Genomic DNA, 230,686 nt, shown 5'->3' on the forward strand with positions numbered 1-230,686 from the left:
TATTTACGCCACCAGGCATTAAATTTTGTGCCTCTTCAAACGCCGCAATCGACTTATCGAACTTTTTCATTATTTAGCGCCTCCTTCTTGTAACCATCTTGCTGCATCTTTTGCATGATACGTAATAATCAAGTCTGCTCCTGCGCGTTTCATGCTAATTAATTTCTCAAGTACAACTTCTTTTTCATTAATCCAACCATTTTGCGCTGCTGCTTTAATCATCGAATATTCACCACTTACGTTATAAGCAACGACTGGTAAGTTAAAGCTATTTTTCACATCACGAACGATATCTAAATAAGAAAGAGCTGGCTTTACAATTAAGAAGTCTGCCCCTTCCATTACATCTGATTCTGCTTCACGGAATGCTTCCATACGGTTCGCTGGGTCCATTTGATATGTTTTACGGTCACCGAACTGCGGTGCACCATGTGCTGCATCACGGAACGGTCCGTAAAATGCTGATGAATATTTCACAGCGTACGACATAACTGGTACGTGCGCGAAACCATTTTCATCTAATGCATGGCGAATTGCTGTTACGAATCCGTCCATCATATTTGATGGTGCAATAATGTCTGCGCCTGCTTTCGCTTGACTTACAGCTGTTTTTGCAAGAACTGCAAGAGACTCATCATTTAAAATAACGCCATCTTCTATAACACCGCAATGACCATGGCTTGTGAATTGACATAAACATGTATCTGCAACTACTACTAGCTCTGGGAACTCATCTTTAATTTGCTTAATTGCACGCTGTACAATTCCATGCTCACAATATGCCGATGATCCAACTTCGTCCTTTTCAGCAGGTAAACCAAATACAATAACAGAACGAATACCTAAATCAACGACCTCTTGCATTTCAGCTTGCAATAAGTCTAACGACATTTGATATACGCCTGGCATAGAAGGAACTTCATTACGAGTATTTTCTCCTTCTAATACAAAAATAGGGTAAATAAAATCTTCTGTATGTAAAAATGTTTCACGCACAAGTGCACGCATGCCCCCGCTTTGTCTTAGACGACGATGACGATTAAATTGTAAAGAATTCATAGATTTCTATCCCCATTCTTTTATTTTATAGATTTACAAATGCATTGCAGTAATGCTTCTACAGTGTACTCTTTTGGCACAATAACATGTGGAAAATAAAGGTTCGCCTCTTTTTCCGTAATAGGCCCTATACAAGCAATTGTACATTTTTTTGTCCATTCTCTCCAGTTTGTACCCTCAAGTAAATGAACAAAACTATCAACAGTTGACGGGCTCGTAAATGTAATAATATTTACTTCCCCTAATTTCAATGCTGCTATGAGTTCTTGTTTTTTCTCTACATTCACCTTCGTACCGTATACGATTAGCTCATCTAGAAAAACACCAAACTCCCTAAGTTTAACCGGGATTACATCTCTTGCTAAATTCCCTTTCGGAAATAAAATACGCTCGTTTCCACTTAATTCTTTTAGAAACTCTTCGGCAAATGTTTCTGCAACAAATGAGGTCGGAACAAAATGAACTTGATAGCCCCTTTTTTCTAACTCTAATTTTGTTTTCACGCCTACCGCAGCGATTTTAATAGTTAATGGTATTTTTGTTTCTAAACCATCTAGAAAAAAAGCTACACCATTTTTACTCGTAAAAATAACCCAGTCATACGAATGTAGTTGCCTTGTTATACGTTGAATTTGCCTATGAGATGTGCCTTCCATACGCAAAAGCGGAATTTCCAATGGAATTCCGCTCCTTTCTTTCACTGCTACACTCATTTGTTTCGCTTGATGCTGGGCACGTGTAACCAATACTATTTTGCCAGCGAGAGCATCCATATTTATTGTTGCTCCTTATTTGCAGCAAGAATGAGCTCTTTTGCTCCTTGTTTAATTAAACGGTCCGCAGCCTCTAATCCTACTTGCTTCGGATCAGTGCCTACTACTATTTCTTTCAATAAAACAGAACCGTCCATAGAACCGACAAGCGCTGTTAATTCGATTGCATCATTTTCCTTAAGAGTTGCATATCCAGCGATTGGAACTTGGCATCCACCTTCAAGTTTATGAAGAAATACTCGTTCAGCAGCCACTGTTCTTTCTGTTACTGCATCATTAATATGTGCTAACAACTGAAGTAAATCCTTATCATCCTCACGACATTCAATTGCTAACGCACCTTGTCCTACGGCTGGTACACATAACGTTTCATCTAAATGTTCTGTAATAACTTCTCCGTCCCAGCCCATTCTCTGTAATCCAGCTGTCGCTAAAATAATTGCATCGTAATCTTCATCTTTTAACTTACGTAAGCGTGTATCGATATTCCCACGAATCCATTTCACTTGTAAATCTGGTCTCGCAGCTAGTAATTGTGCACTACGTCTCAAACTGCTCGTCCCTAAAATCGCGCCTTCTGCTAAGTCTTTAAACGATTCTCCGTTTTTAGAAATAAAAGCATCACGAGGGTCAACGCGCTTTGGCGTACAACCAATCGTTAATCCATCTGGAAGTACAGCTGGCATATCTTTCATACTATGTACAGCCATATCAATTTCTTTCGTAAGTAACGCATGTTCAATTTCCTTTACAAATAAACCTTTTCCGCCTACTTTTGAAAGAGTAACATCTAAAATAACATCACCTTTTGTGACGATTTCTTTCACTTCAAATTCATATGGTAAACCAAGCGCTTTTAATTGATCGATAAACCAATTTGTTTGTGTTAATGCTAGTTTACTCTTTCGTGAACCTACAATAATTTTGCGCATAATTCTCTCTCCTCATTATAAATACCAAAAGTGGAAATTAGATAAACTGCTTAATAGAAAAATGTTAACTAGCATTACGAGAAATGCCCCGATATTCCACAGCACAATTTTCTTACCTTGCAACACATCTGCCGCTCGTAAATATAAGCCCGCACAATATACAAATAGAACGACAAAAGACCCGATTACTTTCGTATCATACCAATGGAAATTATCCAATTTTGTATATCCCCATATGCATCCTAATATAATTGCTAATAAGAAAAACGGAACAGAAAATAAATTTAATCCGTAAGACATAGATTCAAGCTTCGGCAAATTCCCTAACCTTCTTAATCTCGCATTCCATTTTTTCTTTTTTAATAGCCGATATTGCAATAAATACATAATAGAAAAAATAAACGATACAGTAAACGTTGCATAAGAAATAATCGCCATACCGACATGCACGTATACAAGTTCTGAAACTAATTGCTCTGCAAGTACTGGCGACATCTTTCCGAGCGGTGTAAAAATAGAAAAAGCGCTTACGCCAAATGCTACAACATTTGTAAAAAAGACTAAAAAGTCAATGCGCATAAATCGATTAATGACTAATGACATCGTAATCAATAACCAAACATAAAAATAAATCCCTGACAATAAAGTTAAAATAGGATTCGTTTCTGAATCTGTAGCCCTAAGCAACATAAAGATAGACTGCAATACCCATACAATCGAAAGTAACCAAAAAGCAAATCGGTTCGCCTTTCGGTTACTTTGAAAATAATCTATAAAATATAAACTAATGCTACAAGCATATAAAATAATTGCAATATGATAAATAATACTGTTATTTAAAAAACTCATCCGATCATCCTTCCAAGTTATAAAGATGGAACGGATGGTGTCCACGCTCTTTTATGTTCTACTTCTTCCGTATTTCCCGCTTCTTCCACTTCTAAATCAAAAATCTTCGCAAATAAAGCTAATTTTTCGCCAGCTCCCTCTTCAGCAGCTAATTCTTTAGCTACTAAAATTGGATCTTTTAACAATTGGTTAATAATACTTTTCGTATGTTTACTAATTACTTTTTTCTCACGATCACTAAGGTTTGGTATTTTTCGTTCCAGGCTTTCCATCGTGTCACTTTGAATTGCTAGCGCTTTATCACGAAGAGCCGATATTAACGGTACAACACCAAGCGTACTTAACCACGTTTTAAATAAAACCATTTCCTCTTCAATCATAAATTGAATTTTCTCTGCCTCTTTTAAACGTTCAGCACGGTTTGCTTCAACTACACCTTGCAAATCGTCGATATCATATAAGAAAGAGCCTTCTAATTCATCAATCGCAGGATCAATATCACGTGGTACTGCAATATCAACCATAAATAACGGACGACCAGAGCGCATTCTCTCTACTTTCGTCATCATCTCTTTCGTAATGACATATTCTGATGCACCCGTTGAACTAATTAAAATATCCGCTTCTAATAATGCACATTGCAATTCACTTAAAGGCTTTGCATGTCCCATATATTTCTCAGCCATCACTTCCGCTTTCGTAAGCGTCCTATTCATAACTGTTACTTTACGAGCACCGCTTCCGTATAAGTTTTGCAGTGCAAGTTCACCCATCTTACCAGCACCAAGAATAAGTACATGACAATCTGTTAAATCTCCAAATATTTTCTTTCCGAGCTCAACAGCAGCATAACTAACAGACATCGCACTTTCACCAATCGTTGTTTCTGAGTGCGCACGTTTTGCTAACGTAACCACTTGCTTAAACAACTCATTAAAAATTGTACCTGTCGCTTTTACTTGTTGCGCTTCTAAAAAGCTATCTTTTATTTGACCTAAAATTTGCGTTTCTCCAACAACCATAGAATCTAGACCGCACGTTACGCGGAATAAATGATCTATTGCGCCATCTTGTTCAAAAATAGACAAGTATGGTGCGACTTCTTCTATTTCAAGCTGAAACCAATCAGCTAAAAACTTCTTAATGTAATACCGTCCCGTGTGTAATTGATCGACAACAGCGTAAATCTCAGTGCGATTACAAGTTGATACAATGACATTTTCTAGTACGCTCTTTTGGTTTTGTAATGTAGTCATTGCTTGCTCTAGCTCTGCTGCTTGAAATGTGAGTTTCTCACGAAATTCTACAGGGGCTGTTCGATAATTTACACTAACAACAAGAATATGCACGCAGCATGTCCCCCTTCACCCGTTTTATCACTTTATCTACTATCATAATACAACTTTCCTCTTATGAATCTGACAATCGTGTGAACAACTGATTATTTTTTCTCCATATGTAATAAAGGAGCTTCAGTAAGATTAATAAAGAACTCTCTACTTTATAATGATTATAAAATAATAACTCTATTTGTACGTTACCAAAAAAAGTCCTCATAATCAAGTGATGGAAACTATTCCATATTAATTATAACATCATCTTTTCTATCTTCTTTCATCATGAAGGAAAATATGTATGATTGTTCCAAAATATAGTACTCACTTTCTCAATGCAATGCATTTGACATTGTATTTATTTTTCGTTATATTGATTTTGCAAAATTAAATTGTGCACAATTTAAAAATATAAGGAGTTGCTTATGAAAGAAAATCCTCTACATCTAGATAACCAACTTTGTTTTTCTATTTACGCTTGTTCTAAAGAGGTTACTCGTTTTTACCGTCCCTATTTAGAAGAAATGGGCATTACGTATCCCCAGTACATTACTTTACTCGTACTCTGGGAACGAGACGGACTAACAGTAAAAGAAATTGGAGAACGTCTATTTTTAGATTCTGGTACTTTAACACCTATGTTAAAACGGATGGAATCATTAAAACTTGTACAACGTGTTCGTTCAAAAGAAGACGAGCGAAAAGTTTGTATTGAATTAACAGAACAAGGTAAAGATTTAAAAGAAATAGCTTGTTCATTACCGACAACGATGGCTACAAATTTAGGAATTACAGAGCAAGAGTATCATTCTTTATTAATCCAATTAAACACATTAATTGAAACAATGAAAAAAATTAATGATAGAAAAGGGGAATAAACATGGATAAATTATATACTGCTTCAGTAACAGCAACAGGTGGAAGAAACGGCAAGGTAGTTTCAGATGATGGCATATTAAATCTTGATGTAAAAATGCCAAAAGCACTAGGTGGCGCAGGCGGAGAGGCAACAAATCCAGAACAATTATTTGCAGCTGGTTATGCAGCTTGCTTTGATAGCGCATTGCAACTTGTAATTCGTACAAAACGTGTGAAAGTGGAAAGTACAGAAGTGACTGCACACGTTTCTATCGGTAAAGATACAGATGGTGGTTTCGGACTATCTGCTGTACTTGACGTACATGTTGCTGGTGTTTCTCATGCCGAAGCACAAGAACTTGTAGAAGCCGCTCACGGTGTATGTCCTTACTCTAAAGCAACAAGAGGAAATATTGAAGTTACATTAAACGTACGCTAAAATTTTAGTAAATAAAAAAAACGCGCGACATTCGTCACGCGTTTTTCGTTTTTGTCATTTTATGAATTGCTTTCCATGCTTCTTCTTTTCCAAGACCTGTTTCAGAAGAGAATAGAACGATTTCATCGCCAATTTCAACAGCAAGCGTTTCTTTTACAACTTTTAAATGCTTTTGCCATTTCCCTTTCGGAATTTTATCGGCTTTCGTTGCAATAATAATTGTTGGGATTTCATAGTGCTTTAAGAAATCATACATCATAATGTCATCTTTTGTTGGTTGGTGACGTAAATCAACTACTAATACAGCTGCGTCTAATTGGGTACGTGTTGTAAAGTAAGTCTCAATCATTCTGCCCCATGCCGCGCGCTCTGTTTTAGATACTTTCGCATATCCATAACCTGGAACGTCAACAAAATGCATCATTTCATTGATTAAGAAAAAGTTCAGCGTTTGCGTTTTTCCTGGTTTAGAAGAAATACGTACTAACTTTTTACGATTTAAAATTTTATTAATAAAGGAAGACTTCCCGACATTAGAACGACCTGCTAAGGCAATTTCTGGTAAATCACTGTCTGGATATTGTTCCGGTTTAACGGCACTAATTACAATATCTGCTTTTGTTACTTTCATTGTTTCACTCCTACTAATGCGTGCTCCAATACTTCGTCTAAATGAGATGCAAGCACAAACGTAAGGTTTTCTTTTACGCTCTCTGGAATATCATCTAAATCTTTCTCATTTTCCGCCGGTAAAATAATTTTTGTTAATCCCGCGCGGTGAGCACTTAATGTTTTTTCTTTCAAACCACCAATTGGTAATACACGACCACGAAGTGTAATTTCACCTGTCATACCAACTTCTTTACTTACAGGAATACCTGTTAGTGCAGAAATAAGTGCCGTTGCCATCGTAATACCTGCTGACGGTCCATCTTTTGGAACTGCTCCTTCTGGAACATGAATATGAATATCGTTTTTCTCATGGAAATCCGGATCAATATGCAGTTCTTCTGCACGAGAACGAATATAGCTAAACGCGGCTTGTGCGGATTCTTTCATAACATCCCCAAGTTTCCCTGTTAAAATTAATTTCCCTTTTCCTGGCGCTACAGACACTTCAATTGCAAGTGTATCGCCGCCCGCTGCTGTGTAAGCTAAACCTGTTGCCATACCAACTTGGTCTGTTTTTTCAGCTTGACCATAACGGAATATATGCTTACCAAGTAAATCAACAATATTTTTCTCTGTTACAACAATGCGCTTGCGTTCTGCTGTAACGATAATTTTTGCTGCTTTACGGCAAACTTTTGCAATTTGACGCTCTAACGTACGAACACCAGCCTCGCGTGTATAATAACGAATAATTTCAAGAAGCGCTTCATCACGCACTTGCAAATTACCTTTTCGCAAGCCGTGCTCTTTTAATTGTTTCGGCAATAAATGCTCACGAGCAATGTGTACCTTTTCAAGTTCTGTATAACCAGCAATCGAAATGATTTCCATACGGTCAAGCAATGGGCTCGGAACACTTGCAAGTGTATTAGCAGTTGCAACGAACATAACTTTCGATAAATCATATGGCTCTTCAATGTAATGATCACTGAAGTTATGGTTTTGTTCTGGATCTAACACTTCAAGTAACGCCGCTGATGGGTCTCCCCTGAAATCGTTAGACATTTTATCAATCTCATCTAATAAGAAGACTGGATTAACTGTTTTCGCCTTTTTCATACCTTGAATAATACGTCCTGGCATCGCTCCTACATATGTACGACGGTGACCACGAATTTCAGATTCATCACGCACACCACCAAGAGAAACACGTACGAAATTACGATTTAACGATGTTGCAATAGAACGTGCTAACGAAGTTTTCCCAACCCCAGGAGGTCCTACTAGACAAAGAATTGGTCCTTTTAATGAATTCGTTAACTTCTGTACAGCTAAATATTCAAGTACTCGCTCTTTCACTTTTTCAAGACCGTAATGATCTTTATTTAAAATTTCTTCCGAATGAGCGAGGTCAATCATATCCTCTGTTGCTTCTGTCCACGGAAGCGCTAATAACCAATCAATATAATTACGAATTACACCGCTCTCAGCAGAACTTACAGGTAACTTTTCATAACGATCTAATTCTTTCAGTGCAGCCTGCATTGTTTCTTCAGGCATTCCCGACTGTTCAATTTTCTCACGAAGTTCTTCAACTTCCCCGCCCTTGCCTTCTTTATCGCCAAGTTCAGTTTGGATCGCCTTCATTTGCTCACGTAAGAAATATTCTTTTTGCGTGCGCTCCATTGAACGTTTCACTTTTTGTCCAATTTTCTTTTCTAGGCTAAGTAACTCTTGTTCATCTTGAATAATCGAAATAAGTGTATGTAGTCGTTCTTTCACAGATACAATCTCTAAAATCTCTTGTTTCTGCTTCGTTTTAATCGGTAAGTGAGAAGCAATTAAATCAGCTAGTCTTCCGGGTTCTTCTACATCAGCTACCGTTGCAAATGTTTCATTTGAAACTTTTTTCGAAACTTTAATATATTGTTCGAAATGCTCCAGTAACGTACGCATAAGAGCCTTCTCTTCTAAATCATCTTCTACTTCTTCAGTTACTGTTCTAATAGAAACTTGTACCAGATTTTCTTCTTCGATAAACTCTACTACTTCTGCTCTATGTAAACCTTCTACAAGGACACGAAGCGTACCGTTCGGCAATTTTAACATTTGCTTCACTTTCGCCACTGTACCTACACTATATATGTCATCTTCTTTCGGATCGTCGATATTCATTTCTTTTTGCATTGCTAAAAAGATGATATTTTCATCCATTGCCGCCTGCTCTAGTGCTTGTATCGATTTATCACGTCCTACATCAAGATGCAGAACCATCGTTGGATATACGAGAATGCCTCTTAATGGTAGGAGGGGCACAATTCTTTCATTCGTATTCATACTAGACATAGCACCTCCATAATAAATTAAACTCCTGTTCAACTATTTTATATTACAATACATCTAGATGCAATTGCAGAGATTCTTCGCAATTGTAAATCCCCTGTTTTTTTGTGCCTCACGAAAAGAAAAAAAGACTTCGCTTAAGCATACAAACTTAAACGAAGTCTGGCAAATTTTTATTATTGTATATTCTCACATTGATTGCGCATCTGTTTCGTCCAAAGCAGTATGTGCATCAAGCTCACGATGCATATTTTCCTGCATAAATGTTAATTCAAATACTTCTTTTAATTTGCGAACAGGAATGATCTCAATTCCCTTTATTGTATACAAAAATGGTTGCATGTTTTCAGCCGGAATGATGACTTTCTTAGCTCCCGCTTTTTTCGCAGCTTTTATTTTTGCGTACACACCACCAATAGGCTTCACTTCTCCGTGGATACTTATCTCACCTGTCATCGCTACTTCATTATTCACATACGTACGATGCACTGCTGAATAGACACCTGTTGCCATAGCAATACCTGCTGAAGGACCATCAATCGGGATACCACCAGGAAAATTAATATGTATATCATACCCTTCTGGCAACACATCTAGAGAACGAAGGACTGTTAACACATTATCAACAGAACCTTTCGCCATACTTTTACGGCGAATTGATTTCGTTTGGCTACCAATACTTTCCTCTTCTACAATTCCAGTGACATTTACTGACCCTTTATCTTTCGCAGGAATAGCTGTTACCTCAATTTCTAATAACGTACCTGTATTCGGCCCATATACAGCAAGCCCGTTCACAAGACCGATTCTCGGAATTGGATAAATACGTTTTTCGTACTTTGGTGTAAGCTGACTAGAATGAACAACCCACTCAATATCTTCATCTTTAATGAAAGGTCGTTCTTCATTTATCGCCATACCAGCAGAAATTTGCACGAGATTAATTGCTTCTCGTCCATTTCTTGCATACATTCCAATCATTTCGATACCATTCTCACCTACTTGCATTTCCACTTTGTCAGCTGCATTTTTCGCTACTTTTTGAATTTCTTCTGTATCTAACTCACGGAAGAACACTTCTAAACAACGCGACCTAATTGCAGGAGGAATTTCCTCTGGTGAACGCGTCGTTGCACCAACTAAGCGAAAATCTGCAGGTAAACCTTTTTGAAAAATATCATGTATATACGTTGGAATCATCGAATTTTCTTCACTATAGTACGCGCTTTCCAAAAATACTTTCCGATCTTCTAACACCTTTAGCATTTTATTCATTTGAATTGGATGTAATTCACCAATCTCATCAATGAACAAAATACCACCATGCGCATCTGTTACAGCCCCTTTTTTCGGTTGCGGAATACCCGCTTGCCCCATTGCACCTGCTCCTTGATAAATCGGGTCATGCACTGAACCAATTAATGGATCCGCAATACCACGCTCATCAAACCTAGCTGTCGTTGCATCAAGTTCGATAAATGTTGCATTTGTACGAAATGGAGATTTCGGATTTCGTTTCGCTTCTTCTAATACAAGGCGTGCTGCCGCTGTCTTTCCGACACCTGGCGGACCGTATATGATCACATGTTGCGGATTAGGACCACAAAGAGCCGCTTTTAACGACTTAATCCCGTCTTCTTGCCCTACAATATCTATAAAGGATGTAGGACGTACCTTTTCCGCAAGTGGCTCTGTTAAAGAAACCTCACGCATTTTACGAAGCTGCTCTAATTCTTTTTTCGATTCTCGATCAATTGAAACTTTTTGTGTTCGCTGATTTCGAAGTAAGTGCCAAAAATACAATCCGACAATTACGCCAAAAACAAGTTGAACAAGTAAAAATATATTTGTCCAGCTCATAATTCATTTCCTCCCGCTATGTTTTACCTTTTAGTATTTCCTGGGAGGAATAGTGCTAAACATAAAGAAAAACAGCAATTATAAAAATTGCTGTTTCTTCTTCGCATTATGCAGATGTTTTTGTATCAAGTACAGTACCGTCTTGTAACACCAATTTCGGCGGTTCATTATCAGCTACTGTTTCTTTCGTAAGAATACACTTCTCGATATCTTTGCGAGATGGCAGTTCGAACATTACATCAAGCATCAAGCCTTCAATAATAGAACGAAGTCCACGAGCACCTGTTTTACGTTCAATTGCTTTTTTCGCAATCTCAACTAGTGCACCTTCTTCAAACTCTAACTCAACATCGTCAAGCTCCAATAGTTTTTGGAATTGCTTAACAAGTGCATTTTTCGGTTTAGTTAAAATATCTACAAGAGCATCTTCATCAAGCGGCTCTAGGTTCGCAATAACTGGAAGACGACCGATAAACTCCGGAATTAAACCGAATCTTAAAAGATCCTCTGGTAAAACGTGAGATAAAACATGCTTCTCATTTACATCAGCATTTTTCTTCTCAGCACCAAATCCAATTACTTTCTCACCAAGGCGACGTTTAATAATAGGCTCGATGCCATCAAACGCTCCACCACAAATGAATAGGATGTTCGTTGTATCAATTTGAATAAACTCTTGATGCGGGTGCTTACGACCACCTTGAGGTGGAACGCTTGCTACAGTACCTTCTAAAATTTTCAGAAGTGCCTGCTGTACACCTTCACCAGATACATCACGTGTAATCGATGGATTTTCGGACTTACGTGCCACTTTATCAATCTCATCAATATAAATGATTCCTTTTTCCGCTTTCTCTACATCATAATCAGCTGCTTGGATTAATTTTAGTAAGATGTTTTCTACATCTTCCCCTACATATCCAGCTTCCGTTAAAGATGTTGCGTCCGCGATCGCAAATGGAACATTTAAAATACGCGCTAATGTTTGTGCCAATAATGTTTTACCACTACCAGTTGGCCCAATAAGTGAAATATTACTCTTCGCCAATTCTACATCATCAATTTTGCTGTTAGAATTAATGCGTTTGTAATGGTTATATACCGCTACCGCTAGTGCTTTTTTCGCGTTATCTTGTCCGATGACATACTCATCTAAGATTTCACGAATTTCTACCGGTTTCGGTACATCTTTGAATTCTACTTCTTCGTCCTTCGCAAGCTCCTCTTGTACAATTTCAGTACAAAGCTCGATACACTCGTCACAAATGTAAACACCTGGACCTGCAACTAGCTTTCGAACTTGCGTTTGTGTTTTACCACAGAAAGAACATTTTAATTGACCTTTTTCATCATTAAATTTAAACATATTTTCACACCCCTTACAAAGTGCTAACCTCTTGCCTTCGTATGTACACGATAAATGTATCGTATGTAAATACATATTATGTCACTACGTGGCGAGAAATACAAATAATATGACTAGTTATGTACAAACAAAAAAATTTTAAAACTTTTGAAATATGTATATTCGACTTACAAAGGAACTTTTCCTTCTTCATCGAAAAGTTTTATAAATATATTTCTATATTTATAAAACAAGGCACGATTAAAATCGCGCCTTGTTATTTTATTATGCAGCGTTGTCTACTAAGAAGTCTACAGCTTTACGCACTTTAAGATCTTCAGATAAAGCGTCTACGCTTCCAAGAGCTTGCTTGATAGCGTCTACTGGCATACCGTACATTTCAGCCATTTTTTCAACTTCTGCAGTTACTTCTTCTTCAGTAACTTCGATGTTTTCAGCTTCAATGATAGCTTCAAGAACAAGATTGATTCTTACACGTTTTTGTGCATCCTCTTTCATTTGCTCTTTTAATTTGTCAGCGTCAGTACCTGTGAATTGGTAGTAAAGCTCAAGGTTCATACCTTGTTGGCTTAAACGTTGCTCGAATTCACGAACCATACGATCTAACTCAGTGTCGATCATAGCTTCTGGAATGTCGATTTCAGCGTTAGCAGCAGCTAATTCTACTACTTCGTCACGTACTTTGTGCTCAGCTTCGTGCTTTTTGCCTTCTTCTAAGTTTGTACGAAGTTTTGTTTTTAATTCATCAAGAGTTGCAACTTCTTCGTCAGCATCTTTAGCGAACTCGTCGTTTAACTCAGGAAGTTCTTTTGTTTTGATTTCGTGAATTGTTACTTTGAATGTTGCTGGTTTACCAGCTAATTCAGCAGCATGGTACTCTTCTGGGAATGATACTTCAACTTCTTTAGAATCACCAGATTTAAGACCAATTACTTGCTCTTCGAAACCTGGGATGAAAGTACCAGAACCGATTGCAAGAGAATAGTTTTCGCCTTTTCCGCCTTCAAATGCTTCGCCATCAACGAAACCTTCGAAGTCGATTACAGCTGTATCACCATCTGCAACAGTTCCTTCTTCTTTAACAACTAGTTCAGCTTGACGCTCTTGTAAAGCTTTTACTTCGTTCTCTACATCCTCGTCAGTTACAGTTGTTTCAACTTTTTCTACTGCTAAACCTTTGTAATCACCTAATTTAACTTCAGGTTTTACAGTAACTTTTGCAGTGAAAATTAAGTTTTGGCCTTTTTCGAATTTCTCGATGTCAATCTCAGGATGAGCAACTGGGAAGATACCAGCTTCATCGATTGCTTCACCGTATGCTTTTGGTAAGATGATATCTAAAGCATCTTGGTATAAAGATTCAATACCAAAGCGTTGTTCGAATAATGGACGAGGCATTTTTCCTTTACGGAAACCTGGTACATTAATTGTTTTTACTACTTTTTTGAATGCAGCGTCGATAGAGTTATTTACTTCTTTAGCATCAACTTCGATTGTTAAAACGCCAACGTTACCTTCTAATTTTTCCCATTTTGTAGACATTTATTCTTTCCCTCCAACTATAATAATGTATGCACATACCTCTATAGATTAAGATTTTTATTATCTCTTTTTTGAAATAACAAATGTACAAATAATCCTCTAGCAAAAGCTTTCAGATACAATGTTCCAATCTACTAATTGCCTAAAAGACAACTACGGTATATTTTGTTCGAGACTAATATGAAACATATTAAGTAAGAGAATTATACTCCTCTTCTCTTACAAACAGGCAGATTTCTGCCTTTTGCAACCCTTACATTATAACATAGAATGTGCTCGTTTCAATAACTGAACGATTCTTTTTCATAATTATACGGGCAAATACCCTTCTCTTTCAATGCGCAGTAACCATTGATAGGCAATATGGAATTCCTCAAACTCAATATTGTATGCTGTCATAAGTTCTTCTTCATCAATAGCCAATCCGAAACGCTTTCTTCCAATTCTCTCTAAGACGGCAGCCCAAATTTCTACTTTGTCCATTAATAGAGGGAATGGGAAAATGCTAATTTGTAATTCTTTCCAGTATGTAACCATCGCATCAAATATATCTGGATAATTTTGCTCTAATCGGTTTGAGAATTTATGTATAATTTTATCGGATTGCTCCTCATTATGACCCGTAAATGCTGGAATCACCTTTATCGTATTTCCAAACTTCTCTACTTCTATCTCTTCTTCTATTTGATTTTCTACCATTTTATACAAAATAGAAGTTTTTAAATAAGGGTGCTGATCTTCGTCTATTAAAAATTTCTTTAAAGTAGGAAGTGCGAGATCCAGGTCTTTTAACGAAAGTTTCTGGATCACTCTTAGCTTTTGACCAAAGTTTTCTCCAAAAAGCCCCTCGGTAAATTCTTCTAATTCAAAATTCGAATCCACTAGCGGTATATCTTCTTCATTCAGCATCCCTTGTGCAAACAAAGCAAGCTGCGCCAATTTTTCCTTTTGCTCAGGAATTATATCTTTCGTTTGCAAAACTTCCTCAACAGTTTCGATGACACCTTCATAATCATTTGTTTGAACTAAAATAGTTACATACGTTTCAAGAATATCACCAAATAATACAGCTCCTGTTTCAAGCAACTGCTCACATTTTTCTTTCGCTTCTTCCATACGTTTTAATTCTAGCAAACAAATAACTGAAGCTAATTCTGTTTGTTCCGTTTCTGCATTATACTGACGTAATATTTCAAAGCAGCGCAATGCATCTTCGAATTCCCGCTCTTTCAACGCTAAAAAACCTTTATCAATATAGCGTTCTGATAGTTGCGGAAACAATACGACCGTATTTTCTTTTTTATCCATACGTCCGCCTCTTTTTCTAGATTTTAATGATCTTCAAAGTAAATATATCAAATGCGTAATGAGAACACAACATTCCAAAATTATTTATTTGAAATATAGGAATATTCTATTTTCATAACAAAAAAGCAACAAACTTTTAAATGAAATTCATTTTTCACAAACAAAAACCCTCAGCAACAGAAGCAGAGGATTCATCATTAATGGAAAGCTTTTATAATTGTGGGGTATATAACAAGGGTAATAATTTGGAGAAAAATAATTGCCATAACAATCATGCTAAAATAGAAGATCGGTTTACTTCGCTTCATCAAAAACATAATAATAAGCATCGTACAAGCAAACAAACTTAAAAAGAACAAACTTGTTGTCGAACTAAGTATACCACTCGGGACAAAGAACAATAAAACTACACTACAAGTACCTATAATTCCAAATAACCATTCCATTCATTCACTCATTCCCTTTCCCTCTCATGGCAGTTTTTTCTACGCTACTAAATGTTTTACAACATCAATTACATATGTTAACTTTTCATACGCCACAAACCCAAAAGCTACTGTTAAACCCGTTACGATTAATCCTTTCATCATCTCTTCCTCCTCATGTATCGTTGTTATCTTCATTATATAGGATTAGTAATTTGTTACCATCGAACTTCCTTACACTTACCTTACAGAATTGTAAGATTTCAAAACAAATAAAAAAAACCTCATGTAACTAGAGGCGAATTCACGGAATTTCTCTATAATCATTTGCAAAATTAACTTTTTTTCTTGCTGATTTTTCGGAGAATCCACTCTTAAACTAATGGATTTATTAAATAATTTAGGATCGAAATAATAACATAAATCAGTTTGCGGACAATATATGCAATACACATCTATTTCTTCTTTATTCACTTCTTTTGTGGCGACTCCATTTGCCATAGAATAACTAGAGCGAAATCTTACTTCAAGTATCCCCCGTGGATTCAATTCTCTATATTTAACTTGCACCCTCTTAAACAATCCATCTTTGTACACTACAAGATCAAATGGAGAATGTTCTATTTGTGGTGTTAAAATCATATATCCTTTTTCATACAAGTCAACTTGAGCCTTTAAAACCGCTAAATCTCCTTTTGTTTTTGTATGATGGTGCACTTTTACTCAACACCTTTTTACATATTTTCAAAATAATATTCGTTACTTTTCTTAACTTACCTTCAAATATTTTCGGATTACAAGAAAACAATTTATTAAAATCATGATATTATATTTTTGTACAATTAAGAATTTAATTTATAAGGGGGATTATATATGTTCAAAAAAATGGCTGCTGATGTTTTAGGATTAAGCGATGTAGGTTCTGTCATTACACCAAAAGATTATGATAAGGTCGATGCAGATGATTACGTAATGCATGAAGATGGGGAGAAAATTTACTTTCTTATTAAATCAAAATCGGATGAATATTGCTTTACAAACAAAGGATTAATTCATCTAGATGGTACAAGCGCGACAAGCAAAAAGCGTACATTACGCCGATATAGCTATAGTAAATATCAAATTAAAAACGTAGCACTTGAAACTGCAGGCACAATTGATTTAGATGTAGAAATTAAATTTCATATGGGAGATGAGCATTACTCAATTGATGTTCATAAAAAACATATTGAAGAATTAAAAGATTTGTATAAGGCTCTTCTTAAAATCGAAGAAATTTCATACGACAACGATATTACATTGCAGTATGCGCATAAAAGTTTAGATATGGCCTCTAACACTTTTAGCCGTATTACAAATGCACAAGTAAATTTAGCAGAACAATTTAAAGAGATGAACGAGATCGCTTTTAACTGGCTTGTTGATACGAAGAAACAATATAACGTGAAAGATTATGGTTTTGTCTTTGAGAAGTTTATTAATAACTAATTTAAAACAAACAAAAAACCTTGTTATCAAAAGATAACAAGGTTTTGTTAGCGTCCCAGGAGAGATTCGAACTCCCGACCGTACGCTTAGAAGGCGTATGCTCTATCCTGCTGAGCTACTGGGACATGGAGCGGGTGAAGAGAATCGAACTCTCGACCAGAGCTTGGAAGGCTCTTGTTTTACCACTAAACTACACCCGCATATGTTATTTTATTTTTCATCGTTAGCGCCGTTGCCCTATCGACAATATTTATTATATTCATAACTACTTATAAAGTCAACACTTTTTTAAAAGAGGATAATTTTTCTTATCCTCTTTTAAAAATTGCTTGTTCCACCAGCTGTCCGTCTAATGTTTCAAAACGAACTTCTATATGATTTTCATCCATTTCTAATAAAGCGAATGTCTTTTCCGCACGAGAGCGCGGGAGCAAAATACTTCCTGGATTAATAAATAAAATCCCATCAATTAATTCTGCCCCTAATACATGAGAATGTCCAAAGCATGCTACTTGCGCTCCTACTTCTTCTGCATGATACGCTAACGTTTGTAACGTCATTTTCACATTATGACGATGACCGTGTACAACTAAGAAACGAATTCCATCTACATCAGTTACAATTTCCCCTTGAAAGTTAGCATAATCACAATTCCCTTTTACAACATGGAAACCTTGCAGCTCTTCGTGAGCAGGCGTTAGCTCTGAATCACCACAATGAATCATGACATCTACTTTCCCTTCGTACTTCTCTTTTAACTGCTGTAATTCCTTCACAGAGCTATGACTATCGCTTACGATTAAAGCTTTCATCAATCTCTCTCCCTTATTCTTCTAAAAACCATTCTGGGATTTTTTCTTCTAATTTACGAAGGGCACGCCCGCGGTGACTAATCGCATTTTTCTCATCTGAGCTTAGCTCCGCCATCGCTTTTTTATATTCTTCTACATAAAAAATCGGATCGTATCCGAAACCATTTTCCCCGCGGCGCTGTTCTAAGATTTTCCCTTCGCACGTTCCGTTTACAATAACCGGCTCTTTATCAGCTTCAGGGAAAGCAACTGCTAACGCACAGTAAAAACGAGCTGTACGTTTTTCTAAATCGACGTCAGTTAACCCTTGTAACACTTTATCTATATTCGCCTGATCATCTTTCGGCTCTCCAGCAAAACGAGCTGAATATACACCTGGCTTCCCGTTTAAGGCATCTACAATAAGACCAGAGTCATCCGCAATTACGATGGAATTCAACTGTCTACTAAGACTGTCCGCTTTTAAAATTGCGTTTTCTTCAAATGTTTCACCAGTTTCTTCGACTTCTTCAATATGAGGAAAATCGTGTAAAGATTTCACTTCTAAGTCAAATCTCTCAAATAACTCAGCAAACTCACGTACTTTCCCAAGATTTTTCGTCGCTACAACAACTTGCTTCATATTTTCCACCTCTACTCTATATGAGATACGATGTCACCTAATGCTTCTTTTTGCTTTTCAACAAGTTGGAAAATCCCTTGTTCAGCAGCATCAAGTAATTCATTTAATTCAGCTCTGCTAAACGTCGCTTCTTCTCCAGTTCCTTGTATTTCAACAAACTGACCTTTTCCAGTCATAATAACGTTCATATCAACGTCTGCTTTAGAATCTTCAGCATAATTTAAATCTAAAACAACACCTTGTTCTTCAACAATACCTACTGACGTTGCCGCTAAATAATCTTTCACCGGAATTTTAGATACTTTGTCTGCTTGCAATAATTTTTCAAAAGCTAATACCATCGCTACATAAGCACCTGTAATAGAAGCTGTTCTCGTTCCGCCATCCGCTTGAATTACATCACAGTCAATCCAAACAGTTCTTTCGCCAAGCGCTTCTAAATCAACAACCGCACGTAATGCTCGTCCAATTAAACGCTGGATTTCCATTGTACGCCCTGTTACTTTCCCTTTACTTGACTCCCTGATTGTACGTTGCCCTGTCGCACGTGGAATCATTGAGTATTCTGCTGTTACCCAGCCTTTTCCTTCTCCACGCATAAACGGCGGTACACGCTCTTCAATTGTCGCTGAACAAATTACCTTTGTATCCCCAACTTCAATTAGTACCGATCCCTCTGGATGTTTTAAATAATTTGTATGAATATGTATATGGCGTAGCTCTGCTTGTCCTCTACCATCTACTCGCATAAAAATAACCCCCTCATAAATACTCTCATTAGTATAGCCAAATTTAAATGTACGATATGTATAACAATAAAAGAAGGGGAACTCAAAAAGCAATTCCCCTTTCTTACATAAGTATATCAAATTATTCACGATTAAAAACTACCTGTATTTACGTTTTGTGGACGATTGACAGGTTTTATTAACTTTTCACCTTTCTCGTCCGTAAGGTTCGCTTTCCCATTCACTTCAATAGAAACATTTTTCACACCTTGTTTTTCCGTTAAAGATAAGACCAACGATTTCAATACGTAATTTGAAATCATACTTTTGTCTTGGTTCACAAATATATTTTCATTAAAGTTTAATGTAATATTTCCGTTCTCCACTTTCGGATTCGTAATAAGCTTAACTCCTGGATTAAAATCATTTAGTAACGAACCGTGAATCGGACCTTTTACAAGCTCATTCACAATTGCCGAGTAATCATTTTCTTTTCCTTCTGCAACGCGTCTTGTTACCGGTACGTAATATTGCTGCTTATTATTATTTTGCGCCATAAAGTAAAGTGTAACCGGTTTTGTATTCGTTACATCTGCTACTTGTTCATCATCAAAGTTAATTCCATTCGCACGACTTACACCTTCACCAAGCGGTGTACCCGCAACAGGCATCTTCGCTAACTTTTCACCATTTATTTGGAACTGCACTTGTTTTATTTCTGTAAATTGAGTCAAAGTCCACGCTACTGATTCAATAATTTGACGCTCTTCTTCTTTCGAATAATTTTTCATTTCTTTAGAGAAATCAATTACTGCTGTCCCGCCCTTTTTCAAATTTAAGGTCATCGTTGTATTTGCTGGAAGGACTGCTCGAAATCCATTCGGCAATAAATTTGTGACTGGTCCATCTTTCACAAGATACTCTAACGTTTGCTGTACAACTTCATTTGCTTTCGGAGTAGGCATTGCAATAGTTTGCGGTACGACATATCCATTTTTATCAACGAGGTATAACTCTCTATTTACTGTTTGCCCTTGTTTATCTTTTTTAGCTGTTTCTTTCTTTTCACCTTCTGTATACGTAACTTTTTTTGGCGGATCAATTTGTTCTGTCGCTTTCTCTTGATTTAACAAGCCACACCCTGATAATAAAATCGCACTCACAGTAGCACCAACAACCCATTTAAAAGTGGATTTAGGCATGCCATTCCCCCCTAAAATCTAAGTTTGTACTATTATGTATACGAGCTGTTTCATATTTTAGAACAAGCTATAGCCACTTACACAGAAAAAACCCCTGATTTCTCAGGAGTTCTCTTATATGAGTCTACTATTATTCTGTTTCTAAATTAATATGCTTCACATTTTCAATCGGCTGACCGAACCACTTTGATGCAATTTCTTTAAACAGACCTATTTTACCAGTCGTTAAGAAGAGGTGATCACTTTGTTCTTCTCCCTCATTTAACATCTTACTATGGTATAAAATCGTGCTTACCTCACGCGCCGTTTCATCACCCGAACTAATTAATTGTACTTGATCCCCCATTACCTTTTTAATAACAGGACCTAAAATCGGATAATGTGTACACCCTAAAATAAGTGTATCAATGTCAGTACTTTTCAACGGTTGTAATGTTTCTCTTACAACTTCATACGCCATTTCACTTTCGAAATTCCCACTCTCTACAAGCTCAACGAAAGGTGGACAAGCTAAACTTTCTACCTTAACACGGTTATTAATAGACTTTAGCGCCTCTTCATAGGCACCACTTTTTACTGTTCCAATCGTTCCAATAATCCCAACATGATACGTATTTGTCACTTTTAAAGCTGTACGTGATCCTGGATGAATAACTCCAACTACTGGAATTGGTAATTGTTTCTGCATTTCTTCTAATACAACCGCAGTTGCTGTATTACACGCAATAACTAACATTTTGATATTTAAATCTAATAAATGCTCCGTCATTTCCCACGTAAATTGACGCACTTCTTCACGAGAACGCGGACCATAAGGGCAACGTGCTGTATCTCCTAAATATATAATACGCTCTTTCGGCAACTGACGAATTAATTCCTTCGCTACTGTTAAACCGCCCACTCCTGAATCAATAACACCGATCGCTCTATTCAACTTAATCACCCGTTTTCTCATTCATCATCTTATTTTATCCCGCGTTAACGGGCAGTAAAACTCCCACTTCAAAATTCGGCTGCAGCAAAGAAGTTAGGCGGGAGGTCCACTGCCCGTAAACGCCCGATTGGTGAAGGCTAATAATCAGCAGGGAATGAACAAAACCCCCACTGATTAAAGTTTCACTTTATGTTTATCAGTATATTTTACACACTTTAAGTTCGCTAACTTAAAATGCCCCTGTATAAAATTTTTCATTTGTACCTGTATAGACCAGGACCTTTTTTTATTTTGCTCCTTTTTTTCATAATTTGCAAGACAGAAAAATAACCGACCTTCTATATGAAAGTCGGTTTCTTCTATATAAAACACTCATTCAAAACAAAACTCCCGCTACCTTTATTAATAGCGGGAGTTTTATTTCTATATTTTATTTATCGCGTTCTTTATAGCCTTACCTATTTATATATGAAACATTCTTATCATTCATATGGAGCGTGAAACAAACAGAAAAATAGCCGACTCTTTGTATAAAAGTCGGCTGCTTTCTTATAGCTCGAGCTCTCCCATACGAAGAAGCTCAACAACTGCTTGTGAACGTCCTTTAACCCCTAGCTTTTGCATTGCGTTTGAGATGTGGTTGCGTACTGTTTTTTCACTTATAAAAAGTTCACCTGCAATTTCCTTCGTCGTTTTATCTTGAACGAGTAATTCAAATACTTCTCTTTCTCTCTTTGTGAGTAACGGTTTAGATTGATACGCTTTTTCCTTCAACTGGTATAACCCTCCTTGCTTAAGCCAGAGCTGTATATGTGTAAGTTGGGTGTTTATTTAGTCAAGATATTGTATGAACGAAATGTGCAGGTGGTGAATGAAAATGGGCTTTATTTCTTATGTTATTTTAGACTTTTATACAGTGCGCACACTCTTTTTATCCACTTATTTTCCAGTACGCCATATTTGTTCCAGCAATATACTTACAACAGTACCTACAAACAAACCATTACCAAATATATATTGCATAACAGAAGGCAATGATTGAAGTGCTCCAGACGGTAAAAACATAATGCCGCAGCCAAACAATACCGCAACTCCTAAGATCGTTACATTCCGTTCGCTAAGTGGCACTTGTTTTATATTATGAAATCCAATCCCAATAAGCTGCACGAACGAGGCCATTAATACCGCAGATGCGACCGCGGATGGCAGAGAGGCTAAGTAGCGGATAATACTTGGAAACAGCGACATAACGACTAATAGTACACATGCAAATAAGAATGAACGCATGTACTTTTGATTTGTTAAACGTATGAAACCTGCCGTTGCTGGTAATGGAACGACACCTACAGTTGAAAATACGGAGGAAATTATATGCGAAATCCCTCCGATCCACGTACCATCCTTCAACTGTTTTTGTTCAATAGCTGCTTTATGAATGGTAGCTTGATTAATTGCTATAATAGCTGCCACTGTATTTGAAACTAAAATACATACCATAACGAAACTTGATACAGCCATACCTGTATTCCATTTTGGAAGTCCCCAAGCAAATATATGTGGAAGTTGCACAAAATGAGTTACTTGAGATGGAATCGTCACTTTTCCTGCAATCAAAAAAATAATCCACCCACTAATTAGTCCTATTAAAACCGCATAACTTTTAACAAAACCTTTTCCAAAATTGGAGAGTATGACCACGAACAAAAAGATGCCAAAAGCGATCAACGCTGTAAATCCATCGATTTGAGAAACAGTAGCTGTAATTCCTAACATCCCTTTTAAAAACACACCACTTAATTGCAAACATAATAGAAGCAAGAAAGTCCCTGTCACGAGCGGCGTAAATAAAAATAAAATACGTTCTATAAAACCAGTTAGCCCTAATCCTATTAAAATAACTCCGGCAACCATCATCCCTAATTCTAAAATTTGCAACGTACTATGTAATTGATCTTGCCCTACAGTTGCATAAGCTAGTACGGTAAATACACCAACCCAAGATCCAGCTGGTCCATCAGCAATCGGAAGTTTATGTCCAATCCATCCTTGTAAAAAAGAAGATATACCAACTACGAAAAACGTACGCTGCATTAAATAAAATACTTCTTCCGTCGTAAGATGAAATAATCCACCAACGACAATTGGTAGCGCGATTGAATTTGCTAATAAAAAAATAAACCATTGCAAAGTTCCCATAATATGATTTTGATTATGTTGATTGTCCAAACTTTTCATCCCTTCTAGCTTTCCTATAAGGAAGTATAGCGTTATCCTGTTTCTACGGAATACAAAAGAAGAGTTCTATTTTCACAATTAGAACCCTTCTAAAAAAATCTAAACGATTCCTCTATACAAGATTATCAGATTTCACTTGATCTAAATCCCCTATAACAACATTCCCTTTATACATAACTACACTCTTCTCTGTTTGACGAGCCACTGCTTCCGCGGCGCATGTTGCATTCGTCAAGACAAAACTTGCCTCATCTCCTACATTTGGCCATAACCTCTTGCCTTCATCGTTTAGCGTAGCTTTCCCTCCTGTAATAAAACGAAGAGCTTTTCCTAAAGATTTTTCATCACTCCAACCAAATCGTTCTGCCAATCGATTTGCCTTTTGAAGCATATCACCTGTGCCGAACGGAGACCAATGATCTGTAATACTATCATTTCCTAATGAAACTTTAACACCTTTTTTATCTAGTAACGGAATTGGGATTACTTGTTTACCGATTGGAACGGTTGAAGTGATATCAATCTTTAATGCTGCTAGTCTTTCTGCCACTTCTTCAGCTTCTTTATCAGTAACACCACCAAGTCCAAGCGCATGACTAATTGTTACACGACCTTGCCATCCTGCTTCTTCCGTTAGGCTTGCCAATCTCTTCATTGTAAACGTTCCAAGATTATTCGCATCGTGCAAATGAATATCAATATCCGCATTAAACTCTACCGCAATGTCCATAATCGTATGTAATGATTTTTCAATATCATTATCTACTGTAGCTGGGTCCACTCCGCCAACTAATTGTGCGCCCATACGCATCGCATCCTTCACAAGTTGCATAGAATTACTGCGCAATAATCCATGTTGCGGAAAAGCAACTATTCTACCAGACAACCGATCTTTATATGTTTCTAAAGCCGCTAACGTCGCCTCTAAATTACGAAGTCCAATAACCGGATCCACATTACAATGCGTTCTAATATTTGTTGCGCCATTTCGAAGCAATAACTCTAGCATATTTTCCGCCCTGTCTTGAGCAGTTGCTAATTGCTTTGGTAAAATCGTTTTTTCTTCGTTAAAACGTGTAAAAATATTTTCTGCTGGCATACAAGCTTTCCAAGGCCCACTATAATATGTTTTATCAATATGAATATGCATCTCTTCAAAAGCTGGTAAAACTAATAAACGATTAGCATCAAAAGTTAACGTTCCTTCCTCTTGGGCGATTCCCGATATAATTCTTTTAATTCTTCCATCTTCAATAAGAAGACTGCATATCTCAGTTTCCGTTTGTGAAATTTTCGCTTCTTCATATGTATAACCTGTTTCAAGCTTTACATTAGTCAACCAATACAATGTCATTACTATTTCCCCACCTTATAATAGAAAATACGTTACACCCTCATTTTCATTTTAATACCGACTGAAAATTAAGACAATTAATACGCTATATTGTCCCTTCACAAAAAAATGTAATATAACCTAATGGTCTTCTCATAAATTTCCATATAGAATAAAAGTACACTGTATCACTCATACATAACAGCGGTGATATAAAAAGGAGAGGATCATAATATGTCGAAGAGGTTATATAAATCCGAAACTGACAAAATGTTATTTGGTATATGCGGTGGTTTAGGAGAATATTTTGATATTAGTTCTACTCTCATTCGTATCCTTTGGGTTATTGCAGTTTTATGTTTCGGAACAGGATTTTTAGTTTATTTTATTTGTTTATTATTTATGCCACGTTCTTACTAATATTATCCTGATTAGCAATACTCTTTTCACTATACTTAAGCAGAACATACAAATTGAAAAAACGCCTATAGAATCTTTTTCTATAGGCGTTTTTTCATGAAGAATATTTCATCGTTAAATGTAATACCGCCACTTCATCCTCTTCATTTTTATAACTATGTTTCTTATTCGCTTCAAATTGAATGGAATCAAACTCATTTAGCACGTACACATCGTTCTCCACTTGAATAGAAACTTTCCCTTTCATTACTGTTACAAGCTCAATTGCTCCTTCATGATGAGCTTCAGGTTCATATATACTATCCGCTCTTAAACAAGCTCGGTGCATTTCCATCCCCGTTTCTTTCGTGTAACGGAACATCGTTTCTAAGTGCCACGCTTGTCCTACATCTACTGCAAAGCCTTCTCCGCAGCGCGCAACAGCTACAGGCTCTCCAACAACCATCAATCTCGATAAAGGGATTGATAGCCCTTTCGTAATTTTCCAGATGACAGCTAATGTCGGATTCGTTTCACCTCTTTCAATTTTTCCTAGCGTTAATTTACTAACACCTGTCTTTTGGGCTAAATCTTCTAAACTTAATTTTTGTTCATTTCGAATTTGTCTTAATAACTGACCTACTTGCTGAATTACTTCTTTCGTTTGCATATCTTCATTTTCTTTCATATATAAAAACCACCTTAAAATATAAAATAGTTTACTTTTATTAACTTTAAGTATATTATACTATACATAAATACTCAATTCCGAAAGGAGTGCCATACTTCATGCGCGCAATACTACTAGGTCTTTTATCATCGGCCTTTTTTTCTGCAACCTTTATTATTAACAGAGCAATGAATGTATCTGGAACAAGTTGGGCTTGGACCGCTTCCTTCCGTTTTCTATTTGCTCTCCCTATTTTATTCCTTATCGTTTTATTTCGCAAAAACTTAGGAGTTTTATGGGAAGAATTAAAAAAACATCCATTTGTATGGATTGGGTGGGGCTCGGTCGCTGGCATCGGCTTCTATTCTTTATTAAGTTTCGCAGCTGTTTTTTCTCCAGCTTGGCTCGTTGCTGGAACTTGGCAAGTTACGATATTAGCAGGTTTACTTTTATCGCCATTATTCTTCATTAAAATAGAAACAAAATCAGGTACAAAACTTGTACGTGGAAAAATTCCACTGCGCAGTTTATACGTCGCTTTATTTATTTTACTTGGTGTACTTTGTATGCAAGCTACTGAAGCGGGTCATATTACAATGACTCAATTCATTTCTGGTTTTTTACCTGTCGTTTTAGCAGCTTTCTTATATCCCTTCGGTAACCGAAAAATGATGGAACTTGTTGGCGGGCGTCTTGATACATTCCAACGTGTATTAGGAATGGCAATCGGGAGTCTCCCTATTACAATTCTACTTGGTATATACGGATTTTCCACTACCGGTATTCCATCATCAAATCAAATGATGCAAGGATTTTTATTAGCATTATGTTCCGGAGTTATTGCGACGATGACATTTTTCTTTGCTACCGACTTAGCAAAAGACAATCTTGCTTTACTTGGAGCTGTTGAAGCAACACAAGCTGGAACGATGGTCTTTACTGTACTTGGTGAGATTATTTTCTTAAATGGCTCATTCCCTAGTGGTCTGTCACTGATTGGGATGATTATTATAATGTTAGGAATGATCGTAAATAGTGTTTTAAACCGCTCTGTTCCAGTCATTAAACAAAAAAAATCAGCATAAAAATAGATATGGTTCTTCTTCATAGAACCATATCTATTTTTATTGTCTCCCTATTTCGCCTTATCAGAATAGTATTTCATTGGCTGTTTATACTAAAACCTATGTTATAATACGTTTCATGTGCATTATTAGGAGGTAAATTATGTTAAAAAAAGCAATTGCTGAATTTATTGGTACATTTGTACTTGTATTATTCGGAACTGGAGTAGCTGTCATTGGCGGCGGAATTGAAGGAATTGGAACATTAGGTATCGCTATGGCTTTCGGATTATCTATCGTGGCTATGGCATATAGCATTGGAACAATTTCTGGATGTCATATTAACCCAGCGGTATCAATCGCGATGTTCATTAACAAAAGAATGAACGCTATGGAACTTAGCTATTATTTATTAGCTCAAATTTTAGGTGGTTTATTAGGAACTGCAACGCTAGTAACAATTTTACGATCTGCTAAATTACCTTTAGATAATTTAGGACAAAATAGTTTTGGAACTCTTGGTTTATCAGGAGCATTTTTAGTTGAATTCATTTTAACTTTCGTATTTGTTTTAGTTATCGTTGCTGTAACAGGTAAAAAAGGAAGTTCTTCTTTAGCTGGATTAGTAATTGGTTTCACATTAGTATTAATTCACTTATTAGGTATTCCGTTAACTGGAACATCTGTTAACCCAGCTCGTAGTATCGCACCAGCTCTATTCGCTGGCGGAGAAGCAATTTCTCAACTATGGGTGTTCATCGTTGCCCCAATTCTTGGTGGTATCGTAGCAGCTGTTGTAGGAAAGTGTATTTTAAATACTGAAAAATAGAATTTTCAATATTTACGAATAAAAAAAGGCGAGCCCTCATCATGAGGAAGCTCGCTTTTTTATTCTTTAATTTTCGACTTTAAATTTGTAACTAACTGCTGAACCGTTACATTTGCAAGTACGTTTTCCATCGCTTCTTGCGATTGTATTAAAACAATCTCTAATACCGATTGAATATTAGCTCCTACTGGACATTCAATGTTGGGATTTTCATGGAAAGAAAATAGATGTCCTTCTTCTACAACTTCCACAGCTTTATATACATCAAGTAATGTAATTTCATCTAAATCACGAGCAAGTGTCGTACCACCTTTACCAGCTTGTACATCAACAAGTCCTGCTCTCTTCAACATTCCTGTAATGCGACGAATCACAACTGGATTTGTATTCACACTACCAGCAATCCATTCAGAGGTACAGCGAGAGTTTCGATCTATTGCAAGTAACGTTAACATATGAACACCTACTGTAAAACGACTACTAATTCCCATCTGCACACCCTCCTTTTTATTCATTCTATTAAAAGACAACTCTTATTATTATATACTATTTTTAATTTATACATAAAGAAAAAGCATGATTCCACTATAAAATCATGCTTTTCTCCCATTATTGACGCTTTATAAATTTCGCTAAATCTTTAAATTTCACTTTATCTGAGTAATTCATTACACCGTTTACGTAAATGCGGCTTGTAACAGCACTTAATATACCAATTGTCGCTAAAAGAACCGCCATTGTTATCGTAATTTCTAACATACCAGCTTCACCAGCCACAAAGCGTGAGAATGTAATCATCGGGGTGAAGAACGGAACGTAAGAACTTACAACAACAACAGTACTATTTGGATCACCTAGCGATTTAATACTTATAAAGAATGCTGCCATTATTAAAATAGACACTGGCAAAATAACACCTTGTAAATCCTCAGTCCTAGAGACAACCGCACCAGCAGCCGCATACATCATCGCATAAAGGAAATATCCTGTAACAAAATAAATAAGGAACATACCGATAACTTGTGCATCTATCTTTGTAAAATCAATTGGTGCTCCAAATAATGAACCATTTTCTAAATCTACCCATCCTAGTAACCAAGGAACCAAGTAACCACATGCCAATACGGCAAGTTGTAATAACGCCGTTGAAACAACCGCTAAGATTTTTGCATACATCATCGTCAGTGGTTTTACTTTCGGAATCATAACTTCCATAACGCGAGAAGCTTTTTCAGAAGCTATATTCATCGCAATTGTACTTCCGAACATGATAATAAACATATACAAAGCAAATGTAAAGAAATATGCAATTCCTGCGGAAGCAGAACGATCTTTTATCGCTTCTTGTTTCACAGAAATTTCGGTTTGCAATTGCTGTGCAATTTCCGGTGAAACATTATGTTTAGCAATTGTTACTGCTGTATATTGCGCTTTTAAATAACTAGCTATAATTGTAGAAGTTGTTTCACTAGGTAACTTATTAAACATATACGTAACCTCTGGAACTCCATTCTTTTCGGTTACATGAAATAAACCATCCATTTCGCCATCTTCTACTTGTTTATGCAGTTTATCAAAATCCACTTTTGAACCGACAGTTATTTTTGCTGATGGTAATAGCTTAGTTAACTCTTCTTTTTGTACTTTATATGTGGAACTTTCCGTTACAACTGCAATTTTATCTTTATCCTTATTTTTATCATCGCCTGAAGTAAAATGATTAAATGCAAAAATCCCAAACACAACCAAAAATAAAATCGCACTCGTAATTAATGATTTTTTAGATAAAAACGCTTCCCTAAAATAAAATGAAAATACATGATAAAATTTACGCATCTTTATTTCGCCCTCTCTACAAAGATTTCGTTCAACGTTGGCTCTAGCATTTTAAATTGTCGTAAGCTAATACCTTGTTCTTGCAATTGTTGCAAAATCTTTAGAGCTTCTGCATCGTCTTGTACCTTTACATAAAGAAGGCCTTGTTGTTTTTCATACGGGACATGTATAGCTTCTAATCCCTTTTCATTCTCTTCAGTATCTTCAATCGTTAAATTACGGAAACCGTATTCTTTCTTAATATCACTTAACTGTCCTTCTACAACTGCTTCACCTTTTTTCAAAATACATACATGTTGGCAAAAAGCCTCTACTTGCTCCATACGGTGACTTGATAAAATAATTGTCTTTCCGCTCTGTACTTGTTCTCCAATAATACTAGCTAGCATTCCAGCATTAACTGGATCAAGTCCGCTAAATGGCTCATCTAAAATAAGAAGTTCTGGATCATGAAGAAGAGCAGCTATCAATTGAATTTTTTGCTGATTCCCTTTTGAAAGTTCTCCAGCCGTTTTAAATTTATATTCTGGGATTGCTAATCGCTCTAACCAGTGATCAATTGCAAGATCGACTTCTTTCTTCGTCATTCCTTCTAATCTACCAAAATATCGCAACTGATCTATTACTCTACTTTTTGTATATAGTCCTCTTTCTTCTGGTAAATATCCAATTGTTACCCCACTATCACCAAATGACTTTCCATCCCACGTAATAGAACCTTCATTTGGCGTTAATAAACCTAGTAACATTTTAATTGTCGTTGTTTTCCCTGCACCATTTCGGCCAAGTAAGCCTAACACTTCACCTTTCGGTAACGAGATTTGCAAACCATTAACTGCTTTAGATTCTCCGAATATTTTTGTTAAGTTTTGAATTTGTAAACTCAATGTATAAAGCCTCCCCTTTAGTATCATTCGTACCCTCTGTTAAAGCCTATGATTGTTCAGAATGAAATATAGTACTATATTTCATTCTCTTATATGTATCACTACACCTAACCCATCATTTGTTTCATTTAGTTAAAATCGTAAATAAAAACCCTGTTTTTATCAATTATAATTGTCATTACGACAATAAAACTTGTCAAAACAATTATTATTATTTAACTCATCTTTCTAATATAGGACAAACTACTACATATACAAAAGACAATATGCAAATGTTCATAAAAAAAATTATAAAAAGCATTATATTTTAATATATAATATTAAATGATTTACTAACATCAAGGAGGATACATATGAAGATGAAGAGGGGTATTACCACTTTATTATCTGTAGCCGTTCTTTCCACATCGCTTGTAGCATGTTCAGGAACAGCTGAGAAAACAGTGGCAAAAGAAGAGAAAGTACAATTAACAGACCAGCAATTAATGGCTGATTTATGGTATCAAACAGCTGGCGAAACGAAAGCACTATACTACCAAGGATACAATATTGGTCAATTGAAGCTTGATGCAGCTCTTGCAAAAGGGACAGGCAAAAAACCTGCTATCATACTTGATTTAGATGAAACTGTTTTAGATAACAGTCCTCATCAAGCTATGAGCGTAAAAACAGGAAAAGGCTATCCTTATAAATGGGACGATTGGATTAATAAGGCTGAAGCTGAGGCTCTCCCAGGCGCTATTGATTTCTTAAAATACACAGAGTCTAAAGGTGTAGATATTTACTACATCTCAAATCGTAAAACGAATCAACTAGATGCAACAATTAAAAACCTTGAGCGCGTAGGGGCTCCTCAAGCAACGAAAGAACATATATTACTACAAGACCCGAAAGAAAAAGGAAAAGAAAAGCGTCGTGAACTTGTTTCTCAAACACATGACATCGTCCTATTCTTCGGTGACAACCTATCTGATTTCACTGATTTTGATGGGAAATCTGTAAAAAATCGCAATGAAACAGTAGCAGAATCAAAAGCACAATTTGGTGAAAAATTCATCATTTTCCCTAATCCAATGTACGGTGATTGGGAAGGCGCTTTATATGACTATAATTTCAAAAAATCAGATGCAGAAAAAGATAAAATCCGTCGTGACAACTTAAAATCATTTGATACAAAATAAAAGAGGATGGCATTTGCCATCCTCTTTTACTGCATATTTCTTGTTAAAGGCAAGATAAACACTTCAACACGTCTATTTTTCGCTTTTCCTTCTGGCGTATCATTTGGTGCAATTGAACGGTATTCTCCGTAACCAACTGCACTAAATTTTTCTGGTTGCAATTCTTTATTTTGGAGTAACACCTGCATAAAATTAACTGCACGCTGTGTACTTAACTCCCAGTTTGATGCAAACTGAGCATTTGCGATAGGAACTGTATCTGTATGACCCGACACTGTAATTTCACGAGGTGATGCCGACACAAGCAGGTTAGACATCTCTTTTGCAATCCCTAATGATTCCAACTTCACATCTGCTTTCCCTGAGTCAAATAATACATTTTCTAATATCGTTACCATTAATCCTTTTTCAGTTAAATCCGTTTTAAAAGAAGAAGATAATTGCTTTTCCTCAATATACTTGTCAATACTTTGTTGTACTGCTTTTAATTCATTCATTTCTTGCTGTTTCACTTCAGCTTCAGCATCTTTTTTGATTTTCTCAGATTCCAAACCACTTGCCGATAGCTCTTTTTCTTCTTTTGGTTTTTGATCACTTAAAAACTCTTTATTTCCTGTTCCACCTGCTAGTTCACTTCGAAAAGCTACTGCCATCTGTTTAAATTTCGCAGCATCTATACTACTCATTGCAAATAAAACAATAAACAGCGCAAACAACAACGTTAGCATATCAGAATACGGGATTAACCAAGTTTCATCGATATGCTCGTCATGCTTTTTCCTTTTACTTCTTCTATTCTTCCTACTCCGCATTTTTTTCTGCTCCTTTTTCTAGCTTTTTACGCTCAGTTGCAGAAAGCGCACCTAAAATGCGGTTTTTCATAATAAATGGATATGTACCTTCTTGTAACATTAATAAACAATCAATAATTAAACGTTTCTTCTCTAATTCAGCAGCAGACTTTTGCTTTAATTTATTTGCAAATGGATGCCATAATACGTAACCTGAAAAAATACCGAAAATCGTTGCAATAAACGCACCTGAAATAGCATGTCCTAGCTTTTCAATATCAGTTAAATTTCCAAGTGCAGCTACAAGACCAATAACAGCACCTAAAACCCCTAATGTAGGTGCATATGTACCAGCTTGCGAAAAAATAGTAGCTCCTTTTGCATGTCTTTCTTCAATTGCTTCTAATTCAGCTTCTAAAATTTGTTCTAAGTCTTCTGCAGATACACCATCAATCACAAACTTCATACCACGCAAGAGAAATTCATCTTGAATTTTATCTAATTGTTGTTCTAAAGACAAAATACCGTATTTTCTACTCTCAGATGTCCAATGAACAAATAATTCTAGTAACTGTTCATAACTTAAATCTTTTTTATTTGAACCAAAAAGAACTTTAAATAATTTTGGAATCCTTTTTAGTTGATTCATTGGAAAGGCAATACATACTGCAGCAAATGTACCAACAAAAATAATTAATGCTGCTGCAGGATTAACTAAGGCCATTACGTCAGCGCCCTTGACGACCATTCCTACTACTACTGCCAACACTCCTAAAATGACTCCAATAATTGTTGCAAAATCCATTCCCATTCACTCCTAGTCTATACAAGAAGTCCTTTATTCTCCATAATCGTTACATCTCCTTATATGTATATATTACATAAAAAATGAATCACATGAAAGATAGGAAATGAATTATATAAAAAAAATACTACAATTTCACACATTTTCTGACATTTTCTTTGCATTTCTATTACGTTATGACTCTTATATTTCTTTTTCAATAAACTAGATTTATAATAAAAACGATACATATTTTATTAAGAAAGGACAGTGATTACAAGGTATCATGAAAAAGATAATACTTATTTCTGCCACTACTATTGTAATCGGTATCACATCTTTCGCTTACTTTGGTTCTAAATCACCACTGCAAAATGAGGCGAAAGCTGTCGAAAGTCAAAAACATAGTAACCATCCAAAAGAAGAGATTCCTGCTTTTCCAAAAGCTGATCATAATGCAAAGAAACTAGATGATAATTTTTCCGTTGTAACAAATCCAGATTCTGCTCTTGTATTAGTCAATAAACATCGTAAATTACCAGATGGGTACATTCCAGAAGATTTAACGAAACCGAACGTACCATTTACTAGTCCAAAAGATAAAGAGAAAACATTACTTCGCAAAGATGCTGCAGACGCTCTTGAAAAAATGTTCCAAGCAGCGAAAGAAGAAGGTTTAGAACTTACAGCAGTTTCAGGTTACCGTTCTTACAAACGCCAACAGTCATTACATAATACATATATTAAACGCCAAGGAAAAGCTGCGGCTGATTCGGTAAGTGCAATTCCTGGAACAAGCGAGCATCAAACTGGTCTAGCAATGGATATTAGCTCAAAATCTGCTAAATTCCAATTAGAACCAAGATTCGGAGAGACAGCAGAAGGAAAATGGGTTGCAGAACATGCCCATGAGTTCGGATTTGTCATTCGTTATTTAGAGGATAAAACAGAGACAACAGAGTATTCATACGAACCGTGGCACTTACGCTACGTTGGCAATCCATATGCCGCATACATATATAAGCACCACCTAACATTAGAAGAGGCAACGAAGGACAAAAAATAAGAGAGCGAATCGCTCTCTTATTTTTCTTTTATTCTATTATTGTAATAATTTCTTCCATTCCTCAGGCCACGGTTCGCCTCTTCCAGTTCTTTTCGATGCTTGGACCATCATACCGCGTCCAACTAAACAAACTTCCCCCTCTGCATTTTTGACCATATAGTGTAAATCTAAAGAGGAGTTCCCAACCGCTCCTGCCTTTACATATATTTTCAACTGCTCATCAAAATAAATTTGTTTAATAAAATTGCATTGTAAATCTGCAACAACGATCATCGTTTCTGAAGATTCATGTGTCCATTCTTGCATAAATCCAAGTTCTTTAAACAATGCGATACGAGCTTCTTCAAAATATGTAAAAGCAACGACATTATTTACATGTCCAAACATATCTACTTCACCAAAACGAACTTTGACAGGATTATAAAATGAAAAACCACTTTCCCATTGCTCAAAGTCTTCAATATAAGAAATTCTCTTCATCGTTCCCTCTCCTTTTCGCTCTTAAAATAAACAGAATAAACAGAAAAATAAACTTATAAATATTGCCTCTTCAACACGAAGAGGCAATATTTATTAATAGTTATTGTCGCTACCAAAGAAATCTTTGAACGATTGAATTGTTGTATCACGGTTTAATGCTGCAATTGAAGTTGTTAATGGAATACCTTTCGGACATGACTGCACACAGTTTTGAGAGTTACCACAGTTTGCAAGTCCTCCATCACCCATAATTGCACGCAAGCGATCTGCTTTATGCATTTCACCAGTTGGATGCGAGTTGAATAAACGCGCTTGTGAAAGCGGTGCTGGTCCAATAAAATCAGATTTACTGTTTACGTTCGGACATGACTCTAAGCAAACACCACATGTCATACATTTTGAAAGTTCATATGCCCATTGACGCTTTTTCTCTGGCATTCTTGGACCTGGTCCTAGATCGTACGTACCGTCGATTGGAATCCAAGCTTTAACACGTTTTAACGCATTAAACATACGGCTACGGTCAACTTGTAAGTCACGTACAATCGGGAATGTCTTCATCGGCTTTAAGCGGATGGGTTGTTCTAACTGGTCAATAAGAGCTGTACATGATTGACGTGGTTTTCCGTTAATCACCATCGAACAAGCACCACATACTTCTTCTAAACAGTTCATATCCCATGCAATCGGAGTCGTCTGGTTTCCTTTTGAATCAACAGGATTACGACGAATTTCCATCAGTGCCGAAATAATATTCATATTTGGACGATATGGAATTTCAAACTCTTGGTCAAACTCTTGTGCATCTGGTCCATCTTGTCTCGTAATGATGAGGCGGATTGTTTTCTCAGACATGTTGCTTATCCCCCTTCTCTTCACCCTTAGCAGCTACATCATGTTTTGAGGAATAGTCACGTTTACGTGGTTTAATTAATGAAACATCCACTTCTTCGTAATGGAATGCTGGTGCTTTTCCTTCTCCCTCAAATTTCGCCATCGTAGTTTTTAAGAAGTTTGCATCATCACGATTTGGGAATTCTGGTTTGTAATGTGCTCCGCGGCTTTCATTACGGTTATATGCGCCAATTGTAATAACACGTGCTAACTCGAACATATTTGCAAGTTGACGTGTAAATGAAGCACCTTGGTTACTCCATCTCGCTGTATCGTTAATGTTAATGCGTTTGTAACGCGCCATTAACTCTTCAATTTTCGCATCAGTTTCTAGTAACTTTTTATTTTCACGAACTACTGTAACGTTATCCGTCATCCATTCTCCAAGCTCTTTATGAAGAACATATGCATTTTCGTTACCATCAAGCGTTAAAATATTGTTAAATTTCTCTGTTTCGATTAATTCATTTTGCTCATATACAGTAGATGAAACAGCATCAGATGATTTAGAAAGACCTTTCATATACTCAATCGCGTTCGGTCCTGCTACCATACCACCGTAAATTGCTGATAATAGTGAGTTCGCACCAAGGCGGTTACCACCGTGCATAGAATAATCACACTCACCTGCTGCAAATAAACCTGGAATACTTGTCATTTGTTTATAATCAACCCATAATCCGCCCATTGAATAGTGAACCGCTGGGAAGATTTTCATTGGTAGTTTACGAGGATCATCACCTGTAAATTTCTCATAGATTTCAATAATTCCACCAAGTTTAATATCTAGTTCTTTCGGATCTTTATGAGAAAGATCTAAGTACACCATGTTTTCACCGTTAATACCTAGTTTTTGCTCTACGCAAACATCAAAGATTTCACGCGTTGCAATATCACGAGGTACAAGGTTTCCGTAAGCTGGATATTTTTCTTCTAAGAAGTACCATGGCTTACCATCTTTATACGTCCAAACACGTCCACCTTCACCACGTGCAGATTCACTCATAAGACGTAACTTATCGTCTCCAGGAATTGCCGTTGGATGGATTTGAATGAACTCACCGTTCGCATAATATGCACCTTGTTGATATACAGCAGACGCTGCTGTACCTGTATTAATAATAGAGTTTGTTGATTTTCCAAAGATGATACCAGGGCCCCCTGTTGCCATAATCACGGCATCAGCTTGGAAACTTTTTATCTCCATAGTTTGTAAGTCTTGCGCGACGATTCCTCGGCACACACCTTCATCATCCACAACAGCTCGTAAGAAATCCCAACCTTCATATTTCGTTACAAGTCCTGCTACTTCATGACGACGTACTTGCTCATCTAATGCATATAGTAATTGTTGACCAGTTGTTGCGCCAGCAAATGCTGTACGATGATGTTGTGTTCCACCGAAACGACGGAAATCAAGAAGTCCTTCTTCCGTACGGTTGAACATAACACCCATGCGGTCCATTAAATGAATAATACCAGGTGCTGCATCACACATCGCTTTAACTGGTGGTTGGTTCGCTAAGAAGTCCCCACCATAAATTGTATCGTCAAAGTGGATCCATGGAGAATCCCCTTCACCTTTTGTATTTACGGCACCGTTAATTCCACCTTGGGCACATACAGAATGTGAACGTTTTACTGGTACTAAAGAAAATAGTTCAACATTTACTCCTGCTTCTGCCGCTTTAATCGTTGCCATTAAGCCGGCCAAGCCACCGCCGACTACTATAAGTTTCCCTTTCATGCTCTCCCACTCCTTACTGGTTTGCTAGCTGTGGATCGATGAACGCTAATAATGCACTCACACCTACATAAGATAGACCTAAGAAAATAGCTAATGTTACATAAGTAGAGATTCTTTGTGAACGTGGAGATACTGTAATTCCCCAGCTTATGCAGAATGTCCATAGTCCATTTGCAAAGTGGAAAATTGTTGAAACAACACCAACTAAATAGAAACCAAACATAAATGGGTTGTTTAAAATATCTGCCATCATATCATAGTTTACCTCTTTACCTAACAATGCTTGAATACGAGTTTCCCAGACGTGCCAAGAAATGAAGATCAGCGTAACGATACCTGAAATTCGTTGGAAGACGAACATCCAGTTACGGAAATAGCCGTAAGATACCGCATTGTTCTTAGCTGTAAATGCAATATATAAGCCATATATAGCATGGTACAGTATAGGTAAAAAGATGATGAAAATTTCTAGCGCATACCGGAATGGAAGGAGCTCCATAAAGCCTGCAGCTTTGTTAAAAGCCTCTGCTCCTCTTGTTGCAAAGTTGTTTACAATTAAATGTTGCGTCAAAAAGACACCAACCGGGATGACCCCCATTAATGAGTGCCACTTACGAAACGTATACTCGCGGCCTTTCATGTCCCCATTACCCCCTTGAATGTTTGACTGCTGTTTTCAGATTAATTTACAACAATAATGTTTTTTCACTATTGGCATAAGAAAAACTGAAAAAATTATTCGAAATATTTCAGCATAATTTGATTCCAAGTTCATTTTACCCCTATTTTTGTCGAAGCGTCAAGAAAACGTATACATAATTTGCATATAATTTGCCAATTCTTTTTTTTTCTTATATATTCAGATTTCCCCAAAGAAAAATCTGTTTTTATAAATGAAAAATGTTATATAATAATCCCTATAGAAAGAGGGGAATATTGTGAGCAAAAATACAATCGATATAACATCTTTAGAAGATGTTTCATTGAACGCCTTCGCTTATGAATTGCTACGTGAAGAATTACTACCTGATTTAATTGGTAACGATTTAGATGGTATTTTATACTGGGCCGGTAGAAACCTTGCGAGAAAATATCCGCTAGAAACAATTGAAGAAGTCATTCAGTTTTTTGAAAAAGCTGGTTGGGGCACTTTAAGCATCATTGAACATAAACGTCGTGAAATGCAATTTCAACTTAAAGGTACACTTATTACTGAGCGTCAAAAACAAAAAAGACATTCATCTTATCAATTAGAAGCTGGATTTATCGCCGAGCAAATTCAAAGACAAAGAAACGTCGTTGCAGAGTCCTATGAGGAACAGAAAAAACGTTCAGACTCTATTACATTTCTTGTTAAATGGGATATAAAAGATCTCATTGAAGTGTAGCATCTACTTACAGTCAACTAGACATATAAGTTTAGTTGACTTTTTTGTATATTCATTTAGGTGTGTTTATTTTAAATCTTCAGAAATTATATCAAAAAACAGAAGACATTGTAAACTACAACGTCTTCTTATCTGTTAAATAAGTATAAATTGTCTCCGCTACATTTTTCGGCATACCCGCTTCGACAAATTCCGATACGGAAGCTTCTTTCATCTTTTTTAATGAACCAAAATGTTTTAGCAATACTTTTTTTCGTTTATCACCGATTCCGGGAATTTCATCTAACGCCGATTGAATAACAGATTTCCCGTGTAATTGACGATGGAATGTAATTGCAAATCGATGTACTTCATCTTGAATGCGCTGCAATAAATAAAATTCTTGGCTATTCCTCGCAAGCATAACAGGCTCAGGCGGATCCCCAATAATTAAATGTGATGTTTTATGTTTTTCATCTTTTACAAGTCCTGCCATTGGAATATATAATCCAAGCTCGTTTTCAAGAACATCACTTGTAGCCGTGAGATGTCCTTTTCCCCCATCGATAATTATTAAATCTGGCAAAGGTAAATTTTCCTTCAATGCTCTCGTATAACGGCGTCTCACAACTTCCCTCATAGACTCGTAATCATCTGGCCCTTGGACCGTTTTAATTTTATATTTCCGATATTCTTTCTTCGCTGGTTTCCCATCAATAAAAGCAATCATTGCTGAAACAGGATTGGCCCCTTGAATATTTGAATTATCAAACGCTTCAATACGATAAGGTGTTTCAATACCGAGCTGCTTTCCTAAATGATCTACAGCTTTAATCGTTCGCTCTTCATCACGTTCAATTAAGTGAAATTTCTCTTCTAGTGCAATTTTTGCATTTTTATTTGCTAATTCCACAAGATCTTTTTTCTTCCCACGCTTCGGCTGTGTCGCTTCAACTTCTAAAAAGCGCTCTACTAATTCTGAATCGATACTTCCTGGAACAACAATTTCCTTCGGCTTGAAATGACTACTGTTTTCATAAAATTGACCGATAAAAGTTAAAAAACCCTCTTCAGGTTCATCATATATCGGGAACATGGAAACATCGCGCTCAATTAACTTTCCTTTTCGAACGAAGAAAACTTGAACACACATCCACCCTTTATCAACTGCGTATCCAAACACATCCCGATCCACTAAATCACTCATAATCATCTTTTGCTTTTCCATAATTGCATCAATATGAGCAATTTGATCTCGCAACTCTTTCGCCCGTTCAAATTCTAGTTTCTCTGAAGCCTCGTACATCTTCGTTTCTAATTCTGAACGAATTTCTTTATGCCCACCATTTAAGAATTTAATAATTTCATCTACAATTTCTTTATTTTGCTCATCCGTTACTTCTTTCACACAAGGCGCTAAACATTGGCCCATATGATAATATAAGCAAACTTTATCTGGCATATTGGAGCATTTACGAAGTGGATACATACGATCTAATAATTTCTTTGTTTCATGTGCCGATTGCGCATTTGGATAAGGGCCAAAATACTTTCCTTTATCCTTTTTTACGTTTCGCGTAATGAGTAAGCGTGGCTGTTTTTCAGCTGTAATTTTAATGAAAGGATATGTTTTATCATCTTTTAATTGAATATTATATTTTGGATCATATTTTTTTATTAAATTCAACTCTAAAATAAGAGCCTCCAAATTTGAGGAAGTCACAATATATTCAAAATCAACAATTTCTCCAACAAGCCGAAGTGTTTTCCCATCATGTGAACCAGTAAAGTACGAGCGCACACGATTTTTGAGTACCTTTGCTTTTCCGACATATATAACCGTTCCCTGCTTATCCTTCATTAAATAACAACCAGGTTGATCGGGCAAAATTGCTAACTTCTCTTTTAAATGCTCGTGCACTCGTCTCCCTCCATTTCTACATGCTTATCATTTTTATTTTCACATAAAAACATACTATGTCAAAACACCCAACATACGTTCCTTTATTGTAACGGAAAGGCTGAAAAAAAGAAAATAAAAAAAGCTACCAAATGGTAGCTTCTTTATTTTAGAAGTGTTTAGAAACTAATTCTACTAACGCTTCTTTCGGTTTATATCCTAACGCTTGATCAACTACTTTACCGTCTTTTAATACGAAAAGAGCTGGAATACTCATTACTTCGAATTGACGAGCAGTTTCTTGGTTTTCATCAACGTCCACTTTTACTACTTTTACTTTCTCGCCTAACTCTGAATCGATTTCCTCTAATACAGGAGCGATCATTTTACAAGGTCCGCACCAAGGCGCCCAGAAATCTAATAATACAACACCTTCGCTAGTTTCAGCTGCGAAGCTTTGGTCATTTGCATTTATAATTGCCATTTTATTTCCTCCTTCAAGTATATTCTACCAAGAGTATATCATTAACTTTTATACGTGGCGAATATTATGTATCGTTATGTATTGTAACAAAAAAATGTTCCTTTATACTATATAAAAATATGGATGAAATACTAAAAAGATGAGAGACAGGGGATCTCTCACCTTTTTCTATATATAGGGGTACTTCACTTGGAACTCAAGGGTACTCAAATCATGAATGTACTTTTAACTTTTTGAACTCTTCTGTTAAAAGAGGTAATACTTCAAATAAATCACCGACAATACCGTAGTCAGCTACTTTGAAGATACTTGCTTCTGGATCTTTATTAATCGCAACAATTATTTTTGAATTAGACATACCAGCTAAATGTTGAATCGCACCAGAAATTCCGCATGCGATGTATAGGTCTGGTGTAACAACTTTACCTGTTTGACCAATTTGTAATGAATAATCACAGTACTCAGCATCACAAGCACCACGAGATGCTCCAACAGCGCCGCCTAGTACGTCAGCCAATTCTTTTAACGGTTTAAATCCTTCTTCACTCTTCACACCACGGCCGCCAGCTATAATGACTTTCGCTTCAGAAAGATCAACACCTTCTGCAGTTTTACGGACAACATCTTGAATGATTGTACGTAGATCTTTCACATCAACTGTAATAGAAGACACATCACCGCTGCGCGATTCATCTTTTTCAAGAGTTGCGATATTATTTGGGCGCACTGTCGCAAATAATATACCATCTGTTACAATCTTCTTCTCAAATGCTTTACCAGAATAGATTGGACGAGTAAAGATAACATTGCCACCTTCAATTTCTAAAGCAGTTACGTCAGAAATTAAACCAGCTTCAAGCTTCGCTGCTAATTTTGGTGATAAATCTTTACCAAGTGCTGTATGTCCAAATACAATGCCTTCTGGATTTTCTTCAGCATATACAGCTAAAAATGCTTGTGCATAACCATCAGATGTATATGATTTTAATTTATCATTTTCAACTGTCACAACGCGATCTGCACCGTAATGAATCAATTCATTTGCAAAAGAGGCAACGCTGTCTCCAACTAGAAGACCTACCACTTCACCGCCTTCTGCAATTGTTTTTGCTGCTGCTACTGCTTCAAACGAAACGTTACGTAGCGATCCATCACGAACTTCACCCATTACTAATACTTTACGAGCCATAGATTTTCCCTCCTGCATATATAATTTCGTATTTTATTAGATTACTTTCGCTTCTGTGTGGAGCAACGATACAAGTTCTTTTACTTGATCTTGCAGCTCGCCTTGTAACACTTTTCCTGCATCTTTCTTAGGAGGCAAATAGATTTCAATTGTTTTTGTTTTTGCTTCCACATCATCTTCTTCTAAATCTAAATCATCTAATTCTACTTCTTCTAGTGGCTTCTTCTTCGCTTTCATAATACCTGGAAGTGATGGATAACGCGGTTCATTTAAACCTTGTTGCGCTGTTACTAGAAGAGGTAATGATGTTTCAATTACTTCTGTATCCCCTTCAACATCACGCTCAATCTTCACATTTGTACCATCAATTTCAAGCTTCGTAATCGTCGTTACGTATGGGATATTTAACGCTTCAGCTACTCGTGGACCAACTTGTCCAGATGCACCGTCAATCGCAACGTTCCCGCCTAAAATTAAATCAATTTCTTTATCTTTTAAATATTCAGCAAGCACTTTTGCTGTTGTAAATTGGTCACCATTCTCAACATCATCTTCAATGTTAATTAGTACCGCTTTATCGCAGCCCATCGCTAATGCTGTGCGAAGTTCTTTTTCACTATCCTCGCCACCAACTGTTATAACAGTAACTTCTCCACCTTGTGCATCTCTTACTTGAATCGCTTCTTCAATCGCATATTCATCGTAAGGGTTGATGATGAATTCCGCTTCGCCATCGTAAATTGCACCGTTTTTAATTACGATTTTTTCTTCTGTATCAAATGTTCGTTTCATGAGTACGTAGATGTTCATTCCATTTACCCCCTTATTTTTCAGAAAGATTCTATCAATTTTAAAATTCTGTTAATTTTTATTAAAAAAATAATTGGACTACCTACCACTAAATGAAGGCTTACGTTTTTCTAAAAACGCTGCTACGCCTTCTCTTCCATCTTCACTCGTAAATACTTCACCAAAAATCTGTGATTCACGCTGTACACCTTCATAATAATGAGACGATTTTGTCGTTTGTAATAACTCTAGCACAGCACGAGTTGTTGCTGGGCTTTTTCCAGCAATCTGTTTTGCAATTTTAAGCGTATCTTCTAAAATGGATTCTTCAGAAAACACTCCGTTAACAAGTCCCCATTGCAATGCTTCTGCACCAGTAATTGGTGTACTTGTTAACATCATTTCACAAGCTTTCGCTTTACCAACATAACGTGGTAAGCGCTGTGTACCCGCAAAACCAGGAATTAATCCAAGTGTTAATTCAGGTAAACCAAGCTTTGTACTTTCAGTTACAAAGCGCATGTGGCAAGACATAGCAAACTCAAGGCCACCGCCAAGTGCCGCTCCATGAATTGCCGCAATAACTGGTTTTGAGCATTTTTCAACACGCTCAAACGTAACTTGTCCAAGCTGTGCTAACTCTGTTGCTTGCTTCGCTTCAGTAACAGATGTAAATTCTTTAATATCTGCCCCCGCGGAGAAGAAGCGTCCTTCACCATGTAAAACAACAACACGAATGTTATCATCCTTTTCCACTTGATCGATTAATTCAGTAACGTCATGCATAACTTGTGAAGACATCGCATTAGCTGGAGCATGATTTAACGTCGCCACCGCGATATGATCTTCAACTTTTACAGATAGGAATTTCAACATGATCCCTCCCATTATTTACGATAACCACAAGCTGCAATAAGTAGCCCATGTACCGTTTTTGAAAGTGCGACCAGATCATACTTATGATCGCTCATTACCCAATTGGTCACAACTTCATCTACTGTTCCAAAGATCATTTGTCTTGCCACGCGAACATTTAAATCCGCCTGAAATTCACCTTGCTTTATACCTGTCTCTAAAATCTCATCCATAACTTGTAAGTAGCCTTTTAGTACTTCATTTATTTTAAGGCGCAAGTCTTGATTGGACTGCCTTAGTTCTAATTGCGTAACGATAGCAAGAGGATCATTTTGTGACAACAGCAAGAAGTGCGTTTCTACCAACATGAATAACTTCGCTACAGCGCTTTCAATTCCTGCTATTTTTTGACGAATTGTTTCAACAAATTCTCCCATCTTCTCTTGGAATAAGGATATTAATATATCTTCTTTATTTTTAAAATATAAATAAATCGTGCCATCAGCTACCCCAGCTTGCTTTGCAATTTTAGAAACTTGCGCTTGATGGTATCCATTCTCCGCAATCACAATGACTGCTGCATCAATAATTTGATTGTATTTCGGTCTATTTTTCTTCACTTTACTGTCCCCTTCAAGAAGATGACTGAATGAATAGTCATTCATATTCTTATAATACTGACTATTTAGAAAAGTGTCAATCCTATTTTTTCAAAAAGAAAGGGCCTTAGCCCGTTTGCTCATCCTCATTCTTTCTCTTCTCTTCATCTATTAGGACACGGCGTAAAATTTTTCCGACTGTCGTCTTCGGCAACTCACTTCTAAACTCATATACCTTTGGGACTTTGTAAGCTGCTAAATATTTACGTGCAAACTGATCTAATTCTTCTTCAGAACACTCAGCGCCTTCTTTCAAAACAACAAACGCTTTTACAGTTTCCCCTCGATACGGATCAGGAACACCGATTGTTACCACTTCTTGCACCTTTTCATGTTCATATAACACCTCTTCTACTTCACGAGGATATACGTTAAAACCACTAGCAACGATCATATCTTTCTTACGATCTTTCACATAGAAAAAGCCATCCTCATCCATGTATCCTACATCACCTGTATGAAGCCAGCCATCTTGCAGTACAGCTGCCGTTTCTTCTGGCTTATTCCAATACCCTTTCATAATTTGTGGGCCCTTTACAACAATTTCACCAATTTCACCTGGAGGTAATGACTCTCCTGTCTCAAGTGACATGATGATTGCCTCTGTATCCGGCCACGGTACCCCAATACTTCCCGGCACACGCTTTTCCCACAAAAAATTCCCATGTGTAACTGGTGATGACTCCGTTAATCCATAACCTTCTACTAATTTACCACCTGTAACTCTCTCAAACTCCTCCTGTACTTCTACAGGAAGCGGTGCAGAACCACTAATACAAGCCTGAATTGAAGAAATATCATATTCTTTTAAAAGAGGACTATTTAATAGAGCAATATAAATGGTTGGTGCTCCTGGAAATAGTGTGACTTTATGTTTCTTAATTGCTTCAAAAACCATTTTCATATCAAACTTCGGAATAAGCACCATTTTATACCCTTGCATAATACTCAAATTCATTACAGCTGTCATCCCGTACACATGAAAAAACGGAAGAACACCAAGAATTACCTCTTCTCCTTCTTTACAATTATATAACCAATGCGCTCCCATTAAAGTGTTCGAAACGAGGTTTTTATGCGTTAACATAACCCCTTTTGGAAACCCTGTCGTTCCCCCTGTATACTGCAAAAGGGCTAGATCATTTTCAGGATCACATGGAACTTCAACATTAGCACTACTTTCCCTTTCTACCGATTTCCAAAGATGAATCGTTTCGCTTTCCGACACATTCACAACAAGATTTGCCTGCTTTTTTTGTACAAATGGATAAAGTAAATTTTTAGGGAATGGTAAAAAATCTGCAATACGGGTTACGATAATGTGCTCAATCTTTGTTGCAGTTTGAACGTTAGTAACTCTCGGAAACACTAAATCAAGGCAAAGAATAACTTTTGCCCCTGAGTCATGAAGTTGATACTCAAGCTCTCTTTCTGTATAAAGAGGATTCGTTTGTACGACAATACCACCCGCAAGCAAAGTACCATAATAACCAATTACAGATTGCGGACAATTCGGTAACATAATCGCAACTCTATCGCCTTTTTCAATACCAAGCCTTTGAAGGTAATTCGCAAATTTCTTTACCTTGTCATGGAAATCTGAAAATGTAACATCTTTCCCTAAAAAGTGAAGCGCTTTCTTTTCTGGATAACGAGCAGCCATTTTCTCTAAATATCTATGAAGTGGCTGAATATCATAAGAAATCGTCCCTGGAATTTCATCTGGATAACTCTGCAGCCAAGGTTTTTCCACTCTCATTCCTCCTTCCAATACTTGTGAAAATAAATGAATGTTCATTCATGATGGTTGTTTTCATTATATTATAGTCATAACAGCGTTACAATCATAATATTCTGACTTTTACATAACTATGCTTTACTTCGTTAACTTCTTATTATATGTATAAACTCTCTTAATTTTAAAAGAATAAGAGAGTTCACGTTACTTAGCTTAATCTTATAATCGTTAAAACTGCACCAGGTGTAGTCGTTGATAATGTTGCAACAGCTAACAATCCAAACAACTGCAAACTAATTGCACTCCCCGCTGCAAGAGTCGTAATAATTGTTGCACTAAATGAAGTCGTCGCTAATGCAGGAGAGTTGATAGTCCCAGCAAGCGGTGCTCCATTAATTGTAATTCGCGAACTAACTAATAATGAAGCCGTTATATTAATTGTATATGAAATATAATAATTCCCCGCATTTGCGGCCGTAAATACTGTGTTTCCCCCAGATACTGTAATTCCAGGTCCTATATTTTGATTATTCGGAAGTGCGACATTTGTCCCACCAAGTAATACTGATATTGCCGTACCCGATGTATTATTCGCAAATGCATACGTCGCAGTTATACTTGTACCTGTTACTCCCGTTGCTCCTGTTTCACCTGTTGCTCCTGTTGCTCCCGTTGCTCCTGTTGCTCCCGTTGCTCCCGTTGCTCCCGTTGCTCCCGTTGCTCCCGTTGCTCCTGTTGCTCCCGTTGCTCCCGTTGCTCCCGTTTCACCTGTTGCTCCCGTTGGACCTGTTGGACCGAGCTTAGGAACTGTCCCATCGCAACTAAAACAGCATGAATCAACATGTACACCATTTGGATTATTACACCCACAATATCCATTTGTATTATTACTCCATAAAGACATGTTGACCCCTCCTTCGTGTTCAATCTTTTAAGTACAGCCAACTAATTAGAAATATTTTTCTAATAAAAAATCAGTTTTTATTTTCCTTATCAACTACCCGATCTGGAACAAACCTTTTATAAACAAAGGTTTATTCCTTACATTCTAATAATTATTACATGCAATACGCTCCCCTTTCGCTTGTACTTTCGCCTTCCTTCTTAAACGAATTTCCTCTCCTTCAGTCTTGATTCACATCTGCATTTCAATGCGATATATCAAAATCCATATAAATCGTTATTTTTCGTCGAAATTTTAAAAAGATATTGACACTTAAAATATCCTCATAGAATGAAACAACTCGACGTTCTTGTGCTTGGCGATGATTTAGCAACCCGACTCGGGCAACCAGTAAATAAAACGCGTCTTGCTCTAATTGTTTTAGCGACACTACTTGCATCAGTCAATATCGCTGCTGTCGGTACTATCGCCTTTTTAGGCCTTGTTGCACCGCACTTAGCGCGAATCGTTGTTGGCATGAATCATCAAAGACTATTCGTTTGTTCAGCACTGTTTGGGGCAATCCTTCTTTCCGTGGCTGACTTACTCGGACGAATAATTGCATATCCGAAAGAAATACCTTCTGGGCTTGTTGTTGCTGTACTTGGGGCTCCGTACTTCTTATGGCTGATGAGGAAGAGTGGGCAGAAGGTTAATTAAACAGTTCCTGGCGTGTATGACCACGCAAAAAAAGAATGGAAGCCCCTAAAATGTAATGACAGAAAAAGACAAGGTGCGCAAACACCTTGTCTTTTTCTGTCATTTGTTTCATGTGAAACTATTTTTAAAAGTGGTTTTTTATGGAGAAAATACGTTAAAATAAATTCATATTATTAGGAAAGGGGAACCATATTGAATACAAAGAATAAAAAAATAACATTGGGAACTCTTTTACTAACTTCAATCATTGGAGTTATCAGTGTATCTATTTACTTCACATGTTATGGCACACCATGGGGAAAACAAACAGCAATTGCCGAATCAAAAAGTTATATTACAAAATACTTCAATTTAAATGCAAAAGTCAAAGATACTTCTTATGATTCTAAAATGAATAGCTATGCGATCTCTTTTGAAACAAATGAAGATGGAGAATTTACTATCGAATATAAAGGTCCTAATAACTTTAATATTTCTCCAGGAGTCCAAGAGTATTTAAGTAACCACTACAAATTTACAGAGTAGTAACGAAGCATACATATACAAAAAAGAGTTGGTGTAACGCCAACTCTTTTTTCGTATTCTTGTCATACTGTTACATCTTCCTTCTCTATATTTTTAATTCCGTAATATGCAATCGCAACTCCAATTGCTGCCAATGCTAGTTGAAGGGGAAGAAAAGTTGCTGTAGGAAACGTTGGGTTGCTATTCATTGCAATTGATACAACGATAAGGGATGAAACAATTGTAGTTGGCACTGAACGTTTACGCATTCCGAAATATAATGGGATTAAACTCATTCCCGCAGTTGCAATGGCTAAAGGAACCAGTTTTATTCCTTCTTGCATCAATTGATCTACTGTAAATGGATTAGGAAGAATTGAAAAATAACTATCTATCCCAAAGAAAATCCCTACTACTAAAATGTTAGATAAAATAACTGTTATAAATGTTACTATTGCTGTAATGGCCAACTTACTGATCATCATTTTCCTCCGATTAATAGGATAAGAAAACATAAGTAGTATTGTTTTATTTTTATATTCATCAATTATTAACCTTGCGATTAATACACTACCAAAAATAATAAATGTTGCTCTTACTAATGTGCTAGCCATCAACAAAATTGTCTGTGGATCTTTTATTTCAGGATCTCCTTCTATTTGAGCAACGAAACTAACGAAAATTAGTAGTGCCAGTATAATGATATTTGCAATAACTGCTCTCTTCACATACCATCCGAGCTTAAACTTCTTCAGTTCTAGCTTCATAAGACGTAGCATGATAGCCCTCCTTTCATTTAAATTTTAATCGATATAAATCGCCCCTGTTTTACTTAAAATCTTCACCTTGTTTTTTGCATCACCGATGGTTCCTTCTTTTATCTTTTCTGTATTTTTATCTTTCTTAAGCCCGTTTACATTCACCATTATGTCAGCCGAATTACTTTTAGCCGTAAGTTTCAATGAAGCCGGAACACCGTTATACCTTACGCCAATATCTCCTGATTTTGTTTCTACAAATAATGATTTTCCTTCTGTCATATCTTTCAATAATACTTCCCCAGATGCTGAAGTGATGTTCATATTTTCGTTTTTTATATTTTTTACATAATTATCGCCAGTAGTAGAGGTTATATTTACTTCTTGTAATGAACTATCTTTTAACATTAAATCTCCACTTTCAGATGTGAACTCACCCTTATCTGCCAATAGCCCTACAATCATTTCATCTCCAGACTTTCCTTTTGTAACGATACTTTTTACTACTATATCGCTTATTTTCACATCACCCGATTTATTATTTAATACAATTTTATCTATTTCTTTCTTCGGAATAGCGATAGATATACTATTTTTCTTCCTAAATGTAAAACCATTAAAAAATTTGGTCACCTTTTGTTTTTGCTTAATCACAATTTTATTTTCGTCATTTTCTATTTTGACGGGATCTATCTCTTTATCTACTCGTTGACCTTGGGCGGAAACTACTATTTTATTAGAGTCTGTACTTTTAAATTCAATATCCCAGTTTTCATTGTCTACTTCTATTTCTTTTATATCATTTATCTCAAAAGACTTTTCTTTCTTAAAATCTTTCCCCTGAAATGTCTTAAAACCAAAAACCACACTAGTAATTGTCAGAAATAAAATTGCAATTACTATTATTTTTTTCACTATTCATACCCCAGTTCGTTGTTGTTTTAAGCTTGCTTCACGCCACATCAATCTTGTCGATTTTTCGATACGACAGATAACTAATAAAAATCCCTACTAAACAGAGCACTATTGGGATAGCTATAAAATTATAAAAACTTACTTGATTGTTTCCAATGTTACTGTTCATTATCATCCCGATTATTACTGCCGAAGTAATCGTTGTCGGTGTCGATTTCTTTCTCATCCCAAAAAATAAAGGAATTAAACTAATACCGGATATCATAAATGCATTTATAAAAGTAGCTGAAATGGTAGCTATTATTTCACCCATCGTAACAGGCGTTTCAATTACTCCCATCATTGGATTCATAAAAAATATGAGCAAACTAATAGTGAAAGTAGCAATAATCATGCTCACAAAGCAAAAACTAAAAACAATTGTTAATTTCGCCCTCATTAACATTTTCCTTTGCAATGGATACATAAACAATAGTTGCATTGTTTTGTTCTTATACTCATCAATTACTAAACGTGATAAAATGACCGAACTAAAAATAAGAAATGTCATCCTAATAAAGATGTTTGCTAAAGTCATATATTTTGTGAAATCAGTGAGCGCCGCATCTACTTCACCTTTCGCTCCCAACCCCATAAGGCTTACTGCAACAAAAATTGCTATAATACAAATCGCTACCCCTTTAAAGTAACTAGATAATTGATGTTTCTTCCATTCGAGCTTCATTAATTTAAACATATAAACAACGCCTCCATCCCTTATATAACTATCTCTACACTACCAACATTCTAATTCCAGCTGTAATTACGCTTACTATTCCTATCACTAGTAAAACTAATATCCACTTTCGTTCTGGTTTTCTATAATATAAAATTCCACTTATCAGCATTACGATAAATCCCGCTATAAGATTCAGCATTAATGCATTCATCATCATATCCCCCTCGTTGTAGTTATATTACGCGTGAATGCCTTCTCCATCCATTACGTTTAAGAAATATTCTTCTAACGAACTATGTTTCTTATTAATACTTTCAATTTCTACATCGTTCATAATAAGTGCTTTTGAAATTGCCTGCTGCGTCGCCGCCACTTCATACACACGAATCGTGTTTCCACTCATTATTTTGTAATTTTTTATACCGAGTTTATCTTCTAAAATATAAGCTGCACGCTTCACATCAGGAATAGTGATTTCAATATACTCTGTTTGTTTTCCATTAATACTCTTCATTGAAACTTCTTTTATTAGTTTTCCATTTTGAATAACACCGATTGTATCTGCCATTTGTTCCATCTCGCCTAAAATATGACTAGAAACTAATAACGTAATGCCAAATTCTTTGCAAAGCATTTTGAATAAATCTCTTAATTCTTTAATACCTATTGGATCTAAACCGTTAATCGGTTCATCTAAAATAAGTAGCTCTGGCTTTGTCATAATCGCCCTTGCAATACCGAGTCTTTGTTTCATCCCTAATGAAAAATCTTTTACTTTTTTATTGTCTATGCCGCTCAGTTTCACTAAATTTAAAGCATGATTAATTGCGTTCTTATCGTAATACCCCATATATTCACAATGTAAATCCAGATTTTCCTTCGCCGTTAATTTATCATAAAAGATTGGATATTCAATAATTGTCCCCATCCTTTTTAATACTTCATAAGATGTGTCTGTTAACTTCTCACCGAAAATTTCAATATCACCGCTCGTCGGTTTTATTAAATTTGTAATCATTTTCATAATCGTTGTTTTACCCGCGCCGTTCGGTCCTAAAAAGCCGTAAATCTCTCCTTTTTTCACATGCATATTAACACTAGAAATAACTTCTTTCCCTTTAAACACTTTCGTTAACTGGTTCGTTTTTAATATATATGTCATGTCACTTTCCCCTTTCGCACTGCTCTATATTTCTATAATAGACAACGGAAATCTCTTTTTTCTTACCCGTTCCTTACAAATTCCTTACGTTCAAAAAAGCTTGTAGAATCTACTTCTCTACAAGCTAAAACTGCATCTTTGTTAATACAACTGTAAAAATCGTTTTTTCATACGGCTTACTAGAAAGATGAATTTCTCCATCCATCGCTTCCACAAGCCTTTTCGTAATCGTTAACCCTAGACCGCTTCCTTGGTACAATCTATTTCTTGAATCTTCAAGTGTGTACATACGCTCAAACACTTTATCAATATGAGATTCATCAATCCCTTTTCCTGTATCCCATACATCTATATACACACTCGTTTCATCATCTCTTAAAGTCATACCGAGTGTCTTTCCATCGTCTCCATATGTAATCGCATTTGATATTAAATTATTTAACACTCTGCCTAATACTTCTGTATTTCCAAGTGCATATATATTTCTTTCTGGTATATCAATATGGATATGAAAACCTTTCGTCGTCACTAAATCATAGAAAGATAAAATCTTCTCACGGCAAACTTCATTCATATTTACTTTTGTTATCTCAATTGCCTTGTCACCAGATTCTAATTTTGCTAAATCAAAAAACTTATGAATCAGTTCCATAACTTCTAGTGTTTTCACATGCACCTTTTCAAGTAATATTTGCTGTTCTTCTTTACTTATCGTTTTATCCTCATTTAACATTTCTGTATATCCAAGAATAACTGTTAGTGGTGTTTTTAAATCATGTGAAATATTTGAAAGCATTTTTCTCATCGAAATTTCCACTTTCGCATGATCTGCATTCGTTTTCTGTTTTGCATCTAACAAATGATTAATAGCCACTAATAACTTTTGCAATTCTGTATCACCCGTCATAATTAATAGCTTCTCACCAGTTTGTTCTTTTACAATTCGATTTAACTTCTCATACGTATAGCGTAAATTCCTACTACTATTTTTCCTAATTTTATATTGCACGTAAATAACGATAAGCAATATAATAATCACCACTGTTAAAAATATAACCATACTACATCACTTCCAATTTATAGCCAATTCCCCACAGTGTTTTTATATATTCCGGGTTAGATGGGTCCGTTTCAATCTTCTCGCGTAATCTTCTCATATGAACATTAATAACATTATCATCACCATAATATTCTTCATTCCAAACAAGCGTATATATTTGCGCTTTCGTAAAAACACGATTTTGATTCTTCACGAATAGCTTTAAAATCTCAAATTCTTTTAAAGTAAGTTTAAGCTGTCTTCCCTTTTTCTCCACAGTAAAATTAATTGGGTCAATTATTAAGTCACCAATCTGAATGGTCTCATCTTTTAATTCCACAGCTGAATACTTTGTAGACCTTCGAATAGCGGCTTTTACACGTGCTGCCAATTCAATCATAGAAAATGGTTTACAAATGTAATCATCCGCGCCAAGCCCTAAGCCAATCGCTTTATCAACATCTGTATCTTTTGCCGACATCATTAAAATCGGAACAGCACTTTTTTCTCGAATGATTCGCACAACCTCTAAGCCATCTAACTTTGGCATCATAATATCGAGAATAATCAAATCAAATGAACCTTTTAAAAATGCGTTAACTCCTTCTTCTCCATCAGATGCGATTGTAACTTGAAAACCTTCTTTTACTAAATATGTTTCAACCATCTCTTGAATTGAGATATCATCTTCAACTAATAAAATATGATATGACATATTTCTATCCCCTTTTCACAAATATTAACAATTCAATTGTATCGCAACTGCAAATTAGTTGGTACAATTATATGAATTTTCAAACCAACTTCCCTTCCTTCCTTAACAATGATATGATGAAATTCACTACTATTGTTCATAATTAACTTTATATAAAGGAGACTTATCATGTCAGAAAACAAAAAAGTAAGCTTAGCTGATTTAATGCGCGAACAACTTGCAAAGAAAAAGCAAGGAAATGGAAACGGCTCAAATAATGGAAGTCAAAGTCAAGAAACGAAAAAATTACAAAACCAACAAACGAAGAAAACAAACAACCAACGTAGACGTACAGGTGTATAAATGAGCGGGCAAAAACGGTCTAACGTCGCGCCAGGTCTTGCGGTTGATATTGTGTTAAAACAAGATCAACGTACAGGCAAGCTAACAAGAGGAATTGTAAAAGATATTTTAACTAACTCACCCTCTCATCCGCACGGCATTAAAGTACGGTTGCAGGACGGGCAAGTTGGCAGAGTCCAAAATATCATTCAATAAGAAAAGGAGCTCATTTAAACTTGAGCTCCTTTTTCTTTATTAACCTTTAATTTTCTCGATGAAAACTACTTTTAAATAGTCTCCTTCTTTAAATTGATCAATTGTACGGAAATCTTCTGGTAAAGAATGTTCTTCTAATATTTTATATTTACCGTTCATTTCTTTGAATGCTGTATCGATAAAGCCATTAAACTTTTTCATATCGAATGCGCTACAATTTGTAGAAGCAACGATAATACCGTTATTTTCTGTAATCGCAATTGTTTCTTTTAATAAGTTTTTATAATCTTTCGCCGCACTGAACGTATATTTTTTTGAGCGTGCAAAACTTGGAGGGTCAAGTACAACCATATCAAATTTCATCTTTTTCTTAGCAGCATATTTGAAATATAGAAATACATCTTCTACAATAATATCTTGTGCTTCGTAATCAATTTCATTTACACTAAACTGCTCGATCGTTTTACTTAAGCTACGATTTGCAAGGTCAACACTTGTTGTTTTACTTGCGCCGCCAAGTGCTGCAAATACAGAGAAAGCTCCAGTATAAGAGAACATATTTAAAACTGTTCTTCCTTTTGCATATTTATCACGAATTTGTTTTCGAACGTTACGTTGATCTAAAAATACACCAACCATCGCCCCGTCATTTAAATATACAGCAAAGTTTACACCGTTTTCTTTTACGATAAGTGGGAACTCACCGCGCTCTCCTGTTACGAAATCATCACCTTCAATGTACTTTCCTTTCGTATCAAAACGTTTTTTCTCATAAATCCCTTTGAAGTTTGCTACTTTTTGAAGTGCTGCTACAATCTCATCGCGGAAAGTATAAATCCCTTCACTATACCAACTAATTACGTAATAGCCGTCATAATAATCGATAATTAAGCCACCAAGACCGTCACCCTCACCGTTTACCACACGGAATGCTGTTGTATCATTTGATTTATAAAAATCTTTTCGTTTATGTAAAGCAGATTTTATTTTACTTTCAAAGAAATCCTGATTTATTTGCTCTTTCTCTTTTCTCGTTAAAATCCAGCCATACCCTTTATTTTGTTTTCCATAATAGCCTTTTCCGATAAATTGGTTCTTCTCATCTACTACGTTGATGATTGTCCCTTCTTCACGAATATCGTTTAAATTTTGAATCGCATCTTTTAAAATAAGCGGATATCCACTTTTAATTTCTTTTATAAATTTCGGTTTTATTTTTATAGTTACTTCAGATCGCATGTAATGTCTTCCTTTCCATTTGAATGCTTTCTAATTAGTAGGAAGCAATGTAAAAAATGAGGCTGAAAAAAGCCTCGTTTCACTATACCATATTATTGCTTTACTCGTACAACTAGCTCATCCTCTCGCTTAATTGAAAAAAAACTTATATATTTTATCATTACCATTGACAATGATAATGATTTTCACTATCATTTAATGTATATGAAACGATGAAAATAATGATAGATTTATAGGAGGAATAAAGAAATGATTATTGTTACAAATACATCTAAAATTACGAAGGGTGACGCACATAAATTAATTGAGCGCTTTAATAAAGTAGGTAAAGTTGAAACGATGCCTGGTTTCTTAGGACTAGAAGTTCTTCTAACTGAAAATACAGTTGATTATGATGAAGTAACGATTAGCACTCGTTGGAATGCAAAAGAGGATTTCCAAGGTTGGACAAAGAGTACGGCCTTTAAAGATGCGCATTCACATCGTGGTGGATTACCAGATTTTATTATCGATAATAAAATCTCATTCTATGATGTTAAAATTGTTCGTATGCCAATTGCCGCGGCTCAATAACTTCGTTTTTAATAGTTGGTATAGAAGTATGAGAAGGAATACATCTTCTCTACTTCTATACCTTTTCTTTTTTCAACTTCTTTTCACCAACTTCGCATGCACGACTAGTCTGCCCGCCTCTGGATCTAGTGCATAATCACACGTTGAAAGTGTTAAAATTTGATCATCCGCTGTCACTTTTGTATCTGTTTTATAGAGTGACCTATCCTTAATTTTTTCTAGAAAAGATGCATAGTCTTCATCGCTTCCAAAATCCGTTTCAATATAATAGAAATCAGTTGTCGTTGTATATACTGAAAATACTTCTACATCATATCCTTCAAACAAAGTATCGTAGTACAATTTGCGATGAGACATGAAGAAATCTTCTTCTAATATTTTTTTAAGACTCCCAAACATAGAGCCGTCTTTCATACGATGTCCGTATAGAATTGTATTTCGATTTTGAGATTTTACATCGTTACGATGATCCATAAAAATACTGCCTGCCCTCATGTCCTCACCTTTATAATTACGGTATAAATAGTAATCGTTGTCTTTCGCTTGAACAATCGGATAATTAATTTGCGTATCATCCACCGTAATCCAGCCAACTATTTCTGGATTAATTTTTTGTAAGGCTTGAAACTGCGCACGTACTGCTCCATCTGATGATTTTTCTTCCATCGGACTCCTTTGATAAATATCTTGTGCTTCAGCCATTACTTTACGATTTTCATAGTAATCCATGAACATCCCGCCTAATTCATACACGGAGTAGAAAAAGATACCTAAAAAAGCAACTGTAAGTATTCTTTGAAAAAAGGAATTCTGTTTCTTTTCTTTCTTGCCGCTCAAATTATCACCTCAAAACGGATTACCAAAGGGATTTAGTCGCCTATCAAATACCCATTGGCACCATATACAATCCTGTATCTTCATCGTGCTTTACAACAACGTCTACACCATATATCGTCTTGATCATATCTTCCGTTACGACTTCACCTGGCTTACCCTTCATCACAATTTCTCCATCTTTCATAACGATAATATGATCGCTATAACGGATTGCTTGATTAATGTCATGTAATACCATAACAATCGTTAAACCATGTACTTCATTTAACTCTTTCACTAACTCTAATATTTCAAGCTGATAGTAAATATCTAAATACGTCGTTGGTTCGTCTAAAAACAGCATGGGCGTATTTTGCGCTAAAGTCATCGCAATCCAAACACGTTGCCTTTCCCCACCAGATAATGCATGTATTGGCTTATCACGCTTATCTTGTAGTCTCGTACACGTCAATGCTCTTTCTATTGCTTCGCTATCCTCATCCGTTTGTGTAGAAAAAATATTTTTATATGGCATACGCCCAAAACTCGTCAATTTTTCAACTGTAATATCTGCTGGCGCCTCATTTTGCTGATGAACGACCGCTAGCTTTCTAGCAAACTCTTTCGGCTTATACTGGCTAATAGCTTTCCCATCTAGCATTACTTCTCCGCTACGGGGATCATGATTTCGCGACATAACACCTAGTAATGTTGATTTCCCACAACCATTTGGACCAATAATTGTTGTAATTTTTCCAACCTCTATCTCACTACTAACAGACTTTAAACGATCCGTTACATTATCATAAGAAAAGGTTACATTTTTAATTTCCATGAACTCGATCACTCTTTCTAAGCAAGAATATTAAGAACGGACCACCGATGACTGCCATAATCGTCGCCGCTGGAATTTCATTAGGCGGTACGATTAGCCTACCAATTGTGTCTGCCGTTAAAATTAATAACGCACCTGCAAGGGCTGAAAATGGAATAAGTACTTTATGATCTGATCCAACCAGTTGCCTTGAAATATGCGGGATAAGTAATCCAACGAAAGCGATAACACCCGCAATTGCAGTTGATACAGCTGCTAAAAGAACAGCAATGCCAGAAATAATAAGGCGTACCCTCGTCACGTGAAGTCCAAGGTTTTTAGCCGTTTTATCTTGTAGAGATAATAAATTACACCACGCCCCTACAAACAGTGCAAGTATAAGGCCGATTGATCCATATGTAACAAGTACTTCCACATCGCCCCATGTCTTCATCGTTATATTAGATGTTGTCGTCTGCTTAATACTTTTAATGAAATATCCGCAAATCGTAACGAAAGATTCATTTAAACCAGTAAACATCGCATTTATCGCTATACCGATCAAAATGATACGCAGCGGACTTAAACCTGATTTCCAAGAAAACGCATAAACGAGATAACAAGCAAACGCACCGCCTAAAAACGCGAATAGTGGTGTCCAGAAAAAGAACTGAGGGAATAGCGTAATGATAACAAGCGTCATAAAACTGGCCCCTGAAGATATCCCGATAACCCCAGCATCCGCAAGTGGATTTTTCATAACTGCTTGGAAAAGCACACCTGAAACAGCAAGCGCCGCTCCAGTGAAAAGTGCAATGATGATGCGCGGGAAACGTAAATCTTTAATGACTTCAACATCTTCATTTGTCCCTGTAAATATACCTTGAAAAAGATCAATGACACCTATTTCTAAACTACCTTTCACAGCGGATACAGTAGTCATAATAACTAGTAATACTGTGACGATGAAGAAACTCCAAATTTTTTTATTCATCTCAATCTTCCTTTATCTATACATGCATCATGGATACATCATTTTCTTTAATTCATCTAAGGCTTCAATAGCTGCTAAATTCCCCGTCGTTCCAAATAAGCGCTCTTCTAAATCGTACACTCTATTATTTTTAACTGCGGCAAAATGCTTCCAAATGTCGTTCGTTTTAAATTCCTTATCGAACATTTTCACAACTTCATCTGGCATACCATGCGCTGCACGTAAAATAATATCTGGATCAGCTTTTTTTAAGTACTCTGTATTAGAAGCTAAATATTCTACTTTCTCACCTTGTACTATATTTTTACCACCTAGTTGTTTTACTAAATCCCCAATATAGGAGTGTTCTGTCGCAACTAAATAACTTCCAGGCACTCCAAGTAAAATAAGGACTGTCGGTTCTTTCTTCCCTTTTACTTGTTTTTGAATGTCTGCAACCTTTTTATCAAACTTTGTTACGACTGCTTCAGCCTGTTTCTCACGCCCATATGTTTTGCCCAACTCTGTAATTGAGTTTTGCATGTTTTTTAAACTCGTTAAATTTAAAAAGTTTGCCTTAATGCCCGCTTCATTAAAAACTGGCTTCAACTCATATTCAAGCGTCGTAACAGATAATACTTCTGATGGTTTCATTGATTTTACTTTTTCCATATCAGGACTCATCGGATTCCCAACTTCAGGTAAACCTTTATAGCGCTTTGGCAAAGTTTTAGAACTTGTAGGAATACCTGCTAAATCTACTTCTAATGCATCCATAATTTCAGTCACAGCAACTGTCGTTGCAATAACACGTTCCTCACTACTGCTCTTTACCTTTTTTGCCGTTTCTTTTTTTGGTGATGAGCACCCAGCTATACTAAATAAAAGAATGATAGCCATGAATACACTCGTGATTTTCTTCACTCTCAATCACCACTCCTTTCGGTACAATATGAAACGAGTCTTGATGCATGAAACCATGCATCAAGACTCCAAATTTCACAGTCTACCTGCTCTATATTTACGAACTAAGAAAGCAAGTGATCCTAGTAATAGCAACATATACATTCCAATCTGTGCTGTATCTGCTGTTTTTGAGTTTTTCTCTTTTTTCACATCATTCTTCGCATTTTCATTTTGCTTCTTACCGTCTGCATTTCGGTTGAAATCAGGATTACCGATTGTTTTTGCATTGTCTACTTTCGGTGTAATCACTGGATTTTTCGGATCGTTTTTCGGATCCTCTTTAATAGTTCCTACTGCACCAATATTATTTGTATCAAATTGAATTTGCACGTCGTAGAAATGATGGTAGTTCATTGAATCGATATCTACTTTTGTTTTCGCATTTAATTTCGCAAATAAATCATCGATTTCAAACTCTACTACTCTCGTATCTGCATTTTTATCTTCACTCACTACTTTTGCATCAACAAATGCACCAGCACTTTCTGTTTGGAACTTCGTAATCCACGCACTATTTTTCAGTGTCATCGCAACATATTTCTTACCATCTTTCACTGTTAATCTAGCTGGATTTACAACATATTGATTCATCATTGAAATCTCATCCGTTTTATCTTTTAACACTTTAAAAGCAACATCATATTGACCGTCTTTTAAATTTTTCGGATCGACTGTTATGTGTCCATTTTGGTTATTATTTCCGCCTTGATTATTGTTTCCATCTTGGTTGTTACTTCCACCTTGGTTATCGTTTCCGCCTTGATTATTGTTTCCATCTTGGTTATCGTTTCCGCCTGGAATGTTGTTTCCATCTTGATTACCTAAAGCTTTAATACTACCTTTATCAAATGCAAATTGAATATCATAGAAATGATGGTAGTTCATCGCATCAATATCCACTTTCACTTTTGCATTTAACTTTTTCGATAAGTCGGCTACTTCTACTTCCACTACTCTTGTATCTTGCTCTTTATTTGTACCTAATACTTTCGCATCGACAAACGAACTATTCTTTTCAAACTCAAACTTTGTAATCCATGAGCTATTCGTTACTGTGAAGGATACATATTTCTTACCATCTTTCACTTTTAATACGCCTGGACTCTTCGTATATGTGTTCATCATTGAAATTTCGTCTGTTTTATCTTTTAGCACTTTAAAACCGATACTGTATTCACCATCTTTAAGAGCATTTGGATCAATTGTTGTGTTATTGTCTTGGTTGTCGTTTCCGCCTTGGTTGTCGTTTCCACCTTGGTTATTGTTTCCGCCTTGGTTGTCGTTTCCACCTTGGTTATTGTTTCCGCCTTGGTTGTCGTTTCCACCTTGGTTATTGTTTCCGCCTTGGTTATTGTTTCCACCTTGGTTATTGTTTCCGCCTTGGTTGTCATTTCCACCTTGGTTATCTAACGGCTTAATGCTATCTTTATCAAATGCAAATTGAATATCGTAGAAATGATGATAATCCATTGAATCGATGTCTACTTTTACTTTTGCATTTAATTTTTTCGATAAATCTGCTACTTCTACTTCCACTACGCGTGTGTCAGCTTTCGTATCTTCACTTAATACATTCGCATCAACAAACGAACCATTTTTATCAAATTCAAACTTTGTAATCCATGCACTATTCGTTAATGTAAATGATACATATTTCTTACCATCTTTTACTTTTAACACACCTGGACTTTTCGTATATGTGTTCATCATTGAAAGTTCATCTGTTTGATCTTTTAATGTTTTAAAATTGATGCTGTATTCGCCATCTTTAATTGTTTCAGCATCTGGTTTCTTATTTCCATCCGGTTTTTCTACTTCTGGCTTTTTATCTTCATCCGGTTGTTTCTCTTCATTTTTAATTTGTTCAAGCTTGTCTTGTTCAAATACAAGTTGTACGTCATGAGTTTGCTTGTAGTTTCTTGATGCCATCTCAATAAATACTTTTGTATTTATTTTTTTTGATAAATCGGCTACTTCAAATTCTACGACTCTTGTATCTTTTTCTTTATCTTCACTCACTACTTTTGCATCAACAAATGCACCATCTTTTTCCGTTTGGAAATTTTTAATTAATGAGCTGCTTTTTAGCGTTACAATCGCTTTTTTCTTACCATTTTCTACTTTCAATACTCCTGGATTTTCCATGTAAGTATTCATTTTAGATTCTTCATCTGTTTTATCTTTTAACACTTTAAATGGAATACTGTACGCACCATCTTTAATTGTGTTAGAATTTGGTTGTTGATCTGGGTCAGGCTTTTGGTCGGGCTTCTGACTTGGATCCGGATTTTTATTTGGATCTGGCTTATTAGCTGGGTCCTCTTTTTCATCTGGTTTTTCTACATGAATTGGTGTAATGCTATTTTGGTCGAATGAAATACGAATGTCATAGTAATGATGATAATTAAAAGCATCAATATCAACTTTCACTTTCGCATTTACTATTTTCTCTACATCTTCCACATCAAATTCTACTACTCTTGTATCGTTCTCTTTATCTTCACTAACTACATTTACATCAACGAATTGACTACCTTTTTCTGTTTCAAACTTCGTAATCCACGAACTATGTGTTAACGTAAAGGATACTTTCTTTTTCCCATCCTTTACTTTCAAAGTCCCCGGGCTTACAGAATATTGATTCATCATTGATTCTTCATCTGATGTATCTTTCAAAACTTTGAAACCAATTGAATATTCACCGTCAGCTAAAGTTGTAGCTGCTTGAACTGCAAGTGGTTGCAGCGTTGATACGAATGTAAAAATCGTTAGAAACATTGCAACAACAATTTTAAAATACCTGTTCAATAGAATGACTCTCCTTTTTAAAAAATTTCCAATTATTTAATGCTGTTCCCATCAAATACAAAACGAATATCATATGAAGCGTTATAATTAATAATTGGGATGTTAATTTTCACCTTGCCATTTAGTTTTTCTGACAAGTCAGCAACTTCAAATTCTACTACTCTAGTATTCTCTTTTTTGTTTTCACTTAAGACTGTTGTTTCTAAGAATTGACCATCTTTTTCTACTTGGAAACTTTTAATAGAAGCACTATCTTTCACTTTAAATGAAGCATATTGTTTTCCGCTTTTAACTGTTAATGTTGCTGGGCTTTCAAAATAACTATTCATTCTAGATGATTCATCTTTATCGCCTTTCCATACAGTAAAAGCAATATTATATTTCCCATCAGCTAGTTGTGTAGCAGCTTTTGCATCTTGTAAACCTAGTGTTGCTATAAACGTAAATAAGACAGCAAATACGGCAATAATCATTTTAAATTGTTTAAACATATATTCATCGCCCTTCCAAAGATTTATTTACTTAACTTCACTTTACGAACTAAGAAAATACCTGAGATTAAAACTAACGCTGCAAATAATCCAATGCGAGCATCATCACCTGTTTTTGGGTTATCTGTTTTTTCAGCCTTTCCACTTTCATTTGTTCCTTTATTTGCATCTTTATTTGTTGCTTTGCTCTCTTCTTTCTTTTGCTCTTCTTTTACTTGGCCATCTTTTTTAGTTTGATCATCAGTTTTTGTTACACCAGCTACACCGTTATCGCCACCTACAGCTTTTACATTCGCATCAAATGCAAAGCGAACTGTGTAATGATGGTCGTAGTTTGCACTTGGTACAACAACATGAATTTTTACTCCTAACGGTTTAGATAAATCATCAACTTTAAATTCAACCGTTCTTTTATCAGCTGCTTCGTCTTTGCTAATTACTTTTGAATCAACGAAGTTCCCATTCTCTGGTGCTTTAAATTCTGTAATCCAAGCACTATGATTCATTGGAACTTGTACTCTCATCTCACCATTTTTTACAATTAACTTAGCTGGTTTTTCAAAATAATCATTTGCCATTGAAGCTGAATCATCTTCCGCCTTTTTGATAACGTAGTTAATATCGTAAGTACCATCAGCTAATTTTGCTGAGGCTTGCCCAGATGGTATTACGAGAAAAGCTAGCATACATACTAACGTTATAATAAATGCGGGTAATACTGAAAACTTTCTCATTTTGCTTACTTCCTCCTTGTTTATCTTTCGTTTTATATTTTGAAAATGATAATTATTCTCAATTTATAAGAAAAAAATAATCTCTTCTACCTTTATTTCATTGTCATTACTTTATGTAATGTAAGTATCGTTGATTATCATTCTCACTAAAGGTCAAAAAATATATTATCCCTCTATATTCCCTATAAAAAGCACTCTAAAATAATTCAATCTCTTTACTGATTATCATTCTCAACAGACTACAAAAAAAATAAACTACCTAATTCTATTGTTCTATCACCTCTTCTTCCAAAAATGATATAGTCATAGAAAACCGATTCCCCTGCTCCCTCACTTCCCTTCCAATATTTCCACAACTAAGTCAATCTTAGCCTAATGCTAATTTTATTGTCAACTATATTACGTATAATTTTTTTAATATCTAAATTTTTTTATATACGGCTTTTTCTACAAAAAAAGAGGCTTCCTTTCATAGAAAGCCTCTTTTCTCTATTTTTCTACAGCAATTTCTTGCTTTTGAAACTTAGAAACTATATAACCAATTCCTATACCGATCATACCTGGAACTAACCAACCAATCCCTACGCTATATAATGGAATTTTATCTAAAATAGGTGTTAGTTCTGCAATTTGAAGATCTGCATTGTGTAATCCATCAAAGAAGCTAATCGCAAATGATCCTACAATACCACCTACATACATCGCTAATGGAAGACGAACGTAGTTTTCAACGAGTGATAATACGATCAATACGATACCAATTGGGTAAATTGCAATTAAAATTGGCAATGCTAATGCATTTAACTGAGTTAAACCAAGATTCGCTACCATAAATGCTAATACACAAAAAATGAAAACAACTTTTTGATAAGAAAGCTTCGGTAATAACGAAGAGAAATATTCTCCACAAGCTGCAACAATACCAACAGAAGTTGTTAAACATGCTGCTGTAATTGCGATGCCTAGTAATAACATTCCGTAATTACCAAATAAATGATTTACGACGTTTGTTAAAATGATCCCTCCGTTTGCTCCCATTCCAAGTGAAACACTAGAAGCTCCAAGGTAAGCAAGCGCCAAATAAACAAGAAGTAAACCAAGTGCTGCAATAAATCCTGCAAAGATTGTTACTTTCGCAATGCTATTCTTATTTGTAATACCTTTTGCTTTTAAAGCACTAATGACAACATTTCCGAAAACGAGTGCTGCAAGTCCATCTAAAGTTAAATATCCGTCGATAAAACCTTTAAAAAGAGGAGCACTATACGCTTCTGTCGGTGCACCAAACTCTCCCATTGGCGTAATAATTGCTTTCGCTACGATAATTGCTATAACAGCTAACAAAATTGGAGTTAACACTTTACCGATGCGTCCCACTAATTTCGATGGGTTTAAAGCTAAATAGAAAGTTACTGCAAAGTAAATAAGTGTAAAGATAACAAGTGGATATGATTGACCAGCTATTTCACTTGGTAAAAACGGTGCAACACTCATTTCGTAAGCAACTGTTCCTGTACGTGGAACACTTACGAATACGCCTAAACATAAATAAATTGCAGTGATAAAAACAAGTGCGAATATAGGATGTACACGTCCTGCTAATTCATTAATATCTCCCTTTAGAGCTATAACAATAACCCCTAATAAAGGCAGTCCTACACCTGTTACGATAAAGCCAAATAACGCGATCCATACATCTGTTCCTGCACCTTGTCCTAACGCTGGTGGGAAAATCATATTACCTGCACCGAAAAATAGTGCAAATAACATTAAACTTATTGCAAACATCTCAGAAAACTTTAAAGATGATTTCATTTCTACTAACCTCCTAAACAATTATCTGATTAACAAAATATTCTGAATTAAAGCCCGTCACATATCCTCTTTCAAGCATACTTCCCTATAAAAGAACGCAAAAAACACCCGTCCCTAACAAAGGGACGAGTGTTGAAATCGTGGTTCCACCCTTATTCTAATAAAATGAATTTATAACAAAATAAGCTCATTTTATAGCTCGTGTAAATTGATAACGGTTTTATCCGCCAAGAATTACAATGCATCATGCAGTTCACTCTTGAAGTTTAGAGGTGGTAAGTTTGTCTTTCCGTATTAGGAAGCTCACAGCCTAAGGCTTCCCTCTCTGAGAATCGTCAAAAACAACTCATGTCCTCATCATTACTTTTATAAAATATCTTGTCGAAACTTGTTGTTTTTTATTATATGGGCTATTTTTTAAAAAATCAATAGTTTTATTTTTTCTGACAAAAAAATATAGGGAGAAAACTTTCCTCCCTATAACTGCCCTATTAATATTTCTAATTCCTCTGCTGTAATGTTTCGCCATTTTCCAGATTCTAGTCCATTTAGCTTTATATTCATAATGCGAACTCGCTTTAGCTTTGTTACAGTAAACCCGAAAGCACGACTCATTCTACGAATTTGCCTATTCATTCCTTGCGTTAAAACGATCCGAAATGTAGACTGATCGACTCTCATCACTTTACATGGCTTCGTCATTCCATCTTTAATCTTTACACCGCTGGACATCATATCAATAAACCAATCTGTAAAAGGCTTATCGACAGTGACAACATATTCTTTCTCGTGCTCATGATCACCGTGTAAAATTTGATTGGCAATCGTGCCATCATTCGTTAATAGAATAAGTCCTTCCGACGCTTTATCTAACCGTCCAACAGGAAAGATTCGCTCTGGGTAATTGATATAATCAATAATATTATCCTCAATATGATCGGCTGCTGTGCAAGTAATGCCAACTGGTTTATGAAAGGCAATATACACTTTTTCTTTCTCTTCTTTGACAATAACCTGTCCATCAATCGTTACAACATCACCATCGCTCACGAGTACACCGTGCGTACAAATTTCACCGTTAATCGCGGCACGTCCTGCTTTAATAAGACGGTCTGTTTCACGTCTTGAGCAGGACTTTGCTTCGCTTATGTATTGGTTGATTTTCATGTTTTATTCCTTTTCTTATAGATTAAAAGCGTCAATCCATGGCAATATCATTATGCCAAGATTGACGCTCCTTCACTTCGCAAAAACAACTAAATAAATAACCCCAATCACCAAAAATATTCCACAACAAGCTAACAATACTTTTGCAAGTTTGTCCATAAACATATAATGGTTTCCCCTTTTGTTTCGTTGTTTGCTATTTCAATTCGACAACTGTTACGCCTAGGCCTCCCTCGCCCATATCACCGTAGCGGTAATTTTTCACGCCGCGATGTTTCTTCAAGTAATCTTGTACACCTTGGCGAAGCGCTCCTGTTCCTTTACCGTGAATAATTGATATACGAGGATAGCTTGCAAGCTGTGCATCGTCTAAATATTTTTCAACGCGCATCATTGCATCTTCATAACGTTCACCGCGAAGGTCTAGCTCTAACGACACGTGATAATCTCTACCCTTCACACTTGCGACTGCTTTTTTCTCAGTTTGCTTCGGTGTATTAATGTATTCCATATTGGATTCTTTCACTTTCATCTTCAGAATACCAATTTGTACGCTCCACTCTGTATCACTTACTTTTTTAAGCAATTGACCTTTTTGACCGAACGTTAACACTTTTACTTCATCACCTGGTCGTAATTGTTGTTTCGGCGCTGTATTTTTCACATTTACTTTTTGTTTCTTCACAAGCTCTGGTGCTGCCCCTTCTAGACGGCTCTTCGCTTCAATAAGCTCATGGTCTTTCACATTTACAAGCTGTGCTTTGCGCAATTGACGAAGTTCATGAATAATGCCTTCTGCTTCTTTCTTCGCAGCTTCGACTTTTTCTTCCCCTTCTTTTTGCGCTTTTAATAATTTTTCATCGCGCTCATCGTTAAATTCAATAATTTGACGCTGTAATTCACGATGAAGTTTTTCAGATTGCTTACGATATTCTTCCGCTTCTTTTCGTTCGCTCTCTGCATTTTTTTGGCTTTCTTCTAGCTTTGCAATCATATTTTCGATTTTATTCGTATCTGTACTAATATGGTTACGAGCGCGATCAATAACGCGATCAGACAAACCAAGACGCTTCGAAATTTCAAAGGCGTTACTACGTCCTGGTACACCGATTAATAATTTGTACGTTGGGCTTAATGTATTCACATCGAACTCAACGCTCGCATTAATAACTTGCTCACGATTGTATCCATATGCTTTTAATTCTGGGTAATGCGTCGTTGCAACAACGCGAGCACCGCGGTTACATACTTCATCTAAAATAGAAATTGCTAGTGCAGCCCCTTCTTGCGGATCTGTCCCAGCACCTAATTCATCAAATAGGACTAAACTTTCAAAATCAGCTTTTTCTAAAATATCTACAATGTTTACCATATGAGAAGAGAATGTACTTAAATTTTGTTCAATCGATTGCTCATCACCGATATCAGCAAAGATGTTTTTAAATACACATATCTCTGATTCATCCATTACCGGAATATGAAGACCAGATTGCGCCATTAAGACACAAATACCAACTGTTTTAAGTGTAACTGTTTTACCACCTGTATTCGGTCCTGTAATAACGATTGTTGTAAAGTCTTTACCAAGCATAATGTTATTTGGCACGATAATTTCCGGATCGATAAGCGGATGGCGTGCTTGTTTTAAATCCATGTAGCGTTCATTATTGACGATTGGTTTCGTCGCTTTAATTCGCTTCGCATAAAGAGCTTTTGCAAAAATAAAATCAAGATTTGCAACTACTTCTACGTTTGATAAAACGATATCAGCTTCCACTGCTACTTCTTCCGTTAACATCATTAAAATGCGTTCTACTTCTTGTTTTTCTTTCACACGTGCTTCTTGAAGTGCGTTATTTAATTCCACGATTACTTGCGGTTCGATAAATAATGTTTGTCCAGAAGCGGATTGATCGTGAACAATACCACCATATACGCCGCGGTATTCTTGTTTTACCGGGATTACGTAGCGTTCGTTACGAATCGTTACAATTGCATCTGATAACATTTTTTGCGCGTTTGAAGAACGCGTCATGTTTTCTAATTTCTCACGAATACGGCTTTCCGCAGTACGAATTTGGTTACGAATACCACGCAATTTGTCACTTGCGCTATCGACTACTTCACCGCCGTCACCAATACAATTTGTAATCTTCTTTTCTAAATCATATAAAGACACAATTTGCGCGACATGTGTTTCTAAAATTGGAAGCTCAACACCGTTGTCAATCATATCGTCAATGAAACGTTTCATTTGGCGACTACCGTACATCGTACTTGCGATTTCAATTAATTCATGAGGACTTAACATACTTCCAATTTTCGCACGCTTAATATTTGAACGAATATCAGAAATCCCTCCAAGTGGTACATGTCCTTTTAAACGGATAACTTTCGCTGCCTCATCCGTTGTTTCTTGCAGTTCCACAATCTCTTCAAAATCTGTGCTTGGCACTAAATTCTTCACTTTATCACGACCAAGTGAAGATGCTGTATGTTCAAGTAATTGTTCTTTTACTTTATTGTATTCTAATACACGCAACGTTCTTTCTAACATGTTGCAGGTCCCCCCTGTATTACTTATTACGTTTAATATAGTCTAATAAACGTTCAATATCCCATGTGTTAATCACATTATCTTTTTGAATCCAACCTTTACGCGCTGCTGCTACACCTGTTTCCATATCTTCTAACATTTCAAGTGTATGGGCATCCGTATTAATCGCTACTTTTACACCAGCATCTTGTGCTTGTTTTAATAATTTCGCACTTAAATCTAAACGGTTTGGATTTGCATTTAATTCTAAAACTGTATTTGTTTCTTTTGCGAGCTGGATTAACAAATCTGTATCTACATCGTAACCCTGGCGGCGCCCAAGAAGACGTCCTGTCGGATGAGCAATCATCGTGACATGCTTATTCTCAAGTGCAGTGCGAAGACGTTTCATAATCGTTTCACGGTCTTGTGAGAAGCTAGAATGAATCGCTCCAATAACATAATCTAGTTCTGCTAATACTTCATCGTCAAAATCAAGTGTCGCATCTGGTAAAATGTCCATTTCGATTCCGCGCAAAATTGTAATGTCTGGATACTTTTCATTCATACGTTCAATTTCTTTCGCTTGTTCACGAAGACGCTCTTTCGTTAAACCGTTCGCTACTTTCAAGTATTGCGAGTGATCAGTAATTGCCATAAATTTATATCCACGAGCACGACATGCTTGTACCATTTCCTCAATTGAAAAAGCACCGTCACTCCACGTTGTATGCATATGTAAATCACCTTGTATATGAGAGAACTGAATTAAGTCCGGATACTCTTTAATTAATTCAATTTCTTTTCCATCTTCACGCACTTCTGGTGGGATGAATGGAAGGCCAAAGTGGGCGAAGAATGCTTCTTCTGTTTCGAATGTTTTCACTTCACCTGTCTCTAAGATTTCCACACCATATTCACTAATTTTCTCGCCTCTATCTTTCGCAATTTGGCGCATTTTTACGTTATGGTCTTTTGATCCTGTGAAATGGTGAAGAGTTGTAATAAATTCTTCTGGTTTTACTAAGCGGAAGTCAATTGAAATATCATATTCATATTGAAGACGAACAGATACTTTCGTATCTCCACTTGCAATCACTTCAATCATATTATCAAATTGTAGTAAATGTTCACGTACTACTGCTGGCTCCGTCGTTGCAATGATAAAATCTAAGTCCTTCACTGTCTCACGAACACGGCGTAAACTACCAGCGCGTGAGAAACGAATTATTTCAGCAACATTCGACAATTTCTCCTCTATTTCCCCGGCAATAGGCAATACCATCGCAATTGGTAACCTCTCTGGACGAGAGCCTACTTGATCAATTGCTTCTAATATTTTCTCTTCTGTTTTCTTACCGAATCCCGCTAAAGCTTGTACTTTATTTTCTTCACAAACAGCTTTTAACGTTTCCATATCAACAACACCAAGTTCTTTGTATAACTTGGCCACCTTCTTACCACCAAGGCCTGGTAGTTTTAATAGTGGTAATAAACTGCTTGGTACTTCTTTTTCAAGTTCTTGTAGTACTTCAGATGTTCCCGATTCTATATATTCTTGAATAACTGCTGCCGTTCCTTTTCCGATACCTGGAATCTTTGTGAAATCTTCAATTTCAGAAAGACTACGGTCATCACTTTCTAGTGCTGCCGCCGCTTTACGGAATGCAGATATTTTAAATGGATTCGCGCCCTTCAGTTCCATAAACAGGCCGATTGTCTCTAGTAATTTGATAACTTGTTTTTTATTCACTTTCATCATTGCCCCGCCTTTCTTTCATAGAAAAAAACTTCTCTTTCCGAAAAAAGAGAAGTTACACTCTGCTACCTGTCTGCCATAGTTCCTTCACCTTTTCAGAAAGAATCGGTGTATCGTCTACAATTATTTTGCTAATTGATGATTTTTGTAATGGTGTTTGTATTTGTTCAATTGGAAGAATTGATCCAACAATAATTAGGACAAACAGAATGATATACACTTCTAAAAAGCCAAGAAGTGCCCCAGCAACCGCATTGACTTGCTTTAAAACTGGGATTTCTGCAAACATATTTAGTAAATTACCAAGTAGTGAAAGTGCGATTTTTGTAATAATAAATAATACAATAAACGCAATTGCTTGATAGAAGACACCCTCAATATTATTCGCATCTATCCATTCTGGAACAGAAACATTCTTATCAAATGGATACGGAATAATTTTCGCAAGTGCTGGCGCTAAATCTTTACAGTACCAGTATGCAACGAGGTATGCGATAATAAAGCTTGTTAACTTTACAAGTTGCAAAATAAATCCTCTGCGTAAACCGAGGAAGAATCCCATAACAAGCAGTAAAATGATAATAATATCAATCATGCTATTCAATTCCTTTTTGTGTCATACTTTCTTTCAATTTCTCATGTTCTTCTTTTAATTTTATGTAATCGTGTATGACGTTTACCGCCGTCAATACCGCTAGTCTACTCGTATCAAGCGAAGGATTCTTGGCATTGAGTTCGCGCATTTTATCATCCACAATCGCTGCTACCATGCGGATATGACTTGTACTTTCATCGCCAACAACTGAATATTGTTGACCATATATTTCTACATTAATTCGACTTTTATTTCCCTTTTGTTGTGACAACTCACCGGCCTCCAATCACGTACAGAATCCTAAAGTTTATCATACCATGAACCATCATAATATGGAAACAGAAAGAACAATCCGATATGATAAAAATAACAATATAAAAAAAGGAGCGACCATTTTGTCAAATTCTATCGTAATACAAACAAGTTCTAGTGCAATTGAAGACATGAAACAACAGTATAAACAAGCGCTTAGCCCGAAAATTCCGCAAGGCGGTGTCTTCATGGCAAAGGTGCCATCTTGCACGATTACAGCGTATAAATCTGGAAAAGTAATGTTCCAAGGAGGCCGTGCTGAAGCTGAAGCTGCTCGTTGGCAAACTGTCTCTCAAACACCGAAATCAGCTGTGAAAAAATCGGTTGATTCACATCGTTATGCGCCGCCCGCTTCCATCGGTACAATGTCTATTCTAGGATCAGATGAAGTAGGTACTGGTGATTACTTCGGACCAATGACAGTAGTTGCTGTATATGTGGATGCGAAGCAAATTCCACTTTTAAAAGAACTCGGTGTAAAAGACTCCAAAAACTTAAATGATGCTCAAATTGCTGAAATTGCAAAACAACTCCTTCACGTTGTTCCTTATAGCTCTCTCGTTCTTCATAATGAAAAATATAATGAGCTATTTGATAAAGGAAACAACCAAGGTAAACTAAAAGCTTTACTACATAATAAGGCAATTACAAACTTACTAGCGAAAATAGCACCTACAAAACCAGAAGGCATCTTAATCGACCAATTTACACAGCCTGATACATACTATAAATATTTAGCGAAACAAAAACAGGTACAACGTGAAGATGTTTACTTCGCTACAAAAGGAGAAAGTGTCCATTTAGCAGTAGCTGCTGCTTCCATTTTAGCTCGTTACTCATTCGTAAAACAATTTGATGAACTAAGCAAAAAAGCTGGCATGCCACTTCCAAAAGGTGCTGGTAAACAAGTTGATATTGCCGCTGCTAAATTAATTCAAAAAGTCGGTAAAGAAAGACTACCTGAGTTTGTGAAAGTGCATTTTGCTAATACAGAGAAAGCGTTTCGCTTACTGAAAAAATAACTACTTTTTAGTATCGACAGGATATGGATGAACTAAACAAGGCGAAAAGAATTGGATTCTTTTCGCCTTTTATGAATGAAAAATGGATACATAGGATCTCACACGTTCCTATTTTTGTCGCACTCCTTCTTCATATCTATATATTTAAATTAAGTCTGATATACATTCATTTACTATTCACCTAAAAAAGAGAGTCTCCATGACTCCCTTTTTATGTTTAACTTCGTTTCTGCTTCTTATTTGATGAAGGTACTTTATAAGAACCCGTTTCATGCGTAGTCGTTCCTTGTCCTTCCACTTCCGGAGAACCTAAGCTTGATCTAGAATGGTCTGTTTTCACTTTCTTACTCATTACAATCACCCCCAAGATTACTTTTCACTTAAGAGTAAAAAACTATTCAGCATAACCATCTGAACATATACTGGCTACTCTTTTATCCTCCTGTCTGTTTTTCACTAATGTCCCATAGACGTTTTGCGGCATCCTTATCCAAGGCAGCTTCAGACATTTTTCCTATTTGCTTATCGGCATAGTAATAACCACTATGATCAGTAAATTCACTTGATTCTGCTAGCCATATTAGAGTTTCAGCACCTTTCTCGGGTGTACGAGAGAAAGGTTTCATTGCTGCCATAGTTAAGCGAGCAACTAGACCATTGTCCTGGTTGAAATTCGTAGCCACTAGCCCTGGATCGAAGCTGTATGCACTAACACCCGTCCCCTCCAACCGCTTTGCCAATTCAGCGGTAAATAAAATATTTGCTAGTTTTGATTGAGCATAACGCATTGTAGGACCACCCATGAATTTCTTAACACCACGATAAAGTTGTTCTGCATCTAAATCACCGAAATCAATTCCCTTTTTAGCCATTTTGTGACCGTGAGATGCGGTGGTGATAACACGAGCAGGAGCACTTTCTTTTAAACGCTCCAACAGCAAATTAGTGATTAGGAATGGACCTAAATGGTTAACCGCCCAAGTCATCTCCAAATCGTCCTCTGTAAGCTGCCTTGTTTGAAATAAAGCACCAGCATTATTCACTAATATATCTATTCTCGGACACCTTTCTAAAATATCAGTAGCTACCCGGCGTATAGATTGTTGGGAAGCCATATCAGCTAAAAATAGATCTATCATCACATCCCCATTCGTTACATCCTTAATTTGAGCAATAGCAGCATTCGCTTTTTCCTCGTTACGTGCAATGATTCCTAGTTTGGCACCGCGCTCTGCAAATGCCTTAGCTGCCGCTAATCCAATACCACTTGTTGCACCAGTAATCACCACATACTTGTCATGCAGTGTCCACTTTGTATGACTTGTAATCTCCCCCATCGAGCCAAAACCCCTTTCCCTTGCCCATAAATATTTCATTCGTTTTACTATATATGAGATACGAACGAACCTATGAACAACATTTTTCCAAACAAAAAAAGCGAGAGCAATTGCTCTCGCTTTTTTCATCTTAAAACTCAGAAGAACCTGGAGTTCTTGGGAATGGAATTACGTCACGGATGTTAGCCATACCAGTGATGTACATTAGGAAGCGCTCGAAACCTAGACCGAATCCAGCATGTTTTGTACCGCCGTATTTTCTAAGTTCTAAGTACCACCAGTAGTCCTCTTCGTTCATACCTAATTCTTTAATTCTGTCTACTAAAACGTCCATTCTTTCTTCACGTTGACTTCCGCCGATTAATTCGCCGATGCCAGGAACTAGAAGGTCAGTAGCAGCTACTGTTTTACCATCTTCGTTCATACGCATGTAGAATGCTTTAATATCTTTCGGATAGTCTGTTACGAATACAGGGCGCTTGAAGATTTCTTCTGATAAGTATCTTTCGTGCTCTGTTTGTAAGTCAATACCCCATTCTACTGGGTATTTAAAGTCAGCACCTGATTCTTGAAGTACTTTAATTGCTTCTGTATAAGTGATACGACCGAAGTCAGAGTTAATTACGTTGTTCATGCGCTCTAGAACTGTTTTATCAACGAAGCTGTTGAAGAATTCCATTTCTTCTGGTGCATGCTCTAGTACGTATTTCATTGCATATTTCAGCATATCTTCTGTAAGATCCATTACATCGCCTAATTCAGCGAATGCAATCTCAGGCTCAACCATCCAGAACTCAGCTGCGTGGCGAGTTGTGTTTGAGTTTTCCGCACGGAATGTAGGTCCGAATGTGTACACATCACGGAATGCTAATGCATAAGCTTCAGCATTCAGCTGTCCACTTACTGTTAAGTTTGTTTCTTTGCCAAAGAAGTCTTTTGATTCGTCGACTTGTCCGCCTTCACCTTTAGGTACGTTGTTTAAATCTTGCGTTGTTACGCGGAACATTTCGCCTGCACCTTCTGTATCACTACCAGTGATAATTGGTGTGTGAACATGTACAAATCCACGCTCTTGGAAGAATTGGTGAATTGCAAATGCTGCGATAGAACGCACGCGGAATGTTGCAGAGAATGCGTTTGTTCTTGGACGTAAGTGAGCGATTGTACGTAAGTATTCAAACGTGTGACGCTTCTTTTGAAGTGGGTAATCAGAATCTGATAAGCCCTCGATATCAATTTTTTCTGCTTTAATTTCAAATGGTTGCTTCGCTCCAGGTGTTGCAATTACTTTACCTTCTACTTTAACTGAAGAGCTTAGTGGAAGCTTTGCAATTTCTTTGAAGTTCTCTAATTCTGTATCGAAAACGATTTGAACACCTTTGAAGAAGCTACCGTCGTTTAATTCGATGAAACCAAATGCTTTTGAATCACGTAAGTTACGAATCCAACCCGATACTTGTACTGTTTGATCTGCGTATTTATCTGTATCTCTATACAGACTTTTTACTAATGTGTTTTCCATAGTAAAATTCTCCTTTACTCATATATTTAAATACAAAAAAACCTTTCATCCATAAAGGGACGAAAGGTTAAACTTCGCGGTACCACCCAATTTGTCATAAAGACCAACTTTAACTCGTATGTAATACATACTTCCCGGTTTGTAACAGGCCGGATTCCCGTCTAAGTCTACTCTTGAATACAAGATCCAATTTCGGTTAGCAACTCCAAGGTGTTCTTCATATATACCGCCTCATCAGGCTCTCACCGTCCCTGACTCGCTATGGATTATAGTATATACTACTTTTCCTTATCATCGTCTTTCATTTTGTTAAACTAAAATTAATGTACTACATTCGAGGGAAAGATGCAAGATGCCAGAAAATATATCAGCGATTTTTGCAATATATCGACCGCAACTTCAAATATATCAGCGATTTTTATAATATATCGACTTACCGACAACTTTCGACAATCGCATCATAAAAAAAAATTGCCGGAATTAATCCGGCAATCTTTTATTACTTACGTAACTCCGCACCAAATTTCTCTTCTACCGCTGTTAATACACGGCTATGTGCTTCTGTTACTTCTTCGTCTGTTAATGTACGTTCTGCATCGAAGTAGTTCATAGAGAATGCAAGTGATTTCTTGCCTTCTTCCATTTTTTCACCTTCGTATAAGTCGAATAGTGTTACTTCTTTTAGAAGTTCTCCGCCAGCTTCAGCAATTACTTGCTTCATTTCACCAGCTTTTGTTTCTGTTGTTACTACAACAGCCATATCACGTGTCATAGATGGGAAACGTGGAATTGCTAAGTAGTAAGTTTCCTCAGCGTCTGCACCGAATACTTTTGCAAGAGATAATTCGAATACGAATGTATTTTTCACATCTAATTGTTTTTCTGTTTCCGGGTGCAATTGACCGATGAATCCGATTGCTTCACCATCTAATACGATGTCAGCTGTACGGCCTGGGTGCATACCTTCACGTTTTGCTGGTGCATAAGTGATTTGGTTTGCAACGCCAAGTACGTCGAATAATCCTTCTAATACACCTTTAACAACGAAGAAGTCTACAACTTTCTTCTCACCTTGCCATGCATGGTGAAGAGCAAGACCTGTCATAACACCTGCAAGATGTTGTTCTTCTTTCGGAAGTTCTCCTGCTTCTGTTGGTAAGAAGATAGAACCTACTTCATATAAAGCAACGCTATCGTTTTTACGTGCAACATTGTATGAAACTGCTTCTAACAATTGTGGTACTAAGCTTAAACGAAGTTGGCTACGCTCTTCGCTCATTGGAAGCGCAAGATTTACAGGAGCTTTTTCGTTTGGTTCAACCATGTATTGTTTCGCTTTGTCAGCACTTGTTAATGAATATGTGATTGCTTCATATAAACCAGCACCTTCTAGGAAGCGGCGTACTTTACGACGTTTCGTTTGTGCTGATGTTAATTTACCACGTGTCATTGTTCCAGATGGTAATGTAACTGGAATGTGATCATAACCATACAGACGACCTACTTCTTCTACTAAGTCTTCTGAAATTGTAATGTCAGGACGACGTGCCGGTACATTCACATGGAATGTTCCTTCTACTTCTGTGAATGGGAATTTTAAGTTTGTGAACATTGTACCCATTTCGCTCGCAGCAATATCTGTACCTAATACACGGTTTACTTTTTCAGCTGTAACAGATACTGTACGTTCTTGTACTTGTAAGTTATCAGCTTCTACTACACCTTCAAGTGCTTCTCCGCCAGCGTATTTTGCCATTAAAGCAGCTGCGTGTTGAATCGCTTCAAATGTACGTGTTGGGTCGATTCCTTTTTCAAAACGTGCACTTGATTCGCTACGAAGACCTAAGTCTTTTGATGTACGGCGCACTGTTTGACCTGCAAAGTATGCAGACTCAATTAGAACGTTTACTGTCTCGCTATCAACTTCAGAATCCGCTCCGCCCATTACACCAGCAACAGCTAAAGCTTTTTCACCGTTTGTAATAACAAGGTGGTGGCTTTGTAATTTACGCTCTTGATCATCTAATGTTTGAATCTTTTCGTCTTCTTTAGCTAGACGAACAACGATTTCTTTTGAACCTAATTTATCGTAATCGAATGCATGTAACGGTTGACCGTATTCCATTAAAATGTAGTTTGTAATATCAACTACATTACTAATTGGACGAATGCCAGCTGCCATAAGGCGAGTTTGCATCCACATTGGTGATGGACCAATCTTTACGTTCTTCACCATTTTTGCAATGTATAACGGGTTTTCTTCTTTCGCTTCTACACTTACAGAAATGTAATCAGCTGTTTTTTCTGCTGATTCTTGTAAGTTGATAGCTGGAAGTTTTACTTCACGGCCGTAAATAGCAGCTACTTCATATGCAACACCTAACATGTTTAAGCAATCTGCACGGTTTGGTGTTAAACCAAGCTCAAGCACTTCATCATGTAAGTTTAAAATTTCAAGTGCATCTGCACCAACTTCAGCATCACTTGGGAAGATGAAGATACCGTCTGCATATTCTTTCGCAACGAATTTCCCATCAATACCAAGCTCTTGAAGAGCACAAACCATACCGTGAGAAGCTTCCCCGCGTAGTTTTGCTTTTTTAATTTTGAAGTTACCAGGAAGTACAGCGCCAACTTTTGCAACTGGTACTTTTAAACCTTTTGCAATGTTAGCAGCTCCACAAATAATTTGAACTGGTTCTTCTTCACCGATATCGATTAAGCATTTGCTTAATTTGTCGGCTTCTGGGTGTTTTTCACATTCTAATACGTGACCAACTACAACACCTTTTACACCTTTATTTAATACTTCAACGCCTTCTACTTCAATACCACTTTTCGTGATTTTGTCTGCTAGTTCTTGTGCTGTTACATCTTTAATATCTACATACTCTTGTAACCAACGATATGATACGAACATATTTATCCTCTCCTTCCCTTACGCTCGTTTGAATTGTTGTAAGAAACGTACATCATTTGTATAGAAATGACGAATGTCATCTACGCCGTATTTCAACATTGCGATACGCTCTGCGCCCATACCGAATGCGAAACCTTGATATTCTTTTGAATCATAACCAGCCATTTCAAGTACGTTCGGATGAACCATACCTGCGCCTAGAATTTCAATCCAGCCAGTCCCTTTACAAGTGCCGCAACCTTTACCGTGACACATCATACAAGAAATATCCATCTCTACAGATGGCTCTGTGAATGGGAAGAAACTTGGACGAAGACGGATTTCACGATCTTCACCGAACATCTTTTTCACGAATACTTGCAGTGTACCTTTTAAGTCGCTCATGCGAATGTTTTTATCAATTACAAGACCTTCGATTTGCATGAACTGGTGTGAATGCGTCGCATCATCGTCATCGCGGCGATACACTTTACCAGGACAAATAATTTTAATTGGTCCTTTTTCTGCATTCTTTTCCATCGTACGCGCTTGCACAGAAGATGTATGTGTACGTAATAACGTTTCTTCTGTGATGTAGAATGTATCTTGCATATCACGCGCTGGATGATCTTTCGGTAAGTTTAGTGCTTCGAAGTTGTAGTAGTCTTTTTCTACTTCTGTTCCTTCAGCTACTTCATAACCCATACCGATAAATACATCTTCAATTTGCTCAACAACAGCTGTTAACGGATGGTGACAACCTGTTTCAACAGGACGACCTGGCAGTGTAACATCAATTGTTTCAGTAGCTAATTTCGCTTCAATTACTGCTTTTTCTAAGTTGCCAATTTTGTCTTCTAGACGCGTTTGAATCGCTTCACGTACTTCATTTACTAATGCTCCCATACGTGGACGCTCTTCTGCTGATAATTTTCCCATGCCGCGTAATACTTCTGTAATTGGACCTTTTTTCCCTAAATACGCTACGCGTACGTCGTTTAAGCCCTTTAGCTCTTTCGCTTCTTCAATAAGCTCTAACGCTTTTTGCTTTAGCTCTTTTAAACGTGCTTCCATTTGGAACCCTCCTAATTTTAAAAATAAAAAAACCTCGCTCCCAAAAAGGGACGAGGTAAATTCGCGGTACCACCCTAAATTGACAGAACAAGTCTGCCCACTCATTAGTTATAACGATCAATTCTGACCGGAACGCCTTTACATATAAATGGTCCTGGCGCCAACTCCAGAGGTGAATTCACTTCCATCTACCATAAGAATGCTTTCAGTCTACGGCACTCTCTCCCTATATGGCGATTTTGTAAGCTACTCTTCTCTATCAACGTTTTTCGTTATTTAACTTTTATTGTATGTTCATTACGAACATATACTTCAACTTATTATAAGAAGTTTTTTATTTGTTCGCAACTGGGCTTTGTAAATAATACGTTAAAATCCCTGCTGCAACCGCAACATTTAATGATTCTGCCCCTCCGTAAATCGGAATATACAAGTTTTGATCACTTTTCGCAAGAATTTCTTGGCGTACGCCGCTTCCTTCATTTCCTACAATTAATGCAAAACTTCCGGCCGGTGTTACTTCACCATACGGAACTCCATTTTCAAGAGCCGTTCCATATACAGGGACGTTATTTTCTTTTAACTTGTCTACCCATTCTTCTAAGTTCCCTTTTACAATCGGTAAATGGAAAATAGAACCCTGTGTCGAGCGTAGTACTTTACTATTATAAACATCAACGCACCCTTCTCCAAGCACAACGGCATGAATACCAGCTGCATCAGCTGTACGAATAATCGTTCCCAAATTACCTGGGTCTTGAAGGCCGTCTAATAAAAGAAATTTCCCATCCGTAAGAGCTACTTCTTTCTCATGTTTCTCACAAACAGCAAATACGCCTTGCGTTGTTTCTGTTTCGCGAAGTACTTTTACAATTGCTTCAGGCACAATATACATTTCAACATCATTAACTGTCCAATCTTTCGGAAGATCTGTCTGATCTGAAACGATAAGTTCTGTTACAACTCCTGCCTTTAACGCTTCCTCTACTAAATGGAATCCTTCTACAAAAAATAAACCTTTGTTATCGCGCTCTTTTTTCGTCTGCAGCTTTTTCCACTGCTTCACACGCGGGTTTTGTACTGAATCAATGTTTTTCATAATATGTATTTCCCTCTCTTCTTGTCTTATCATTATAGCCTATTTTTCATACATATTTACATAAAAAAGAACAAAAACTAACGTCAGTTTCAATTCTGAAGAAGAGGTGAAGATAATGAGTTTTAATTTACGCGGCGCTGTATTAGCAAATGTATCTGGAAATTCACAAGACCAATTACAAGAAACGATTGTCGATGCAATTCAAAGCGGTGAAGAAAAAATGCTTCCAGGTCTTGGCGTTTTATTCGAAGTCATTTGGAAAAATGCTGATGAAAATGAAAAACACGAAATGTTAGGGACACTGGAGCAAGGATTAAAAAAATAAACAATAAAAGGTCACCTTAGAAAAAAAACTAAGGTGACCTTTTATGTCTATAAAATTTTTCTTCTCCTAAACATTTCTACTTTACTAACACGGATTGATGGAGTACAATGTTCAAAATACATTTAAACCGATCGATTTTCTTCATATACATCATTAGATAAAAGGAGTGAATGTTTTATGCACCGTATTACGCTTGAACAAATTTTTAAACATCACATTACGCAAAAATATGTAAACCGTTCTGGAATGGTCCACGCGATTGCTGTCGCTTACCATGCGTTTCACTTAGCCAAAAAGCATCACGCCTCAGTCGATGCTGCGACAAAGGCTGGCTTCCTTCATGATATCGGACATCATACGTGGTACACAGGCGGCGAATGGGACTATGACTTGTATAAAAAGAATGATATACATGCGATTAAAGGGGCAGAAAGATCTCATAAATTGCTTATTAGATTAGGAGAACATCCGAAACTAGCAAAAGAAATTTCTGTTGCAATTCTTCTGCACACTGATTCTTTCCTACTAGAACAAACGCTTGAAAGAACACCTCTACAAAACGTTATTAAGTGGGCGGATGAAGCCGATGAAGAGCCAGGCGGCGCACATCATTATAGAACGATTTCTTATGAAAAAGCATTGAAAGCAATTCAGCAATTAGACCGATTGGTAGAACGTGAATTACAAATAGAGCAAAAGAAATCGAATGACAAGGCAGAACATAGTTATCAATGAGAAAGAGGCATCACTATAGGGTGATACCTCTTTTATTATTTTCCCCTAAAAAAACACACGGAATATTTCAAATTTAAATCTTGTATGTAATATTTAAACGTAACATTCCAAATTCAAATCAACTATAATTTTATATATAAATATAAAGAGGTGATTTGAACATATGCAATCCGCTACACAAATTCCACACGAACAGAAAAACTCCATATCATGGTTACAATTTCTTGGAGTTTTATTCATTCTCTTTCCGTGTCTCTCATTAATAAATATACTCTTTACATTTTTACCTATTGAGTTATATGGATACATTAACCCAGATACAAATAAACCTTTGCTTGAATCTATAGAAAATGTAAGTTATGAATTAGTTGCCCTACTTTTACTAATCGTATATATCATGAAATATAAACCACTGAAAGAACTAGTATTACCCACATTCGATTTTCGAGTTTTAAAATCTTTTCAGATGTACATCTATGTTCTCATTTATTATGTACTCACCCTGTTTGTAGATATGTTTGTATTAGATAAATTATTCCCTTCATCCGTACAAGAACAGTCTGATGCATTGCAACTTTCAACACTAGAGCACTATCCACTTCTCTTACTTCTAGCTGGTGGGATTTTTGCACCTATTTTTGAAGAGCTTGTGTGCAGAGGTATTCTTCTTCGTTTTTTCGAAGAGAAGTTTACCTTTTGGCCAGCTGTAATTCTCTCAAGTTTAATTTTCGGTATTGCTCATACGTACTCTGTGGGAATTATGGTTAGCGCATTTATGACGGGAATATTTGCTTGTTTATTGTACAAACAAACTAAATCTATTATTCCAGCTATACTATTACATATTTTGACTAATTTAATCGCCTTTTCAACGTAAAAAAGAGGTATCATCACGATACCTCTCTTTACTCTTTTATCACAACTTCAAACTCTTCTTCCGTTAACACTTTTTGATCATTCGTATCGTTACTACTCATTCCTATCAAATTATACATATTCATTAATAATATCCAAAATAAACCTCATGTTGTAAAATATAACTTAATTCATATAAAGGAGTTTACATATGTTTAGTATTATTTGGATGCTTTTTATGCCACTTCTCATGTTGTGCGGAATTGCTGGTGGTATTTTTTTAGTGGTAACCGGAATTATTCATCGTAAATTCCTTACTATTTTAATGGGGATTATTTGTTGCTCATTCGTTATAATGCCTTTTATTTTTTTGAACAAAGGTATAAACGGAGAGAACGTTCTTCACATTCCAACAGTTCTATATTGGATACTCTTCTCTCTTGCTGGCTTATTCGCAGGAATGAATGGGGTACGTTCAAAAATTAATAGTATACGCAACATTGGATTCATTATTTTCTCAATAGGACTGTTCGCAGCTATTTGTTATCAGCTCATGTCTATGCCTGATTCATTTTTCATTCGTTAAGGAGTTGTTACACATGGAATCTACCGGATTATTTATTTGGCTTATCTTAGCCCCTATTTTATTGTTATGCGAATTCATCGTGGGCATTTTTTTAATTGTTGCTGGAATTAAATATCGAATTTTTTTTACATTCATAGCAGGATTGATTTGCATATTGCTTATCGTTGTTCCTATCATTTGTATAGGTTATGGAATAGACATAGAGCAGATGATCCCAATTTCAGGAACTTTATATTGGTGCCTCTTCTCTTTAGCTGGACTATTAGCTATTATAAGCGGGAGACAATTAACACATATTCGTTCTATGGGGATAATTTTGTTTATATCGGGATTATGCTCTTTGACTGCTTATCATCTTTTATATTTAACTACATGAAAACATAAAAAAGCAGGGAAATTAATTCCCTGCTTTTCTATTTCGTTTATTGCCTGATGGTAAGAAGAACGATAACACCCAAGCAATACCGGCTAATATTGTTGCAATTAAGAAGGCATCATTAATACCATTAATTGCAGATAGCTTTGAAATTTGTCCGAATAATAGTTGCGTGCTCATCGCATCTCCTGCTTGAGCTGATCCGGCTAATGCCGCTAAGCTTTGGCCCATACCGTGTACTTTATCAACTAAAATTGGGTTTGATGTTGTTAACATGTTGCCGTAATCCGCTACGTGAGCAGTCGTTTGTTGCGTCATAAGTGTGATTAATATCGCTGTTCCAATTGAACCAGCTACTTGTCTTGACGTATTTTGCGTTGCTGTACCGTGAGAAATTAATTTCATCGGCAGTGCGTTCATACCAGCTGTCATAATTGGCATCATAATGAATGACATACCAATTGAACGTATAATATAATCCGTCATAATAACGCTATACGGTGTATCCATCGATAACGTTGTAAATTTATATGTCGCAAATGTTGTAATGGCTAATCCGACAATTGCTAACGGACGAATACCATACTTATCAAATAGTTTACCTGCAACTGGTCCCATAATTCCCATAATTAATGATCCTGGAAGAAGTAATAAACCAGATTCCATTGGCGTAAAGCCGCGAATATTTTGCAGATATACAGGAAGTAATAACATACCTCCGAATAAGGCCATCGTTACAATCGCGTTAATTACTAATGTGAAAGTGAACGTCGGATATTTAAATACTTGTAAATCAAGCATTTTATTGTCTGTTGTTAACTCTCTCCAAATAAATACTGCTAAACCAATGACACCGATAATCATTGTTATAACAACTTCTGCACTAGTCCAGCCATTATTTCCAGCTTCACTAAATCCGTACAATAAGCTTCCTAGTCCAATACTTGAACTAATAACACCAAATACATCTAACTTTGTTTTAGACACCGGCTGTGCTAGTGTGAAGAATTTTAAAGATAAGAACGTAATAATTAAACCGATCACAAACATACCGTAGAACATTAAGTTCCAGCTATAATTTTCAATTACCCAACCTGTTATAGTTGGTCCGATAGCTGGTGCTAAAATCATCGCTACCCCTAGTAACCCCATCGCTGCTCCGCGCTTATGAGGCGGGAATAATGTCATGAAGATATTCATACCAACTGGCATTAAAATACCTGCACCGACCGCTTGAATAATGCGGCCCGTCATCATCATTGTAAAGTTACCTGATGTAGCACAAATGATAGATCCTACCGTGAAAAATAACATTGCCGCTACGAATAATTTACGATACGTAAATCGTGAAACTAAAAAGGCACTAATCGGCACTAAAATTCCGTTTACAAGCATGAAGCCTGTAATTAACCATTGGGCCGTTGAAGTTGATACGTTAAATTCGTTCATTAACGGAGGCAATGCAACATTAATAATCGTTTGATTTAAAATAGAAATGAACATACCGAGAATTAATACAGTTACAACTGCCTTTACATTCACATTCTCTACCGGCAATTGTCTCTTCAGCATTTCTTTTTCCTGTTTTACTTGCTCTTGCTTCCCTGTTTCTAATTCCACTACGTTAGAAGCTTCTGTTTCTTGTTTTTGCTCAATTTCTTTCTCTTCTGTTTCTAACTTACTTACTTCTATTTTACTTACGGCTGGGACTTGTTCTTCTCCCACGTTCGTTTTTTTCTTTCGTAAAAGACGATTTACAAGGAAGAAGACGATTATACAAAATAGTGCATATCCTACAATTGCAATTGAGGACATCTCATCTCCCCCTTACTTATGAATACGAACTGACACATTCATTCCAGGAACAATATTTACTGATTTACTATGGTCTAAAGAAATTTTAACTGGTACAACTTGCTTTACTTTCGTATAGTTCGCTGTTGCGTTACTTGATGGTAACATTGAGAATGTATTTGCTGTTGTTAATCCAACTTGTTCTACTTTTCCTGTTAACGTTGTATCTGGGTATGCATCTACATACACATCTACTGTTTGGCCTTTTTGAACATCATCAATAGTTGTTTCTTCAATGTTTGCTGTTACCCATAAGTTATTCATATCAAATGCGTAAGCAATTGGGCTACCCGCTCCAACGAACGCATTTGTTGTTGCGTTTGATTGTACAACTGTTGCATTTTGCGGAATCGTTACGTCTACTGTTTGCTCACCATTTGCTCCTGCTACAGTAACAGCACCTAATTTATCGTTCTCATTGTAGTTTTTTCCTACTTCTGCTTTCCAGTCAGTTAATTTACCCGCTACTGGTGATGCAATTGGAATTACCTTCCCGTCAATTTTTGCATTGTCTGTTTTTAAATAGTTTTCCGTTTGATTGTAATAGTAATAACCGCCGATACCGCCGCCAACTAATACAATTAATGTGATAATGTTGATAATTATCATTCTTCGAAACTGATTCATTGCATTCCTCTCCTTATATCGCATATAATTTTTTCTAAACTATTTACATCCTTAGTGTTTATATTGTTTAATTGTTAATTATATTAACCTTTAAACAAAAAAAGCACACCTTTTACGACGCAAACTATGTTTTGTCTGCATCCTAGCGGTGCTGATTTCTAAAGGACTATCGTTTATAATTATAAATAATTATCCCGAATCTACAACCAACAATTTAAACCTATATGTTGTTTAAACAACATTACACTACGCATGTGTTGTTTAAGTTAAAAAAATTAAACGAGGTGAAGTAAAAATGTCTATTAAAAATACAAATGATCCACGTGTAAAACGAACAAGACAACTCATACAGGATGCTTTTGTCGCTTTAGTAGGCGAAAAGGGCTTTGAAAATGTAACTGTGCAACATATCGCGGAACGTGCTCCTGTAAATCGTGCTACATTTTATAGCCATTACCATGATAAATATGATTTACTAGAAAAAAGCATAGAAGAAATGTTAGAAAAACTAGCTGAAGTAATTAAACCACAAAAACGAAATAAAGAAGATTTTCAGCTCACATTTGATTCACCACATCCAACCTTTTTAGCTTTGTTTGAACATATAGCAGAAAACGTGAACTTCTATAACGTTATGCTTGGTGATAAAGCCGCTGGAAACTACTCTTATAAAATGATGAAAACAGTCCAAACACATTTAACATTAAGCTTATCTATTTCACAGCCTGATGATGAAGAACTCATGGTTCCTCGTGACATTCTTATTAGTTATGTTACAGGGGCTCATATCGGAATGATTATGTCATGGTTAAAAAGAGGCATGATTTATACCCCACATTTCATGGCAATGCAATTAACTCGCTTAATTATTTTAGGAGCCCATACTGCAGCGGGATTAGAAAGACCATTTTAAAAACGGAAAAAGCGAAGGAAATTACCCTTCGCTTTTTTCTATTAATTAAATGTAATGTTATGTACAGCCTCTTTATCAAGACGTTTAATAACTTCTACAATTAACTTCACTGCGTTTTCGTAATCATCACGATGTAACATCGCTGCATGAGAATGAATGTAGCGTGTCGCAATCGTAATTGCCATAGACGGAATACCATTTACAGAAATGTGAATTGCTCCTGCATCCGTTCCCCCGCCCGCTACAGAATCATACTGATATGGAATTTGTAATTCATCAGCAACATCAACAACGAAATCACGTAAACCTGTATGACCAATAACGGAAGCATCATATAAAATAATCTGCGGTCCATCACCCATTTTACTTTGTGCTTCTTTGGCTGTTACACCTGGTGTATCCCCAGCAATACCAACATCTACAGCGAATGCGATATCTGGCTTAATATAGTTTGCGGATGTTTTCGCACCACGAAGACCAACTTCTTCTTGTACAGTCCCAACTCCGTATACAACGTTTGGATGCTTTTCATCTTTTAATTGTTTTAACACGTCAATTGCAATTGCACAGCCAATTCGGTTATCCCATGCTTTTGCAAGTAACATCTTTTCATTCTTCATCACTTGGAATTCGAAGTACGGTACAACTTGATCTCCTGGTCTTACGCCCCACTCCATCGCTTCTTCTTGGCTAGAAGCACCAATATCGATGAACATGTCTTTAATTTCAACTGGCTTTTTACGAGCTTCTGGAGGTAAAATGTGCGGTGGTTTTGAACCAATTACACCTGTTACATCTCCTTTACGTGTTACAATCGTTACGCGCTGTGCAAGCATAACTTGCGACCACCAGCCACCAACCGTTTGGAAACGAAGGAAGCCTTTGTCATCAATTTGTGTAATCATAAAGCCAACTTCATCTAAATGACCTGCAACCATAATTTTCGGGCCGTTTTCTTCCCCAACTTTTTTCGCAACTAAACTTCCTAAATTATCAGTAGAAAGTTCATCTGCAAACGGCTCAATATATTTCTTCATTACTTCACGTGGTTCACGCTCGTTACCCGCAATACCGCGTGCGTCTGTTAATTCTTTTAGCATTGTCAATGTCTCGTCTAATTTTGTCATTGCCAACACCCTCCTTTTTCTTCAGTCACTTTATTATACAAAAGTAAATTGAAATATTCAAAAATTAACTTAGTATCCTTGTGTTTGACGCTGATGATTTACTTCATTTTTATCTAAATATGCTTTTTCAATTTCTTCTTGTTCAAATTCAAGCGCTTGTCCAAGGCGAAGATAGCTTGTAAATAGTTCAATATAGTTCGTGATAGAAGGTTGATCTGTAAAACGAATCACTTTCGCATATGTGTCTAAGAAAATTTCCACTTGTGTTTTATTCGTTTGCGCACATTTATAGAATAAGAAGTTTTTATCAATTCCTAAATCGATTCCGATTGATAAAATAAAATGCAAACCATCTACGTATTCTTCTAATATTACTTCACGTTCTGACGCTGGTTTATTGCTCCAATATTTAAAACAACGTGTTTCATTTGCAAGTTCTCCAATTTCTACAAGAAGAGCTAACATTTTTTCTTTTAACAATTTCTTCGGTTGTAAGTCATGCTCTTTCACAATACGATCATCTAACTCTTTTTGTAATTTAAATAGTTGTAGTAAGTCCATTCTATTGTCCTCCTCCAACATCGCATTTTCCGCAACAATGTTGTTTCATCTCAAAGTTCATTATTCGTTTCTTATTAACAAGTCAGCTACCTACATCTTTATAAAGATAGCTTGTCCTTAATTTGCAAATACGTTTCAATCATCACTCACAGATTGTTCACTTGATGAAAGTTCCATATCATCCTTCCATTATAGCAGTGTCGTTTCTACTAGGAAAGATACACTTCTTCACGAATGAGTTCAAATAAAGTGAAACTTTAATCAGTGGGGGTTTTGTTCATCCCCCACTGATTATTAGCCCGCAAATAGCGGAATAAAAAAAGTCAGGAGGATTCTCCTGACTTTATATATATATTCTTTTATATCGCTATAGCTTTTATATTGATTTTGTCATACCGATAACGACACGTCCGTTAATCTTTCTTACTTTCATGTAAGCGCCTCTTCGTTATCGTTACAAAAGTTCTTACAAGCACATCTTAATATACTAGAGAGAAATAAATCATTTAATTGTGACGACACTAAGCGGGAAATTTCACAAGTTATTGAATGGTTATAATGAATACAAATAAAAAAACCTTAGAAGAAAGATCTTCTAAGGTTTTAAACAATTAGTTAATGTTGTTTTTTGCAACTGTTGCTAATTCAGCGAAAGCTTTTTCGTCATGAACAGCTAAGTCAGCAAGCATCTTGCGGTTAACTTCGATGCCAGCATTTTTTAAACCGTGCATTAAGCGGCTGTAAGAAAGACCATTCATACGAGCTGCTGCGTTGATACGTGTAATCCATAATTTACGGAAGTCACGTTTCTTTTGACGACGGTCACGGAATGCATACATTAGAGATTTCATAACCTGTTGGTTAGCAACCTTAAATAATGTACTCTTAGAACCGTAGTAACCTTTTGCTAATTTTATAACTTTTTTACGACGTTGACGAGTAACTGTACCACCTTTTACTCTTGGCATAATATTACCTCCTAGTTTGTTCTATATATCAGCCGAACTTATTTTAAGTTGTCAAGCATTTGACGAATGCGTTTGAAGTCACCAGCGCTAACTACACCAGCTTTACGTAGTTTACGTTTAGCTTTTGTAGATTTGTTAGCGAATAAATGGCTTGTGTAAGCGTGAGAACGCTTCAGTTTACCAGATCCAGTCTTTTTGAAACGCTTTGCAGCGCCGCGATGAGTTTTTTGTTTAGGCATAGGTATTTCCTCCTCTATCTATTACTTATCGTTTTTCGGTGCTAAAACTAAGAACATACTGCGTCCTTCCATTTTAGGCTTAGATTCAATTGTACTAACTTCAGCACAAGCTTCTGAGAAGCGATCTAAAACACGTTGACCGATTTCTTTATGAGTAATGGCACGTCCTTTAAAGCGAATTGACGCTTTAACCTTGTCGCCTTTCTCTAAAAACTTGACAGCATTACGAAGTTTTGTGTTAAAGTCATGTTCATCAATTGTTGGACTTAAACGAACTTCTTTCATGCTAATTACTTTTTGATTTTTGCGCTGTTCTTTTTCTTTCTTCTGTTGCTCAAAGCGGAATTTACCGTAGTCCATAATGCGGCATACTGGCGGTTTCGCATTTGGAGCAACCAATACTAAATCAAGATTAAGACCTGCAGCTAAGTCTAAAGCGTCATTACGAGACTTGATTCCAAGTTGATCGCCGTTTGCGCCAACTAAGCGTACTTCACGTGCACGAATTTGCTCGTTAATCATCATATCCTTGCTAATAGTAAGCCACCTCCAAGGTTTTCTTAGAATACGTTTTGCAATTGTAGAACCCGAACAAAAAAAGTGCGGGCACACGGCACCCACACTTGTAATATCTTTAGTAAGAAATACATTTACCTGCTAACTGCGAATGCGTCCATCAGGTGAGAAGCGGGTGCTTCTACTTGTCAAAACCATATTCTATTATCCTTGATGAGTTTATCATAGGACATGACGTCTGTCAAGAAGACGCGATGTGTTTTACTAACAACAAGAAATATTGTAACAAACAACCAGCATACTTGCAATACTTTTTTATGATAAGTATTGTTTGGTTATTTTTTCTAGATTTTCTTTTTTATAATACATAAAAAAGCCGCGGTATACCGCGGCTCTTTCTTATCGTTTTCCTTCTACTTTAATCATGTCAACAAACGCATCTAATGCGATTGTTTCTGATTTTTGTTCACCATATTTACGTACGTTAACGCCATTTTCAGTAACTTCATTGTCACCTACTACAAGCATGTACGGAATCTTTTGCATTTGTGCTTCACGGATTTTGTAACCAATTTTCTCTTCACGAGTGTCTAATTCAACACGGATACCAGCACGTCGTAATTCATCTTGTACTTTCTTCGCATAATCTAAATGTACTTGCGGAGAAACTGGAATTACTTGCGCCTGAACTGGAGCTAACCAAGTTGGGAATGCGCCTTTATATTCTTCAATTAAGAAGGCTACAAAACGTTCCATAGTTGATACAACACCACGGTGAATTACAACTGGACGATGTTGTTTACCGTCTTCACCAACGTAAGTTAATTCAAAGCGTTCTGGAAGTAAGAAGTCTAATTGTACAGTTGAAAGTGTTTCGTCTTTTCCAAGAGCAGTACGAACTTGAACATCAAGTTTCGGACCATAGAATGCCGCTTCACCTTCAGCTTCATAGTAATCAAGACCCATTTCATCCATAGCTTCTTTTAACATACCTTGTGCTTTTTCCCACATCTCATCATCAGCATAATACTTTTTAGTATCTGCTGGGTCACGATAAGATAGACGGAATGAATAGTTTTCTAAACCGAAATCTTTGTACACTTCTAACGTTAAGTTTACAACACGTTTTAATTCTTCTTTAATTTGATCTGGACGAACGAAAATGTGCGCATCATTTAAAGTCATTCCGCGTACACGTTGTAATCCGGATAATGCTCCAGACATTTCATAGCGGTGCATTGTTCCAAGTTCCGCAATACGGATTGGTAATTCACGGTAGCTGTGAATATCATTTTTATAAACCATCATATGGTGAGGGCAGTTCATTGGACGAAGAACTAACTCTTCATTATCCATTTCCATTGATGGGAACATGCCATCACGGTAATGGTTCCAGTGACCAGAAGTTTCATAAAGCTCTCTACTTCCTAATACTGGAGTGTATACGTGATCATAGCCTAAGCTTGCTTCTTTATCAACGATGTAACGCTCGATAATACGGCGAATTGTTGCACCTTTTGGTAACCAAAGTGGTAAACCTTGTCCTACTTTTTGGCTATTAGTAAATAGTTTTAACTCTTTACCTAATTTACGGTGATCGCGCTCTTTCGCTTCTTCAAGCATACGTAAGTGCTCATCTAATTCTGCTTTCTTAACGAATCCAGTACCGTAAATACGTTGTAACATTTTATTATTGCTATCGCCGCGCCAGTAAGCACCTGCAACGCTTAATAATTTAAACACTTTAATCTTCCCTGTAGATGGAAGGTGAACACCACGGCAAAGGTCGAAGAATTCGCCTTGCTCATAGATTGAAATAACTGCATCTTCTGGAAGATCGTTAATTAAATCTAATTTTAACTCATCGCCGATTTCTTCAAAGCGACGAAGTGCTTCTGCACGTGGTACTTCATGACGAACGATTTCTAAGTTTTCGTTCACGATTTTTTGCATTTCTTTTTCGATTTTCTTGAAGTCTTCAACTGTAATTGCTTCTTCCATATCAATATCGTAGTAGAAGCCATTTTCGATTACTGGACCAATGCCAAGCTCAAGCTTAACATCTTTATATAAACGTTTTAACGCTTGTGCTAAAAGGTGAGCTGTTGAGTGGCGTAAAATATATAAGCCATCTTCAGAATCTAATGTAATAATAGAAACTGCACCATCTTCTTCGATTGGTGTAACAAGATCGATCATCTCATCGTTTAATTTTCCAGCCACAGCTTTTTTCTTTAAGCCTGGGCTAATAGAAGCTGCGATTTCTTCAGTTGTTACTCCTTTTGGAAACTCCTTCACAGCTCCATCAGGGAAAGTAATTTTAACTACATCTGCCATCACTGGTCACTCCTCTTTTTTTTCAAAATAAAAAACACTCATCCCATAAAAAGGGACGAGTGTTGAATTCGTGGTTCCACCCTTGTTCCAATTAACCTTATTGTTAATTGCTCAAGTTCAACATAACGGTGTTGTCCGTTAGCAATTACTAGAAAAACGTTCACTGCTAAAGTTTAGAGGTGGTAAGTAATAATCCCGTAATAGGAAGCTCGCACCCTAAGGCTTCCCTCTCTGAAAATCGTAGAAAACTACTCATGTCCTCATCATAACATTTCGATATATTTCATTTATGTAGGTAATTATATGCTCAAAAACTTAGAAAATCAAGGGCGTTACCTTTATTTTTTAAATTTTTCACGTTGCGCTCAAATTCATGTAATCCATGTAGTTGCACTCGTTCCTGAAATACATTTCGCAAAGTAATAATCATATTATGATCTTGTTCTTTCGTATATAAATAAATCTTTTTCGGCGAAATAGAAAGAAGTGGTGCAATTACTTTCGTATCAATATATATATCCTGTTTCTTTAATAATTCTTCATCTATATATTGAACCAATTTATCCTGTTTTAAACGCCTACCTTTATCATCATAGAAAATAAAACTTTCATCAAAAATAAGATGTACACAGGACAAACGTGATTTCCGGCTACTTACTTGTTGGCGAAGTGTCTCAATGAACATTTGATATTCCTGCTCCATCTTATACTCATCAATTGCAACTTCAGCAAGCCTAGCTATCATTTCCCTATATGTACGAAGACGAAAACGAACGTATGATGAAAACGAGAATGAGAGCGGATCACAAAGCCAATCATTCAAAGACGACGCAATATAAGATTCGAATTTTTGACGTGTTAAATCACGGGCTACTCCTTTCCTTCTTTCCTTTAAAATCTCATGTGCCATATGCAATATTTGATGACACTCTTCTTGTTCTTCATAAAAAAACTTTTCCTTTAAAATGGTATGAATCCATTCATTTTGTTTCACATTCATAATGAAATATAGTAATACTGGCAATAAAATCTTTTCAATATAATTCGATTCACATAATGGTATATGAATAACAACCTTTTGTTCGTTTAAATATACACTTGTTTCCTTATATAAGGATTCCGTTCTTTTCGTTAGTTGTCTGTATACGTGCACAGCATCATTTTTTTCTTCGAAGCAAATTTCAATCACTTTTGTCCCCCCTTTTATCCCCGCTCTAAAGGATTGCATCTATACGTTACAAATCCTATAAGAGTCCGATCTATGGAAGTTCACTCTTAGTAGAAACCTATCTCCCATTGTTAGAACATCCACTCGATATGGCTTGCTAATTTTATATATATTAAGGGAGGGAGAAAAAAATGATACAGGCTACTCTGAAAAAATGATTAAAATAAAATGAAACTTTAATCAGTGGAGGTTTTGTCCATCCTCCACTGATTATTAGCCCGCACCAATCGGGCTTTTACGGGCAGCCCGACTCCCACCTAACTTCAGCCGAATTTTGAGGTGGGAGTCTTACTGCCCGCCAATAGCGGGATAAAAAAGAGCAAGCTTCTCAGCTCGCTCTTTACTTATTACGACGGTTCTTCCCGCCAATTGGGATTGGCTTCGCTAAATATTTAATTCGTTCCATAATACGGGCCGCTTTCATCTCTTCTGCTTCACCGCGCTGTGTATACGTTAAATGATGTTCCAACTGTTTGAAATCAAAGTTAGATGTAAAGAACGTCGGTAAGTTTTCCAACATACGGAACTGTAAGATTGCACCGAGTACATCATCACGTACAAAACTTGACATCGCTTCTGCCCCGATATCATCTAACATTAATACTTGTACACGTTTGACAGCATCAATCTTTCCGCTAATCGAATTATCTTGAATCGAACTTTTGATTTCACGTAAAAATTCAGGGAAGTATACGAGCATCGAACTAATTTTCTTTCGCGCAAGCTCATTTGCAATTGCCCCTAACAGATACGTTTTCCCTACACCAAATTTACCGTACAAATATAAACCTTGTGCTTTTTTACCTGGTTCGTATGTGTTTAAAAATTCATTCGTTGCACCTATTGCATCAATACGTGCATCTAAACCTGAAGGGTCTAAATTTTCCATAGTTGCCTGCAAAATGTCAACTGGCATATATACACTTTGAACAAGTTTTTCATATTTTTTTCTCTCATCATATGCTACTTTTCTAATACAACGATCGTATTGAATATCAATCATCTTACCTTGGATGACGAGCTTCGGCTCATATCCTTGTAGCATATTTTTACATGACCCTAAATCTGGACAATCCGCACACCCTACACTTTGTCCAATATATTCATATAACTTCACAAGACTTCGTTCAATCATAGAAGTCGTTACTTCACCTTTATGTTCGTCTATAAATTCTTTCACACGAGGGTGCGCCATCACTTCTGCCTTTAAGACTTCATATCTATTTTTAAAGTTTTTATTTTCCATTAATTTCGTAAATGAATTTTGAATATGCTCCATTTTCTCACCTCAAAGAGCGTTCATTTTCTTTTATTAATCACGCTTATATTTTTTCAATACTTCTTCTAATCGTTTCCGTTCATCTTCTAACGTACTTGCATCTTTTTTCGCACTTACGTCATTTTTCACAGGTTCTTTCTCTTCTTCTTTCGACTCTTCTTTAAGCCAATCTGGTACCATTTCTTTTCGCACTGTTTTCTTCGCTGTACGACCTTTTTTCTTCGTCTCAGCCCACTCTTGATATTGACGATTCTCTTCTTTCGCTAGCGCCATCGCCTCGCCTACTGTACCGACCTTTTTTCGCGCCCAATGTCCAGCAATCTTCTCGACATACGTTTTAGCAAGCTTCATATCTGAGCGTAGCATAACGTAATAAATAAGTACATTCACAACCCCTGGCGTTAACTTTTGGTTCATCATTACATCCTCAACGATTTGCAAGTCCGCTTTCGTCGCCTCTGCACCGCCTGAAATCTCTTTCAATAGTTGTTTTGGCGAGATTTCCTCTAACTGCTTCATTAGCATCTCTTCTTGCGTAGATGGCTCTTTCTCTTTCATTGTACGAGCAGCATGAGGTTGCACTCTTTCACTTAATATAGGTAACGCTTGACCATTTTCGAATTGATACCAATCGCGTGCTCCCTTCCGAAGCCTTTCGATATCAATTGTTTGTATCTCTGTCACTGCGCCAAGAACGATATTTTGCATCGATAACACATCCACACCGTACACATAAGCGAGTGTAATGACACATTCTCTCACTTGATCTGTAATCGCCTTTTTAGGAACAAGCGCTGATAGTCCGTCTACAAATAAAGAGAAATCAAAGAAATCATTCCAAACTTTCGGAGCATCCCCATTCTCGTTACTTGGCATAATTGTCGTTTTCGGGATACGCAGTTCTTCTTGCGCATATTCAAACTGACCTGGGTTAAACGAATCAAATATATCGTTGAAGGAGCGCGTAACATTTTCATAAGAAGCAAAATCGAATTCTTCTTCTAAGAAATATTGCTTTACTTGGTTGTATTTTGTCCGACTCAAGCGATTATATAAAAAGATACTTAAAACAATATCATCAAAAAACTGCTTCGGAGATAAAGGTGGTTGCAATTCATATATAAACATTCGAATATCTTTTTCTTTCTTAATATATACATTTAAAAGACCAATCGCTTCTAACTTTACTCGTTCCCCATATATTTCAGGAAGTTGCATTTGCATAGTCACCATAAGGGAGTGATGTGTATTCTCTTTTCCAAATACACGATCTTGCTCTAACTCTCCCCATAGTGTCATGTATAAGCTAAAAGCTCTACTACCTATTAACGGCTGATACAACATCGTTAATACTTTCCGGTCGTAATTATGTAACAACCCTTTCGCACTTACTTTATAACGATCAATCGGCAATAGCTCCATCCATGACTGTTTTTCCATTCTTGCCTTTCCTTTCTCTCATCCAATCTAACCTACATTTCACTCGTTCTATCTTTATTATATAATTTATTAGCGAAAAAGAGCTATTAGCTTCCGCTTCTAGCTCTCTTATCTCGTTTACTTACAGTATATAAAGAGATTCCTTCTACTCTCTCTCTTTTTGCAGTATATCTTTTAATTCTTCAATAAATACATTTAAATCTTTAAATTGACGATACACAGAAGCAAAACGTACGTAAGCAACATCATCAATATCACGAAGTTCTTCCATAACAATTTCACCAATCATATCACTTTTCACTTCTGATATACCTAAGTTACGAAGTTCACGCTCCACACTTTGTGTTACTTCCTCTAACTGCCTTAAAGATACAGGTCTTTTTTCACACGCTTTAATTAAACCGCGTAAAATTTTCTCTTTATTAAACTCTTCTCGTGTTCCTTCTTTTTTAACAACGATAAGAGGTGATTCTTCTACTCTTTCAAATGTCGTAAAGCGACTTAAACAACTTTCACACTCTCTTCTTCTTCGAATAGAGCGCCCCTCGTCTACCGGACGCGAATCTAACACTCTTGTGCCATTATGAAAACAGGATGGACAACGCAATTCATTCACTCCTTTACACTATAATCTTTATTTCTTCGCTACTCATCTACATGTGAAAATATATATACAATATTATATAACTCATTCTTCTACACTGACCACTATAAGTTCATACATAGCATGGTCCTATTTTATATAAACTAAAAAAGAGGTGCATTATACACCTCTTTACATTTTAAATCAATTATGTTCTTTTTTAAAGAGCTTTTGTTTCTCTCTGCTTAATTTCGAAGCTACCAGTGCCTCGAGGAAGCTCGATGCTCTCACGCGTTTTCGCGTTTAAACCTTCTGCAATATATTCTGCAGCAACATTTGGATCAATACGATCCCCACAAGTATAAACATCAATACTTGCGTAACCGTGCTCCGGAAAGCTATGAATTGTTAAATGTGATTCCGAGATAATTACTACTCCACTTACACCTTGTGGTGCAAATTTATGAAAAGCAACCTCACGTACTTCAGCACCAGCTCTTAGTGCTGCATCCACAAATAATTGTTCAATATACGGCATGTCATTAAGCTTGTCGAAATCGCAATCCCAAAGTTCAGCGATTACGTGACGACCCATCGTATCCATAGTATCCATTCTACAGTTCCCCCTTGTAAATTTATTCTAACTGTTCGAATTGAAAACTAATTTGCAATTTGGCTTGCTCCACTACCACGGGGGAAAGTTAGTCCAGAGAGGTCCTAACCCTTTAAGTAGTGACTACGTACCTCAGCTCTTAAGTTTACGAGTGTTAGTATACTTTGTTTATTTTCATTTTGCAACAACAGTTTTTTCGATTTTCTGTCATAATTTCCTCTTTACTTTTCCCTAAAAAAAATAAACGATTCACAAATACAGTAATCACAACGTTTTTTGGTCTGTCCACTATTTGAAAATATACCCATATAATTTTTTTCTTTTCAGAAAAAAATAAAAAAAGAGAGCAAATATTCACTTGCCCTCCCTCTATTTCACTTAAATATGTTGTACATTTTCTTGTTTTGCTAATTCATCAACAACTAACGTTACAAGATCTACAACACGACGAGAGTAGCCCCACTCGTTATCATACCAAGCAAGTACTTTCACTTTACGCTCACCCATTACCATTGTAGATAAACCATCAATAATAGCTGAGTGTGTATTTGTATTAAAGTCGATAGACACTAAAGGCTCTTCGCTAAATTCTACAATTCCTTTTAACGCACCGTTTGCAACAGTTTTGAATGCTTCATTAATATCTTCAACTGTTACATCACGTTTTACGTCTACTACTAAATCAACAAGAGACACGTTTGGTGTTGGTACACGAAGTGCCATACCATGAAGTTTTCCATTTAAATGCGGAAGAACTTTTGCAAGCGCTTTCGCAGCACCCGTCGTTGTAGGAATGATTGACTGTCCGCAAGCACGTGCTCTTCTTAAATCTTTATGTGGGTTATCAATGTTTTTTTGGTCATTTGTATAAGCGTGAACAGTTGTCATTAAACCGTTTTCAATTCCAAACTGCTCATCTAACACCTTTACAACAGGTGCTAAACAGTTTGTTGTACAAGATGCATTTGAAATAACGGTATGTTTTGTAATATCTAATTGGTCTTCGTTCACACCAACTACAATTGTTACATCTTCATTTTTACCAGGCGCTGTTAAAATAACTTTTTTCGCTCCAGCTTCAACGTGAAGAATTGCTTTTTCTTTTGAATTAAATTTACCAGTTGCTTCAATTACAACTTCAACACCTAGATCTGTCCAAGGCAATTCCTTTGGATCACGGTTGTTTAAAAGGCGAATCATTTTCCCATCTACTAATAAGTGATCTTCAAATGCTTCCACTGTTCCGGCAAACTTACCGTGTACTGTATCATATTTAATTAAATGTGCTAACGTTTCGGACGGATAGCTTGCATTGATTGCTACAATTTCGAATGCGCTTTCTTTTATTGCTTGACGAAACACCATTCTCCCAATACGTCCAAATCCATTAATTGCCACACGAGTCATAATATGTTATCCCCCTTGAATGCGTTATACTATTTATCTCAAATCCCAATATTAGTATAACACAAAAAGGAGGAATGTCACTAAGCATTTTCATTAATTTCACAATTTTTTAATCAATAATGTTCCACTTCTTTAAAATCACCTGTAATTGTGTTTTCGTTTCCATAATTGTGCCATCATTATTTATCACTTCATCTGCATTCTTCACTTTTTCTTCTAATGGCATTTGAGATTGAATACGCACCGTTGCTTCTTCTTCTGAAAAGTTATTTCGTTTCATTAAACGGTCTAATTGTGTATTCGGCTTAACCGCTACAACTAAAACGCGATCAACGAGACTCGTTAATTTACTTTCAAATAAAAGAGGAATATCTAACACAACCGCTTGCACACCTTCTTTTATGTACATTTCCTTTTGCATATTCATTTCCTCACGCACTGCCGGATGAACAATTTTATTTAACTGCAATCGTTTTTCTTCATTATGGAAAACGACACTTCCTAATTTCGGTCGATCCAGTTCTCCGTCTTTTTGTAACACTTCCGTTCCAAATACTTCTACAATTTTGTTATATGCTGGTTTTCCTCGTTCTACAACTTCTCGCGCAATAATATCTGCATCAATAACTGGTATACTTAGCTCGCGAAACATTTGAGACACTGTACTTTTTCCACTTGCAATGCCTCCTGTTAATCCAATTACTACTGTCATCATAATCCCCCTCATAATAAAAGGCGCGAAACTAGTGTTCCACGCCCATACTTACATTTTCCAAATTCCAATAATAATGAGTAATACCCCAGGCAGGAATGTAAATTTTTGTAACCATTTCATATTCGACAAAACCGTACCAAGCTTCATTCCAATAAATAAAAATAAAGAACTCATAACCGCGACTAATATCGCCATCATAGCAGGTGCATACCCTAATAAAGATGCACCAATTCCAGCACCAAACGAATCTACAGAAAGAGCTATACCAAGAAGTAGCGCTTCTCCTGCAGAAATGGTGCCCGATTTATCAAAATCCGCAACAGTCGGTTTCCGTAAAATTTGAATCACTAGTCCTAGTGAAGCAATCTCTAATTTCCAAACCTTCTCCTCTTGCTTCGGTTCTTCTTTTTTATCACTCCGAAAAAATTGGTATAATACCCAAATCCCTATTCCAATAAGAACAAGCCCACCGATACGCGTTGCGATAACAGGTGAAAAAATTTTCGCGATCATATGTCCAATTCCCATTGAAACGAGCATAACAGCCGCTGAACAGATTCCGATAATTATAATTGATCTTAGTGGAATTCTTACGCTTCTTAAACCGTATGTTAGCCCTACACTACAGCTATCTAAGCTTAATGTAAAAGCTAATAAAATAAGAGACAAATAAAGGTACATCGGTAAACTCCTCCCTTATACATAGCTCTGCTGTATGTATATGACAAATGCCTATCCGATGTTATCTCTTTTCTATATTCTAGGCTGACAAATTGGGCAGTAATGCGTTCCTCTTCCACCAACAACTGTTTTTTCTAAAATCGTACCGCAAGTCACACACGGTTCTCCCTTTTTTCCATATACATTTAGAAGTTCTTGGAATGAACCGATTTGCCCTTGCGAATTGATATACGTTCTAATTGTACTTCCGCCTCGCTTCACTGCTTCGCCTAGCGTTGTAACAATCGCTTCGTAAACTCTCTCAATTTCTTCTTCCGTTAAAGATGACGCTTCTCGCTCTGGATGAATATGAGAACGGAATAATACTTCATCTACATATATATTTCCAAGCCCTACTAAAAGACGCTGGTCTAATAATACGACTTTTATTTTGCGATTTGTCTTTTGCAATCTTTCTTGTAAGTACTGCGGTGTCAATTCAGCATCAAATGGCTCTGGTCCTAAATCAGCAAGAGGCATTTGAGCAAACTCTTCACCTTTCTTAAAGAGATGCATCGTACCAAACTTTCTCACATCTTTATAATGTAATTCAGTTCCATCTGTAAATAAGAAACGTACGTGTGTATGTTTATCAATTGGCTCATCCTCTTGATGAAGTAAAAACTTACCTTCCATACGCAAATGTGAAACAATTACATAGTTTGTTACATACAAAAGCAAAAACTTACCTCTTCGCTTTATATTCTCGATCATCTCGCCTCTTAGCATGTCTTTAAAGATTTCTGCATCGTCCGGTCGTTTCACTATTTTTGGGTAAGTGATAATTACATCTTCAATCACTTTCCCCGTTACAAGATTTTCAAGTGTCCGTCTAACATTTTCAACCTCTGGTAATTCCGGCATTTTATCACTTCCTTATTTCGCGTCGTACCAAGTTGGACCGTAAGAATAATCAACTTTTAACGGAACTGCTAGTTCAATTGCATGCTCCATTACTTCAGGTACAAGCTTCTCTAATTTTTCCACTTCTTCTTTTGGCGCTTCAAAAATCAATTCATCGTGTACTTGCAGAAGTAAGCGAGCTTGTAGGCCTTCTTCTTCTAAGCGATCCGCCATAATAATCATAGCCTTTTTAATAATATCCGCCGCACTACCTTGAATTGGTGTATTCATTGCTGTACGCTCTGCAAAGCTACGTAAATTAAAGTTACGGCTCGTAATTTCTGGAATGTAACGACGGCGATTTAATAACGTTGAAACATATCCTTTTTGCTTCGCATCTTTTACAATGTCAGCCATATATTCTTGTACTCCAGGGAAGCTTTCTAAATACCTTTCGATAAATTCCCCTGCCGCTTTTCTCGTGATTCCTAAGTTTTGTGAAAGGCCGTAATCACTAATACCGTATACAATGCCGAAGTTTACAGCTTTTGCTTGTCGTCTCATATTAGATGTCACTTCATCTTTTCCAACACCGAATACATCCATAGCTGTTTTCGTATGAATATCCATGTCATGTTGGAACGCTTCAACTAAACCTTCATCTTTTGCAATGTGAGCAAGCACACGAAGTTCAATTTGTGAATAATCGGCCGCGTACATAATCCATCCTTCTTCTGAAGGAATAAACGCCTGACGAATCTTCCTTCCCTCTTCTAAGCGAATCGGGATATTTTGCAAGTTAGGTTCCGTTGAACTTAGTCGTCCTGTTTGCGTTAACACTTGGTTAAAGCGAGTATGAATTTTAGATGAATCGTCATGTACAACTTTTAGTAACCCTTCAATATATGTAGAGTTTAGTTTCCCTAATTGACGATAGTGTAAAATTTTCGGAATGATTGCATGATGATCCATAAGCTTGTCTAGTACATCAGCAGACGTAGAATAACCTGTTTTCGTCTTTTTAATAACAGGTAAATTTAAGTTTTCAAACAGAATAACCCCAAGCTGCTTCGGTGAATTAATATTAAATTCCGTCCCTGCAAGCTCATAAATCTCTTGTTCCATTTCCTTTAATCTACCCGCAAGCTCTTCTCCCATATTACGAAGACGCTCCGTATCAACTGTAACACCTTTCACTTCCATGTCAGCTAATACACGAGCAAGCGGTAATTCTAACTCTGTAAATAGTTCATATTGCTCATTCTTTTCTAACTCTTCTACGAATGTTTGCTTCACATCGAATAATACATGTACTTTACGAGCGACATGCTCAGCTACTACCTCTTGCTCAGGAACAGCACGCTTCGCACCTTTCCCGTAAACTTCTTCGTCAGATTTTACCGCATGTGTTTCTTTCATTTTCGCAACAGCACGGAAATCTTTATCGGTATCAGCTGGATCAAGTAAATAAGCGGCAATTAATAAATCAAAGTCAATCCCTTGAATATCTATACCTTTCCACTTGAGAGCAACGATAGCACGCTTCGCATCAAATGTATGTTTTCTCATTTCTCCATTTGCAAGCCACTCTTTAAAAGCATCCGATTTAAGAGCAACATCGGCCGGAATGAAGTAACAACCATTTTCATTTTGAATACCAAAACCTTGAATATCGGCTTTATGATAGTTATCTTCTTGCACTTCAACAATAAGCGCACTATCTTGCTGAAGCATTTCTTCTGTAACTTCTTCTACAATATCAAATGTAATATCATCTAATTCAGCTGGAGCCGTTTCCTCCGGCGTAACACCTAATTTATTTAAAAGGGATGTAAATCCTAAATTCTCGAACATCGGAATCAAATCGCTTGGTTCATACCCTTTATATGCCATATCATCTACATGCACAGTAATCGGTGCGTCTGTAATAATAGTCGCCAGTTCTTTACTCATAAGAGCTTGTTCTTTATTCGCTTCTAACTTTTCTTTTAATTTCTTTCCACTCACTTGATCTAAGTTTTCATATACTGCTTCTACCGTTTCAAATTGCGTTAATAATTTAATGGCTGTCTTCTCACCAACACCTGGTACACCTGGAATGTTATCTGATTGGTCTCCCATTAAACCTTTCATGTCGATAATTTGCTTTGGTGATAAGCTATATTTCTCAAATAAAGCTTCTTTCGTATATTCATCTACTTCTGTAATCCCTTTGCGAGGAATACATACGAGTGTATTATCTGACACAAGTTGCAGTAAATCTTTATCTCCTGAAATAACCTTAACATGAAACCCTTGCTCACTCGCTTCTTTCGCTAACGTTCCCATAATGTCATCCGCTTCATAATTTTCCAGTTCATAACGCGGTACATTGAATGCATCAAGCATCTCACGAATAAACGGGAATTGCTCTGATAGTTCAGGTGGCGTCTTTTGACGCCCTCCCTTATAATCACTATACGTTTTATGACGGAACGTTGTTTTCCCCGCATCAAACGCCACAAGCATGTGCGTCGGTTTTTCTTCCTCTAATATTCTCATTAACATCATCGTAAAACCATAAATTGCGTTCGTATGTATACCTTTGTCGTTATTTAAAAGCGGTAGTGCAAAGAAAGCACGATACGCGATATTATTACCATCTACTAATACGACTTTTTTTTCCAAACTACAAACCTCCCCATACAAATTTGAAACGATTTTCCCACAGAAAAAAAACCGTTCCTATCCTCTCTCTATATTAACATGACTAATAGAGAGAAGAAAAATAACGGTTTTTTTCTATCATATATAAACAGACTTACATTGGCATAAAAGGGAAGTGACGAGAATAGCATAACTACTCTCGTCCAAAATTACTCCTTGGATGAAGGGGTTTTCATATATTATATTAACAGAGCTTTATTAATATTTAATTAAGCCATTGTTAATATATTGTAAATATCCTTCATCCTATTTTTCAGTAGCTGATTTTGGTAAAACAACTGTAAATGTTGTACCTTCTCCAACCTCACTATCCACTGTAATCGTACCTTGATGTGCTTCAACTAAATGCTTTACAATTGATAAACCAAGACCCGTTCCACCCGTATTTCTACTTCTCGCTTTATCAACTCGATAAAAACGTTCAAATATACGAGGGATTTCTTCTTTACTAATACCAATTCCAGTATCCGACACTTTTATATACGCATTATATTTATCCTCTAATAATTCAACTGAAACAACGCCTCCAGCCGGCGTATATACGATTGCATTATTAATTAAATTAATAAAGATTTGTTTTAAGCGGCTCGGATCTCCAATAACGGAAACTCGTTTCAATACATTCACTTGTAAAGAGATTTCTTTTTCACCCGCTTTATTATCAAGCACCATGTGAATGTCTTCCAGAAGCCCCTTCATATCAACCGTACCCATATTTAATCTAAACCCTTGCTGCTCGATTTTTGACAAATCTAATAAATCTTCAATTAATCCTTGCATACGCTCACTTTCTTTTAAAATGATATGCAAGAAATGTTCGCAGAATTTTTTATTATCCATAGCTCCGTCCAAGAGTGTTTCTGAAAAACCTTTAATAGAAGTAATCGGTGTCTTCAATTCATGAGAAACATTCGCTAAAAAATCTTTTCTCATTTGTTCTAATTTCTTTAACTCTGTAATGTCATGGAATACGAGAACAATCCCTTTCCACTCATGGTTTGTCCCAATAATTGGCGCTCCGTATACTTCGAAATGCTTGCGCTCAATACCTAGCGGCAATAACATTTGTTTACGCACTTTCACTTCTGTCATAAAAATTTCTTCCACAAGCTCAATAATTTCCGTATGGTGAAATGATTCATAATATAAACGGTCTAAATATTCTTCATCTGTTACGTGGAAAGTCTCCTTATAAGAACGGTTTACAAGGTTTATATAACCACGGCTATCAATTAAAATCATTCCGCTTCCCATATTTTCAATTAATGTGTGCAAACGATCTTGTTGCATTTCTTGTTCGAGTGTCATCTCTTGTAAATTACGAGCTAAAATATTAATTGCTTTACTCAGCATTCCTGTTTCATCCGAATGACTTTCATATGCACGCGCTTTATAATTACCCTTCGCTAATTCAATCGCAACTTTCGTAACTGATTCAATCGGCCTAATATATTGTCCTGTAATTTTGACACCTAGGAATACAACTACGAGACAAGCAATGACAAATCCGATAATTAATAATCCCCACGTTTTTTGGTGAACGTCCCTCAAAGTATCAATTGTACTTTTCACCAAAATGTATCCTTGTTTCCCTTCTACATCCTGGACGAACACAGCATGATAAAATTCATTCTTTTGATCTGTTTCTTTCGTAATGACTTTATTTTTTTGTTTTCCTGCTTCAGAAGAAAGTTCTTTAATCATCTCTTGACTAAATGCAGATTGTTTCCCTCCGCTATATTGAACTTTCTTTTTTTCATCCACAAATATAATAGAAGCTGGTATTTGTTCTTCTAACTTTTCAAATACATACGGCTTTTTTAAAACAGAATCAAACCCTTGCTCCTCTGCTAATACAGCAACATACCTTGTCTCTTTTACCATTCTTTCTTTAGCATGATCTATATAGTAATTTTCAAATACGGTTTCTAATAATACACCTAGTCCAACTAAAATAAAAACGATAAGAGAAACAAATGTAAAAAGAAGCCTGGAACGAAATTTATTCATCCCCTTTTGGCTCCTCTAATTTATAACCTAAACCACGTATCGTTTTAATGTACGTCGGTTTTTTCGTATTTTGTTCAATTTTATCGCGCAAATGGCTAATATGGACATCAACAATTCTTGTATCACCGGCAAAATCATAATTCCATACAGCACTCAATAATTGGTCACGAGTTAATACACGACTTTTATTTTTTGCAAGATAAACAAGTAACTCAAATTCTTTCGGTGTTAGTTCCAGTTTCCTACCTTGGAAGTACGCTTCATAAAACTCCGGTAAAATTTTAAGCTCTGCAATTATGATACTATCTTCATCTGGCGTTTCCGAAACTTTTTCTTCTTGCTGTAATTTCGTGCGGCGCAAAATCGCTTTCACACGAGCAACAACTTCCCTTGGGCTAAACGGCTTCGTCATATAATCATCAGCCCCAAGCTCAAGACCTAGCACCTTATCAAATTCATCATCTTTTGCTGTTAGCATTAAAATCGGCGTCATAACACGCTGCAATCGTAATTCTTTACAAACTTCCATACCATCCATTTTTGGAAGCATTAAATCTAATATAATTAAATCTGGGCGTTCTGTTGTCGCTTTTTGAAGCGCCATTTCTCCATCCATCGCTGTTATAACTTCAAACCCAGCTTGTTGTAAATTAAATTCAATTAAAGTTAAGATAAATTCCTCATCATCAACTACTAAAATACGATTGTTCATTCTTTTCCTCCAAGTTATAGACTTGAAACCTTCTTCATCCTAGTATTTTCCCCGTTATTCTCATCATACTAGAAAACAAGGTCTCCCTCAATATAATTGTCTATTCATGGAGCTCGTTTGTACTAGAGTTTCGGAAAATAAAAGCAATCGTAACTTCATTCCCTCTATCCGGTCGCTATCCAAACTTTATAGATGAATCTATCTTTTTTAAACTCTTTTTCCGTATGAACTATAAACTCTCGATTTTGCGCTAGGAAAAACGAAAGAGCATACGCTATTTTATAATCTGGTGTTTCATATCCATCAAATACTTTCCCGTACATTTCATTCGCGATTGAATCGGCCCACACTTCAGCTTCTCTTATCGTTTCAAAAATAATGTCTTCCCTTTCCCATTTCAAAGTTATATCACCCTTTCCAAACAAAAAGTAGCGCTAACATACCCTTAATAAGAATATGACTAGCGCTACTTTTATATCATTCTAACTTTCATTTTTTAAAAATTATCTAATGCTTTTTCCATAATGGAAACAGATTTAAAAGGTGGTGTTACTGTTAATGAACCTTTTACAACAGTTTCTCCTTTTTCATCATGAGCAAATACAAGCATATCAATTGTATGTTCCTCCTCTGAAACAGCCACAACTTCAAAGTGGATTTGTAACGTTTCATAATGGTGAACATGTTTCACGAACGTAAGGTCCTTCCTAGTAATATGACTACCTGGACCTGGTAAATATTTCGTAACCGCCGTTGTAATCAGCCCCGTTAGCATAATGCTTGGGACAATCGGCTTTTCATACGGAGTTTGGGATGCGTAATCATGCTGAATATATAATGGATTGGCATCATTCGTTAACCCTAAATACAATAACAAATCTTTATCCTCAATTTTTTCAGTGATAGATAATTTCTCTCCTACTGTAATTTCATCCATTCTACGACCAATTTGAACTTTTTTCTTTAACATGTTACAACCCCCTCCGATTTTTTCACCTTATTATCCTACTAAAAGCGATACCTTATCCGAAAATTACTATGACGAGGGCAATGTATAGTATAAGTTTATAGTTTCATTATAGGATACACCAAATGATAGCGTTTTCATATTATTTCAAAAAAACAATTTAGTAAATAGTAGAAAAAGATTCGGGGCCCCGAATCTTTTTCCGCTTATATTTAATTATTAAACAAGAACTTTCATAACGTTACGTACAGATTCTACAGAGCGATCTAACGCTTCTTTTTCATCGGCAAGAAGTTCTAATTCAATAATTTTTTCAATTCCGTTACCACCTAGAATTACTGGTACCCCTAAGTAAATGTCACTATAACCATACTCACCTTCAAGGTATGCAATAGCAGGTAATACACGGCGTTGATCTTTCAAGATTGCTTCTGTCATTTCAACTAAAGAAGCTGCTGGCGCGTAATATGCACTACCGTTTCCTAATAAGCCTACAATCTCACCGCCACCTTTACGTGTACGTTCTACGATTGCCTCTAAACGCTCTTTCGGAATTAATGTTTCTAACGGAATACCACCTGCATAGGAATAGCGTACAAGAGGTACCATATCGTCACCATGTCCACCAAGAACAAATCCTGTAATGTCTTTCACAGAAAGATTTAATTCTTGTGAAATGAATGTACGGAAACGAGCTGTATCCAATACGCCCGATTGACCGATAACACGCTCTTTCGGGAATCCTGCTTCTTTAAATACAGAATATGTCATTGCATCAACTGGATTTGTTAATACAACAATAATCGCATTTGGTGAATGTTTTGCAATGTCGCGCGTAATACTTTTCATAATTTTAGAGTTTGTTGCTACTAAGTCATCACGGCTCATACCAGGCTTACGCGCAATACCTGCTGTAATAACGACAACGTCAGAATCAGCAGTATCTGCGTAATCAGATGTACCAATAATGTTAGCATCAAAACCTTGTACTGGGCTCGCTTCTAACATATCTAACGCTTTCCCTTTTGTTGGATTTTCCAGCTGTGGAATGTCCACTAATACAACATCTGCAAGTTCTTTTTGTGCTAATAAGAATGCTGTTGTTGCTCCTGTAAATCCTGCACCGATGACTGAAACTTTCTTGCGTTTGATTGTCATAATTTACCCCCCGCTTTAATTATGCGTTTTTGATTATCGCTACATCCATGTTTTTAATAAGTTCATTAGCGAACTCAGAACATTTCACTTCTGTTGCACCTTCCATTAAGCGTGCGAAATCATAAGTTACTACTTTTGATTCAATTGTTTTCTCAACTGAATCAGTTACTAAATTCGCAGCTTCATTCCATCCTAAGTGCTCTAATAATAATACACCAGAAAGAAGAACAGAAGATGGATTTACTTTATCTAAACCTGCATATTTTGGAGCTGTACCATGTGTAGCTTCAAAGATAGCATGTCCAGTCACATAGTTAATGTTTGCACCAGGTGCAATACCAATTCCACCTACTTGTGCAGCAAGTGCATCCGAGATGTAGTCTCCGTTTAAGTTCATTGTTGCAACAACATCGAACTCACGTGGACGAGTTAAAATTTGTTGTAAGAAGATGTCTGCAATAGAATCTTTTACGATGATTTTCCCAGCAGATTCTGCTTCTGCCATCGCCTTATTCGCTGCATCTTTACCATCTTTTTCAACGATACGATCATATTCAGCCCAAGTAAATACTTTGTCGCCAAATTCTTGTTCAGCTACTTCGTAACCCCAGTTTTTGAAAGCACCTTCTGTAAATTTCATAATGTTTCCTTTATGAACTAATGTAACAGAAGAACGTTTTTCGTTAATTGCATATTGAATCGCAGCACGAACAAGACGCTTTGTCCCTTCCTCTGAAATTGGTTTAATACCAATCCCTGATGTTTCTGGGAAACGAATTTTATTAACGCCCATTGCTTCTTTTAAGAATGCAAGAACTTTTTCCGCTTCTGGAGAACCTTGTGCATATTCAATACCAGCGTAAATATCTTCTGTATTTTCACGGAAAATAACCATATCAGTATCTTCCGGACGTTTTACAGGTGAAGGAACACCTTCAAAGTAACGAACTGGACGTAGACATACATATAAATCTAATTCTTGACGAAGCGCAACGTTTAGAGAACGAATACCACCGCCAACTGGAGTTGTAAGTGGACCTTTAATTGCGATTAAATATTCACGAATTAAATTTAAAGTCTCTTCTGGTAACCACTCGCCTGTTTGGTTGAATGCTTTTTCCCCTGCAAGCACTTCTTTCCAAACAATTTTCTTCTCACCATCATATGCTTTCTCAACTGCTGCTTCTAGTACGCGAGATGCTGCAGCCCAAATATCAGGACCAATTCCATCTCCTTCGATAAATGGAATAATCGGATTGTTTGGTACATTCATAACACCATTAGTTACAGTAATTTTTTCACCTGTCGTCAATGTGATAACCCCCATGTTTGAAATTTCATATGTATGAAACTGAGGGAATAACCCCTCAGTTCAAACCGTTAGTCAAATTAAAATATTCTAATCATTATATCTTTCCGAAAAAATCAGACTTTTGAAAGCGTATTTTCACTATCAAAATAGTGTTTTTCACTTATCGTTGCGCAATTGGAACATACACTTGATGCGTAGGTCCATCATAATCAGCACGCGGACGGATTAAACGGTTATTTTCATATTGCTCTAGAATATGAGCTAACCAGCCTGACATACGGCTAATCGCAAAGATAGGTGTAAATAGGTCATGGTCAACTCCTAAACAATGGTATACAGAAGCTGAATAGAAATCAACATTTGGTGGAAGACCTTTTTCTTTTGTTACAATGTCTTCAATTTTGATAGACATATTATACCATTTGTCTTCTCCTAAAAGCACGCATAATCTCTTAGACATTTCGCGTAAGTGTTTCGCGCGTGGATCACCATGCTCATATACGCGATGGCCAAAGCCCATAATTTTTACTTTATTTTGAAGAGCATTATGAATATATGATTCTACATTTTCTTCTTCGCCAATTTCAGTTAACATCTTCATTACATTTTCATTTGCCCCGCCGTGAAGAGGACCTTTTAATGCACCGATTGCTGCTGTAATACCAGAATACACATCTGAAAGTGTAGCTACGCAAACACGTGCAGTAAATGTAGAAGCGTTTAACTCATGATCTGCATGAAGTACAAGTGCCTTATCAAAAGCCTCAATTTCAACTTCATTTGGCTCACGATCATTTAACATGTACAAGAAGTTTGCAGCTAATGATAGATCTTTTCTTGGCTCAACAACATCTAAACCTTTGCGAATTCTTGCATAAGCCGCAATTAAAGTTCCGACTTGAGCCTGTAATTTAACCGCTTTCAAATAATTAGACTTTCCATCCATTATTTCAGCGCTCTCATCATATAATGATAGCATGGAAATCGCAGTTCGTAAAACCGACATCGGGTGCGCGATTTTTAAATCTACTTGTTTCAAATATGTTAAAATTTCACCTGGTACTTTATAGTATTCTGATACAGTCTCTTTAAATTCCGCTAGTTCTTTTTCGTTAGGAAGCTTGCGGTGCCATAATAAGTACACTACTTCTTCGAACGTAGCATTCTCAGCTAAATCATCAATATTATACCCAACATAAGTTAATGTATCATCAATAATAGAGCTCACAGATGATGTTGTTGCTACTACCCCTTCTAAACCTCGAATAACAGTCATGACATTCTCTCCTTTTCCTGAAAATTCTCCCAACCTTGCTCCTTATATCTATTTGCTCCCCTTATAAATTATGAACGCTCGTTCACTCTTTAGGCAAGCAAAATGCACGTTCATGCAAATTTGTTGCGATGTTCCCCTCTAATTGTCCATTACTTACAGGGAAAGCATGAGCGTGAATGTCTCTCCGAATCCTCACGCTCAGAACAACAAGTTAGTGAGGAAAATAAATTCCGAAGAGTTTTATGATAAAAACAACATAAAACAATATCATTATAAAATTGTTTTATGTTGTTTTTATTTTATCTGGTGTAAAGTCTCTGCTGTTATGTAACTTTTCAAAGTTTCTAATTCTATTATAAACAATTATCTGACTTTTGTGAACAGGAAGAATTCAAAATTTTTATATTACTATAAAATTCCTTATTTAAACATCTGTATAATACTCATAACTGCATAGGCAATTCCAGCCCCAATTAATGGACCTACAGCAACTCCATTAAATAAAGCTACAGCTATAATTGTCCCAAAAACAAGTGCGGTTGTAATATGAGGATCAGTCGTTAATAATTGCACCCCACCTTTCGCCAATAAAGCAACCGCTACTCCTGAAGCTAAAGCAATCCATGCATAGTATGATTTCGCCGCTTCTCCAAGCTGTTTAAACCCTATTTCCCCCGTCGCAATTGGGACAAGCACCGCAATTGTAATAACCGTCACACCTAGGTTAATTCCTTTCGTTTGTAAATAAGGAAAGACTTTATCGCCTAAAAACGTAAACTTCAATAAAAATAACACTCCAACAGCTACAGTAAGCGATTGGTTTTTAGCAATAAGTCCTATAATAAGTAGTATGAATAAAAATAACGTTGACTGACTAATCATGATTGCACTTCCTTTCTGAAAATAATGAACTTGTTTCCAAACAAAAATACCCTTAAACCTATCGTTATACATGATATATCGATGTATATTTGAAAATTACAATAAAGAAACAAATTGATTTTAATGTGCATTTCAAAATTACAAACAAGACTTTAACCAGAAAAAATAAAGCATGCATATACATTTAAAAGCGGATGTCTCTCCTTTCTTTTATAATAAGAAACAGGTAAAATAAAAAAGAGAGAAAATGAAGTTTTTACCATATAGTAGAAGCGTCACCAACAAGCTTTTGTAGTCATTAATCCGCTGCAAAAGCAGGCTAAATCCATCATTCCACTATAACATAAAGTGAAACTTTGATCAGTGAATCTCACTAGTTATAAGTTGAACGAATTAGGATAATCCAAATTGGAATGGGAGGTATACATCTTTGAACCGAAACTTACTATATATGATATTACGACTCATATTCGTCATTGTAGCAACGGTAGTTGGGTTCTATGCATTGCTGCACATGTCAGGCCTTATCTACCCTTTTATTATCGCTTTTGCATTCGCTTATTTGATTAATCCTGTCGTCAATTTCCTTAATCAAAAACTACAATTCCCTCGCGCATTAGCCGTACTCGTTAGCTTAATTCTCGTATTCGGAGCTATCGTCGGACTTGTTACATACCTTGTAACTGAAGCAATATCTGCCACAACATACTTACTACAAATTGTCACAGTGAAGTTTCCAGATATCGTTGCATTCGCCCAAGAATTTGCACTTAATCATATTATGCCTCTCTATGATGATTTAATTTCTAAATTTAATCATCTTGGAGAACCACAGCGATACACTATTACACAAAACATTCAAAACTTAGGCACCGAAGCAACGACACAAATGAAAGAACTTTTAACCGCCATTATAAGCGGATTAACAAATTTCATTAGTGCATTACCAACAACTTTAACTGTCCTTGTATTCGTCTTATTAGCCACCTTCTTCATTAGTTACGATTGGCACCGTCTTGCTCATAAAGTAAGAAAACTTCTACCTAATCGTGTACACGGATACGGAAAAACTATTTTTGTCGATTTAAGAAAAGCTTTGTTTGGTTTTGTTAAAGCGCAACTTACACTCGTATCTATGACAACTATCATTGTACTAATCGGCCTTTTAATATTACGCGTGCCATACGCAATTACTATCGCGATTATTACAGGGGTTGTAGATTTACTCCCGTATTTAGGAACTGGAGCCGTCTTCGTTCCTTGGGTTATATACGTATTTTTCACAGGCGATACTGCATTCGCCATCGGTCTTCTCATCCTATACATCGTCGTGATTGTCCAAAGACAAATCATGGAGCCAAAAGTACTTTCATCTAATATTGGACTCGATCCATTAGCGACACTCATCGCTCTATTTGTCGGCTTTAAGCTCTTTGGTTTTTTAGGATTAATCATCGGTCCAGTCATATTAGTACTACTTAATACATTACACAAAGCTCATGTATTCCACGACTTATGGAAATTCATTAAAGGCTCACCATCAAAATAATATTTTCTAACTCATACACAACAAAAAATCAACTGAAATCAGTGGGGAATTCCCACTGATTATTCACTGTACTTTTTTGTACTACTACATTTAAAAGAGAATTTCCCATAAAAGGATAATCCTCTTATTTTTTTGCATAAAAACGCATATTTTAGGCCATAAATACATTTTTATTCTATTTACTCTATAATTATTACTTACATTTATTACTTTTTATGTAAATGAATAAATATACAAAATGAGGCAGGTGAACCCTGTAAGCAGTAGTTTTTCTCCTGTCTAGCTTCTACTTACTAGTCGAATCTTACTACAAACAAGAACACCACCATAATATAACACTTTAAATTCACAAGAACCCTCTGTATCCTATCGTTTAATAACTAACAATAATCCCCGACACAGGAAGCTAACAATTGACCATAAATAGCAAACAAAAAAATAACGCGTAGATCGCTATAATCTACGCGTTATTTCTGAACAATAATAGTAGTTCTCTTTCTAAATTTCCAATCAATCCACTTCATAACAAGCGGCTTCAATAAAGCCCTCGTTACAGGAACAACAAAGATAAAACCTATTATATCCGTCACATATCCAGGCAGTACTAAAAGAATACCTCCTACGAATATAAAAATACCATCTAGAACTGTATCACCCGGCATTTCTCCTCTATTTAACCTAAATTGAATCTCCCTAAGTACTTTAAACCCTTGTCGTTTCGCCAAATATACACCCACAATACCCGTAAATACAATCATAGCGAACGTAGACCATAAACCTATTACATGACTCGATCCTATCAATACCATAATCTCAATCGCCGGTATTACAATAAGTAAGAATAGCAACCACTTCACAGCTCCACACTCCTTCATATTTCATTCAAAAGGTTTGAAAGCATCACCCTTACAAAACCCCTTATAAGCCCCTTAAAACACTCATATAAGCTTTATAAAGGACGAACAACCCTTTTCCACTAAACGTTATAACAAACGTTTTTCAAAGCGATTTCAGGTATTTAAAGCTATCTCTATCCTTTTTTGTGTAAAAAAAAGAGAAGGACTCCGATCCTTCTCTCCGTATTACTTCTTATAGCACTTCCGCATGTCCATTATAAACAATTCCGCGCGCTGCATCAACTGTTACTTCTTGGCCACTTTTTAAAGTTGTTGTTACGCCGTTTACACCAACGATAACAGGAATACCGATTGATACACCTACAACAGCTGCATGGCTTGTTAGACCGCCTTCTTCTACAACTAGAGCAGCAGCTTTTTCAATTGCAGGAATCATATCTTTATCAGTGCTTGTTGTAACAAGGATATCGCCTTTGTTTACGTTCGCTACAGCTTCAGCAGCTGTTTTCGCTACAACTACTTTACCTTTTGCAGCTTTACGACCGATTCCTTGCCCTTTAGCAACTTTTTCACCAACAACGTGGATTTTCATTAAGTTTGTTGTACCAGTTTCAGCAACTGGAACACCAGCAGTGATTACTACAGTATCTCCAAGTCCGATTAGACCCGCATCCATACCTGTTTGAATTGCTGTGTCTAACATTTCGTCAGTAGAAGCTGCACGTTTTCCAGCCATAAATGCTTGAACACCCCAAACAAGTGCAAGACGACGTCCTACTTGCTCGTCAGATGTTACAGCTACGATTGGAGATTTCGGACGGTATTTAGAGATCATTTTCGCAGTATGTCCACTTTCTGTTGGAGCTACGATTGCAGCTACATCAAGAGCAAGTGCTGTGTGCGCAACAGATTGGCTAATTGCATCTGTAATTGTTGGCGTGAACTCTTTAATACGTTTTTTGAACATATCTTCATATTGTAATGATTTTTCAACACGTACCGCAATGTTAGCCATCATTGTTACAGCTTCTACAGGGTATTGACCCGCAGCAGTTTCACCTGAAAGCATGATTGCATCTGTTCCATCAAAGATTGCGTTTGCTACGTCACTTGCTTCCGCACGAGTTGGACGTGGGTTACGTTGCATAGAATCTAACATTTGTGTTGCAGTAATAACTGGTTTGCCTAATACGTTACATTTTTTGATTAGACGTTTTTGTACTAATGGTACTTCTTCTGGTGGAATTTCTACACCCATATCACCACGAGCAACCATTAAACCGTCAGAAACTTCTAAGATTGAATCGATGTTGTCGATACCTTCTTGGTTTTCAATTTTCGGTACGATTTGGATGTATTGAGCGTTATGCCCTTCTAATAATTCACGAATTTCTAATACGTCAGATGCTTTACGTACGAAAGATGCTGCGATGAAATCAACTTTTTGCTCGATACCGAAAACGATATCTTGTACGTCTTTTTCAGTGATACCAGGAAGCTTAATGCTTACGTTTGGTACGTTAACACCTTTTTTATTTTTTACAGTTCCGCTGTTTAATACTTTTGTACGGATGTTTCCATCAGCTTTCTCGATTACTTCTAGTTCGATAAGACCGTCATCGATTAGAATACGAGAACCTGGATCAACATCATCATAAAGACCAGCATAAGATACAGAGAACTTCTCTGCAGTTCCTAATACTTGTTCAGTAGAAAGAATTACTTCTGCACCTGTTACAAGCTCAGCTTGTCCGTCTACGAAGTCATGTGTACGGATTTCTGGACCTTTTGTATCAAGTAAGATACCAACTGTTTTACCAGTTTTCTTTGAAGCTTCACGAATATTTTTAATACGAGCTCCATGCTCTTCATGGCTACCATGAGAGAAGTTTAAACGAGCAACGTTCATACCCGCTTCCATTAATTGCTCTAATTTCTCAATACTTTCACTAGCAGGACCTATAGTACATACAATTTTAGTTTTACGCATATTGCACCTCCGAAAATTATGAAACCGTTCCCAAATACAAGGCATTAAGCCAATTAGATAGATAATTCTTTAGATAATTGATACATATCTTTATCGATTGTATGCTTTTGAGCTAACGCTTCGATAATGTCATGATCAACAAGTTTATTATTTTGAATACCAACACAACGTCCGCCATTACCAGCAATTAATAATTCAACTGCTCTTGCGCCAAGACGACTAGCTAATACACGGTCTTGTGCACTTGGTGATCCACCACGTTGTACGTGACCTAATACAGTTACACGAGTATCAAAGCTTGTTGCTTCTTCAATGTGCTTACCGATGTCAATTGCACTTCCAACACCTTCAGCTACAACGATAATACTGTGCTTTTTGCCACGTTCACTACCTCGTTTCAGACGAGCGATAACATCTTCCATGTCATACTTTTCTTCTGGAATTAAGATAGTTTCTGCACCATCAGCTAAACCAGCCCATAATGCGATATCTCCAGCGTGACGTCCCATTACTTCGATAACATATGTACGTTCATGAGATGTAGCTGTATCACGGATTTTATCAATTGCATCAATAACAGTATTTAAAGCTGTATCGAAACCAATTGTGAAGTCTGTTCCAGGGATATCATTGTCGATTGTACCTGGTACACCTACACATGGGAATCCTTGCTCAGTTAATTTTTTTGCACCTTGGTAAGAACCATCTCCACCAATAACAACAAGTCCTTCAATACCATGTTTCTTTAATTGCTCGATTCCTTTTAGTCGTACTTCTGGGTCTTTAAACTCAGGACATCTTGCTGTATATAATTTTGTACCACCGCGGTGGATAATATCGCCAACAGAACCAAGTTCTAATTTTTCAATATGACCAGAAATTAAACCAGCGTATCCATGGTAAATACCATATACTTCAATATCATGGAAAATCGCTTTACGAACAACTGCACGAATGGCAGCATTCATACCAGGTGAATCTCCACCACTCGTTAATACACCAATACGTTTCATTTGTACTCACCTCATAAAGATTATTTGCCTTATAATAAAATAACACGAAAAAATACAAAAACACAATGGAGAAGATGTGTCTTTTCATAATAAAAACGTGCATTCGCGAAGAGGAACGCACGCTTTTCTTATTTTATCCCAATGGAAGCGTTTGAAAACGAAACTTGCCCAATTTTCATATATTTTTCATAACGTTTTTCGATTAATTCATCTTTCGAAATTCCGCTTAATTGTTCAAAAGTTTTCTTAAGCATTAAATCTATATTTTCTGATTGTTTCAAAACATTACGATGCGCTCCACCTTTTGCCTCTGGAATAATTTCGTCAATTACACCTAATTCTTTCAAATCTAATGCTGTAATTTTCATCGCTTCTGCAGCTTCTTTTGCTTTACCAGCATCTTTCCAAAGAATCGCCGCCGCACCTTCTGGTGTAATAACAGAATAAGTGGAATTTTCTAGCATATGAATGTAATCTCCTACTCCAAGACCTAACGCACCACCGCTACCACCTTCACCGATAACGATACAAATAACAGGTACAGTTAAACCCGCCATTTCAAATAAATTACGAGCGATAGCTTCACTTTGTCCACGTTCTTCAGCTGCTTTACCAGGATAAGCTCCCTTCGTATCGATGAAACAAATAATGGGACGATTAAACTTCTCCGCTTGTTTCATTAGACGCAGTGCTTTTCGATATCCTTCTGGATGAGGCATTCCAAAATTACGACGAATATTTTCTTTCGTATCTTTTCCGCGTTGGTGCCCAATTACAGTTACAGGCATCCCCTTATATTTCGCAATGCCGCCGACAATCGCTGCATCGTCGCCAAATAGGCGATCTCCATGACATTCAAAAAAATTAGTAAATAAGTGCTCAATATAATCGAGCGTTGTCGGTCGTTCTGCATGACGAGCAATTTGAACACGGTCCCATACTTTCATATTGCCGTATATATCTTCCTCTAGTTTTTCTAGCTTGTCTTCCAAAATACGAATCTCCTCACTGAAGTCCATCTGGCTGTTTTTCGTATAGTCTTTCAGTTCACGAATCTTATTTCTTAGCTCAACAACTGGTTTCTCAAATTCTAGCTCTGCCATACAGCCATTTCCCCTCCTTGATGAACTTCTAAAATCTTACGGAGTGATTCTCTCATATCATCACGATGCACCACCGCATCTAATTGACCGTGCTCTAGTAAAAATTCTGCCGTTTGGAAATCTTCCGGAAGTTTCTCACGCACTGTTTGTTCAATTACGCGTCTACCCGCAAATCCGATAAGTGCACCTGGCTCTGCAAGATTATAATCACCAAGTGAAGCGAAACTCGCTGAAACCCCGCCCGTCGTCGGGTGAGTCATAACAGAAATAAATAACCCTCCTGCATTACTATGCTTTTTCAAAGCTACGCTTGTTTTCGCCATTTGCATTAAACTTAATATCCCTTCTTGCATACGGGCACCACCCGACGCAGTAAAGATAATAAATGGAACTTGTAAGTCGTATGCCTTTTCAACCGCACGAGCAATTTTTTCTCCTACAACAGAGCCCATGCTGCCCATTCGAAAACGAGAATCCATTACTGCAACAACAACAAGCATGTCATCAATTGTTCCTTCACCAGTTACAACCGCTTCATACAATTCAGTCTTCTTACGATCGTTTTCTAGTTTCTCTTCATATCCCGGAAACTCAAGTGGATTTAGTGAAACCATCTCTTTGTCATACTCACGAAATGAACCTTCGTCCAATATACTATCAAGGCGTTCCCATGCATTCATCGGATGATGATATCCACAATTCACGCATACTTTTAAATTTTTAAGAAGCTCTTTCGTATACATGATTTTTTTACATTTCGGACATTTTGTCATAACGCCATCTGGTACATCTTTTCGTATTTGTTCTGAAGGTATTGCAGCGTACTTTTTCTTTTTCACGAATAAATCTCTTAGCACAATTTGACCCCCTTCGTTGAGAGCTAAGGTTAGCGTAAGAAGAAAATGGGGCTAACACCAATGTTTGATGTTAGCCTTATCTTCTCAATCTGTCTAATAACCTCTCTCTTTACGTTTAACTTTAACCGCTATGCGGTAGAATGTTTGTCATAACGTGTCATGGTCATTTCGACAAATTTTATACATTACGAGTGAAACTGTATATTCTCTACTAATTCATCGTAAATTTTTAACGCATCATTTTCTTGTTTCACTTCCAAAGTAGCATAAAGCTTTCTATAGATTTCGATAGAATCTCCTGAAACTTCACAAGAAAGAGTTGCAACGTAATCATTTACGATCATCCAAATGCGATAGAGTAAATAATTATCGAATTGTTCAATAAGTGTTTTAAAGAACGTTTGATGAAGCACCGGAATTGAGCTTTCATTTTCTTCAAGCACTTGGTGTAATTTACTTAGTACTCCAGAAAACGTTTCTTTCGGTAAATTACATACAAGTCGAATCATATCTTTCTCAAGCAATCGTTTTGTTTGTAATAAATCACGAATTGTTTTCTCATCTTGCAGCAAGAACGGAGCAATTAATTGTACAAGACCGTTATCGTAAAAGTTTCGAATAAACGTCCCCTCACCACGTCTCGTTTCAATTAATCCTACCAGTTCTAAAGCACGTAATGCTTCTCTTACAGAGGAACGTCCAACATTTAAGCGTGAACTTAACTCACGCTCAGATGGCAAACGATCCCCTGCTACTAAACAATCCTCTTCCATAATGGAACGGATTTTTTTTACAATTTCGAGATATACTTTTGTATTTGATGATGTCAATGGAAATTCCTCGCTTATTCTTTACCAATCAGCGCTAATTGTTTTGTTTTCTCAGCGACTTCATTTGGATCTACTTGACGGCGAGCCACTCCTGTCTCCATTGCTGCTTTCGCAACGTAAGCCGCTACTTGAGGCGCTACACGCGCGTCAAATGGTGCCGGAATGATATGGTCTGCATTCAACTCATCCTCTGATACAAGCTCTGCAATGGCTTGTACAGCTGCCATCTTCATTTCTTCATTAATTTGTGTCGCATGTACATCAAGTGCACCGCGGAAAATACCTGGGAACGCTAGTACATTATTTACTTGGTTCGGGAAGTCAGAACGACCTGTTCCAACAACAGCTGCGCCCGCTGCTTTTGCCAATTCTGGCATAATTTCTGGAACCGGATTCGCCATTGCAAAAATAATTGCATCGTCATTCATTGTACGAACCATCTCTTCAGTTAATGCACCTGCTGCAGATACACCAATGAATACGTCCGCACCTTGTAAAACATCAGCTAAAGAACCTTCGATACGATTCTTATTTGTATATTTTGCAACTTCATCCTTCACCGGATTCATACCGACAGGACGACCTTCATAGATTGCACCTTTACGGTCACACATAATAACGTCACGTACACCATAGCGATATAAAAGTTTAATGATTGCAATACCTGCTGCACCTGCACCATTTGCGACAACTTTAATGTCGGACATTTTCTTTCCAACTAACTTCAGCGCGTTCACAAGGCCTGCTACTGTTACGATAGCTGTTCCGTGTTGATCATCATGGAATATCGGAATGTTTGTCTCTTTTTTCAAACGTTCTTCAATAACGAAGCAATTTGGTGCTGCGATATCTTCTAAGTTTACACCGCCAAAAGTTGGCTCCATTAATTTTACAGTTTCAACAATTTTATCTACATCGTTTGTATTTAAGGCAATCGGGAATGCATCTACGCCAGCAAAGCTCTTGAATAATACAGCTTTACCTTCCATTACTGGAAGAGATGCTTCAGGTCCAATGTTACCAAGACCAAGTACAGCCGTTCCATCTGTCACAACTGCTACCATATTTCCCTTCATTGTATATTCATATACCTTACTTTTATCGTCATAAATTTCTTTACAAGGCTCTGCAACCCCTGGAGAATATGCAAGACTTAAATCTTTTGCATTTTCTACTTTTACTTTTGATACAGTTTCTAATTTTCCTTGATGCACTTTATGCATGTGAAGTGCTTCTTCACGAAGTGTTGACAAACTATCCACTCTCCTCAAATTATTCTGGCTGATATCAATTTCTCCAAGTGGTCTGACCACGAACACTACTACTATAATAATCGAAGTGTAGGGAAATTGTCCATTATATTTTCACAACGACATTTTCGTCCCCTACAATTTCACGAAGTGCTCCTAGACATTCTTCACTTGGATGAATCGATAAACTTCGAGATAATTGTACCATTTTATGTTCCTTTTCATAATAAATTAGTACTTTCGTAAAACCTGAATAGTCAAACAATATTTTCGTAACTTGATTTACAAGCTTTTTTTCATATTGAGACGGCAATTTCACGTAAACAGATGCTTCTTTCATTTCTTCATAAACATCCATTTCTTCTAGCGGATATAGTCCATTCACGATCCATTGCAACTTATGATTTCTTTGCTCAATCGTACCATCAACTAAAACAATTGCCCCTTCTTGTAACCTGTGTGAAAAATGTATATACGTTTCTGGAAAAATGACGGCTTCCATTTCATCATTTTGATCACAGAATGTAATAAACGCCATCTTTTGCAACTTTTTCGTACGAATAACTTTCACACTTGTTATATATACGATTGCTCTTTGTACTTTTTTCTTATGTCGCATCGCCTGAGCAAGAGATGGGATTTCTAATTCTTTTCCTAACTCCGCATACTGCGCTGTCGGATAGCTAGATAAATAAAAACCGAGTGCTTCCTTCTCCTTATTTAACTGTTCAATAAAGGATAGCTCTTCTCCTTGTACATATTTTGATTTCGGAACAGCATCCCCTAAATCAAAGTCACGTGCAAGATTTGCATACTCTAACGCTCCTTTAAGACTTTTCCATAACGTCGTCCTTGAAACACCAAAATCGTCAAAACATCCAGACCAGACAAACGCTTCTAAATTTCGCTCTGTTACAAATTTTGATGGCATACGAAGACAAAACTCAAATAAATCTTCGAACATTTTTTTCTCTCGTTCTTCGAGTAGCGCAGTCACGGTAGCCATTCCGATATTCCGAATCGAAAGTAAACTATATCGAATCGCATTCCCTTCTATTTGGAAGTTGTAACCACTTCTCTGAAGAGACGGCGGTAAAACGTGAAAACCTTTCCGCTTCGTTTCTCGTACATACTGCACAATCTTATCTTCATTTCCAATTGCGCTTGATAATAACGCAGTCATAAATTCCAGCGTATAATTCGCTTTTAAATATGCAAGCTGGTACCCAATCATACTGTAAGCTACAGCGTGACTTCGGTTAAAACCGTAATTCGCAAATCTTACAATTAAATCATAAATTTGTTCTGAAGATGTCTCGTTGTATCCATTTTCCAAACAACCTTGAACAAAGTGCTTGCGTTCTTGATCTAAAATATCACGATTCTTTTTACTCACAGCACGGCGCAGTAAATCCGCTTCTCCAAGCGAAAATCCAGCTAACTTCGATGCGATTTGCATTATTTGTTCTTGGTATACGATTACGCCGTATGTTCGTTCTAAAATGGGCTTTAAATCTGGATGTAAATATTCAATTCGTCTTTCCCCATGCTTCGATTCAATAAAGGTTGGAATTTGTTCCATCGGTCCTGGTCTGTATAAAGAGTTAACAGCAACTATGTCTTCAAATTCATTCGGTTTTAACCCGCGAAGTACATTTCGCATACCACCTGATTCAAGCTGGAATACACCTGTTGTATCCCCTCTTCCTAACAATTGAAACGTCTTTTCATCTTGAAGAGGTAAATTTCTTATATCAATTTGTTTCCCAGTTTTTTTAACAATAAACTTTATAATATTTTCAAGTAACGTTAAATTACGTAAGCCTAAAAAGTCCATCTTGAGCAACCCAAGTTCTTCTAATGCATCAGCTGGATATTGCGTAACATAAACATCGTTATGCCCTTCTTGAATCGCTATACTTCCCGTTAACGGTTCTTGGCTCATTATAACGCCAGCTGCATGAATAGACGTATGACGCGGTAATCCCTCTACACGTTTTGCAATTTCAAACACACGCTCATGCAAAAGATTCCCTTGTATAAACTCACGGAGCGATTGCGATTCCTCATATGCATCTTTTAACGTTATACCAAGCTTTGATGGGATAAGTTTTGAAAATATGTCGATATCTCTTGGCGGGAGCCCCATTACACGAGCAATGTCTCTAATTGCGGCTTTCGCTGCAAGAGTTCCGAACGTTACAATTTGAGCGACACGAAGCTGACCATATTTATCTTTCACATATCGAATCATCTCATCACGTCTTATATCTGGAAAATCAATATCAATATCTGGAAGTGTCACACGTTCAGGGTTTAAAAACCTCTCAAATAATAAGTCATATTCAATTGGATCAATATCTGTAATTTCCAATACATAAGAAACGAGTGAACCCGCTGCCGATCCACGGCCTGGCCCAGTTAAAATACGATTTTCATGTGCATATTTCATAAAGTCCCATACGATGAGGAAATAATCGCTAAATCCCATACGAGAAATCACATGTAATTCATGATTCAAACGCTGTATATGCACTTCTTTTGGCGTACCATATCGTTTACTTAAGCCTTCTTCACAAACACGGCGCAAATACGTATCATTCGTCTCGTTAGATGGAACAGGAAACTTCGGTAGTTGATTTACATGGAAAGGAATTTCTACTTGGCAACGTTCCGCGATTGTTATTGTATTTTGAATCGCTTCCTCAGCATGAGAAAAGAGTGCTTCCATTTCATCCGATGACTTTAAATAATACTGATCCGTTTTCATTCTCGGCCTATCTGGATCAGTCATTTTCGTTCCGCCTTCAACAGATAATAAACATTCATGAACAAGTGCGTCACTTTGATTAATATAGCGAACATCATTTGTTGCAACGACTGGAACGTTTACCTTATTAATAAATTCAGACAGTTTTTCTTGTAAAAGCAGTTCATCTTGAATCGCATGATGCTGCAAACTTATATAAAAATTGCTGAACATATTTTGATACGTATGAGCTACTTCTTCAGCCTGGCTCTCTTTGTCTTCTAATAATAACTGCTCAATTTCTCCGTCTTTCCCTGGTGAAATTGCAATTAATCCTTTCGCATAATGAGCAAGCCACTTCTTCGGAATACCTTCTTTTGACTTCGTCATAATACTGCTAGAAATCTTTAATAAATTTTGATAGCCTATTTCATTCTCAGCAAGTAAGACGAGTGGATAAGACCTTTCTTCTTCTTCACTAAAAATAGAAGCTGTTAAGCCGATAATAGGCTGTATACCATTTTTCTTGCATGCTTTATAAAACGGAATAACTCCATACATAACATTTTCATCTGTAATGGCCAGCGATGAAAATCCAAGCTCTTTCGCCCGAATGACAAGCTCATCAATTTTGCAAGCACTTTTTAATAAACTAAAAACGGTTTGACATTGTAAATGCACAAACTTCACTGTTGTACCCTCTCTTTACCTATTTGACTACTTTTATTATAGGTGATGAGGAAAGCGGAAATCAAAACATACTTCTCATACTTTGTCCATATATATGAAGAAGAAAGGGGAATGACGATGGATGTAAGAGAACATACTTTTTTCTCTCTGCTTATTATTAGTTACTTTATTGCCTTTGGAGTTATACTTGGTGGTTCATTAATTGGCGGATTTGGTGCATTTCTCATCGGAAAACCAGCTCTAACTTATATTAGTCAATTTGCTCAAAACTTAAGAATTTGGGCACTCGTTGCAGCAATTGGCGGAACGTTCGATACCTTCTATAGCTTTGAAAGAAGCTTCTTTGGCGGAGATATGAAAGATATCGTAAAACAAATTCTCCTTATTTTTTTCGCAACTGGTGGTATGCAAACTGGTCTTATTATTATTAAGTGGCTTACACAGGAACATGTATGAGAGTACCGAGTGCCAATACAGCCAAAAGGTGGTATTTAGTTTTAGCTGGTGCTGCTGTTGGAGGGATTTTGAGCTGGTTTATTTTTTTGTACATATACGGTGTTTTTCAGCAGGAACAAGCTAGTAAAATAGCAGAACAAAAAGAAATCATCGAAAAACAAGAAGCAAAACTCCACGTCCTTCTCGAAGACCAAGAGAAATTGAACACAGAAAATAAACGACTCTTAACAATTCAAGAAATCAAAATAAAAATTATAAATCGAAAAAAATATGATTTAGACAATCTTACACTTGAAAATATGACCACCTCTATCCATAATGATCTCCAGCATCTTTTAACGAAAAACATTCAAAGCATCGCAAAAAATAAAGACCTACTCAAAAAAGTCATCGAAAATAAAACGTACAAACATTACGATCGTATATACCGCTTTAAAGTAGATACAGTCTCTTTTGATACCGTACTTGAAATTAGCATTGATATAGAGAAAGAAAAATAAAAAAAGGAGGGCCTCAGCGCCTCTCCTTCTCTTTCGTTCAACATACAACTTCTTATTTACACAGCTCACGTAAATCAGCAAAAAGGCGATCCGCTTCTTCCCAAGAAGATGCTTTTGCACCAGAAGCCATCGGATGTCCTCCGCCATTATATTGCATTGCTAATTTATTAATAACTGGTCCTTTTGAGCGAAGACGAACACGAATAACATCATCTTCCTCTAAAAATAGAACCCATGCCTTTAATCCATCAATATTACCAAGCGCCCCGACAACACCAGATGCTTCAGTAGAAAGTACATCAAACTCTTCTAGTACCTCTTTCGTTAATTTAATGTACGCTGCGCCTTCTTCTACCATCGTGAAATTTTGTAAAATATAACCGTTTAAACGAGCAATCTTTTCTTTTGTCTTATACATTTCATTGTATAAATCTGTGAATTTCACGTCCATATCAACAAGCTCACTTACGTAACGAAGTGTTTTCGCTGTTGTATTTGGGAATAAGAAACGACCTGTATCACCGACAATACCCGCTAAAATAAGGCGAGCTGCTTCCTTTGATATCGTTAATCCTTTATCTTTTCCATAACTGTAAAACTCATAAATCATTTCACTTGTAGAACTAGCTGTCGTATCCACCCACGTAATATCTCCGTACGGGTCTTCATTCGGATGATGATCAATTTTAATTACCATCTTTCCTTTTGCATAACGTTGATCACAAACACGCTCTTGATTTGCTGTATCACAAACGATAACAAGTGCATCTTCATATACACTATCTTCAATATCATCCATTACTCGTAAAAACGCTAAAGAAGGCTCGTTGTACCCAACCATATAAATATTTTTCTCTGGAAACGATTCTTGCAGAATTGTACCAAGTCCGCACTGAGAACCTAACGCATCTGGATCCGGACGTACATGACGATGAATAATAATTGTATCAAACTCTTTAATTGCTCCTAAAATTTGCTCATGCATATGTATAATCTCCTTTTTATTCAACTTCTTCATTTTATCCCGCATTAACGTGTAGTAAGACTCCCACCTCAAAAGTATTAAAAACAATGGGGCAAAATTAATTTGGAGCCCGGATGCACGTAAAAGCCCGATTGGTGAGGGCTAATAATTAGTACGTGGGATCTCCCCACACTAATTAAAGTTTCACTTTATCCCCCATTATAACGGAAAACATTTCATACATGCGAACAATTGCTTTATAATAAAAATTAGAAAGTTTAGATTTTTCTTTTTTCTAAATTGTTATTTTTATACCAATCGATGGGAGCGTGTATTATGCCAGTATTCGTCTTTTGTATTATCATCTCATTTGTGTTGTACCTCTTCTACAAAACAAAATTCTTTCGTACAAACCGTCCAATGGAGAAAGGTTGGCTCTCAGGAAAATCCGCAATGGCACTCGGCTTATTCGTCCTATTCTTTGGGATAAACCAATTCTTTTTAGAACTTTCAACTGCACGCATTATCGTTGGTGTTTTGTTTATTTTACTTGGCAGCGCGAGTACATTTAATGGATTCCGCCAATATAAACATTTTTTACCATTAGCAGTCAAAGAAGCCGAATCTTATAAAACAACGTAAAAAAGCATCAATATTGTGATGCTTTTTTACGTCCCTTCACTTTCAAAATCGTATATGCAACAAACGCAGATGGTATATTAAAGAGATTACCTTGCACGTGAAAATGTAATTGTTCTTCTTCAAAAGACATCTGTTTGTATAATTCTTGCTGAGATAATCCTGTTCTTTTCTTTTTTTCATGCAATCCTTGTAAATATAAATATTGAATTGGTATCATCACAAGAAAGTAAAAGAGTGCGATACCACCAAAAAAGAGTACTTCTGATGACATATGGTATACCACCTTCCGACATCTATTATCTTATAATACAGTTATAACATAGTATAAACTGAAATTAAATTAATATTCTGTTTTTTAACCATATAATTACGTCTCCGCATATATATCCTGCTAAAACTCCTCCACATCTTTAGCAACAGCTTCAAAACCCAATAAAACAAAAAAGATGGAACAAACCAAAGCGATTTGTTCCATCTTTTTATTTATCAATCAATTGCACCATAAGTAATGCTTTCCCGACAACATTACCTTCATGATGTACTTCTACATCAACCTTACCAAATTTACGGCCAATTTCTAATACTTTCGGATGAACCGATACAACATTATCAATTTGAACCGGTTTTACGAAATAAATTGTTAAGTTCTCAACAATTGAATCGCTCTTCTTCTGCGCACGAATGACGCGGTTTGTTGCTTCTGTCACAATTGTTGTGAATACACCGTAAGATAACGTCCCGATTGAATTCGTCATTTGTGGTGTCACTGAAAATTGATATAAATGCTCATTTTTTGCTTCTTTCGGCGTCATAAATTGATTCGTTACAATGTCATCAATCGTTTCACCAACTTGTGGTTGACGCTGAATCATTTGCAGCGCCTGAAGTACATCTTGACGACTAATGATACCTTGCAATTTATTTCCATCCTCCACAACAGGAAGTAATTCAATACCTTCCCACACCATCATACGTGCTGCAGCTGCGACGGACATTTTTCCATTTACCGTAATAGGGTGTTTCGTCATAACTTTATCAATCGGTGTTTCTTTCGCAACACCAATCATATCTTTCGAGGTTACGATACCTAACACCTTTTTATTTTCATCCACAATTGGATAACGTCCATGCATCGTCTCTTCATTGTACTCATGCCATTTCTGCACTATGTCACTAGGCTTTAAATATAGTGTTTCTTCAATTGGTGTTAAAATATCTTCAACTAGTACAATTTCTTTCTTAATAAGTTGATCATAAATTGCACGGTTAATTAACGTTGCGACCGTAAATGTATCATAACTACTCGAAATAATTGGCAATTTCAATTCATCTGCTAACTTTTTCACATGCTCTTCTGTATCAAATCCACCTGTAATTAATACAGCAGCCCCTGTTTCTAATGCTAATTGATGTGCGTTCGTACGGTTACCGATAATAAGTAAGTTCCCCGCTTCTGTATAGCGCATCATCGCTTCTAATTTCATAGCCCCAATAACGAATTTATTTAACGTTTTATGTAGTCCTTCTCTGCCCCCAAGTACTTGGCCATCGACAATGTTAACGACTTCTGCATATGTCAGTTTTTCGATATTCTCTTTCTTCTTTTGCTCAATTCGAATTGTTCCGACACGTTCAATTGTACTAACATACCCTTTATTTTCTGCATCTTTAATTGCACGGTAAGCGGTCCCTTCACTTACACTTAAATCTTTCGCAATTTGCCGCACAGAAATTTTATGCCCTACTGGCAGGCTATTAATATGTTCTAAAATTTGATTATGTTTGGTAGCCAAATGGTTTCACCATACTTTCTTTTCCCTAAATTCTTCATGTGTTGTATTTTCAGTATACTATATTTCCAAAACTGTTACACTCTCTCTTTGTATGTCTGTACTATTTTTTTTATAACAAAATGCTCCTTACATTACACCAGTCATTCTATTACAACAATGTAATGGTATTGTCATCTCGTTCGATAGTTTGTCCACACGCTTCAATATACAATTAAGACAAGAAATGAAACAAAGGAGCGAATACATTATGAAAAAGTTTTTAGAGGTTATAGGTGCTGTGTTTTTAGCTTTCGTAGATGGGAAAAAAGTTGCGATGGAATTGAATGAAACACCTGAACAGCCACGTACAAAACGAGAAGAATCAGCTAAACAAATACAGGCTTTAAAAACTGTACTACACACATAAAAAACCCTTCACTTGTCATTTCAAATGAAGGGTTTCTTTTTTATAGTGTAATACTTTCTCCAGCTTCTAATACTTTCCCTGTACAATTTTGTAGCCTTCCTACAAATTGATATGGATCTTGTTCGATAACTGGGAACGTATTGTAATGCATCGGTACAACCGTTTTCGCACCAATCCATTTTGCAGCTAGAACAGCATCTTCTGGCCCCATTGTGAAATTATCACCAATTGGTAAAAATGCTACATCAATATTATTAAGTTCTCCAATTAACTTCATATCAGAGAATAACGCAGTATCTCCTGCATGATATACCGTTTTCTCCTCTGCCGTAAACAAAATACCAGCTGGCATACCTGTATATGTAATCGTCTTATTTTCTTCATCAATATAACTAGATCCGTGGAATGCTTGTGTGAATTTCACTTTACCAAAGTCAAATTCATGTGAACCCCCAATATGCATTGGATGTGTATTTACACCTTGCCAGCCTAAAAATGTCGCTAATTCAAATGGTGCCACAACGACCGCATTATTTTTCTTTGCTAACGCTACTGTATCCCCAACATGATCACCGTGTCCGTGCGATAAAATAATCGCATCAACTTTTACATCTTCAGCCTTTAAATCTGTTTTCGGATTTCCTGTTAAAAACGGATCAATTAAAATAACTTTTCCATTCGTTTCAATCTTTACAACTGAATGCCCGTGATAAGATACTTTCATCATTACATTCCTCCCCTATTCACATTCTCACTTTTTATTCTACATGATTTCTCAATTACCTGTCTTTTCTAACATCTATTTACTTGTCATAACGCTTTCATCCGATGTAAAGTTATATTTGTAATTAAATATCTCGGGGGTGCCAATCGATGAATGCTAGATTAGAAAATTTAATGCAATGGCTAAAAGAAAAAAACGTAGAAGCTGCGTTCTTAACTTCTACACCGAACGTTTTCTACATGACAAACTTCCACTGTGAACCGCATGAAAGACTACTTGGTATGTTTGTATTCCAAGAAAAAGAACCTATTTTAATTTGTCCTAAAATGGAAGAAGGTCAAGCGCGTAACGCTGGCTGGGCACATGAAATTATCGGATTTACTGATACTGACAGACCATGGGATATGATTGCAAAAGCAATTAAAGATCGTGGTATTGATGCAAATGCAGTTGCAATTGAAAAAGAACATTTAAACGTAGAACGTTACGAAGAATTAACAAAATTATTCCCAAATGCAGCTTTCAAATCAGCTGAAGAGAAAGTTCGCGAGCTTCGCTTAATTAAAGATGAAAAAGAACTTTCTATTTTACGTGAAGCAGCTAAAATGGCAGACTATGCTGTTGAAGTTGGTATAAATGCAATTAAAGAAAATCGTAGTGAGCTAGAAGTATTAGCAATTATTGAGCATGAATTAAAAACAAAAGGCATCCATAAAATGTCATTTGATACGATGGTATTAGCAGGTGCAAACTCTGCTCTTCCACACGGTATTCCAGGTGCAAACAAAATGAAACGCGGCGATTTCGTACTATTTGATTTAGGTGTAATCATTGAAGGTTATTGCTCTGACATTACACGTACAGTAGCATTTGGTGATATTTCTGAAGAACAAACTCGCATTTACAACACTGTACTTGCTGGACAACTACAAGCAGTTGAAGCATGTAAACCAGGCGTTACATTTGGTGCAATTGACAACGCTGCTCGCTCTGTTATCGCAGATGCAGGTTACGGAGACTTCTTCCCACACCGCCTTGGTCACGGACTTGGAATTAGCGTACACGAATATCCAGATGTAAAAGAAGGCAACGAGTCTCTATTAAGAGAAGGCATGGTCTTCACAATCGAACCAGGTATTTACGTACCAAACGTAGGCGGCGTTCGTATTGAAGATGATATTTACATCACAAAAGACGGATCAGAAATTTTAACGAAGTTCCCGAAAGAATTACAATTTGTGAAATAATAAAGTGAAACTTTAATCAGTGGGGGTTTTGTTCATCCCCCACTGATTATTAGCCTTCACCAATCGGGCGTTTACGGGCAGTAAGACTCCCACCTAACTTCTTTGCTCCAGCCGAATTTTGAGGTGGGAGTCTTACTGCCCACAAATAGCGGGATAAAAAAGGTAGCGTGATCGCTACCTTTTTTCTATCTTCTCTACTATTTCAAATTTCTCTACAATCATTTTTGCTGGGTAGCTTTCAAGTATTTGAGAAGACCATACATTTATTTTATCCCCTGTTTTTAATTGATCATATGCGTTTTTATCCTTAAAGCTCAAGACTGTATCTGATGGATGCTCTTTATTCATTTGTTGTTCCATATAATTTTGCAACTCTACTTTTGTTTCAAACGTTTTATCACCGACAAAAAACACCGTGTCATTTCTTAATATGACATACCCTTTATATTGCCCCGTCCGATTTTTGCTCTCTCCAGAAAAAGTAACATACGAATTCGAACAACTTCCTAAAAAGAAAATACTAATAAAAAAGAATAATGCTCTCTTCATAAGGACTCTCCATTCAAAAGCACTTATTTCTTGTCTATTCCTTCCTCTCATTATACTATTAATATACAGAATTTTCTAAATAAGGAGGATTTATATGTTACAACAACAGTTAGAAGAAATTCGTACTAATAATTACATAATGGCTAACACAATTCATATTGATTCCTTAAGTTCCAGTATGCTTCAACATATCGGTGTTACCGATAGCTATTTAAGAGACAAACTCATTTACTCTACTTTTTATCATCTAATCAAGAAGGACTATATTTCACACACCCACTTACAGAAACTATTATCAGAAAGCATCAGTGAAAACTATTTATTCTATAAAATTCATACAGATGACGATGACGCTGTATTTACCCGTGCATTTACAACATTATTAATCGCCCTCATTATAGATGCGGATACAAATCATAATTTCTTATCACAGACTGATATTTCAAATGTAAAAGATAAATTAATTCTATATATGAACAAAGAGCATGACTTACGAGGCTATGTCCAAGAACGTGGCTGGGCACATAGTGTCGCTCATGCTTCAGATACATTTGAAGCGCTTGTTAATAATCCTAAACTGGAAACTTTACATCATGAAGAAATACTACAAACTTTATTAAACAAAATTTGTGTCCATTCCATCTATTACAAATATGAAGAAGATGAGCGTATCGTTTATCCGATTGTCGCAATGCTACAAAATGGTCTAGAGGAAGAGGTACTCATATTAGCCCTTCATAATTTAGTAGCTCAATTACAAGTTCAAAAACCAACACTACATATTAAATCGTACGAATTTCTATACGGAAATATAAAATCTTTCTTGCGCAGCTTATTTTTCAAATTACGTACAATGTCTATATGTAAAAAAACTGAACGTGAAATTGAAAAATCACTACAAGAACTTCATAAATATTATTACTAAAAAAGAAGGCCACTCAAAAAGTGCCTTCTTCTATTTCACTAATATTTATTTGAAATTTCACGATCCAAACTGAGAAAAGGTGGACAAGAAACGCAATCACCATACATGCTCCGCTCAAAAAGGTTAATACAGGATGCGAATACACATGCCCTAAACCATAAGATGCTCCTACGAAAAACATTGTTATGTAAATATAAATTGCTCCATGTATTTGCCTCATATAAGCCTCCTTTTCCCATATTATAACATAAATTTTCAGATTATTCACATTAATGTATTGTGATCAATATTTCTCAACTGTTACACCTCTAACAGCCGCCTTAATATATGGTGCACCTTGTAAACTTTGTAAATTCTCTGTTTTTCCAGTTACGACTACACCGTATATTGGTAAGTCTTTTGGTTTTGTGTTTTTTATTTCTTTATAGTGTTGTTCAAAATAATCACTTCGTATACATTCACTATTTTTTGCTAAATACTTTATTTGGTACAGGAACTCTTTTGAGCTTCTTGTTAAATCGTTTTTAATATCTTCATTTACTTTTGCATAGCTTCCTTCAAACCTAAAAATGTTTATAGCCATTACGGCGCTTAATAGTGCGCCACTTTTAGGATCTTTTAATCCTACATAAGAGTTTCTTTTCTAAAAAAAGTTTCTGCACATAAAAAATCACACCCAATTTGATGCACTTCTCATATAAATCTATTTTATTTTTTTCATATAAATTACCACTTTGCATAACAAATAAACTTCGGACCCAATTTCTATCTCTGTTTTAACTTGGCATGGAGCAGAAAAAAGGGGATCGCTTCTCTTTAAAATACTATTCTATTATTTCATTGCTTTCTTCACAACATCTTGAATCATAACAACTTCTGTTTTCATATCAACAGACGGTGCTTCCTCATCAATACATTCATACCAAAACGCTAAATGCTTTTTATCAATTTCATGATGAGAATTTTCGACAAGAGCCCCGGCTTCTCCTTGCACAGAATACCAATATAAGTACTCTTCTCCATCTCTTATTTCCCGGAAAATTGTCTCTACATACATCTTTTCGTCGTTTAATGTCAAAAGCACTTCTTTCATATTGTCATTAAGAAGCTGCATCCATTCATCTACTCGATGACTTTTACCAGGCTTCACTTTAAATCTCGATAATTCTACATTCATTTTTATTCCCCCGTTCTCTTCCGTACAAACAATCTATATTCTATTGGATTATAAAAATTTAATTTACTAGCTAATTTTTGCGAAGGAATATTGTCTACATAACAATCCCAGCACGGTGTAATATCATTTTTCATGCAATATTCAATGAACCGTGTTGCAACAGCTTGGGCTAATCCTTTCCCTTGATATGATTTATGCGTCGCAATATCAATTTCAGCAAATCCGTTCCCGCTAAATATCGAAACACATTCCGCTACAATCATTCCCTCTTGTTCTATGCAAAATCCAAAACCATCATTCAAAAACGCTTCAATTGATCCCCAATATTCTTTATAATATTCCTCTGTAAATTCATTGCTTTGTGCTATATCTTTTCTATCGATACGCTTCACTTCATATGTACTTTTATTACAATCTCGTTTTCTCTCTTCAAAGGTTACTCTTTGAAATTTCATTCGTGGTATGTTCCGAAGTGCATTACTAAAACGCTCTTCAATCATCATTTCCCATTCTTCGCTAGAAGTGCAGAGTGTAAATCGTTTTTCTGTTTTTTCAATGCTCATTTTTATATAAGAAAATAAATCTTCGTTATAACTTTCATCTTGCGTATTACCAAATACATAATAAATGCCATTAGCTGTACTAATTAGTCCTGCTGTTAACTTCTCGTTTGCAAAAACCTCACCATCTATCATTTGATCACATACCGCATAAGCAAACGTCGTCGTTTTTGTATGACTTTCTAAAATCGGAAAGATTTTTCTATACTCGGCTACAGATAATTTTTTCATACTTGCTCCACCTTAATCGTATCAGCCTCTATATTTTCAAAACAAAGATTTACCGTTCTCTTTAATGCTCTCGTTCTATGAATCGTACAAGCCGGAATTAAGATAGAATCATTCGGCTTTAAAACCGCTGTTTCTCCATCTTCAAAATCAATAAGTAATTCTCCCTCTAACACAATAAATAATTCATCCGAATTAAAATGATAGTGCCAATCATATTCACCAGTAAATACGGCGATTCGTAAGCAATGACTGTTTACATTTGAAACGACAAAGTTTTTATGTTGTTCTTGAATATCCTTTGTTAATTCTATTAAATTCACAGTTTCCATATTTCGTCCCATCCTTTCATTAGTCGTTCTTCTAAAAAAACTAATTTAGTCTCCACCGCCACCTCCGCAATCTCCTCCACCATCACTTGAGCTGCTACAATCGTTGCTACTGTAGTCACCAAATCCACTTGATGAGCTTGAAGCGTATGAAGATTTTTTGCTCCTTTTTCTATCTTTACTGCTTTCATGACTAGGCCACACTTTATCAAACCATATAAAGAATAAGACTAATTCTATTGCGACAAGTATAAATCCTAAAATACTCTCAATAATATTTGAGGTTATCCCAAAACTATAAAATAGCTCGAATGAATAACCACACAAAATTACATACAGAACCATGCAAATATACCTAAATGTTTTTTCTATAATACGGACTATTTTTTTTGAAATGGGTATGTTCTGTTCCTGTTTTTTCTTTATATACTTTTGTCTCTTAGCTTGCTTTTTCTTCCTTCTTTGGCTTCCCATTGAATCTCCTCTTTCAACTTTCATTTTTCATTTAATTCCAAATTATCACAAAAAATAACATTATAACAAGCTATATTTCTCGTAAAGTTTTATTTACTTTTTGTAAAGTTTTATTTACTTTTTACCTATAAATGGATATTATAAATGTAACAAATTTACAAAAAGGAGACTTTGTGCATTTGATTAAAAATAAGGTGAAACAATTCCGCGTCGTTAGAGACATCACCCAAGAGCAATTAGCCTCCTCTGTTCAAATCACTAGACAATCCCTCATCGCTATCGAGAAGAATAAATACAACCCAAGTTTAGAATTAGCATTGAAATTATGTGAGTTTTTCAACTGTAAAGTAGAAGATTTATTTCAATTAGATAAAACTGGGGAGGAAAAAGAATGAAAAATACTTTTAATCAAGAATTCATTTCACATCTTACCATTTTAGTGTTAGGATTGACTTTTCTTTATTTCAATAGTAGTGATGAAGAAAAGATTCGTTCCATCCTTCTATTCGCTGGCGTATACATACTCTTAGCCTTGGTACTATTTGTAGTGAAACGAATATTCTTTAAGAACAAAAAGAAAGAGTCCGAGAAATACCCATTACCTGAGACAGATGAAAGAATTGAAAAAATGGGCTTAAAATTTATGGCGCAAATTTTCGGTCTTTCTCATTTAATTGGCTCTGCGATACTATTTGTTTTATATATCACTAACGAAAATTCGACGATACGAGTAGAGTATGCCCTGTATTACTTGTTTGGAATTCTTTTCTTCACAATGATGTTCGGCTTGAAAATTGTGAAGAAATTAGATAATTAGTTTAAACAAAAAGACCCTTCCTACAAAGGAAAGGTCTTTATTTTATTTCTATTATGATAAAGCAGGAGCTTTTTCAAGAAGCTCTTTTGCATCAGCGTATTGTAAGCCGTGCGCTTCTGCAACTGCTTCGAATGTTACATAGCCATCTAATGTGTTAATACCTTTTAATAATGCAGCGTTGCCTAGGCAAGCTTCTTTGTAGCCTTTGTTAGCAATTTGTACTGCATATGGTACTGTTACGTTTGTTAATGCAAGAGTTGATGTACGTGGAACCGCACCTGGCATATTTGCAACTGCATAGTGAACAACACCATGTTTCTCATAAGTTGGGTTGTCATGAGTTGTAATACGGTCAGTTGTTTCGAAAATACCACCTTGGTCAATCGCAATATCTACAACGACAGAACCTGGTTCCATTGATTGAATCATTTCTTCTGTTACAAGTTTTGGCGCTTTTGCACCTGGGATTAATACCGCACCGATTACAAGATCAGATTCTCTTACAGCTTCTGCAATGTTGTACGGGTTAGACATTAACGTTTTTACTTGGTTTCCAAAAATATCATCTAATTGACGAAGACGTTCTGCACTTAAGTCGATGATTGTTACATCTGCACCTAAACCTACTGCAATTTTCGCTGCGTTTGTACCAGCTTGACCACCGCCGATAATTGTTACTTTACCGCGTTTAACCCCTGGAACACCTGCAAGTAAAATACCTTTTCCGCCTTTGTTTTTCTCAAGGAACTGTGCACCGATTTGCGCAGACATACGACCTGCAACTTCACTCATTGGTGCAAGTAATGGTAAAGAACGATTGTCTAATTGTACTGTTTCGTATGCAATTGATACCACTTTGTTATCAATTAATGCTTTTGTTAATTCTGGCTCTGGAGCTAAGTGTAAATATGTGAATAAAATTAAACCTTCACGGAAATAACCGTATTCACTTGCAACTGGCTCTTTTACCTTCATAACCATATCTTGATTCCATGCTTCTTCAGCAGTTTCAACAAGTTTCGCACCAGCTTGTACGTATTCTTCATCTGTAAAGCCTGATCCTACACCTGATCCTTTTTGAACAAAAACTTCATGACCATTTTGCACTAAATGTACAGCTCCCGCTGGCGTCATTGCCACGCGGTTTTCATTGTTTTTAATTTCTGTTGGAATACCGATACGCATTATTAGTTCCCCCTTGAGTTATGAAATGACCCCTGAATCATTTTTTAAAGCGCTTTCTACGCTCTTATATTCTAACATAATATCTCAATATTTGACAAAAAGATAATACGAGTTTTCCGATAGATTTAATCTTACATTAAAGGACAGTATTATCCGTACCTCTCAGTATAAAGGATAAACTGCCCAATTATTCGAAACTTCACTTTATTTAATTCTATCGATGTCTATGAATAACATCAACAGCGCCGGTTACTTCAATAATCGTACCAGTAATCATATCGGAATCTTCTTCACATAAAAACGAAATGGTTCTTGCGATATCTTCGCCTGTTCCAGATCTACCAATTGGTGTGTTACTACCTTTCAGATTTCGTGCTTCTTCAATCGTTGCTTCTTTCATTTCACCAATTATATCACCAGGGCAAACCATATTCGCAGTAATACCATATTCCGCCTCTTCGTAAGCTACTGTTTTCGTTAATGAAACAAGTCCTACTTTCGCAGCCGCAAAGGCTGAACGATAAATCCATCCAGGTGCGCTATCTGCCCCTTGAAATCCATAGTTAATAATACGGCCAAATTGCTGGTTTCTCATAATCGGTACGACAAGTTTTAATAAATGAAACACCGCTGTTAAATTACCCTGGATCATTTCATTCCATTCGTCTTCTTCGTAATCGACTAATTTTTTCCTTTCAAATACGTAAGGACCAGCATTATTAATTAAAAAGTCAATTTTGCCAAAACGGCTCATCGCTTCTTCTACTATTTTATGTAAATCTTCCTTTTTCGTGACATCAGCTTGCACGAACTGTAGACGTTCTTCCATATTTTTATATGTTTCTTTCATTGTTTCCATAGCAGTTATATCGCTATGATACGTTACTGTTACTGAATACCCTTTAGCCAATAACTTTTCTGTTACTTTCTTTCCTAAACCTTTCGTACCGGCTGTAATGAGCGCATGTCTCACAAAACTGCCTCCTTTTAAATTGCCATACTTCATATGTAACAAGTTCTCGCTCCAATTACAACTAAAATGAATTGAAACAAAGTTTTCAAAATTCTGTAACGTTTTAACAGGCACATTACCATAATTTGTTTTATAATTAAGTTGTAAACAGTTATAAAAATGATTGGGAGGAATTTACTATGAATAATACATATACAAATATTTTAATCGCGGTGGACGGTTCTAAAGAAGCAGAAAAAGCCTTTAAAAAGGCAATTCAAGTCGCAAAACGAAACAATGCAACATTAACAATTGCTCATATCGTTGATGTAAAAGCATACTCAGCAGTAGAGGCCTATAGCCGAGCAATTGCTGAACGTGCAAATCTATTTGCAGAAGACTTATTAGAAGACTACAAAAAAACTGCGCTTGAAGCTGGCCTTGAAAACATTGAAACTGTATTAGAATTCGGTAATCCTAAATCTAAAATTTCAAAAGAAATTGCTCCAAACAATAAAGTAGACTTAATTATGTGTGGTGCAACTGGTTTAAATGCTGTTGAGCGTTTCCTAATTGGTAGCGTCTCTGAACATATTATTCGCTATGCGAAATGCGATGTCCTTGTTGTTCGTGGTGATGAGGAGCAAGGTGATCTTTAATTTATAATAAAAAAACACCAAGTCCACATGGGCTTGGTGTTTTTCATTTCACATATTTCACTACAAATACGAAACAAGCTACAACAACAATGACAACTGCAAACACATAAGGCGGAAGGAACTTCAAAGACCATAGCGCCATCATTAACGTCGCAACCGTTAAGTACGTTTGCTTTGCATCTTCTGTCATTTTTTTGCGAAGCAAGAAAACATACAAATAACCAATTGGCGGCGTAATAAAACAAATAACATATATGATTTTAGATTTTAAATACCACTTTTGTTCCCCAAGTTTCTTTATTTCCTCTTCTATTCTCTTATGCTCTTGTTCTCTCGCTTCTTCTTCAATAGGATCTTCCTCTTCTCCTCGCTTTTCTTTCATATAAGGAAGAAAGTGCATGAAAAAATAACATGCAAATACAATTGCCCAAAATTCAATATCCAATCTTTCTAGTGGAATATGCTCACTAAAAAATGCAGCAGCAATCACTAAAGAAAAACAATACGTTGTCATCCAAAATGAACGTTTTCTCTTTTTCCGTTCTATTTCTTTTTTATCTTTTACTTCTTGTACTTTCTTTTTTCTAGAAAGCCATACAGAAATACAGCAATCTACTACAAATAAAGTAAAGATAGATATTGCTATATGTATTGTTTTTACATTCTCAAATGTAAATATTTTTGGGAATGCAACGTGTAATACAATTAGCGTATACAAAATTAACCCTACAAAATAAATACGTCTCATTTTCCATTCCTTTCTTATTTTCTAACATTACACTAACATACATTTTTTAGTAATAGACGGACAAAATATATGTGTTTAGAAAAGGAGGGTGCTACATGGATGATTATGAACGTATTATTTTAGATGTGAATGGGAAAGAAATCGAAATGTTAGATACGATCCGCACACATTTTAAAGAGAAACATGGTGTGGAAGTAAGTAATGGTGCATTACTTAGAGATTTGATGGATATTGAGTATATTCGAATTACGGAAGGTCGACATAAGTATGATTAATCGATGAAACTTTAAGCCTAGAACATATTGTTCTAGGCTTAATTAAATTCATGCGAAAAATGTTATAATTAGGAAAAAGGATGGAGGATACCAAAATATGAAATCCGAAAATATCTCAAAACATTTTCACACATTACATGTGCAAAGAAACCAGTTCCTTCCTAAGCTTCATTCACTTTCACACGAACAACTATGGTACAGGAAAGAGGATGGAAAATGGTCTATTGGTGAACACTTTTATCATTTATATTTAATTGCAAGGATGCTAAAAGTAGCGATTAAATTCTCTTTCACTCTTATCCCTTATGCCAAGCTAAGAAAAAACGCCCCATTTGCAACTGACATACATGACATTTATGCCGAATATAAAGAAAAACACGGCAGAGGCATGAAAGCCCCTTGGATTTTAATCCCTTCAAAAAAAATCTATTATTCTATGAGTGCAATAGAATTAGAAGAATTACTTTCACGTGAAACGGATGAAATAAAAAAACTAGTTCAAAATATAGAAGAAAATATTGCAGGACATATCGTATTTTTAGATCCCATTGCTCACTACCCTAACCTTATTCAATCTATCGAGCTTTTAGCGATTCACGAGAAGCATCATTTTATGATTATGAAAAACAATTATGAAATGATAGATACATACCTAAAAGTCTAAATACAAAAAGGTAAGGTACTTTTTTAAAAGCACCTTACCTTCTATATCATACATCATTTAACTTCCAACAAACTCTATGGCTAACCCCTTCGCCTTCTCCAAAGCGTTTTTGATTTGTTCAAACCCTGTTCCGCCAGCACTATTACGGCGCTTTACAGCAGCATAAGGTGACAGAACCTCATACAAATCTTCTTCAAATAACGAACTCATCTCTTTATATGTTTCAAGTGGCACATCTAATAAATAAATTCCTTTTTGTGTGCAATGTAGAACTAACTTCCCAACAATTTCATGAGCTTGACGGAATGGTAGTCCTTTATTTGCTAAGTAATCAGCAATTTCTGTTGCGTTAGAAAAATCTTGCGTCACAGCTTGCCCCATTTTTTCTTTGTTTACAGTCATCGTTTCTAGCATGCCTGCCATAATATGAAGGCACCCTTCTACTGTTTTTACTGTATCAAACATTCCTTCTTTATCTTCTTGTAAGTCCTTATTGTAAGCGAGTGGTAATCCTTTCATTACTGTAAGTAAACTGAATAAATTACCGTATACTCTGCCCGTTTTACCACGAATAAGTTCCGCCATATCCGGATTTTTCTTTTGCGGCATAATACTGCTTCCAGTTGCGTATTGATCGCTCATTTCAATAAATTGAAATTCTTGACTACTCCATAAAATAAGTTCTTCGCAAAAGCGTGATAAGTGCATCATAAGCATAGATGAGTTACTTAAAAACTCCAGTATGAAATCACGATCGCTTACCGCATCTAAACTATTTTCATAGATTCCATTAAATCCAAGAAGCTCCGCACTATATTCTCGGTCAATCGGGAATGTTGTACCAGCTAGCGCTCCTGCTCCTAATGGTGAAATGTTAATACGCTTTAACGAATCTTCATAACGATTCACATCACGCTCTAACATCCAAAAGTAGGCCAGGATATGATGAGCAAACGATATAGGCTGTGCGCGCTGCAAGTGCGTATAACCAGGCATAATGGTTTCAATGTTATTTTCCGCTTGATGAACAAGAACAGTTTGCAATTGTTTTGTAGCTTTTATAATATCTTCTACTTTTTCTTTTAAATACAAGTGCATATCTGTCGCTACTTGATCATTACGGCTTCGGCCTGTATGAAGTTTCCCTCCTACTTCACCGATTCTTTCAATTAACATTTTTTCAATGTTTAAGTGAATATCCTCAGCTTCTACCGAGAAATGAATTTTATTCTTTTTCGCTTCTTCTAATAAATATTGAAGCCCTATCTTGATTTTCTCTGCTTCCTCTTTCGTAACGATGCCTTGCTTTGCTAACATCGTAACGTGTGCAATACTCCCTTTTATATCTTGGCTAACCAATTGCTTATCAAAGGAAATAGAAGCTCCGAATTCTTCTACCCACGCTTCCGCTTCTTCTGTAAAACGTCCGCCCCAAAGTTTGCTCACGCTTCCACCTTCTTCTGATTCACTTGGCTGTATACTTTTGTAGGTAAACCGAATAATGAAATGAAACCAACTGCTGCATCATGATTAAATTCATCCTGGGCAGTATACGTTGCAAGTTTTTCATCATATAAAGAGTACTCAGATTTACGTCCTTCTACAATCGCATGACCTTTAAATAATTTCACACGTACTGTACCTGTTACATTTTTTTGCGTTTCTTGTAAGAAAGCATTGAGTGCTTGTTTTAAAGGTGAGAACCATAAACCGTTATAAATTAATTCTGTTAGTTTTTGCTCAATCATCGGTTTGAAATGAGCGACCTCTTTCACAAGTGTTAAATCTTCAAGTTCTTTATGCGCTGTTATTAATGTCATTGCCGCTGGGCATTCGTACACTTCACGAGATTTAATACCGACAAGGCGATTTTCTACATGATCGATACGTCCAACACCATGTTTTCCAGCTAGGGCATTTAACGTTTTAATTAATTCTGAAAGTGAATATGCAGTGCCGTTTAAAGTCGTCGGTACTCCTGCTTCAAATCCGATTTCTACAAACTCTGGTTTATTCGGTGTATCTTCTAATGCTAATGTCATCTCGTATGCATCTTCTGGCGGCGCTGCCCATGGATCTTCTAAAATTCCACATTCGTTGCTGCGTCCCCATAAGTTTTGATCGATTGAAAACGGGCTATCTAAATTAATTGGAATCGGTATATCATTTTCTTTTGCATATGCAATTTCTTCTTCACGTGACCATTTCCATTCACGTACAGGCGCAATAACTTCTAAATATGGATTCAACGCTTGAATAGAAACTTCAAAACGAACTTGGTCATTCCCTTTCCCTGTACATCCATGTGCAACTGCCGTTGCGCCTTCTTGTTCTGCAATTTCTACTAATTTTTTCGCAATAAGCGGACGAGATAATGCAGAGACAAGAGGATATTTCCCTTCGTATAACGTGTGAGCTTGCATCGCTATCAATGCATATTCATTCGCATATTCTTCTTGAACATCAATCATATATGATTTAATTGCTCCTACTGAAAGTGCTTTTTCTTTTACAAACGCTAAGTCTTTACCTTCCCCTAGATCTAAGCAAAGCGCGATAATATCATAATCCTTCTCTTGTAACCATTTAATTGCAACGGAAGTATCAAGACCTCCGGAATATGCTAATACAACTTTTTTCTTCTCCATTTTGCATCCCCCTAAAGAATAAATATTCATCTTTCCTTATAATAATCCAAACTTTATCACCTTTCATAAAATGAATCAAGGGGAATTTATAATTTTTTTCAAACAATTCCGTCGAACTTCTTTCTTTTTTTATGTAAAATAGAGGCAGGAAACTGGAGGGGTGTCTATGAAAAAGTATTTTATATACAATGAGCATCTAGGAATTGAAGTGCCGAACATACAAGAAAAATGGGAAGACATCTCTGAACAAGCGCAGCATTCTATTTTATTAAAATGGGAGCAAATTCGCGGAAAAATACCTGATCGTATACAAGAGCTTGAACATCATATTAATCAAAAACAACATTGTTTAAATAACGAAGATAATTTCGAAATTTCCTGTAGGCTTAATTCAGAAATTGCCGACCTCGCTTCAATTATTAACGATCTTTGGCTTTGGTATCGTCTAACGCAAAACGTATCTGAGGGAAAAGCACACCAATGAAAAAAGCATGCCCCTCATTTACTTTGGGTCATGCTTTTTTATCGTAACAAGCTTTGCAATATATTTCTTGCGCCGTTTTTGCTAAACATACATCAAACGGGCCTACTAATATACTTCTTTCTTTCGGCAACTTCACAAAAGCAACAAGTTCTTCTTCATATTGAATCTTTTTCTCGCAAATTGCACATACTAATTCCTTTCTCTTGAACATATCTTTGAACATGATTCATCATCCCCTTTTATCTATTTATATTAATATAATCTCACAACAAGTAATCCTTGTAAAAAATGACACATCACAAATCATCTCGTTCATATACTAATGAAACGTATTTATGAATGAAAGGAGGCCTTTAATGTATGCGAGCTTTCATTATTATCGCTTTAACTTTTTTAAGTGTTATTAGTTGGGATGCATTTTTTAAAGATAAAAGTGACGAAAAAAATACAACTGAATAAACAGCTATCTTTTCTTACTTATTGGACAAACTTCTAAAAACTGTCCAGTCCTGCAAAATAACTTAGGCTTTTCTACAAAAATATTTAAACATAACAATTTTTGTAGATTCCCTCCGGTTATTGTCGGTTTCCATCAGCATACATTTTTTGAAAGTATGATATAATAATATAAATCTTGAAGGAAGGGATTTTGATATCATGATCGCTCGAAGGAGCATGTGGCATCGTATTGACGAATCATACACGTAGCGTATTTTTCAGCTCAGATACTTTAGTCTAGCGAAAAAAATACGAGAGTGGGGAAATTATGATTGCCCGAAGGATAATTTGGCAAAAAAAAGACTCTTCTTACACATAGCGTTTTGTTTAGGACTTAATTGTTACTAGCTAAACAAAACAAAGAAGAGCAGGATTGCTAAATGAAGAATTCTACTCCACGTTTTGTTTAGTCGCTTTAAGACTTAAACTAAAACGAAGGTAGGGAGAATTGATGGACGAGAGGATTATTCGTTATTTCTTCAGCGACATATAGCGTAGTTAGTTTTACGTAAACTAACTGAAAGCTACATGTGAGCTCGTAGTTAGTTTACAACACCAAAAGGACTACTAACTACGGAAAGAAGGAATAACGATGAGGAACATCCAAAGTCGACAAATTATTAAAGAAGTTTTTATGGTTTTAATCGGTTCATTTATTTTAGCAGCAGCGCTATATCACATTCACTTCCAAAACCACTTAACAGAAGGTGGCTTTGTAGGTATTGCACTATTTATCCAAAATTTTTATGATATTTCACCATCTATTTCAACTGTAGTAATGGATATCCCTATTATTTTACTATGTGCTTCATTTTTAGGTAGAAAAATGGTTGGCTATTCATTCTTAGGTTCACTTTCATTCGGAGTATTTTATTCCCTTATGGAAAATTATTCTCCTTTTACGGTAGATTTATCAAATAATTTATTTGTAGCTGCAGTAGTTGGCGGTGCGTTAGCTGGTATTGGACTCGGTTTTATATTGCGATTTGGCGGTGCAACCGGTGGAGACGATATTTTAACAATTATATTAAGTAAACGAACTCGGTTTACAATTGGGCAAATTTTCTTCGTCTTTGACGCGATTGTTCTTGCGCTTTCATTATATTATTTAAATTGGACAGAAATTGCTTTTACTATTCTTTCGATTGCCGTACAGGCAAAAACATTGGATTTAATTTACTATCCAAAAACAGAAAAGAAAGCAGCAAAGCAACCCGTTTCTATTCCAATGTCCAAAAAACATGCGACAAACTAAAAAGCGAAAGGCTTCGGCCTCTCGCTTTTTTTCATGCTCTCTTTTCTTTTTCTAGTATGTAGCGTACTTGATAAAACTTATTTGCAAATTCAGTAACATTCCTCGTTAAGCGATAGTTCACTGTAGATCCAATTGCCATTCCAAGTACAGGAATGCCTTGGAATAATTTGCGACGAAGAGCATAAATCGAAAATGTCTTCAAAATTTGTTTTAACACAACCTCAGTAGAAGCTGGCTTTAACACCTCTTCGTCTCCTTCATAAAAGAATGAATCTTCTTGCTCAAGTTCTCTCAGTAAATTGTACCATGCATATTGCTGAAGTCTCGCCGGCAATAATGCTGCATGGAATACCTTTAACGCAAGCATCATTTCATACGGCTTGTTCACATCATGCCCAAATGATGTCGCAATAAGTTGTACAGCCTTCACATTTAATGCAATCATAACCGGAAAATCAGCCGTTAATAATAATAGACCGCCAGCACCTGTTGCTCCACCTTGTACGAATGAATATAGACGATGACGTGCTGTTTGCTGCTCTGCTATGTATGTTAATTGATCAATAGATAACGCCTTCAAATCTTCAAGTTGCTCAATGGATTCATCAAATAATCTCGACGTTCCTAAAATACGATTACGTGCATCTAACTGTGATTGTGAACTTTGAATAAGTGCATGCAAATGAAAGAGCCATCCATCTGCTTTCGTAAAAAAGTCTTTTCGTTTTTTCTCAGGTAGTTTTGCAACTGTAGTATGCAACCACTTATCAAACATCTTTTGAAAATCGGTCGCTTCTTGCTCTACTAATTGCCCTTCCCACTCTTTTATATTTTCTAAAATGGCTTGTTCTCGCTTCGATCGCATCGCAACAACCACCTCGTTCGATTTTTTTCTATTGTATCATATTTGCAAATATGCTTGTACATGGCATGTTCTTTATTTACAACCTAAGAAGTCGCAACAACCTATCCGAATAAATGGTACCAGTTTCTATTCAGCTAGATTATAATCGTCCCTATACAAAACAAATAAGGAGCGATTATACATATGTACCCACGTGCAAAAGCTTTTGGCATTGCTATACATCACGATCGACTTCTCGTACAAGAATATCGTACAGGCGACGAAACATATTATCGTCCTCTTGGCGGTTCAATTGAACTTGGTGAGAAATCAGCAGATACCGTTATTCGAGAATTTACAGAAGAACTTCATACAGAAATAAAAGTTACCGATTATTTAGGATGCTTAGAAAATATTTTTTATTCGGGTGAGGAAATTGATCATGAAATCATTCAACTATATTCTGTGCGTTTATTAGACACATCACTATATGAAATGGAAATACTGAATATAAAAGATGAACAAACAGCCTCATATGCAAAATGGATTCCCCTCACTGCATTTATTCAAAAGGAAAAAATACTATATCCAGATCGAATTTTAAAATATATACAAAAAAAGACGAAATCCTTTAGGATCTCGTCTTTTTCATGCATATATTAACCAATATCTCCAAGACGTAATACGTCACGAGCAATCATAACTTCTTCGTCAGTTGGAATTACGATAATTTTTACTGGAGAGTGTGGGAAGCTGATGAATGCTTCTTCACCAAAGATGTTATTGCGTTTCACGTCGAAGTATACGCCCATGTACTCAAGGCCTTCTAATACGCGCTCACGAATAACTGCACTGTTTTCACCGATACCAGCTGTGAAGATGATTGCGTCTACACCTTTCATACGAGCTGTGTAAGAACCGATGTATTTGTGGATACGGCTTACGAATACATCAAGTGCTACTTTCGCACGGTGGTCGCCTTCTTCTTCTTTAGAAATGATGTCACGTAGGTCACTAGAATAACCAGTAAGACCTAACATACCACTCTTCTTGTTTAATACATTAACTACTTCTTCTACTGTTTGGCCTGTTTTTTCCATGATATATGGAATTAACGCAGGGTCAATGTTACCAGAACGTGTACCCATTGTTACACCAGCAAGTGGAGTGAAGCCCATAGAAGTATCGATAGATTTTCCGCCTTCTACTGCTGCGATACTTGCACCGTTACCTAAGTGACAAGAAAGTAGGCTTAAGCTTTCAAGTGGACGACCTAATAATTCAGCCGCACGCTCAGTTACGTATTTATGAGAAGTTCCGTGGAAACCGTATTTACGGATGCCAAATTTCTCATAGTACTCATATGGTAAGCTGTATAGGAATGCAGATTCCGGCATTGTTTGGTGGAATGCTGTATCGAATACTGCTACTGCTGGTACGTTTGGTAGTACTTCTTGGAATGATTTAATACCAACAAGGTTTGCTGGGTTGTGAAGTGGTGCTAAATCGCTTAATTCTTCGATATCAGCTAATACTTCATCATTAATTAAAACAGAATCAGCAAATTTTTCGCCGCCGTGTACAACACGGTGACCGATACCGCCAATCTCATCAAGAGATTTTACGATTCCGTTTTCAGTTAATTTCTTAAGAAGCATGTTAACTGCTACTGCATGATCTGGGATGTTTGTAATTTCTTTTTGTTTTTCGCCATTTACAGTAATTGTGAAGACACTATCTTCTAAACCGATACGTTCTACTAAACCTTTTGTTAATACTGTTTCACTTGGCATTTCAAATAATTGGAACTTTAAGGAAGAGCTTCCTGCGTTAATCGCGATGATTTTTGACATCTAGTCTTTCGCCCCTTTTTCTCTTGGTAGTTGTGTGGATCATTCCACAAACCGCTCGATTTTATCTAATTAAATTCACTCATTATGAAAACGTTTCATCATTAGTAAATTTTATACTCACGATTTTAATTTAAACATCGTACGACATATATTTCAAGTGAAAAAATTGTAACACCAAGAAAAAAAATATATTACAGATTTCAAAAAAATTCAGTTAAATCTTGTATATATTAAAAAATATTAAATATTATATACAACTGTACTACATTAATTACCAACCCTGTTACATATACCTAGCATTACTTATGTGTTGCAAACCACGTATTTAGTTGCTCCATCATGTTCTCCATAGCCTTCATGTTGGAGAATTTAGGTAATTCCACTAATAGTGCCTGTTTCGGCATTATTACATCCTGGCCTTTCTTTTGAAGAACAAATATACTTTTTGCATTTTTCTCGTTTTTAAACATGGAAACAGGTAGCTGTAACAATCCTTGAATAAAGCATGTTTCTTTAATGAATGCATGTAGCTTTGGCGCTTGATCACTTTCAAAAATGAAGTTTGGTACTAAGAAGAATAAATACCCGCCTTCTTTCGTATGTTTCACACTTTGTTCAATAAATAAGTGATGCGCATATGACATTCCTTCATCTGCTTTTAATGTATATTCACTTGCACCGATTTCATTTGGATAGTAACCAATTGGCAAATCTGAAACAACTGCATCAACTGGATCAATATAAAGTGGTGCTAGTCCATCTTGATGGAAGAATTCGATTGCATGCTTTTGTAAATTCGCATTTACTAAAGCAAGTTTAATTAGCACTTCATCCACTTCTACACCAAATCCACTCATTGCTAGTTCTTCTTTGGCGCTATTAAACACTGTAGTCATTAAGTTACCCGTTCCAATTGCAGGGTCTAAAACTGTAATTTCTTTTTGACCTTGCATAAATTTATGGAATAAGTAGCTCACGAACATTCCAACTGCATCTGGCGTCATTTCATGATTCGCTTGCACGCCTTCTTTCATTCCTTTTAAAATGGCTAGCTGAAATGCTTTACGAATTTCTTCCCCTTTATATGTTTCTTCATTAAACGTACTATATTCACGATTCAACCTTTCAATTGTTGATTCGGATAATTCCTCTTGTAAAATCGCTCCCTCAAACAAGTTATCACCTGTTTCTACAAGCGCCTCTAAATATGTTACATCTAATTCTTTACGTAAAACTACCGTAGAAGAATCAAAAATAGAAAATAATGTTTCTACTGCCTGACTCACGTACATTCCTCCTTCTCTCTTTTACACATAACTTATATCATACCACAAAGTGATTTTTTCCAAAAAGAAAAAGCGACCTCTTTTTAAGAGCTCCCCTTCAAGTTGTTTATGATGTAACGTCTTTTCTCATATATTGGTTCAGTTAACAATACATGAGAAAAAACGACCTCTTCTAAAGTGAAACTTTAATGAGAGGTCGTCTTCTTTTACATTACTTCGCAGATTTTGCTGCTTCTAATGCTGCTTCATAGTTTGGATGGCTTGTACCTTCGCTTACGTATTCTACGTAAACTACTTTGTCATTGCTATCTACTACGAATACTGCACGAGCAAGTAAACGAAGTTCTTTCATTACTAAGCCATAAGCTTCGCCGAATGAAAGGTCACGGTGATCAGAAAGTGTCGCAACGTTTTCTAAACCGTTAGCTGCACACCAGCGTTTTTGAGCGAATGGTAAATCAGCGCTAATTGTTAATACTTTCGTATTTTCAATACCTGCTGCATCTTCGTTAAAACGACGAGTTTGTGCATCACATACACCTGTGTCGATTGAAGGTACAACACTAATTAATTTCACTTCACCTTTGTATGTTTCTAAACTTACTGGAGATAAGTCATTTGCTAATACTTGGAAGTTAGGCGCTTGATCGCCAACTTTAACTTCTGTTCCAACTAAAGTCATTGGGTTACCTTTAAAAGTTACATTTGCCACTTAAAAATCCTCCCTTATTTAAACAAAATATGTACAATGTAAATGATAGTTTGTCCCTATCGATAATGCAAATAAAATCGCTTTATTTACAAAAAAATAAAAAAGCTAATCCATTGATTAGCTTCTTTACTCGTTAAATTTGAAATTCCGGATCATCTTCTTTTCGTTTATCCATCATTTCTTTCACTTTATCAACAGCTTGTGGCGCTAATTCAATTATTTTGTCAATGACATGTGTTTGTTTATCTAAATGTAAAACTTTCACACCATCTCCATTTATAACGAGAAAGGCAACAGGATTAATGGAAACCCCACCACCGCTACCTCCTCCAAATGGATGACGGCCTGAATGCTCTACTTTGCCAAATTCACTTCCACCAGCAGCAAAGCCAAAACTTACTTTCGAAACGGTAAGAATTACACTTCCATCTGCCGCTTTAATTGGATCACCAACAATTGTATTTACATCAGTCATTTGTTTTAAATGCTGCATTGCGGTTGTCATTAAACCTTGAATTGGATGGTCCATTCTATATCCCCCCTATGCTTGAACAGATTTATCTGTCATACCAGACTTTTGTTTTCTCATAAACATGAGTAGTTTTACCGCTGTTTTCACAGTACGAAATATATGAAAGGAAGCTGTTAATTCACATCTTGATGCAAATCCCTTTCCTTGAAAAACAGGTGTAATTTCAAATTCTGGTACGTCGACAATATGCATATATTGTCCTACAACTCCAGCAGCCATTCCTTTTGTCCCCCATGCATATCCAGTGACAATTCCAGTACTAGCCGCATCGCCTGCTCCAATTTGTGAATGCCATTTCCAACCATTGATTTTCACTCGTTTAAGAAAATCTTTAATAATAGTATGAACTTCTTGAAGCTTTTTTATCAGTTCTCCAATGCTATCAAGTTGTGCCATAATTTTATTATCTATTCCGCCATCTTTCTCAGCTTTTTCGATTTTCTGCCCCGTCTTTTTCTGCTGTTTTTCAATTCTTTCCAATACATCAAACGTATATCGAATCATCCATATTTTCACTTGAAATAAACACTGTTTTTCCATTTCTGAATATAAAAACGTCACCTTAAGCGATATTTTCGATAATAGTATTAGCAAAATAAAAAGTAGAAGAATTATCATTCCAATTACGAGCCATTTCATTCGTACCATCCTTTCACTCCATACCCATTATCGACAAGTTTATTCATCATTAAACAACCTTTGATAAAATTGAATATAAAAATTTTTCTAAAAATAAAAAGGGATTTTGACATTTCATATCGAAATATACTATTTGAGCATATTATTCAGAATGAAACCTGATGATATGCAGCACTAAAACTAGAAAATTTAACTGCAGTGGAGGGATACATAATGGCAAATCGTCGCAATTTATTTTTCTTTTATGGTGATGACAAAGTAACACTCGTTGAAAAAATGAAACCAGTATATCGTATTTTAGAGGAGAATGGATTTACCATATTAGATCATCCAAAAAATGCAAACGCTATCGTCAGTGTTGGAGATGATGGAACTTTCTTACAAGCCGTTCGTAAAACTGGCTTTAGAGAAGATTGCTTATACGCAGGTATTTCTACGAAAGATGAAATTTCTTTCTACTGCGATTTCCACATCGATCACATTGATACAGCCCTTCAAGAAATTACAAAAAACGAAATTGAAGTGCGAAAATATCCAACAATTAAAGTAGATGTAGATCATGGTACATCTTTCCATTGTTTAAATGAATTTTCATTACGCTCTAGCATTATTAAAACATTTGTCGTAGATGTACACGTCGACAATTTACATTTTGAAACATTTAGAGGTGATGGATTAGTTATCTCCACACCAACAGGAAGTACCGCTTACAATAAATCATTACATGGTGCCGTTGTCGATCCACTTATCCCATGTTTCCAAGTAAGCGAACTAGCATCTTTAAATAACAACACATACCGTACACTCGGATCACCGTTTCTTTTAAATCACGAGCGTACGTTAACTTTAACACTTAGACCAGATGGCAATGATTACCCTGTTATCGGTATGGATAACGAAGCACTTAGCATTAAACAAGTGGAGAAAGCCGTTGTTCGTTTAAGCGATAAACAAATTAAAACTGTTAAATTAAAAAACAATTCCTTCTGGGAAAAAGTACAGAGAACGTTTTTATAGTAATAAAATAACCGTCGAATTATGGGATTTCCATAATTCGACGGTTATTTATTTCCCCCGATTGGTGTGGGCAGCCATCTCTTACTATGCAGTCGCCATTATTGTCAGCTTTTGTCGGTAAATCGATATATTTTAAAAATCGCTGATATATTTTGAATTGCGGTCGATATATTTCAATAATCGCTGATATATTTCGAGTTGCGGTCGATATATTCCGAAAATCGCTGATATATTTTCACACGTCTTTTCTATAAACAATCTCCCCATCAATGACGGTCATTTCTGCCTGTACTTCTTTTATTTCTTCCGCCTCAATTTCAAAAACATTACGGTCTAATATCGTAAAGTCTGCTTCATATCCTTTTGTAATTTGCCCTCGATTTGCCTCTTTTCCAATTGCATACGCACTTCCTGTTGTAAATAAAGAAACCGCCTCATATACCGTTAATATTTCTTCTGGCATATAGCATACGCCGTCAATAAAACTTCTACGTGTAACAGCGCTATATATACCAAAAAACGGATTTACTTGTTCAATTGGAGCATCAGATCCACCGTTGCAGTGCAATCCTGCGCCAAGTAATGTCTTCCAAGCGTACGCGTAACGAAGACGATGCTTTCCTAGTTTTTCAATCACTGACGGAAAATCCGATGAAACAAAGACGGGCTGAATATCAATAATTGCTTGCAAACTCTTCATTCTTTCAATTAATTCTTCACGGGCAAGCTGGCAATGAATAATGCGGTCACGTAATCCTTCTGCTGGTGGATATAATTCAAGCGCATCAATGACATATTCAAGCGATAAGTCGCCAATTGTATGAATGGCAACTGGCATATGTAAATCACGAGCTTTCTTCACTAACTCTGCAAGCTCCGCACGTGAAAAAATCGCAACTCCATTCATTTCCTGCGCATCTTCATATGGTTTACTTAATAAAGCTGTTCTTCCGCCAAAAGAGCCGTCAGAAAAAATTTTCATCGCCCCAAATTCAATGTAGTGCTCATTTTCATATTCTTTTCGCTCATTCGCTACTTCATGATGAACGAGCAAATGTGCTTTAAATGGCATTTCTTTTATAACGTGTGAAAACGCATTGTATGTTTTTCTAAAACCGCCATAATAATTTAAATCTTCCGTATGTCCGCCAACGAGTCCGTATCGCCAACAGTCTTTAATCGCCGTTTGCAAAGCCCCTTGTAAATAGGCTTCATCAATTTCAGGCTGAACATGTTTAATTAATTCTTGTCCTTGTTCATATAAAAGTCCTGTTAACTTATTTGATGAATCCCGGCCAATTTTCCCGCCTTTTGGTTCTTGCGTCTCTTCTGTTACGTTCGCTTCTTGCAATATGTATGAATTCACCCATGTCACGTGACGACAAACTCGCTTTAATAAAATGGGATGCTCTTTCGAAATTGCATCTAAATCACGTGCGTGAACGTCTTTTGTATCTGTAAAATTATTTTCATTCCAACCTTCTCCAATAATCCAAGAGCCTTTTGGCGCTTCTTCTACTCGCTTCTGAACGAGAGTAAGCACTTCGCTATAAGATGTACAATTTGACAGGTCTAGACGAAGTAGCCTCTCCCCATGACCAATCAAATGCATATGGCTATCAACGAGACCTGGAATCATTGTTTTCCCTTCTAAGTCACATAACTTCACTTCTGAATATCGGTTTTCTAACTCTTCCTTACTCCCAATATCAACGATTCTACCGTTTTCAACGTAAATAGCATCCACTTTTTCATTTTCTTCTCTCATCGTGTAAATGGTGCCGCCGTACCAAATTTCTCCCATATATCCCATCTCCTTTTCCCTTTAGTCTACGAAATTAATCCGTATAAAAAAAGCACCATTTTGATTAAAAATGGTGCTTTTCTAAAAATTAATTTTGTTCAGTTGGATTCGTTGTAATTTGCCATTCAATGCTAAATTTATCTTTTACTTGTCCGTATGCTGGGCTCCAGAACGTTTCTTGAAGTGGCATAATAACTTCTCCGCCTTCTTGTAACTTATCGAATACTTCTTTCGCTTTTTCTGCATTACTAATTTGAATTGCGATTGTTACTTGAGATCCAATCGCATGCCCTTTACCTGGGAATGTATCAGAAATCATAAGTTCCGTATTACCAACTTTTAAAGTAGCATGTGCAACGCGCTCTTTCGCTTCAGCTGGAATCGGGTATTCTGGATTTTCAGGCATATCACCAAAAGTTTGCATGACTTCTACTTTTGCGTCTAACGCCTCTTTATACAACTGTACAGCTTCTTGCCCACCACCATCTAAAACTAAGTACGGATTAATACCTAAAATCATACGGACACCTCTTTTTTAAATTTATAAAATCGAACTTGTGTTCGTTTTTATAATATCATATGTTTTACATTTCATTCAACTATTTACTTCCTCATTTTCAAAATTATTTTGAAGGAAGCTCCATCTCTTGTTTTCTAAGTTCAATACGGCGAATTTTTCCGGAAATCGTTTTTGGTAGTTCATCTACAAATTCAATTTTACGAGGGTATTTATATGGTGCAGTCAGTTCTTTGACGTGTTGTTGGAGCACTGGAATTAATGTTTCTTCGTTCTTTTCTATATTCTCTCTTAATACGATAAATGCCTTCACAACACTTCCGCGAATTTCATCTGGACTTGCGACAACCGCACATTCTCTTACGTATGGGTGTTTTACAAGTGCATCTTCTACTTCAAACGGCCCGATTGTATAGCCAGAGCTAATAATGATATCATCTCCGCGTCCTTCAAACCAAAAATAGCCGTCTTCATCTTTTTTCGCTTTATCACCGGTAATATAATAATCACCGCGGAATTGCATCGCTGTACGCTCATCGTCTTTATAATATTGTTTAAAGAGTGCTGGTGTTTCAATGTGAACTGCAATATCACCAACTTCTCCTACCTGTACCGGAATACCTTCTTCATTTACGATATCAACATGGTTTCCTGGCGTTGGTTTTCCCATTGATCCTGGTCTAATATCCATCCCTTTCATTATCCCAACAAGTAATGTGTTTTCCGTTTGCCCATAACCGTCTCTTACCGTAATATCGAAATGCCTTTGGAACGTTTCAATCACTTCTCTGTTTAACGGCTCACCAGCTGATACAGCGCTATGTAACGCTTCTAAATTGTACTCATTTAAGTTTTCTACCTTTGCCATTAATCTATACTCAGTCGGTGTACAACAAAGCACATTCACCTTATTATCGCCTAATAAATTCAAATACGTTTTCGGTTCAAATTTACCGTGGTATACAAATCCTGTTGCACCTGAACCGAGAGTCGCTACAAACGGGCTCCAAATCCACTTTTGCCAACCTGGACTAGCCGTTGCCCATACAACATCATCTTCTTCGATTCCGAGCCAGTTCGGAGCGCTTGTACGTAAATGAGCGTATGCCCAAGCATGCGTATGAACAACTCCTTTTGGATTTCCTGTCGTCCCTGACGTATAAGATAAAAAGACCATATCTTCTTTATCTGTCTTCGCCATTTCTAACATGTCACTTTCTGTTTCTAATGCTGTTTTTAAATTCGTCCAACCATCTACTGAACGCTCGCTCAAGACGAATTTTTGAAGAGATTCCACCGCTTCTACGCCGTCAAATTGTCCAATATACGGTTCGTAACTTACGATAGCCTTTACTTCTCCGTGCCCAATACGATACTCAATATCTTTTTTACGCAACATTTCTGAGCTTGGAATAACGACAAATCCTGCTTTAATCGCAGCAATATACGTCATGTAAGCTTCAATTAAGCGCGGCATCATAATAAGGAGCTTGTCCCCTTTTTGTAAGCCACTTTTTATAAAAGCGTTTCCAATTCTATTCGCACCTTGCATTAATTCAAAATATGTAATCTCTCGTCTATTCCCTTTATCATCTTGCCAAATTAAAGCAAGTTTCTCTTTATCACTCGTATATTTCTCTATTTCCGAAACTAAGTTATAAGATGGCGGCGCCAACAATTCCTCTCTCTTCATAAACATCCTCCTTTATTTCTATGCCTCTCTTATATAATAAAGAATTTTCTGTTAATTTTGAACCCTCTTCTTTTGACAAATTTTTTATATTTATGTCGAACCGTTGAATAAATTTATATCGATTTATTGATAAATAATGACAAAAAAAGAAAGAGCGGGAGAACCCGCTCTTTCTAAGCCATCGTATATGGGATTATTTTTGGTAACCGCCTAATTGTTGCTCAGCTAGTGAAACTAGACGTTTAGTAATTTCGCCACCAACAGATCCGTTAGCGCGAGATGTTGCATCAGCTCCAAGTTGAACACCAAACTCTTGAGCGATTTCGTATTTCATTTGATCTAATGCTGCTTGAGCACCAGATACTGCTAATTTATTTGTGCTTGCCATGTTGTATCACCTCCTTGTGAGTATAGAGTGTGATAAACAACATGACTTCATACACATTTGAATGTGGTAATTTATGGGTTTAGAAAAGTTCTTCGAATTTTTCTTCTTCGGCCACTACTTCTACTGTTTGTAATACCATTGTTTCTTTGTTCGCTACAGCCTCTTCAATTAACGGCGCGAAATCGTACTTCGCTTCAAAACGATTTGCTTTCTCACGCTTCGGTTTCGTCGATGGACTTGCTGGTGTGAATACTGTACAGCAGTCTTCATATGGACGAATTGAAATATCATACGTTCCAATTTCTTTTGCAATTTTAATAATTTCTAATTTATCCATCGTAATAAGCGGACGAATAACTGGATAGTTTGTTACTTCGTTAATCGTATGCATACTATCTAACGTTTGGCTTGCTACCTGTCCTAGACTTTCACCAGTCGTAATTGCAAGTGCATTACGCTCCTCTGCAATACGCTCTGTAATACGCATCATCATACGACGCATAACTGTCATAGAATAGCTAGATGGAATTTCTTTATTAATCGTTTTTTGCACTTCAGTAAATGGAACAAGGTGAAGTGTTACACGTTTACAGTATTTCGTTAACTCTTGTGCTAAATCGATTACTTTTTGTTTCGCGCGCTCGCTTGTGAAAGGTGGACTATGGAAATGAACTGCTTCCACAGATACGCCGCGTTTCATCGTTAAGTAAGTTGCTACCGGGCTATCGATACCACCAGAAAGAAGTACCATTACTTTTCCGCCAACGCCAACTGGTAAACCGCCAGCTCCCATGTGCTCACCACACATAATATAGCTGTAACCACTGCGAATTTCTATACGTACATTCACATCTGGATTATGAACATCTACTGTGATATCCTCTGTATTTTCTAAAATGTGCCCACCGATTTCTGGAAGTAACTCCATCGTCTTCATTGGGAAGCGCTTATCAGAACGGTGCACTGTAATTTTAAATGTTTTCACATCACCTTTTACTTGTAAGAAAGCTGCTAATGCACCTTTTTTAATATCTTCTAATTCTGAGGGTACTTTCATCGCTAAGTTAAACTTATGAATACCAAATACATCTTTCAATCTTTCAGAAATTTCTTCATGGTCTTCGCCATTTAACTGAATGTACATACGATCATGTGTTGCATCAATTTTAATGTTTGGGAATTTTTTTAATTTGAATTTCACATTATCTTTTAACGTACTTACAAACTTAGAACGGTTCTTTCCTTTTGTCGTCATCTCTCCATAACGAACTAAAATATATTCATATGTCATCATATTTCTTTACCTCATCACTTCATATAATTTTGGCATTGTCTCTTTAACAATACCTTCAAATTGTTTTACTTCTTCCATCGTGTTGTCCGGTGCTAAACTAATGCGAATCGCACTTGTAGCTGCGGCGTGCGGTACTCCCATTGACACTAGTACTCGGCTCACTTCATTTGCTTTTGAAGAACAAGCAGACTTCGTCGATACATATACACCATGTTCTTCTAAAGCATGAACGACTACTTCTGGTTTTAAACCGACAAATGATACATTTAAAATGTGCGGTGCCGCATATTCAAGTGATGTATTAATCGTTACAGTTTCCATCTCTTTAAAGAAACGGACCAGCTCTGTTTGTAAATTTTGCAAATGAACTACCTTTTCTTTCACTTGTTCCATCGTCATACGAAGTGCTTTCACCATCGCTACAATACCAGGTAAATTTTCTGTACCTGAACGATACTTGAGCTCTTGTTGACCACCTGATAAGATTGGATCTAATCTTACACCATCACGTACGTAAAGAAGACCTGTCCCCTTTACGCTATGAAATTTATGTCCAGATATTGAACAAAGGTCAATATGAGAAGCGTATAAATCAAGTGGTACTTTTCCTATCCCTTGTACATGGTCCACGTGGAATCTTATTTTCGGATGGTTCGATAATAATGTTCCAATTTCAGCAACGGGCTGAATCGCTCCAGTCTCGTTGTTCACGTGAATAATTGACACAAGAATCGTATCTTCACGAAGCGCTCGTTTTACATCTTCTACCGATACAACACCGTGCTCGTTAACCGGTAAATATGTTACATCAAAACCGAGATCTTCTAATTGTTTATATGCCTCAAACACAGACGCGTGTTCAATATTTGTTGTAATGATATGTTTGCCGCGCGAACGATTCCTCATCGCTATCCCTTTAATCGCAAGGTTATTCCCTTCCGTTCCACCTGATGTGAAAATAATTTCAGAAGGTTTAACGTGAAGGAGCTGTGCCGCAATCGTTCTCGATTGTGTTAATAGACGCTCTGCCTCTCCTCCAAGCGAGTGAATAGAAGAAGGATTACCAAAATATTTCCCTGCAACCGTTACGTACGATTGAAGAGCTTCTGGATATGGCTTCGTCGTCGCACTATTATCAAAATAGATCATCGTTCTTCCCCTTTCAGCGCTATCACATCATATAATCATATCACAAATACGTGTAATTACGCTAAGACTACTCAAAGGTTCCGTTTTTATATAAAAGTGTACATTTTTCCCCGCCATTCGCAGGCATACTGAGTGGTGAAGATTACTAATCAATGGTGGATGAAACCCCATCACTTATGGTTTCACTTTATTTTGAAACGAACAACCTTACTGTATTCCGCTATTCATTATAGCAACATCGACTTCAAAATTACACAAAAAAACAAACCCTTTATTAAAGGGTTTGCTCATTGTCTACATATTCAGCTATTTTTTGAACAACACCAGGTTCAAGTTGCTCTAATATAGAAGCCGCTTGTTCTAAAGCTGCATCGTATTGATATTCACGGAATAATTTCTCCGCATAATTTAAGCTTTCTGCAAGATTCTCATCATGACTGCGGTATCGGTTACCGTATTGAATTAGTTTTTCAACTAAATACGCTTGTCCAATTAATTCTTCCGTCATTGCAGATACACTATTCACAACTGTGTATGCTTCTTCTAAACTGCTATTTACAGTATTCATATTTAACGGCTTTACTTCTAATTGCTCATATACAGCTTGCATCGCCATTTGCCCTTTTTGTAAATCTTCCATAATACTCTCTGGAAGACCTGGTAAATTCGACTTTTGCATAAAACGTTTCGTCTCAAAAATTGTATTTCGCATTTCTTGTAACTTCTCACGTGCTTCAAATTCCTCTTTGCGCATCGTTTGCAACATTTCTTTATATTCTGCATGAAGTACTTTTAAAGTTTCACATTGCTCATAAACCTCTTCTAGTTCCTCACGAATAATAGAGAATGCAATATCTTGTTCAGCAACGCGTATTTGCAACACTTCAAAACGTTTCATTAAAATATGCATTTGCTTTTCAATTACTTTTTGTGACTCTATGTCTTTGTCTTGTAATTGATAACTTTGTTTCACAAGTTGTGTTTCTATTTTCGTTTCAATTGTTTCTGTACGAATTTCTTCTAAGTCTTCATAAACAGACAGTGTTTTTTGCTCCACATAATGTTTCGCATGCACTTCTTGTTCAAGTTGATCATAAAAACTGTCTAAACGAGTTTTTAAGTTCTCTACTTTTTCTGCTGCTTCCGTTATATGAAGTTCCTGTATATCCATTAAACATGTGTGTAGTTGTGTCGTCATATCGCGGACTTCTTTAGGAATTTCCAAATACTCTAGTACATAGCCTTGTCTTATCATATCATCATGGCCTTGTAATAAATCTTCCAGCTGAACTGGTAATGTCGCTTGACACTCTACCAATAAATCTGGAATTTGATGAATAACGATTTCTAAACTTGCTAAACCTTCTTCTAAACTAATAACAATTTCTCTCGCGTTTAAATAATCACCATTATCAGTTGCCTCTTCAAAAGTTTTGAACTTCTCGGATTCAACATCTAACATCTCTTCAATTTTTTGCTCAGCTGCTCCATACATGTGTCGATGAGCAAGAACGCTCTTTTTCATACTACGATATGTATCACGTAACCCTTCAATTTCCGAGCTGTTTTTCTCATGGCTTTCTAACAGTTGCTGTAATTCATTTAAAATGTCCGTAATACGATTATCAGCGTCATCTAAACCACTTATGGATTCTTTCATCGCATGCTTTGCTTTGCGGAAGGAGAATTGCGAGGCGAATTTTCGCGCTTGCCCTAAATCTTTTTCAGCTTTCGGAAGAGTTGTTGATACAATTTCATCCCACTCTTCACGCCATTTACCAAACAGTTCTTCTGTTTGACCTGTCATATTTAAATCTTTTACCCGCTTTAATTCATCTGCCACAGGTTTATCTTTTATCTCTTGTTTCCACTGCTCCAGTGCTTCAATATCTTTATATGAACGATTTCTTATCACAAGCTCTATCATGAGCAGCACTAGAATAGAGCTTACTACAATGATAACGATCGTCAGGATAGAATCCATGCAAAAAAGCCTCCTAAGTTATATCTCTTTTTTTGTCCGTTCCGTTTATGAAATGGAAGGCATTATGTATAAAAAGGGAATTCCCCTATATTTAACAACTAACAATGTTCTAATCATACCATGTAATGACGTGTTTTTGACCTAGTTTTTTTTAAAATTTCATGTTTCTTTAAATGCAAATGTAATATTTCTTAATATTCCGCTTACTTAACTACCTATCCTCAAATGATTGTAATAACAGGCACTCTTTCATATGAGATGCGAAATAAATTTTGCGCGCAAGTGGTGGTTCAATAGAAATCACATGTACATTTCCTTGCCTTACCGCTTGCTCTACCACCATTTCCGGAAGTAAAGTAATACCAAGGCCAGCTTTTACCATTGCAAGCATCGGTTCTGCATAAGATGTTTCAACAGCTATAGTTGGTTTTACACCTATATCGTGAAACACATTCATAATCATTTTCCTTACATCGCATATTTCTGGGTATACAATTAGCTTTTCATTTTGCAACTCTTCCATTTGGATTACCCTTTTCGCCCTATACGGATGATCATTCGAAACAGCACAAACGATTTTTTCTTCCCGCATTTCTTTTATATACGTAGCGCCTTCTACTACTGAATCGATGAACATCGCTTCAATTTTTCGCTCTTTAAATAACTCCATTAATACTTTCGTATGCTCAATTTTCCATTCTATTTCATATATATCCTCTAATAAGTCTTTACACTTTGATATGTAATGAGCCGCTAAACTCGGTAATATACCTATTGAAATTTTCCGCTTCTCTTGATATTCCTTCATTTCCGTTTTCACTGCATTTATTTGCTCCAAAATCGGTAACATTCTTTTTATAAATAACTCTCCAGCTTTTGTTAATTCTACCCCTTGAGCGGAACGTTTTAATAAAGTAACCTCTAAGTCAGCTTCTAATCTTTGAATTTGTTTACTAAGCGCTGGTTGTGAAATATGTAAAAGCTTACTCGCTTTTGATAAACTTCGCGTATGTTTTACTTCAATAAACGATCGTACTGCCTCCAAATCCATCCTACACACCTCTAACAAAAAGTTATAACTGCCATAAAAAATCGATATTTCCTTCTACAAAGAATTACTCTTTATACTTATTTCATCAACTTACTATAACGAAATAGAAAGGAGAATGATACTTTTGGCAAAAAAACAAATGTTACTCGGATCCCTTCTATGCTTACTTGCTGTAACCGCTTGGGGATTTATGTTTCCTGTGATGGCAAATGCCTTGCAATTTATAGATCCATTCTTCTTCACAACTATCCGATACGGATCAGCAGCTATTATTTTCCTTATTCTGCTCTTAATTATCGAAGGGAAAAATTCTCTCCGCTTAGAAAAAAGAACATTTTCTTTATTCTTTTACGGAACATTCGGTTTCGCTGGGTATGGATTTCTCGTTTTCTACGGACAACAACTTGCTGGGCCTTCCGGAGCGATTCATGCGGCTATGATTCAGTCTCTTATGCCACTTATCGCTCTGTTATTGCAATGGATAACAAAAAATCGCCGGCCAGGGTACTACACATTTTTCTGTATGTTCGTTGCATTACTCGGTGTTATGCTTGTCATTTCAAAAGGAAATATTGACTTATTATTCGGAGCTGCAGGTCACCTATCAACGAATATATTTATGTTATGCGGCGTTACTTGCTGGGTAATTTACACGAATGGCGGTGCTAATTTCAAGTCTTGGTCACCACTTAGATACACAACATTAACTTGTTTATTCGGTTCTATTTCACTCGTTATAATCGTTACTGCATTAACAATCACAAATATAATTTCTGTACCGTCAATGCATACAGTTATGAGCGTTCGTTTTGAACTCTTTTATATGTCGATTGTTGCGGGGGTTATCGCTGTATTTTGCTGGAACACGGGAAATCGATATATTTCATCTATTAACGGCATATTATTTATGAATTTAGTTCCTGTACTTGCACTTATCGGTTCTATGTTTCAAGGTTATACTGTCGATAACATAGAAATTGCCGGCGCCTCATTCACAATTATTGCGCTAGTATGCAACAATTTATGGCAAAGAAAACAACATATAAAAATCCCCACCTCAATTCGTTAGGTGGGGATTTTTCACATATGAACAACTCTTGGCAGTTCATAATACATACTCGCTTTATATAATGTTCGTTCCATCCATTGCTCAATTTCCTTCGTATACATTTCTAAGAAAAACGTCTCAGATGGAAATGAGTGTAGCACCTCTGATATATATTGTGGATATAAAAACGGCATATTCATCATGCCTTTTAATTGCGTCATAAACATTGTAAAAGATACCTTCTTAAATTCTTGCTTCATTTGTCCTTGTTTAATGATTTGCTCTATATAATATCTTTCTCTAGAAAAATAAACGGTCATCACTTCACGAATTAATGTCGTATCAAGCGAAAGCTCTCTATAAAAAAAACGTGTCAGTTCTCTATTATCAAATTGATATCGTAAAATCCCGCGCACCATTTGCACCATCACATCTTTAGCCGATAAATATTCTCTCTGTTCAAATGACGTTTCAATGATTTGAATATATCCTTCTAAAAAATCAGTAATAAGCTGTTCTAATAACCCTTGCTTTCCAGCAAAATAATATGAAATATTCGCTACATTCACATCCGCTCGCTTTGCAATGTCTCGCACCGATGTCCCGTCATAACCTTTCGTATTAAACAACGATATTGCCGCATCAATTACCTTTTGTTTCGTCTGCTTCATGCGCTCACTTCCTCTCAATGAACAGCTATAGTTTAGATTTCTTGACTTTTAAGACAAATTCCTTTAATTTTCTATCGACAAAGTCATGTGAAATACATCGTATTTTGCTACCATTTTACATATCTCGATAAAAAGGGAGTTGTTTCCATGTTTACAAAAGAAAGTTATGCAGGATCTCGTGAGCAGCAATATGAGACAGTAATTAAACAACTGGATGCATTATTAACTGGCGAACCGAACGTAGTCGCAAACTTATCAAATGCGTCCGCACTATTAAATCAATTTTTAGATCGCGTTAATTGGGTTGGCTTTTATGTAACAGAAGGAAATCAGCTCGTTCTTGGACCATTCCAAGGAATGCCAGCTTGCGTGCGTATTCCGTTCGGACGCGGTGTTTGCGGCGTTGCAGCTGAAACAAAAACAACGCAACTTGTAGCAGATGTTCACCAATTTCCAGGACATATCGCTTGCGATAGTGCCTCTAATTCTGAAATCGTTGTACCGATTCTGAAAGAAGGAAATATCATTGGTGTACTTGATATTGATAGTCCTGAAAAAAATCGTTTCGATGAAGTAGATCAGCATTATTTAGAAAAGTTTGTGGAAACACTCCTAAAACATATTTAAAAAAAGAAAAGAGTGAGTTATCGATTAAGTACGTAACGTACGAAACCGATAGCTCACTCTTTTTTATTGATTACTAACCGTAGATATCTTCTTTAGTGCCTGTTCTAAATCAGAAACGATATCTTCCCATGATTCTAAGCCGACAGATAGGCGTATTAAATTATCGAAAATACCCATTTCTTTTCTTAGTTCAGCCGGAATAGCTGCATGTGTCATCGTCGCTGGATGCTGAATTAATGTTTCTGTATCACCTAAACTTACGGCAATTGTAATAAAATGGAGGTCATTGATAAACGACTGTGTTTCCTCTTTCCCGCCTTTAATTGAAAAAGAAATAACGCCCCCGCCTCGTTTCATTTGCCGATATGCTAATTCCCCTTCCGGATACCAAACACCTTCTACCGCTTCATGATTTTTCAAAAACGATACAATTTTTTCCGCATTATCACAATGACGATCCATTCTTACTGCTAATGTTTTTAATCCGCGTAACAATAACCACGCGTCAAACGGCGCCATAATACCGCCGATATCTTTTCGCATCGGACGGATTTTGTTAGCTAACGCTTTCGTTCTACAAATTGTTACACCCGCTACAACATCCCCGTGACCACCAATATATTTTGTCGCACTGTGAACGACGGCGTCACAACCGAGCTCAAGAGGTCTTTGTAAATAAGGTGAACAAAACGTATTATCGACAATAACAAGCAAGTCATTGCGCTTCGCTACTCCGATCACCTTTTCTAAATCAATTAATTTCATCGTTGGATTAATCGGTGTTTCAACGAAAATGAGCTTTGTATTTGGACGAATTTTATTTTCAATATCCGTCTCTGTCTCCATATCACAAAACGAATGAGTAATCATAAATTTTTCTTCTAATACTTCTAAAAAACCGTAAGTACATCCATATAATCCATTTGAACAAATAATATGATCTCCAGCCTTTAGAAAACCGATTAACGTTGCTGAAATGGCTGCCATACCTGAACCAAACGCCAGCGCTTCCTCTCCACCTTCTAAAACAGCCATACGTTCTTCAAATAATTTCACAGTTGGATTCCCAAGCCTTGAATAAATATAAGATGGATCTTCTCCCGCAAAACTCGCTTCTCCTTGCTGTGCTGTCTCAAACGTAAATGTAGAAGTTTGAAATAAAGGTGGTGTTAAACTCCCTTTATTTTCATTTGATTCATATCCGTGATGAATTAATGCTGTCTCCATATGTTTCTTTTTCATAAAAACATCCCCCTTATGTCTTTATTGCCACATATCCACCAGGAAAAATTTGATGAACGTTTTTACCACATTTTATGTAAGCGTTTTACTTCTGTTTCTATCTCTTCTTTTATATTGTTTTAAATTCCTTCTTGTTAATTTCCAAAATTTATCTGCATAAAACAAAAAGGGAGTCACTTGACGAAACTGTAGGTAAAAGATATAATAGCGTTTGTGTAAAATAAAAAGGCAGCCTTGTAATGTGAGTTTATCGTTTGTATTTTGTTCCTCTGCGGAGGTGTATCTCGTAACTCCCTGCTGCTGGAGCGAAGGTACATGAAAACAAAATACCCGTAAATATCGATTACGTCTGTTTTTATTTTACGAAAATAAAAACATTTTTGAAGGAGGAGTCAACTATGGCTCGTTATACAGGTCCAGCATGGAAACTGTCTCGTCGTCTTGGAATCTCTCTAAGCGGCACAGGAAAAGAATTAGAAAAACGCCCTTACGCACCAGGTCCTCACGGTCCTAACCAACGTAAGAAACTTTCAGAATACGGTTTACAATTACAAGAGAAACAAAAACTTCGTCACATGTACGGCATGACTGAGCGTCAATTCCGTCGCACATTTGACCAAGCAGGTAAAATGCCTGGTAAGCACGGCGAAAACTTCATGATCCTTCTTGAAGCTCGTCTTGACAACCTAGTTTACCGCATGGGCTTAGCTCGCACTCGTCGTGCAGCTCGCCAATTAGTAAACCACCGTCACATCACGGTTGATGGAGCTCGCGTAGATATCCCATCTTACCGCGTTAAACCTGGTCAAACTATCGGCGTTCGCGAAAAATCTAACAGCCTTGTTGTTGTTAAAGAAGCGATCGAAGTTAACAACTTCGTACCAGAATATTTAACTTTCGATGCTGATAAGTTAGAAGCTACTTACACTCGTCACGCTGAGCGTTCTGAGTTAGCAGCTGAAATCAACGAAGCATTAATCGTAGAGTACTACTCTCGTTAATCTCGGTACTCTGCAAAGAGTATTATTAAAAGCCTTAGGAACCTTGTTTATCAAGGGGCCTGGGCTTTTTTTATTAAATATAGCCGGTATATGTATAGAAACGGAACAATGTAACAAAATAAAAAAGAACTGCAAGTCTATAGTTAATAAAAATTAACCCTCTCTCTAGAATTTCATCAATTTTTTATTCACATTAATAAAAATCTCTCTTCTTCTAACAACAAAAAAATACTACATTCTACCCCATGACTCATTTTTCTTTGTTATACTCTCCTTCCTCCCCTTTTGTTAATATTATTTTTACAACGTATTCTTTTGTACATAAACTATACCTTCCCCTTTTCTATTTACATTCAACCTTAAAAACCCCTGCATCACCCGAGCATCCGAATGAGATTAAAGAACTTAATGAACAAACTCCTTTTGGTTTGCTGAATAATTAGAACATTACATTTACAGCCACTTCCTTAAATTGGTATTATTTTCTTGTAAGGGGAGGGAAAGTTCATGTCTTTAAATATGTATCTCGGTGAAGTACAAGCGCAAAAGCATATTTCTTACAAACCTTTCGTCCGTTAGCACAAGGAATCATTTACTTATGCGAAGAATTAATCCGTCAGAACAATGCCTTTCCAAGTCAATTTCAATCACAGGTAGCTTCAACAGATGTTATTGAACAAGAAATATTAGAACAAATTCGAGAAATTGACCGAATGATAGCAAGCGTCAGGCTGATAATTCAATTGAAGAAGGTGCAATGTGCGGCAAAATCCCACCACAATCAGAACAATCCTTTTGGGATAGAAATAAAAAGGATTTGAACGATGCCTGGACTGGTATTTCCACTGGTGTAGTAGATGGCGTTGTAGACGCATGGGACGGATTTGTTGCTTTGGGAGATAAAGAGACCTGGTTGAATATGCGGGATGCGATTGTAAACTATGAGGAAACACTTCCCGCTGCATGGAATGCTTTATCAGATTCATTCATGAATGAATTTTGGAATGGGGATATGGAAAGCAGAGAACATTATGCAGCTTATGCAGTCACTTCGCTACTCACTGGTTTTATTGGTAGCAAAGGTCTGGATAAAGTTGGACAAGTAGGAAAAGTAGCAGCTGTTACAAGTCTTACAAAAGGAAAATCGCTTCTAACAAACTCCTCTGCATACAGAAATGCATTGCATATATTAAATAACTATGAATTCATACCTGGAACTCCTTTCTCATATGCAGGAGTTGGAAGTATCCAACAGTATTTGCAGAAAGCAGCTCCATATACTTATGAAGGTCCAAATGGCCCTAAGACAATAAGATTAAGAAAAGGTGAGTTGGCAGGAGACAAACATCCTGTTACAGGTATTCCGTATGATGCAGATGGGTTCCCTATTTTTAAATCTAAGGGTGAGGTAATCCTCAAAGAGGCAGACTTTAAAAAATCTAGAACAACACATTTTAGAAAATGTAGTAAAGCATTATACGAACAAATAATAAAAGACCCTGATTTAGCTTCAAGATTTACGAAAGAAGAAATTCAAATGTTTAAACAAGGTGAAACACCAAAGCATTACACATGGCATCACCATCAAGATACTGGTAGAATGCAACTTGTAGATTATCAGATACATCACGATACTGGCCATACAGGTGGGTATAGAATTTGGGGAAAAGATAGCGATAAATAAGGAGTGGCAAAAATGAACAATATTACATGGTCCTTTATGAGTAAAACACCAGTTACAGACGAAGAAATCCAAAAGGCAGAACAATATTTTAATATTAAATTCCCCAACGATTTTGTTGCGTGCGTGAAGAAATATGACGGGGGATACCCTAACCCAAAAGTATTTGATGTACCAGGACAAGATGAAAATGTATTCAGTGACCTCTTAACTCTTCATATAGAAGATAAATATTCGATTGTCCAAAACTATGAAGGTATAAAAGAGAGATTAGTTGATAAAGTATACCCTTTTGCTAGAGACCCGTTTGGTAACCTTCTATGCTTTGATTACCGAAATAATCCCGAAGCCCCAACCGTTGTATTTTGGGATCATGAGGAAGAAGAGATGGAAGAAGCAAATTACCCTGTTTGTTCATCTTTTACAGAATTGCTAGATAGCTTACGCGATTTTGAAGACGACGAATAAAATAAAAAAAGAAGAACGCCTTGTAGTGAGGATAAACGTTCTTCTTTTTATTGGTCTATGTAATTATTCATCAAAAACGTAATATTTAAGCGAAAGGATTGATATTAATGGCAGTAGGATTTAAAGTAGATATATTTTTCTATGAAACAGGACACCCTGATTTTTTACATAGCTTTTTTTCAACCATGTCATATCATACAGAGTCTGAAGGTTGGGGCACTAAGTACCCACTATTAATGAAGAATTTATATTTCGACAAGTTACGTTGGGAGGACACAGAAGAAGCACTTCAAAATGTAGAAGAGATAAGAAAAATTTTAAGTGAATTACCTCCTGCAGAAGTCATTTGGGATATTGAGCACATGGAAAAACAGCCACCTTGGGGAAATAAAATCCCTAATAAAATAACTAGTTTAGCCAATTATCATGCTACTCCAACAGGTACAATTTTTTTAGATTTACTAAGCAACGCTTTAAACACTGCAAAAAGAAACAAAATTGATATAACAATTTCAAATCTAGGAAAATAAATCCTGCTAGATATCTTATGGTTTCATTTGAGTTTTAATCACTTTACGCTTCGAGGCTGAAGCTGAATAAAAACATTTAAGTCACACTCATATGAGTTGTGGCTTTTATTATGTAATAATTTATAGATTTTCGTAGACATTTCACACCCCCTTTATTTTTTAAAAAAGACTTTTTTAATTTACATCTAATAATTACAGTTAAAACTACGCATATAATAACGACATTTTCTCTTTGATTTATCGACGACATCCTTAGACAGATTTATTCTTTCTAGCTAAAAAAGACTGTTTAAAGCAACTAAACAGTTACTTCAAACAGCCTTCATTTTTATATATAAAATAAAGTTATTTATTTTCCTCTTTTTGAACATATACATAAGCATCTTTCTGCTCTTTATGTATATCAACCTTCGTGTTCTCTGCAAGCTGTCCTGCATTTAGCAAAGAAAAAATAATGAGCGCTTCTAGTGACATTTCGTTTTACCACTCCTTTCTATTTGTTATACGTTTATCATACCGCTTACATGTGATTTCCGTATGAACTCGAAAAGGAGATTACAACAAAAAGGTTACAGGAATACGAATGCACGCTATAATAACCATAAAATAGGAGGTCGATTCGTTTTGACAATAAACCAAATGGTTCAATTGGGCAGTGCATGTATGCTGTTTATTACTTCAGCACTTATGAGTTGGTATCAAGGGAGTAATTTGATAGATTATCCTGATGAATGGAAATATAGTGCTAAGTTTACGAATTACTTTAAAGGCACCGTTTCAAATTACCAAGATATTTATCAAATCGATTTCTTTATATATGCAGAAAAATTTTATCCAACAGCATTTGTTGTTATGCTAATTAGCTTACTTTACATGCTCGTATTAATTCTTCATATTCTATTTAAAAGAAATCATGAGGCAATTTAAATGCATACATAAAAACCCCGAACGATAGACTTTTCAGCCTACCATTCGGGGTACTATTTGTTTTACATTCGTTTCTGATTAGTAACGAATTAAGAAATATTTCTTCTTACCGCGGCGAATGATTGTGAATTTACCTTCGATGCGGTCGTTTTCTGTTACAACGTAATCTAATGCTTGTGTACGCTCACCGTTTACGTAGATTGCACCGTTCGTTACATCTTCACGTGCTTGACGTTTAGATGGAGAGATTTTGCTTTCTACAAGTAAGTCGATTAATACCGTATCTTCTGCAGTACGTTCTACAGATGGTACGTCTTTGAATCCTTGTTCGATTTCGCTTGCAGTAAGTTCTGCTACTGAGCCACTGAATAATGCAGCTGAAATTTTAATTGCTTGCTCTAACGCTTCTTCGCCGTGAACAAGTTTTGTCATTTCAGATCCTAATGATTTTTGTGCTGCACGTTTTTCTGGTGCTTCAGTTACTTGCTTCTCAAGCTCAAGAATTTCTTCATGAGATAAGAATGTGAAGTATTTTAAGTATTTAACTACATCGCGGTCATCTGTATTGATCCAGAATTGGTAGAACTCGTAAGGAGTTGTTTTCTCTGGGTCTAACCAAATTGCGCCGCCCTCTGTTTTACCAAACTTCGTACCGTCAGATTTTGTAACTAGTGGAATTGTTAAACCGAATGCTTTCGCATCTTCTTCTGATTTACGGATTAATTCAAGACCAGCTGTAATGTTACCCCATTGATCACTACCACCGATTTGAAGACGGCAATTGTGTTGTTGGTATAAGTTTAAGAAGTCGTATGATTGTAAAATCATGTAACTAAACTCAGTAAATGAAATACCAGTTTCTAAACGAGATGCTACTGTATCTTTTGCTAACATATAGTTTAAACCGAAGTTTTTACCGATATCGCGTAAGAATGTAATTACATCTAAGTTACCAAGCCAGTCATAGTTGTTAGCCATCGTTGCTGGGTTGTCCACATTTTCAAACTCTAAGAAGTTTGAAAGTTGGTTTTTAATGCTTTCCGTGTAGTAAGCAACTGTATCTTTCGTATTTAATGTACGCTCTGCTTTTTTACCACTTGGGTCACCGATCATACCAGTACCACCACCAACAAGTGCGATTGGTTGGTGACCAGCTAATTGGAAACGACGTAACATTAATACTGGTAACATATGACCAATATGTAAGCTATCCGCTGTCGGGTCGAAACCACAGTATAATTTAACGCTTTCTTTTTCTAATAATTGCTCTAATCCCTCAGCATCTGTTTGCTGATTAATTAGCCCGCGAAATTCAAGATCTTGTAAAATACCCATATCCTACATACTCTCCTTTAAGTTCATTACTGGCGTGAAGGTTGAAAACATAAAAAAATCGCCCCTTCAAATAAGGGACGATTTTGATCATCGCGTTACCACCCTAGTTGCAGACAAAAAAGCCTACCACCTTATTTACATAACGGCTTAGCACCGTCTTTTCCCTTTTGAATATAACTCAATCGAAAAAAGATGCTCTAGGGGCGTAATTCGCGATCATCTATGTGCTGATTTTCACCGACCATCAGCTCTCTAAAACAGGGAAATGATCACTACTTCTCCCTTTCCACGCTCAATTATTCATATACTTTTCTTTATACCATCATTTATATAGGCGTGTCAAATAGAGGTAGGGTTTCTCTCCTTCCCAATCCTTTACAACGTCGCAAGGAGTATCGTAATAAGAGAAAGAACTGGGACACCGACTAATAATGATATATGAAACAAAACCGATAAATCATTCCCAATCGTCGCTTCCACAGGATCTTTCGCTGGAGAAGCAAGAAATCCGAGTAATCGATCAAAGCGACTTACTGTTTTTGGGAAATCCGGTATTTCTACATGGTCACTATCTAAATGCTGCTTTAATTTATATTCATGCTTAAAAGGATTTTCGCTCAATTTCATCCACCTCCAGCAATTGTTTTAATTTCTTTATCCCGTTATGAAGTCTCGACTTCACTGTTCCAATAGGAATATCTAGTACCTCTGCAATTTCTTTTTGCTGCATATCATGATAATAAGAAAGAATCAGGACCGCTCGCTGTTCTTCAGGAACTTTCAAAATTGCTTCTCTTACCGTAAGCCGATCTTCGTGGGAAAACTCTACCTCTTGCACTGGTACTAAAAACGGTAAGAGCGAACGCCACTTTTTTCTTCTATTTAATTTATTAATCATAAGACGATAACCGATTTGAAATAAATACGTTTTTATTTTTCCCTTTTCGATTTCATACATATGTTTCTTTCGTTCTAACGTCAAAAATGTATCTTGCACAAGGTCGATACTTAATTGTTCATCACGATTAAATCGATACAAAAATGTATATAGCACTGGCTTGATTAAAACATATAGTTTTTCTCCCGCTTGCTTATCTCCATTTTGGTACGCAAGCATGAGCTCCTCCTCAATCCCAATCTGCGCCATTTTTTTTGATCTCCTTTATTCCTTTTAACGTTAATGAAATACGGGAAATTAAATATGCACTTGCGACAATGACCCATGCTTGTGACTGATGCGTAAAAAATTGAACATATGGGTTTTGAATCGTAAATCCACTAAAAACGAAAATATTTAACGCCAGCACACATATACATGCATACACTGCAAGACAGACCGAAATTGTATCAAATACATTCCAACGAAAATATATTTTTGTTTTTGTAAAATCAATTTTATTTCCATTTTTTCGTACAATATACTTCTTATCCAACGGAATAATGATTGAAAAAATAACAATCATTATAATCCCAACTGTAATCATTGAAATTTTAAATCCAATTGGTATAGGTAATAACATACCACAAGAAAACACAACTATAATTCCAACTAAAGCAAAAGTAAGCATCAATTTATTAGACATATAAAGCGCCTCCCTCATCTATTCTTTCATAAATGTATACAGACGAGGAAGGCACTTCGTTCAAATATTATTTTATTTTTTTTATAATCTTCGCAGGATTCCCGCCCATTACTACATTATCCGGTACATCTTTCGTTACAACAGCTCCAGATGCAATGACTGCATTATGTCCAATTGTTACGCCCGGATTAATAATCGCTCTTCCGCCAATCCATACGTTATCGCCAATTGTTACTGGTTTTCCGTACTCTGATCCGCTTATGCGCTCCACCGGATCAAGTGGGTGCGTTGCTGTATAAATGTGAACTCCTGGAGCTAACATACAATTCACTCCGATTGTAACTGGGCATACGTCTAAAATGGTGCAGTCAAAGTTTGCGTAAAAGTTTTCACCAACGTGAATGTTATAACCGTAATCACATCTAAAAGAAGATTCAAGATGAATGTTATCTCCAGTCGTTCCGAATAGTTCTTTTACGATTGCACTACGTTCTTCTAATTTTACTTCTGATGTTTCATTTAACTTTCTTGTTAATATACGAGCTTGCTCCCTCTCTTGTACTAAAAGTGGATCAGCAGGTATGTACATTTCCCCTTGTATCATCTTTTCTTTTTCTGTGTTCATTTCCTTCTCCCCTTCCGACACGTATATATAAGTTTATCATAACACAAAAAAGAAAGGTCTGAACGTATCATCGTTCAGACCTTTCTCTCTTAATCTTCCATCGTCGATAAATCGCCTGTTGGTAAGTTTAATTCCCACGCTTTTAATACGCGGCGCATAATTTTACCACTTCTCGTTTTCGGTAATTTATCTCTAAATTCAATTTGTCTTGGCGCTGCATGAGCTGCTAGACCTTTCTTTACAAATTGACGAATTTCTTCTTTTAATTCATCAGACGGTTCGTATCCCACGCGAAGCGCGATAAATGCTTTAATGATTTCCCCGCGTACTGGATCAGGAATACCAATTACACCGGCTTCTGCTACAGCAGCATGCTCGATTAATTTACTTTCTACTTCAAACGGACCAACGCGCTCACCTGACGTCATAATTACATCATCAATACGTCCTTGGAACCAGAAGTATCCATCTTCGTCCATATAAGCTGAGTCTCCTGATACGTACCAATCTCCCGGCATGAAGTAAGAATCATATTTTTGTGGGTTATTCCAGATTCCACGCATCATAGCTGGCCAACCTTTACCAATCGCTAAATTCCCCATTGTGTATGGAGGCACTTCATTTCCTTCATTATCAACAATCGCTGCTTTCACACCTGGAATTGGTTTACCCATTGAACCTGGACGGATTTCCATACAAGGATAGTTACAAATAACTTGTCCACCTGTTTCTGTCATCCACCACGTATCATGAATACGAAGTCCAAATGCGCTCATACCCCAGCGAATTACTTCTGGATTTAATGGCTCACCAACACTTAATACGTGACGCACTTGTGATAAATCATATTTTTTAATTGCATCTTGTCCAGCTCCCATTAACATACGGAACGCTGTTGGTGCACTATACCAAACTGTTACACCGTAATCTTGTAACGCTTCATACCACGCTTCTGGACTAAATCGTCCACCTAAAATAACATTTGATGCCCCCACTAACCACGGTGCAAAAATACCGTAAGCTGTTCCAGTTACCCAGCCAGGATCAGCTGTACACCAATATACATCATCTTCTTTTAAGTCTAATACCCATTTCGCTGTTTGATAATGCTGAACCATTGCGTTTTGCGCATGAAGGACGCCTTTTGGCTTACCAGTAGAACCAGATGTGTAATGAAGAATTAAACCGTCTTCACGGCCTAACCATTCGATATGTAATTCTTTTGAAGCTTGTTCAAATAAAGGATTGAACGCTACAGTTTTACCGCCTTCTTCTGCATTGTCTCCAACAAGAAAGACCGTTTTTAAAGCAGGTAAATCATTTAATGGTATGCGCTCTAACAATTCAGGAGTTGTAATTAACACCTTCGCTTCGCTATCTTCTAAACGATCGCGTACCGCGCCTTCCATAAATGCTTCAAATAATGGTCCAACAATTGCCCCTAATTTCACTGCACCTAGAAGTGCGAAATATAATTCTGGGGAACGCGGCATAAAAATAAAAACGCGATCGCCTTTCTCAACATCGCCATAGTTTTTCAGGACATTTCCTGCTTTATTAGAAAAATCCTTCATTTCCTTAAACGTATATTTCTCTTTTCGCGATCCATCTTGATAATAAAGTGCTACTTTATTCTTTCGATCGGATTTCGCATGCTTATCAATTGCCTCATACGCCATATTTACTCGGCCAGTTTCATTCCAAGTAAAATTTTTATTAACCTCTTCCCAGTTAAAATTCGCGTATGCCTCTTCATAATTCGGCAAATTATTTTCTCCTTTAATGACAGGAAGCGTTTCCACTTTCATACTTTACATCCCCCTCCTATGTATTCTATTATCTATTATAATGACATTATTTAAAATTTTCAGTATTTTTGTTGATTTTTAGACAAATTTTTAATGACAAAATTCGATTCACATCGCATATATTATAAAGTACGATATTAATAGATTCACAAACCCTCAAGGTGGTGAGCAATAAATTGATTCATAAAAAAATATATAATGCCAGAAACTTAAAAACAGCGAAAGGTACTTTAATTATTGAAGGTCCTGTCTCTACACATAATCTTGAAATGTATGAATTTCATCCAGACTTAATTGCGTTTCGTCCTGCCGAGCAGCAATATAAAGCAATTGTCGAAATTTCTAAATTGCCAGAAGCTCGTCTCATTATTGCTAGACATGACCAAACGATCGTTGGATATGTTACATACTTATATCCTGATCCGCTCGAGCGATGGTCAGAAGGAAAGATTGAAAACTTAATTGAACTCGGGGCGATTGAAGTTGTCCCAGCCTTTCGCGGTTGCTCTGTCGGAAAAAACTTATTAGAAGTTTCAATGATGGACGATCATATGGAAGATTATATTATATTAACGACTGAATATTATTGGCACTGGGATTTAAAACAAACAGGCTTAAATGTTTGGGAATACCGAAAAGTAATGGAAAAAATGATGAATGCCGGTGGTTTACAATGGATGGCTACAGACGATCCTGAAATTTGTTCCCACCCCGCTAACTGTTTAATGGTTCGCATCGGTAAACGCGTTGATACGGATTCCATTCAAGCATTCGATCGTCTACGTTTTCACAATCGTTTTATGTATTAATAAAGGGGGCAACTGGAATGATTGTAGAAGAAATTATGAATCAAAATGTAGTAACATTGCATCCAGATGACACAATCGAAACAGCAATCCGAACAATACGTACGAAAGGTATTCGGCACATTCCAATTGTCGATCAAAATAATCACGTAGTAGGCATTATTTCTGACCGGGATGTAAGAGATGCAAGTCCATCAATTCTTGATGAACAAGTTTCACTCGATATGCTACAGCAACCGCTCGAACTTATTATGAAACACCCTGTCATGACTTGCCATCCTCTTGATTTCGTTGAGGAAATTGCTACTTTATTTTTTGAAAATAAAATTGGCTGTCTCCCTGTTACAAAGGCCGGAAAGCTAGTAGGCATTATTTCCGAATCTACAGTACTGCACACATTAGTGAAATTAACAGGAGCACATCAGCCTAGTTCACAAATTGAAATTCAAGTGAAGAATGAACCTGGTATTCTCGGAAAAGTAGTTGCTATTTTTAGCAATTTACAAATTAATATTGTGAGCGTTCTCGTCTATCCAGCAAAAGACGAGAATGATAAAGTACTTGTTTTCCGCATTCAAACGATGAATCCTCTAAAAGTGATTGATGCACTTGAAGCAGAGGGCTACCGCGTATTATGGCCAAACATAATGGGGATGCAAGCATGAGCAGCGCCTTCATTTATTCAGACGATTTTCGGGGCTATTCTTTTAGCCCTGATCATCCTTTTAACCAACTACGCGTCACACTTACGTATGATTTATTACAAAAGAGTGGTTTTATCTCCCCTTCTCAAGTCATCTCGCCAAGAATGGCTACGGATGAGGAAATTGCATTCATTCATACAGAGGAGTACATAAATGCGGTAAAACTTGCTGGAGAAGGAAAGTTAGAAAAATCAATTGCGATGACATATGGGCTCGGAACAGAAGATACACCGATGTTTCCAAATATGCATGAAGCAAGTGCATTACTCGTTGGCGGTACGTTAACAGCTGTCGATGCTGTTCTTTCCGGGAAAGTAAAGCACGCCCTCAATTTAGGCGGCGGCTTACATCATGGCTTTCGTGGTAAAGCATCTGGCTTTTGCATTTATAATGATAGCTCTATCGCAATGAAATACATTCAGAAGAAATACGGTTTACGCGTTTTATATATTGATACAGATGCTCATCACGGTGACGGGGTACAATGGTCTTTTTATGACGATCCTAACGTGTGCACCATTTCATTACATGAAACTGGGCGTTATTTATTCCCTGGAACTGGCGCAGTAAATGAACGTGGACAAGGAAATGGATATAGTTATTCTTTTAACGTTCCACTCGATGCTTTTACAGAAGACGAATCATTTTTAGATTCATATCGAACTGTTGTAAAAGAAGTTGCAGAGTACTTTAAACCGGATATTATTTTAACGCAAAATGGTGCTGACGCTCATTATTACGATCCACTCACACACCTTTGCGCAACGATGAACATTTATCGTGAAATACCGAAACTCGCTCGTGAAATCGCTAATGAATATTGCAATGGTCGCTGGATTGCCGTCGGCGGCGGTGGCTACGACCACTGGCGCGTCGTCCCAAGAGCCTGGGCACTCATTTGGCTCGAAATGAACAACATCCAAAACATCTCAGGTTATCTCCCTCCAGAATGGATTGACGCTTGGAAAGGACAAGCAGAAACAGAACTTCCCCTCACATGGGAAGATCCAGACAACATGTATCAACCTATCCCTAGAAAACCAGAAATCGAAGAAAAAAATACATTAACTGTAGCGAAATCTCTCGAAATTATTCGGAATAATATGACAAAATCTTTGTATTAAGCAGAAAGGAGGCTCGCTTTTTGAACAGCCTCCTTTTATTTATTGTCGGTTTCTGTCGGTAAGTCGATATATTTTAATAATCGCTGATATATTTTGAGTTGCGGTCGATATAATCGAATAATCGCTGATATATTTCGAGTTGCGGTCGATATAATCGAATAATCGCTGATATATTTTCAGTTACTAATGGACTGGTCCAACTTTTATAAGACAAGGGAGTGATATTATGTGGAAACAACAAATAATTAACACGAAACGTGGCACATTTGAACTCTTTACAAAAGGAAATGGTGAACCGCTTTGCATTACACATCACTATTCACAATTTAATGAAACTGGTGATTACTTTGCGGATGTTTTTACTTCTACACATCGTGTATTCCTTATTAATTTACGAGACGCTGGTAACTCTGTAAAAGCCCGGTCAGAAAATGAATTACGTATGATCGAAACGATTCACGACTTAGAAGCGATACGAGAATCTTTACAATTTCCCACATGGCATTTGGCTGGTCATTCAACAGGCGGTATGCTTGGACTTTTATATGCCATTACATATCCAACTTCCTTGCAATCATTAGTCATGGCCGGAGCCGCAGCAAGTAACTATACCGAAACACCATTTTGTATTTATCATCCAGAACATCCACAATTTCATTATATGCAAGAACTCATCGAAAACTTGAAAAGCCCTCATCTTACAAATGCAGAACGAAAAGAATTATCTACTAAGAGAACCAAATTATCATTGTATAAACCTGAAAACTACAACTCTTATTTTTGTAAACCAATCCAAAAAACAATGTCCGCTAGCCGGATGAACGCTTTCTCTTATGAATATCCGTTATTTGATTTAAGAAAGTACTTACCTTCTATCCATACAAAGACGCTTATTATTTGCGGAAGACATGATGTGCAGTGCCCGATTCAATATTCTATTGAAATGCATGAGGGGATACGCAATTCTATTTTTGTGCCATTTGAGGACAGTAACCATTATCCTTTTTTAGAAGAAGTCGCCTTATTTACTTCTACTACTCAAAAATTTTATAAATCGTTACACAAAAAAAGCAGCATGCACTAAACCTGCTACTTTTTTCATATTTTACTTCCCTACAAATGTAACTTGCTCGCCAGTCGCCCAGCCTCCCATCGGCACAACTATATACTTCATTCCTTGCTGCAGAGTTGCACCGTTTTGTAAATCAAAGATTCCTACTGCACCTTTTCGAGAGCTGAAACGATATTGTGCTTCTACTTTCTTTCCATCTTCACTTTGCAACTCTACTTTTCTACCAGCAAAGAGTTCCATGCTCGGATCTTTATCTAATGTAACTTGAATAGATTTATTGTCTATTGCTTCTGCACTTTGAATGACTAATGGCGCAATAGCTGAAGCAGTAAATTTCGGATTTTTAACGGTTACCCAGTCAGACGTAATTGTGTACTCTGTTCCTGGTTTCAACGTTTGCCCTGCAGGTAAGCGGAATTTAGGCGCTTGTCTACCATCTGCTGCTTGTGTAAACGGAACATATCCAACTTCAATTTTCTCACCTGAACTTGCTGTAATCGTTAGTTTTCTATCACGAAGTGAAGAAATGATTTGATATTGTTTACCATCTTTATCTTTATTTTCTTCATCTAATTGGAATGCTTGATTACCTCTTCCTGCTTTATACGCTTCAATAATATTTGCATAATCTACCACACCATCTTCTAAAAATGATTCAATTTCAAACGTATCATTTGTCACTTGCTTCGCTTGGCGAACATTAATCTTTTCCGAACTTCCTTCAAACTTTTCTTTTTTACCACCCTTATAACTTAACGTATATTTTTTACCTGGTTTTTGCACCTTTACAGGTACGATATATGTACTCGTTGCCCCTGTTTTTAGTCTCGGTACATTCACAATTTCCAGGCCATTACTAAACACGAAGTTTTTCTTAATAGCATCTAAGTTTTCTAATTTCACTTCTTCTTCTGATAACGGTTTAGCAAACGTTAGTTGCAATGTCATCGCATTTAATGGCTCTAATTTCGTAATTTGTGCTTGTTGTTTTTTCTTCTCTTTTTTCGCCTCTTGCTTCGTTTCTTGTTTTGATTCCGCCTTCGTTTCACCTTGCGCGCACCCTGTTACAAGTACTGTAAATCCAATTACTGCTGGTACTAAAAATTTCATTTTTTTCATCTTTATACCCTCCAAATTTATGATTAATATCTTCATTGTTTCCTATGATATTTATAATAAATAGCGGGTATAAATTGCCTATAAATAAATTATTAAAAAAAGATAAAATAAAGATAATATATTTTTAATCTCATTTTTTTCAATAAAAAAACCTATCAACAATTTGACAGGTTCACTACACATTAAAGCGATAACCAGCTCCCCACACTGTTTCAATATATTGCGGATGAGCAGGATCTCTTTCAATTTTTTCACGTAACTTTCTAATATGAACAACAACCGTCGCTAAATCACCAGCTGAGTCTAATCCCCAAATACGTTCAAATAACTGTTCTTTATTTAACACTTGGTTTGGATGCATTACAAAAAATGTTAATAAATCAAATTCCTTCGTTGTAAACGCAACTTCTTTATTATTTATAAAAACTTTCCTCGCTCGCTGATCGATAGAAATCCCGTGAATGTATAATGTATCACGCTTCTTAACCATATTTCCTGATAATCTTTCATAACGAGAAATATGTGCTTTTACTCTTGCAACTAACTCACTTGGACTAAATGGTTTCGTTATATAATCATCTGCACCTAATCCGAGTCCGCGAATTTTATCTATATCTTCCTTCTTTGCTGAAACAAGCAAAATAGGAATGTCTTTTATAGCGCGTATTTGTTTACAAATTTCAAATCCGTTCATCTTCGGAAGCATAATATCTAAAATAATTAAGTCATAATCTTCCTGTAAAGCCCTTTGTAAGCCTGTTTCTCCAGAATGCTCTACATCAACTTGAAAATCATTAATTTCTAAATAATCTCGCTGTAATTCTGCAATACTTACTTCATCTTCAATTAGTAAAACTCTCTTCAATTCATTCACCACATTCCTGTACTTTTTGCAGCGAGAAGAAAATACTTGTGCTTTCTCCAAGCTTACTTTCTGCCCAAATTTTCCCACCATGTTCTTCAACAATTTGCTTCGCTATCGCTAAACCAAGTCCACTTCCACCTGTGCTAGAATTTCGTGATTGCTCTGCACGATAAAAACGCTCAAAAATATATGGAAGTGTATCAGATTCTATTCCTGATCCATTATCCTTTACCTTCACGATAACTTTGTTTTCATTACTTGATGCTGTAACGGTAATTTTTTTCTCACCTTTATCCATGTACTTCACACTATTATGAATTAAATTCGATATAACTCTCTTTATTTTTTCACGATCCGCTATTACATATAGCGGTGATACATGCTGTAATTGTAAGTATACAGATATACCTTCTTCACTTAAATCCATCTGCATCTCTTCTATTAAATCTTGCATAAACATATTTAACTCTATCGTTTCAAACTGAAATGGAACTCGGTTCAAATCGAGCTTCGAAAACAAAAAGAGTTCATCAATGAGTGTGTCCATATGTTTTGCTTTCGTATGAATGGTTGTTAAATATTTATCCATTTTTTCCGGCGTATTTGCTATCCCATCTTTTATTCCTTCCACATAGCCTATAATAGATGTAATTGGTGTTTTTAAATCGTGAGAGATGTTTGAAATAAGTTCTTTTCGATTTTCTTCATATTGCGTTTGCATCTCAATCGACCCTTTTAACTTCTTCCTCATTTCCTCAAATCCTTGGTTTAACTGTCCTATTTCATCATGCGATGTAGCTGGAATTTGAAAATCTAAATTTCCTTCTTTAATTCTCTCAGTCGCATCTTTCAATACAAAAATTGGTTTTATAACACTTCTTGAAACGAAGTAACTTAATAGTCCAATAAGTAAAATGGCTAAAAGTAAGAGCGATACGAACAAAATTGGAAATAATTTTTGTGTAAGATCTACGAACGAACTTTGCTTTTTTAGTACAAATATACTCCCTTCTTCATTCTCTGGAAAATAAAAATCAAATTTTACATATCGATAAAATGTACCATTTAGTTCCGTTGTGCCACGACTATTGATATTTGTCTTTTCAAACTTTGGAAGAGCTTCTTTTAAAGCTACGCTTTCAAATACTTTTGAAGCATATGAAATTGCTTCTCCTTTCCTTACAACTATTTTCACATCCTCCTCTTCAATCGATGACATGAACGATTCATCTAACAATTGCGATTGATTCTGTTTAGCCTCCGATTTCAATTCAAGAAAAATATTTTCTTCTTCTGCCGTCAGTGGCTTTTGAATATAAGAACTTTTGTAGAAATTTTTCACTGATTCTAAATCACCAGTTATCGAAAAAACAATTAAAAATCCCGTAACTAATATAAGCGTAATGGAAACGAGAATAACAGCGATATAAGAAAATAAAAATCTTGTTTTAATAGACATAATTAAAATCCTCACTTTACCCCGCTATTTGTGGGCAGTAAGACTCCCACCTCAAAATTCGCCTGGAGCAAAGAAGTTAGGTGGGAGTCGGGCTGCCCGTAAACGCCCGATTGGTGAAGGCTAATAATCAGTGGGGGATGCCCCCCCCATTGATTAAAGTTTCACTTTATCTATCCTTATTACTCATAAGCATAAAAATATATGTTCAAATACTCAAGCGATTTTATAGTAATTTTAGCACCAGTTTATAAAAATTTAATGTTCCTATTTTACAGTTTAAATTAGGATACCGAATTGCTTACAAAAGGAGGTTGAAATTCCATGTTCAAAAAGACATTCAGTATGATATGTTGCGTAATTTTTTTACAAGGATGCTCGCAAGAACAAGTAGTAAAAAAGGAGATGACAAATATGGAGACTGCACTATTAGCAGCTACTGAAAAAAACGAAACAAACACTGTTATATCGTTACTCAAAAAAGGGGCTGACATAAATATAACGGACAATAAAGGACGTACTTCTCTTATGATTGCTACATACAAAAATGATGTAAAAACTGCCAAAGTTCTTATCGACGCTGGTGCTGACGTAAATATCCAAGATGATATGAAAAACAATCCATTTCTATACGCCGGTGCAGAAGGTTACTTGGACATTTTAAAACTAACGATTGATGCTGGTGCGGATCCAGCACTTACGAATCGTTACGGCGGAACAGCTCTTATTCCCGCGTCAGAACATGGCTATATTGATGTTATAAAAGAACTCCTTACTCGAACAAATATCGATGTAAACCATATAAATAACCTCGGATGGACAGCTTTAATGGAAGCCATCGTACTAAGTAATGGAGATGAAGCACAGCAACAAGTCATTCGCCTTCTTATTGAACATGGTGCTGATGTAAACATTCCCGACAACGATGGTGTTACCCCATTGCAACATGCCCGTGCTCATAACTTTGAAGAGATAGAGAAAATTTTGCTAAAAGGACGTAAGTAAAAAGCTAATTTTTGCCTTCCTCCCACGCCCTATGCTACATTTAACCCGTTACATCAATATTAATAGGGTGGGAATAAATATGAACAAACCTAGAATTGGAATGATTGGACTTGGAAGTATTGCACAAAAAGCCTATCTTCCAACACTTACAAAAGAAACAGATTGGAACTTTGTTGGGGCGTTTACACCTAACGCAGAGAAAAGAAAACAAATTTGCCAGCAATATCGTATTCAAGATTTTCATTCTATTGAAACATTAGCTTCGGAATGCGATGCAATCTTCGTTCATAGTTCGACTGCTACACATTATGAAATCGTTTCTGAACTTCTGAAAAAAGGAATCGATGTTTATGTTGATAAGCCGCTAGCTGCTACTACTGAGCAAGCAGAAAAACTAGTCGAAATGAGCGAAAAGTATAACCGAAAGTTAATGGTCGGATTTAATCGCCGATTCGTTCCTATGTATGTCGCTGCAAAAGAACAAGCTAATGATATTTCATGGATTCGAATTGAAAAGCACCGTACAAATAAGGTGGGACCATATACGTATGACTTTACTATGTTAGATGATTACTTACATATTGTAGATACTGCTCGCTGGTTAGCTAATGATGATCTTAGCGTCGTTCATAATATGGTGCAAACAAATGAAAAGAATGAACTTCTTTACGGACATCATACATATACAACCGCAAACGGGCTCTTACTTTCTACAGCGATGCACCGTCATGCTGGTACAAATTTAGAACAAATTGAACTTGTAACAACAGGGAAAATCATTCGCGTAAAAAATATGAACACATTTGAAGTTGAGCAGGAAAATTCAGTTTCACAGATTGGTTCACCATCATGGGATACGACGTTAAAACAGCGCGGTTTTGAAGATGCTGTTCATCATTTTATCGAATGTTTACACGGAGATACAAGGCCGCTAGTAGACGGATTAGAAGGATTAAAAACGCAGCAAATTCTCCAATCTCTACTGGACGATGTAAGCAAAAATTAAACGGATACATTTTTCAGAATTTACTTTCATTCCCATTTCCTCTTTATTTCTCTCACAAATTTCTATAGAATATGTTGATAGGAATTATAAATTTCATATTGAATCGTGGAAAGGATGGGATTGACACATGTGGAACGAGTTTAAAAAGTTCGCTTTAAAGGGAAACGTCATTGATCTAGCTGTCGGGGTTGTAATTGGTGCTGCATTCGGTAAAATCGTTAGTTCTTTAGTAAAAGATATCATTACACCATTAATCGGTTTATTAATGGGAGGAATTAACTTCACAGGATTAAAATTTACAGTAGGCGAGGCCTCTGTTAAATATGGTAACTTTATCCAAACGATATTTGACTTCCTAATTGTTGCATTTGCAATCTTCATTTTCGTTAAAGTCTTTAACAAAATGACTTTAAAAAGAGAAGAAGAAAAGAAAGAAGAACTTCCAGAACCAACAAAAGAAGAAGAAATTCTTAGCGAAATTCGCGACTTACTAAAACAACAAAACTCTTCTAAAGATAGAGCATAATTGAACGGATAAAAGGCATGCCCCTCTCGGGACATGCCTTTTTTATATGCTATAACGTTTCTGAATTCATATGAATAAATGCAATAATACCTGCAACCATAAGTACCATAATGCTACCTGCAAATAGTGTAATACCGATAAACATTAAACTCGTACTTAAATCTATCGAAATACTTTCAGTAAAAATTGAAACTACATACGTGATAAGGGCGATTCCTGCAAGAATACTTCCTGGAACAAATCGCTTTAAGCCATTTTGTTTTAACGTCATATATGCAAAAATAGCAGTCATGCAAAGCGTAATTATCCAAAGAACGATCATCTCTTCTCCCCCCTCACAAGCCTTTTCTTTCTATTATACATGACATTGCCCTATAATAGTTAAATTTGCACTTGTGTGACATATAACAAGGAATAACCCCAACTGTAGCGAATGTCTTATGCAGAATCCCAAATACATTACCATTATCAAAGCAACGTATTTACAATACCGGCTTCACTTATCGCGAGTATTGTTTATAAAGTAAAACATTCAGCATAAGGAGATTGATCTCATATGTACGCTGTAAAATTATTATTTGAATCTGTTCATTCAGGTGAACCTAATCCTAGTAAAATTGATGAACATTATGAAGAGAATCACGATACACTTTTTGAAGAAAGTATCATTCTCGTTAAGGCGAACACTTTAGAGGAAGCTCACGAGCTAGGTGAAAAGATAGCTCTACAGTCTGAAGATACGTACGATAATATGTACGATGTGCAAGTAACATGGCAGTTTCGAAAAGTGTTACATGTATTTGAATTAAATGATACGTCATTTGAGACAGGAACAGAATTGTACGCAAGATTTTTACATGTTAAGAAAAATGAAACTGTCGATACAGTAGTTAAACAATACTATCCTGAATACTAATAAGAGCTCACAGCTATCGCTGTGAGCTCTCTTATTCTTACTTCGTTGAATCTCTAAATTGGATACGGTGAGGTAAGATAACTGAGTGATCTTCTACTTTTTCTTTGTTCATGTATTTCGTTAGTAGACGCATTGCTACTGCACCGATATCATACATTGGTTGTACAACTGTCGAAAGCTGTGGGCGTACCATTAATGCAAGACGTGTGTTGTCAAAACCAAGCACTTCGATATCAGTTGGTACGTTTAATCCAGCGTCTTGTGCTGCGTGGATTACACCTAGTGCCATTTCATCAGAAGATACGAAGATTGCTGTTGGCTTTTCATCAATGCTCCAAAGTCTTTCAAACGCTTCTATACCTGAATCATATGTGTAATCTCCATCAATTATAAGATTTTCATCATATGAAATACCTGCTTCTTCTAAAGCTTTTTTATAACCTTGTAACTTCTTCGCGCTTCCTGCTTTATCAATGAAAGGACCAGAGACGAAACCGATACGTTTATGTCCTTGCTCAATAAAATGCTTCATTGCATCGTAAGCCGCTTGTGTATAATCAATATTTACTGATGACGTTTCATTTTGCTCATCAAATGACGCTGCTAATACAATTGGTACTGGAGATTTTTTGAACTCTTCAACGTGAATATCTGTAATATCTTCACCCATGAAAACAATCCCGTCCACTTGTTTCCCAAGCATCGTATTTAATAAGTGGAACTCCTTCTCTTTGTTCTGGTCAGAGTTACTTAAAATGATGTTATATTTGTACATTGTTGCGATATCTTCAATTCCACGAGCAAGTTCTGCATAAAACGTATTTGAGATATCAGGAATAATAACACCCACTGTAGTTGTCTTCTTACTTGCTAGTCCACGTGCTACCGCATTTGGGCGGTATCCTAAAAGATCAATTGCTTCTAATACTTTCTTTCTTGTTGTAGGCTTTACATTTGGGTTACCGTTCACAACACGTGATACGGTAGCCATTGAAACGTTTGCTTCGCGCGCTACATCATAGATTGTTATGTTCATCTCTTCGCACACTCCTTCTATTTATGTTATCTATTTTTATGTATCGGTTCACTTGAATGAAAAAAAGACATCAACTCTATTTGCAGATGCCAACAATCGTCCCGAGTTCTTCCTTTTACTAATGATACGATAAAAACGCAGGGTCATACAATATTTTCCCGCAAAAGTTTCGAAAAAATTCGCTTCTTTTCTCGTATTTTCGTATTTTTTATGCAAAAAAGGTCAATTTTTGTAAAAAACTATGTGACAAGGGCTACATAGACTAAGAAATCTTTTTATAATTTACTTCCGAATGCTTTTAATTCTTTCATAAACTCATTGAACTGCGGAAAATTTATAAAATAAAAAAGACAGCTTAAAAACTGTCTTTTTTATTTTATAGGAAAGAAACAAACGGTTTATCGCTGTTCTTCTCTTTTATAATAACAACCTCGATTTTATTCTCGGACTTTATCTGTAATTGAACTTTAGCATCTTTAGGAAATTGTTCTAACATACTTTGAGCAGCCATTTGAGAGAGTGCCATTAATTCTGACTTACCGTTATATTTAACGACAATATCCATCTTTAATTTATCCATCTTATTTTGCTTATAAGAAATCTTAGCATTAACAGGGATATAATCTCCTGGAGAGAATTTCTTTATTGCTTCCGAAAAATCATCTAACTTTTTCTTATCTTCTCCTTGTGCTCCCCCAAATTCTTGAGAAGGATACGAATACGATTTTTCATCAATGGTATCCCAATTTCCAAGGTTAGTCTCGTTCTTTTGAACAGTAGCGCTCGCAATATAAGTACCATTCTTTAAAGAACTTGTACTTTCTTGCTTGAATATAGCAAACGTAATTGGAGATTTGTTATATTTATCATTTTTATTAATAGCTTCTACAAGCCCCTTAGCAACTTCAGTACCTTTAGAAATAGCTTCCTCATTAGATACACTTGAAGACATAGATAAACCAATAACAACACCAGATAAGCTTAGTTCATTTGAATTCTGTTTGCCGAAGTAGTCCTGTTCTATAATATTAGTCAAAACTGGTACTTCTTGTTTCGTAACTAATTCATCAATTGTTTTCTCTGGAATATATTGATTTAATTGTAATACGTAATTTTCTGTATCGAATTGTTTTGAAGCAATATCCATTAAACCATTTTCATATTCTGCTAAATCTAGTTTAGAATTAGTCTTAACATTAACTGTATTAATTACCTTTTGTTCTTTTAAAGGAATAACAGTTCTATAGTAATCCTTAGAAACAGCAGTTCTTGGAATCATACTTTTTTCTTTCGTATCTTTCTGTACAACTTCATCTTTCTTCTCAATAGTATTATTGCTGCAAGCCCCCAGTAATAAACTTAAGCTTGCGATGCATAACGCCATTTTCTTCATTGCTTAAAACCCACTTTCAAAAGTCAATTTACTTAGTTTTAATGTATCTATAGTGTACCATTAAATATATTGCAACAAAATAAAAAAGAAGCAAGCCCTTCGCTTGCCTCCCCCTATTTTACATTCTCTTCTAAAGCTTCTTTTTTAATATTCCAATGCGATGTATGCCATACTACCATTCCATCTTTTATGTATAGCACTTGCGGAGATTCATGCTTAATGCTGTACTGCTCTGCAACATGGTTCGAAACATCTCTCACATCTTGTACGTATAAGTAATATGCCGGCACTTCTCTTTCTTCACCGCAATATGCTTGAAACTCTGTATATGCACCGTGACTAATTGGGCATGTCGTACTATGTTTAAAAAGGACGTAAGGCTCGTTCTTTTCTACTAACGCTTCAAGTTCTTCAATTGTTTCAATCTTCATCATACTCATCATTACTCACCTCTCATGCGAAGTCTAGAGCGCTTCTCTCTCTTTTCAGCCTTCTGCTCAGCTTTCTCAAGTTTACGCTCTTCTTTTTCAATCTTTTTCTCTTGTCTCGTAGCACGGTAATGATTGTATACTTCAATTGCTGCGCTGCTCCACTGCACAACTTGTGCTACTTTATCTGCATTATTTTCAATTTCATCTGTAACAGACTCTGAAACATTGCGAAGCTTCGTATTTAAAGAGTGAATCGTCGTTCCGATTCCATCTACACCTTCTACTACTTTATTTAGCGACTGTGACTTCTGTTGAATATCATCAGCTAACGCATTTGTCTTATGTAATAATTGCTCCGTCTCTACGCTTATTCCTTGCATTTGCTTTTCTAAACCTTCTAACGTACTTGCAACATTTTCTAACGTCTTCTGAACCGATAACAACGTTCTGCATACATACACTACTAATACAGCGAAAGCAACTGCAATAATAGCCGCACTTACGTATAAAAGAACTTGCATTTCATCACTTCCTTTATCTTTTTCATACTTTCTCTTATTATACAATCATTTTCCGTTTCGTTCTAATCCCTATCTTTTCATTAGAATTTTCATACTTATTCGTTAACTTTAACACAAATCATTCAACAAATTCCACTAAGTAGGTTACAATAGGAAAGGATACATAATTAGCAGGGAGGCTTTACATATGAAAGATCCACGTATTGAAAAGTTAGCATACAATTTAATTAACTACTCTATCCGCTTACAAAAAGGTGAGAAAGTATTAATTGAAAACTTTGGCTTACAAAAAGAACTTGTAACAGCACTTGTAAAAGAAGCATATGCAGCTGGTGGTTTCCCATTCGTTTCTTTAAAAGATCATCAAGTAGATCGCTCTTTATTAATGGGTGCTACTGAAGAACATTTCGAACAAATCGCTGCATATGAAGCGAGCGTAATGAAAGATATGGATGCTTACATTGGTCTTCGCTCTGGCGATAACATTAACGAACAAGCCGACGTTCCAAGTGAGCGCATGAAAGTTCACGGCCAAACAGTTGGTAAAAAGGTTCATAGAGACATCCGTGTTCCGAAAACACGCTGGGTTGTTCTTCGCTACCCAAATGCTTCTATGGCGCAGCTTGCTAAAATGAGCACAGAAGCTTTCGAAGACTTCTACTTCGAGGTATGTAACTTAGATTACGGTAAAATGGATAAGGCAATGGATAGCCTTGTTACATTAATGAATAAAACAGATAAGGTTCGCTTAACTGGCCCTGGAACTGACTTAACATTCTCTATTAAAGACATTCCAGCTATTAAATGCTCAGGTCATTTAAACATTCCAGATGGTGAAGTATACTCTGCACCAGTTCGCGATTCTGTTAACGGTACAGTTTCTTATAACACGCCATCACCTTACAACGGCTATACATTTGAAAATGTACAACTTAAATTTGAGAATGGCCAAATCGTTGACGCAACTGCAAACGATTCAGAGCGCATTAACAAAATCTTCGATACAGACGAAGGCGCACGCTACGTTGGTGAGTTCGCAATCGGCGTAAACCCATACATCTTACATCCAATGGGAGACATTCTATTCGATGAAAAAATCGATGGCAGCTTCCACTTCACACCTGGACAAGCTTATGACGATGCATGGAACGGCAACAACTCTAACATCCACTGGGATTTAGTATGCATTCAGCGCCCTGAATACGGCGGCGGTGAAATTTACTTCGACGACGTATTAATCCGTAAAGACGGACGCTTCGTTGTAACTGAACTAGAAGCTTTAAACCCAGAGAACTTAAAATAATATGAAAAGCGCTCGGAATTCTATCCGAGCGCTTTTTCATTAATACTCTAATAATTTTTTAGCTACATCTTCTGGTACTTTAAAACTATTTTTATTTTTTATTTTACTAATTTTCAATTCAACCTCAACATAAGGGACATCTTTATATACTGTCATAGTACCAATTTCATGTAACTCTTTTTTATCTTTACTCGAATCCAATAATTTCGGTGTATCCTCTTGATACATTTTAAACGTTTTCCCTTGCGGAGTATCTAAAGGAGCCGATTCCATTTCCCACTCATCCATTTTGATTGATTCAAACAACTTTGTGATTTCTTTCTTATCGGTAATTGTTTTTTTATCGCTCGAATCAATAAGCGATTCTATTTCAATTTTTTGTGCCTTTTCTAAGCTAACATCAGACTTCTCTTTCTTCGCACTACATCCTATTAAAAGAATAGATGTGGTTAGCAAAAACAAAAACAACATACAGATTTTTTTCATGTCTAATCCCCCTGCACTATATAGAACTATTTTTCTCACTTTTTGTTTGCTGAAAATGAAAATAAAATAAAAGCGTCACTGCGATAGTATCTATTAATAGTGGGACATATAAAGGCAGCTCCCATTTAATATATACTCTAGTGCAAATAGCCAGCACCAGCAAAATTCCCAAACAAAATTTTTACATATTTCATTTCTTACCTACCATTTCTATTTTCACATGTGGATTTTCTTTCTCGATAAGCGCCAAAAATTCATCCGGATCTTGCGGCATCGCAATCATATGTACTTTATACGCATTCGTTGTAATCTCAAATGATTTTCCAACTTGACGAACAACTCTTATATCTTTTAATACAACGTCGTCATTTAAAATTCCGTATTTTAAAATACCATTTTCCACTTTATGTTTTTTAATGAACATTTCCCAAACGAGAGGGACATTTACAATAAAACATAATCCCATCCCAATTAGAGCTGAAGCCCAATCCCCTTTTCTTGTAAAGAACATAACTATTGGGTATATCACCATAAAAGCTAACGTTATACTAACGAAAATTATTCCTAACTTACTTCTCTGAATTGGAAAGTTCATACCCACACCCCTTAATCCAAATTATACCATAATTTCCATTTTGATTTATAAAAAAAGATCATTTATGAAGGATCTTTTTAAATAATATATCTATAAAATTTCTTATCTACCTCTAGCACCGGAAAACTTTTTGGCAACTCTTCTATACTCACACTTTGGAAACCATTCTTCTCATAAAAGCGATGCGCCGCTAAAAATTTTACTGTTGTTCCTAAATAAATATCTTTCAACTTTTTATCATCAGCCCACGAAATCGCTTTTTGAAGCAGCATATGTGATGCGCCCCATTCTTTTCCGCGGAACTCTTTCTTCACGAACATTTTTCTTAGCGCTACTTGATGCTTCCCAATATCTAATAAAGCTACCGTTCCAACTACTTTACCATCATAAGTTGCTACCCAAAAGCTTCCGTTGTCCCTTTGATAGAACGTTTCTATTTCTAGTAAGTCAGGCTGCTCTTCTTTTGTAATTGGGACATTGTATTCTTTTTGCTGAATATGAACAATGAGATCTACTACTTCATCTTGAAACTTACTTTCATATGGCATAATACAAATCTTCTCGTTCATCGAATATCCTTCCACTCCGAAGCTAGTAAACTATAAACAGCAATATCCTGAAAATGATCATACACCCATTCTTCATCTCGTAAAATTCCATCTAACTTAAACCCTAAACGTTCTGGGATTGCACGGCTTTTCGCATTTTCGACACCGCAACGAATTTCAATTTTATTCAGCTTTAAATTTTCAAATGCATAATGAAGCACAGTCTTCACACTTCGCGTCATAATACCTTTCGCGCCAGCATCTTCTGCAAGATAATATCCAAGACTCGTAGCTTTCTTACCCCAGCTCACCGGATGAATACCTACCATCCCAACGAGCTTTCCTTTATAACGTATGCCAGACTCGAACCCATCTCCCTCTGCAAATTTCCTTAACCACATCGGAAAAATCTCATTATATGCATCGGCAGATTTCGTCCCATCTACCCACGGAAGCCACTTTCTTAAATGGTTACGATTCTGATCTATTAATTCATATAGTTCCTCTTTATGATGTTTTTCTAATAGTTGTAATTCGATTTCGTCATCTACTCGGAGTGTGAACATGTTTTTTAGCCCCTTTTTAGTTTTCTTATTATTCTAACATTTAAAACTAAAGAAATGCACCATAATATATCAACGTTTTTTGAAATATATCGGCTTACCGACTAGATTCGACAACTCTGCACACCCACAACAGCACAAAAAAGACGCACAGCCATAGCTATGCGTCTTTTTTCTTACTTCTCTGCAACTTGAACTTCTTTTACGTAAGCTGCTTCGAATTTTTGGATGTCACCTGCGCCCATGAAAATAAGAACGCCGTTTTTATGTTTCTTTAATACCTCTGTTGTTGTATCTGTAATCAGCTCTGCGCCATCGATACGTTTTTGCAGATCTTCAATTGTTAATTCACCTTTGTTTTCACGTGCTGATCCGAAAATATCACATAAGTATACTTGGTCAGCTTTACTTAGGCTTTCTGCGAACTCATCTAAAAATTTCTCTGTACGTGAGAATGTATGTGGCTGGAATACAGCGACAACTTCACGCTCTGGATGTTTTTGACGAGCTGCTTCAATCGTTGCATTAATTTCTGTCGGATGGTGTGCATAGTCATCAATGATAACTTGCTCTCCCATCGGTTTTTCATTAAAGCGACGTTTAACACCTTCAAATGTTGTTAGTTGATGTTTAACCGCTTCTACATCAACGTCTTCGTAATGGCAAAGCGCGATAACTGCTAATGCATTTAATACGCTGTGATCGCCGTATCCTGTAATTTTGAACGTGTCATAATACGTATTACGAACGAATACATCGAATATAGTACCATCAGTTCTCTTTTGAATGTTACGTGCTTGGAAATCATTATCTTCTCCAAATCCATAGAAAATAACAGGTACTTTCGCTTGAATTTTTTGAAGTTCTTCATCATCACCACATGCAATAATACCTTTTTTCACTTGCAATGCCATCTCTTGGAATGCATTAAATACATCATTGATGTCTGAAAAATAATCTGGATGATCGAAATCAATATTTGTCATAATTGCATAGTCTGGATAGTAAGACAAGAAATGACGACGATACTCACAAGCTTCAAATACAAAATACTTACTATTTTCTACCCCATGCCCAGTTCCATCTCCAATAAGGTAAGATGTTGGGTGTGCGCCTTGCATTACATGGGCTAACAAACCTGTAGTTGATGTTTTTCCATGTGCACCAGTTACTGCAACACTTGTGTACTGATTCATAAGGTCACCTAAGAAGTGATGATAACGATGTACTGGGATATTTAATTCTTTTGCTGCTACGATTTCTTCATGCGTATCAGGAAATGCGTTTCCCGCGATAATCACTTGTCCTTCTTTAATATTATTTTTATCAAAAGGAAGGATGGAAATACCACGCTTTTCCAATGCTATTTGTGTAAAGAAACGCTTTTCATAATCAGACCCTTGAACAGTATGCTTCATGTCATGAAGAATTTGTGCTAATGAACTCATTCCTGTTCCTTTAATTCCTACAAAATGGTAAACTGTCATCTTAAAGAACCTCCAACATTTCGAACTAATACAACGGCCTATCTATAAGACAGTATATGAATCTTTTCTTATTTTGGTAATCATCATACATTTCTGATGCAGTGAATTTCTTTTTATATTCACTTATCAGTGATAAACTCATACGTACTTCTTTTATGTCCATAACACATTTATTATAGCAAAAAACAAGCCGCTATACTATGATAACAGAAAAACTGATAGGGTCAATCACCTATCAGTTTTTCTCGCTTTTACATATCTTCTTTTGTTTCTAATTGAACACGCTCTAGACGTGGATTTGGACGGTATTTACGACCAGCTTTCGCTTCTGGTTTTCCATCTAATTCTACGTTATCACCAGTAAAACCAATATTCATTTTTAATAAGCTACTTCCTACTCCGTATATATCGACAGGAACATTTTGAGCTTCAAATTCACGAATACGTTTCTCATCAAACCCACCAGTTACAACGATATCTACATGTTGGAAACCTTCCTCATCAAGAGCCTTACGAAGAGCAAATACAAGTGATGGATTTACACCACGCGGATCGAATGTTCCAAGTACTTCTGGATGACGAATGAAATATTGATCAATCATTGTACGGGACGTATCCACACGTACACCTTTTAATGTTGATCCAAATTCACGCGCTACGCGAAGTGCATCTGTAATGACATCATTGTTGTAATCAATTAGTACGACTAATTCATCTTCTGGGAATTTTTTGTGATATGCTTTTGCTGCTTCAACAACATCACCATTAAACATTTGAATTAAAGCGTGAGGCATCGTCCCCATACCACTTCTGCCCCACCATTCATTCATTGCATGCGTCGCTTGTGCGCTCATACCTCCGATGTATGCCGCATAACCGTCACCAGCTTGTTGAGTATAATGATCGTCACGATCTCCCATGAAAATAACTGGTTTTTCTTTATCTACACTACGTGCAGCTTGGACAACGTTATATACGTTTGTCGCAACTGATGTACGACGAGCTAAAATCCCATCAATTACACCTTCTAAAAAGCCGAAGTATTCATAAGGACCATGAATTGTTAAAACTGTTTCAAACGGACTAATATTATCGCCATCCTTTAAAGAATGAATTTCTAATTCCTCAGGATTTTTGGCGAATGTTTGTAGCAATGCGATTACCTCATCTGCTCCGCAAAGAACTGAATGTTCTTTTTGGAAAAACTGCATTGTTACAACACTTTTCGGGCGAAATTCTTCAATGATTTCTCTAGTTTTTAAAAAGTAAACGGCAGAGAACCAGCCTTCTCCAACACGTTCATCAAATTTAAATGTTTTATTTGTTAGTCGATTTATTTCACCTTTTAATTTTAATTCAATTTCTTTCATGTCGCTTTACTCCCTACTTTACTATCCAACATTTTCTCTTAGTATACAGCAAAACCGTTTACTATACATTTGTTTCCTGCATAGCGGCGAATTCATCCTCAGAAATAAGGACATCTCTCGGTTTCGTTCCTCTTCCTTCAGAAATAATCCCTTGCGATTCCATCTCTTCAATTAGACGTGCCGCGCGATTATAACCAATGCGGAATTTTCTCTGTACAGAAGATGTGGACGCTCCCCCTTGCTCTACAACAAATTGACATGCATCAAAAAATAGTTCATCTTCAGACTCACTCTGCTCTGATTTTGCTAATAAATCCTCTTGCTTAAATAAGTAATTTGGCTTCATTTGCTTTTTCACATGCTCAACTGTTCTTTCAATCTCTTCATCTGATACGTATACACCTTGTACACGAACTGGTTTAGACGTGCCGTTTCCTAAAAATAGCATATCACCACGGCCAAGTAATTTCTCCGCGCCCCCAATATCAATAATCGTACGCGAATCAACTTGAGATGATACTGTAAACGCAATACGCGTTGGAATGTTTGATTTAATTAAACCTGTAATAACGTCTACAGATGGACGCTGCGTCGCAACTAATAAGTGAATACCACAAGCACGAGCTTTTTGTGCAATACGACAAATCGCTTCCTCAACATCACCAGGAGCAACCATCATTAAGTCCGCTAACTCGTCAATGACGATTACAATATAAGGTAATGTCTCACCTGGGATTTCTCTCCCACTTACAATCGTATTGTAACGAGTTAAATCACGAGCACCAGCATGAGCAAACAATTCATAACGACGTTCCATCTCTTCAACCGCCCACTTTAACGCGGCTGTAGCTGCTTTTACGTCAGTAATAACAGGTGCTACAAGATGCGGAACAGAATTGTATGGTGCCAGCTCAACCATCTTCGGATCAATTAGTATCAACTTCACTTCATGCGGCTTCGCTTTATATAAAATGCTCGTTAAAATCGCGTTAATGCACACACTTTTCCCTGAACCAGTTGCACCCGCAATAAGTCCATGTGGCATTTTTCGAATATCCGTTACAATTGGATCACCTGAAATATCAAGCCCCAGCGCAACTGTAAGCGGTGATTCACTCTTTGTAAATACAGGACTTCTTAAAATTTCACGAAGGAATACTGGCTTACTTTCCTTATTCGGAACTTCAATTCCAATTGCACTCTTCCCTGGAATTGGTGCTTCAATTCGAATATCTTTCGCAGCTAAACTTAACTTAATATCATCACTTAAATTTGTAATTTTATTTACTTTCACACCTGGGTCTGGTTGTACTTCAAAACGAGTTACCGCCGGCCCTTGTGACACATTAATAACATGTGCTCCAACATGGAAATTATTAAATGTCGTATTTAATAATTCTTCCTGTTCTTCTAGCCACTCCGTATTATCTAATGCTGCCTGCTGCGGAATTGACAACAACGTTAATGGCGGAAATTCATACTTCGGCGGCGTTTGTAGTACGTTGCGCATATCGTTCTCTTTTTGATTTACAACATATGCTTTCTCTTGTACTTGTTCAGCCACCACTACTTGTTGCATCGGTTTTTCTTCTACTTGTGGTTCCACCACTACTTGCTGCATTGGCTTTTCTTCCACTTGAGCTTCTACTACCACTTGCTGCATCGGTTTTTCTTCCACTTGAGCTTCTACTACCACTTGCTGCATTGGTTTTTCTTCCACTTGAGCTTCTACTACCACTTGCTGCATTGGTTTTTCTTCCACTTGAGCTTCTACTACCACTTGCTGCATTGGCTTTTCTTCCACTTGAGCTTCTACTACCACTTGCTGCATTGGTTTTTCTTCTACTTGGGTTTCTACCACTACTTGCTGCATTGGTTTTTCTTCCACTTGAGCTTCTACCACTTGCTGCATTGGTTTTTCTTCTACTTGGGTTTCTACCACTACTTGCTGCATTGGTTTTTCCGTTACTCGTTCACCCACAGTAGATTGCGTTACGTTCGTTCGTACCGCATGTCTTTCCATTAACTTCTTTCTGTCTTGTTTTAACATGACAACGTTAAATGGAACATGACGCTTTTTCTCACGTTTCGGCTCTTCTTTTTGTGCAGCAGGCTGTTCTTCAACAACTTGTTTCTTTTCTTCAGCTTCTTCAATTAAAACATTCGCAAAGCTTTGAACATCTTTCTTCGTTTGCTCATCTGCTTCTGAAACTGGTACGAATACTTCACTTTCTTCCATGAACTCAATTGTTTCTTGCTGAGAAATCACTGGTTGCTCTTCAACTGCTATATTTTCTAACGACCCTGTATTCATCGTTTCTTCAATTACTTCTTCTTGTGGTGTTTCCTCTAATGCGAATTCCGTAACTGATTCTATTTCCTTAGATTCCTCTAATTCCACAACCTCTTCTGCTTCCTCAGATTCTTCTAACTCCGCAACTTCTTCTGCTTCCTTAGGTTCTTCTAACTCCACAACTTCTTCCGCTTCTTCCGCTTCTTTAGATTCCTCTAATTCCACAACTTCTTCTGCTTCCTCAGATTCTTCTAACTCCGCAACTTCTTCTGCTTCCTTAGGTTCTTCTAACTCCACAACTTCTTCCGCTTCTTTAGATTCCTCTAATTCCACAACTTCTTCTGCTTCCTCAGATCCCTCTAACTCCGCAACTTCTTCTGCTTCCTTAGGTTCTTCTAATTCCGCAACTTCTTCCGCTTCTTTAGATTCCTCTAATTCCGCAACTTCTTCTGCTTCCTCAGATTCTTCTAACTCCGCAGATTCTTCTAACTCCGCATCTTCTTCTGCTTCCTTAGGTTCTTCTAATTCCGCAACTTCTTCTGCTTCCTTAGGTTCTTCTAATTCCGCAACTTCTTCCGCTTCTTTAGATTCCTCTGATTCCGCAACTTCTTCTGCTTCCTCAGATTCTTCTAACTCCGCAGCTTCTTCTGCTTCCTTAGGTTCTTCTAATTCCGCAGCTTCTTCTGCTTCCTCAGATTCTTCTAACTCCGCAGCTTCTTCTGCTTCCTTAGGTTCTTCTAACTCCACAACTTCTTCCGCTTCTTTAGATTCCTCTAATTCCACAATTTCTTCTGCTTCCTCAGATTCTTCTAACTCCGCAACTTCTTCTGCTTCCTTAGATTCTTCTTCAAAAGCATCTGGTATTTCTATAGTAATTATTTCTTCAAGTTTTTCATCTGCTTTTACAATCACTACATCTTCTAAGGTTTCTTCTTCGACTTGATTTGCTGCAACTTCAGCAACAGTTTCTTCTATTTCTGTATTACATTCATTTTCTTCTGTTAATATCGAATACACATGCTCTACTTTAGAATCTATTGACTCTTCTTGTAAAGTTTCTTCGTTATCTTCTGTAGATGATAACGCCACTACATCTTGCTCCTGCTTCAAGGCTTGTACAATTGTAGCCTCTTCTTCCACATGCTGTCCTACTGTTTTATGAAGCAAATCATCACTTAGGCTTTCTTCTAATGAAGGGGCTTGACGTTCAACTTCGTAACCGTTTTTCTCTAACCATGTATCCACAACCGATTTTTCTTCTACTTTATTACTTCGTTCGTTCACTCCGTTCTTAACAGATGAACTTCCTTGTAGAACTCCCGAAAAGTCAGATAATGTATATCCCTTTTTCTCTAACCATGCGTCAACAACAGCTTTTCCTTCAACAGATATTTCAAGATCTTCTCTTTCCTTTTCTTCCTCCTGCACAACCTTCGTTTCTACTGAAGGACGGTTATATCCATAAATCGGAGAAATCATTTCTGTTGGACGAAATGGTCTACGGTTACTTTCTTGCGACGGTACGAATGCTTTTTTTACGACAGGCTCTGGTTCCGGTTCATATTGCAATTCCGGTTCCTCATATGTAGGTGCTTCTGTTTCCACATACGGTCGTCTGCTTCTTTCCACTTTTGTTCCTCTTTGAGTAGGCTGTTCTTCATATGTTCCTCTTTGAATAGGTTGTTCTTCAAAGTTAGGCAGTTCTCTTACATCCTCCTCATCGAATCCATTATCTGGTATTAGTGGAAAACGACATTTCCCTGCATTCCGACTTGCCATTTGTGCTTCTCTTGCTTCAGTGTAGTGGTTTACACGAGGAATTTTCGGCTGACTTACAATTTGCTTTGGTACTTCTTTATTCATCGCTGTTTTTTCTTCCTCTTTGTTAAACAGCTTTTTCATCCAATCTAACATGCTTACCACTCTTTCTACTAAATAGTAACAACCTTTATTGTATCAGCATTCGGCAAAAAGTGCAGGTAAAATTAAGCATATTAACTTTATCCATAATATTCTAATTTACGAGTGTTTTGTATATAGAAAAAAGCAGCCTTCCATATAAGACTGCAATTTAAGCTTTATTTTTCCGATATTCATCTACACTATCCGTCACGCTTTGTAATAAAGAATTTACATACTGTGGGTCTGATAATTTTTTGTCTTCTTCTGGGTTTGACATAAATCCGAGTTCTAATAGTACTCCAGGTACTTTTGACCAATTAAATCCAGAAAGGTCATCTCGAAATTTAATTCCATTTACTTTCACCTGATGATTTCCCCTCATTTTGTTTACAATTGTTTGAGAGACTTGAAGACTTTCAGCATAGATTTCTTTCGTATATTGATTTCCTTCTGCTGGCGTCAATACAGCGAACCCACTTTGGTTTGGATTTTCAGAACCATCCGCGTGAAGACGTAAAAATAAATTCGCCTTATGATCATTCGCGAATGCCGCTCGTTCCTTATTACTTATATCAACCTCATGTGACGTTCTTGTCATCAATACTTGTATACCTTTTGCTTCCAGTTTTTCTTTCAATATAAAAGCCATCTCTAATACAAGAACTGATTCCCTCTTTTTCGTTACAACTCCCGTTGTTCCGTCTGTTACTTTATATTTTTGCGTAGTTGCTCCTGGACCAATTGGCTCTAAATTTAAATTCGCTTTTTGTTGATGCCCCGGATCAATAACGACGAGAAACTTCTCTTGTTTCTCATCACTCTCTACTTTTTGTTCATTATTTTGTACGGGCTGTTCAGTCGTCTGTGCCAGCGGGATTTCCTCTGTCTTTTCTTTGGCCGACACTTCCTCCTGCTTAAGTTCAACTTGTTCATTCGTTTGAATTGCTTGCGGTTCTTCTCTCTTTTCTTGTTCTTCTTGCTGCTTTTCTACCGGTGCGTCTTCTTTTTTATCGTTGTTTTTTTCTTGTACAGAAGATGTTGTTTCTTTTTTCGGTTGTTCTTGTGAACAACCTCCCAAATATATTCCAATGACTGCAATAGCGCACATTATTTTTATATACTTCATTTTTCTCTCCTATCACTTTGCACCGGGCTCAAAGCATTTTCTTATAGTATTTTTATAATATCATCCATATTTCCGATATAAATCGGTTGCCACGTTTCCGTACCGCGCTCAGCTGTATAAACAGGGTAAGTATCTTCAGCTACATTAACGAAAACAGGATCTCCCATATCCGTTTCATATCCGATAACAATCCATCCTTCTTGCCATTTTCCACTTTCTTTACTTATTAATGAATTTTTATGTTTATCATATCGGTAACCGATTTGTCCTTTTTCTAATTCATCTTCGCTAAATAAATATATTTCACAGGAACCTAACTCGATATCTTGCTGTTTTGAAGTTTCAATTCGCTTCAGAAGTTCTGCAATTTTTGGTTGTTGTTTCATACGTCTATCCCCTTCTTTTTTCTAAATTTTACCTAATATATTTTTAAAATACAATATAGATTTTGAGAGGAAACGTTACAATGCTAGGAATTCCGCACAAAAAAAGTAGCCTCACGTATGCGAGGCTACTTTTCTAATATCAATTAAAATTTAAATTCTTGTCCAACTTCAAAGCTGTCTTCTAATACAAGAATACCTTTTTCTTCTGGAGCATCTGGAAGCTCTAATTCACGTGCAGAGCAAATCATTCCAGAAGAAGGAACACCGCGAAGTTCAGCTGGTTTAATTAACATACCGCTTGGCATTACAGCACCGATTTTCGCAACGACAACTTTTTGTCCTGCATCAACGTTTGGTGCACCACATACGATTTGTAATGTTTCTGTACCGATTTCTACTGTACAGATGTTTAATTTATCAGCATTTGGATGCTTCTCTTTTTCAGCTACATAGCCTACAACAAATTTCGGCGTGAAATCAGCTTCCACTTTTTCTTCAAAGCCGTTCTTTGCTAAAATGTCGTTAATTTTTTCAACAAACTCTTTTGTTAATGTAACGTTTCCGTTGTCTGTTACCTCTACATAAGAAGACGCATTAAAGATGTTGAATCCTCCTGTTACGTTGCTTTCACGATCATAAACGCGAGCAACATCTCCTTTGCGGTCAAATGTACGGTTTTCTAAAGTAATATCTTGTAAGGTAACAATTAAAGTGTCACCAATTCCTTCAAGGTTGTAAAAAACGTTCACTTCGTTCATCCTTTCTCTTTTCCATCTGTCTTCTTCCGATTCTTCGCTAAAATAAAGATTGGTTCGAAGTCCCCATCTTCATATACGAATGAAAGTGATGTAATCGGAACATGCCCTTCGGCAAAAAATTTCATTGTCATTTGTGCAATAATATCATAACCGATTTCGTTGACGATATCAGCAATAATTAATACATCTTGGTGAGGAACTGCAACAACCATATCACCAGAGATCTTTTCACGCATCGAGTGTAGTAACGATTCGTTTAAAATACGACTCGCATCGTATCCATCATTTGTGTTTAAAAAGTAGAATGTATTACCTGCTACTGTGTCCTGCTTAAATTCATAACCTAATGAGCGAGCATTAAATAATGCCATTTCACGTACTTGTTCCTCTGTAAGCTCTAATTTTTGCAATAAGTGCTCATCAATTAATCGATACGTTTTATTAGAATCTAGCGCATAGTAAATACGTGTTTCCGCCGTATGGTCCGTCATAAGAAACGGATTTCCTTCTTCTGATTGTTTCGGGAAAGAAGTAGAGCGAATAACAGGTAAAATTTTCGCCGTGCTATTTTCTTCTTTATGCATTGCAATTAGCGCTTCTTGTACGTAATAAGCGACCTCTTCAATCGCTTTTTCTTTGTTCACTTCCCACTTTGCCACTACTCCTGGAAGTGATACGTTAATACCTTTTTTCGAGTCTATTTGTTCAATACGAAGAACTTCTTTCTCGCTATCATAATGAAAGTCCCATTCTGGTCGAGATAATTTCTTCATTAACTCGTCTTTCATCTTTTTACTTGTCATTTTCATCTCTTTTTCCTCCCTTCCAAAAAAATAACCTCCCCCGCGAAGGTAGAGGTTGTTTTTACAATTCAATTGGCTAATTGTCTTATTTTAAACCTTCAATAAACTCTTCGATTTGCTCTTGTGTTTTACGATCTTTATTTACATAGCGTCCAGTTTCTTCACCTTTATTGTACGCTACAAAGCTTGGAATGCCAAATACGTCTACTTTCACGCATAGATCAATAAACTCATCACGATCTACATAGTAAAATGAGAAATCACTATACTTCTCTTCTACTTCTGGCATAAATGGATCAACGAAACGGCAATCTGGGCACCATTCTGCTGAGAACATGAAGACTACATTCTCTTCATTTTTTAATTCTTGGAATTGTTCCATGCTTTCTAATGATTTCATCTATATTTCCTCCTCTAACGAGTGCACTTTTTTCACACTATAATCTTTTCTTTATACTACCATACATCGCGCATGGTGCAAGGTTTATGCTTGCTTTTCATCATACTTATATTGTCCAATAAGTAACTTAACAACGTGTACAAATAATTCCGTTCGGTCGACATAATCATCTGTAAAAATACCGATAGCACCTTCGTGACTACGAATATCTTTTCGCTCTACAAACTCTTCCATCACTTCACTTAGCTCTTTTCCTTCTTCAAGCGGTGCTAAAAAATCGTCTGGTAACTTAATACGTGCCCCACCTGCTACAAATGTTTTACCGTCAATCGTCGCTAAAGCACCCCAGTTACACATAAATAACCCCTGCTCCGTTTTCATAACGCCGCCTTCTAGCCCAATGCCGATATGAGCTTCACCTTCCTGTAACGCTCTCTTCGCCCTATTTACTGCTCCTTGCATCGTCTCTTCATCTGAGAAAGGCTGGTTTGCTACTCCTGACGGAACAGAAAGAGATGTAATTTCAGCATCTTTCCAAACCTTCTCCACAGCCCCAACTTTCGTTTTATTCTTCGATCCAACTACTACCTTCATTTCACTCACCTCTATATAAATTCATTATTCTATCCTAATACTAGCCTCGAACACCAAATCGGTCTTCATGACTGGGGCTTATACGTAGTGCAACTGACCGCACACACGCATCGCTGGGTCATCTCTCCCATCAAAAAAAGAAAGTAGCTTTCCACAATATTTTCAGCTCCGAACACAAAAACAGTCTCCCACTTTCTTCCTATCCGGGGTTTAAATGCATCGCTCGACCACCAATTAAGCACTAACCGCTACCACTCATCGCTGGGCCATCTCTCCTGCCTAAAAAAAGAAAAGGTTTTCCCAAAACAGCCTTCCCCTCTTTTCCTATCCGCGGTCTTAATACATCATTCGAGCACCAATTAAGCACTAACCGCTACCACTCATCGCTGGGCCATCTCTCCTACCTAAAAAAAAGAAAGGCTCTTCAGCCCTTCCTTTCTACGCGTTATTCTTAATTGTCTCTAACGTCGTTTTGTCCGTCGCTCTCACAAGCTTCGTAATTAATTCCTTCGCTGCCGCATAATCATCAACATGTAAAATAGAAGCATGTGTATGAATGTAGCGTGCACAAACACCAATTACTGCTGATGGGATACCAGAGTTACTTGTATGTACACGGCCCGCATCTGTACCACCTTGTGAAATAAAGTATTGGTACGGAATGTTATGTGTTTCTGCTGTATCTAAAATGAATTCGCGCATTCCTCTATGTGTTACCATTGTGCGGTCATAAATACGAAGAAGAGCACCTTTTCCTAATTGACCGAACTGCGTTTTATCACCAGATGCATCATTTGCTGGACTTGCATCAAGCGCATAGAAAATATCTGGTTGAATCATATTTGCAGCAGTTTGTGCTCCGCGAAGACCTACTTCTTCTTGTACAGTCGCACCAGAGTATAATGTGTTTGGTAATGTTTCATCTTTTAATTCTTTTAGCAATTCGATAGCAAGGCCACATCCATAGCGGTTGTCCCAAGCTTTCGCCATAATTTTCTTCTCATTTGCCATCGGCGTGAATGGACAGATTGGCACGATTTGTTGCCCTGGCTTTATGCCAATTTCAATCGCATCTTCATAACTATCTGCACCTATATCAATTAACATATTTTTTATATCCATCGGTTTTGCACGTTGCACATCACTTAATAAATGAGGCGGAATAGAACCAACAACCCCAATAACAGGACCATTCTTCGTCATAACTTGTACACGCTGAGCTAATAGTACTTGGCTCCACCAGCCACCTAACGTTTGAAAACGAAGCATCCCATTTTTCGTAATTTGCGTAACCATGAAACCTACTTCATCCATATGACCTGCTACAAGAACGCGCGGGCCAGTTTCGTCCCCTTTTTTCAGACCAAATACGCTACCTAAACCGTCTTGCACAATTTCATCAGCATATTTGCTTAATTCTTGCTTCATAAAACGGCGCACATCATGTTCAAAACCTGATGCACCTTGTAATTCTGTTAACGTACGAAATAATTGTAATGTCTCTTTATTCACGAAGTCCCCTTCTTTCAAACCTTAGTAGAATACCTCTTTTATTGTAACGAAATTTTCGAAATGTTTCTAGTTTCTTCTTTTTTAGTTGCATTTGCATTATAATTATTATTGGTACACTATTTTTATTTTACAGAATTGAGGTGAATATATGAGCTGGAAAGGTTTAGTCACAGGTCTTGGCGTTGGGTTCGCAGCTGGTTATTTCGTTGCAAACAAAGTACAAGAACAATCCCATATTTCTTCAGAAAAAGCATTGAAAATGGTGAAACAAGCATTAAGTCATAAAGGTGAAATTACTGGCTCTTGGGTACATATGGTTCCAGAGACATTTGAAAAATATGATGTCGCGTACGAAGTTTATCGCGGCGGTCTTACAACGATGTTAGATGAAATACAAGAACGATTTGAATTTTTAGTTGATGCTAAAACAGGCACTGTCTTAGAAGTTATAGCAGCATAAAAAAAAGCTAGTAATTACTAGCTTTTTTAAGCTTCTACAATCGTTTTTCTCTCTATCTTTTCCACTATATGCCCTTCCTCATTCCACTTTACTGCACGGTAATATGCATCATGATAAAAAGTAAACCACGCCTCTTTTTCAGCACCGTACTTCATCCACTTTTGTTTATGTTCAATCGATGTCATCGGATAATCATCGTATGCCATTACCCATAATACATTTTGATGTGCATGCGTCGGTAAAATATCCGCTAAATGAAGCATCGTTTCACTTTGACTTTCAAGAATGACAACGGCATGTCCATCACTATGACCACCTGTATGCGCCATTTTTATTTCATCCGTAATTTCTATTTCTTGCCTGAACGTAACAATCTTATCAACGATTGGCTCCCAATTTTCCTTCCAATATGTATTACGCGATCTAACATTGGGATTTTTCATTTCATTCCATTCAGTCTCACTTACATAAATCGTTGCGTTCGGAAACGCCGGAACAAGGTGATTTCCCTCCCATTTTGTTAAACCAGATGCATGGTCAAAATGCAGATGTGTCATTAAGACATAATGAATATCTTCAGTACGCAGTCCCAGTTTTTCTAAAGATTCCTTAACTGATGATTCTTCTGTTACACCTTGATTCCGCTTCATTTTCTCATTCAATTTACCGTTCCCTATCCCTGCATCAATAAGCATGTTTCCTTCTTTCGCTTGCAAGAGTAACGGATCTGTTCGTAAATAAATATGATTTGTATCATTATGTTTATATTTGCGTGACCAAAGTACTTTTGGCACAACTCCAAACATCGCGCCTCCATCTAAATGTGTATTCCCGCCTTTTAGCCACGTCACTTTTATATTTCCAATTTGTAACTGTTCCATATCCAATCCCCCTTTTTATTTAATTTTAACATAATATTCCGATTATTTTTCATATAAAAAACCTATGCATTACTGCATAGGCTCCGTACGATATTTTGCTTCAACTCGGTAAATACGATGACCTTTACTAGAGAATTTCTCTTCGTATTCTGTCATAATGTTTCCTTCATAATCACTATTATGAAGATCTAGGCTAAGGTAAGTTAATAACATACCATACTCAGCCATACTCATAATAGAATATTCAAATAAACCTTGGTTATCAGTTTTGAAATGAATTTCTCCGCCATCTACTAACACTTCTTCATAATTGCGTAAAAATGTTTTATACGTTAAACGACGCTTCGTATGACGATTCTTCGGCCATGGATCTGAGAAGTTTAAATAAACGCGGTCAATTTCACCTTTCGCAAAGAAAACTGTTAAATCTTCAGCATCTTTATTAATTAACTTTAAGTTCGGTACTTCTTCTTCAATTAATTTATCAAGTGCATCTACAACAACACTTGTGAATTTTTCAATTCCAATATAGTTTATATGCGGATTTGCTTTTGCCATATCATACATAAAGCGGCCACGTCCTGTACCTACTTCAATATGAATCGGCTGTTCATTTCCAAATATTTCTTTCCAGTTACCAGCGCTCTCCTCTGGTTTTCCAATTACGATATGTGAATACTCATTAATTCGATCCATTGCATAAGGCTTATGTCTTAAACGCATAGATGTCTCCCTCTCTTTACAAAACTATTTTAAAGGAAAAATTCCTTCTTTCTGTTTTAATCAATCTATCAAACAAAAAACCAAGTACGTACGAGCACTCGGTCCGTTTCTTTCAAGTATAAGATGTACCATTTTGATAAAAACTACATAAAGCATTAAACATTCCATGACGAAACAGCTTTTTCTCTTACATTTCTAGGGAGAGAAAAACACTCGAAAGGATGATCCGTTCATGCCAATTAATCAACAGCATCAATTAGAAGTGTTAAAAGATATTTTAATCAATCATCAAAGTGATTGCTGCGGGACAGTTTCTGAATGCGAGCAATTAGAGCGCCTCATTCAATCGTTACTCGCAAACGATAGTATAAGTAGTGACGCTAAAGCAATGCTAAACGATGTATATTCTTATAGTCAATCGGGTAAATCTTCCTCTAATTTGGACAACCATATTTCCAATAATCAAGAACAACTTACTCAGTGGATTGCTGGAATGGACAATTTTTCTTAAGTATTATTCTGAAGCAAGTAGTTGCTGTAAATATTGGTGCCAATATTTAGCTTCTGCTTGCTGCTTTTTTGTTGTGTGCCATTGAATAGATAAAATCGTTTGTGCTATCACATACCATCTCATACGCCTAAGCAATGATTCATCTAGTTCAACCTCATAATATCCGAGCCACTCACTCCATTCATGGCGCGGAACATACCAATATAATAACATACCAAGATCTAAAGCTGGGTCAGCAATAACAGCTCCATCCCAATCAATTAAAAACAATTCATCTTCATCCGACAATATCCAATTGTTATGATTTACATCACAATGGCATACAACGAATTCATTGTACTCAATATCTTTTAATGACTCCGTTAAATATTGAAGACCTTGCTGAATTGTTTCATCAACTCTTATATCTCCTCTTAAAACGAGCTGTAATTGTTGTAACAACTCTTGCCCATGAAGCGGCTGCTTTCCTAGCCTTTGAATCATCTGCACAAGCGCTTTAGAGGAGTGTATTTTCTTCAAAAGTTTCGCAACACGTTCTAGTTTCATATCCTCTTGCTCTAACTTCTGTCCCGGAAGCCATTTTTGAGCAGAAATTACATCACCGTTCGTTACCCTTCTTGTCCAAAGTAATTTTGGAACAATTCCTTCTGCTGACAATACCGCTAAAAAGGGCGATGTATTCCGCTTTAAAAATAACTTTTGTTGTCCGTTTTGCGCAATATATGCATCGCCCGTTACTCCACCAGCCGGTATAAGACTCCACTCTTTTCCTAATAATTGTTCCAACCATTCCATATTCATTACCCGTTAACAAATCCTTATCTTTTATAGTTATGAAAAGAAAAACCGCAACATTTCTACACATGTTGTGGATTCATATATTTTACTGTATTTGAATGAAAAAAACTTAGCATAAGCCGAAAACAGGATAAATCACCTGTTCTTCTAGTTTATTTTACAAAATCACTCATAGAATGACAACTTATCAAAATCGTCACCTTTGTCAATTCTACATTTATTACATTCTCATCGTCAAGTAGCGATTTGTCACATTATCGTCAATATATACGTGCTAATTGGAGCCAATTGAAGTTCCTTTCCTCTAAATGAAGAAATTGGCTCTATTTTTGCTTGCTTTTCGTTTGCTAACACATGCCACGTTTCTTCTTTTGGAAGCTGCACCGTTTTAGCTTCCAAACCGCTATTGAATAGCACAACAATCTCTTTCCATGGTCCGAAAGATTCTACATTTCGCAAATGGTATGCAAGTGCTTCTTTTGATGTTTGCAAAAAAGTCATATGCTTTTTTATAAGGTCCGCGCTTTTTAATCGGAATGCCCCATGCTCCTTCCGAATCGCAATTAAACCTTTTATATAGTTAACTGTCTCCATCTCTTTTTCTTTTTGATCCCAATCTAATCGATTGATTTCATCATTTGCATTATAACTATTTTCATTTCCTTGCTTCGTACGATAAAACTCTTGCCCAGCATGTAAGAAAGGAATCCCTTGTGAAAGAATAACCATTGCAGTTGCTAAGCGATGACGCCTTTTTAAAATTTCTTCTGATTCTGGATTACTTTGCACTAGTTTATCCCACATCGTCATATTGTCATGACATTCTACATAGTTGATGCTTTGTACTGGCTCTAGGAACAATCCTGTTTCTTTCATACTTAAAAGGCTACCAGCTACTACATACTGCAAATGATTACAGTCTACATGCCCACCAAATGCAAAGCCACGTTTATTTATATTAAAAGTACTTCCTTTTACTCCATCACGAAATTGATCATTAAACTGTGCGATATATGGCATTTTATTCGCATTATTTAACGTCGCTTTCTCTTCAAGAGGAAGCGGTGTTTGTAAATCCCATCCTTCACCTAATAACAGCGCATCCTGCTTTATTTTTCGCACTTCTTTTTCTAACGCATTCATCGTTTCAACATCTGAAATCCCCATTAAATCAAATCGGAATCCATCAACATTGTATTCAGTAAGCCAATATAAAACAGATTCTATAATAAATTTCCTCATCATTTTCCGTTCAGATGCTATATCATTTCCAACTCCCGTCCCATTAGAAGGCATACCATCTTCCCCATGACGAAAATAATATCCCGGGACAAGCTTCTCAAATGATGATAATTCTCTTTCATAAACATGATTATATACAACATCTATAATCACCCTGATGCCGTGATCATGAAATGTTTCAATTAGTTGTTTACACTCTACTATCCTGTTATACGGATCAGAAAGGTTTGTAACATAAAACCCTGTTGGTATATTGTAATATAATGGATTATATCCCCAATTATATGCGGAAGCAGGATTCACTTCATCTATACCACCAAAACAATGTAAAGGTAATAGTTCAACATGTGTAACGCCTAAATCTTTTATATGAGCCAATCCTGTTAATGTCCCATTTCGTCCCGTTGTCTCTTCTTCCATCAATCCTTTATATGTTCCCTTTTTATTCACTCCACTGTTTGGATGAATAGTAGCGTCACGAATATGCAGTTCATACAATATGGCATCTGTCATTGACTGTAATGGTGATAATTTCTCTCGTTTTGTTACATTCGTCTTTTCCAAATCGATAACAACGCCGTATTTCCCATTTACAGTCACTGACTTTGCGTAAGGATCAACCGCTTCATTCCATATTAAATTAATACAAACAAGGAATGTATATCGTGCTCCATCATGATTACCTTGTAATGTATGAATCCACACTCCGTTTTCTTCTCTGTACATTTCATAATCAACATATTCTTTATCACTTTTATAAATCCGTACTTTCGCAAGCCTTGCGGTCGGAGCCCATACTTTAAATATTGTTTCTTCTTTTTTATACACAGCACCTAAGTCGGTACCTTCGTAATAATATTTTTCATCGAAAACTACTGTTCGAATCACAGCGCCTATTTGTAAATCTGTTTCTTCATTCCGTTCATCCCGTACTGTATAATACTTCCCCACATCTAGCGGCTCTTCTATAAAACATTCATACTTCGTTGCATCTGGAAGAGCAATAGTATGAACAATCGGTAACTCTTTCACATTGCTTCCTTCTTGTAAACGAAATGTCCGGCTTGTTCCATACGCATGCGGGAGCAAAATTGTAATTTTATTCATTTCATCTAAATAGGCATCAAATGGACGTTTTACTTTCAACATAAAAAATCACCATCATTCTTAAAGTTAAAATGAAATGAGCTGCAAATGATAAGGGTTTTCTTATCAGCGAAGCTCTATACAGTAACACATTATTCCCTATAGTATATTCACCTGTATAAAAAACGTTTTCATACATTCTATGTTTGTAGTTTTATTTCAGTAATCGATTTATACTTCGGCGTTTCCTTAACGTGAGATTCATACAAAGTAATCGTATCTGCTTGAAATGATGTTACGGGTAAATCTTTTACATTTGTCAGATCAAATACTTTTCCTCCTGCCCATTTACGCGCAACAGTAATATGTGGATGATAAGGACGTGTCTCTAGAGAGAAACCATTTTCTTCACAAATTGTATGCACTTGTTTTTGCAACTGAACCAAATCATTATTCTCACTTACCTTCGCCCAAAAAATACGTGGCTCTTCTTCTAGGCCAAACGTTGAAAATCCTTGTAACGTGAACGATAGTTCTTTTGTTTCTGTAAGCATTTGTAATCCATTCTTTATTCCTTCTAATTGTTCCTCTGTCGCACTTCCTAAAAATGAAAGTGTAATATGATAGTCTTCTTCATGTACCCACGAGCGAAATGGCAATTCATCCTTCATGTCCTCTTTATAATTAGAGAGCACTTCTTTTATATGACGTGGTAAAGTTACTGCGACAAAATAATGCGGCACCATCTACATCGTCTCCTTTATGTTATTGTTGCTTTTCTTGCTTATCTCATTCAGCTAAAAAGAAGGGAACCATCCAAAAAGTCTAACCTTTGAATAGATTTATTTTCTTCTTGGTTAAGATCGCGATAATAAATGAAATCATATCGACGTTTCGACAAGAAATATCGACTTAACAACAAAATACAACAATAAAAGCAACCTATTCCTAACAGAAAACCGTCCCAAAAAACCTTTTGGGACGGCCTCTCATTATTTCGCTAATTCATGAATCGCTTGCGCATAAATCGCTGTTGCTTTTAATAAATCTTCAATTTCAATGTACTCGTCTTTTTGATGCGCAAGTTCTTCTTTTCCTGGGAATAACGGGCCAAATGCAACGCCAGCTTTCAATGAACGAGCATAAGTACCACCGCCAATTGCTAACAATTCAGCTTTTTCACCAGTTTGTTCTTCATATACGCGTTGCAAAGTACGAATTAACGTATGATCTTTGTCAACGTGATGCGGGCGAGAGTTAGAATAATCCGCTACTTCAAATCCATGAGTACCAACATATTCTTTTAACTTTGCAATCGTTTCTTCAAAGTTAGTCGTAACTGGATAGCGTACATTTAATCCTAAATTACCACCGTTTTCTTGCGAGTAAGACAGGCGACCAACATTCACTGTTAACGGGCCGCTAATATCGTCTTTATAAGAAATACCAGCTTTTTCTCCAAAAATATCACCTGTAAATGTTTCTGTTACAAACGATGCAAATGAAGCCCCTTTTCCATCAAGAGAAACTTTCGTTAAGCAGTTTGCCAATAATAAACCTGCATTTTCTCCCTTTTCCGGAGTAGATCCGTGAGCTGAAATCCCTTTAATTTGCAACGTCACCGTATTTCCTTCTACAATTGCTTTACCTATTTTTTTAGCAGTTTGTAAATACTCTTCATATGCTACTGTAAGTGCATTTACATTTTCTCCTGTAATAACTGCTTCTGCAAAATCAGGAACCATATTTAAACGACGACCTGACTCAAATGAAATAAGCTTAAATGTGCCTTCTTTCTCTTCGCTACCATTTTGCACAACTTGTATGTCAGAAATTCCTTTTTCCGCATTAATAATTGGAAAATCTGCATCCGGCGCAAAACCGATTGTTGGCATTTCTTCATTTTTAAAATAATGATCTACACACTTCCAATTACTTTCCTCATCTGTTCCTAAAATCATACGAACACGTTTTGAAAGAGGTAAGCCTAATTCTTTAACGATTTTCATCGCATAATAAGCTGCCATCGTCGGCCCTTTATCATCAATTGCACCGCGTGCAAAAATCTTCCCGTCGCGAATATCCGCACTATACGCTGGAGTTGTCCAGCCATCTCCTTCTGGTACAACATCAACGTGACAAAGAATACCTACTAATTCTTCTCCTTGTCCCATTTCAAGATGACCTGCATACCCTTCTAAATTTTTAGAAGTGAAACCTTCTGCTTCTCCTTTATGTAACATGAAAGATAAAGCTTTTTCTACACCTTCACCAAATGGCGCGCCCTCTTTCGCAGATTCTTCTTCCCATACACTTTTAATTTGCAAAAATTGTTGTGTATCACGAATTAAATCATCTTTTCGTTTTGTAACTTCTTCTGTCCAATTAATCGTTGACATCACGCATCCATCCTTCACTATATTGTCTCTTTCATCATAGCAAACGAAAATCTCTTATGCCATACATGAAAATCTAATAACGAACAATTTTAATTTTTCGGATATTTCTTATTAGTTTTTCTTTTATTTTCTCAAAAAAATTTGCAGGAATTTGGCGTTTTACGTAGAAATTTATGAGTTAGTTGACTGACTAAATATACAATGTCAACTACCAATATTTTTCTATATGAATATTTGTTAAACTTTTGTAAAATTTAAGTAGATTAAAGCATGAATTTTATCATGTAGAGTACAATGGTAGTAACGACCTTCTTTCCTGAATGGGGTCAAAAAAACTAGTAGAGGAGCGGTTTTCTCTTGAAACCTACAACTACTCGTATGCTAACACGCATTAAATCAATTTATATGTACATCAATGAAAACGGTACGGTAACAACGAAAGACCTTGTAGATGAGTTCGGGATCACACCGCGAACGATACAACGTGATCTAAATGTGTTGCAGTTTAATGAACTCGTGTATAGCCCTTGCCGCGGCAAGTGGACAACGACAGGAAAGAAAGTGAGAATGACCTCATAATAAAAAATAATTGTATGTAAATAAATACATACCCCTTTCTAACTCATTAGAAAGGGGTCTTTTCTATGCTCTGAAATTGGTGTTACTTTTCGTTATCTACTTGATATGTTTTTAACATTTCTACTTCTTCATCTGTTAATTCACGATATTGCCCAAGTTCTAACTCTTCATCTAGCACTAAAGGTCCCATCTCTGTTCTCTTTAAATACACTACTTTTTTACCTACCGCTTCAAACATACGCTTCACTTGATGGAATTTTCCTTCTGTAATCACGAGCTCAATTTCAGAAATATCATCACTCTTTAAAATTGTAAGTTCGCCTGGCTTCGTTTCATAGCCATCTTCTAAAATAACACCTTTAGCGAATTCTTTTACATCCTCTTCCGTTACAACTCCTGAAACGTGTGCATAGTATTTTTTTGGCACATGCTTTTTCGGAGATAATAGTTGATGCGTTAACTTCCCGTCATTTGTGATCAATAAGAAACCTTCTGTATCAATATCAAGTCTTCCAACAGGGAATGGATCAAAAATCGCATCTTCTAATTCTAATAAATCTATTACTGTTTCGTGGTTATCATCTTCTGTCGCTGAAATAACACCTTGTGGTTTATGCATCATTAAATAAACAAACTCTTTATATTCAACAACTTCACCGTGAATCATGACCTCTTGCTCTTCTACATTCACATGAAACTTCGCATCTTTCACTGGTACTCCATCAATTTTCACAACGCCGTCTTTCAGTAATTTCTTTACTTCTTTTCTACTTCCGTGTCCCATATTCGCTAATAATTTATCTAATCTCATGTTCTTCACCTTCTTTATTTATCATAAGAAAAGGGGACGTATTTACGCCCCTTTTGATTTCAACTTTATTTTGAATCTACTACCAAGTTTACGCTGGATTTTCTCTAAAGCTTCTCCGCCAAATACTCTTTCTAGTACTCCTGTGCGAATCGCTAACAATCCGTAAACAAGGCCACCAATACCTGCACAAATCGCAACTGTAATAAGAGCACCAATACGGCCATCAGGCGAAATCATGAAAGATAGAAGCCATTGTGATAGTTTTACAGCAATAACCATTACAAGTGTTAATACTGCAATTTGGAATGTTCTCTTATATACAACACCAAATGAATAGTGTGCGTGTTTTTTGATTTGTCTATTCGTATACCATACGGAAGCTAAGAAACCGACTGCAGTAGCTAAAATCGCCCCAACTGTACCGAAATAACGAATAAAGATTACGTTACATACAAATTTCAAAATAACACCCATCACAAGCGCAATAACCGCATGTTTCTGCTTGTTAATCCCTTGCAAGATAGCTGCTGTTACTGTGAATAAAGCGAATAACAATGCAACTGGTGCATACCACATTAATACTTGTCCACCTAGTGGATCTGAATCGTAGAAAGCAGTGTAAATTGGATACGCAAGTGTAGAAATACCGATAACTGCTGGCAATGTTAAAAACATATTCGCCTGGAATGTTTGTGTAATTTGTAATTTCAAATAACGGTATTGCTTTTCAGTAAACGACTTTGTAATCGCTGGTACGAGCGTTAAACTAAACGCTGTTGCAAGTGATACTGGAATCATAATTAATTTATGCGTCCACATCGTGAAAATACCAAGCGCTCGCTCTGCGATATCCCCTTGACCAATCGCCTGCATAATAGAGTTAAATGTCAATGTATCAATTTGTTGGTATAAAGGAATTGTTAATCCAATTACAACGTAAGGAATTGCATATGCAAACAACTCTTTAAACAATTGAGCGGTACTCACCGTTGATTCTGGCACAGTTTGCTCAATTAAATATTGATCCAAATATTTTTTACGTTTTAACCAGTACCAAATTAATACGCCAAGTGCTCCAACTGCTGAAACGAATGCAGCGAATGTCGCAACACCAACTGCCGTTGCTACTGTACCGCCAAGTACTTTAATAACGATGAAACTACCCGCTAATAAAAAGACGATACGAATAATTTGCTCAATAATTTGTGAAACCGTAGTCGGTCCCATCGATTGGTGGCCTTGGAAATAACCACGAATCAAACTTGCTGCCGGCACAACAATAAGCGCAAAACTTACGAGGCGAATAATCGTCGTAACTTCTTCTATCTTATTTTGTAAACTTTGTTTACCAAGCATTGCTTCTGCAAATAATGGTGCGGTCATGTACAGTACTAAGAAGGAAAGAACTCCTGTTACTATCATCATAACCATTCCCGAGCGGAACATTCTCCGACTCGTTTTATAATCTCCAAGTGCATTATATTTGGAAACAAACTTCGAAACAGCAAGCGGCACCCCTGCCGTTGCGATACTTAAAAATATCGTATATGGAATGTATCCATATGTATAGAGCGTTCCGCCTTCTGTGCCTACTAATGCATGAAACGGAAAGACGTAAATCATGCCTAAGAACTTTACTAAAAATGTCCCTAACGTCACAATAAGCGTTCCGCGCAGAAATTTTGAATCGGACATACAAAAATCCTCCTACATCTACATAAAGTGAAACTTTAATTAGTGGGAGACTCTCCTCCTACTAACCATTCGAGCATTTACAGGCCGCTTTAACTCCCTCTTTACTTCTCCTAAATCTTAAGGTAGTAGTCTTATTGCCCATAAATAGCAGGATAATGCTGAACTCTAACTTTTGTATTGTACCACAATTCTCCTCTTAAGCAGTACTTCACTCTATTTTTCTTTTAAGGGAAAACATGCTATTCTTTTAGGCAGGAAATGTAGAAAATGAGGTCGATATATTATGCATTATGATGTTATTGTCATCGGTGGCGGTCCTTCAGGGCTAATGGCTGCAATCGGTGCTGCTGAAGAAGGCGCAAGCGTCTTACTTCTTGATAAAGGAAATAAACTAGGACGTAAACTTGCGATTTCTGGTGGTGGTCGTTGTAACGTAACGAACCGTCTACCACTTGATGAAATCGTTAAACATATACCTGGAAATGGTCGCTTCTTATACAGTGCTTTTTCTATTTTCAGTAATGAAGATATTATTACATTCTTCGAAAATCTCGGTGTAAAACTGAAAGAAGAGGATCATGGCCGCATGTTCCCAGTATCAAATAAAGCGCAATCTGTTGTAGATGCACTGTTAACACGATTAAAAGACTTAGGTGTGAAAATACGTACGAATACGCCTGTTGAAACGATTGAATATGAAAACGGTCAAACGAAGGCTGTTATTCTGCAAACAGGTGAAGTGTTAGAAACGAATCACGTCGTTATCGCTGTTGGCGGAAAATCTGTTCCTCAAACTGGTTCTACTGGAGACGGATACGCTTGGGCTGAAAAAGCTGGGCATACAATTACAGAACTTTTCCCAACAGAAGTACCAATTCTTTCAAACGAACCGTTTATTCGTGACCGCACATTACAAGGTCTTGCTTTACGAGATGTAAACTTAAGTGTATTAAATCCGAAAGGAAAAGTTATCATTTCTCATAAAATGGACATGCTCTTCACTCACTTCGGCCTATCTGGTCCTGCTGCTCTTCGCTGTAGCCAATTCGTTGTGAAAGCGATGAAAAAGTTTAAAACGAACACAGTGCACATGAGTATCGATGCATTGCCAGAAGAAAATAGTGAGCAACTGTTCCAGCGCATGCTGAAACAAATGAAAGAAGATCCGAAAAAAGGAATTAAAAACGTTTTAAAAGGCTATGTTCCTGAACGTTACTTCCTATTCTTATTAGAAAAAAATGAAATTGACGGTAGCGAACAAGCTGGACAAATTTCTCATGAGAAGATTCGCGCACTTGTGAAAGACTTTAAAGAATTTACCGTCCATGTAAATGGTACGCAGTCAATTGAAAAAGCATTCGTTACTGGCGGAGGGGTATCCGTTAAAGAAATTAACCCGAAAGAAATGGCTTCGAAATTCACGAATGGTTTATACTTCTGCGGAGAAGTTCTTGATATTCACGGTTATACTGGCGGCTATAACATTACATCTGCCCTTGTTACTGGCCGAATTGCCGGAACAACAGCAGGACAAAATGCGAAAATGCAATACTAAAAAAAGAAACAGGGACTCCTGTTTCTTTTTTTATAGGCGCATGAAATTATATCGGCGATACTTTAAATATATCGACCGTTTCTTCAAAAATATATCTTCCTCCTAACTTCCCATTGCTTTTTTGTTGCTTTATATACCTTAGTACCTTTATATTTTATATTGTTGAATATTCGAAAAAGGATAAGGGGAAAACAAATGAGAAAAAAAGTCATGATATCTTTAATGCTAATGACGTTTCTTTCTGCGGTAGAAGGAACGATTGTTAGTACAGCGATCCCTCGTATAACGAGTGATTTGTCAGGCGTCGAACTTGTTAGTTGGGTATATGCAATCTATATGCTTGCAACAGCTGTTTCGACTCCAATATACGGAAAGCTAGCTGATTTATTCGGCCGTAAAAAAGTTCTGCTCATCGGAGCAACAATCTTCTTAATCGGTTCTGCACTTTGCGGAGTCGTTACATCAATGGAACAATTAATCTTCTTCCGCGCTCTTCAAGGTATAGGGGCTGGTGCTGTTATGCCAATCACAATGACGATTATTGGAGATCTATATAGCGAAGCGAAAGACCGCGCGAAAGCACAAGGCTGGATGAGTGCCGTTTGGGGTGTATCTGGTGTTATTGGGCCGTTAGTAGGTGGATTTTTAGTTGATTCTCTTTCTTGGCGCTATATTTTCTTCTTAAACGTTCCTTTTGGAATTATCGCTTGCTTAATGTTTGCCACTTCTTATAAGGAATCTGTTAAGTCCGCCGCTAAGCAACATATCGACTATCTTGGTGCGACAGTTTTCTCATTAAGTACAATCGCTCTGCTATACGCATTATTAACAGGTAGCAGTAAGCAAAACTGGGGAGACATTTCAATTATCGGCCTATTAATCTTTGCCGCTGTTTCATTCATTATTTTCTTATACATCGAGAAAAAATCTCCGGAACCATTAATTCCGCTAGCACTTTTCTCTAACCGTACATTATCTACAATAAACATACTAACACTTATTGCTGGCGCAATGATTATTAGTATTACAGTGTATCTTCCAATTTGGAGCCAAGGTGTTTTAGGAAAAAATGCGACAGAAGCTGGACTCATTTTAATGCCGATTCCTGTTATGTGGACATTCGGTGCTATGTTCTCCGGTAACTTAGTTGGCAAGTTACAAACGAAACAAATTATTTTACTTGGAGCTAGCATTTTATCAGTTGCTACTTTCTTATTATTTACATTATCAACAGATTCACCATCATTCCTTATTTATGTTGCAGTCGGATTATTCGGCTTAGGAATGGGGCTTGTTACACCAATTTACATGGTAACAATTCAAGCAGCTGTACCGGCTCATACGCGCGGAACGGCAGTTGGTTTAAACACATTTATTAATACATTTAGTCAAACACTAGGCGCTGCAATCTTCGGAACGATCTTCAATACGATGATTCATGCACGTGGCATTAAAAATCTTGATCTTGTTTCTTCTGGCGGACATGGAGGAGCTACAGCAAACGTAGCAACCGAGTCACAATCCGCATTAGCATCAAGTGTACACGTCATTTATATGAGCACGTTCGTATTAGCGGTATTCACATTAATTATCGCTTGGATCCTATTAAAGCCAGCTAAACAAACAAGTGAACAATAAAAAGAGGATGACCATTTTGGTCATCCTCTTTGCATAAAATCTACTCTTCATTCTCCACAATATGCTTCAGCATGGACAATTTATTATCCCAAAATCGTTCATAATACGAGAGCCACTGCTGTAATTCTTCTAACGGCTCTGGATGTAAACGGTATATCTTTTCTCTTCCGCTCTTTCTTCCACTCACTAAATTCGCTTCTGAAAGAATATGAAGATGCTTTACAACTGCAGTACGGCTCATCGAAAAATGATCCGTTATTTTTGAAATCGGTAACTCTTTATCACTTAATAACCGTAACACTTCTCGGCGGGTTGGATCAGCAATTGCTTGAAATACGTCATATCTCGCTGCTGACGAGGACATTTAACCTTCGACAACCTTTTTCAGTTTTTCATTTACAATCGCTACCCAGCCACCATTCATTCTATCGCGAATAATAGAGCTCTTCGCATTTGCTTTCGGAAGAATTTCATCAGGATGTTTCCAGCCGCCGTGAATTAACGTGAATTCTGTTTTATCTCCTAAGTCTTTCAAAATGAATGAAACAACCCAGCCATCCGTATCCCATGAGAAAGATAAATGATTTGGTTCATCAATCTCTAACACCTTACATGGTGATGGTCCAAAAGGTGATTGCACATGAAACTCATGTCCTACCTCTAATTCGAAATCATTTGGCATAAACCATGACGCAATCCCTTCTGCAGTTGATACTACATTCCATACTTTTTGAATAGGCGCGTCAAAAACGATTGTTTGTTTAATATCATTTAATGTATTTTGTTGTTCCATTTTATATCTCCTTTATTCGGCATCAAAATATAACACCTTTTAGTTTCACATTAACAATATAACACCTTTTGGTTTCATGTCAAGAAAGGCTCTTTTTCACTGTTGAGAAATTCTCAACATTTTTTCAACAGGACAAACACCCTCTCAGCATTCCTTCATAATATACTCACAAAGGCAATGAAAAATAGAAAATTCCCTCAACATGAAACTCCGTCATTCATATTGAGAGAAGCGCCTAACTTATCTCATCTGTACTTCGTCTCTCCTCCTTCCCTCGGGGACAATACACGAGATATGTAAAACTAGAAGGAGTATGCCCGCCATTTGGGTAGGTAGTTATTTCTCTTCTCCTCAACATTTCCTTAGGAGCGAAATGACTACCTACCCACTTTTTTTAACAAAAATAAAAAGGAGATGAAAGCTATGTTCTATTGCATTAACTGTTCTGAAATTCACCATGAAAAACATCCAAATGATAAAGTATTCAAAAATGGTTTTTATATTGATCCATTTTTAGGTGATCGTTATCACCTCGGTATGTGCACTGATGCTCAGGAGCATAAAACAGGAGAAGTTCTTTTAACGGAAAAGAAAACAGGCGCAACACAATCTATTATGAATATTTTACCGACACATGTTGTCCCAACATAAAGCATAAAAAAGAGCTGGCTCCCCAGCTCTTTTTTATGCTTTATAAACAATCATCGCTGAAAAACAATAAATTTGATTTTCATCATCGTTAATTGAAACACCAACTTGATACTTTATATCTACAAAATTTCCATCATCAATTTTTTTCAAAAATACATTTACAGCTTCTTCTAAGTCTTTTTCATGACTTTCATCAAACACTTTCACACGAATCATGTTAACACCATCCTAGATCGCAGCCCTCCGCCGCTTGTTTATTGCCACGGTGCGTATCTATGATGCGATAAAACTTTCCATCTTCATATATATATCCGTCTTCTAACACATATTGTTTATCTTCAGTATAGACATAAAACTTACCTATCATAAACTTACTCGTATATAATTCCAAATAATCTTGCCTAAATTTAGCTACAACTTTATTTGTAATATCAATTCTAATTGTGCGCCCCACCTTCTCTCCCTCCCTTGCAAAGAACGGATTTAGGTATATTGTATTAGCGATTTTATATTTTATGCTTAAAAATAAGTGGATATGCCTCCTTTCTGCGCCTGTACTATTTTTCTAAAAAAGTTCCCCCTATTTATTCAGCTTATAAGGGGAAAAAACAAATAAAAAACGACTTTTATATATTGACTACAGTATATCAGATATGATATTATATAAAATTTGACATTTTTATCCTCGTATGTTATCATTAAAAATGGTTACCACATATGGAGGTGGATGATTTGTTTCAAATTGGTGATAAAATCGTTTATCCAATGCACGGTGCAGGAATCATCGAAGCAATTGAAGAAAAAGAAATATTAGGCAACACGCGTCAATATTGTGTTATACGCATCATTAGTAAAGATATGCAAGTAATGCTTCCGATGGATCAATTACAAAAATCAGGTATACGTTATATCGTCGATAAAGGTACGTTAGATGGTATACTTCTTGAATTTCATCATGGGGAATCAGACCCCTCACTCTCTTGGAAACAAAGATATACAATGAATATGGAAAAAATGAAGAACGGCAATCTTCAAGATAGTGCAGAAGTTGTTCGTGATTTACTTCGTCGCAATAAAGAAAGAGCATTAAATGCGAGCGAAAAACAAATGCTAGATAATGCGCGTAAAATGGTTATTAGTGAAGTTGCGCTCGTACAGAATGTTTCAGAACATCAAGCAACAGAATTTCTTCAAGATACAATCAATCATTAATTTTAAAAATAGCCAACCGCTATTTTTTTTGCGTAACAAAGACCAAAGAGATAAATCTCTTTGGTCTTTTTTCTATTGAAAAACTAGACAGTTTCTTTAATAGATACTTATAGTTGAATCTCTCTTCCGATTTCTCACGGCTATGCCCTATCAATATATTTTCACATTATCCACATCCATCGTTCATTCTCTCTACTAAAAATCATACAAATTCCTTTTTTAAGGCGCTACTCTAAATCATTTAAATGAGCTTTCATTTTCTCTTTCGCTCGTGCGCAAACCTTTTCTGCAGTCGCACCAGAAACATTTTTTTCTCGCTCTACTTTTTTTATTTTTATTTGATCCAAATAATCTTCTAAAGTGAGTGTAATACGATCGTTCGGCGGATTATGTGCCCCTTGAAATGTAAGAAATTGTATCGCAACTGCAAATTTAGGAATAAACTCATCTTTCTTCCCTATGCGCTTTATGTTTGTAACGGATTCACATTCATGTTGATCTTCTGTCACTTGCCTTATAACCGAGTAATATCGATTCAGTAACGCACTTTCTAAAAGCTGTTCCGTCGATTCTTTTGCCAAAGAATTGCTTGGAGAAAAGAAAAAAACAGAACATATCATTGAAATCATTACACATATCTTTTTCATAACTTCCTCCTTTTCCTATAAGATAGTGTTCTCCAAAATGCCATAAAAAAACGACTTTCCCTATGTAGGAAAGTCGTTTTTTATAGCACAAATCCAATATTAACCACCACTCACTGGTGGTATTAGTGCAACTACATCACCAGATTGTATCGTATCATCTTCATTTGCGTACTCTTCATTAATCGCAACCATAATTGGCGCTGACACTGGTACATTATATTCTTTCGCAACAATATCTTTTAACTCTGCAACCGTAATATTTTCTTTCTCTATTTGTAATTCACTCGTTCCTGCTTCTTCTTGCAAGTTCGCAAATAACAATACTCGAATCATATTTATAACTCCTTCCCAGGCTCTCCTGCTGGATATGGTGTTTTTTCTAATTGGTCACCAATCCATGAGTCACCATCTTCCCAAAACTCCTTTTTCCAAATTGGAACAATTTGCTTAATACGCTCCATAATATATTCATTCGCTTCATAAGCCTCTTTGCGATGAGGCGTTGATACAGCAACAACAACCGCTATATCAGAAATTTGCAGCGTGCCGATGCGATGCGTAATCGCAACATGTGTACCGGGCCACTTCTCCTTCACTTCTGACCCAATTTTCTGTAGCATCTTTTCTGCCATCGTCTTATAAGCTACATACTCTAAGTATAGTGTACGACGCCCTTTCGTAAACTCCCTAACTGTTCCGATAAATGTTGTGACAGCACCACATTCACGGCGAACTACTTTCTTTGCCACCTCTTCAATCGAGATTTCTGCATCAATTACTTCATAATACGTATTTATCATTTTGCACCCCTAACCGTTTGTAAAAACCAGTCTATATACAATTTTTCTTCTGTTATATGAAATACTTTATATTCTTCTCGTACATTTGACGGAGCATCATACCACGTAATAACCGCCGCTATATTTTCTACTTTATGTAAAAGTTCAGCGTCTTCCGCAGAACGAAGTAACACTATTTTTGGATATTCCTCAGCTTTATAGCCCTCTATTAAAATCGTATCCACTTCAAAAAATTCGTACAAGCGGATAATTTCTTGCAAGGACCATTCATCTCGCAAAGAGGACAGAGATAGTAATCCAGCGCCTTCTACACTACTTACTACAGCACCAGCTTTTCGGTGTCTTTCACTATCTTTTTGTGCTACTTCAGGAAAGCCACCGTGACCATGATGTTTAATTGTAGCAACCTTCATTTCGCTTTCAGCTAATGCATGTACCATCTTCTCTACAAGTGTTGTTTTCCCGCTATTTTGATACCCTACTATTTGTAAGATTGAAGAGGCTTTGCCCACGGCCAATCACTTCCCTCAGAGCATTCTAACAATAATACAGACACTTTCATTCCTGCTTCAAATCCTCTCGTTCCTCCAGGCAGCACGATAAAAGCATTTGCATCCGCAAGTGAAGAGACCGCACTCGACTTATCTAAACCGACTGGCATCGCTTGTAGTGCCCCATTAACAACGCTCGCTTTCGCTCTTACAAAACGAGTAAATGGATTTGGCTTTGGAAAATCTTTTTGTAAAATAGCATCGGCTCTATATACGTGAGGATCCTTCGCATTCAAATACGTTTTCATAATTGGATGCACAAATAATTCGAAACCTACATAACAAGCTGACGGATTACCTGATAAACCGAAGAGTAGCTTTCCATCAACTTCAGCTACTGTCGTTACACTCCCTGGCCTCATCGCTATTTTATTAAAGAGTACATTCGCCTGTAACTTTTCATAAATAGCTGGCAAATAGTCGTAATCACCTACTGAAACACCGCCCGTTGTAATTAAAATATCAACCTCATCCATCGCCGATTTAACTGCTGTAAAACATGCGTCTAACTCATCGGCAAGTTGTCCATAGTAACGAACTTTTCCGCCAGCTTTCATAATTTGAGCGGCAATCATATAAGAGTTACTATTTCTAATTTTCCCTGGCTCTAACGCCTCATGCACTTCTAATAATTCGCTGCCTGTCGTTACAATACCGACAACCGGCTGTTTTACAACTTTCACAGTGCTATATCCAAACGTCGCTAATAATGCGGCAACACCCGGATTAATTACAACACCTTTCTTAACAAGGACTTGATTTTGTTTTATATCTTCTCCTTTAAATGACACATTGTCACCGTTTTGGAAAGGACGTTTTAACTTCATATATGTACTTTCGTTCCTCTCGAATCCTTCCGTCAGTTCTAGCATTACGACTGCATTGCAATCTTCTGGAATAGCTGCTCCTGTCATAATACGAACCGCCTGAAAAGCCCCTACTTCTTCTGTAAAAACAGATCCTGCTCCGATTTCTCCTATTACTTCAAATTCAACCGGCTGCTCTTGACTCGCTTCCTTCGTATCTTCTGCTCGAATTGCGAAACCATCGTAAGGAGAACGATCAAAGTGAGGGACGTCGTGATCTGAGACAACATCCTCTCCAAGAATCCTCCCGTAACTTTCTATAATAGAAACTTCTTCTACTTCACCATGCTTAGCGTATTTCATAACCCGCTCTACTGCCTCAGCAACTTGAATCGGGATTCGTTTTTCTACCATTGTTTCTCACCTCATATTTGCAAAATATCTAATCTCGATTACACTTTATATATTACATCGCAATTACTTCAAGGAGGAATTCCATGTCTTCATTCACACATTTCAACGACCAAGGACGCGCTAAAATGGTTGATATAAGTGATAAAAAAATAACCGTTCGAACAGCAATAGCATGCTCTAGCATTCTCGTTACGAAAGAGATTTTTGATAAAATCTCTCACAATGAAATTGGTAAAGGTGACGTATTAGCCGTCGCACAAATCGCAGGTATTATGGCTGCAAAACGTACTTCTGATATTATCCCAATGTGCCATCCTTTATTATTAAAAGGTGTTGACGTCTCTTTCGATTGGAAACAGTCAGAAGAACAATATCGACTACTTATTGAAGTAAAAGTTAAAACAGAAGGTAGTACCGGCGTTGAGATGGAAGCTTTAACAGCCGCTTCCGCTACCGCTCTTACTGTATATGACATGTGTAAAGCCGTTGATAAGGGTATGATTATTGGCGAAACCTACTTACTTGAAAAAACGGGCGGAAAAAATGGAGATTATATTAGAAATTCTTAATCCTACCTTTTCCATTTGAACCTAAAGGATCTCCCTTTAGGTTCAACCTATATATCTTGTATATAGTCGTTTCGCAACATTCATATCATTCGTACCATGAATAAACGCCCTGCCATCTGTAAATAAAACAAAACGATATTCTTCCACTGGAAATGATAATAAATATGGCGTTGCTTTTACATCCACACTTTTTTGTAAGCGCTTTTTAATTTCTTCTAAATTAAAACCCTGACGCACACCTGGACGGATTTGAACTGTATTTCGCCCACATAATACTTCTGTTTTCGTTTGCGCTTCAAATGTTAAACTCGGATATGTACGTAGCTTTCCACAAGATAAACATGTATCCTTTTTCTGCCTATTCACTTTAAATGCCATCTGTTGATTATTCCAAAGATCAAATGATAGCATCGTTTCACGAAGTGCCTCAAAATCTTCTACTAATATTTTCAAGGCTTCCGTTATTTGATGTGCAACTACTAATTGCACTGCTGGCTGTATAATACCGGCCGTATCACATGTCGCTCCGCTCGCCGGATGTTCCATTAAACATCGAAAACACGGCGTTTTTCCTGGCAAGATTGTATAAGTTACTCCGTAACTTCCAACACATCCTCCGTATATCCACGGTACGTTATACATCTGAGATATATCATTAATAAGCAGGCGCGTTTCAAAATTATCTGTCGCATCTAATATTAAATCTACCCCTTTAATTAACTCTTCCATTTCTTGCACCGTTACATCAGTCACAACCGGTACAATTTCTACTTCGGAATTAATAGCTTTTAAATGTTCTGCTGCCGCTATCGCTTTCGGCTTATAATGCTTTGCATCTTCTTCTGTATATAATTGTTGCCTTTGTAAATTACTCCATTCTACATAATCACGATCAGCAATTGTTATTTTTCCAACACCTGCTCTAACAATTGCTTCTGCATTCGCTGCTCCAAGCGCACCAGCACCGATGACGAGCACATGCTTCCTTCTTATTTTCCGTTGTCCTTCTTCCCCAACACCTGAAAATAACATTTGTCTTGAATATCGCTCTTGCATACGACATCCCCCTTTCTTATCCTCCTATATAAGACATTTCAATTTTCGGACGATTTTTCGCACTTTCTTCTGTCCGTTCATCTGAATATCGATCTTTTCTATTCTCCCATACATCTTGTATAGCTTTTAATAACTCATTATCTGAAAGGTTTTCCCTCAGAAGTTTCCTTAAATCCATTCCTTCTGTCGCAAACAAGCAAGTATAAAACTTTCCATCTGCTGAAATTCTTGCTCTCGTACAAGAAGAACAAAACGACTCAGAAACAGAGGTAATAAAACCAACCTCTACATTCGTTCCAACGTATCGATACCGCTTCGCAACCTCCCCGAAATAATGAGCTTCAGCTGGCTCAATTGGATACACCCCATGAATCATATCAATTAATTCTCGTTTCGTAATAACTTGATCAAAATTCCATCCATTCGTACTGCCAACATCCATAAACTCAATAAATCTAAGCGAAATTCCTTGTTCTTTAAAATACGCAGCAACCGGAAGTACTTGATGATCATTCATCCCTTTTTTCACAACCATATTTACCTTCACTTCAAGGCCTGCTTCTTTCGCTGCCATAATTCCTTTTAACACTGGCTTCGTATTCATATTCCGGCCATTAATTGCGCGGAACACATTATCATCTATCGCATCCAAACTAACATTTACTCGGTGTAACCCAGCTTCTTTTAACGCCTTCGCTTGCTTCGTTAAATGAATCGCATTTGTCGTTAATCCTAGATCTACTAAACCGTCAATTTTCACGAGACGTTCGATAAGTTTTGTTAAGTCCTTACGGAGCAATGGCTCACCGCCAGTAAGTCTAATTTTCCGTACACCGATGCTAACAAATACTTTTGCTAATCGCTCGATTTCATCAAATGTCAGTAAAAACTCATCTTTCAAAAAAGCATAATCAGGACCAAACACTTCCGCTGGCATACAATACGTACACCGTAAATTACAACGATCAATGACAGAGATGCGTAAATCTTGAAGTGGGCGTCCGAAAAAATCTTTAACCTTCTCCTGCATCGCCACTCTCCCTTTCTGCCAAATTTATCCCTTTCTTCATTCTATTATAATATATTTTTGAAACGTGATGTTTTTGCTCAAGTGAATAAAGTGAAACTTTAATCAATCGGGCAGTTACCGGCAGTTATCTCCCACCTAACTTCCTTGCATTCGCCGAATTTCGAGGTAGGAGTCTTACTGCCCGCAAATAGCGGGATAAAAATAACGAGATAAAAAACCTTGAAACATAAAAGCCCCAAGGTTTTCTTCTTATTAGCTTAATCTAATAATAGTTAAAGTAGC

General features: G+C 36.6%; 241 protein-coding genes, 2 tRNA genes, 5 pseudogenes and 6 other annotated features (2 of these 254 running past the window's edge). Of the genes and pseudogenes, 63 read left to right on the top strand and 185 right to left on the bottom strand.

Annotation, left to right across the window (positions count from 1 at the left end; genetic code table 11):
• The 6 genes in view from hemL to hemA are tightly spaced (at most 20 nt apart) and all read right to left on the bottom strand, a layout consistent with a single transcriptional unit that may run on beyond the window.
• Positions 1 to 70, bottom strand: the beginning of a protein-coding gene (gene hemL / locus EXW56_RS21350) for a glutamate-1-semialdehyde 2,1-aminomutase (RefSeq protein ID WP_002112056.1). The gene continues 1,220 nt to the left of window position 1, outside the view; the window shows 70 of its 1,290 coding nt (coding positions 1-70); the start codon lies at positions 68 to 70; the stop codon falls past the left edge of the window.
• The gene (gene hemB, locus EXW56_RS21355) at positions 70 to 1,059 is read right to left on the bottom strand and encodes a porphobilinogen synthase (RefSeq protein ID WP_002112058.1); all 990 of its coding nucleotides are present in this window, start codon (positions 1,057 to 1,059) and stop codon (positions 70 to 72) included. Before hemB ends, hemL begins: the two co-directional genes overlap by 1 nt.
• Positions 1,060 to 1,079: 20 nt before the next feature.
• Positions 1,080 to 1,832, bottom strand: a complete 753-nt coding sequence (gene hemD, locus EXW56_RS21360; RefSeq protein WP_215596921.1) for a uroporphyrinogen-III synthase — start codon at positions 1,830 to 1,832, stop codon at positions 1,080 to 1,082.
• Between the two features lie 2 nt (positions 1,833 to 1,834).
• Entirely contained in the window at positions 1,835 to 2,764 is a 930-nt protein-coding gene (gene hemC / locus EXW56_RS21365) for a hydroxymethylbilane synthase (RefSeq protein ID WP_002199254.1), read from the bottom strand.
• Between the two features lie 15 nt (positions 2,765 to 2,779).
• Positions 2,780 to 3,613 (bottom strand): cytochrome c biogenesis protein, encoded by an 834-nt coding sequence (locus EXW56_RS21370; RefSeq protein WP_002112062.1) that lies wholly within the window; start codon positions 3,611 to 3,613, stop codon positions 2,780 to 2,782.
• Between the two features lie 17 nt (positions 3,614 to 3,630).
• Complete coding sequence (gene hemA, locus EXW56_RS21375) at positions 3,631 to 4,962, bottom strand: glutamyl-tRNA reductase (RefSeq protein ID WP_002112063.1); 1,332 nt, start codon at positions 4,960 to 4,962, stop codon at positions 3,631 to 3,633.
• Positions 4,963 to 5,372: 410 nt separating this feature from the next.
• On the opposite strand from hemA, the gene EXW56_RS21380 reads away from it, so the two are divergent.
• A complete protein-coding gene (locus EXW56_RS21380; RefSeq protein WP_002112064.1) occupies positions 5,373 to 5,825 on the top strand; it encodes a MarR family winged helix-turn-helix transcriptional regulator in 453 nt (150 codons plus the stop codon).
• 2 nt (positions 5,826 to 5,827) lie between these two features.
• The gene (locus EXW56_RS21385) at positions 5,828 to 6,244 is read left to right on the top strand and encodes an organic hydroperoxide resistance protein (protein ID WP_000359777.1); all 417 of its coding nucleotides are present in this window, start codon (positions 5,828 to 5,830) and stop codon (positions 6,242 to 6,244) included.
• Between the two features lie 34 nt (positions 6,245 to 6,278).
• Here EXW56_RS21385 and yihA read toward each other — a convergent pair whose 3' ends face one another.
• The 8 genes and pseudogenes from yihA to EXW56_RS21425 all read right to left on the bottom strand — a co-directional run bounded on the left by yihA (position 6,279) and on the right by EXW56_RS21425 (position 16,417).
• The gene (gene yihA / locus EXW56_RS21390; RefSeq protein WP_002088829.1) at positions 6,279 to 6,875 is read right to left on the bottom strand and encodes a ribosome biogenesis GTP-binding protein YihA/YsxC; all 597 of its coding nucleotides are present in this window, start codon (positions 6,873 to 6,875) and stop codon (positions 6,279 to 6,281) included.
• Positions 6,872 to 9,202: an endopeptidase La gene (lon, locus tag EXW56_RS21395; RefSeq protein ID WP_215596922.1), complete on the bottom strand. Its 2,331-nt coding sequence runs from the start codon at positions 9,200 to 9,202 to the stop codon at positions 6,872 to 6,874. Before lon ends, yihA begins: the two co-directional genes overlap by 4 nt.
• Positions 9,203 to 9,388: 186 nt before the next feature.
• Positions 9,389 to 11,059, bottom strand: a complete 1,671-nt coding sequence (lonB, locus tag EXW56_RS21400) for an ATP-dependent protease LonB (RefSeq protein ID WP_002112070.1) — start codon at positions 11,057 to 11,059, stop codon at positions 9,389 to 9,391.
• A 106-nt stretch (positions 11,060 to 11,165) separates the two neighbouring features.
• Positions 11,166 to 12,425, bottom strand: a complete 1,260-nt coding sequence (gene clpX, locus EXW56_RS21405; protein ID WP_000472285.1) for an ATP-dependent protease ATP-binding subunit ClpX — start codon at positions 12,423 to 12,425, stop codon at positions 11,166 to 11,168.
• A 264-nt stretch (positions 12,426 to 12,689) separates the two neighbouring features.
• Positions 12,690 to 13,967 (bottom strand): trigger factor, encoded by a 1,278-nt coding sequence (gene tig / locus EXW56_RS21410; RefSeq protein ID WP_002112071.1) that lies wholly within the window; start codon positions 13,965 to 13,967, stop codon positions 12,690 to 12,692.
• Between the two features lie 309 nt (positions 13,968 to 14,276).
• A complete protein-coding gene (locus EXW56_RS21415) occupies positions 14,277 to 15,275 on the bottom strand; it encodes a hypothetical protein (protein ID WP_002199251.1) in 999 nt (332 codons plus the stop codon).
• A 197-nt stretch (positions 15,276 to 15,472) separates the two neighbouring features.
• Positions 15,473 to 15,721: a hypothetical protein gene (locus tag EXW56_RS21420; RefSeq protein WP_002112074.1), complete on the bottom strand. Its 249-nt coding sequence runs from the start codon at positions 15,719 to 15,721 to the stop codon at positions 15,473 to 15,475.
• A gap of 283 nt (positions 15,722 to 16,004) precedes the next feature.
• Positions 16,005 to 16,417, bottom strand: a pseudogene (locus EXW56_RS21425) (group I intron-associated PD-(D/E)XK endonuclease).
• A 156-nt stretch (positions 16,418 to 16,573) separates the two neighbouring features.
• On the opposite strand from EXW56_RS21425, the gene EXW56_RS21430 reads away from it, so the two are divergent.
• Entirely contained in the window at positions 16,574 to 17,188 is a 615-nt protein-coding gene (locus EXW56_RS21430; protein WP_002160347.1) for a PH domain-containing protein, read from the top strand.
• Positions 17,189 to 17,239: 51 nt separating this feature from the next.
• Here the strand turns inward: EXW56_RS21430 and EXW56_RS21435 are convergent.
• From EXW56_RS21435 to EXW56_RS21480, 10 genes are all read right to left on the bottom strand, one after another.
• A tRNA-Arg gene (locus tag EXW56_RS21435) sits at positions 17,240 to 17,313 on the bottom strand.
• 1 nt (position 17,314) lies between these two features.
• Positions 17,315 to 17,388 (bottom strand) — tRNA-Gly (locus EXW56_RS21440).
• A gap of 108 nt (positions 17,389 to 17,496) precedes the next feature.
• A complete protein-coding gene (locus EXW56_RS21445) occupies positions 17,497 to 18,000 on the bottom strand; it encodes a metallophosphoesterase (RefSeq protein ID WP_215596924.1) in 504 nt (167 codons plus the stop codon).
• 13 nt (positions 18,001 to 18,013) lie between these two features.
• Entirely contained in the window at positions 18,014 to 18,622 is a 609-nt protein-coding gene (locus tag EXW56_RS21450; protein ID WP_061674627.1) for an XTP/dITP diphosphatase, read from the bottom strand.
• Between the two features lie 11 nt (positions 18,623 to 18,633).
• Positions 18,634 to 19,371 (bottom strand): ribonuclease PH, encoded by a 738-nt coding sequence (gene rph, locus EXW56_RS21455; RefSeq protein WP_002112084.1) that lies wholly within the window; start codon positions 19,369 to 19,371, stop codon positions 18,634 to 18,636.
• Between the two features lie 131 nt (positions 19,372 to 19,502).
• Positions 19,503 to 20,552, bottom strand: a complete 1,050-nt coding sequence (locus EXW56_RS21460) for a GerMN domain-containing protein (protein WP_070129031.1) — start codon at positions 20,550 to 20,552, stop codon at positions 19,503 to 19,505.
• A 130-nt stretch (positions 20,553 to 20,682) separates the two neighbouring features.
• Positions 20,683 to 21,495 (bottom strand): glutamate racemase, encoded by an 813-nt coding sequence (gene racE, locus EXW56_RS21465; protein WP_353845729.1) that lies wholly within the window; start codon positions 21,493 to 21,495, stop codon positions 20,683 to 20,685.
• 540 nt (positions 21,496 to 22,035) lie between these two features.
• Entirely contained in the window at positions 22,036 to 22,260 is a 225-nt protein-coding gene (gerE, locus tag EXW56_RS21470; RefSeq protein ID WP_000659484.1) for a spore germination transcription factor GerE, read from the bottom strand.
• A gap of 165 nt (positions 22,261 to 22,425) precedes the next feature.
• Positions 22,426 to 23,721 carry a purine/pyrimidine permease gene (locus EXW56_RS21475; protein ID WP_002199246.1) on the bottom strand — a complete coding sequence of 432 codons (1,296 nt, stop codon included), beginning with the start codon at positions 23,719 to 23,721 and terminating at the stop codon, positions 22,426 to 22,428.
• Positions 23,722 to 23,833: 112 nt separating this feature from the next.
• Positions 23,834 to 25,075: an amidohydrolase family protein gene (locus tag EXW56_RS21480; protein WP_002199245.1), complete on the bottom strand. Its 1,242-nt coding sequence runs from the start codon at positions 25,073 to 25,075 to the stop codon at positions 23,834 to 23,836.
• Positions 25,076 to 25,288: 213 nt separating this feature from the next.
• Between EXW56_RS21480 and EXW56_RS21485 the strand changes: the two genes are divergently transcribed.
• The gene (locus EXW56_RS21485; RefSeq protein WP_002199244.1) at positions 25,289 to 25,474 is read left to right on the top strand and encodes a PspC domain-containing protein; all 186 of its coding nucleotides are present in this window, start codon (positions 25,289 to 25,291) and stop codon (positions 25,472 to 25,474) included.
• A 94-nt stretch (positions 25,475 to 25,568) separates the two neighbouring features.
• Here the strand turns inward: EXW56_RS21485 and EXW56_RS21490 are convergent, their stop codons facing one another.
• Positions 25,569 to 26,141, bottom strand: a complete 573-nt coding sequence (locus EXW56_RS21490; protein WP_002112092.1) for a helix-turn-helix domain-containing protein — start codon at positions 26,139 to 26,141, stop codon at positions 25,569 to 25,571.
• A gap of 101 nt (positions 26,142 to 26,242) precedes the next feature.
• On the opposite strand from EXW56_RS21490, the gene EXW56_RS21495 reads away from it, so the two are divergent.
• Entirely contained in the window at positions 26,243 to 27,208 is a 966-nt protein-coding gene (locus EXW56_RS21495) for a DMT family transporter (RefSeq protein ID WP_002199243.1), read from the top strand.
• Between the two features lie 142 nt (positions 27,209 to 27,350).
• Complete coding sequence (locus EXW56_RS21500) at positions 27,351 to 28,016, top strand: MIP/aquaporin family protein (RefSeq protein WP_002112094.1); 666 nt, start codon at positions 27,351 to 27,353, stop codon at positions 28,014 to 28,016.
• Positions 28,017 to 28,075: 59 nt separating this feature from the next.
• Here the strand turns inward: EXW56_RS21500 and EXW56_RS21505 are convergent, their stop codons facing one another.
• From EXW56_RS21505 to EXW56_RS21515, 3 genes are all read right to left on the bottom strand, one after another.
• The gene (locus EXW56_RS21505) at positions 28,076 to 28,507 is read right to left on the bottom strand and encodes an Rrf2 family transcriptional regulator (RefSeq protein WP_002112095.1); all 432 of its coding nucleotides are present in this window, start codon (positions 28,505 to 28,507) and stop codon (positions 28,076 to 28,078) included.
• A 118-nt stretch (positions 28,508 to 28,625) separates the two neighbouring features.
• Positions 28,626 to 29,852 carry an ABC transporter permease gene (locus EXW56_RS21510; RefSeq protein ID WP_098988405.1) on the bottom strand — a complete coding sequence of 409 codons (1,227 nt, stop codon included), beginning with the start codon at positions 29,850 to 29,852 and terminating at the stop codon, positions 28,626 to 28,628.
• Between the two features lie 2 nt (positions 29,853 to 29,854).
• Positions 29,855 to 30,739, bottom strand: coding sequence for an ABC transporter ATP-binding protein (locus tag EXW56_RS21515; RefSeq protein ID WP_002199241.1), 885 nt, complete (start codon positions 30,737 to 30,739; stop codon positions 29,855 to 29,857).
• A 353-nt stretch (positions 30,740 to 31,092) separates the two neighbouring features.
• Between EXW56_RS21515 and EXW56_RS21520 the strand changes: the two genes are divergently transcribed.
• Positions 31,093 to 31,920: a 5'-nucleotidase, lipoprotein e(P4) family gene (locus tag EXW56_RS21520; RefSeq protein ID WP_215596925.1), complete on the top strand. Its 828-nt coding sequence runs from the start codon at positions 31,093 to 31,095 to the stop codon at positions 31,918 to 31,920.
• A gap of 26 nt (positions 31,921 to 31,946) precedes the next feature.
• Here EXW56_RS21520 and motB read toward each other — a convergent pair whose 3' ends face one another.
• Positions 31,947 to 32,732, bottom strand: coding sequence for a flagellar motor protein MotB (motB, locus tag EXW56_RS21525; RefSeq protein ID WP_002112099.1), 786 nt, complete (start codon positions 32,730 to 32,732; stop codon positions 31,947 to 31,949).
• A complete protein-coding gene (gene motA, locus EXW56_RS21530; protein ID WP_002112100.1) occupies positions 32,722 to 33,516 on the bottom strand; it encodes a flagellar motor stator protein MotA in 795 nt (264 codons plus the stop codon). The genes motB and motA overlap by 11 nt, the downstream gene beginning before the upstream one ends.
• A 265-nt stretch (positions 33,517 to 33,781) precedes the next feature.
• Here motA and EXW56_RS21535 point away from each other — a divergent pair, with 265 nt between their 5' ends.
• On the top strand, positions 33,782 to 34,561 hold the full coding sequence (locus tag EXW56_RS21535) for a M15 family metallopeptidase (protein ID WP_002199239.1): 780 nt from the start codon (positions 33,782 to 33,784) through the stop codon (positions 34,559 to 34,561).
• 36 nt (positions 34,562 to 34,597) lie between these two features.
• On the opposite strand, the gene EXW56_RS21540 is transcribed toward EXW56_RS21535, so the two are convergent.
• The 4 genes from EXW56_RS21540 to sdhC form a co-directional block, all read right to left on the bottom strand.
• Positions 34,598 to 35,041 carry an acyl-CoA thioesterase gene (locus EXW56_RS21540; RefSeq protein WP_002160315.1) on the bottom strand — a complete coding sequence of 148 codons (444 nt, stop codon included), beginning with the start codon at positions 35,039 to 35,041 and terminating at the stop codon, positions 34,598 to 34,600.
• Positions 35,042 to 35,134: 93 nt separating this feature from the next.
• Positions 35,135 to 35,896: a succinate dehydrogenase iron-sulfur subunit gene (gene sdhB, locus EXW56_RS21545; RefSeq protein ID WP_002088861.1), complete on the bottom strand. Its 762-nt coding sequence runs from the start codon at positions 35,894 to 35,896 to the stop codon at positions 35,135 to 35,137.
• A complete protein-coding gene (gene sdhA, locus EXW56_RS21550) occupies positions 35,889 to 37,682 on the bottom strand; it encodes a succinate dehydrogenase flavoprotein subunit (protein WP_002112104.1) in 1,794 nt (597 codons plus the stop codon). Before sdhA ends, sdhB begins: the two co-directional genes overlap by 8 nt.
• Before the next feature lie 13 nt (positions 37,683 to 37,695).
• Positions 37,696 to 38,322, bottom strand: coding sequence for a succinate dehydrogenase cytochrome B558 (sdhC, locus tag EXW56_RS21555; RefSeq protein WP_002015407.1), 627 nt, complete (start codon positions 38,320 to 38,322; stop codon positions 37,696 to 37,698).
• 298 nt (positions 38,323 to 38,620) lie between these two features.
• Between sdhC and EXW56_RS21560 the strand changes: the two genes are divergently transcribed.
• Complete coding sequence (locus tag EXW56_RS21560) at positions 38,621 to 39,070, top strand: YslB family protein (protein WP_002015405.1); 450 nt, start codon at positions 38,621 to 38,623, stop codon at positions 39,068 to 39,070.
• 115 nt (positions 39,071 to 39,185) lie between these two features.
• Here the strand turns inward: EXW56_RS21560 and uvrC are convergent, their stop codons facing one another.
• From uvrC to EXW56_RS21600, 8 genes are all read right to left on the bottom strand, one after another.
• Positions 39,186 to 40,970, bottom strand: coding sequence for an excinuclease ABC subunit C (gene uvrC / locus EXW56_RS21565; RefSeq protein ID WP_002199238.1), 1,785 nt, complete (start codon positions 40,968 to 40,970; stop codon positions 39,186 to 39,188).
• Between the two features lie 148 nt (positions 40,971 to 41,118).
• A complete protein-coding gene (trxA, locus tag EXW56_RS21570; protein WP_000974757.1) occupies positions 41,119 to 41,433 on the bottom strand; it encodes a thioredoxin in 315 nt (104 codons plus the stop codon).
• Positions 41,434 to 41,644: 211 nt separating this feature from the next.
• Positions 41,645 to 42,622, bottom strand: a complete 978-nt coding sequence (gene etfA, locus EXW56_RS21575) for an electron transfer flavoprotein subunit alpha (protein WP_002199237.1) — start codon at positions 42,620 to 42,622, stop codon at positions 41,645 to 41,647.
• A 36-nt stretch (positions 42,623 to 42,658) separates the two neighbouring features.
• Complete coding sequence (etfB, locus tag EXW56_RS21580) at positions 42,659 to 43,432, bottom strand: electron transfer flavoprotein subunit beta (RefSeq protein ID WP_002199236.1); 774 nt, start codon at positions 43,430 to 43,432, stop codon at positions 42,659 to 42,661.
• 78 nt (positions 43,433 to 43,510) lie between these two features.
• Positions 43,511 to 44,287: an enoyl-CoA hydratase gene (locus EXW56_RS21585; protein ID WP_002088868.1), complete on the bottom strand. Its 777-nt coding sequence runs from the start codon at positions 44,285 to 44,287 to the stop codon at positions 43,511 to 43,513.
• An 11-nt stretch (positions 44,288 to 44,298) separates the two neighbouring features.
• A complete protein-coding gene (locus tag EXW56_RS21590; RefSeq protein ID WP_087945806.1) occupies positions 44,299 to 44,886 on the bottom strand; it encodes a fatty acid metabolism transcriptional regulator FadR in 588 nt (195 codons plus the stop codon).
• Positions 44,887 to 44,992: 106 nt separating this feature from the next.
• Positions 44,993 to 46,678 carry a long-chain-fatty-acid--CoA ligase gene (locus EXW56_RS21595; RefSeq protein WP_002112110.1) on the bottom strand — a complete coding sequence of 562 codons (1,686 nt, stop codon included), beginning with the start codon at positions 46,676 to 46,678 and terminating at the stop codon, positions 44,993 to 44,995.
• Positions 46,679 to 46,871: 193 nt separating this feature from the next.
• Positions 46,872 to 47,567, bottom strand: a complete 696-nt coding sequence (locus EXW56_RS21600; RefSeq protein ID WP_215596926.1) for a BclA C-terminal domain-containing protein — start codon at positions 47,565 to 47,567, stop codon at positions 46,872 to 46,874.
• Positions 47,568 to 47,897: 330 nt separating this feature from the next.
• Here EXW56_RS21600 and EXW56_RS21605 point away from each other — a divergent pair.
• Both EXW56_RS21605 and EXW56_RS21610 read left to right on the top strand, forming a co-directional pair.
• A pseudogene (locus tag EXW56_RS21605) lies at positions 47,898 to 48,266 on the top strand (FecCD family ABC transporter permease); the annotation flags it as partial.
• Positions 48,267 to 48,458: 192 nt separating this feature from the next.
• Positions 48,459 to 48,791: a YfjL-like protein gene (locus EXW56_RS21610; protein WP_215557527.1), complete on the top strand. Its 333-nt coding sequence runs from the start codon at positions 48,459 to 48,461 to the stop codon at positions 48,789 to 48,791.
• A 62-nt stretch (positions 48,792 to 48,853) separates the two neighbouring features.
• Here EXW56_RS21610 and EXW56_RS21615 read toward each other — a convergent pair whose 3' ends face one another.
• From EXW56_RS21615 to EXW56_RS21645, 7 genes are all read right to left on the bottom strand, one after another.
• The gene (locus tag EXW56_RS21615) at positions 48,854 to 49,549 is read right to left on the bottom strand and encodes an ABC transporter permease (RefSeq protein ID WP_215596927.1); all 696 of its coding nucleotides are present in this window, start codon (positions 49,547 to 49,549) and stop codon (positions 48,854 to 48,856) included.
• Between the two features lie 24 nt (positions 49,550 to 49,573).
• On the bottom strand, positions 49,574 to 50,443 hold the full coding sequence (locus tag EXW56_RS21620) for a DUF4097 family beta strand repeat-containing protein (protein WP_215596928.1): 870 nt from the start codon (positions 50,441 to 50,443) through the stop codon (positions 49,574 to 49,576).
• A gap of 37 nt (positions 50,444 to 50,480) precedes the next feature.
• A complete protein-coding gene (locus EXW56_RS21625) occupies positions 50,481 to 51,179 on the bottom strand; it encodes an ABC transporter permease (protein WP_215596929.1) in 699 nt (232 codons plus the stop codon).
• 34 nt (positions 51,180 to 51,213) lie between these two features.
• Positions 51,214 to 51,372 (bottom strand): hypothetical protein, encoded by a 159-nt coding sequence (locus EXW56_RS21630; RefSeq protein WP_165762449.1) that lies wholly within the window; start codon positions 51,370 to 51,372, stop codon positions 51,214 to 51,216.
• A gap of 27 nt (positions 51,373 to 51,399) precedes the next feature.
• Positions 51,400 to 52,323 (bottom strand): ABC transporter ATP-binding protein, encoded by a 924-nt coding sequence (locus EXW56_RS21635; protein WP_215596930.1) that lies wholly within the window; start codon positions 52,321 to 52,323, stop codon positions 51,400 to 51,402.
• A 124-nt stretch (positions 52,324 to 52,447) separates the two neighbouring features.
• Complete coding sequence (locus EXW56_RS21640; RefSeq protein WP_215596931.1) at positions 52,448 to 53,383, bottom strand: HAMP domain-containing histidine kinase; 936 nt, start codon at positions 53,381 to 53,383, stop codon at positions 52,448 to 52,450.
• A gap of 1 nt (position 53,384) precedes the next feature.
• Positions 53,385 to 54,077: a response regulator transcription factor gene (locus EXW56_RS21645; RefSeq protein ID WP_002199226.1), complete on the bottom strand. Its 693-nt coding sequence runs from the start codon at positions 54,075 to 54,077 to the stop codon at positions 53,385 to 53,387.
• A gap of 168 nt (positions 54,078 to 54,245) precedes the next feature.
• Here EXW56_RS21645 and EXW56_RS21650 point away from each other — a divergent pair, with 168 nt between their 5' ends.
• Positions 54,246 to 54,419, top strand: coding sequence for a hypothetical protein (locus EXW56_RS21650; RefSeq protein ID WP_002015431.1), 174 nt, complete (start codon positions 54,246 to 54,248; stop codon positions 54,417 to 54,419).
• Complete coding sequence (locus tag EXW56_RS21655; RefSeq protein ID WP_002160297.1) at positions 54,420 to 54,614, top strand: YwbE family protein; 195 nt, start codon at positions 54,420 to 54,422, stop codon at positions 54,612 to 54,614.
• Between the two features lie 39 nt (positions 54,615 to 54,653).
• On the opposite strand, the gene EXW56_RS21660 is transcribed toward EXW56_RS21655, so the two are convergent.
• Positions 54,654 to 55,853: a class I SAM-dependent rRNA methyltransferase gene (locus tag EXW56_RS21660; RefSeq protein ID WP_199659347.1), complete on the bottom strand. Its 1,200-nt coding sequence runs from the start codon at positions 55,851 to 55,853 to the stop codon at positions 54,654 to 54,656.
• 249 nt (positions 55,854 to 56,102) lie between these two features.
• Between EXW56_RS21660 and isdG the strand changes: the two genes are divergently transcribed.
• Entirely contained in the window at positions 56,103 to 56,426 is a 324-nt protein-coding gene (isdG, locus tag EXW56_RS21665; protein WP_002112144.1) for a heme oxygenase, read from the top strand.
• A gap of 72 nt (positions 56,427 to 56,498) precedes the next feature.
• Here isdG and srtB read toward each other — a convergent pair whose 3' ends face one another.
• The 13 genes from srtB to zapA all read right to left on the bottom strand — a co-directional run bounded on the left by srtB (position 56,499) and on the right by zapA (position 72,171).
• On the bottom strand, positions 56,499 to 57,263 hold the full coding sequence (gene srtB / locus EXW56_RS21670; RefSeq protein ID WP_215596932.1) for a class B sortase: 765 nt from the start codon (positions 57,261 to 57,263) through the stop codon (positions 56,499 to 56,501).
• Between the two features lie 43 nt (positions 57,264 to 57,306).
• Positions 57,307 to 58,077 carry an ABC transporter ATP-binding protein gene (locus EXW56_RS21675; protein WP_002199223.1) on the bottom strand — a complete coding sequence of 257 codons (771 nt, stop codon included), beginning with the start codon at positions 58,075 to 58,077 and terminating at the stop codon, positions 57,307 to 57,309.
• The gene (locus tag EXW56_RS21680) at positions 58,067 to 59,050 is read right to left on the bottom strand and encodes a FecCD family ABC transporter permease (RefSeq protein WP_215557533.1); all 984 of its coding nucleotides are present in this window, start codon (positions 59,048 to 59,050) and stop codon (positions 58,067 to 58,069) included. The genes EXW56_RS21675 and EXW56_RS21680 overlap by 11 nt, the downstream gene beginning before the upstream one ends.
• Positions 59,051 to 59,077: 27 nt before the next feature.
• The gene (gene isdE / locus EXW56_RS21685) at positions 59,078 to 59,959 is read right to left on the bottom strand and encodes a heme ABC transporter substrate-binding protein IsdE (protein ID WP_002199221.1); all 882 of its coding nucleotides are present in this window, start codon (positions 59,957 to 59,959) and stop codon (positions 59,078 to 59,080) included.
• A gap of 69 nt (positions 59,960 to 60,028) precedes the next feature.
• Positions 60,029 to 62,803, bottom strand: coding sequence for an NEAT domain-containing protein (locus EXW56_RS21690; protein ID WP_215596933.1), 2,775 nt, complete (start codon positions 62,801 to 62,803; stop codon positions 60,029 to 60,031).
• Positions 62,804 to 62,835: 32 nt separating this feature from the next.
• On the bottom strand, positions 62,836 to 63,294 hold the full coding sequence (locus EXW56_RS21695; RefSeq protein ID WP_002112155.1) for an NEAT domain-containing protein: 459 nt from the start codon (positions 63,292 to 63,294) through the stop codon (positions 62,836 to 62,838).
• Positions 63,295 to 63,317: 23 nt separating this feature from the next.
• Complete coding sequence (gene isdC / locus EXW56_RS21700; protein WP_098988733.1) at positions 63,318 to 64,028, bottom strand: heme uptake protein IsdC; 711 nt, start codon at positions 64,026 to 64,028, stop codon at positions 63,318 to 63,320.
• Positions 64,029 to 64,517: 489 nt separating this feature from the next.
• Complete coding sequence (gene brnQ6 / locus EXW56_RS21705) at positions 64,518 to 65,843, bottom strand: branched-chain amino acid transport system II carrier protein BrnQ6 (protein ID WP_002199216.1); 1,326 nt, start codon at positions 65,841 to 65,843, stop codon at positions 64,518 to 64,520.
• Between the two features lie 118 nt (positions 65,844 to 65,961).
• Positions 65,962 to 66,213, bottom strand: a binding site (T-box leader).
• Between the two features lie 107 nt (positions 66,214 to 66,320).
• Complete coding sequence (locus tag EXW56_RS21710; protein ID WP_002199215.1) at positions 66,321 to 67,010, bottom strand: 23S rRNA pseudouridine(2604) synthase RluF; 690 nt, start codon at positions 67,008 to 67,010, stop codon at positions 66,321 to 66,323.
• A 196-nt stretch (positions 67,011 to 67,206) separates the two neighbouring features.
• Positions 67,207 to 69,567, bottom strand: a complete 2,361-nt coding sequence (locus EXW56_RS21715) for an endonuclease MutS2 (RefSeq protein WP_215596934.1) — start codon at positions 69,565 to 69,567, stop codon at positions 67,207 to 67,209.
• A gap of 19 nt (positions 69,568 to 69,586) precedes the next feature.
• Positions 69,587 to 71,305, bottom strand: coding sequence for a DNA polymerase/3'-5' exonuclease PolX (polX, locus tag EXW56_RS21720; RefSeq protein WP_215596935.1), 1,719 nt, complete (start codon positions 71,303 to 71,305; stop codon positions 69,587 to 69,589).
• Positions 71,306 to 71,360: 55 nt separating this feature from the next.
• The gene (locus EXW56_RS21725; RefSeq protein WP_002015450.1) at positions 71,361 to 71,900 is read right to left on the bottom strand and encodes a CvpA family protein; all 540 of its coding nucleotides are present in this window, start codon (positions 71,898 to 71,900) and stop codon (positions 71,361 to 71,363) included.
• 1 nt (position 71,901) lies between these two features.
• Positions 71,902 to 72,171, bottom strand: coding sequence for a cell division protein ZapA (zapA, locus tag EXW56_RS21730; RefSeq protein ID WP_002112165.1), 270 nt, complete (start codon positions 72,169 to 72,171; stop codon positions 71,902 to 71,904).
• 124 nt (positions 72,172 to 72,295) lie between these two features.
• Here zapA and rnhC point away from each other — a divergent pair, with 124 nt between their 5' ends.
• On the top strand, positions 72,296 to 73,234 hold the full coding sequence (gene rnhC, locus EXW56_RS21735) for a ribonuclease HIII (RefSeq protein WP_215557538.1): 939 nt from the start codon (positions 72,296 to 72,298) through the stop codon (positions 73,232 to 73,234).
• 217 nt (positions 73,235 to 73,451) lie between these two features.
• On the opposite strand, the gene EXW56_RS21740 is transcribed toward rnhC, so the two are convergent.
• The 6 genes from EXW56_RS21740 to EXW56_RS21765 form a co-directional block, all read right to left on the bottom strand.
• Positions 73,452 to 73,586, bottom strand: coding sequence for a YuzL family protein (locus tag EXW56_RS21740; RefSeq protein ID WP_002112167.1), 135 nt, complete (start codon positions 73,584 to 73,586; stop codon positions 73,452 to 73,454).
• An 82-nt stretch (positions 73,587 to 73,668) separates the two neighbouring features.
• The gene (locus EXW56_RS21745) at positions 73,669 to 74,571 is read right to left on the bottom strand and encodes an SDR family oxidoreductase (RefSeq protein ID WP_215596936.1); all 903 of its coding nucleotides are present in this window, start codon (positions 74,569 to 74,571) and stop codon (positions 73,669 to 73,671) included.
• 130 nt (positions 74,572 to 74,701) lie between these two features.
• Positions 74,702 to 76,093 carry an asparagine--tRNA ligase gene (gene asnS / locus EXW56_RS21750; protein ID WP_215596937.1) on the bottom strand — a complete coding sequence of 464 codons (1,392 nt, stop codon included), beginning with the start codon at positions 76,091 to 76,093 and terminating at the stop codon, positions 74,702 to 74,704.
• Between the two features lie 52 nt (positions 76,094 to 76,145).
• Positions 76,146 to 76,397, bottom strand: a binding site (T-box leader).
• A 195-nt stretch (positions 76,398 to 76,592) separates the two neighbouring features.
• On the bottom strand, positions 76,593 to 79,013 hold the full coding sequence (gene pheT / locus EXW56_RS21755; RefSeq protein ID WP_002112171.1) for a phenylalanine--tRNA ligase subunit beta: 2,421 nt from the start codon (positions 79,011 to 79,013) through the stop codon (positions 76,593 to 76,595).
• Positions 79,014 to 79,031: 18 nt separating this feature from the next.
• Positions 79,032 to 80,066, bottom strand: coding sequence for a phenylalanine--tRNA ligase subunit alpha (gene pheS / locus EXW56_RS21760; RefSeq protein ID WP_002112173.1), 1,035 nt, complete (start codon positions 80,064 to 80,066; stop codon positions 79,032 to 79,034).
• A gap of 43 nt (positions 80,067 to 80,109) precedes the next feature.
• Positions 80,110 to 80,338, bottom strand: a binding site (T-box leader).
• Between the two features lie 62 nt (positions 80,339 to 80,400).
• Positions 80,401 to 81,198: a TrmH family RNA methyltransferase gene (locus EXW56_RS21765; protein ID WP_002112174.1), complete on the bottom strand. Its 798-nt coding sequence runs from the start codon at positions 81,196 to 81,198 to the stop codon at positions 80,401 to 80,403.
• Positions 81,199 to 81,280: 82 nt separating this feature from the next.
• Here EXW56_RS21765 and sspI point away from each other — a divergent pair, with 82 nt between their 5' ends.
• The 5 genes from sspI (at position 81,281) to EXW56_RS21790 (ending at position 84,042) form a co-directional block, all read left to right on the top strand.
• The gene (gene sspI / locus EXW56_RS21770; RefSeq protein ID WP_000009511.1) at positions 81,281 to 81,490 is read left to right on the top strand and encodes a small acid-soluble spore protein SspI; all 210 of its coding nucleotides are present in this window, start codon (positions 81,281 to 81,283) and stop codon (positions 81,488 to 81,490) included.
• A 177-nt stretch (positions 81,491 to 81,667) separates the two neighbouring features.
• Positions 81,668 to 82,225 (top strand): HD domain-containing protein, encoded by a 558-nt coding sequence (locus EXW56_RS21775; RefSeq protein ID WP_078179653.1) that lies wholly within the window; start codon positions 81,668 to 81,670, stop codon positions 82,223 to 82,225.
• Between the two features lie 163 nt (positions 82,226 to 82,388).
• Positions 82,389 to 83,102 carry a CPBP family intramembrane glutamic endopeptidase gene (locus EXW56_RS21780; protein ID WP_002199207.1) on the top strand — a complete coding sequence of 238 codons (714 nt, stop codon included), beginning with the start codon at positions 82,389 to 82,391 and terminating at the stop codon, positions 83,100 to 83,102.
• Positions 83,103 to 83,291: 189 nt separating this feature from the next.
• Complete coding sequence (locus EXW56_RS21785) at positions 83,292 to 83,666, top strand: ammonia permease (protein WP_215596938.1); 375 nt, start codon at positions 83,292 to 83,294, stop codon at positions 83,664 to 83,666.
• A gap of 13 nt (positions 83,667 to 83,679) precedes the next feature.
• Positions 83,680 to 84,042, top strand: a complete 363-nt coding sequence (locus EXW56_RS21790; RefSeq protein ID WP_215596939.1) for an ammonia permease — start codon at positions 83,680 to 83,682, stop codon at positions 84,040 to 84,042.
• A 21-nt stretch (positions 84,043 to 84,063) separates the two neighbouring features.
• On the opposite strand, the gene EXW56_RS21795 is transcribed toward EXW56_RS21790, so the two are convergent.
• Both EXW56_RS21795 and EXW56_RS21800 read right to left on the bottom strand, forming a co-directional pair.
• On the bottom strand, positions 84,064 to 85,857 hold the full coding sequence (locus EXW56_RS21795; protein ID WP_002160272.1) for a DHA2 family efflux MFS transporter permease subunit: 1,794 nt from the start codon (positions 85,855 to 85,857) through the stop codon (positions 84,064 to 84,066).
• A 12-nt stretch (positions 85,858 to 85,869) separates the two neighbouring features.
• Entirely contained in the window at positions 85,870 to 86,523 is a 654-nt protein-coding gene (locus EXW56_RS21800) for an HlyD family secretion protein (RefSeq protein WP_002112181.1), read from the bottom strand.
• Between the two features lie 295 nt (positions 86,524 to 86,818).
• Here EXW56_RS21800 and EXW56_RS21805 point away from each other — a divergent pair, with 295 nt between their 5' ends.
• Positions 86,819 to 87,436: a TetR/AcrR family transcriptional regulator gene (locus tag EXW56_RS21805; protein ID WP_002067422.1), complete on the top strand. Its 618-nt coding sequence runs from the start codon at positions 86,819 to 86,821 to the stop codon at positions 87,434 to 87,436.
• A 41-nt stretch (positions 87,437 to 87,477) separates the two neighbouring features.
• Here the strand turns inward: EXW56_RS21805 and EXW56_RS21810 are convergent, their stop codons facing one another.
• From EXW56_RS21810 to EXW56_RS21925, 24 genes are all read right to left on the bottom strand, one after another.
• Positions 87,478 to 88,563, bottom strand: coding sequence for a M42 family metallopeptidase (locus EXW56_RS21810; protein WP_002112183.1), 1,086 nt, complete (start codon positions 88,561 to 88,563; stop codon positions 87,478 to 87,480).
• 69 nt (positions 88,564 to 88,632) lie between these two features.
• Positions 88,633 to 89,124 carry a dUTP diphosphatase gene (locus tag EXW56_RS21815; RefSeq protein WP_000365057.1) on the bottom strand — a complete coding sequence of 164 codons (492 nt, stop codon included), beginning with the start codon at positions 89,122 to 89,124 and terminating at the stop codon, positions 88,633 to 88,635.
• A gap of 611 nt (positions 89,125 to 89,735) precedes the next feature.
• Positions 89,736 to 90,092: a 50S ribosomal protein L20 gene (gene rplT, locus EXW56_RS21820; protein ID WP_001138364.1), complete on the bottom strand. Its 357-nt coding sequence runs from the start codon at positions 90,090 to 90,092 to the stop codon at positions 89,736 to 89,738.
• 38 nt (positions 90,093 to 90,130) lie between these two features.
• Positions 90,131 to 90,331 carry a 50S ribosomal protein L35 gene (rpmI, locus tag EXW56_RS21825; protein WP_001125945.1) on the bottom strand — a complete coding sequence of 67 codons (201 nt, stop codon included), beginning with the start codon at positions 90,329 to 90,331 and terminating at the stop codon, positions 90,131 to 90,133.
• Between the two features lie 21 nt (positions 90,332 to 90,352).
• Positions 90,353 to 90,856, bottom strand: coding sequence for a translation initiation factor IF-3 (gene infC / locus EXW56_RS21830; RefSeq protein WP_002015470.1), 504 nt, complete (start codon positions 90,854 to 90,856; stop codon positions 90,353 to 90,355).
• 63 nt (positions 90,857 to 90,919) lie between these two features.
• Positions 90,920 to 91,040: a sequence feature (ribosomal protein L20 leader region), on the bottom strand.
• A 206-nt stretch (positions 91,041 to 91,246) separates the two neighbouring features.
• On the bottom strand, positions 91,247 to 93,184 hold the full coding sequence (gene thrS, locus EXW56_RS21835) for a threonine--tRNA ligase (protein ID WP_002034275.1): 1,938 nt from the start codon (positions 93,182 to 93,184) through the stop codon (positions 91,247 to 91,249).
• A 48-nt stretch (positions 93,185 to 93,232) separates the two neighbouring features.
• Positions 93,233 to 93,460 (bottom strand) — a binding site (T-box leader).
• A 31-nt stretch (positions 93,461 to 93,491) separates the two neighbouring features.
• Positions 93,492 to 94,373: a putative sporulation protein YtxC gene (gene ytxC / locus EXW56_RS21840; protein ID WP_002199202.1), complete on the bottom strand. Its 882-nt coding sequence runs from the start codon at positions 94,371 to 94,373 to the stop codon at positions 93,492 to 93,494.
• Between the two features lie 379 nt (positions 94,374 to 94,752).
• Complete coding sequence (gene dnaI, locus EXW56_RS21845) at positions 94,753 to 95,691, bottom strand: primosomal protein DnaI (RefSeq protein ID WP_002112188.1); 939 nt, start codon at positions 95,689 to 95,691, stop codon at positions 94,753 to 94,755.
• Positions 95,692 to 95,724: 33 nt separating this feature from the next.
• Complete coding sequence (locus EXW56_RS21850; protein ID WP_215596940.1) at positions 95,725 to 97,131, bottom strand: replication initiation and membrane attachment family protein; 1,407 nt, start codon at positions 97,129 to 97,131, stop codon at positions 95,725 to 95,727.
• Between the two features lie 145 nt (positions 97,132 to 97,276).
• Entirely contained in the window at positions 97,277 to 97,738 is a 462-nt protein-coding gene (gene nrdR, locus EXW56_RS21855) for a transcriptional regulator NrdR (protein WP_001203686.1), read from the bottom strand.
• 196 nt (positions 97,739 to 97,934) lie between these two features.
• On the bottom strand, positions 97,935 to 98,318 hold the full coding sequence (gene speD, locus EXW56_RS21860; protein ID WP_002003660.1) for an adenosylmethionine decarboxylase: 384 nt from the start codon (positions 98,316 to 98,318) through the stop codon (positions 97,935 to 97,937).
• A 387-nt stretch (positions 98,319 to 98,705) separates the two neighbouring features.
• Positions 98,706 to 99,734: a glyceraldehyde-3-phosphate dehydrogenase gene (locus EXW56_RS21865; RefSeq protein ID WP_002199200.1), complete on the bottom strand. Its 1,029-nt coding sequence runs from the start codon at positions 99,732 to 99,734 to the stop codon at positions 98,706 to 98,708.
• A gap of 109 nt (positions 99,735 to 99,843) precedes the next feature.
• Positions 99,844 to 100,446 carry a dephospho-CoA kinase gene (coaE, locus tag EXW56_RS21870; protein ID WP_002112191.1) on the bottom strand — a complete coding sequence of 201 codons (603 nt, stop codon included), beginning with the start codon at positions 100,444 to 100,446 and terminating at the stop codon, positions 99,844 to 99,846.
• A gap of 51 nt (positions 100,447 to 100,497) precedes the next feature.
• The gene (gene ytaF, locus EXW56_RS21875) at positions 100,498 to 101,130 is read right to left on the bottom strand and encodes a sporulation membrane protein YtaF (RefSeq protein WP_000281731.1); all 633 of its coding nucleotides are present in this window, start codon (positions 101,128 to 101,130) and stop codon (positions 100,498 to 100,500) included.
• A gap of 72 nt (positions 101,131 to 101,202) precedes the next feature.
• On the bottom strand, positions 101,203 to 102,033 hold the full coding sequence (gene mutM, locus EXW56_RS21880; protein WP_002199198.1) for a DNA-formamidopyrimidine glycosylase: 831 nt from the start codon (positions 102,031 to 102,033) through the stop codon (positions 101,203 to 101,205).
• A 12-nt stretch (positions 102,034 to 102,045) separates the two neighbouring features.
• Positions 102,046 to 104,679, bottom strand: coding sequence for a DNA polymerase I (polA, locus tag EXW56_RS21885; RefSeq protein WP_002112193.1), 2,634 nt, complete (start codon positions 104,677 to 104,679; stop codon positions 102,046 to 102,048).
• A 285-nt stretch (positions 104,680 to 104,964) separates the two neighbouring features.
• Positions 104,965 to 106,728 (bottom strand): sensory box histidine kinase PhoR, encoded by a 1,764-nt coding sequence (gene phoR, locus EXW56_RS21890; RefSeq protein WP_002112194.1) that lies wholly within the window; start codon positions 106,726 to 106,728, stop codon positions 104,965 to 104,967.
• Entirely contained in the window at positions 106,721 to 107,440 is a 720-nt protein-coding gene (gene phoP, locus EXW56_RS21895; RefSeq protein WP_002112195.1) for a two-component system response regulator PhoP, read from the bottom strand. Before phoP ends, phoR begins: the two co-directional genes overlap by 8 nt.
• Before the next feature lie 164 nt (positions 107,441 to 107,604).
• Entirely contained in the window at positions 107,605 to 107,841 is a 237-nt protein-coding gene (locus tag EXW56_RS21900; RefSeq protein WP_002034283.1) for a hypothetical protein, read from the bottom strand.
• 95 nt (positions 107,842 to 107,936) lie between these two features.
• Positions 107,937 to 108,410, bottom strand: a complete 474-nt coding sequence (locus EXW56_RS21905; RefSeq protein WP_002015489.1) for a MaoC/PaaZ C-terminal domain-containing protein — start codon at positions 108,408 to 108,410, stop codon at positions 107,937 to 107,939.
• Positions 108,411 to 108,626: 216 nt separating this feature from the next.
• Entirely contained in the window at positions 108,627 to 109,565 is a 939-nt protein-coding gene (mdh, locus tag EXW56_RS21910; protein ID WP_002160261.1) for a malate dehydrogenase, read from the bottom strand.
• Positions 109,566 to 109,584: 19 nt separating this feature from the next.
• The gene (icd, locus tag EXW56_RS21915; protein ID WP_002112198.1) at positions 109,585 to 110,877 is read right to left on the bottom strand and encodes an NADP-dependent isocitrate dehydrogenase; all 1,293 of its coding nucleotides are present in this window, start codon (positions 110,875 to 110,877) and stop codon (positions 109,585 to 109,587) included.
• Positions 110,878 to 111,037: 160 nt separating this feature from the next.
• Positions 111,038 to 112,186: a citrate synthase gene (gene citZ / locus EXW56_RS21920; protein ID WP_002199195.1), complete on the bottom strand. Its 1,149-nt coding sequence runs from the start codon at positions 112,184 to 112,186 to the stop codon at positions 111,038 to 111,040.
• Positions 112,187 to 112,573: 387 nt separating this feature from the next.
• Positions 112,574 to 113,035: a DUF441 domain-containing protein gene (locus tag EXW56_RS21925; RefSeq protein WP_002112200.1), complete on the bottom strand. Its 462-nt coding sequence runs from the start codon at positions 113,033 to 113,035 to the stop codon at positions 112,574 to 112,576.
• A 430-nt stretch (positions 113,036 to 113,465) separates the two neighbouring features.
• Between EXW56_RS21925 and ytvI the strand changes: the two genes are divergently transcribed.
• The gene (gene ytvI / locus EXW56_RS21930) at positions 113,466 to 114,584 is read left to right on the top strand and encodes a sporulation integral membrane protein YtvI (protein WP_002112201.1); all 1,119 of its coding nucleotides are present in this window, start codon (positions 113,466 to 113,468) and stop codon (positions 114,582 to 114,584) included.
• 467 nt (positions 114,585 to 115,051) lie between these two features.
• Here ytvI and EXW56_RS21935 read toward each other — a convergent pair whose 3' ends face one another.
• From EXW56_RS21935 to dnaE, 8 genes are all read right to left on the bottom strand, one after another.
• Positions 115,052 to 115,441: an FxsA family protein gene (locus tag EXW56_RS21935; protein ID WP_002199193.1), complete on the bottom strand. Its 390-nt coding sequence runs from the start codon at positions 115,439 to 115,441 to the stop codon at positions 115,052 to 115,054.
• A 232-nt stretch (positions 115,442 to 115,673) separates the two neighbouring features.
• Positions 115,674 to 117,431 carry a pyruvate kinase gene (gene pyk, locus EXW56_RS21940; protein WP_002199192.1) on the bottom strand — a complete coding sequence of 586 codons (1,758 nt, stop codon included), beginning with the start codon at positions 117,429 to 117,431 and terminating at the stop codon, positions 115,674 to 115,676.
• Between the two features lie 53 nt (positions 117,432 to 117,484).
• Positions 117,485 to 118,444, bottom strand: coding sequence for a 6-phosphofructokinase (gene pfkA, locus EXW56_RS21945; RefSeq protein WP_002034288.1), 960 nt, complete (start codon positions 118,442 to 118,444; stop codon positions 117,485 to 117,487).
• A 128-nt stretch (positions 118,445 to 118,572) separates the two neighbouring features.
• Positions 118,573 to 119,547 (bottom strand): acetyl-CoA carboxylase carboxyl transferase subunit alpha, encoded by a 975-nt coding sequence (gene accA, locus EXW56_RS21950; RefSeq protein WP_000818787.1) that lies wholly within the window; start codon positions 119,545 to 119,547, stop codon positions 118,573 to 118,575.
• Positions 119,535 to 120,404 carry an acetyl-CoA carboxylase, carboxyltransferase subunit beta gene (gene accD / locus EXW56_RS21955; protein ID WP_002160256.1) on the bottom strand — a complete coding sequence of 290 codons (870 nt, stop codon included), beginning with the start codon at positions 120,402 to 120,404 and terminating at the stop codon, positions 119,535 to 119,537. Before accD ends, accA begins: the two co-directional genes overlap by 13 nt.
• 185 nt (positions 120,405 to 120,589) lie before the next feature.
• Positions 120,590 to 121,234 carry a FadR/GntR family transcriptional regulator gene (locus EXW56_RS21960; protein ID WP_002112207.1) on the bottom strand — a complete coding sequence of 215 codons (645 nt, stop codon included), beginning with the start codon at positions 121,232 to 121,234 and terminating at the stop codon, positions 120,590 to 120,592.
• A gap of 14 nt (positions 121,235 to 121,248) precedes the next feature.
• Positions 121,249 to 122,457: an NADP-dependent malic enzyme gene (locus tag EXW56_RS21965; RefSeq protein ID WP_165763976.1), complete on the bottom strand. Its 1,209-nt coding sequence runs from the start codon at positions 122,455 to 122,457 to the stop codon at positions 121,249 to 121,251.
• Between the two features lie 133 nt (positions 122,458 to 122,590).
• Positions 122,591 to 125,923 carry a DNA polymerase III subunit alpha gene (gene dnaE / locus EXW56_RS21970; RefSeq protein WP_002199191.1) on the bottom strand — a complete coding sequence of 1,111 codons (3,333 nt, stop codon included), beginning with the start codon at positions 125,921 to 125,923 and terminating at the stop codon, positions 122,591 to 122,593.
• Positions 125,924 to 125,965: 42 nt separating this feature from the next.
• Here dnaE and EXW56_RS21975 point away from each other — a divergent pair, with 42 nt between their 5' ends.
• Together EXW56_RS21975 and ytrI are read left to right on the top strand one after the other, a co-directional pair.
• Positions 125,966 to 126,379, top strand: coding sequence for a YtrH family sporulation protein (locus EXW56_RS21975; RefSeq protein ID WP_078172708.1), 414 nt, complete (start codon positions 125,966 to 125,968; stop codon positions 126,377 to 126,379).
• On the top strand, positions 126,376 to 126,879 hold the full coding sequence (gene ytrI / locus EXW56_RS21980) for a sporulation membrane protein YtrI (RefSeq protein WP_002112211.1): 504 nt from the start codon (positions 126,376 to 126,378) through the stop codon (positions 126,877 to 126,879). Before EXW56_RS21975 ends, ytrI begins: the two co-directional genes overlap by 4 nt.
• A 52-nt stretch (positions 126,880 to 126,931) precedes the next feature.
• Here ytrI and EXW56_RS21985 read toward each other — a convergent pair whose 3' ends face one another.
• A complete protein-coding gene (locus EXW56_RS21985; protein ID WP_002199190.1) occupies positions 126,932 to 127,864 on the bottom strand; it encodes a DHH family phosphoesterase in 933 nt (310 codons plus the stop codon).
• A 315-nt stretch (positions 127,865 to 128,179) separates the two neighbouring features.
• Between EXW56_RS21985 and EXW56_RS21990 the strand changes: the two genes are divergently transcribed.
• Positions 128,180 to 128,485: a YtpI family protein gene (locus tag EXW56_RS21990; protein ID WP_002088950.1), complete on the top strand. Its 306-nt coding sequence runs from the start codon at positions 128,180 to 128,182 to the stop codon at positions 128,483 to 128,485.
• 7 nt (positions 128,486 to 128,492) lie between these two features.
• Here the strand turns inward: EXW56_RS21990 and EXW56_RS21995 are convergent, their stop codons facing one another.
• Complete coding sequence (locus tag EXW56_RS21995) at positions 128,493 to 128,756, bottom strand: DUF3949 domain-containing protein (protein ID WP_002112213.1); 264 nt, start codon at positions 128,754 to 128,756, stop codon at positions 128,493 to 128,495.
• A gap of 208 nt (positions 128,757 to 128,964) precedes the next feature.
• Positions 128,965 to 130,278: a DRTGG domain-containing protein gene (locus tag EXW56_RS22000; protein ID WP_002034295.1), complete on the bottom strand. Its 1,314-nt coding sequence runs from the start codon at positions 130,276 to 130,278 to the stop codon at positions 128,965 to 128,967.
• A gap of 247 nt (positions 130,279 to 130,525) precedes the next feature.
• Between EXW56_RS22000 and EXW56_RS22005 the strand changes: the two genes are divergently transcribed.
• Positions 130,526 to 130,684 carry a hypothetical protein gene (locus EXW56_RS22005; RefSeq protein WP_002184837.1) on the top strand — a complete coding sequence of 53 codons (159 nt, stop codon included), beginning with the start codon at positions 130,526 to 130,528 and terminating at the stop codon, positions 130,682 to 130,684.
• A gap of 40 nt (positions 130,685 to 130,724) precedes the next feature.
• On the opposite strand, the gene EXW56_RS22010 is transcribed toward EXW56_RS22005, so the two are convergent.
• Positions 130,725 to 131,408, bottom strand: coding sequence for a metal-dependent hydrolase (locus tag EXW56_RS22010; protein ID WP_002199189.1), 684 nt, complete (start codon positions 131,406 to 131,408; stop codon positions 130,725 to 130,727).
• A gap of 149 nt (positions 131,409 to 131,557) precedes the next feature.
• On the opposite strand from EXW56_RS22010, the gene pepQ reads away from it, so the two are divergent.
• Positions 131,558 to 132,655: a Xaa-Pro dipeptidase gene (gene pepQ / locus EXW56_RS22015; protein WP_002160249.1), complete on the top strand. Its 1,098-nt coding sequence runs from the start codon at positions 131,558 to 131,560 to the stop codon at positions 132,653 to 132,655.
• 174 nt (positions 132,656 to 132,829) lie between these two features.
• Here pepQ and EXW56_RS22020 read toward each other — a convergent pair whose 3' ends face one another.
• Positions 132,830 to 133,204, bottom strand: coding sequence for a DUF3221 domain-containing protein (locus tag EXW56_RS22020; RefSeq protein ID WP_002199188.1), 375 nt, complete (start codon positions 133,202 to 133,204; stop codon positions 132,830 to 132,832).
• Positions 133,205 to 133,298: 94 nt separating this feature from the next.
• On the opposite strand from EXW56_RS22020, the gene EXW56_RS22025 reads away from it, so the two are divergent.
• Entirely contained in the window at positions 133,299 to 134,129 is an 831-nt protein-coding gene (locus tag EXW56_RS22025; protein ID WP_215596941.1) for a DUF2785 domain-containing protein, read from the top strand.
• A 13-nt stretch (positions 134,130 to 134,142) separates the two neighbouring features.
• On the opposite strand, the gene EXW56_RS22030 is transcribed toward EXW56_RS22025, so the two are convergent.
• The 6 genes and pseudogenes from EXW56_RS22030 to EXW56_RS22055 form a co-directional block, all read right to left on the bottom strand.
• Positions 134,143 to 134,349 (bottom strand): hypothetical protein, encoded by a 207-nt coding sequence (locus tag EXW56_RS22030; RefSeq protein ID WP_001248910.1) that lies wholly within the window; start codon positions 134,347 to 134,349, stop codon positions 134,143 to 134,145.
• A gap of 63 nt (positions 134,350 to 134,412) precedes the next feature.
• Positions 134,413 to 134,772: pseudogene (locus EXW56_RS22035) on the bottom strand (anti sigma factor C-terminal domain-containing protein); the annotation flags it as partial.
• 189 nt (positions 134,773 to 134,961) lie between these two features.
• Positions 134,962 to 135,306 (bottom strand): DUF6176 family protein, encoded by a 345-nt coding sequence (locus EXW56_RS22040; protein WP_002199185.1) that lies wholly within the window; start codon positions 135,304 to 135,306, stop codon positions 134,962 to 134,964.
• A 2-nt stretch (positions 135,307 to 135,308) separates the two neighbouring features.
• The gene (locus tag EXW56_RS22045; protein WP_002199184.1) at positions 135,309 to 136,097 is read right to left on the bottom strand and encodes a GNAT family N-acetyltransferase; all 789 of its coding nucleotides are present in this window, start codon (positions 136,095 to 136,097) and stop codon (positions 135,309 to 135,311) included.
• Entirely contained in the window at positions 136,094 to 136,426 is a 333-nt protein-coding gene (locus EXW56_RS22050; protein WP_215596943.1) for a cupin domain-containing protein, read from the bottom strand. Before EXW56_RS22050 ends, EXW56_RS22045 begins: the two co-directional genes overlap by 4 nt.
• Before the next feature lie 45 nt (positions 136,427 to 136,471).
• Positions 136,472 to 136,897 (bottom strand): hypothetical protein, encoded by a 426-nt coding sequence (locus EXW56_RS22055; RefSeq protein ID WP_002199182.1) that lies wholly within the window; start codon positions 136,895 to 136,897, stop codon positions 136,472 to 136,474.
• Positions 136,898 to 137,028: 131 nt separating this feature from the next.
• On the opposite strand from EXW56_RS22055, the gene EXW56_RS22060 reads away from it, so the two are divergent.
• Together EXW56_RS22060 and EXW56_RS22065 are read left to right on the top strand one after the other, a co-directional pair.
• Complete coding sequence (locus EXW56_RS22060) at positions 137,029 to 137,292, top strand: helix-turn-helix transcriptional regulator (RefSeq protein WP_002199181.1); 264 nt, start codon at positions 137,029 to 137,031, stop codon at positions 137,290 to 137,292.
• Entirely contained in the window at positions 137,289 to 137,714 is a 426-nt protein-coding gene (locus tag EXW56_RS22065) for a hypothetical protein (protein WP_002112236.1), read from the top strand. Before EXW56_RS22060 ends, EXW56_RS22065 begins: the two co-directional genes overlap by 4 nt.
• A gap of 51 nt (positions 137,715 to 137,765) precedes the next feature.
• Here EXW56_RS22065 and ald read toward each other — a convergent pair whose 3' ends face one another.
• Together ald and EXW56_RS22075 are read right to left on the bottom strand one after the other, a co-directional pair.
• Complete coding sequence (gene ald / locus EXW56_RS22070; protein ID WP_002112237.1) at positions 137,766 to 138,899, bottom strand: alanine dehydrogenase; 1,134 nt, start codon at positions 138,897 to 138,899, stop codon at positions 137,766 to 137,768.
• Between the two features lie 214 nt (positions 138,900 to 139,113).
• The gene (locus EXW56_RS22075) at positions 139,114 to 139,905 is read right to left on the bottom strand and encodes an SDR family oxidoreductase (RefSeq protein ID WP_033711008.1); all 792 of its coding nucleotides are present in this window, start codon (positions 139,903 to 139,905) and stop codon (positions 139,114 to 139,116) included.
• Positions 139,906 to 140,051: 146 nt separating this feature from the next.
• Between EXW56_RS22075 and EXW56_RS22080 the strand changes: the two genes are divergently transcribed.
• Complete coding sequence (locus tag EXW56_RS22080; RefSeq protein WP_002112239.1) at positions 140,052 to 140,510, top strand: universal stress protein; 459 nt, start codon at positions 140,052 to 140,054, stop codon at positions 140,508 to 140,510.
• Positions 140,511 to 140,553: 43 nt separating this feature from the next.
• On the opposite strand, the gene EXW56_RS22085 is transcribed toward EXW56_RS22080, so the two are convergent.
• Entirely contained in the window at positions 140,554 to 141,258 is a 705-nt protein-coding gene (locus EXW56_RS22085; protein WP_002199180.1) for a hypothetical protein, read from the bottom strand.
• 95 nt (positions 141,259 to 141,353) lie between these two features.
• On the opposite strand from EXW56_RS22085, the gene EXW56_RS22090 reads away from it, so the two are divergent.
• Positions 141,354 to 141,533 carry a hypothetical protein gene (locus EXW56_RS22090; RefSeq protein ID WP_002112241.1) on the top strand — a complete coding sequence of 60 codons (180 nt, stop codon included), beginning with the start codon at positions 141,354 to 141,356 and terminating at the stop codon, positions 141,531 to 141,533.
• A gap of 97 nt (positions 141,534 to 141,630) precedes the next feature.
• Positions 141,631 to 142,197, top strand: a complete 567-nt coding sequence (locus tag EXW56_RS22095; RefSeq protein ID WP_002199179.1) for a DinB family protein — start codon at positions 141,631 to 141,633, stop codon at positions 142,195 to 142,197.
• Positions 142,198 to 142,254: 57 nt separating this feature from the next.
• Here the strand turns inward: EXW56_RS22095 and argH are convergent, their stop codons facing one another.
• Both argH and EXW56_RS22105 read right to left on the bottom strand, forming a co-directional pair.
• On the bottom strand, positions 142,255 to 143,643 hold the full coding sequence (argH, locus tag EXW56_RS22100; protein WP_215596944.1) for an argininosuccinate lyase: 1,389 nt from the start codon (positions 143,641 to 143,643) through the stop codon (positions 142,255 to 142,257).
• A complete protein-coding gene (locus tag EXW56_RS22105) occupies positions 143,640 to 144,845 on the bottom strand; it encodes an argininosuccinate synthase (protein ID WP_215596945.1) in 1,206 nt (401 codons plus the stop codon). The genes argH and EXW56_RS22105 overlap by 4 nt, the downstream gene beginning before the upstream one ends.
• A 166-nt stretch (positions 144,846 to 145,011) precedes the next feature.
• Between EXW56_RS22105 and EXW56_RS22110 the strand changes: the two genes are divergently transcribed.
• Complete coding sequence (locus EXW56_RS22110; RefSeq protein WP_002160236.1) at positions 145,012 to 145,329, top strand: hypothetical protein; 318 nt, start codon at positions 145,012 to 145,014, stop codon at positions 145,327 to 145,329.
• 28 nt (positions 145,330 to 145,357) lie between these two features.
• Here the strand turns inward: EXW56_RS22110 and EXW56_RS22115 are convergent, their stop codons facing one another.
• Positions 145,358 to 145,552: a hypothetical protein gene (locus tag EXW56_RS22115; protein WP_002112246.1), complete on the bottom strand. Its 195-nt coding sequence runs from the start codon at positions 145,550 to 145,552 to the stop codon at positions 145,358 to 145,360.
• An 867-nt stretch (positions 145,553 to 146,419) separates the two neighbouring features.
• Here EXW56_RS22115 and EXW56_RS22120 point away from each other — a divergent pair.
• On the top strand, positions 146,420 to 147,082 hold the full coding sequence (locus tag EXW56_RS22120) for a YitT family protein (protein WP_002112250.1): 663 nt from the start codon (positions 146,420 to 146,422) through the stop codon (positions 147,080 to 147,082).
• 31 nt (positions 147,083 to 147,113) lie between these two features.
• Here the strand turns inward: EXW56_RS22120 and EXW56_RS22125 are convergent, their stop codons facing one another.
• Positions 147,114 to 147,947, bottom strand: a complete 834-nt coding sequence (locus EXW56_RS22125) for an EcsC family protein (protein ID WP_002112252.1) — start codon at positions 147,945 to 147,947, stop codon at positions 147,114 to 147,116.
• A gap of 183 nt (positions 147,948 to 148,130) precedes the next feature.
• Between EXW56_RS22125 and EXW56_RS22130 the strand changes: the two genes are divergently transcribed.
• Complete coding sequence (locus EXW56_RS22130; RefSeq protein ID WP_215596946.1) at positions 148,131 to 148,589, top strand: NUDIX hydrolase; 459 nt, start codon at positions 148,131 to 148,133, stop codon at positions 148,587 to 148,589.
• Here the strand turns inward: EXW56_RS22130 and ackA are convergent.
• The 5 genes from ackA to EXW56_RS22155 form a co-directional block, all read right to left on the bottom strand.
• Positions 148,586 to 149,779, bottom strand: coding sequence for an acetate kinase (ackA, locus tag EXW56_RS22135; protein WP_002199174.1), 1,194 nt, complete (start codon positions 149,777 to 149,779; stop codon positions 148,586 to 148,588). The two genes, EXW56_RS22130 and ackA, sit on opposite strands and share 4 nt — an antisense overlap.
• A gap of 299 nt (positions 149,780 to 150,078) precedes the next feature.
• Complete coding sequence (locus tag EXW56_RS22140) at positions 150,079 to 151,065, bottom strand: class I SAM-dependent methyltransferase (protein ID WP_002112255.1); 987 nt, start codon at positions 151,063 to 151,065, stop codon at positions 150,079 to 150,081.
• A gap of 211 nt (positions 151,066 to 151,276) precedes the next feature.
• Positions 151,277 to 151,777 carry a thiol peroxidase gene (gene tpx / locus EXW56_RS22145; protein WP_002112256.1) on the bottom strand — a complete coding sequence of 167 codons (501 nt, stop codon included), beginning with the start codon at positions 151,775 to 151,777 and terminating at the stop codon, positions 151,277 to 151,279.
• Positions 151,778 to 151,910: 133 nt separating this feature from the next.
• Positions 151,911 to 152,306 carry a GerW family sporulation protein gene (ytfJ, locus tag EXW56_RS22150; RefSeq protein WP_000350003.1) on the bottom strand — a complete coding sequence of 132 codons (396 nt, stop codon included), beginning with the start codon at positions 152,304 to 152,306 and terminating at the stop codon, positions 151,911 to 151,913.
• A gap of 12 nt (positions 152,307 to 152,318) precedes the next feature.
• The gene (locus EXW56_RS22155) at positions 152,319 to 152,957 is read right to left on the bottom strand and encodes a DUF2953 domain-containing protein (protein WP_070139997.1); all 639 of its coding nucleotides are present in this window, start codon (positions 152,955 to 152,957) and stop codon (positions 152,319 to 152,321) included.
• A gap of 204 nt (positions 152,958 to 153,161) precedes the next feature.
• On the opposite strand from EXW56_RS22155, the gene EXW56_RS22160 reads away from it, so the two are divergent.
• On the top strand, positions 153,162 to 153,965 hold the full coding sequence (locus EXW56_RS22160; protein WP_002199172.1) for an NAD kinase: 804 nt from the start codon (positions 153,162 to 153,164) through the stop codon (positions 153,963 to 153,965).
• Between the two features lie 235 nt (positions 153,966 to 154,200).
• On the opposite strand, the gene EXW56_RS22165 is transcribed toward EXW56_RS22160, so the two are convergent.
• The 8 genes from EXW56_RS22165 to EXW56_RS22200 all read right to left on the bottom strand — a co-directional run bounded on the left by EXW56_RS22165 (position 154,201) and on the right by EXW56_RS22200 (position 163,845).
• Entirely contained in the window at positions 154,201 to 155,769 is a 1,569-nt protein-coding gene (locus tag EXW56_RS22165; RefSeq protein WP_215596947.1) for an amidohydrolase, read from the bottom strand.
• An 88-nt stretch (positions 155,770 to 155,857) separates the two neighbouring features.
• Positions 155,858 to 156,289, bottom strand: coding sequence for a VOC family protein (locus tag EXW56_RS22170; RefSeq protein ID WP_002199170.1), 432 nt, complete (start codon positions 156,287 to 156,289; stop codon positions 155,858 to 155,860).
• 103 nt (positions 156,290 to 156,392) lie between these two features.
• Positions 156,393 to 157,979, bottom strand: coding sequence for an acyl-CoA synthetase MbcS (mbcS, locus tag EXW56_RS22175; RefSeq protein WP_002112269.1), 1,587 nt, complete (start codon positions 157,977 to 157,979; stop codon positions 156,393 to 156,395).
• A 193-nt stretch (positions 157,980 to 158,172) separates the two neighbouring features.
• Positions 158,173 to 158,367 carry an alpha/beta-type small acid-soluble spore protein gene (locus EXW56_RS22180; RefSeq protein ID WP_000168891.1) on the bottom strand — a complete coding sequence of 65 codons (195 nt, stop codon included), beginning with the start codon at positions 158,365 to 158,367 and terminating at the stop codon, positions 158,173 to 158,175.
• A 79-nt stretch (positions 158,368 to 158,446) separates the two neighbouring features.
• Entirely contained in the window at positions 158,447 to 159,661 is a 1,215-nt protein-coding gene (gene thiI / locus EXW56_RS22185; protein WP_002112271.1) for a tRNA uracil 4-sulfurtransferase ThiI, read from the bottom strand.
• Positions 159,662 to 159,667: 6 nt separating this feature from the next.
• A complete protein-coding gene (locus EXW56_RS22190) occupies positions 159,668 to 160,810 on the bottom strand; it encodes a cysteine desulfurase family protein (protein ID WP_215596948.1) in 1,143 nt (380 codons plus the stop codon).
• Positions 160,811 to 161,084: 274 nt separating this feature from the next.
• On the bottom strand, positions 161,085 to 162,794 hold the full coding sequence (ezrA, locus tag EXW56_RS22195; RefSeq protein ID WP_002199168.1) for a septation ring formation regulator EzrA: 1,710 nt from the start codon (positions 162,792 to 162,794) through the stop codon (positions 161,085 to 161,087).
• Between the two features lie 211 nt (positions 162,795 to 163,005).
• Positions 163,006 to 163,845: a LysR family transcriptional regulator gene (locus EXW56_RS22200; protein ID WP_002199167.1), complete on the bottom strand. Its 840-nt coding sequence runs from the start codon at positions 163,843 to 163,845 to the stop codon at positions 163,006 to 163,008.
• 124 nt (positions 163,846 to 163,969) lie between these two features.
• Here EXW56_RS22200 and EXW56_RS22205 point away from each other — a divergent pair, with 124 nt between their 5' ends.
• The gene (locus EXW56_RS22205; protein ID WP_098988722.1) at positions 163,970 to 164,914 is read left to right on the top strand and encodes a DMT family transporter; all 945 of its coding nucleotides are present in this window, start codon (positions 163,970 to 163,972) and stop codon (positions 164,912 to 164,914) included.
• A gap of 11 nt (positions 164,915 to 164,925) precedes the next feature.
• Here the strand turns inward: EXW56_RS22205 and refZ are convergent, their stop codons facing one another.
• Positions 164,926 to 165,564, bottom strand: a complete 639-nt coding sequence (gene refZ / locus EXW56_RS22210) for a forespore capture DNA-binding protein RefZ (protein ID WP_098988721.1) — start codon at positions 165,562 to 165,564, stop codon at positions 164,926 to 164,928.
• 147 nt (positions 165,565 to 165,711) lie between these two features.
• Between refZ and EXW56_RS22215 the strand changes: the two genes are divergently transcribed.
• Complete coding sequence (locus tag EXW56_RS22215; protein ID WP_002199165.1) at positions 165,712 to 166,191, top strand: GAF domain-containing protein; 480 nt, start codon at positions 165,712 to 165,714, stop codon at positions 166,189 to 166,191.
• Positions 166,192 to 166,254: 63 nt separating this feature from the next.
• Here the strand turns inward: EXW56_RS22215 and megL are convergent, their stop codons facing one another.
• Entirely contained in the window at positions 166,255 to 167,433 is a 1,179-nt protein-coding gene (gene megL / locus EXW56_RS22220) for a methionine gamma-lyase (RefSeq protein ID WP_098988720.1), read from the bottom strand.
• Between the two features lie 398 nt (positions 167,434 to 167,831).
• Here megL and rpsD point away from each other — a divergent pair, with 398 nt between their 5' ends.
• The 5 genes and pseudogenes from rpsD to EXW56_RS22245 all read left to right on the top strand — a co-directional run bounded on the left by rpsD (position 167,832) and on the right by EXW56_RS22245 (position 171,113).
• The gene (rpsD, locus tag EXW56_RS22225; protein ID WP_002112282.1) at positions 167,832 to 168,434 is read left to right on the top strand and encodes a 30S ribosomal protein S4; all 603 of its coding nucleotides are present in this window, start codon (positions 167,832 to 167,834) and stop codon (positions 168,432 to 168,434) included.
• A 536-nt stretch (positions 168,435 to 168,970) separates the two neighbouring features.
• Positions 168,971 to 169,177, top strand: a pseudogene (locus EXW56_RS22230) (hypothetical protein); the annotation flags it as partial.
• 14 nt (positions 169,178 to 169,191) lie between these two features.
• Positions 169,192 to 170,118: an HNH endonuclease gene (locus EXW56_RS22235; RefSeq protein WP_215557557.1), complete on the top strand. Its 927-nt coding sequence runs from the start codon at positions 169,192 to 169,194 to the stop codon at positions 170,116 to 170,118.
• 12 nt (positions 170,119 to 170,130) lie between these two features.
• A complete protein-coding gene (locus tag EXW56_RS22240; RefSeq protein WP_215596949.1) occupies positions 170,131 to 170,583 on the top strand; it encodes an SMI1/KNR4 family protein in 453 nt (150 codons plus the stop codon).
• A 107-nt stretch (positions 170,584 to 170,690) separates the two neighbouring features.
• A complete protein-coding gene (locus EXW56_RS22245) occupies positions 170,691 to 171,113 on the top strand; it encodes an immunity 70 family protein (RefSeq protein WP_002015572.1) in 423 nt (140 codons plus the stop codon).
• Positions 171,114 to 171,458: 345 nt separating this feature from the next.
• Here EXW56_RS22245 and EXW56_RS22250 read toward each other — a convergent pair whose 3' ends face one another.
• On the bottom strand, positions 171,459 to 171,587 hold the full coding sequence (locus EXW56_RS22250) for a hypothetical protein (RefSeq protein WP_002112286.1): 129 nt from the start codon (positions 171,585 to 171,587) through the stop codon (positions 171,459 to 171,461).
• A gap of 150 nt (positions 171,588 to 171,737) precedes the next feature.
• Between EXW56_RS22250 and EXW56_RS22255 the strand changes: the two genes are divergently transcribed.
• Entirely contained in the window at positions 171,738 to 172,040 is a 303-nt protein-coding gene (locus EXW56_RS22255; RefSeq protein WP_252197274.1) for a YjdJ family protein, read from the top strand.
• A 78-nt stretch (positions 172,041 to 172,118) separates the two neighbouring features.
• Here the strand turns inward: EXW56_RS22255 and tyrS are convergent, their stop codons facing one another.
• The 6 genes from tyrS to acsA all read right to left on the bottom strand — a co-directional run bounded on the left by tyrS (position 172,119) and on the right by acsA (position 177,391).
• Positions 172,119 to 173,375: a tyrosine--tRNA ligase gene (gene tyrS / locus EXW56_RS22260; RefSeq protein ID WP_002034349.1), complete on the bottom strand. Its 1,257-nt coding sequence runs from the start codon at positions 173,373 to 173,375 to the stop codon at positions 172,119 to 172,121.
• Positions 173,376 to 173,445: 70 nt separating this feature from the next.
• Positions 173,446 to 173,673 (bottom strand) — a binding site (T-box leader).
• 77 nt (positions 173,674 to 173,750) lie between these two features.
• The gene (locus EXW56_RS22265) at positions 173,751 to 173,996 is read right to left on the bottom strand and encodes a hypothetical protein (RefSeq protein WP_002199139.1); all 246 of its coding nucleotides are present in this window, start codon (positions 173,994 to 173,996) and stop codon (positions 173,751 to 173,753) included.
• Positions 173,977 to 174,522: an RNA polymerase sigma factor gene (locus EXW56_RS22270; RefSeq protein ID WP_098988717.1), complete on the bottom strand. Its 546-nt coding sequence runs from the start codon at positions 174,520 to 174,522 to the stop codon at positions 173,977 to 173,979. Before EXW56_RS22270 ends, EXW56_RS22265 begins: the two co-directional genes overlap by 20 nt.
• Positions 174,503 to 174,958 (bottom strand): hypothetical protein, encoded by a 456-nt coding sequence (locus EXW56_RS22275; RefSeq protein ID WP_002199137.1) that lies wholly within the window; start codon positions 174,956 to 174,958, stop codon positions 174,503 to 174,505. Before EXW56_RS22275 ends, EXW56_RS22270 begins: the two co-directional genes overlap by 20 nt.
• Positions 174,959 to 175,025: 67 nt before the next feature.
• Complete coding sequence (locus EXW56_RS22280) at positions 175,026 to 175,583, bottom strand: maltose acetyltransferase domain-containing protein (RefSeq protein WP_002199136.1); 558 nt, start codon at positions 175,581 to 175,583, stop codon at positions 175,026 to 175,028.
• 89 nt (positions 175,584 to 175,672) lie between these two features.
• Positions 175,673 to 177,391: an acetate--CoA ligase gene (acsA, locus tag EXW56_RS22285; RefSeq protein ID WP_002067621.1), complete on the bottom strand. Its 1,719-nt coding sequence runs from the start codon at positions 177,389 to 177,391 to the stop codon at positions 175,673 to 175,675.
• Between the two features lie 176 nt (positions 177,392 to 177,567).
• Here acsA and acuA point away from each other — a divergent pair, with 176 nt between their 5' ends.
• The 4 genes from acuA to EXW56_RS22305 all read left to right on the top strand — a co-directional run bounded on the left by acuA (position 177,568) and on the right by EXW56_RS22305 (position 181,109).
• On the top strand, positions 177,568 to 178,200 hold the full coding sequence (gene acuA, locus EXW56_RS22290; RefSeq protein WP_002112293.1) for an acetoin utilization protein acetyltransferase AcuA: 633 nt from the start codon (positions 177,568 to 177,570) through the stop codon (positions 178,198 to 178,200).
• A gap of 17 nt (positions 178,201 to 178,217) precedes the next feature.
• Complete coding sequence (locus EXW56_RS22295) at positions 178,218 to 178,862, top strand: acetoin utilization AcuB family protein (protein ID WP_002160217.1); 645 nt, start codon at positions 178,218 to 178,220, stop codon at positions 178,860 to 178,862.
• The gene (acuC, locus tag EXW56_RS22300; protein ID WP_016106362.1) at positions 178,859 to 180,025 is read left to right on the top strand and encodes an acetoin utilization protein AcuC; all 1,167 of its coding nucleotides are present in this window, start codon (positions 178,859 to 178,861) and stop codon (positions 180,023 to 180,025) included. Before EXW56_RS22295 ends, acuC begins: the two co-directional genes overlap by 4 nt.
• Before the next feature lie 226 nt (positions 180,026 to 180,251).
• Complete coding sequence (locus EXW56_RS22305) at positions 180,252 to 181,109, top strand: alpha/beta fold hydrolase (protein ID WP_098988715.1); 858 nt, start codon at positions 180,252 to 180,254, stop codon at positions 181,107 to 181,109.
• A gap of 21 nt (positions 181,110 to 181,130) precedes the next feature.
• Here EXW56_RS22305 and EXW56_RS22310 read toward each other — a convergent pair whose 3' ends face one another.
• The 3 genes from EXW56_RS22310 to EXW56_RS22320 all read right to left on the bottom strand — a co-directional run bounded on the left by EXW56_RS22310 (position 181,131) and on the right by EXW56_RS22320 (position 184,540).
• Positions 181,131 to 182,216: a hypothetical protein gene (locus tag EXW56_RS22310; RefSeq protein ID WP_098988714.1), complete on the bottom strand. Its 1,086-nt coding sequence runs from the start codon at positions 182,214 to 182,216 to the stop codon at positions 181,131 to 181,133.
• Between the two features lie 175 nt (positions 182,217 to 182,391).
• Positions 182,392 to 183,081, bottom strand: coding sequence for a response regulator transcription factor (locus EXW56_RS22315; protein ID WP_033710726.1), 690 nt, complete (start codon positions 183,079 to 183,081; stop codon positions 182,392 to 182,394).
• A 1-nt stretch (position 183,082) separates the two neighbouring features.
• Positions 183,083 to 184,540, bottom strand: coding sequence for a sensor histidine kinase (locus tag EXW56_RS22320; protein ID WP_002160212.1), 1,458 nt, complete (start codon positions 184,538 to 184,540; stop codon positions 183,083 to 183,085).
• A gap of 321 nt (positions 184,541 to 184,861) precedes the next feature.
• Between EXW56_RS22320 and EXW56_RS22325 the strand changes: the two genes are divergently transcribed.
• The 3 genes from EXW56_RS22325 (at position 184,862) to mscL (ending at position 187,074) form a co-directional block, all read left to right on the top strand.
• The gene (locus tag EXW56_RS22325) at positions 184,862 to 185,542 is read left to right on the top strand and encodes an ankyrin repeat domain-containing protein (protein WP_215596951.1); all 681 of its coding nucleotides are present in this window, start codon (positions 184,862 to 184,864) and stop codon (positions 185,540 to 185,542) included.
• Between the two features lie 79 nt (positions 185,543 to 185,621).
• The gene (locus EXW56_RS22330; RefSeq protein WP_002112304.1) at positions 185,622 to 186,548 is read left to right on the top strand and encodes a Gfo/Idh/MocA family protein; all 927 of its coding nucleotides are present in this window, start codon (positions 185,622 to 185,624) and stop codon (positions 186,546 to 186,548) included.
• Positions 186,549 to 186,675: 127 nt separating this feature from the next.
• Complete coding sequence (gene mscL / locus EXW56_RS22335) at positions 186,676 to 187,074, top strand: large conductance mechanosensitive channel protein MscL (protein WP_002112305.1); 399 nt, start codon at positions 186,676 to 186,678, stop codon at positions 187,072 to 187,074.
• Positions 187,075 to 187,123: 49 nt separating this feature from the next.
• On the opposite strand, the gene EXW56_RS22340 is transcribed toward mscL, so the two are convergent.
• The gene (locus EXW56_RS22340) at positions 187,124 to 187,396 is read right to left on the bottom strand and encodes a DUF3917 domain-containing protein (RefSeq protein ID WP_002199128.1); all 273 of its coding nucleotides are present in this window, start codon (positions 187,394 to 187,396) and stop codon (positions 187,124 to 187,126) included.
• A gap of 111 nt (positions 187,397 to 187,507) precedes the next feature.
• On the opposite strand from EXW56_RS22340, the pseudogene EXW56_RS22345 reads away from it, so the two are divergent.
• Together EXW56_RS22345 and EXW56_RS22350 are read left to right on the top strand one after the other, a co-directional pair.
• A pseudogene (locus tag EXW56_RS22345) lies at positions 187,508 to 187,615 on the top strand (DUF3949 domain-containing protein); the annotation flags it as partial.
• 15 nt (positions 187,616 to 187,630) lie between these two features.
• Positions 187,631 to 187,990: a DUF4288 domain-containing protein gene (locus EXW56_RS22350; protein ID WP_098988711.1), complete on the top strand. Its 360-nt coding sequence runs from the start codon at positions 187,631 to 187,633 to the stop codon at positions 187,988 to 187,990.
• Positions 187,991 to 188,027: 37 nt separating this feature from the next.
• Here the strand turns inward: EXW56_RS22350 and ccpA are convergent, their stop codons facing one another.
• From ccpA to EXW56_RS22370, 4 genes are all read right to left on the bottom strand, one after another.
• Positions 188,028 to 189,026, bottom strand: coding sequence for a catabolite control protein A (gene ccpA / locus EXW56_RS22355; RefSeq protein WP_002112310.1), 999 nt, complete (start codon positions 189,024 to 189,026; stop codon positions 188,028 to 188,030).
• A 376-nt stretch (positions 189,027 to 189,402) separates the two neighbouring features.
• A complete protein-coding gene (locus EXW56_RS22360; protein ID WP_088079495.1) occupies positions 189,403 to 190,419 on the bottom strand; it encodes a CamS family sex pheromone protein in 1,017 nt (338 codons plus the stop codon).
• Positions 190,420 to 190,532: 113 nt separating this feature from the next.
• Positions 190,533 to 190,859 carry a bacillithiol system redox-active protein YtxJ gene (ytxJ, locus tag EXW56_RS22365; protein ID WP_215596952.1) on the bottom strand — a complete coding sequence of 109 codons (327 nt, stop codon included), beginning with the start codon at positions 190,857 to 190,859 and terminating at the stop codon, positions 190,533 to 190,535.
• A gap of 2 nt (positions 190,860 to 190,861) precedes the next feature.
• Positions 190,862 to 191,371: a DUF948 domain-containing protein gene (locus EXW56_RS22370; RefSeq protein WP_001197724.1), complete on the bottom strand. Its 510-nt coding sequence runs from the start codon at positions 191,369 to 191,371 to the stop codon at positions 190,862 to 190,864.
• A gap of 187 nt (positions 191,372 to 191,558) precedes the next feature.
• Here EXW56_RS22370 and EXW56_RS22375 point away from each other — a divergent pair, with 187 nt between their 5' ends.
• The gene (locus EXW56_RS22375) at positions 191,559 to 192,674 is read left to right on the top strand and encodes an aminopeptidase (RefSeq protein WP_002034367.1); all 1,116 of its coding nucleotides are present in this window, start codon (positions 191,559 to 191,561) and stop codon (positions 192,672 to 192,674) included.
• Positions 192,675 to 192,713: 39 nt separating this feature from the next.
• Here the strand turns inward: EXW56_RS22375 and EXW56_RS22380 are convergent, their stop codons facing one another.
• The 14 genes from EXW56_RS22380 to EXW56_RS22445 all read right to left on the bottom strand — a co-directional run bounded on the left by EXW56_RS22380 (position 192,714) and on the right by EXW56_RS22445 (position 207,497).
• The gene (locus EXW56_RS22380; protein ID WP_002199126.1) at positions 192,714 to 193,160 is read right to left on the bottom strand and encodes a hypothetical protein; all 447 of its coding nucleotides are present in this window, start codon (positions 193,158 to 193,160) and stop codon (positions 192,714 to 192,716) included.
• Positions 193,161 to 193,350: 190 nt separating this feature from the next.
• A complete protein-coding gene (locus tag EXW56_RS22385; RefSeq protein ID WP_002199125.1) occupies positions 193,351 to 193,755 on the bottom strand; it encodes a PH domain-containing protein in 405 nt (134 codons plus the stop codon).
• A 77-nt stretch (positions 193,756 to 193,832) separates the two neighbouring features.
• A complete protein-coding gene (locus tag EXW56_RS22390) occupies positions 193,833 to 194,324 on the bottom strand; it encodes a GNAT family N-acetyltransferase (protein ID WP_002199124.1) in 492 nt (163 codons plus the stop codon).
• Entirely contained in the window at positions 194,321 to 194,869 is a 549-nt protein-coding gene (locus EXW56_RS22395; RefSeq protein ID WP_002199123.1) for a GNAT family N-acetyltransferase, read from the bottom strand. Before EXW56_RS22395 ends, EXW56_RS22390 begins: the two co-directional genes overlap by 4 nt.
• Positions 194,870 to 195,042: 173 nt before the next feature.
• Positions 195,043 to 196,353, bottom strand: a complete 1,311-nt coding sequence (murC, locus tag EXW56_RS22400; RefSeq protein ID WP_002112319.1) for a UDP-N-acetylmuramate--L-alanine ligase — start codon at positions 196,351 to 196,353, stop codon at positions 195,043 to 195,045.
• Between the two features lie 251 nt (positions 196,354 to 196,604).
• Positions 196,605 to 197,723 carry a nicotinate phosphoribosyltransferase gene (locus EXW56_RS22405; RefSeq protein WP_002199122.1) on the bottom strand — a complete coding sequence of 373 codons (1,119 nt, stop codon included), beginning with the start codon at positions 197,721 to 197,723 and terminating at the stop codon, positions 196,605 to 196,607.
• Positions 197,724 to 197,784: 61 nt separating this feature from the next.
• The gene (locus EXW56_RS22410; RefSeq protein WP_215596953.1) at positions 197,785 to 201,930 is read right to left on the bottom strand and encodes a DNA translocase FtsK; all 4,146 of its coding nucleotides are present in this window, start codon (positions 201,928 to 201,930) and stop codon (positions 197,785 to 197,787) included.
• Positions 201,931 to 202,087: 157 nt separating this feature from the next.
• Positions 202,088 to 203,044: an N-acetylmuramoyl-L-alanine amidase gene (locus EXW56_RS22415; protein WP_002199118.1), complete on the bottom strand. Its 957-nt coding sequence runs from the start codon at positions 203,042 to 203,044 to the stop codon at positions 202,088 to 202,090.
• A 41-nt stretch (positions 203,045 to 203,085) separates the two neighbouring features.
• Positions 203,086 to 203,430 (bottom strand): hypothetical protein, encoded by a 345-nt coding sequence (locus tag EXW56_RS22420; RefSeq protein WP_002199117.1) that lies wholly within the window; start codon positions 203,428 to 203,430, stop codon positions 203,086 to 203,088.
• A gap of 143 nt (positions 203,431 to 203,573) precedes the next feature.
• Positions 203,574 to 204,188: a YtpR family tRNA-binding protein gene (gene ytpR / locus EXW56_RS22425; RefSeq protein ID WP_002112328.1), complete on the bottom strand. Its 615-nt coding sequence runs from the start codon at positions 204,186 to 204,188 to the stop codon at positions 203,574 to 203,576.
• On the bottom strand, positions 204,185 to 204,997 hold the full coding sequence (locus tag EXW56_RS22430) for a DUF1444 domain-containing protein (RefSeq protein ID WP_215557566.1): 813 nt from the start codon (positions 204,995 to 204,997) through the stop codon (positions 204,185 to 204,187). The genes ytpR and EXW56_RS22430 overlap by 4 nt, the downstream gene beginning before the upstream one ends.
• A gap of 79 nt (positions 204,998 to 205,076) precedes the next feature.
• Positions 205,077 to 205,391 carry a thioredoxin family protein gene (locus EXW56_RS22435; protein WP_002015619.1) on the bottom strand — a complete coding sequence of 105 codons (315 nt, stop codon included), beginning with the start codon at positions 205,389 to 205,391 and terminating at the stop codon, positions 205,077 to 205,079.
• Between the two features lie 84 nt (positions 205,392 to 205,475).
• On the bottom strand, positions 205,476 to 205,985 hold the full coding sequence (locus tag EXW56_RS22440) for a DUF84 family protein (protein ID WP_215596954.1): 510 nt from the start codon (positions 205,983 to 205,985) through the stop codon (positions 205,476 to 205,478).
• Positions 205,986 to 206,423: 438 nt separating this feature from the next.
• On the bottom strand, positions 206,424 to 207,497 hold the full coding sequence (locus EXW56_RS22445) for a M42 family metallopeptidase (RefSeq protein ID WP_098988477.1): 1,074 nt from the start codon (positions 207,495 to 207,497) through the stop codon (positions 206,424 to 206,426).
• Positions 207,498 to 207,645: 148 nt separating this feature from the next.
• On the opposite strand from EXW56_RS22445, the gene EXW56_RS22450 reads away from it, so the two are divergent.
• Positions 207,646 to 207,957, top strand: coding sequence for a PepSY domain-containing protein (locus EXW56_RS22450; protein ID WP_002112333.1), 312 nt, complete (start codon positions 207,646 to 207,648; stop codon positions 207,955 to 207,957).
• A gap of 26 nt (positions 207,958 to 207,983) precedes the next feature.
• Here EXW56_RS22450 and EXW56_RS22455 read toward each other — a convergent pair whose 3' ends face one another.
• On the bottom strand, positions 207,984 to 208,838 hold the full coding sequence (locus tag EXW56_RS22455) for a YtnP family quorum-quenching lactonase (protein ID WP_215596955.1): 855 nt from the start codon (positions 208,836 to 208,838) through the stop codon (positions 207,984 to 207,986).
• Between the two features lie 69 nt (positions 208,839 to 208,907).
• Positions 208,908 to 209,561, bottom strand: coding sequence for a tRNA (guanosine(46)-N7)-methyltransferase TrmB (trmB, locus tag EXW56_RS22460; protein WP_002112335.1), 654 nt, complete (start codon positions 209,559 to 209,561; stop codon positions 208,908 to 208,910).
• Between the two features lie 232 nt (positions 209,562 to 209,793).
• Between trmB and EXW56_RS22465 the strand changes: the two genes are divergently transcribed.
• The gene (locus tag EXW56_RS22465; RefSeq protein ID WP_002112336.1) at positions 209,794 to 210,072 is read left to right on the top strand and encodes a YtzH-like family protein; all 279 of its coding nucleotides are present in this window, start codon (positions 209,794 to 209,796) and stop codon (positions 210,070 to 210,072) included.
• A 3-nt stretch (positions 210,073 to 210,075) separates the two neighbouring features.
• On the opposite strand, the gene EXW56_RS22470 is transcribed toward EXW56_RS22465, so the two are convergent.
• From EXW56_RS22470 to pepV, 4 genes are all read right to left on the bottom strand, one after another.
• Entirely contained in the window at positions 210,076 to 210,873 is a 798-nt protein-coding gene (locus EXW56_RS22470) for a phosphotransferase family protein (RefSeq protein WP_002112337.1), read from the bottom strand.
• Positions 210,874 to 211,119: 246 nt separating this feature from the next.
• Positions 211,120 to 213,261, bottom strand: coding sequence for a type I pullulanase (gene pulA, locus EXW56_RS22475; RefSeq protein ID WP_252197275.1), 2,142 nt, complete (start codon positions 213,259 to 213,261; stop codon positions 211,120 to 211,122).
• A gap of 137 nt (positions 213,262 to 213,398) precedes the next feature.
• Positions 213,399 to 213,944 carry an RNA 2',3'-cyclic phosphodiesterase gene (gene thpR, locus EXW56_RS22480; protein ID WP_002199112.1) on the bottom strand — a complete coding sequence of 182 codons (546 nt, stop codon included), beginning with the start codon at positions 213,942 to 213,944 and terminating at the stop codon, positions 213,399 to 213,401.
• Between the two features lie 246 nt (positions 213,945 to 214,190).
• Complete coding sequence (gene pepV / locus EXW56_RS22485; RefSeq protein ID WP_098988468.1) at positions 214,191 to 215,597, bottom strand: dipeptidase PepV; 1,407 nt, start codon at positions 215,595 to 215,597, stop codon at positions 214,191 to 214,193.
• Between the two features lie 357 nt (positions 215,598 to 215,954).
• Between pepV and EXW56_RS22490 the strand changes: the two genes are divergently transcribed.
• Complete coding sequence (locus EXW56_RS22490) at positions 215,955 to 216,176, top strand: DeoR family transcriptional regulator (protein WP_000805512.1); 222 nt, start codon at positions 215,955 to 215,957, stop codon at positions 216,174 to 216,176.
• 82 nt (positions 216,177 to 216,258) lie between these two features.
• Here the strand turns inward: EXW56_RS22490 and EXW56_RS22495 are convergent, their stop codons facing one another.
• Both EXW56_RS22495 and EXW56_RS22500 read right to left on the bottom strand, forming a co-directional pair.
• Positions 216,259 to 216,987, bottom strand: a complete 729-nt coding sequence (locus EXW56_RS22495; RefSeq protein WP_002199110.1) for a pseudouridine synthase — start codon at positions 216,985 to 216,987, stop codon at positions 216,259 to 216,261.
• A 42-nt stretch (positions 216,988 to 217,029) separates the two neighbouring features.
• The gene (locus EXW56_RS22500; RefSeq protein ID WP_002112344.1) at positions 217,030 to 218,682 is read right to left on the bottom strand and encodes a putative polysaccharide biosynthesis protein; all 1,653 of its coding nucleotides are present in this window, start codon (positions 218,680 to 218,682) and stop codon (positions 217,030 to 217,032) included.
• A 283-nt stretch (positions 218,683 to 218,965) separates the two neighbouring features.
• On the opposite strand from EXW56_RS22500, the gene EXW56_RS22505 reads away from it, so the two are divergent.
• Positions 218,966 to 220,237: a BaiN/RdsA family NAD(P)/FAD-dependent oxidoreductase gene (locus tag EXW56_RS22505; protein ID WP_215596956.1), complete on the top strand. Its 1,272-nt coding sequence runs from the start codon at positions 218,966 to 218,968 to the stop codon at positions 220,235 to 220,237.
• A 195-nt stretch (positions 220,238 to 220,432) separates the two neighbouring features.
• Entirely contained in the window at positions 220,433 to 221,875 is a 1,443-nt protein-coding gene (locus EXW56_RS22510) for an MDR family MFS transporter (RefSeq protein WP_098988470.1), read from the top strand.
• A 40-nt stretch (positions 221,876 to 221,915) separates the two neighbouring features.
• Here the strand turns inward: EXW56_RS22510 and EXW56_RS22515 are convergent, their stop codons facing one another.
• A complete protein-coding gene (locus EXW56_RS22515) occupies positions 221,916 to 222,239 on the bottom strand; it encodes an ArsR/SmtB family transcription factor (RefSeq protein WP_002112350.1) in 324 nt (107 codons plus the stop codon).
• A complete protein-coding gene (locus EXW56_RS22520; RefSeq protein ID WP_002112351.1) occupies positions 222,240 to 222,668 on the bottom strand; it encodes an SRPBCC family protein in 429 nt (142 codons plus the stop codon).
• A gap of 423 nt (positions 222,669 to 223,091) precedes the next feature.
• On the opposite strand from EXW56_RS22520, the gene EXW56_RS22525 reads away from it, so the two are divergent.
• Positions 223,092 to 223,319, top strand: a complete 228-nt coding sequence (locus tag EXW56_RS22525; protein ID WP_002199108.1) for a DUF3973 domain-containing protein — start codon at positions 223,092 to 223,094, stop codon at positions 223,317 to 223,319.
• Positions 223,320 to 223,352: 33 nt separating this feature from the next.
• Here the strand turns inward: EXW56_RS22525 and EXW56_RS22530 are convergent, their stop codons facing one another.
• The gene (locus EXW56_RS22530; protein ID WP_002112353.1) at positions 223,353 to 223,535 is read right to left on the bottom strand and encodes a sporulation protein Cse60; all 183 of its coding nucleotides are present in this window, start codon (positions 223,533 to 223,535) and stop codon (positions 223,353 to 223,355) included.
• 1 nt (position 223,536) lies between these two features.
• Positions 223,537 to 223,773, bottom strand: a complete 237-nt coding sequence (locus tag EXW56_RS22535; protein ID WP_002089059.1) for a DUF2553 family protein — start codon at positions 223,771 to 223,773, stop codon at positions 223,537 to 223,539.
• A gap of 263 nt (positions 223,774 to 224,036) precedes the next feature.
• Between EXW56_RS22535 and EXW56_RS22540 the strand changes: the two genes are divergently transcribed.
• Positions 224,037 to 224,531 carry a CarD family transcriptional regulator gene (locus EXW56_RS22540; protein ID WP_087945822.1) on the top strand — a complete coding sequence of 165 codons (495 nt, stop codon included), beginning with the start codon at positions 224,037 to 224,039 and terminating at the stop codon, positions 224,529 to 224,531.
• 227 nt (positions 224,532 to 224,758) lie between these two features.
• Here the strand turns inward: EXW56_RS22540 and EXW56_RS22545 are convergent, their stop codons facing one another.
• The 5 genes from EXW56_RS22545 to EXW56_RS22565 all read right to left on the bottom strand — a co-directional run bounded on the left by EXW56_RS22545 (position 224,759) and on the right by EXW56_RS22565 (position 227,749).
• Entirely contained in the window at positions 224,759 to 225,178 is a 420-nt protein-coding gene (locus tag EXW56_RS22545; RefSeq protein ID WP_215557570.1) for a DUF3888 domain-containing protein, read from the bottom strand.
• Between the two features lie 99 nt (positions 225,179 to 225,277).
• Positions 225,278 to 225,511: a molybdopterin converting factor subunit 1 gene (gene moaD, locus EXW56_RS22550; RefSeq protein WP_000621795.1), complete on the bottom strand. Its 234-nt coding sequence runs from the start codon at positions 225,509 to 225,511 to the stop codon at positions 225,278 to 225,280.
• 2 nt (positions 225,512 to 225,513) lie between these two features.
• Positions 225,514 to 225,978, bottom strand: coding sequence for a molybdopterin synthase catalytic subunit MoaE (gene moaE, locus EXW56_RS22555; protein WP_002199104.1), 465 nt, complete (start codon positions 225,976 to 225,978; stop codon positions 225,514 to 225,516).
• Positions 225,975 to 226,496, bottom strand: coding sequence for a molybdopterin-guanine dinucleotide biosynthesis protein B (gene mobB / locus EXW56_RS22560; protein WP_071151606.1), 522 nt, complete (start codon positions 226,494 to 226,496; stop codon positions 225,975 to 225,977). Before mobB ends, moaE begins: the two co-directional genes overlap by 4 nt.
• A complete protein-coding gene (locus EXW56_RS22565; RefSeq protein WP_215596957.1) occupies positions 226,460 to 227,749 on the bottom strand; it encodes a molybdopterin molybdotransferase MoeA in 1,290 nt (429 codons plus the stop codon). Before EXW56_RS22565 ends, mobB begins: the two co-directional genes overlap by 37 nt.
• 83 nt (positions 227,750 to 227,832) lie before the next feature.
• Between EXW56_RS22565 and moaC the strand changes: the two genes are divergently transcribed.
• Complete coding sequence (moaC, locus tag EXW56_RS22570; RefSeq protein ID WP_002112363.1) at positions 227,833 to 228,318, top strand: cyclic pyranopterin monophosphate synthase MoaC; 486 nt, start codon at positions 227,833 to 227,835, stop codon at positions 228,316 to 228,318.
• Positions 228,319 to 228,360: 42 nt separating this feature from the next.
• Here moaC and EXW56_RS22575 read toward each other — a convergent pair whose 3' ends face one another.
• The 3 genes from EXW56_RS22575 to EXW56_RS22585 all read right to left on the bottom strand — a co-directional run.
• On the bottom strand, positions 228,361 to 229,374 hold the full coding sequence (locus tag EXW56_RS22575) for a molybdopterin-synthase adenylyltransferase MoeB (RefSeq protein WP_002112364.1): 1,014 nt from the start codon (positions 229,372 to 229,374) through the stop codon (positions 228,361 to 228,363).
• A gap of 16 nt (positions 229,375 to 229,390) precedes the next feature.
• Positions 229,391 to 230,404 (bottom strand): GTP 3',8-cyclase MoaA, encoded by a 1,014-nt coding sequence (gene moaA, locus EXW56_RS22580; RefSeq protein ID WP_002160175.1) that lies wholly within the window; start codon positions 230,402 to 230,404, stop codon positions 229,391 to 229,393.
• Between the two features lie 252 nt (positions 230,405 to 230,656).
• On the bottom strand, positions 230,657 to 230,686 hold the final stretch of the coding sequence (locus tag EXW56_RS22585; RefSeq protein ID WP_286675572.1) for a BclA C-terminal domain-containing protein. It continues 1,494 nt past the right edge of the window; 30 of the gene's 1,524 nt are visible here — the last part of the coding sequence; its start codon lies off the right edge, out of view; the stop codon is at positions 230,657 to 230,659.

The organism is Bacillus mycoides (assembly GCF_018742245.1).
Taxonomy (GTDB): Bacteria; Bacillota; Bacilli; order Bacillales; family Bacillaceae_G; genus Bacillus_A; species Bacillus_A cereus_U.

Coding starts and splice junctions, on each gene's coding strand:
- hemB (WP_002112058.1), bottom strand. CDS start 1,059: ATGAATTCTTTACAATTTAATCGTCATCGTCGTCTAAGACAAAGCGGG.
- hemD (WP_215596921.1), bottom strand. CDS start 1,832: ATGGATGCTCTCGCTGGCAAAATAGTATTGGTTACACGTGCCCAGCAT.
- hemC (WP_002199254.1), bottom strand. CDS start 2,764: ATGCGCAAAATTATTGTAGGTTCACGAAAGAGTAAACTAGCATTAACA.
- EXW56_RS21370 (WP_002112062.1), bottom strand. CDS start 3,613: ATGAGTTTTTTAAATAACAGTATTATTTATCATATTGCAATTATTTTA.
- EXW56_RS21380 (WP_002112064.1), top strand. CDS start 5,373: ATGAAAGAAAATCCTCTACATCTAGATAACCAACTTTGTTTTTCTATT.
- EXW56_RS21385 (WP_000359777.1), top strand. CDS start 5,828: ATGGATAAATTATATACTGCTTCAGTAACAGCAACAGGTGGAAGAAAC.
- yihA (WP_002088829.1), bottom strand. CDS start 6,875: ATGAAAGTAACAAAAGCAGATATTGTAATTAGTGCCGTTAAACCGGAA.
- lon (WP_215596922.1), bottom strand. CDS start 9,202: ATGTCTAGTATGAATACGAATGAAAGAATTGTGCCCCTCCTACCATTA.
- lonB (WP_002112070.1), bottom strand. CDS start 11,059: ATGAGCTGGACAAATATATTTTTACTTGTTCAACTTGTTTTTGGCGTA.
- clpX (WP_000472285.1), bottom strand. CDS start 12,425: ATGTTTAAATTTAATGATGAAAAAGGTCAATTAAAATGTTCTTTCTGT.
- tig (WP_002112071.1), bottom strand. CDS start 13,967: ATGTCTACAAAATGGGAAAAATTAGAAGGTAACGTTGGCGTTTTAACA.
- EXW56_RS21415 (WP_002199251.1), bottom strand. CDS start 15,275: ATGGATAAAAAAGAAAATACGGTCGTATTGTTTCCGCAACTATCAGAA.
- EXW56_RS21420 (WP_002112074.1), bottom strand. CDS start 15,721: ATGGAATGGTTATTTGGAATTATAGGTACTTGTAGTGTAGTTTTATTG.
- EXW56_RS21430 (WP_002160347.1), top strand. CDS start 16,574: ATGTTCAAAAAAATGGCTGCTGATGTTTTAGGATTAAGCGATGTAGGT.
- EXW56_RS21445 (WP_215596924.1), bottom strand. CDS start 18,000: ATGAAAGCTTTAATCGTAAGCGATAGTCATAGCTCTGTGAAGGAATTA.
- EXW56_RS21450 (WP_061674627.1), bottom strand. CDS start 18,622: ATGAAGCAAGTTGTTGTAGCGACGAAAAATCTTGGGAAAGTACGTGAG.
- rph (WP_002112084.1), bottom strand. CDS start 19,371: ATGCGAGTAGATGGTAGAGGACAAGCAGAGCTACGCCATATACATATT.
- EXW56_RS21460 (WP_070129031.1), bottom strand. CDS start 20,552: ATGCCTAAATCCACTTTTAAATGGGTTGTTGGTGCTACTGTGAGTGCG.
- EXW56_RS21475 (WP_002199246.1), bottom strand. CDS start 23,721: ATGAAAAGTTTGGACAATCAACATAATCAAAATCATATTATGGGAACT.
- EXW56_RS21480 (WP_002199245.1), bottom strand. CDS start 25,075: ATGACATTGTATTGGTTGACTAATGTAAAGCTTGAAACAGGTTATACA.
- EXW56_RS21485 (WP_002199244.1), top strand. CDS start 25,289: ATGTCGAAGAGGTTATATAAATCCGAAACTGACAAAATGTTATTTGGT.
- EXW56_RS21490 (WP_002112092.1), bottom strand. CDS start 26,141: ATGAAAGAAAATGAAGATATGCAAACGAAAGAAGTAATTCAGCAAGTA.
- EXW56_RS21495 (WP_002199243.1), top strand. CDS start 26,243: ATGCGCGCAATACTACTAGGTCTTTTATCATCGGCCTTTTTTTCTGCA.
- EXW56_RS21500 (WP_002112094.1), top strand. CDS start 27,351: ATGTTAAAAAAAGCAATTGCTGAATTTATTGGTACATTTGTACTTGTA.
- EXW56_RS21505 (WP_002112095.1), bottom strand. CDS start 28,507: ATGGGAATTAGTAGTCGTTTTACAGTAGGTGTTCATATGTTAACGTTA.
- EXW56_RS21510 (WP_098988405.1), bottom strand. CDS start 29,852: ATGCGTAAATTTTATCATGTATTTTCATTTTATTTTAGGGAAGCGTTT.
- EXW56_RS21520 (WP_215596925.1), top strand. CDS start 31,093: ATGAAGATGAAGAGGGGTATTACCACTTTATTATCTGTAGCCGTTCTT.
- motB (WP_002112099.1), bottom strand. CDS start 32,732: ATGCGGAGTAGGAAGAATAGAAGAAGTAAAAGGAAAAAGCATGACGAG.
- motA (WP_002112100.1), bottom strand. CDS start 33,516: ATGGATTTTGCAACAATTATTGGAGTCATTTTAGGAGTGTTGGCAGTA.
- EXW56_RS21535 (WP_002199239.1), top strand. CDS start 33,782: ATGAAAAAGATAATACTTATTTCTGCCACTACTATTGTAATCGGTATC.
- EXW56_RS21540 (WP_002160315.1), bottom strand. CDS start 35,041: ATGAAGAGAATTTCTTATATTGAAGACTTTGAGCAATGGGAAAGTGGT.
- sdhB (WP_002088861.1), bottom strand. CDS start 35,896: ATGTCTGAGAAAACAATCCGCCTCATCATTACGAGACAAGATGGACCA.
- sdhA (WP_002112104.1), bottom strand. CDS start 37,682: ATGAAAGGGAAACTTATAGTAGTCGGCGGTGGCTTGGCCGGCTTAATG.
- sdhC (WP_002015407.1), bottom strand. CDS start 38,322: ATGAAAGGCCGCGAGTATACGTTTCGTAAGTGGCACTCATTAATGGGG.
- trxA (WP_000974757.1), bottom strand. CDS start 41,433: ATGGCAATTATAAATGCAAATGACCAAAGCTTCGCAGCTGAAACTAGC.
- etfA (WP_002199237.1), bottom strand. CDS start 42,622: ATGGCTCGTAAAGTATTAGTAATGGGTGAAGTTCGTGATGGATCGCTA.
- etfB (WP_002199236.1), bottom strand. CDS start 43,432: ATGAACATCTACGTACTCATGAAACGAACATTTGATACAGAAGAAAAA.
- EXW56_RS21585 (WP_002088868.1), bottom strand. CDS start 44,287: ATGTTGAAATTCCTATCTGTAAAAGTTGAAGATCATATCGCGGTGGCG.
- EXW56_RS21600 (WP_215596926.1), bottom strand. CDS start 47,567: ATGTCTTTATGGAGTAATAATACAAATGGATATTGTGGGTGTAATAAT.
- EXW56_RS21615 (WP_215596927.1), bottom strand. CDS start 49,549: ATGCTACGTCTTATGAAGCTAGAACTGAAGAAGTTTAAGCTCGGATGG.
- EXW56_RS21625 (WP_215596929.1), bottom strand. CDS start 51,179: ATGTTTAAATTAATGAAGCTCGAATGGAAGAAACATCAATTATCTAGT.
- EXW56_RS21630 (WP_165762449.1), bottom strand. CDS start 51,372: ATGAATGCATTAATGCTGAATCTTATAGCGGGATTTATCGTAATGCTG.
- EXW56_RS21635 (WP_215596930.1), bottom strand. CDS start 52,323: ATGACATATATATTAAAAACGAACCAGTTAACGAAAGTGTTTAAAGGG.
- EXW56_RS21640 (WP_215596931.1), bottom strand. CDS start 53,383: ATGGTTATATTTTTAACAGTGGTGATTATTATATTGCTTATCGTTATT.
- EXW56_RS21645 (WP_002199226.1), bottom strand. CDS start 54,077: ATGTCATATCATATTTTATTAGTTGAAGATGATATCTCAATTCAAGAG.
- EXW56_RS21650 (WP_002015431.1), top strand. CDS start 54,246: ATGTCAGAAAACAAAAAAGTAAGCTTAGCTGATTTAATGCGCGAACAA.
- EXW56_RS21655 (WP_002160297.1), top strand. CDS start 54,420: ATGAGCGGGCAAAAACGGTCTAACGTCGCGCCAGGTCTTGCGGTTGAT.
- EXW56_RS21660 (WP_199659347.1), bottom strand. CDS start 55,853: ATGCGATCTGAAGTAACTATAAAAATAAAACCGAAATTTATAAAAGAA.
- isdG (WP_002112144.1), top strand. CDS start 56,103: ATGATTATTGTTACAAATACATCTAAAATTACGAAGGGTGACGCACAT.
- EXW56_RS21675 (WP_002199223.1), bottom strand. CDS start 58,077: ATGGAAATTAAAAATGTAACCTTTTCTTATGATAATGTAACGGATCGT.
- EXW56_RS21680 (WP_215557533.1), bottom strand. CDS start 59,050: ATGAATAAAAAAATTTGGAGTTTCTTCATCGTCACAGTATTACTAGTT.
- EXW56_RS21695 (WP_002112155.1), bottom strand. CDS start 63,294: ATGTTTAAACAATTTAAAATGATTATTGCCGTATTTGCTGTCTTATTT.
- isdC (WP_098988733.1), bottom strand. CDS start 64,028: ATGAGAAAGTTTTCAGTATTACCCGCATTTATTATAACGTTAGTATGT.
- brnQ6 (WP_002199216.1), bottom strand. CDS start 65,843: ATGAAATCATCTTTAAAGTTTTCTGAGATGTTTGCAATAAGTTTAATG.
- EXW56_RS21710 (WP_002199215.1), bottom strand. CDS start 67,010: ATGAAAATCAACCAATACATAAGCGAAGCAAAGTCCTGCTCAAGACGT.
- EXW56_RS21715 (WP_215596934.1), bottom strand. CDS start 69,567: ATGTTAGAAAGAACGTTGCGTGTATTAGAATACAATAAAGTAAAAGAA.
- polX (WP_215596935.1), bottom strand. CDS start 71,305: ATGAAAGTGAATAAAAAACAAGTTATCAAATTACTAGAGACAATCGGC.
- EXW56_RS21725 (WP_002015450.1), bottom strand. CDS start 71,900: ATGATTGATATTATTATCATTTTACTGCTTGTTATGGGATTCTTCCTC.
- EXW56_RS21740 (WP_002112167.1), bottom strand. CDS start 73,586: ATGAGTAAGAAAGTGAAAACAGACCATTCTAGATCAAGCTTAGGTTCT.
- EXW56_RS21745 (WP_215596936.1), bottom strand. CDS start 74,571: ATGGGGGAGATTACAAGTCATACAAAGTGGACACTGCATGACAAGTAT.
- asnS (WP_215596937.1), bottom strand. CDS start 76,093: ATGGAAAACACATTAGTAAAAAGTCTGTATAGAGATACAGATAAATAC.
- pheT (WP_002112171.1), bottom strand. CDS start 79,013: ATGTTCGTATCATATCGTTGGTTACAAGAGTATGTAGATATTAAAGAT.
- pheS (WP_002112173.1), bottom strand. CDS start 80,066: ATGGAAGCACGTTTAAAAGAGCTAAAGCAAAAAGCGTTAGAGCTTATT.
- EXW56_RS21765 (WP_002112174.1), bottom strand. CDS start 81,198: ATGATAAGACAAGAAGAGAGGGAAATACATATTATGAAAAACATTGAT.
- sspI (WP_000009511.1), top strand. CDS start 81,281: ATGAGTTTTAATTTACGCGGCGCTGTATTAGCAAATGTATCTGGAAAT.
- EXW56_RS21775 (WP_078179653.1), top strand. CDS start 81,668: ATGCACCGTATTACGCTTGAACAAATTTTTAAACATCACATTACGCAA.
- EXW56_RS21780 (WP_002199207.1), top strand. CDS start 82,389: ATGCAATCCGCTACACAAATTCCACACGAACAGAAAAACTCCATATCA.
- EXW56_RS21785 (WP_215596938.1), top strand. CDS start 83,292: ATGTTTAGTATTATTTGGATGCTTTTTATGCCACTTCTCATGTTGTGC.
- EXW56_RS21790 (WP_215596939.1), top strand. CDS start 83,680: ATGGAATCTACCGGATTATTTATTTGGCTTATCTTAGCCCCTATTTTA.
- EXW56_RS21795 (WP_002160272.1), bottom strand. CDS start 85,857: ATGTCCTCAATTGCAATTGTAGGATATGCACTATTTTGTATAATCGTC.
- EXW56_RS21800 (WP_002112181.1), bottom strand. CDS start 86,523: ATGAATCAGTTTCGAAGAATGATAATTATCAACATTATCACATTAATT.
- EXW56_RS21805 (WP_002067422.1), top strand. CDS start 86,819: ATGTCTATTAAAAATACAAATGATCCACGTGTAAAACGAACAAGACAA.
- EXW56_RS21810 (WP_002112183.1), bottom strand. CDS start 88,563: ATGACAAAATTAGACGAGACATTGACAATGCTAAAAGAATTAACAGAC.
- EXW56_RS21815 (WP_000365057.1), bottom strand. CDS start 89,124: ATGGACTTACTACAACTATTTAAATTACAAAAAGAGTTAGATGATCGT.
- rplT (WP_001138364.1), bottom strand. CDS start 90,092: ATGCCAAGAGTAAAAGGTGGTACAGTTACTCGTCAACGTCGTAAAAAA.
- rpmI (WP_001125945.1), bottom strand. CDS start 90,331: ATGCCTAAACAAAAAACTCATCGCGGCGCTGCAAAGCGTTTCAAAAAG.
- infC (WP_002015470.1), bottom strand. CDS start 90,856: ATGATGATTAACGAGCAAATTCGTGCACGTGAAGTACGCTTAGTTGGC.
- thrS (WP_002034275.1), bottom strand. CDS start 93,184: ATGGCAGATGTAGTTAAAATTACTTTCCCTGATGGAGCTGTGAAGGAG.
- dnaI (WP_002112188.1), bottom strand. CDS start 95,691: ATGGAGCATATTCAAAATTCATTTACGAAATTAATGGAAAATAAAAAC.
- EXW56_RS21850 (WP_215596940.1), bottom strand. CDS start 97,131: ATGGAAAAACAGTCATGGATGGAGCTATTGCCGATTGATCGTTATAAA.
- speD (WP_002003660.1), bottom strand. CDS start 98,318: ATGGATACGATGGGTCGTCACGTAATCGCTGAACTTTGGGATTGCGAT.
- EXW56_RS21865 (WP_002199200.1), bottom strand. CDS start 99,734: ATGACTCGTGTGGCAATTAATGGATTTGGACGTATTGGGAGAATGGTG.
- coaE (WP_002112191.1), bottom strand. CDS start 100,446: ATGACAGTAGTAATTGGATTAACAGGAGGCATTGCAAGTGGAAAAAGT.
- ytaF (WP_000281731.1), bottom strand. CDS start 101,130: ATGTACCTTTATTTGTCTCTTATTTTATTAGCTTTTACATTAAGCTTA.
- mutM (WP_002199198.1), bottom strand. CDS start 102,033: ATGCCGGAATTACCAGAGGTTGAAAATGTTAGACGGACACTTGAAAAT.
- phoR (WP_002112194.1), bottom strand. CDS start 106,728: ATGAATAAATTTCGTTCCAGGCTTCTTTTTACATTTGTTTCTCTTATC.
- phoP (WP_002112195.1), bottom strand. CDS start 107,440: ATGAACAATCGTATTTTAGTAGTTGATGATGAGGAATTTATCTTAACT.
- EXW56_RS21905 (WP_002015489.1), bottom strand. CDS start 108,410: ATGTTAAAGAAAAAAGTTCAAATTGGTCGTAGAATGGATGAAATTACA.
- mdh (WP_002160261.1), bottom strand. CDS start 109,565: ATGACAATCAAACGCAAGAAAGTTTCAGTCATCGGTGCAGGATTTACA.
- EXW56_RS21925 (WP_002112200.1), bottom strand. CDS start 113,035: ATGATTAGTCAGTCAACGTTATTTTTATTCATACTACTTATTATAGGA.
- pyk (WP_002199192.1), bottom strand. CDS start 117,431: ATGCGTAAAACTAAAATTGTATGTACTATAGGTCCTGCTAGTGAAAGT.
- pfkA (WP_002034288.1), bottom strand. CDS start 118,444: ATGAAACGTATTGGTGTATTAACGAGTGGTGGAGATTCACCTGGTATG.
- accA (WP_000818787.1), bottom strand. CDS start 119,547: ATGGCAGAGCTAGAATTTGAGAAACCAGTTGTTGAGCTAAGAAATAAG.
- EXW56_RS21965 (WP_165763976.1), bottom strand. CDS start 122,457: ATGCATAAAGTGCATCAAGGAAAATTAGAAACTGTATCAAAAGTAAAA.
- ytrI (WP_002112211.1), top strand. CDS start 126,376: ATGAGAGTACCGAGTGCCAATACAGCCAAAAGGTGGTATTTAGTTTTA.
- EXW56_RS21985 (WP_002199190.1), bottom strand. CDS start 127,864: ATGCATGAGCAAATTTTAGGAGCAATTAAAGAGTTTGATACAATTATT.
- EXW56_RS21990 (WP_002088950.1), top strand. CDS start 128,180: ATGCCAGTATTCGTCTTTTGTATTATCATCTCATTTGTGTTGTACCTC.
- EXW56_RS21995 (WP_002112213.1), bottom strand. CDS start 128,756: ATGTCATCAGAAGTACTCTTTTTTGGTGGTATCGCACTCTTTTACTTT.
- EXW56_RS22005 (WP_002184837.1), top strand. CDS start 130,526: ATGAAAAAGTTTTTAGAGGTTATAGGTGCTGTGTTTTTAGCTTTCGTA.
- EXW56_RS22010 (WP_002199189.1), bottom strand. CDS start 131,408: ATGAAAGTATCTTATCACGGGCATTCAGTTGTAAAGATTGAAACGAAT.
- pepQ (WP_002160249.1), top strand. CDS start 131,558: ATGAATGCTAGATTAGAAAATTTAATGCAATGGCTAAAAGAAAAAAAC.
- EXW56_RS22020 (WP_002199188.1), bottom strand. CDS start 133,204: ATGAAGAGAGCATTATTCTTTTTTATTAGTATTTTCTTTTTAGGAAGT.
- EXW56_RS22025 (WP_215596941.1), top strand. CDS start 133,299: ATGTTACAACAACAGTTAGAAGAAATTCGTACTAATAATTACATAATG.
- EXW56_RS22030 (WP_001248910.1), bottom strand. CDS start 134,349: ATGAGGCAAATACATGGAGCAATTTATATTTACATAACAATGTTTTTC.
- EXW56_RS22040 (WP_002199185.1), bottom strand. CDS start 135,306: ATGAATGTAGAATTATCGAGATTTAAAGTGAAGCCTGGTAAAAGTCAT.
- EXW56_RS22045 (WP_002199184.1), bottom strand. CDS start 136,097: ATGAAAAAATTATCTGTAGCCGAGTATAGAAAAATCTTTCCGATTTTA.
- EXW56_RS22050 (WP_215596943.1), bottom strand. CDS start 136,426: ATGGAAACTGTGAATTTAATAGAATTAACAAAGGATATTCAAGAACAA.
- EXW56_RS22055 (WP_002199182.1), bottom strand. CDS start 136,897: ATGGGAAGCCAAAGAAGGAAGAAAAAGCAAGCTAAGAGACAAAAGTAT.
- EXW56_RS22060 (WP_002199181.1), top strand. CDS start 137,029: ATGGATATTATAAATGTAACAAATTTACAAAAAGGAGACTTTGTGCAT.
- EXW56_RS22065 (WP_002112236.1), top strand. CDS start 137,289: ATGAAAAATACTTTTAATCAAGAATTCATTTCACATCTTACCATTTTA.
- ald (WP_002112237.1), bottom strand. CDS start 138,899: ATGCGTATCGGTATTCCAACAGAAATTAAAAACAATGAAAACCGCGTG.
- EXW56_RS22075 (WP_033711008.1), bottom strand. CDS start 139,905: ATGAAGTATGGCAATTTAAAAGGAGGCAGTTTTGTGAGACATGCGCTC.
- EXW56_RS22080 (WP_002112239.1), top strand. CDS start 140,052: ATGAATAATACATATACAAATATTTTAATCGCGGTGGACGGTTCTAAA.
- EXW56_RS22085 (WP_002199180.1), bottom strand. CDS start 141,258: ATGAGACGTATTTATTTTGTAGGGTTAATTTTGTATACGCTAATTGTA.
- EXW56_RS22090 (WP_002112241.1), top strand. CDS start 141,354: ATGGATGATTATGAACGTATTATTTTAGATGTGAATGGGAAAGAAATC.
- EXW56_RS22095 (WP_002199179.1), top strand. CDS start 141,631: ATGAAATCCGAAAATATCTCAAAACATTTTCACACATTACATGTGCAA.
- EXW56_RS22105 (WP_215596945.1), bottom strand. CDS start 144,845: ATGGAGAAGAAAAAAGTTGTATTAGCATATTCCGGAGGTCTTGATACT.
- EXW56_RS22110 (WP_002160236.1), top strand. CDS start 145,012: ATGAAAAAGTATTTTATATACAATGAGCATCTAGGAATTGAAGTGCCG.
- EXW56_RS22115 (WP_002112246.1), bottom strand. CDS start 145,552: ATGTTCAAAGATATGTTCAAGAGAAAGGAATTAGTATGTGCAATTTGC.
- EXW56_RS22120 (WP_002112250.1), top strand. CDS start 146,420: ATGAGGAACATCCAAAGTCGACAAATTATTAAAGAAGTTTTTATGGTT.
- EXW56_RS22125 (WP_002112252.1), bottom strand. CDS start 147,947: ATGCGATCGAAGCGAGAACAAGCCATTTTAGAAAATATAAAAGAGTGG.
- EXW56_RS22130 (WP_215596946.1), top strand. CDS start 148,131: ATGTACCCACGTGCAAAAGCTTTTGGCATTGCTATACATCACGATCGA.
- ackA (WP_002199174.1), bottom strand. CDS start 149,779: ATGTCAAAAATCATCGCGATTAACGCAGGAAGCTCTTCCTTAAAGTTC.
- ytfJ (WP_000350003.1), bottom strand. CDS start 152,306: ATGGACCATCCAATTCAAGGTTTAATGACAACCGCAATGCAGCATTTA.
- EXW56_RS22155 (WP_070139997.1), bottom strand. CDS start 152,957: ATGGTACGAATGAAATGGCTCGTAATTGGAATGATAATTCTTCTACTT.
- EXW56_RS22160 (WP_002199172.1), top strand. CDS start 153,162: ATGGCAAATCGTCGCAATTTATTTTTCTTTTATGGTGATGACAAAGTA.
- EXW56_RS22165 (WP_215596947.1), bottom strand. CDS start 155,769: ATGGGAGAAATTTGGTACGGCGGCACCATTTACACGATGAGAGAAGAA.
- EXW56_RS22170 (WP_002199170.1), bottom strand. CDS start 156,289: ATGATTTTAGGTATTAATCCGTACTTAGTTTTAGATGGTGGTGGGCAA.
- mbcS (WP_002112269.1), bottom strand. CDS start 157,979: ATGAAGAGAGAGGAATTGTTGGCGCCGCCATCTTATAACTTAGTTTCG.
- EXW56_RS22180 (WP_000168891.1), bottom strand. CDS start 158,367: ATGGCAAGCACAAATAAATTAGCAGTATCTGGTGCTCAAGCAGCATTA.
- thiI (WP_002112271.1), bottom strand. CDS start 159,661: ATGATGACATATGAATATATTTTAGTTCGTTATGGAGAGATGACGACA.
- EXW56_RS22190 (WP_215596948.1), bottom strand. CDS start 160,810: ATGATCTATTTTGATAATAGTGCGACGACGAAGCCATATCCAGAAGCT.
- ezrA (WP_002199168.1), bottom strand. CDS start 162,794: ATGGATTCTATCCTGACGATCGTTATCATTGTAGTAAGCTCTATTCTA.
- EXW56_RS22200 (WP_002199167.1), bottom strand. CDS start 163,845: ATGGATTTGGAGGCAGTACGATCGTTTATTGAAGTAAAACATACGCGA.
- refZ (WP_098988721.1), bottom strand. CDS start 165,564: ATGAAGCAGACGAAACAAAAGGTAATTGATGCGGCAATATCGTTGTTT.
- EXW56_RS22215 (WP_002199165.1), top strand. CDS start 165,712: ATGTTTACAAAAGAAAGTTATGCAGGATCTCGTGAGCAGCAATATGAG.
- megL (WP_098988720.1), bottom strand. CDS start 167,433: ATGAAAAAGAAACATATGGAGACAGCATTAATTCATCACGGATATGAA.
- rpsD (WP_002112282.1), top strand. CDS start 167,832: ATGGCTCGTTATACAGGTCCAGCATGGAAACTGTCTCGTCGTCTTGGA.
- EXW56_RS22235 (WP_215557557.1), top strand. CDS start 169,192: ATGTGCGGCAAAATCCCACCACAATCAGAACAATCCTTTTGGGATAGA.
- EXW56_RS22240 (WP_215596949.1), top strand. CDS start 170,131: ATGAACAATATTACATGGTCCTTTATGAGTAAAACACCAGTTACAGAC.
- EXW56_RS22245 (WP_002015572.1), top strand. CDS start 170,691: ATGGCAGTAGGATTTAAAGTAGATATATTTTTCTATGAAACAGGACAC.
- EXW56_RS22250 (WP_002112286.1), bottom strand. CDS start 171,587: ATGTCACTAGAAGCGCTCATTATTTTTTCTTTGCTAAATGCAGGACAG.
- tyrS (WP_002034349.1), bottom strand. CDS start 173,375: ATGGGTATTTTACAAGATCTTGAATTTCGCGGGCTAATTAATCAGCAA.
- EXW56_RS22270 (WP_098988717.1), bottom strand. CDS start 174,522: ATGGCGCAGATTGGGATTGAGGAGGAGCTCATGCTTGCGTACCAAAAT.
- EXW56_RS22275 (WP_002199137.1), bottom strand. CDS start 174,958: ATGTCTAATAAATTGATGCTTACTTTTGCTTTAGTTGGAATTATAGTT.
- EXW56_RS22280 (WP_002199136.1), bottom strand. CDS start 175,583: ATGAACACAGAAAAAGAAAAGATGATACAAGGGGAAATGTACATACCT.
- acsA (WP_002067621.1), bottom strand. CDS start 177,391: ATGAAAGTGGAAACGCTTCCTGTCATTAAAGGAGAAAATAATTTGCCG.
- EXW56_RS22295 (WP_002160217.1), top strand. CDS start 178,218: ATGATTGTAGAAGAAATTATGAATCAAAATGTAGTAACATTGCATCCA.
- acuC (WP_016106362.1), top strand. CDS start 178,859: ATGAGCAGCGCCTTCATTTATTCAGACGATTTTCGGGGCTATTCTTTT.
- EXW56_RS22305 (WP_098988715.1), top strand. CDS start 180,252: ATGTGGAAACAACAAATAATTAACACGAAACGTGGCACATTTGAACTC.
- EXW56_RS22310 (WP_098988714.1), bottom strand. CDS start 182,216: ATGAAAAAAATGAAATTTTTAGTACCAGCAGTAATTGGATTTACAGTA.
- EXW56_RS22320 (WP_002160212.1), bottom strand. CDS start 184,540: ATGTCTATTAAAACAAGATTTTTATTTTCTTATATCGCTGTTATTCTC.
- EXW56_RS22325 (WP_215596951.1), top strand. CDS start 184,862: ATGTTCAAAAAGACATTCAGTATGATATGTTGCGTAATTTTTTTACAA.
- EXW56_RS22330 (WP_002112304.1), top strand. CDS start 185,622: ATGAACAAACCTAGAATTGGAATGATTGGACTTGGAAGTATTGCACAA.
- mscL (WP_002112305.1), top strand. CDS start 186,676: ATGTGGAACGAGTTTAAAAAGTTCGCTTTAAAGGGAAACGTCATTGAT.
- EXW56_RS22340 (WP_002199128.1), bottom strand. CDS start 187,396: ATGATCGTTCTTTGGATAATTACGCTTTGCATGACTGCTATTTTTGCA.
- EXW56_RS22350 (WP_098988711.1), top strand. CDS start 187,631: ATGTACGCTGTAAAATTATTATTTGAATCTGTTCATTCAGGTGAACCT.
- ccpA (WP_002112310.1), bottom strand. CDS start 189,026: ATGAACATAACAATCTATGATGTAGCGCGCGAAGCAAACGTTTCAATG.
- EXW56_RS22360 (WP_088079495.1), bottom strand. CDS start 190,419: ATGAAGAAAATGGCGTTATGCATCGCAAGCTTAAGTTTATTACTGGGG.
- ytxJ (WP_215596952.1), bottom strand. CDS start 190,859: ATGAGTATGATGAAGATTGAAACAATTGAAGAACTTGAAGCGTTAGTA.
- EXW56_RS22370 (WP_001197724.1), bottom strand. CDS start 191,371: ATGCAAGTTCTTTTATACGTAAGTGCGGCTATTATTGCAGTTGCTTTC.
- EXW56_RS22375 (WP_002034367.1), top strand. CDS start 191,559: ATGAAAGATCCACGTATTGAAAAGTTAGCATACAATTTAATTAACTAC.
- EXW56_RS22380 (WP_002199126.1), bottom strand. CDS start 193,160: ATGAAAAAAATCTGTATGTTGTTTTTGTTTTTGCTAACCACATCTATT.
- EXW56_RS22385 (WP_002199125.1), bottom strand. CDS start 193,755: ATGAACTTTCCAATTCAGAGAAGTAAGTTAGGAATAATTTTCGTTAGT.
- EXW56_RS22390 (WP_002199124.1), bottom strand. CDS start 194,324: ATGAACGAGAAGATTTGTATTATGCCATATGAAAGTAAGTTTCAAGAT.
- EXW56_RS22395 (WP_002199123.1), bottom strand. CDS start 194,869: ATGTTCACACTCCGAGTAGATGACGAAATCGAATTACAACTATTAGAA.
- murC (WP_002112319.1), bottom strand. CDS start 196,353: ATGACAGTTTACCATTTTGTAGGAATTAAAGGAACAGGAATGAGTTCA.
- EXW56_RS22405 (WP_002199122.1), bottom strand. CDS start 197,723: ATGAAAGAAATTGAATTAAAATTAAAAGGTGAAATAAATCGACTAACA.
- EXW56_RS22410 (WP_215596953.1), bottom strand. CDS start 201,930: ATGTTAGATTGGATGAAAAAGCTGTTTAACAAAGAGGAAGAAAAAACA.
- EXW56_RS22415 (WP_002199118.1), bottom strand. CDS start 203,044: ATGAAGTATATAAAAATAATGTGCGCTATTGCAGTCATTGGAATATAT.
- EXW56_RS22420 (WP_002199117.1), bottom strand. CDS start 203,430: ATGAAACAACAACCAAAAATTGCAGAACTTCTGAAGCGAATTGAAACT.
- ytpR (WP_002112328.1), bottom strand. CDS start 204,188: ATGAACGAAGTGAACGTTTTTTACAACCTTGAAGGAATTGGTGACACT.
- EXW56_RS22430 (WP_215557566.1), bottom strand. CDS start 204,997: ATGAAAATGACAAGTAAAAAGATGAAAGACGAGTTAATGAAGAAATTA.
- EXW56_RS22435 (WP_002015619.1), bottom strand. CDS start 205,391: ATGAAATCATTAGAAAGCATGGAACAATTCCAAGAATTAAAAAATGAA.
- EXW56_RS22440 (WP_215596954.1), bottom strand. CDS start 205,985: ATGAAGGTAGTAGTTGGATCGAAGAATAAAACGAAAGTTGGGGCTGTG.
- EXW56_RS22450 (WP_002112333.1), top strand. CDS start 207,646: ATGAGCTGGAAAGGTTTAGTCACAGGTCTTGGCGTTGGGTTCGCAGCT.
- EXW56_RS22455 (WP_215596955.1), bottom strand. CDS start 208,838: ATGGAACAGTTACAAATTGGAAATATAAAAGTGACGTGGCTAAAAGGC.
- trmB (WP_002112335.1), bottom strand. CDS start 209,561: ATGCGTTTAAGACATAAGCCTTATGCAATGGATCGAATTAATGAGTAT.
- EXW56_RS22465 (WP_002112336.1), top strand. CDS start 209,794: ATGCCAATTAATCAACAGCATCAATTAGAAGTGTTAAAAGATATTTTA.
- EXW56_RS22470 (WP_002112337.1), bottom strand. CDS start 210,873: ATGAATATGGAATGGTTGGAACAATTATTAGGAAAAGAGTGGAGTCTT.
- pulA (WP_252197275.1), bottom strand. CDS start 213,261: ATGTTGAAAGTAAAACGTCCATTTGATGCCTATTTAGATGAAATGAAT.
- thpR (WP_002199112.1), bottom strand. CDS start 213,944: ATGGTGCCGCATTATTTTGTCGCAGTAACTTTACCACGTCATATAAAA.
- pepV (WP_098988468.1), bottom strand. CDS start 215,597: ATGTCAACGATTAATTGGACAGAAGAAGTTACAAAACGAAAAGATGAT.
- EXW56_RS22495 (WP_002199110.1), bottom strand. CDS start 216,987: ATGAGATTAGATAAATTATTAGCGAATATGGGACACGGAAGTAGAAAA.
- EXW56_RS22500 (WP_002112344.1), bottom strand. CDS start 218,682: ATGTCCGATTCAAAATTTCTGCGCGGAACGCTTATTGTGACGTTAGGG.
- EXW56_RS22505 (WP_215596956.1), top strand. CDS start 218,966: ATGCATTATGATGTTATTGTCATCGGTGGCGGTCCTTCAGGGCTAATG.
- EXW56_RS22510 (WP_098988470.1), top strand. CDS start 220,433: ATGAGAAAAAAAGTCATGATATCTTTAATGCTAATGACGTTTCTTTCT.
- EXW56_RS22515 (WP_002112350.1), bottom strand. CDS start 222,239: ATGTCCTCGTCAGCAGCGAGATATGACGTATTTCAAGCAATTGCTGAT.
- EXW56_RS22520 (WP_002112351.1), bottom strand. CDS start 222,668: ATGGAACAACAAAATACATTAAATGATATTAAACAAACAATCGTTTTT.
- EXW56_RS22525 (WP_002199108.1), top strand. CDS start 223,092: ATGTTCTATTGCATTAACTGTTCTGAAATTCACCATGAAAAACATCCA.
- EXW56_RS22530 (WP_002112353.1), bottom strand. CDS start 223,535: ATGATTCGTGTGAAAGTGTTTGATGAAAGTCATGAAAAAGACTTAGAA.
- EXW56_RS22540 (WP_087945822.1), top strand. CDS start 224,037: ATGGAGGTGGATGATTTGTTTCAAATTGGTGATAAAATCGTTTATCCA.
- EXW56_RS22545 (WP_215557570.1), bottom strand. CDS start 225,178: ATGAAAAAGATATGTGTAATGATTTCAATGATATGTTCTGTTTTTTTC.
- moaD (WP_000621795.1), bottom strand. CDS start 225,511: ATGATTCGAGTATTGTTATTTGCGAACTTGCAAGAAGAAGCAGGAACG.
- moaE (WP_002199104.1), bottom strand. CDS start 225,978: ATGATAAATACGTATTATGAAGTAATTGATGCAGAAATCTCGATTGAA.
- EXW56_RS22565 (WP_215596957.1), bottom strand. CDS start 227,749: ATGGTAGAAAAACGAATCCCGATTCAAGTTGCTGAGGCAGTAGAGCGG.
- moaC (WP_002112363.1), top strand. CDS start 227,833: ATGTCTTCATTCACACATTTCAACGACCAAGGACGCGCTAAAATGGTT.
- EXW56_RS22575 (WP_002112364.1), bottom strand. CDS start 229,374: ATGCAAGAGCGATATTCAAGACAAATGTTATTTTCAGGTGTTGGGGAA.
- moaA (WP_002160175.1), bottom strand. CDS start 230,404: ATGCAGGAGAAGGTTAAAGATTTTTTCGGACGCCCACTTCAAGATTTA.